Source organism: Mangrovimonas spongiae, from assembly GCF_003944795.1.
Taxonomy (GTDB): domain Bacteria; phylum Bacteroidota; class Bacteroidia; order Flavobacteriales; family Flavobacteriaceae; genus Mangrovimonas; species Mangrovimonas spongiae.
Genome location: NZ_RWBG01000001.1, coordinates 576,715 through 807,400, shown reverse-complemented (window position 1 = coordinate 807,400; position 230,686 = coordinate 576,715). Strand labels below are relative to the sequence as shown.

The window sequence follows — 230,686 nt, the reverse complement described above, 5'->3', positions numbered from 1 at the left end:
TGTGTAATACTGGTTGTTTTTACAAAACCTCTGTCCATTATAACACCAAAATCATTATTATTGTCACCAGCATGCTTATGAAATTTAAGAAGTGTAAACTTATTTAAAACATGGTCATTTTTAAACATTTCAAACCATAATTTGCGCTCCTGCTTCATAGACGCAGTATACAATGTAGATGACGACCAAATATGTGGCTCCAATGGTAAGTCTTTTACATGTTTTTTATTGCCATCCCATACAAGTTCAAAAAAACGCAACGTTTCAATCCATTCCACACAAACTATTGTAAATGGCTCTACATCATTCAAATCATAGCTAGCTACTTCAGTTTTAAAATCTTTGCAAATCAATAAATCCTTAACAACCACACCACGACTTAACCCATATGTTTGTTTTCTTTTATGTTTATTAAACCCTCCATTTAACAAGCAAATTAAACGTTGTTTCTCGCTAGCACCTATCCAAGTACCTCCAGCCAAACTGTCTTTAGGATATAGCAACTTAACACCGTCTTCTTTATAGAATGTTGGCGCTAAATTATCACGCCCAGGCGCTTCATCTCGGTTAGAGGTTAAAACAAAATTGTTTTGGCCCTGTGGGGCAAGAGTAACTGTACACATAAATCATATTGTAACATAAAAATGGCAACTTACAAAATTTCTAATATTTAACGCCTTTTTATAATCAAATTTGCAAGCAAACCCGTTTTAAAATATTAAATTTGCAATGCTAAAAAATTACAAATCAATAAAATCTAAATTCTCATGGCAAACGGATTTTTTAACGTACCAATTGCAGTTAACGAACCAGTAAAAACTTACGCTCCTGGATCTCCAGAACGCGAGGAAGTTTTAACGGTATACAAAAACATGTTTAACAGTAAAGTTGACGTACCATTATATATAAACGGTAAAGACATTGAAACAGGAAACACTAGAACTATGTCGCCACCTCACGACCATCAACATGTTGTTGGCACGTATCATTTAGCTGAAAAAACGCATGTTGAAGAGGCTATTTCTACTGCATTAGAAGCTAGAAAAAAATGGGCTAAAATGCCTTGGCAACAACGCGCAGGTATTTTCTTAAAGGCTGCCGAGCTAATCGCCGGACCTTACCGCGCTAAAATGAATGCCGCAACAATGATTGCGCAGTCTAAAAATATTCACCAAGCAGAAATTGATTCAGCTTGCGAAATTGTAGATTTCTTACGTTTTAATGTACAATACATGACCGAAATTTACATGGAGCAACCAGAAAGCACAAGCGGCGCTTGGAATCGTGTAGAATATAGACCACTTGAAGGATTTACTTATGCCGTAACACCTTTTAACTTTACCGCCATTGCTGGAAACTTACCATCTTGCATGGCTTTAATGGGTAATGTTGTAGTTTGGAAACCTAGCGATAGTCAAATCTACTCTGCAAAAGTTATTATGGACGTATTTAAAGAAGCTGGTGTTCCAGATGGTGTTATTAATGTTGTATTTGGCGATCCTGTTATGATTACCGATACTATTATCAATCACACCGAATTTTCAGGACTACACTTTACTGGATCAACATTTGTTTTTAAAGAACTTTGGAAAAAAATAGGAAACAACATCCACAACTATAAAACCTACCCAAGAATTGTAGGAGAAACCGGTGGAAAAGATTTTATCGTAGCTCATAAATCGGCTAACGCCAAACAAGTCGCTACAGCTATTTCTCGTGGTGCTTTTGAGTTCCAAGGTCAAAAATGTAGTGCTGCTTCAAGAGCTTACATTCCTTCTAATTTATGGGACGATGTTAAAAATTATGTTATAGAAGATGTAACATCATTTAAAATGGGATCTCCAGAAAACATGGAAAACTTTATTACAGCTGTTATTCATGAAGGATCTTTTGATAAACTCGCTAAGTATATAGACGAAGCTAAAGCTAGTAACGAAGCTGAAATTATTGTTGGCGGTAATTACGATAAATCTAAAGGGTATTTTATCGAACCTACTGTAATTGTAACAACAAATCCTAAATACACCACCATGTGTACCGAATTGTTTGGGCCAGTTATGACCATTTATGTTTATAACGAAAATGACTATAGTGAAACGCTTAAGCTAGTAGACGAAACCAGCGAATATGCGTTAACAGGTGCTATTTTATCGAATTGTAGATATGCTGTTGAAGAAGCTGTTCAAGCTCTAGAAAACTCGGCTGGAAACTTCTACATTAACGACAAACCAACTGGTGCTGTTGTAGGACAACAACCTTTTGGAGGTGCTAGAGCTTCTGGAACTAACGATAAAGCAGGAAGTGCACAAAACTTATTACGTTGGGTATCTCCTAGATTAATTAAAGAAACTTTTGTTACACCTACCGATTACAGATATCCATTTTTAGGCGAGTAATTTTTTACAAAAATCACAAACATACTAAATCCTTAAAAGCATGACTTTTAAGGATTTTTTTTGCGTTTTACCTTAAAATCTCAATCCTAAACTACTAAATCAATTAAACTTGCTATATTTAACCTAGCTATTAATCAAATTATATTCTATGAAAAAAAATTACTTTCTCATTTTGTTTTTGCTCCCTTATATGTTTTTTGCTCAAGCTGGTAGCGAAAGTACTATTACAGAAATAAATTCAACTATACCATTTCAAGGTGTTGATGAAACCGAAAGCCATATAGGAACCGGCGAGTACAAAATTTATTACGACAATATAGATGGTGTTCTTGATAAACCTATCTTTTTTGTTGATGGCTTCGACCCTAACGATACTAGAGATATTCCTTCAATGTATGGTTTATTAGATTACGGCAATCCTGTTGAAAATTTAGCCGATGTTGTAAGAGACGAAGGCTTTGATCTTGTTGTTCTAAACTTCCCAACCTATACAAGAACTGCCGATGGTGCCGAAATAAATGGTGGTGCCGATTATATACAACGAAATGCTTTTATTCTCATTGCTTTAATAAATGAAATTAACAGCATGAAAACTGGTGTTGAGGAAAATGTGGTTATTGGCCCAAGCATGGGTGGTTTAATTTCTAGATATGCCTTGAGCTATATGGAACAAAATACCATGGATCACGATACCAGATTGTATATTTCATTCGATTCGCCTCATTTAGGAGCCAATGTTCCTATTGGTATACAATACCTTTTTAATTATATGCTAAATGATGCTGGTATTACAGAACTAGAGCCTTTAGTTAATGGCCTTTTAAATAGCCCTGCAGCAAAACAAATGCTTATAGACCATTATTTAGCCCACGTTGATGCTGGTGGCGTTGACCAAAGTGCCATAACACATACCCCTTTAGGCGCACCAAATTATAGAGACGCTTTTCAAACCGAACTAACAAACTTAGGGTTCCCACAAGACATTAGAAATGTTGCCATTTCAAATGGAAGTAACATAGGGCAAATGACTGGCACTCCTGGAATGGAGTTAATTAATCATACTTTTGATGTTGAGTTTGGCATTACTGCTACAGCCGATATTCATTTTACACCAGCAGCCAATCAAAATATAACTGTCACCGACGTCTTATTATCTATTTTTGGTTTTCCTGTAACTTATAGTGCTACAGCGGAGTCTCCAGCAACATCAGATGGTATAGATAGTGCACCTGGTGGACAATTTGATTTATATTCTTTTGATGATGGCTCTAATGCATTAATTACTGAGTTTGTTGACAACCTGAACTCGCAATACTTTAATTTCATACCAACATTAAGCGCTTTAGCCATAACAGATAGTAACTGGTATACCACACCTAACATGACGGCCTCTCCTTTTGTTAATGCTTACATCCCCGACAATAACGAACCTCATGTTACGCTCACTGAAGACAATGTAACTTTTGCTTTAAACGAAATTTTAGAAAATGCTCTTACCACACAAGAACAAGTAATTGTTGATAACTATATTAAAATTGCTCAAAACCCTATTAACGAACACCTGACATTAATTACTCAGAAAAACTTTAAAAACACCTCAATATCTATAACAGATTTAACAGGAAAATTAGTATTTAAAACGGTAACCAACTTAGGTACTAAAACAGACATTCCAATTAATGTAGCTTCTGGTTTATACATTTTAAACATTAATACACAAGAAGGTATTTCATTAAGAGAAAAAATTGTGGTAAGATAATCTTAACTACTCCACAATACCACAAAGTGGTTTTGTTTAGCCTTTAAATTTTATAGGCAGATGAACCACTTTTTTTGTTTCAAAAAATGGCTCGTTGTAAAAATCGTTAATAGGATAAATGGTTACTGTTTTGTAATCTTGAAGCTCTTCGGTTAAATCACCACCTTTTAAATACAGAATACCATTTTTCAAGGTATTGTTCTGATTCTTAGACACTTTACCTTTTATCCATCTTACAAAAGTTGGCATAGCGGCGACAGCTCTACTCACTATAAAATCGTAAGTATCATCTATCTCTTCTACACGGGTATGTGTTGTTTTTACGTTATCTAGTCCAAGACCATCAACAACTTCATTAACTACTTTTAACTTTTTGGCAATACTATCTACCAAATGAAACGAACACTCAGGAAATAAAATCGCTAAAGGAATCCCTGGAAAACCACCTCCTGTTCCTACATCCATGATTTTAGTGCCAGGCTTAAATGTAATAACTTTTGCTATGGCTAAAGAATGTAACACATGCCTTAAATACAGCTCATCAATATCTTTTCTGGAAACCACATTTATTTTTAAATTCCAATCTTTATAAAGCTCTTCTAAGGCTTCAAATTTTTGAATTTGTTCGCTTGTTAAGTCAGGAAAATATTTAAGTACGAGTTCCATTAAATTTATTTTTCGACAAAAATAGAGAATTTATTGTGTATATTTTTATGAAAACTTTACCACCTAACCTTAAGATATTATTTATCTTTGGCCTTTAATAATTACAGATACTGTTTGTAATTATAGATTAAAATTATAAAAAGATGACAAATAAAGCACTTACTTTTTCAAGAACAGATTCTGCTAAGTTTTTTAGAACCTTAAACAAACGTGTTAATGCTTATTTTAAAGACAATAACATAAAACGCACAGGAAACTGGAAACTTTGGGTAAAAACAATCGTGATGTTTTCGCTATTCTTAACACCATATTTCTTATTACTTACGTTAAACATTCCTGGTTGGGCGCAACTTCTTTTAACCATTGTTATGGGAATAGGAATGGCAGGCGTTGGCATGAATGTTATGCACGATGGAAACCATGGCGCTTATTCAAACAAAGAATGGGTAAACCGCCTTATGGGAAGCAGCATTTATATTCTTGCCGGAAATGTTTACAACTGGAAAGTACAACACAACGTATTACATCATACCTATACAAATATTCATGGCCATGATGAAGATTTAGAAGCTGGTCGCATTTTGCGTTTTTCTAAAAATGCCGATTGGCATTGGCACCACAAATTTCAGCATGTTTACTCGGTGTTGCTTTATGGTTTATTAACTATAAACTGGGCCATTACCACAGATTGGCAACAAATGAAACGCTATATGAAACGTAAACTATCGTACGGTAAGTTTCCTAATCCGGTATGGAACTGGAGTAAATTAGTAATATCAAAACTTATTTATATTGCTGTTTGGATTGTACTACCTATGTTAATATTAGATATAGCTTGGTGGAAAATTTTAATAGGATTCTTTATCATGCATTACACTGCTGGATTAATTTTAAGTGTGGTATTTCAATTGGCTCACGTCATGGAAGAGGCCGAAATGCCAATGCCAGAAGAATCAGGAACCATGAAAAATTCTTGGGCCGTACACCAGTTAAAAACCACGGTAAACTTCTCTACAAAAAACAAAGTTGTGAACTGGTTTACTGGTGGATTAAATCACCAAGTAGAACATCATATTTTTCCAAATATTAGTCACGTACACTATACCAAGATTTCTAAAATTGTAAGGGAAACAGCCAAAGAATTTAATTTACCTTATAACGAATACAAAACAACAAGAAAAGCTGTTATCGCCCATTTTAAATTCTTAAAAGAAATGGGAATGAAACCTGCGACTGTTTAAACTATATTTCTATTACAATAGATGAACGATAAGCTTTCCAACAGAATTAATAGTTTACCTACATCGGCAACATTGGCCATGGCTGCTAAAGCTAGAGAACTTAAAGAACAAGGTATCGATATTATTGGCCTAAGTTTAGGCGAACCTGATTTTAATACACCCGATTATATAAAGGATGCTGCTATCCAGGCTATAAAAGACGATTATAACTCTTACACACCTGTAGATGGTTATCGTGAGCTTAAAGAAGCCGTATGTCTAAAATTTAAGCGTGATAATAATTTAGATTATCAACCTAATCAAGTGGTGGTTTCTACTGGAGCCAAGCAATCTATAGCTAATGTCGCTCAAGTATTATTAAACCCTGGCGACGAAGTATTGTTACCGGCACCTTATTGGGTAAGTTATTCAGCTATTGCAATGTTGTGTGAAGCCAACTTTAAAGAAATTCCTTCTACAATAGAAAACGACTTTAAAATTACACCTGAGCAACTTGAAGCTGCTATTACGCCTAAAACAAAAATGGTGTTTTTTAATTCTCCTAACAATCCTAGTGGAAGCATTTACTCAGAAGAAGAATACAAAGCTTTAGCCAAAGTATTAGAAAAACACCCTGATATCTTTATCCTTTCCGATGAGATTTACGAGCATATAAGCTATGGCACAAAAATGTTTAGCTTCGCCTCTATTCCTAGCATGTATAACCGTACAATAACGGTTAATGGATTAGCTAAAGCATTTGCCATGACAGGGTGGCGAATAGGGTATATTGGCGCTCCAGAATGGATTGCTAAAGCATGCACAAAAATGCAAGGCCAAATTACATCTGGAACTAATTGCATTGCACAACGCGCTGCTATTACAGCTTTAACAGAATCTCCTGAACGTATCACATTTATGGTTGATGAATTTAAATCGAGAAGAGATTTAATTTTAGACTTACTAAATGATATTGAAGGCTTTAAAACAAATATTCCTGAAGGCGCGTTTTATGTTTTCCCTAATGTATCGTATTACTTTGGAAAGACTTTAAAAGGCAAACAAATTAACAATGCTACCGACTTTTCTTTATTCTTACTAGAAGAAGCCCACGTAGCAACAGTTACCGGAGAAGCTTTTGGTAATAAAGATTGCATACGCATATCTTATGCCGCTTCGAAAGATCAAATTATAGAGGCTTTAAAGCGTATTAAAGCTGCCGTTAACTAATGGAATAGTTTCATCATAAAAAAAGCCACTTTTTAAAAAGTGGCTTTTTTTATTTAGTAAAGTATCTTTATCGATTTCTCCAGAAGAAAGGCATCAACAAAATTAACACCGTAAAAAGTTCCAATCGTCCTATTAACATTAAAAACGATGCCCACCATTTTCCTAACGATGGTAAAGCAGCATAATTATTAACAGGCCCAAAATCGCCTAATGCTGGTCCAACATTACCTAAACTAGAAGCCGCCAAACCAACCGAAGATTTAAAGTCTATACCAAGCATAGAAAACACTAAAGCTCCAACAATAAAAGACAACATATAAAGAATAAAAAAGCCTTGAATATTAAATACAATATCTCCAGAGATAGACCGCTTATTGTAACGCAAGGGCAAAATTGCATTAGGATGAAGCGACCTTTTAAACTCTAAGAATCCATTTTCTATAAGAATTAGATGCCGTATCACTTTAACACCGCCCGAGGTACTTCCTGCCGAACCACCAAGAAACATCAAACCAAAGAAAAACACCACTAAAAAGGGCGACCAAAGGGTATAATCAGCTGTTACAAATCCTGTTGTAGTAACTATAGCTAACACTTGAAATAAGGCGTGCCTAAAAGCGCTTTCGGCTTCTCCCCAAACCATTGGGTGAATAATAGACGATTTTGACACATCGGCTTGAAAGTAGATAATTAAAGCTGCTATAATTGTAAACGCTGCGATAAACTTAAAATAAAGTTTAAACTCGCCATCATGCAATACCTTTTGAACCTTCCCTTTAAAAGCAAAATAACTTAACACAAAGTTAGTCCCGGCTAAAAACATGAAAATTATAATAATATATTGAATAATAGGCTGATTATTCCAATAAGCAACACTAGCATTTTTCGTTGAAAACCCTCCGGTTGACAACGTACAAAGTGCATGGTTAATAGCATCGAAAAAAGACATTCCAGCAACCTTAAGCAAAATAGTTTCGGCTGCGGTATACCCAAAATAAATTAGCCACAAACGCTTAGCGGTATCGGTTATTCTTGGATGAAGTTTATCGGCATTAGGCCCAGGAGCTTCAGCCGCAAACATTTGCATACCACCAATACCCAATAACGGCAATACAGCAATAGCTAATACAATAATACCCATACCACCTATCCAATGGGTTAAACTACGCCAAAATAAAATACCTTCTGGCATTGCTTCTATATCATTTAAAATAGATGCGCCTGTTGTGGTGTATCCAGACATGGTTTCAAAAAAAGCATTCGTAAAACTTGGAATAGCGCCAGAAAACACATAGGGTAACGTTCCTGAAAGCGACATAATAATCCAACCAAGACCTACAACAATGTAACCCTCGCGTTTGTTCATTTCTTTTTTATGGCTCTTGGTATAAAACATAACTAACAAGCCTGTTAGTATAGTTAAACCAGCTGCTTCAAAAATTCCAATGGTAGCACCATCTTTATAAATTAAGCTCACTAAAGAAGCTAATAGCATAAAACCGCCATTAAATAACAATAGCAACCCAAAAAAATGAAAGATAATTTTGTAATTAAGCTTCATTTACAAAAACATTTTTTCAACTTGTTTGATAGATCTAGGCAAACAACATACCACAACCATATCGCCTTCGGTGACTTTAAAATCGCCAAGAGCAATATGGGCTTGACCATCTCTTATAACACCACCTACAATGGCAGAACGCGGAAAGCCAGCATCTTTTATATATTTATTACAAACTTTTGATGTTGATTTTACTTTGAATTCCAACAACTCGGCATTCATATTATTTAGCTTAGTCATAGCTACAACTTCGCCTTTTCTTATGTATCTAAATATATTATTGGCTGCAAGAAGCTTCTTATTAATTAGCGTATCAATACCTATGGATTGCGACAATTCAAAATAATCCATATTCTCTACTAGGGCAATAGTTTTCCTTACACCTTTAGATTTTGCTACTAAGCAAGACATAATATTGGTTTCAGAGTTTTCTGTAACTGCAATAAAAGCATCCATATCGCTAATATGCTCCTCTTCTAGAAGATCTACATTCCTACCGTCACCATTAATAACAAGCGTATCTGGCAGTTGATCTGCCAACTCTATAGCATGCTCTCTATCCTTTTCTACAAGTTTTATATTGGAGTATGTTTTACTTAAATCTCGTGCCGATTTATACCCTATTTGGCTTCCGCCAAGAATCATAATATTTTTCACTTCGCGATTAACTTTTCCTGTCATTCGGCAAAGTTCTTCGGCACCACCTTCACTAGTAATAAAAACCACGCTATCGCCTTCTTTAAATTGCGTATCGCCACGAGGAATTATAGTGTATTGCGTACCAAAACGCTGAATAGCTATAGGGACAAAATGTATTTCTGGTAAAATTTCGGCAGCTTCTTTAACAGTTTTCCCAACAAATGTTGCTGTTCTAGATAAATTTAGTCCAAACATAGTTAAAGCGCCATCTTCAAACTCATAACTATCATTAAATGCAGATTGGTTTAGTAATAATTCTATTTCGGCAGCGGCTAGAGCCTCGGGAGAAATAAGTTCATCTATCCCAAATTTAGTAAAGCCTACTTCGTCTTTATGACGAATAAACTCTGTATTAGATATTCTTGCTATGGTACGTTTTGCGCCTAATTGCTTTCCTAAAACACAAGCTGTAATATTGGTTGTTTCGGATGCTGTAACACCAATAAATAAATCGGTACTTTCTATACGGGCATCTTTTAATATGGCAATCGAGGTGGCATCACCTTTAATAACTTTAATATCTAAGTGGGTATCAGCATATGCTAAACTTTCTTTGTTAACATCTATTAAAGTAATTTCTTGTGATTCGTAGGATAATAATTTTGCTAAATGAAATCCAACTTCACCAGCTCCAGCAATAATTATTTTCATTATCTGTATTATGTATATGGAAGAACAAATATACAGCAAAAATAGTTGAGTGATAAAAAATTACAATATATAATTATTGGTCAAGCCTTTGTAAAATGGTTGCTTAATAGTTTATATTTGACAAAATTTTTAAATCTTGGCAAAAGTAAAACCATATAAAGATAGTGACCTAAAGAAAAAAGAGCAAGTCACTAAAATGTTTGATAATATTTCTAGCGGTTACGATAGTTTAAATCGTGTTATTTCCTTTGGAATTGATATAAAATGGCGTAAACGTGTGGTAACTATGATTGAACAAACCAATCCAGAATCTATTTTAGACATTGCAACAGGAACTGGCGATTTGGCCATAAACTTAGCGCAAACCAATGCTAAAAAAATTGTTGGTTTAGATATAAGCCAAGGCATGCTTGACATTGGAAAGAAAAAAGTTGTCGAAAAAAAATTAGACCAAACCATTGAAATGGTTTTGGGCGATTCTGAAAACCTCCCTTTTGAAAACAACACTTTCGATGCTATTACAGTTGCTTTTGGCGTTCGAAATTTTGAAGACCTAGAAAAAGGGCTTTCAGAAATTTTACGCGTGTTAAAACCTGGCGGAACCTTTGTTATTCTAGAAACGTCTATCCCAACAAAAACACCTTTTAAACAAGGCTACAACATCTACACCAAACACATTATGCCTTTAATAGGCAAACTGTTTTCTAAAGATAAAAGTGCTTATAAATATTTAAGCGATTCGGCATCAGCATTTCCTTATGGCGAAGCCTTAAACAATATTTTACGAAAAATTGGGTTTATACAGGTTGAAGACTTCCCACAAACTCTTGGGGTCGCAACAATTTATAAATCATCAAAAAAGTAATATGAAGAAGAGTCTTTATTGTCTTGTTTTTTTTCTGATAACGCAAGTGGCTTCGGCACAACTTTTTAGCAAAGAACGCATAAGAAATCTTGATAATTTTGATAAAAAGTTTTTAAGCTACGGATACTTTTTAGGGTTTAATAGTTACGATTTTAATTTTGACTATAAATTTGACCGTAAAGATATTTTGGTCAATAAAACCACCGGTTTTAATGTTGGATTAATTGGTAATATGCGTATTAACAACTATATGGATATTAGACTAGAACCAGGCCTTTACATGACCACTCGTAATTTAGAATATCATCCAAGTTATTTTCAAGGCATGGAATACACCGATTCCGACTTAAAACGCGAGATTAAATCAACATATATTCATGTTCCGCTTCTATTAAAGCTATCTACCAAACGATTAAACAATTTTAAACCATTTATTGTTGGTGGTATTTCTACGGCCATAAATTTATCGAGTAACGAAAAAAATCCAGACGATAATAGTAATGGAAAATTTAGAACAAAATCTAATATGTATTTTTACGAAATTGGCTTTGGTATCGATTTCTACTTATACTGGTTTAAATTTACACCATCTATTAGAGGGGTTTTTGCTATAAACGATGAAGTTGTGAGAGATTACGATCCTAACAGCCCTTGGACAGGAAACATAGAGTCCATGAAAACTCGTGGCGTCTTTATCAACTTTACGTTCCAGTAGAACGCTTAAACTCACTTAACAATATTGCTGTTGCAGTAGCCACATTTAAACTTTCGGTTTTTTGCATATCACCAAATCGAGGAATGGCTATTTTTTTGGTTATATGCTGTTTAACCGCATCTGAAATACCATTACCTTCATTACCCATTACCAGAACACCTTGCTCTGGTAATTGTTGACTGTAAACAGGTTTACCTTCCATGAAGGCTCCAAACACATCAACGTCTACATCACTTAAAAAATCGTGTAACGAACTATACACAATATTTACCCTTGTAATAGACCCCATGGTGGCTTGTATTACTTTTGGGTTAAAACAATCTACGGTAGTCTCACTACAAACTAAATGTGTTACACCAAACCAATCGCACAGTCTAATAATCGTGCCTAAATTTCCGGGGTCTTGAACATCGTCTAATGCCACTATTAACGTATTTAGATCAACCGATTGTTGTTCTGGCATTACAAAAACAGCTAATGCCTTGTTAGGCGATTTTAAAGCGCTTATTTTTTTTAATTCAGGAAAAGAGATCATGGTTTCAAGATTGGCATCAATATTGAAGGACTCTGTAGTATATAAATGATACAACTCGAAATTAGAGTTTAATAGCTCCGTAATGGTTTTTACGCCTTCGGCAATAAATAGGCCATGTTGCTGGCGGTATTTTTTTTGCTTTAAACGTCTAACGAATTTTATTTGATTTTTAGATAACATTAAAACGTGTTTCAATAATTTTTCGGCTAAATAGTGTATTTTTGATTTTAACTATACATTAAGCCACAAAGCTAATATTACTAGTATTTGAAATTATTTTTTTCAAAAATAGCATTAATTATTTTCTGTTTGGGAGTTTTGTTTTCATGTAACTCGGTAAAACGCGTTCCTGAAGGTAAAAAACTGCTTGTTAAAAACACCATTCTTGTAAATGGCGAGAAAAACAAAACCGAACGTATAAACAACCTACTCTATCAGCAAAAAAATAGAGAGCTACTTGGTATTACTCCACTTCGGCTTCACATATACAATCTGGCAAGACCTAATATTGATTCTATTATAAATGCGGGAATAGATGCCAAACCTAAAAAACGGCAACATTTAGAAAACTTCTTATCAAAAAAACAATTAGACAAATATATAGACTCTAGAATAGGGTTTAATAACTGGTTAAAAAAAACTGGCGAAGCACCAACTATAATCAATGAGGAAAAAACAAAAAAATCAGAAAACCAACTAAAAGCTTATTACTTTAATAATGGCTGGTTTAATGTTGAAGCTTCTTCTGAAGTGACACAAATTAGCGATAAAAAAGCCGAAATAACTTATAATGTCACCACAGGAAAACCTTATATTGTAGATTCTTTAAGTCTTGATATTGCATCGCCTGTTATCGACTCGTTATATCAAACAGAAATAACCAATTCTCATATTGTTCAAGGAAAACAATACGAAACCACCGATTTTGAAACTGAAAAAAACAGGATTACTTACCAAATGAGAAATTCTGGCGTGTATCACTTCTCCGAAGATTATGTGTTTTTTGAAATGGATACGGTATACACCAATAATAAGGTTAATGTAGAATTACAAATTTCTAATAGAAAAATCACCTCTTTAGACTCCTCTTACACACTACCTTTACACATTTACAAAGTCAAAGACGTTAATATTTACACCGATTACTCTTATCAAAATCAAGCGCAACAAATCTCAGACACAGTACAGTATAAAAACTATAATTTATACAGTTTTAACAAAATGCGGTTTAAACCTAAAGCCTTAACCGATGCTGTATTTATTGCTCCTAATAAAATTTATCAAGACAAAGACCGTGGAAATTCCTACAGACATTTAAGTGATTTAAAAACCTTTAGTTACCCCGATATAGAATATATCGAGAACCCAGACACGACATTAACTGCAAACATCTATTTAACGCCTAAAAAAAGGTTTGCATTAAACTTAAGCGCCGAAGCTTACCAAAGTAACATACAAACCGTGGGGTTTTCTTTTAATCCAGGATTACTCATTAGAAATGTATTTCGTGGCGCCGAAACACTTGAGATTTCTGCACTAGGATCCATTGGAGCCTCCAAAGATGCTGGTGATAACAGAGATCGTTTTTTTGATATTAACGAGTTAGGGGCCAATTTAAAACTCACCATTCCAAGATTATTTTTCCCTTTCAATACCGAAAAAATAATCCCTAAAACCATGTTTCCTAGCACACGCATATCCCTATCAACTACTAGTCAAACAAATATTGGTTTAGACAAACAAACATTTTCTGGGGTGTTTAATTATAAATGGCACCCATCAAACATTGTTACCAATAGATTGGATTTATTTAATGTACAATATGTAAAAAACTTAAACCCAAATAATTATTTTGGAGTTTACGGTAATTCCTATAACTCCTTAAATGATATTGCCTCTAGTATTAACTATAATAACGGTAACGATTTAACCTATCCTTCACAAACAGATGCTTTTATAAATGATGTTTTAAACGGAAACACGTCCATAACAGCAAACGACGATGATTATGACACCGTTTCTGCCATTAACGAAAGAAAAGAACGACTTACCGAGGACAACCTTATTTTTGCAACCAACTTTAATTATGTAAGAGACAATCGTGAAACACTTTACGATGAAACCTTTTCTATCTTTAGATTTAAAATTGAATTTGCAGGAAACCTCTTCTCTACTATTGCTAGTTTAAGTGGGCTAGATAAAAACTCTAATGATCGCTATGAAATGTTTAACGTCGCCTATTCGCAATATGCTAAAACGGAACTTGACTATGTTAAACACTGGGATTTAGGCAAAAAAAATGTCGTTGCTATTAGAAGCTTTTTTGGCTTTGCTATTCCTTATGGCAACTCCACGAACATCCCATTCTCAAAAAGTTTTTTTGCTGGAGGTGCCAACGACAATAGAGCTTGGACAGCTTATAGTTTAGGGCCTGGAAGTTCAGAATCTAACAACGAGTTTAATGAAGCAAACCTAAAAATTGCATTAAGTGCCGAACAGCGTTTTAATATTTTTGGCAGTTTTCATGGTGCCTTATTTATAGATGCCGGGAATATTTGGAATGCTTTAGATGATGTTGAAGACGACAATGCCACACTAGATAGTTTTAACTCTTTAAAAGACATTGCTATTGGTTCAGGTATGGGGTTTCGGTATGATTTTGGCCCAGTACTCTTCCGTTTCGATATAGGTTTTAAAACCTACGACCCTTCCTACTTAGATCAAAATCGTTGGTTTAACGATTACAATTTTCAAAATGCCGTTTATAATATTGGTATAAATTACCCTTTTTAAGCCATATTATTTTACTACTTTTGTTAATTAAAAACAAATAAAATATAACATGGCACATAATATTAAACCAGGAGTTGCAACAGGCAAAGAAGTTCAAAATATCTTTAATCATGCTAAAGAGAATGGGTATGCTTTACCTGCGGTAAATGTGATAGGCTCTAGCTCGATTAATGGCGTTTTAGAAACTGCAGCAGCTTTAAATGCCCCAGTTATCATTCAATTCTCAAATGGTGGTGCTCAATTTAATGCGGGTAAAGGACTAAGTAACGACAACCAACAAGCAGCAATTGCTGGTTCTGTTGCTGGCGCAAAACACGTTCATCAAATGGCAGAACTTTATGGTGTTCCTGTTATTTTACATACCGACCATTGCGCTAAGAAATTACTTCCTTGGATTGACGGTTTATTAGATGCTAGCGAAACCCATTTTAAAGAAACCGGAAAACCACTTTACAGTTCTCATATGATTGATTTAAGTGAAGAACCACTTGAAGAAAACATAGACATCTGTAAAACCTACCTTGAAAGAATGAGTAAAATGGGGATGACTCTAGAAATAGAGCTTGGTATTACAGGAGGTGAAGAAGATGGCGTTGACAATACCGATGTAGATGATTCTAAACTTTACACCCAACCCGAAGAAGTGGCTTATGCTTACGAAGAATTAAGTAAAGTAAGCGACCAATTTACTATTGCAGCTGCTTTTGGTAACGTTCATGGTGTTTACAAACCAGGAAACGTGAAATTAACACCAAAAATCTTAAAAAACTCTCAAGAATATATTACTAAAAAATACGGTGTAGAACACAACCACATCGACTTTGTCTTCCATGGTGGCTCAGGATCTACGGTAGAAGAAATTAGAGAAGCTATAGGTTATGGTGTTATTAAAATGAATATCGACACCGATATGCAATACGCTTTTATGACCGGTGTAAGAGATTATATGAGCGATAAGGCAGACTACCTTAAAACACAAATTGGCAACCCAGAAGGTAGCGATGTACCTAATAAAAAATATTACGACCCAAGAGTTTGGCTTCGTAAAGGAGAAGATGCTTTTGTTGAAAGACTAAAAAAAGCCTTCGAAGACCTTAATAATGTAAATACTTTATAACTTTGCATGTTACAACTAACAAACTTTAATTAAAATTATTTTTTAATGTCTTGGTTTAAAAGAAAAGAAAAAAACATTCAAACAAGCACCGAGGAGAAAAAAGACACTCCTAAGGGACTTTGGTATAAATCGCCTACAGGAAAAATAGTCGACACCAAAGAGCTTGAACAGAATTTCTACGTTAGCCCTGAAGATGGCTACCATGTTAGAATAGGAAGCAAAGAATATTTCGAAATACTTTTTGATGACAACAAATACAAAGAATTAGATACGAAATTAGAATCTAAAGACCCTTTAAAATTTGTTGACACAAAAAAATACCCTGACAGATTAAAAGCAGCTCAAGAAAAAACAAAACTTAAAGACGCTGTAAGAACTGCTGTAGGAAAATCCAAAGGCAATAACTTAGTTGTTGCATGTATGGATTTCACCTTTATTGGAGGCTCTATGGGAAGTGTTGTAGGCGAAAAAATTGCTCGTGCTGCCGATTATGCTCTAAAAAAGAAAATACCATTCATGATTATTTCAAAATCTGGCGGGGCACGTATGATGGAAGCTGCATTATCCTTAATGCAATTGGCCAAAACCTCAGCAAAATTGGCTCAATTAGCCGAAGCTAAAGTGCCTTACATTTCGCTATGTACCGATCCTACCACAGGAGGAACTACAGCTTCCTTTGCTATGTTAGGTGACATTAACATTAGCGAACCTGGTGCTTTAATTGGGTTTGCTGGGCCACGTGTGGTACGAGATACTACAGGACAAGAACTCCCTGAAGGATTTCAAACCTCAGAATTTTTACTAGAACACGGGTTTTTAGACTTTATAACACACCGTAAAGACTTAAAAGATAAGGTTAATCTGTATATCGATTTAATATCAAATCAACCTCTAAGAGAATAACTATAAAAAAGCAATCAAATTAAAATGATTGCTTTTTTTTATATCTAAGTTCCCATGACATAAAGAGTATTTAAATAATTATACCTATATTTGCCGCTTGAAAGAAAATCTTTCATAACTACTCAAGTAACATTGAGTAATACATAACAATCATTTACAATAATATTAGAATGTATTTAACAAAAGAGAAAAAAGCAGAAATCTTCGAAAAGTACGGTAAAGGAAAAAACGATACCGGTTCAACCGAAGGACAAATTGCCTTGTTTACCCACAGAATTAATCACTTAACAGGACACTTAAAAAACAATCAAAAAGATTTTAATACCGAGCGTTCGTTAGTAAAATTAGTAGGTAAGCGTAGATCCTTACTGGATTACTTAGCTAAGAAAGATATTGTAAGATATCGTGAGTTAATTCAGGAATTAGGAATTAGAAAATAACATTTAAGAGGCTTCGCGGCCTCTTTTTTGATTATATACGTCTTTTAAATAAAGACCATAAACTAAAAAGCTGTACTATAGTTTTTCATTGGTAAACACAACAACTACAACAACACAACGCCAATGTTTAACCAAGTTCAGACTAGCATTTAGCCTGAATAAGAATTAATAATTTTATGATTCCACAAACTTTTAAAGAGGTAATAACCCTCGACGATGGAAGAGAAATTTCTATCGAAACCGGAAAATTGGCTAAACAAGCCCATGGTTCGGTTGTTGTGCAAATGGGTAACGCCATGTTGCTTTGTACCGTAGTATCTAACTACACGGCTGCAGATGTTGATTTTTTACCCTTAACAGTAGATTATCGCGAAAAATTTGCTGCTGCAGGACGCTATCCTGGCGGATTTTTTAAACGTGAAGCCAGACCAAGCGATGACGAAGTATTAACCATGCGTTTAGTAGACAGAGTACTACGTCCATTATTCCCAAAAGACTATCACTCCGAAACACAAGTCATGATTCAATTAATGTCTCACGACGAGAATGTGATGCCTGATGCCTTAGCTGGATTAGCTGCTTCTACTGCTATTCAATTAAGCGATATTCCGTTTGAAACACCAATTTCTGAAGTTCGTGTAGCACGTGTAAATGGCGAATTCATCATTAACCCTAGTCGCGCACAATTAGACGAAGCAGATATCGATATGATGGTAGGTGCTTCTGCCGATTCTGTGATGATGGTTGAAGGTGAAATGGAGGAAATTTCGGAAGAAGAAATGGCCGATGCTATCAAGTTTGCTCATGAAGCCATTAAAGTACAATGCGACGCCCAAGTAAAATTGGCCGAAGCTTTCGGTAAAAAAGACACGCGTGAATACGAGCCAGAAGTAGAAGATGAAACTATCGAGAAAAAAGTTTACGATGCTGCTTACCAAAAATGCTACGATATTGCTAAAGCAGGATCGTCTAAGCAAGAACGTGGCTTAGCATTTAGCGAAGTTAAAGACGAGGTTAAAGCCTTATTTACCGAAGAAGAACAAGAAGCCTACGGTAAATTAATTTCTAAATACTTTGGAAAAGTCCATAAAGAAGCGGTAAGAAACTTAACACTAGATGAAGGCATTCGTTTAGATGGTCGTAAAACAACCGATATTCGCCCTATTTGGTGTGAAGTGGATTACTTACCATCAACACACGGATCGTCTATTTTTACAAGAGGAGAAACACAAGCTTTAGCTACAGTAACGTTAGGAACGTCTAGAGAAGCTAATGTAATTGATTTACCAACATATCAAGGCGAAGAGACCTTTTATTTACACTATAACTTCCCACCATTTTCAACTGGAGAAGCGAGACCTATTAGAGGCACATCGCGTCGAGAAGTTGGTCACGGTAACTTAGCACAACGTGCGTTAAAGAAGATGGTACCTGCCGATTGCCCTTACACTGTAAGAGTCGTATCAGAAGTTTTAGAAAGTAACGGATCATCGTCTATGGCTACCGTTTGCGCGGGTACAATGGCCTTAATGGATGCTGGTGTTCAGCTTAAAAAGCCCGTGTCTGGTATTGCTATGGGATTAATTTCCGACGGTGAACGTTATGCGGTATTAAGCGATATTCTTGGTGATGAAGATCACCTAGGAGATATGGATTTTAAAGTAACTGGAACTGAAGATGGTATCACAGCATGCCAAATGGATATTAAAATTAAAGGGCTTAGCTACGAAATTTTAGTAAAAGCGTTAAAACAAGCGCGCGATGGCCGTATGCATATCCTAGGTAAATTAACAGATACTATTCAAACACCTAATACGTCTGTTAAACCACATGCCCCTAAAATGGTGACAACAACCATTCCTGGCGATTTAATTGGTGCCTTTATTGGCCCAGGTGGTAAAAACATTCAAGAGTTACAAAAAAACACCGAAACCACTATCGTTATTAACGAAGATGAAGAAAACGAAACAGGCGTTGTTGAAATTTTAGGAACCAGTCAAGAAGGTATCGATGCTGTTTTAGCTAAAATTGATGCTATGACGTTTAAACCTGAAAAAGGAAGCGTTTACGAAATGAAGGTGGTTAAAATCCTTGATTTTGGTGCCGTATTAGAATTTGTTGAAGCTCCTGGAAACGAGCAATTATTACATATTTCTGAAATGGCTTGGGAACGTACAAATAACGTAACCGATGTGATGAATCTAGGTGATCTTGTAGACGTAAAGTACTTTGGTTTTGACCCAAGAACAAAACGTGAAAAAATCTCAAGAAAAGCCTTATTGCCTAAACCTGAAGGTTACCAAAGCAAACCTAAAGGAAATCATAAAGGCGGCGGTAATAAAGACTACAAAAAAGATAAAGAATAGTCAATTTCTTATTATATAATTACGAAAGCCTTAACACAACTGTTAAGGCTTTTTTTATGCACTCCCCTATTTTGTCACCGACATAATGACAGTTTTTAGCAACGCTAGAATTTAACATTCTTCAAGAAAACCTCTGTTTCTCTTCCAACATCATATGATAAAGAGGAAAAACATTTCAATATCATAATTTTTTAAATCCGTAATATCATTTGGCACTATCGCACAATCCTTGTGGCTATATATAGCAAATAACATTGAAAATCAATATTTTAAAAACAAAACATGAAAGTACTTGTAATTGGAGCAGGAAACATGGGATTAACATATTCCGAAGGAATGTCACAATCACCACTTTTAGGAAAACACAACCTAAAAATTTATGATACTGATCCAAATAAAATTTCAACACTTAGAGAAAATCCCAATTTTGACGTTTACGAAAGCTTGGAAGATTGCCTTCCAAAAGCCGATATCGTTTTTATAGCTGTAAAGCCCTATCATAGCGAAAGTTTGTTTGAAGACATGAAACCTATGATAAACCAACAACAAATATTTGTATCTTTAATGGCCGGTGTAACTATTGATACCATACAAGACCAATTAGGTGCCAAAAAAGTGATTAGAACCATGCCAAACCTACCAGCAAAAGTAGGTAAAGGTGTGACTTCGTATACCGAGTCTGAAGCTGTGTCTAGAGTAGAGCTTCTAATGGCAAGAAATTTATTAGATACCACAGGAACCTCTATTCATGTAGACACCGAAAAATACATCGATGCCTCTACAGGTATTTCGGGTAGTGGGCCAGCCTACGTATTTTACTTTATGCAATCTATGCTAGAAGCCGCACAAAAAATGGGCTTCTCAGACTACGATTCTAAAGTCCTTGTTAGTAATACGTTTGAAGGTGCTATCGAACTATTTAATCAATCTAATATTTCGCCAGAAAGTTGGATTAATCGTGTAGCGTCTAAAGGCGGTACCACACAAGCAGCTATAGACTCTATGGAAGATAATAATGTAAAGCAACTTATTCAAGAGGCTGCTTATGCCGCCTTTGATCGCGCTGTAGAACTAGGAAACGACAAATAAGATGAAAGACGATATAAAACGTATTGTTGTAAAAGTGGGCACCAATGTGTTAACTAATAAAGACAATAGAATATTAGGCCCTGTTTTAAGAGAACTTGTTAGACAAATAGCGGTACTTTACGAACGCGATGTTATGGTTATCCTCGTATCTTCTGGATCGGCTATTGCTGGAAAAGAAGTCTTAGGAAAAACCAAAATAAAAGACAAATCAATTAGACGCCAAGTCTATTCGGCCATTGGGCAACCAAGAATGATGCGACACTATTACAGTATCTTTCACGATTACGGTATGCGTTGCGCTCAAGTATTAGCCACAAAACGCGATTTCGATCCAGGCAAACACCGCCAAAACATGGTGAATTGTTACGAAGGTTTACTATCGGAAGGCGTTATTCCTATTGCCAATGAAGATGATGCCGTATCTTTAACCATGTCTATGTTTTCTGATAACGACGAGCTCGCCAGTCTTGTTGCCGAGTTGCTTGACGCCGATAGATTGATTATCTTATCAGATACCGATGGCCTTTATACAGGACATCCAGACGATGATAACTCTAAAAAACTTGACGAAGTTAAAGTCGATGAAAACGTTGAAAAATACGTCAAAGCCTCTAATAAAAAAGAAGGCGAAGGTCGTGGTGGTATGGCCTCTAAATTAAAAATTGCCAAAGGTACTGCCAAAAAAGACATCCCTACCTATATCGCCAACGGAAAACGTGAAAATGTTATTGTAGACATTGTTGACGATAAAGAGGTAGGCACAAAATTTATTCATTAAAAAAATAATACAACTATGAAACTTTTAAGTTCAGATATAAAAAACAACGTGCTTCAATCCATGATTACCATCTTGGATAGAGAACGCCAAAATATTATCGCCGCCAACAAAAAAGATCTCGATGCGTTTAATCGAGACGATCAAGCGTTATATGACCGACTAGTTGTTAACGAAGCAAAAGTTGATGGTATGATTCAAGCCGTAAAAGAAGTTATGGCTCAGGACGACCCTGTGGGACAGACTATTTCCGATATGACCTTGGATAGCGGATTACAAATCACCAACAAAACGGCCCCTTTTGGTACGATTTTAATTATTTACGAATCTAGACCAGATGTGACTATCGAAGCGGCTGTATTAGCCTTTAAAGCCAACAATAAAATTTTATTAAAAGGCGGTAAAGAAGCCATTAACAGCAACTTAATTTTAGAACAATGTTGGCATGAAGCCTTAGAGAGCAACGGGCTTTCTAAAGACTGGATTAGACTATTACACTTAAAACGCGAAGAAACTCAAGAATTCTTAAGAAACCCATCGGAACCACTAGATTTAATAGTGCCTCGTGGTGGCGAACGCCTAATTAAATTTGTTAAAGATCATGCCTCTTGTGCTGTTCTTGTTAGTGGTCGTGGTAATAACTTCCTATATGTTTCGGAAGATGCCAATTGGGAAAAAGCTGTTAAAGTAATCGTGAATGCTAAAACCGATAAAATCTCAGGCTGTAATGCGTTAGATAAAGTGTTAATTAATAAAAACATCCCGAATTACGACGCTAAACTCAAAGAGCTTCAAGAGGTTCTACACACTGTTAACGTGACCATTGTAACCGATGATAAGGTCGGTAATATATTATCTGATGAAACCACGATTGACAATGAAGATACTTGGTACGAAGAGTTTTTAGCCTTAAAAATTGTAATTGCCGAAGTGGCGTCAACAGACGAGGCGATTGCTATGATTAACAAATATTCAGGCGGACACTCTGCAGCCATTATAACCGAAAACAAAGATACTGCCGCTATATTCATGGAGCAAATAGATAGTGCAGCAGTGTATCATAATGCCTCTACCCGATTTACAGATGGTGGACAAATGGGTGTTGGTGCCGAACTCGCTATTAGCACCGATAAATTACACCATCGTGGACCATTAGGCTTAAAGCAATTAGTTACCAACAAATACTATGTGTTTGGCGATGGCCACGTGAGAGTTTAAAACACACCATTAAAGCACACATTATCAAGCTGCAATGTAATATTGCAGCTTTTTTTTTGCTGTTTTGTAACATTTACGCGGCTATTTACGTATAACTATAAGTACACCATTATATAACTTATTTACAGCACCTTTTATTTAAATGAGACAACTTAAAATTACGAAGCAGGTTACTAACAGAGAAACAGCTTCTTTAGACAAATATTTACAAGAAATAGGAAAAGTTGACCTAATTACTGCCGATGAAGAGGTGGAATTAGCGCAACGTATTAAAGCTGGCGACCAAATCGCTTTAGAAAAATTAACCAAAGCTAACTTACGTTTCGTGGTATCTGTTGCTAAGCAATACCAAAACCAAGGGCTTACCTTACCCGATTTAATTAACGAAGGTAACTTAGGCTTAATTAAAGCGGCACAACGTTTCGATGAAACACGTGGTTTTAAATTTATATCGTATGCCGTTTGGTGGATTCGTCAATCTATTCTACAAGCGTTAGCCGAGCAATCGCGTATTGTACGTTTACCCTTAAACAAAATTGGGTCTATAAACAAAATAAACAAAACCTTTGCTTTTCTTGAACAATCTCACGAACGCCCTCCAAGCGCCGAAGAAATTGCTAAGGAACTTGATATGACCATTAACGACGTAAAAGAGTCTATGAAAAACTCTGGCCGTCATGTTAGTATGGATGCACCGCTTGTTGAAGGGGAAGACTCTAATTTATACGACGTATTAAATAGTGGGGAATCGCCAAACCCAGATAAAGAGTTATTACATGAGTCGTTACGCACAGAAATTGAACGCGCGTTAGAAACGCTTACACCGCGTGAAGCCGATGTGATTCGTCTGTATTTTGGTCTTGGTAATCAACACCCCATGACTCTAGAAGAAATAGGCGAAACCTTTGATTTAACCCGTGAGCGTGTCCGTCAAATTAAGGAAAAAGCTATTAGACGTTTAAAACACACCTCAAGAAGTAAAATATTAAAAACCTACTTAGGTTAGGATTTTTAAAAAATAACCTTATATTACAAGCACAACAGTTACAAAACATAACTGTTCGTTTTTTGATTGATGAAAGAACCCTCGGAGTGATGACCGAGGGTTCATTTTTTTACGCTATTTTTGCAAAAAACAACACACTCATGAATTCTAAATTAATAGCTCCATCTATTCTTGCAGCAGACTTTGCTAACCTGCAACGCGATATCGACATGGTTAACCAAAGTGAAGCCGATTGGTTTCATATTGATATTATGGACGGTGTTTTTGTTCCTAATATCTCTTTTGGTATGCCTGTTTTAAAAGCCATTTCAAAACACGCCCATAAAACCATTGATGTCCATTTAATGATTGTTGATCCCGATCGCTACATTAAAACATTTGCCGAATTAGGGAGTAACATCCTCACTGTTCACTACGAATCTTGCACACATTTACACCGAACCCTTCAAGCCATAAAAGCGGAAGGCATGAAAGCTGGCGTAGCTATAAACCCGCATACAAACGTGGCCCTGTTAGAAGATACGATTACCGATATTGATTTGGTTTGTATTATGAGTGTTAACCCAGGTTTTGGCGGACAACAATTTATTGAAAACACCTATAACAAAATCACACAACTTAAAGCCCTTATTGATAGGAAAGGTGCTTCCACACAAATAGAAATTGATGGTGGCGTGACCAACAAAAACGCCAAGGCTTTAGTTGATGCTGGCGCCGATGTATTAGTCGCTGGAAGCTATGTGTTTAAAAGTGATAACCCAAAAGACACTATTGCTCATTTAAAATCTTTAGTTAATAGTTAATATTTTTTCACTTAATTAAAAGTGCTTTAGCATATACTTAATAAGATCTGTTGTTGTTACAATACCTACAATAGTGCGTTCTTGTAATACAGGAAGGGCATGAAATTCTCTCATGGCTAAAATTTCAGCGACTTCTTTAATGGTTGCTGTTGGTGGCACACTTATAAGCTTTTTAGCCATAACTTGCTCTATAGTAAACATATTGTAAACTAAAGATTCGACCGTATTATCGTCTTCGTTTACAGCATCAGCAAAACTTATACGTAGTAAATCGGTATAACTTAACATGCCTACAATATCTTTACCGTTTACCACAGGGATATGACGAATATTATGGGTTTTAAAAAGGAGCTCGGCTGTTTCTAAGTCGTCTGTCGTTTTTAATGTTATGACTTTTTTGGTCATAATATCTGAAATAGGTGCATGTATTTTCATGGGTATGGCTTTTTTAATTCTTCATTAAAATTAGCCTTATACACGCTATTAAAGTATGATAAAAGTCATGTTGGTTAAATTTAATACCCTGCAAAATTAAAGTTGAGCATTTGTTTTGTTTTGTTGTAAAGTTGCGGGAATTGGCTTCTAAACTCACTCGGTGTTTCTATAAAATGCTCGATAACAACAGCCATAAATTCATACTGATTTGTATACGCATAACCTCTTAAATAACTAGATTCAATCAGGTCTTGTTTTAGCGTTTCATTATTAATAAGCAAGGTAACCAACTCATTAAAAGATTTTAAAAACAATGCGCCATTAATATCCTGATATTTTATACTGTTCATATGAATAGCATGTGCAAATTCATGTACACCTAAGTTTAAATTGTCATTAGAAACATCTATTCCTAAGACGAAATCTTCCCAAGACAACACTACTGTTTTAAGTTTTGGATTAAACTCGCCTTTGTGTAAGCTGTTATTGGTATTAGAATAAAATGCCGCAGGATATACTAAAATAGTATCAACCATTCCTATTAAAAAGTTTCGAAATCCAAAAGTTAGCATCACTGCTGTTGCTGAGATAAGCACTTTAACTTCTTCGGTAATTTCCATATCCTGTCTTCCCACAAAAGACTTTTCATTCATAAAAAGGGCTAAGCGATGCCTAAAATATTGTCGCTTTTTGGGTGACAATCGCTTATAAAAATGACTTTTAGACACCAATATTTGTTCTTGTTTTGATGTTATCGTTTTAGGTCTAAGATACAGGTGTGTATAAATAGGCTTCTTTTTAAATAGCGCATACCCCATTTCTATATACCGAAATAGAAAGCGCCCTAAAAACCCACCTATAGCAACTATGAAAAGGACACCTATAATATTATCGTAAACGGTATTTTGTTTTATAAGAAAAAATGGGTTCATAGAGACTAATGTAGGTTGCCTGCTAAAATAACAAAAGCAAGTGAGAATTTCACTTGCCTTTATTATTTGTGACCACGGAAGGACTCGAACCCTCAACCCTCAGAGCCGAAATCTGATATTCTATCCAGTTGAACTACGTGGCCAAAACAATTATTTATTGAGAAAGCTTTTGCTTTACAATCGTAGAGATGGTTTTTCCATCGGCTTGTCCTGCTAATTGCTTACTAACAATACCCATAACCTTACCCATGTCTTTCATGCCGTCGGCATTGGTATCGTTTATAACCATTACCACCACTTTTTCAATTTCTTCCTCAGATAGTGCTTCTGGTAAGAATTGCGAAATAATGTCGGCTTCTTCCAATTCTGGCTTGGCTAAATCTTCTCTGTTTTGTTCTATATAAACTGCGGCACTATCTTTTCTTTGCTTAACTAGTTTTTGCAACAATTTTAATTCTTGCTCTTCTGTTAAGTCTTCTTTAGCTCCGGTTTCTGTTTGTGCTAATAATATTGCCGATTTAACCGACCTTAATGCTGCTAAGGCTGTTTGGTCTTTAGCTTTCATGGCTGCTTTCATGGCAGTCATCACATCTTGTTGTAAACTCATATTACCTAAATTTTAATCTTTTGCGAAGATAACAAAGAAAACCCGAACTTACATGACATAAGACTCGGGTTTTCGAGAAGCTTAAACACTAAACTTAATCGCTATTAATTAATCTACATTATCATGTAAAAAAGAGTTATTGCTTCTTAGTTGAATATCGTCATTATCATCTGAACTGATACTTGTTTTTGATATTGAATTAGTTTCAGAAGAATGCTTGGCTTCGTCTAAATTAACACCTTGACGTTTATATGCTGGCACTTTTTCTATGTCATCAATTTTAGAGTTATTGAATTTATAGTTGAAGTCTTTCATTTTACGTCTTCGCTCTGCAGCACGTTCTTTTAGCAAGTCTGAAATAGGTGCATTTATAGGATCTACATCTTCTTCGGCTGTTTCTTCAGCTTCTGTTGCAACAACTTTCTTTTCAAATACGATGTCTTCGTTTGCTTCTTCAACTTTATGTGTCGTTTTGGAAGCTGGTTTTTCTGTTTTTTGACTGTTATTTAACGTTGACTCATACTCCATGTAATCATCTAAAGCATATCTTTTTTCACCTTCATCATTAGTCTCTGTAATAGGGATGAGTTCTACATGATCTTTTACAGGTAATTTTTTAATATTCTCGTCTAATTCATGAACCACAAAATCTTCATCCGTAGCTTTAGGCGCTTCATTACTTTCGTTGCTTATTGGCATATCGAAAGTTAATGTAAATTGCTGTTCTTCTTCTGAATCTTCTTCTATAGACTCTTCAGGTGTTACCGATGTGATATTGAACTCTTCATCTACAGTTTCATTTACAGTAACTTGTTCATAATTTACTGGAATGTTTTTTATGGCATTTGTAGTCTCAACAATCTCTGATGGTGGCGTTTCATTTACAGGTGGTTCTGTATCGTTAAGCTCGTCTAAATCTAAGGTATGTTTAACTATTGGTTCTTCCTTTTTTTCCAGCTCGATATTGGGTGTAATGATAGCTGGGTTTTTCTCGCGCTTGCTTAAATCCTGTTCTAAAGGTTTATCATCTTCTAAAGCATGAATGACTTTTTTAACCTCGGTATTAGAAATTTCGTCTTGCTGATCGACATCAAACCCAGTAGCTATAATAGTTACAGCTACAGACTCCTCTAAAGCTTCGTCTTCACCAACTCCCATAATAATATTAGCACCATGACCCGCTTCTTCTTGAATATGGTCGTTAATTTCACCTATTTCATCAATAGTGATTTCTTGAGCACCAGATACGATAAGCAACAATACATTCTTGGCTCCAGTAATTTTATTATCGTTAAGTAACGGCGAATCTAGCGCTTTTCTAATGGCTTCTTGGGCTCTATTTTGACCAGATGCAGCTGCAGATCCCATAATGGCTGTTCCACTGTTACTTAACACCGTTTTCGCATCGCGCAAGTCAATGTTTTGCGTGTAGTGATGTGTAATAACCTCGGCAATTCCTCGAGCAGCTGTAGATAACACTTCATCGGCTTTTGAGAAGCCTGCTTTAAATCCTAAATTACCATATACCTCACGAAGCTTGTTGTTGTTTATAACCACTAAAGAGTCTACCACTTCACGAAGTTTCTCTACCCCTTGTTGGGCTTGTTTATTTCTGGTTTTTCCTTCGAATTGGAATGGCATGGTTACAATACCTACTGTTAAAACGTCTAAATCTTTAGCCATTTTAGCAATCACTGGTGCTGCCCCGGTACCTGTACCACCACCCATACCAGCTGTAATAAATACCATTTTTGTATTGGTATCTAGCATATGCTGAATATCTTCTATACTCTCTACGGCGGCCTGTTCGCCAATTTCTGGATTGGCACCTGCTCCTAACCCTTCGGTTAAATTAACCCCTAATTGAATTTTATTAGGCACGCCACTATTCTGTAGGGCTTGGGCATCGGTATTACAGATGACAAAATCGACACCTCTAATTCCTAATTGAAACATATGATTGATAGCGTTGCTTCCGCCACCACCTACACCAATCACTTTAATGACATTGGATTGGTTTTTGGGTAAATCAAATGAAATGTTGTTCTCGAATTCGTTGTTGCTACTCATGAATTTCGGTTTTTAATTACTCTGCGTTATCTAAAAAATCTTTTACTCGTTCTGTTAATTTATCCAGAAAAGAACGTCTTTCTGGTTTTGGTTGATTGATGTGCTCGTCTTGAGGCATGTCTTCTTCACTTTCAGCATTATCGTCCTCATCAATCGGTTGTTGTTGTGCCGCTGCTTCTTCTGCTTTTTTACGTTCGTGTCGTTTAAGACCATCCATAACCAAACCTACTGCAGTGGCATAAAGCGGGCTCGTTACTTCGTCGTCGCTGTTGCCTGCTAAATGTTCATTAGGAAAGCCAACTCTGGTATCCATTCCTGTAATGTACTCTACCAATTGCTTTAAATGCTTTAATTGGCTTCCACCTCCTGTTAACACAATACCTGCAATAAGTTTTTTCTTTTGCTCTTCATGACCGTAATTTTTAATTTCAACATATACTTGCTCTATAATCTCAACTACGCGCGCATGAATAATTTTTGACAGGTTTTTTAAGGTGATTTCTTTAGGTTCTCGACCTCTTAATCCTGGTATAGATACTATTTCGTTGTCTTTATTTTCTCCTGGCCAAGCGGAGCCAAATTTTATTTTTAATAATTCGGCTTGTTTTTCTATGATAGAACAACCTTCTTTAATGTCTTCGGTAATCACGTTACCCCCAAAAGGAATTACCGCCGTGTGGCGTATAATACCATCTTTAAAAACTGCTAAATCGGTGGTTCCGCCTCCTATATCTATTAAAGCAACTCCAGCTTCTTTTTCTTCTTGACTTAATACAGCATTGGCCGATGCTAAAGGTTCTAGTGTAATTCCTTCTAGGTTTAGGCCAGAGCTTTTTACACATCTTCCTATATTTCTAATAGAAGATACTTGCCCAACAACCACATGGAAATTGGCTTCTAATCTGCCGCCATACATCCCAATAGGTTCTTTTATTTCGGCTTGTCCATCTACTTTATATTCTTGTGGTAGTACATGAATGATTTCTTCGCCTGGCAACATCACTAGTTTATGTACCTGATTGATTAACCGAACAATGTCTTCCTCATCTATAACCGTTTCGGAGTCTGGGCGTGTTATATAATCGCTGTGCTGCAGACTACGAATATGCTGTCCTGCAATACCAACGGTAACCTCTTCTATTTTATGGTCTGAACTGGCTTCTGCTTCTTGAACAGCAGCTTGAATAGATTGTATGGTTTGTGTTATGTTATTAACTACCCCACGATGAACCCCTAGACTTTTAGAACGTCCTATGCCTAAAATTTCAACTTTTCCATATTCGTTCTTACGCCCAATCATGGCCACTATTTTTGTGGTTCCTATGTCTAATCCTATTGCTATATTATTTTCCATGGTTTACGCTTTAGTACATACAACCTGACTATCAAACTTAAGGTTGACCGTTTTGTAATCGTTAAGTATATTATCTTTTAAGCCTTTTTTATAAAACGCTTTTAAGTTGTTAATTTTCTTTTCTAAATTGTTTAAACCGCCTAATTGCACGGTAAAATCATAGCCTCGTAATTGTAAAAACAAATCGTTATTTTTTGTTTGATGTATTTGAATAACATTCTTTTTTAAAAACACATCAGTGTTTACTTTCTGGGCTATTTTATAAATGTTGTTTAAGTTGTTTCTATCTATTTTTCCTGTTACAAGCGGCACTCTAGCAGAATGATAGGAAGACAAAGGCATGTAACTTCCCTGATCATCGATATAATATGATGTTTTTGCTAACACTCTTGCAATAGGTTTTTTTTGCTCAACCTCAGCCGTAAGCACTCCATTTACAGATAAATAGACTTCGGCTGATTTTATCATCTCATTGGAATTCAGGGCAGTTTCCAATTTATTCAAATCTAAAGCTTCTTTAGATGTGTTTTTAACCCCTTTATAATTTTGTATTAACAATTTACTAACAGTCTGGGCGGCGATGTACAGGTTTTCGCCTCCTTTAAATTTCACCTGTGGTTCCCCAACTATTCTAGCTGTATTTCTGTGTGCAGAAAACGCATAGAGAAACACTACTACAATGAGTAGAAAAATTAGCTTTATGTAATTAAAATTAGCCCGCAAGTTCTAGACCTTTTTTTACGTGTTCAACTTCTGCTCCAATATCGCCAGCTCCAACAGTTAAAACTACCGAAGCTTTTGTTTTAAGCACTTCTTCAACTATATTTTTCTTTGTTATCAGTTTTTTGTTTGGGTTTGAAATTTTATCCAACAACCATTTTGAATCTACACCTTGTATAGGCTCTTCTCTCGCAGGGTAAATATCCAATAGAAAAACCTCATCGAAAAGGCTTAAACTTTCGGCAAATTCATTAACAAAATCTCGAGTTCTGCTAAATAAATGTGGCTGAAAAACAATCACATTTTTTTGCTTAGGAAACATTTCAGTTACCGCCTGATAAACCGCTTTTATTTCTTCTGGATGGTGCGCATAATCATCTACATACACCAAATTATTGGTTTTTATATGGTATGTAAAACGTCTTTTAACCCCTTTGTATGATGCTAAAGCTTTGGCGAGCTGCTGGTGAGGGCAACCGTATTCTACAGCCATCGCCAAGGCTATTAAAGCATTAGACAAATTGTGTCTACCCGGTAGGTTAAATTTAATATTGTTAATTGTTGTTTTAGGCGTTTTTACATCAAACACATAACTCCCTTGTTCTATTGTTATATTTTGAATTGTATAATCTGATTCGTCTTCAATACCATAGGTAATTCCTTTAATAGTCAACCCATTTTTAACAAATAGCTTACCGTCTTCTTTTACTTTGCTCGCAAAGTCTTTAAACGACTCAGATAACGCTTCCGAATTACCATAAATATCCAGGTGATCGGCATCCATAGAAGTTATACAGGCTAAATTGGGCGACAATGTTAAAAAGGAACGATCAAACTCATCAGCTTCCACTACCGTTACTTCGGTACCATTTGTTATGTAATTAGATTGATAATTCTCGCTAAAGCCACCTAAAAAAGCAGTAAGCGGCACATTACAACTGTAAAGTAAGTGTGCTAAAATACTTGTCGTCGTGGTTTTACCATGTGTTCCTGCCACAGCAAAACAAAACGTATTTTGCGTTATAAGGCCCAAAACTTGAGACCGTTTCATTACTTGATACTCTTGATTAATAAAGTAATTTAGCTCGGTATGCGTTTTAGGTATTGCAGGCGTATATACGATTAACGTTGTTGCTTTGTTTAAACTTTCTAGGTTCACTAAATCTAGGTTATCTTGAAAATGAATTTCTATCCCTAAATTGGTTAATCCCTTGGTGATTTCGGTTGGCGTTTTATCGTACCCAGATACCTGTTTATTATTGGCATGAAAATATCTTGCCAAGGCACTCATTCCCACGCCGCCAATACCAATAAAGTAAACGCTATGTATCTGGTTAATATTCATACTTTATTTTAATAGTTTTTCAACTTCATCTACAATATGCTTTGTGGCATCTACTAAAGCCATTGTTTTAATATTCTCTCCTAATTCTTCACAACGCTCTGGCGACATGATTAACTGCGTAAATTTGTTTTCGAAATCGACATCTAAATCAGATTCTTTAATCAACATCGCAGCATTCTCTTTAACATAAGCCATGGCATTTTTTGTTTGATGGTCTTCGGCCACATTGGGTGACGGAATAAAAATAACTGGCTTTCCTACAATACTTAATTCTGAAACAGATATAGCTCCTGCTCTAGAAATAATAATGTCGGCCGCAGCATACGCTAAATCCATATCTTTTATAAATGCATGCACTTGTACGTTCTTAGTATGGTCGTATAGTTTATACTTTTCAAAATATAGTTTCCCGCATTGCCATATCACCTGAACATTATGCGTTTGAATAAAATCGAGTTCTTTTTCTATTAACTGATTTATCCTTCGCGCTCCTAAACTACCCCCAAGCACCAAAAGTGTTTTCTTCTCTTTGCTTAATGAAAAATGCTCTAAAGCTTGTTCTCGTTTTGTGTCTATGGTTAGTAAATCTTGCCTAACTGGATTTCCTGTTTTTACAATTTTTTCACTAGGAAAAAAGCGTTCTAAACCATCATAAGCCACACAAATTTTATCTACTTTGGAGGCTAATAATTTATTTGTAATTCCAGGAAATGAGTTTTGCTCCTGAATAACACTTGGTATATTGCTTGACGCTGCCACTTGTAGCAATGGTCCGCTAGCATACCCTCCGGTACCAATAGCCACATCTGGCTTAAAACGTTTTATAATACCTCGTGCTTTTATTAAACTACCAATAACCTTAAACGGAAAGCTTAAGTTTTTAATGGTTAGCGATCGCTGTAAACCAGAAATCCAAAGTCCTTCTATCTTATAACCAGCCTCTGGGACTTTATCCATTTCCATACGGTCTTTGGCGCCTACAAATAAAAACTCGGCATTAGGATACCTTGATTTTAGTTCATTTGCAATGGCAATCGCAGGATAGATATGACCTCCTGTTCCACCTCCAGATAATATGACTTTAATTTTTTTCATTATATCGTTTCGGATAACACCTCTAAAGGGTTATCTTCTTTCTCTTCTTGTTCCTTAATTTCTTCTCTTTTTGCACTTACACTTAACACAATACCTAAGGCCAAGCAGGTCATCCATATTGATGTTCCACCACTACTAATCAGAGGTAGAGTTTGCCCAGTCACAGGGAATAACTCGACAGCTACGGCCATATTTATGAGTGCCTGAAAAACAATTGGCAGACCAACACCTAAGACTAAAAGTTTACCAAAAATAGTATCGGATTTTTGTGATGCAATAACAATTCTAAATAATAACCATAGATAAAGCACCATTAAGAAAAACCCGCCTAACAGTCCATATTCTTCCACAATAATGGCAAAAATAAAATCTGAAGACGATTGTGGCAAAAAGTGTTTTTGCTTACTTTTTCCTGGTCCAAGCCCCTGGACACCTCCTGAGGCAATGGCTATTTTTGCTTTTTCAATTTGATAACCATCTTCACCTTTATCGTCGGCATAACTTTCAATTCTACTCATCCATGTATCTACCCTATTAGGCATAGCATCTGGGAAAGCTTTTGCCACCAACACAAAAAATGTTAAGCCTAACAACCCAGCACCTAATATCACCGCTAAATACCGTATAGGATATCCGCCTAAAAACACTAACATAAGTACCATTACAAACATAATAGCAGCTGTGGAAAGGTTTGCTGGAAGAATAAGCACAAGCACTAAAAACACTGGTGTCCACAAAGGCAAAATAGACTCTTTAAAAGTAATTACCTGATCTTTAATTTTAGACATGTATCTTGCCACGTAAACCATTAAAACCACGAAAGCCAAGGTAGACGGTTGAAATGACATATTTACAATAGGGATATTTATCCAACGACTAGCATTTGCACCTGCCATTGTAGTACCTTGTAACAGTGTTATTAACAGAAGTATTAAAACTACAGGCATCATAACAATAGATAACCCCTTAAAGTAGCGGTAAGGCACTTTATGAACACCGAACATAACTACAAAACCTAAAGCTAGATGAATAAAGTGCTTAGCAAAATCGGTAAATGTACTTGCGCCACTACCGCCGTAGGCCAAATTGCTCGCCGCACTATAAACAGGCAAAAACGAGAAAACAGCCAATAAAGCCGCAATGGCCCATATTAGCTTATCCCCTTTAATATTTTTAAAAATGGCCTGCATTTGTTTTTTTTATAAGTTTCTTACAGCTTCTTTAAATTGCCTTCCTCTATCTTCGTAATTTTCAAACAAGTCGAAACTCGCACAAGCTGGCGATAATAAGACATTATCTCCTGGCTCGGCTAACTTGTAAGCTATTTTAACAGCTTCGGTCATGAACTGAGTTTCTACAATAACGTCGACCATCGAGCTAAAGCTTTTTAGGAGTTTTTCGTTATCAACGCCTAAGCATACTATGGCTTTTACTTTTTCATTTACAAACGAAAAAAGCTCTTCGTAATTATTGCCTTTATCCTCGCCGCCAACAATCCAAACGGTTGGTGCTCCCATACTTTCTAACGCATAATATGTTGCATTAACGTTAGTGGCTTTAGAGTCGTTTATGTATTGTACCTTATTAATTTTAAGCACATTTTCTAAACGATGTTCTACACCATGAAAGTTTTCTAAACTCTCGCGTATGGTTTGCTTTCTTATTTTAAGTAAATGCGCTACTGTTGAAGCTGCCATAGCATTCTTCACGTTATGCTTTCCTTCTAATGCTAATTTATCTGTTGGCATATTTATTATGTTATTATCTATTGTTATTATTATTCTATCTTTTTCTAAATAAGCGCCGCTTGTTACTTTTTTTGTTAATGAAAACGGCAATAATGTTGATTTAACGGGATGTTTTGTTAACCAATCCACAATCACTTCGTCATCGGCATCATAGATTAAGTAATCGGTTTTGGTTTGATTTTCGGCTATTCGAAATTTTGAGGCGATATAATTTTCAAACTTATATGCATACCTATCCAAATGATCTGGTGTAATATTGGTTATCACTGCGATATGTGGCTTAAATGACACGATATCATCTAATTGAAAACTACTTATTTCCAACACAAATGTTTTAACGTTTTCATTTAGCACCTGCAAAGCGAAACTGTCCCCTATATTCCCCGCTAATCCTACTTGTAATTCTTGTTTGAGAATATGATGTGTTAATGCTGCTGTGGTTGTTTTACCGTTACTTCCTGTAATACCCACTAAAATCGCATTGGTATATTTTGATGCAAATTCGATTTCTGAAACAATAGGAATGTCTTGTTCTTTTATTTGCTTTACCAATGGAACTGTATCTGGTATTCCTGGGCTTTTCATCACTAAATCTGCATTAAGTATTTTGCTTACTGTATGCTGCTTGTCTTCCCAATCAATATTATTATGTATAAGAACGTCTTTATACTTTTTCTTTATCTCACCTTTATCTGAGACAAAGACTTCGTATCCTTTTTCCTTTCCTAATAAAGCGGCTCCTACACCACTTTCACCACCACCAAGAATCACTAACCGATTCATTTATCTAATTTTTAAAGTCACTATGGTTACAATTGCTAGCAAAATGCCTACAATCCAGAACCTGGTCACTATTTTACTTTCGTGATATCCTAATTTTTGATAATGATGATGTAAGGGCGACATTTTAAAAATGCGCCTTCCTTGACCAAACTTCTTCTTAGTATATTTAAAGTAACTTACCTGCAACACCACAGAAAGATTCTCTGCTAAGAAAATACCACACAACACAGGGATTAACCATTCTTTTCTTACAGCAATAGCTATTACAGCTATGATACCTCCAATAGTTAAACTTCCCGTATCGCCCATAAACACTTGCGCCGGATAGGTATTATACCATAAAAACCCAACCAATGCTCCAACAAATGCAGCGATATAAATGGTTATTTCTTCTACTTTTGGGATATACATAATGTTTAAATAATCGGAAAAAATTATGTTACCCGATATCCAGGCAAAAATGCCTAAAGTGAGGACAATTATGGCCGATGTACCCGCCGCCAAGCCATCTATACCATCGGTTAAATTGGCACCGTTCGACACGGCTGTAATTATAAAAATGGTTGCCAAAATAAAAATAACCCATGCGTAAGGTTTTAAGTTTGGACTTATCCAAGTAATTAAATCGGCGTAATCAAACTCATTTCCTTTTACAAATGGAATGGTTGTTTTGGTTGATTTTTCTTCGGCTTTAAATAATTTTGAAGGTTGTACATTAGGATTTTCTTCAAGAATTACTTTTTGCTGCTCAACGGGTAGTTTCTCTTTTATTGTTACACTATCATTAAAGTATAAGGTTGCGCCAACGATAATTCCTAAACCTACTTGCCCAAGCACCTTAAATTTGCCTTTTAATCCTTCTTTATCGTTTTTAAATTTCTTTATGTAATCGTCGATGAACCCTATGGTTCCCATCCACACTGTCGCTATTAACAGTAAAATGATGTAAACATTCTCTAATTTTGCCAACAAAAGTACTGGAATAATAGTGGCTAGAATGATTATAATCCCTCCCATAGTTGGTGTTCCTGCTTTTTCAACTTGACCTTCAAGCCCTAAGTCTCTTATGGTTTCACCAACTTGTTGTTTTTGTAAAAAAGCAATGATTCGTTTTCCAAAAATGGTTGAAATAAGCAACGACAAAATTATAGCCAAAGCCCCTCTAAAGGTTAAAAACCCAAATAGAGATGCTCCAGGTAATTGGTAGTGTTTTTCTAAATATTCGAATAAGTAGTATAACATGTTACTTTTGTAATTGCTTTAAAAATTCTTTTACTATTTTAAAATCATCAAAATCGAAGCGTTCGCCTTTTATCTCTTGATAAGTTTCATGGCCTTTGCCCGCTATTAAAATAATATCGTTAGCATTTGCCATTTGACAAGCCGTTTTAATCGCCTGTTTTCTATTGGTTATAGACAGTGTTTTCTTGACATTATCTGGCGATACACCTTTTTCAACATCCTTTATAATCTCATCTGGATCTTCATGTCTTGGATTGTCGCTAGTGAAAATGACTTTTGTACTTAACAACGACGCGATGTTTCCCATTTTAGGGCGCTTTGTTTTATCTCTATTTCCGCCACAACCAACAACCGTAATTAATTCTTCATTTTTTGTACGAATGCTGTTTATGGTTTCCAACACATTTTTTAAGGCATCTGGTGTATGGGCATAATCAACAATAGCGGTTATTTTTCCTTCGGAAATAACATATTGAAACCTTCCAGCCACACTGTTTAACTCACTTATAAGACGCAATATTTCAACCTTTTCCAACCCTAACAAATCTGCCGCACCATAAATAGCTAAAACATTGTAGGCATTAAAACTTCCTATTAGCTTGGTCCAAACTTCACTCTCATTCACTTTAAGCAAGAGACCGCTAAACTGATTTTCTAGAATCATGGCTTTATAATCTGCCATACCTTTTAAAGCGTAAGTGTATTTTTTAGCCTTTGTATTTTGAAGCATCACTGCACCATTCTTATCATCTGTATTTACTAAAGCAAAGGCGTTTTTAGGCAACTCGTCGAAAAAGCGTTTTTTTACATCGCGATACTCGGCAAATGATGCGTGATAATCTAAATGATCATGCGATAGGTTTGTAAAAATCCCACCAGAAAAAGCAAGTCCTTTTGTTCTATTTTGATGAATACCATGCGAACTCACTTCCATGAAGCAAAATTCCACACCATCGTCATTCATCATTTTTAAATATTTATTTATTGTTAATGAATCTGGCGTTGTATGTGTTGCTTTAAACGCTTTATCATCGACCATAATTTTCACAGTAGAGAGCAACCCAACCTTATAACCCGCGTTTTTAAACAATTGATACAACAACGACGCTATAGTTGTTTTACCATTTGTACCAGTAACACCTACTAATTTTAAATTTTCGGATGGCGACCCATAATAATTTGACGCCATTTGCGCTAAAGCTACAGAGGCATTATCCACTTCAACATAAGTCACCTTTTCTACTTTCTCACTAGGCAACTTTTCGCAAACAATGGCCACAGCACCTTTATTTATAGCGGTTTCAATATAGTCATGACCATCAACAGCACTTCCTTTAATAGCCACAAACACATCGCCTTTACTTACAAGTCTTGAATCGAACTGGATACCATTAATATCTTGATGCGTATTTCCTGAAACGACATTTAAACCAACCTTATATAATATGTCTTTTAATGCGTGTTTCATGCTTTAATTACAACTGTTTGATTTGCTTTTAATTTTGTTCCTCTTGATACAGATTGCGACTCTACAATCCCTTCTCCCGAAGCCCTAACTTTTATATCAACATCCATGTTTTCTAATAAGGAAATAGCATCCATTAAAGGCATTCCTACAACACTTGGCATAATGGTTTTGTAGGTCTGCGCCGTATCGAAATAACTTTGATAGCTTTTTTCAGCTAGTGCATTTTTAACCGTTAAAGTTTCTATCTCATCTACAATAGGTGTTTCGGTAAATATTTTTTGCGCAATGCGTTTAAAGACTGGCCCAGAAACATCTGCACCATAATATCCCTTTTTAACACTTGGTTTATGTATAATAACTATACACGAGTATTTTGGATTTTCAGCAGGGAAATACCCAGCAAACGAGGACACATACCTTGGATTTTCACTCCAGTCTTTCATCCAATATTCCGACTTAGCAGTTCCTGTTTTTCCTGCCATGGAGAAATACGGCGAATACAATGATCTCCCGGTTCCTCTTTCTACTACATGTTTTAAAATATCTTGCATTTGATGCAGAGTTTCCTCTGAGCATATTCTATTATTCACCACCTGCTTGTCAAATTTTTCAACCTCTCTATTAAGTTCTTTCACTTCTTTAATAAATCGAGGCTTCACCATAACACCATCATTCGCAATAGCATTATAAAATGTTAATGTCTGTAATGGCGTTAAACGCAGGTTATATCCGTACGCCATAGAAGGCAATGCATTTTTACTCCACAGTTTATCTCCTGGCTTTGGAATAACTGGCTTCCCTTCTCCAATAATGGGCAAGCCTATAGGTTTATCTAACCCCCAAGAACTTAAACGGGATAAGAATTTTTCTGGATTTTTTGAGTAATTATCATCTATAAAAGTTGCCATTCCAATATTTGAAGACACCTCTAAAGTTCTAGCAACAGATATTTTACCATAGCCACCATGTTTCGAATCTGTAATATATCTTCGATAAAATTGCTTACGCCCTTTTTTGGTATCTATTACTGTAGCTGTATCAACCACCTTATCTTCTAGTGCCACCATAAGTGCCATGGTTTTAAATGTAGATCCTGGTTCGTGTGATTCCCAAACGGCATAGTTTCGTTTTTCGTAATAACTTCCATTTTCTGTTCTAGCAAGATTAGAAATTGCTCTAACCTCTCCTGTTTTAACCTCCATAACAACCACACAACCATGCTCGGCTTTATAATACTCTAATTGTTGTAACAAAGAATGGTGCGCAATGTCTTGTATATTACTACTAATGGTGGTATAAACATCATAACCATCTTTAGGCTCAACTTGATTATAATCTACAATAGGTTTCCATTGTCCTTTTCCTATACGCTGCTTTAAACGCTTACCATCAACGCCTCTTAGGTATTTAGCTCCAAAAGCACCATCAAGACCAGGTCTGGTTATATTACCTTTATCATCTACTCTTTCGTAACCTATAGTTCTTTGTGCTACACCACCCATTGGATATTCGCGTTTGGTGGTTTGTTCGACTATTAATCCGCCTTTAAATGCCCCCAAGTTCAATAAAGGAAAACTTCTAAATCGCATATAATCGGAATACCCCACATTTCTTACAAGCGGGTAATAACGGTTTTTAACCGCTCTAGCGTGTCGTAGTTTTTTCTGATAATAAGCTGATGATTTTCCAGAATATGCAGAAAGCGAATCGCAAAGTCCTTTTATATTTTCCTCAAACCGCTTATTAGTTGATGTTACCGCATCGATAAGAATATCGTATTTAGGTATTGATGTTGCTAAAAGATTACCATCTACCGAGTAAATATTCCCTCTATTAGCTGGAATAACCACATTTTTCACCAAACGGTCATCGGCCATACTTTTGTATTCATCACCATGAACCAACTGAATTGTTAGTAATTTAAATACAATTAGTAGTGCGAAGATGAACATACATCCTGCAATAAAATATAACCGATTTAATATGTTCTTCTCGTTTACTGCCAAGTTGAACTATTTACTAGATTTAACTATAATTTTTGTTGGTGGAATTTCTGAAATATAAATCCCTTTCTCTTTCATTTTTAACTCTACGACGGTCTCTTTTTTTAACCGCATTAACTCGCTTCTACCTTCTACAAACATGGAGTGCAGCTCTTTCACTTCATCTTTAAGTTTTGCTATGTCGTGCACTTTCCTATCTGCGCTATGCGAACTCGCTATCATGACTAAAGCCAGCAAGGATAAAAACAAAATCATACGCCAGTTTTTAAAAGCATCTTCACTTACCAAAAATTTCCCTTTTAATATGTTATGAAGTCTACTTTTCATTTAACGATACCTTTTCTGCCACTCTTAACTTTGCACTTCTTGCACGACTATTCTGTGCAATTTCTTCTTTTGAAGGCACAATTAACTTCCCTACTTTTTTTAAAGGCACCTCAAAATTGCCATATATATCGCGTTCTGGCTCACCTTCAAACATACCGTTTCTAATAAATCGTTTCACCAAACGATCTTCTAGAGAGTGATACGAAATCACACTTAAACGCCCATGAGGTTTTAACAATTCTGGCACCTGAATTAAAAACTCTTTAATAACTTCAAGCTCTTGATTCACCTCAATTCTAATTGCTTGGTATATTTGAGCCAGCACTTTATTTTCTTTTTTATGACCCAAAAACTTTGCTAATGCTTGCTTTAAACTTTCTCCTGTTTTTATATCTTGGTCTTTTCTATAATGAACAATACTCCTTGCCATTGCTGGCGCTTGACGCAACTCTCCGTATTGCTTTAAAACCGACGCCAAATGCTTCTCCTCATATTCATTAATCACATGAAATGCCGACAGCTTATCGTTTTGATTCATTCGCATATCCAACTCTGCATCAAATCGCGTAGAAAACCCTCTTTCTGGCTTATCGAATTGATGTGACGAGACGCCAAAATCGGCTAAAACACCATCTACTTTCTTTATTCCATAAAGCCTTAAAAAGCGATTCATGTACCTAAAGTTCTCGTTAATCAACGTAAACCTATCGTCCTCAATTTTGTTTTTTAACGCATCTAAATCTTGATCGAAAGCAAACAACTTCCCTTTCTCACCCAAATGCTTTAAAATCTCTCTACTATGTCCACCGCCACCAAAAGTCACATCTACATAAATACCATCCTCTTGAATATTTAATCCATCGACGGTTTCTTTAAGCAATACTGGATTATGATATTCCATCTTCTTCATCTTGACCCATTACTTCTTCGGCTAAATCGGCAAAATCCATTGCCGCATCATCAATTGCTGCTTCATAGCGCTCTTTATCCCAGATTTCAAGAATATTGACCGCCGATGATACTACTGTGTTTTTTGAAATTCCCGCAAAGACAACTAAGTCCTTAGGAATTAACAAACGTCCTGTGCTATCTACCTCAACTATCTTTACACCAGCTGTAAATCGCCTAATAAAATCGTTATTCTTTTTCTTGAACCGATTTAACTTATTCACCTTCTGCATTAACAATTCCCACTCTGCCATTGGATATAGTTCCAAGCAGGGCTGAAACACTGCTCGCTTTAACACAAACCCATCTTGAAGCACATCTGCCAACTGCTTTTTTAGCGCAGCAGGAAGCATAAGCCTTCCTTTGGCATCAGCTTTACATTCGTATGTTCCTATTAATGAGTTCAAAAGCAGTTCGATCTTTGAAATTCAAATATATCGAAAAATATACCACATTTTACCACATTTTACCACTTTGTTGATAATTTTTCGATTAACCGCAGGAATATGTCGTTTTTATCTCAATGAAAATTTCTTTAATCATTGATTTTCAAACAGCTTACACACATTAAACAGCGCCCCAAACAATTTATTAACAGCTTTAAACAGCATTGCAGAAACACCGAAACCAATAATTGTAGATTTTTTGAATGATTTGACTATATTTGTTTTTTACGAAAAGACTAACTGATTAATGGCGCACAGACTAAAAAAAGAGAAAGATTACAGCTACATAGAAGTCGGAGAAGGCACACCTATTATCGTGCTTCATGGGTTGATGGGCGGATTAAGTAATTTCGACTCTGTCACTTCACACTTTAGCCAAAAAGGGTATAAAGTTATTATTCCAGAGCTTCCTATATACACCATGTCCTTATTAAAAACTAATGTAAAAAGCTTTGCCAAGTATTTACATGATTTTATTGAATTTAAGGGATTTGACGAGGTTATTTTATTAGGAAATTCTCTTGGCGGGCACATAGGACTTTATCACACAAAAATGTTTCCCAAAAAGGTTAAAGCTCTTGTTATAACTGGAAGTTCGGGACTTTATGAAAGCGCCATGGGAAGCGGCTACACAAAACGTAGCGATTATGAAGTTATTAAAAAGAAAGCGCAAGATGTGTTTTACGATCCTGAAGTTGCCACCAAAGAGATTGTAGACGAAGTTTACGAAACGGTTAACGACCGAAATAAATTAATAAAAACACTTGCCATTGCTAAAAGTGCGATTAGACACAACATGTCTAAAGACCTCCCAAATATGCACACACCAACCTGTATTATTTGGGGTAAAAACGACACAGTAACACCTCCAGAAGTGGCCGAAGAATTTAACGAGCTTTTACCAGATTCTGATTTATTTTGGATTGATAAATGTGGTCACGCTGCCATGATGGAACACCCGGAAGAATTTAATAGTATCCTTGAAAAGTGGCTTACAGAAAAGCAGTTTTAAACAAGCAACTATGGAAATTAAAACAGCAGAGTTTGTTATAAGTAATTCTGAGGTCAGTAAATGTCCAAATACTAATTTACCAGAGTACGCTTTTATTGGACGAAGTAACGTTGGTAAATCCTCGTTAATAAACATGCTTACTGGGCGAAAAAAGCTTGCCAAAACCTCTGGAAAACCTGGAAAAACACAATTAATTAATCACTTTTTAATTAATAAAAATTGGCATTTAGTTGATTTACCCGGTTATGGCTATGCGCGAGTTTCAAAGAGCACTAAAAAAACATTTCAAAAGTTTATTACACAGTATTTCGAAAAACGCAAACAACTTGTTAGCGCCTTTGTTTTAGTAGATATTAGACATAAACCTCAGCCAATCGATTTAGAATTCATGCAATGGCTAGGCGAAAACATGATTCCGTTTTCTATTATTTTCACAAAGGCTGATAAACTAAGACCTAAAGCCATAGAAAACCATATTAACGACTACAGAACCATCATGTTAGAATACTGGGAGGAGATGCCAAACTACTTTATAACTTCCTCTACAAAAGATATGGGTAAAGATGAGCTTTTAAATTATATTGGGGATATTAATAAAAGTATTACATAGTGAGAATTGCTTTTATTATTGTTTCATTTTTATTAATCAACGGTTATTCTTATGCTCAAAAAAAACACAAACGTATTTATGTAGACGAAAACGACCAAGAGATTAGCCGCTCTGAACTCCTAAATAAATGGAGAGATAAAAATTTACTTCTAAGTAGATGGGATTATATTAAAAACAATACACGCTACGTTACTCTTAAGAAGGATTTATATCAAACAGCTCATTTTAATTACCAACATATTAAATCAAGACTTGAGTTTCTTACTAAAAATAAAGTCGACAATAACACCATCATCCTTTTAGAATATTACTACAAAGACGACCTATGTTCCTCTAAACGAGATAACACATGGACAAAAATAGAAATTAGTGATAGAAAAAGGTTTCTCAGCCCCATTCTTAGAACCTTAAAAGGACAAGACATAACTTTTATAGTGTTATTTGAAGAAGATATTATATTAAACAACAACCCAAAACTCAAAAAAGAATATTTTTATACAGATAAAGACAACTATTTTAGGAACAAACTTTTCACAAACCCTACATTATGCGGTTCGTTTGCTTTAATTAAACCTAATGGAGAAACGCTAATACGTAATGGAGAGTACAGAGCTGACTGGATGGCTGAGCATTTAAAAAAAGAAAATTGGAGTATTTTCTTTGGCAGTACAAAAGAATAGTAACTTTCTTTAAGTTTTTACTTCCAAAGCATCTCGCAATGCATTTCCTATAAGCATAAACGCCATAACCAAACTCATAATACACAATCCAGGAATTAATGCTAAATAAGGTTTCCCAAGAATAATATAGTTATAGTGATCTTTTATCATAGCGCCCCAACTTGCCATTGGTGGTTGTGCGCCAATACCCAAAAAGCTCAATCCGCTTTCAATTAAAATGGCTGCTGCAAAATTAGCGGCTGAAATTACAATTACTGGCGCCATAATATTAGGTAGTATATGCTTAAATATAATTCTAAAATCTTTATACCCTAACGCTTTTGCAGCTGTTATATACTGCATATTTTTCGCACTCATAACTTGCCCTCTTACCACACGAGCCACTTCTACCCACATGGTTAATCCAACTGCTATAAACACTTGCCAAAACCCTTTTCCTAATGCTAATGTTATTGCAATTACTAATAACAATGTTGGTATGGACCAGGTTACATTTATTAACCACATAATTACAGCATCGACTTTTCCGCCATAATACCCAGCAAGGCTTCCTAATAAAATACCCACAACTAACGAAATAAAGACGGCCACAAAACCTATAAAAAAAGAAATTCTTGCCCCCACTAAAATACGGCTTAGCATATCTCTTCCATATTTATCAGTTCCAAAAACAAAGTGTTTTTGTGTCACATATGGTTTTGTTTCAAAATCAGAGAATACGATGTGTTTTTCTTCAGCTTCTAATCCACCAGACACGTATTCTTTATAAAAAAGCGTGTCGTTTTGTATGTTATGATATGAAATAGGAATTTCTTCATCTAAATTTTTCACTCCAAAAAACCATTTATCAAAAGCATTTTGGTTGGTGCTTACTATCGATGGAACAGTTAGCATATCGACTTTAAATCCAGGATTTTTTGAATGGATAGAAAGATGCATTTGGTTTGCACTTACCGAATTATCTGGCGCAATTACGTAAGCAAACACTGAAATTAGCCCAATAAGGATTATAAAAAGAAAACTAAAAACGCCCCAAAAATTACGTTTGAATTTTTGGAGCGCTAATGCTGTTAATGAATTTGATTCGCGACTCATAAAAGTCTTAGTCCTTTACCGTAGCTACTTTATTTATAGAGTAGGAAAGCTTTAAGTCTTCTAAAACATTCAAGGCCTCTTCTATGTATACGTCTTTACTCAAGCTTTTATGCCAACGATCGCGTTTATCTTTTAAAACGGTGTCATTTAAAAACATATTTTGCTCGTAGGGTAACGACTCAAACGTTAAGTTTGTTTTGTAATCGTTAAGTTTATCGAAACGTTCGGCAATTTTTTCGTTTTCATCTAGTTTGGCTTTATAAGCATTATAATTTAATGAATGATGCGTTTCGTCCATTCGTTCTTTAACCCATAAAGCGTTTTCATTAATAAGTTTTAGCTGTTCGTTATTAATCATACGTTGTTCGCTGTTTTTAATAGCTTGGTCATAATCGTAATAATTATCCCAATAGGTATGCTCTACAGAAGCAATTTTATCGTATGGTAATGGATTTTCCTGATCTTTCTCTCCTATATCTATGTAAGAATACCTATCTGGCACAACCACATCGCTTTTAACACCTTCCAATTGTGTCGATCCGCCACTTACGCGATAAAACTTTTGTGTGGTTAGTTTAAGCGCCCCTAAATCGCCATTTCTATTATTTTTAACAATTCGGTTTAAGTCAAAAATATTTTGCACCGTTCCTTTACCATAGGTTTGTTTGCTTCCTATAATAATAGCTCTTTTATAATCCTGCATGGCTGCTGCTAAAATTTCTGATGCCGAGGCTGACAGCTCGTTTACCATAATAACCAAAGGACCATCCCAAATAATAGATTTGTCTTTATCTTTTAAAACCTCTTTAGGTTCTCCTGTAGATCTTACTTGAACAATTGGACCGTCTTTTATAAACAAACCAGCTATATCGACAACGGTTTGCAACGACCCGCCACCATTATTTCTTAAGTCTAAAACTAGTCCTTCCATGCCTGCTTCTTTAAGACGTTCGATTTCTTTTTTAATATCAGAAGCAGCATTTCTATTTTTATAATTTTCAAAATCCACATAAAACTTGGGCAGATTAATTACCGCAAATGTTTTGTCGTTTTTCTTAACTATAGACGATTTGGCATAAGTTTCTTCCAGTTCTACAACATCTCTAGTTATGGTGATATCTTCCACCGTTCCATCTACTTTTTTTACTGTTAAAATTACTTTAGTGCCTTTAGGGCCTTTAATTAATTTTATGGCGTCGTCTAATCGCATACCAACAATATTTACTGGCTGCTCTTCATCTTCTTGGCGTACTTTCATAATAACATCGCCTACTTCCAATTCTTTTCCTCGCCATGCTGGACCACCAGAAATAAGCTCGACTATTTTTGTATTATCCATACGTTTTTGAAGTCTCGCCCCTATACCTTCCAATTTTCCAGACATTTGCTGATCGAAACGATCTTTATCTTCTGGAGCAAAATAAAAGGTATGTGGATCGAACTCTTCAACGATTGAATTCACATACATAGCAAACCAATCTTTTCGTTGTAAATCGTCGATATAATCATTAAAATACAAATCGATAGACTCTAAGGTTTCCTCTCTAGCTTCTTGCTCTATCTGTGCTAATGTTTTTTTCGCTCCTTTTTCAGAAGCATCAGGTTTATTTTCTTTTAAGTTTTCCTGTTCTTGCATTAAAGCATCGTAATTAGCTAAGTTGCTAAATTTAAGTTGCTTTCTCCAACGCTCTTTTAACTGACGGCTATTTTTTGCATAATCTTGATTTTCGTAATCAGAACTATAGGCTTCATCTACCGAATAATCAAAAGGCTTCTCTAAAACTTCTTTATAAATGTCTTTAGCTTCATCAATACGTTTCATTAATCGTTCGTTAGTTAAGTTAAAGAACGAAATGTCAAATTGTTTTAATTGATCGTCAAGCTGATATTTATAGGCTTCAAATTCCTTAATATCAGATTTTAGAAAATAACGTTTTAATGGGTCTATCTGATCTAAATAATCTTGGTAAACCGCTTCAGAAAAACTATCGTTTAATTCTTTAGGATCGAAATGTCCGCGTTCTAGAACATAAGTAATAACCTGTACTAATAACTTGTCTTTATCAGGATTATCAAAAGTTTTAGACGTAAAGCTACACGATGCAAATGCTAATAACAGCACCAACATCAAAATTTTATAATTTCTTTTCATAAGTCTTATCATCATTATTATACTTATTTGGCTTAATAAAAAGGCCAGAAAACTTATATTAAATTAAGTTTATAAGATTACTAAATTAAAGAAAAAACCATGCCAATGAAACCTATTGACACTAATTTTTTGTTAAACAAGATAAAATCATAGTTTACAATAGATTTTATGTATTTTAGCTTAATGAAAAAATGCCTTTAAAATGCCCAAAAAACCTCTTATTTTAGTTACAAATGATGACGGTATAACAGCTCCTGGAATTCGTACATTAATTACTGCTATGAAAACCATAGGCGAGGTTGTTGTTGTTGCACCCGACAGTCCACAAAGCGGTATGGGGCACGCCATTACGGTAAATTCTACCTTACATTTAGAGCGTGTTACTATAGATGATGACTCGCAAACAGAGTATAGTTGTTCTGGTACGCCAGCCGATTGTGTAAAACTTGCTGTTAGAGAAATTTTAAAACAGAAACCTGACATTTGTGTTTCTGGCATAAATCACGGCTCAAACTCTTCTATCAACGTTATTTACTCTGGCACCATGAGCGCCGCATTAGAAGCTGGCATAGAAGGCATTCCTGCTATTGGATTTTCGTTATGCGACTACAATTACAATGCTAATTTTGAAGCTGCTAAACATTTTGCCACTAAGATTGTGAAAAAAGCGCTAAAAGAAGGCATTCCTAAAAATACTGTACTAAACGTTAACATTCCTAACACCCCTTTAAATGCTATTAAAGGCATAAAAGTGTGCAGACAAGCCAAAGCCAATTGGGTTGAGGAATTTGATAAACGCCAAACACCTCTTGGTAAAGACTATTACTGGCTAACTGGAAAATTTGTTAACCTTGACAAAGGAGAAGATACCGATGAATGGGCTTTAAACAACAATTATGTTTCTATTGTTCCTGTGCAATTTGATTTAACTGCACATCATACTATTCAAACTTTAAACTCGTGGAATTTTAATGAATAAAAAAGATATTATTATTGGATTTGTAGTTGGCTTAATTGCCAATATAATTGGCTTATTTATGGCTACATTATTTTATAATAGCAACCGTCCGTTTTGGGAAACACTAAACGCCGCTATTTCTCATGGCTCGATTAGTCAATTAATAAGTTTTGGTGCTGTTTTAAATCTATTAGCTTTTTTTATATTTTTAAAAAAGAAACAAGAATACCGAGCAAGAGGTGTTTTATTAGCTACCCTTTTTGCAGCTGTTTTAACATTTATCATTAAATTCTTATAAGTATTTAAATAATGAAGTACTACATTATTGCAGGCGAAGCTTCGGGAGATTTACATGGTTCCAACCTAATGAAAGCATTACTTAAACAAGATGTTAATGCCGAGTTTAGGTTTTGGGGCGGCGACTTAATGCAAAATGTAAGCGGTAACTTAATCAAACATTATAAAGATTTAGCATTTATGGGGTTTGTGGAAGTTATTATGAACCTAAGAACCATAACCAAAAATCTGTCGTTCTGTAAAAAAGATATTGAAGCATATCATCCAGATGTTATTATTTTTATAGACTACCCAGGATTTAATCTTCGTATTGCCAAATGGGCTAAAGCTCTAGGCTACAAAACACACTATTACATTTCTCCTCAAATATGGGCTTGGAAAGAAAACAGAATTAAAGCCATTAAAAGAGATATTGATGAAATGTATGTTATTCTTCCGTTTGAAAAAGACTTTTACGAGACAAAACATGGCTTTCCTGTTCATTTTGTTGGACACCCGTTAATAGACGCCATTTCCAATAGAACTCAAATTGATGAATACGATTTTCGTGCCGAACACGAGTTAAACGAAAAACCTATAATTGCCTTACTACCGGGAAGCCGAAAACAAGAAATTAAAAAAATGCTCTCGGTTATGCTTGCCGTTAGTAACGACTATCCAAACTATCAATTTGTTATTGCTGGAGCTCCAAGTCAAGACTACGAGTTTTATAAACCATTTCTTAAAAAATCTAATGTACACTTTGTTTCTAACAGAACATACGATTTGTTAAGCGTTTCTACAGCTGCTTTGGTAACCTCTGGAACGGCTACTTTAGAAACGGCTTTGTTTAAAGTTCCCGAAGTTGTTTGCTATAAAGGTAGTTGGATTTCATACCAAATTGGAAAACGACTGGTCAAGCACATAAAATATATTTCTTTAGTTAACCTAATTATGGACAAAGAAGTGGTTACTGAGTTAATTCAAAACGACTTCAATAAAAAACGATTAAAGGCTGAACTCGATCTCATTTTAGACAACTACGAACGCACCAAGTTTTTTATAAACTATTATGAACTTGAGAAAAAATTGGGCGGAAAAGGTGCTAGCAAAAAAACAGCTCAACTTATCTACGAAAAGATTTCTTAATTCATGAAAAAAACATTTTACTTGTTATGTATTGCGGTACTCACATTAGTTTCATGTAAGTCAACAAAAGGCACGAAAGTAGTTACCAAAAAAAGCAAACAAACAACCACTAAAAATAGTTCTTCTGAGCCAACTACTGTTTCTTCTAAAACATATTCAAGCTCAACTCACGCTAATACAACCATAAATAATATTATAGCTGAAGCCGAAACTTACCACGGTGTTAGGTATAAATATGGTGGCAACACAAAACGTGGTATGGACTGCTCTGGGTTAGTTACTACTGCTTTTAAAAGTGAAGACATTCTATTACCTAGAACGACTTCCAGTTTGTCTACTCACGGCGATTGGATTGACTTAAAAAACGTACAGAAAGGCGATTTACTCTTTTTTGCGACAAAAAAAAATAGTCGTAAAGTTAACCACGTAGGTATTGTAACAAATACGCGACCAGGTTATGTAGAATTTATTCACTCTACGACTAGTCGTGGTGTTATTACCTCTAAACTTTCTGAAAAATATTGGTATTTTGCTTTTGTACAAGCAAGACGTGTCTTATAAAAACACCTTTTAATCTTATTTTTAGTAACTTAAAGCATGAAGTTACTAGACTTTGTTATTATAAAATTACTTCTTGTATTAATTTTAGGTATTACTACAGGTGTTTTTTTAAGCATCTCTAATTATGTAGTTTACCTATCACTTGGTCTAAGTTTCGCTATTTTTTCTTTACTATATTTTTTTAGCAAAAAAATTCTCAGCACAAACATTTGGTTTGGTATAGTTACCTACACAACAACATTCTTCCTTGGAGTTGCTACGGTAAATTTTCATAATGAAAAAATATCGCAAAATCATTATACTCATTTTACAAATACCAATAACACTAAGGCCTCAACAATAACATTTAAAATAAGAGAAGTCCTTAAGCCTGGGACGTATTACGATAAATATATAGTCGAGGTACTTTCAATTAATAGCCAATCGGTTATTGGAAAATTGTTACTTAACGTTGAAAAAGACAGCTTACAAAACACCCCCTTAAATGTTGATGCGGTTTACGCTAGTAGAGAACCTTTAAAACAGGTTAATGCGCCGCGCAACCCGTTTCAATTTAATTATAAAGATTATTTAGAAAAATCGTATATCTACCATCAATTATTTAGTCAAAAAGAGCATCTTTTAAAGTTAGATACTTTACAAGAAACCTCTATTTATGGCATAGCATTTAAGATAAGAAAACACATAAACCAAAAGCTTAAAGTCTATGCTTTTAATGATGATGTTCTTGCTATAACCAACGCCCTTTTACTTGGACAACGGCAAAACATAAGTAAAGACATTTACACAAATTACACCCATGCTGGCGCGGTTCATATTTTAGCTGTTTCTGGATTACATGTTGGTATTGTACTACTTATTTTAAATTTCTTATTACGCCCATTAGAGTATTTAAAACAAGGGAATTTTATTAAAATAATAGTTATTTTATTGTGTCTATGGAGCTTTGCTATTATTGCAGGATTATCGGCCTCTGTTGTTAGGGCTGTTACAATGTTTACGGCTGTGGCTATTTCTATAAACTTAAAAAAGCCAACAAACATTTACAATATTTTAGCCATTTCAGCTTTTATTTTACTCTTGGTAAAACCGTTGTTTTTATTTGATGTTGGTTTTCAATTAAGTTACCTTGCTGTTATTGCTATTGTAGCATTTCAACCTGTTTTTTATAAACTCTACACACCCAAATGGGCATTAGATAAACTCCTATGGAATGTTATTACCGTGTCTTTTGCCGCACAACTTGGTGTGGCGCCAATTGCTTTGTTTAATTTTCATCAGTTTCCAGGCCTGTTTTTTATTTCAAACATTGTAATTATTCCGTTTTTAGGATGTATTCTAGCACTTGGTATTTTAATTATATTTTTGGCTTTAGTAAATATAAATATTCCGCTATTACCTGACATATACAGTTGGCTTATCACCAATATAAATAAGTTAGTAGCTTGGGTATCGCATCAAGAAGAATTCTTTTTTGATAATATTTCTTTTGATTTTTCTCAGGTTGCAACCACCTATTTAGTCATTATGGCTCTTTATTTTTTAATCACCTCGAAAAACAAGTCTAAACATGTGATTATATTTTTAATCAGTATTCTGGTATTACAACTTACCTTCCTATATAAAAAACATGAGACAAACACTCGCGAATTTATCGTGTTTCATAAAAGTAAGTATAGTATAATTGGTGAAAAGTCGAATGACTTACTAACTATTAATCACAACCTAAAGTTAGAAGACTTAAAAACCCAAAAACTTATTAAAAACTATAAAGTTGGCACATATATTTCTGAAACTAGATATGATTCTATAAGCCCTATTTATCAAGCAAATAATAATCTAATATTAGTTGTTGATAGTTTAGGTGTTTATAACATAAAGAAGATGACTCCTGATATTATTTTACTTAGAAACTCCCCTAAAATAAATTTAACACGTTTAATTGACTCGGTTAAGCCTAAACTTATAATTGCTGATGGTAGTAATTACAAATCGTATGTAGCCCGCTGGAAAACAACCTGTAAAAAACAAAAACTCCCTTTCCATTATACCTATGAAAAAGGAGCTTTTATTATAAATTATTAATCTTGAATTAATTGCTAAATTCGGGTTTAAAGGCTTTAAAATACGCATTAAATTTTTCTTGCGTATCCATCTCAGTATGTTTATCGTCTTTAAATAATTTTAAATAAAGTTCTAACTGTTGTGGTTTTTTATAACCAATAATAGGCGCTAACAAATCGGCCTTTTCATCAAGAAACACCAATGTTGGATAAGACCTAATACTAAAATATCTTGATAATTGATGTGGCGAATTACGTTTATTGGCTTTTGCTGGATCGTAATTTGGGTTTGTAAACGTATTACCCTTAAAATTGATTTCTTCATTTCCTTCGGCATTAAACTTGACAGCGTAATAATGCTTATTAATATACGCAGCGACATCTTTGTTACTAAAGGTGTTTCTATCTAACATTTTACATGGACCACACCATTTGGTATAAGCATCTAAAATGATTTTTTTGGGATTTTTCTTTTGAAGTTCAACTGCCTCTTCTAAAGACACCCAATTAATTTCTTGCGCCGAAATATTTCCGACAAGTAATAGTAAAATAACTAAGGTTGTAATATGTGTTCTCATAGTTTATTTGTTACAAAAGTTGTTCCTAACTTACAAAAAATGCCCCAAGCAAGGAGCATTTTATTATTTTTTAACGATTTTATGGTCTAACGTACACCATGCATTAATTTTTTCATCACGGGATTTAAAGCCCACACAAGTAATCCTGCTACAAGTGGTACAATGGTAAAAATTAAGAAGAATGTAGAAAGACTATACTCTTTTGTAATGTTTTCAATTTGCCCACCTAATACGGCAGCTAATTTATTTCCAATAGCAATGGCCAAATACCACATACCAAACATTAAGGCTATCATTCTTGCTGGCACTAATTTACTCACGTAAGATAGTCCTACAGGCGATAAACATAATTCCCCAAGAGTATGGAATAAATATGCTAAAATTAGCCAGATCATGCTTACTTTCACACCAGCCTCAATACCGTAAGAACCAAAAGCTAATAATCCAAAACCTATTGCCATAATAATAAGTCCAAGCGCATATTTTGATGCTGCCGAAGGATTGTATTTACTTTCAAACCATTTAGAAAATAATGATGCAAACACAATAATAAAGAACGAGTTTAATATACTAAACCAAGATACTGTAATCTCAGAAACTTCGGCTGTAAACTCTCTTTGTAACATCCATGCCACAATTCCCCACATAAATAAGAAACAAATAACTAAAACAATGTTGGAGTACGGTATTTTTCGGAATGTTTTTTTCCATAAATCGTATAACACATATGTTATAATGAGTAAAGGAATTACAGTAAGTAAAGCATTTACAATATTAAATATCATAGCAGAATTTCCTTCTAATACTCTATCGACATTATCTCTAGCAAATAACACTAAAGATGACGCCCCTTGCTCAAATGACAACCAGAAAAATACTGTAAAAAAAGCAAAAACAATAAAGGCAATCATACGATCTCTTACTACTGCTGAGTATCTTAAAATACGCCCTATAACTAAAAACAGGAATAAAGCTAACGCTAATAAAACGGCTGTGTATTGCCCCTCGAAACCACCTATCTCTAGTGCAGAAAACATATCTATACCTGCAATTTTAGACATGGGGTCGTTTATTGCATAGCCCAAGCCAATTATCGAGCATATAACAATTAAAATTTTATCTAGTGTTGTAAACGGGTTTGGTTTTTCAACTTCTTCTTCCTCATCTATTTCAGCTATAGAATTATCGGCATCTTGAACATCTTCAACCTCGTGAACTTTAGTAGGTTTAACACCTATTTTTCCAAATAAGTTTTTTGAAAAATAAAACTGAAGTGTTCCTAATAACATAAAAATACCTGCTAGACCAAATCCATAAGACCAGCCTATTTTTTCGGCTAAATATCCGCAAAGCATCATCCCAAAGAAAGCTCCCGCATTTACTCCCATGTAAAAAATAGTATAAGCGCCATCTTTCTTTTCTGGATGTTTCTTATACATTTCGGAAATAATAGAGGTAATATTAGGTTTAAAAAAGCCTGTTCCTATAACCAATAAGCCCAATCCTAAGTATAGTGAAAGTTCTGTTTCTAGAGCCATAGACGCATGACCAAGGGTCATAATTAACGCTCCTATAACTACTGCCCAACGGTACCCTGTAAGTTTATCAGCTATTATCCCACCTACAATTGGTGTGATATATAAAAGCATAGCATAAGTACCAAAAAGTGCCCCTGCATTTTCTGCCGACCAGCCCCAACCAGGGTTATCGCCAATTATCGCAAAAGTTAAAAAGTTTACCAAAAGTACACGCATACCGTAAAACGAAAAACGTTCCCACATTTCGGTAAAAAACAATACAAAAAGGCCTGCTGGGTGACCTAAGACTTTATCTTTAAATAAATTTTCTGCGTCTGTTGTCATAATCAGTATAAGATAATGTTAGTTAATTTTTTCGTCGGCTAGTTCGTACCCTTCTGGAAGTTCATCATTCATATCTCTTTCATCATCTTCAACACCATGGGTTAAGACTTCTAGTTTTTTTCTAAACAGCATTACTATTGCTCCAAAAGCAATACAAAATACTGCAATACCTGTAAATATGGTAAATTCACCAAATTTTGATGCTGATTCACCTAATAATCCAGCTAATTTGTTACCAAGTCCTGTCATTGCAAAAAATACACCCATCATTAAAGAGGCGTATTTTAAAGGCGCTAATTTGGTTATGTAAGACAATGCTACTGGTGATATACATAGCTCTCCTACAGTATGAAATAAATAAGCTAGCACCAACCAATACATGGCAGAGGCTCCTGTACTTTCTAATTGAGCAGACGCTGCTGACATAAAGAAAAAGCCTGTTCCCATAATAATTAAACCAATAATCATTTTAAATAATGATGTTGCTACTTTTCCTTCCAACTTTCTTTTTGCCCAAAACCCTGCTACGGTAGTTCCAAGAAAAATAATAAACATGGCATTTAAAGATTGAAACCAAGATGCTGGAACTTCCCATCCCATCAACATTCTGTTGGTATTATCCATGGCATAAATATTCATAAGACCACCTGCTTGTTCAAAAGCGCCCCAAAACACAATTACCAATAAAAAAGAGATAAGCAATACGACTATTCTATCTTTTTCTACTTTGGTTAATGGTCTATTCATGGCTTCTTTATCTTCTGCATTTTCAGAAGTTCCTATAAAATTACCTACATACTTTAAATGTTTTTGTCCTAAGACATATTGCAATAAACCTAAAGCCATTCCAATACCTGCTAGCCCAAAGCCATAATGCCAACCATGAACTTCACCAACATAACCAACTATTAAACTAGACAAAAATGCCCCTACATTAATTCCTATGTAAAAAATGGTAAACCCTTTATCTCGTCTAATGTCTCCTTTTTTGTATAAACCACCAACCATAGTAGAAATGTTTGGTTTTAACATACCAACTCCAGCAATAATTAACCCAAGTCCTGTATAGAACGCCCACATTTCTTCGATAGCCAAAACACTATGACCTGCTACTAATAGGATTCCTCCATATAACACCGATTTTTTCTGTCCTAATAATTTATCAGCAATCCATCCACCAGGGATAGAAGCCACATAAACTAGCATGGTGTACCACCCATAAAGCGCTAGGGCTTCAGCATTGGTCCATCCTAAACCAGCATTTTCATCGGTTGTTTGAGCTACTAAGTAAAGTACTAAAATAGCACGCATTCCGTAGTAAGAAAAACGCTCCCACATTTCTGTAAAAAACAAAACGTACAATCCTACTGGGTGTCCGAATAGTTCTTTTTGTTTCATTATACTTGCTTGATTTGACATATATAGTTGTATTAGTTAGTTATACTTTATCTTCTTTTTCAGAAGTTTCTTCCTTTATTTTATCACCTAAGGTTTTATCGATAAAATTGGTCATTTTTTTATACAAATGTAATCTTGTATTTCCGCCGTAAATTCCATGGTTTTTGTCTGGATAAATCATCCATTCAAATTGTTTGTCGGCTTGTATTAAGGCTTCCACCATGCGCATAGTATTTTGCAAATGCACATTATCATCGGCCGAACCGTGTATTAGTAAAAAGTCTCCTTTTAACTTATCTACATGACTTAATGGTGAATTATTATCATAACCACCTGGGTTTTCTTGCGGTGTTGTCATGTAACGTTCAGTATAAATACTATCGTAAAAACGCCAGCTCGTTACGGGAGCAACTGCGATAGCCATTTTAAACACATCGTTACCTTTAAACAGAGCATTACTACTCATAAAGCCACCATAACTCCATCCCCAAATACCAATTCTAGAAGCATCTATATAGGACTTTTTACCTAATTTTTTAGCTACTGCTATCTGGTCTTCTACTTCGTACTTTCCTAATTGTTTTTGGGTTACTTTTTTAAATTCAGCACCTTTATAACCTGTTCCACGACCATCAACACAGGCTACAATATAACCTTTTTGTGCTAACATTTGGTACCAATAATCGTTTGAGCTATTCCAGCGGTTTGCAACTTGTTGCGATCCTGGCCCCGAATACTGGTACATAAATAAAGGGTACTGCTTGTTTTCATCAAAATCGGCAGGCTTAATCATCCACATGTTTAAGTCGTTACCATTTACGTTTATAGTTTTGAATTCTTTTTTAGATGTTTTATAATTTAAAACTTTCTCTGCTAGCTTATCGTTATCCTTAATGTTCTTAATAACATCGCCAGAATCGGCATTATTCAAGGTATATTTTGGTGGGGTTGTTGCACTAGAGAATGTGTTTATAAAATAAGAAAAATCGGCACTAAACGCAGCACTATTTGTGCCGTTATTCTTTGTTAATCGCTCTTTAGCTCTACCGTTTAACTTAATTGAATACACATCGCGATTGATAGATCCATTTTCTGTAGATTGATAGAATATTTTTTTCGATTTATCATCGTAACCATAATATGCTGTTACTTCCCAGTTGCCTTTGGTTACTTGGTTAATTAAATCGCCTTCTTTACTGTAGTGATAGATATGGTTAAACCCATCTTTTTCGCTTGTCCAAATAAAGCTATTATTGTTTAAGAACGTAAGGTTATCTGTCACATCAACATACGCTTTGTCGGTTTCTTCTAGAACTAATTTTGCTGTGTTTGTTTTAGCATTAACAAACCATAAATCTAGTTCGTTTTGGTGACGATTCATATATTGTGCGCTTAACACATTTTCATCTTCGGACCATTTAATTCTAGGGATATAGAAATCGTTATAAGTTTTCCCAACTTTAATCTCACTGAGTGTTTCTTTATTCACATCATACAAATGAAGGGATACAACAGAATTAGTCTCTCCTGCTTTTGGGTATTTAAACTCTTGCTCTTCTGGATAAAGTTTTGTGCCGTAAACATCCATAGAAAATTGTGGCACATTGGTTTCATCAAACCTAATAAAGGCTATTCTATCACTTGATTTGTTCCACTCAAATGCACGAACAAAAGCAAATTCCTCTTCGTAAACCCAGTCTGTAATACCGTTTATAATTTTGTTTTTCTCGCCATCGAAAGTTATTTGTTTCGTTTCACCAGAGTTTAAGTCTTTTACAAATAAATTATTATTGTACCCATAAGCTACTTTGCTACCGTCTGGAGAGAAAGTTGGTTCTTGAATTTTCTTTTCGGCAACTAATGCAACCTTCCCAGTAGTTATATTGTAAACATAATACTGCCCTAATGTTGAATGCCTGTATACAGATTCTACATTGGTGGCTAAAAGCACTTTGCTTTCATCGCTACTAAAGGTATAATTGGTAAAGTAATCTATATCATCTATTGTTGCAGAACTCACAAGTGTTTTCACCTTTGACAGTGTTTCGTAATCATACACATCAATAGAAGTAGAACGTGAATATCTATCAAAATTCAACACAGAATATTGTTGCCCATTTTTCATAGAATGTAACGCATCCATGCGCTCTGTTCTAAATGTGCCATTCCATATTTCAGATAGGGTAATTTGTTTGTTTTGTGCAGTTGCTATAAATGTCGCAAAGAAGAAAAATAGCGACAAAAACCTCATAAATTTCATTAATTCTTATTTTTTTTCAAAATGATGTCAAGTTTACTAAAAAATCCTCAAAAAACCGTAGATATTAACAGTTTAATAGGCTATTTATAAGTTTAACATCTTAAGAATAGTACCCAAGAAATAGTATCTTTGTAATTAAGCTTAATCCTTTAAAAATAAAGTTGCCTTAGCTCAACCAAAACAAACAGCTCATAAACAAACACTTAACACTCAATACGCAAGAGTTTACAATACTATGAACAAATCAATATCGGGTTTCTCAAGGTTATCTAAATCTGAAAAAATAAATTGGATTGTCGACACCTATTTTAGTCACAATGAAAATGCTAAAAACATTATCAAACAATACTGGAATACCAACGAAAAATTACAAAAACTTCACGACGAGTTTATAGAAAATACGATTACCAATTATTACCTCCCGCTGGGTGTTGCTCCTAACTTTTTAATCAATGGCAAAGTTCATACTATTCCTATGGCTATTGAGGAAAGCTCGGTTGTTGCTGCAGCTAGTAAAGCGGCTAAGTTTTGGTTTGACCGTGGCGGCTTTAAAGCCGAGGTTATTTCTACTATAAAAATTGGTCAAGTACATTTTAATTACCACGGAAATAAAGAAGCCCTACATCGGTTTTTTAACCAAGTAAAACCTCAATTATTAGAGGCCACCAAGCATATCACTAAAAACATGCAAAAACGCGGCGGTGGTATTTTAGATATTGAATTGCGTGACAAAACTGCCGATATTGATGGGTATTTTCAATTACACGCTACCTTTGAAACGCTAGATGCTATGGGCGCAAACTTTATTAACTCCTGTTTAGAAGAGTTTGCTAAAACCTTTAAAGAACAAGCACTAACGCACCCTGATTTTAATGATGAAGAAAAACACATTGAAATTATTATGAGCATTCTATCAAACTATGTTCCTGAATGTTTAGTAAGGGCTGAAGTAAGTTGCCCTATTGAAGAGCTCACCGAAAACAACGATATAAATCCAGACGAATTCGCTAACAAGTTTGTACAAGCAGTAAATATTGCTGAAGTTGAGCCTTATCGTGCTGTAACACACAATAAAGGTGTTATGAATGGTATAGACGCTGTTGTACTAGCCACAGGAAACGATTTTAGAGCTGTTGAAGCTGGTGTTCATGCTTATGCTTCTAAAGATGGGCAATACAAAAGTTTAACGCATGCTAAAATAGAACAGGGGCAATTCACATTTTGGATCGAAATTCCTTTAGCTTTAGGAACTGTAGGTGGATTAACAAGTTTACACCCGTTGGTTAAATTATCGTTAGAATTACTTCATAAACCATCTGCCAAAGAACTCATGCAAATAGTTGCTGTTGCTGGTTTAGCTCAAAATTTCGCCGCCCTACGTTCGCTAACAACAACGGGAATTCAAGAAGGCCATATGAAAATGCATTTAATGAATATTCTTAATCAATTTGAAGCTACCGAAAACGAAAAGAAACAACTTATTAAACATTTTAAAAACCATACGGTAACCCATAGCGCTGTTGTAGAGGCTATTGAAAAAATTCGTTCTTAATGAAAACATTTCGTAGTCAAGGGAAACTTTTATTAACTGCCGAATATTTGGTGTTAGATGGCGCCAAAGCTTTAGCTTTACCAACGCGTTACGGGCAATCTCTTAACGTTACCAAAACGACTGATAATTACTTATTATGGAAAAGCTTTGACAATGCCAATGCCCTTTGGTACGAAAACACATTTCAGTTAGCTAATGGAAAAGTTAAAGCTTCCAATAAAGATGAAACTACAACATGGCTGCTTTTACTATTAAACGAAGCTAAAACATTGAATCCTGATTTTTTAAACACAGGACATCATGTAGAAAGCTACCTAACATTTCCTCGCGATTGGGGCTTAGGGTCTTCATCTACTTTAATTAATAATATCGCGCAATGGGCTAATGTTGACCCCTTTTTACTTTCCGAAGCGACTTTTGGAGGAAGTGGTTACGATATTGCATGTGCTAGTGCTAAAACACCAATTACATATCAGTTATTTTTTAATTCTAATAAAACTATAACAAAAAGAGAGATTTCATCTATAGATTTTAATCCTAGTTTTAAGGATCATCTTTATTTTGTTCATCTTAATAAAAAACAAAATAGTCGTGATGGCATTAAACATTACAGAAATAAAGATTTTAATAAAACCGATGTTATAACTAAAGTTAATAACCTAACTAATAAAATAATTTCAGCTACAAATATCTCTCTATTTAACGAATATATAGATGAACACGAAATGCTTATTGGCACTGTTTTAAATGAAACCCCTATTAAAGAAAGGGTCTTTCCAAACTTTAATGGCTCCATTAAAAGTCTTGGTGCTTGGGGAGGCGATTTTATTTTAGTATCGTCTTTAAAAAATCCAACACCGTACTTTTTAGAAAAAGGATATAAAACTATTATCCCCTACAACAAGATGATTTTATAAAAAAAGCCTCACGCAATGTGAGGCTTTTTTATTTGTATTTTAAAGCTAATTACTGAACCGTATTGGCTCTATTATCTTCAATTTCTGCTTGGTCTTTTAAAGCATTATATAGCTTAGAATTTACAGAATTTACTTTTTGCTGTTCTACTTGATAAGAAAACCCTTGGTAATTATCCATACCAGCAGCAGGTGATTTCTTAGTTACTTCAATCATGTAAACTCCTTTTTCACCATCAATTAAGTTTGATGTTTCACCCTCTTCCATAGCAAACGCTTGTCCAACAACTAATGGTTCTTGTCCTGCACCAGATATGGTAGGGTTTTTCATGTTAATTGCCATTGATGATCTTACAGAAGTACTTTCTGCTGATGCTAAATCTTGCAATGTCGTTGCTGTAATACGCTCTCTAATTTGCGCTGCTTTTTTCTGCTTTCTTAAAATTGGTAATACTTTTACAGAAGCTTCTTCGGCATCCATTAAGCCAGCGGCATGTTTTCCTACTACTTGTACAACGGCATAGCCTCCTGGAACTGTAAAACGTTTATAATCGCCCACTTTTGTTCCTTCTTCAAAAGCCCAACGAACTATTGGTCTTTGGCTTGATAAACCAGGGATACTTTCATCTAGAATTTTCACACCATTAACTGGGCGTACGGCATATTCTTTTTCTTTGGCTAATGTTTCAAAATCGCCATCTTCAAGAGCTATTTCAAATTTAGACACATCCATAAATACATTATCAATAGTTTTTTCTGAAGGCTCAATTTCTCTAGCAATAGTTCCTAGTTTAAGAACTTTTTGTTCGTTTTTATGACCTTCTACTTCAATAATATGGAAGCCAAACGGTGATTTTACAACGCCTAATTCGCCTTTGTCATTTTCAAAAACAAAGTCTCTAAAAGCTGGCACCATAGTATTATAACTAAAGTATTCGTATCTACCACCTTTTTCTACACTTCCTTGATCTGAAGAAAATTCTGTTACAAAAGTTTCAAATTTAGATAAATCGTTTTTCAACTCATTTAATAGGCTGTCGGCAGTAGTTTTTGCTTGAGTTTCGGTTTGTGTTACTTCTGGACCGGCACTTGACGCTCCTACAAAAGGAATTAAAATATGTCTTGCTTGTGCAGAATCTGGTAAGTTTTTAGTTTCAATTACTTTTGTTAATTTGAAATAACCAGCGTCTTTATAAGGTCCGTAAACATCACCTACATTTAAGTTATAAACGCTATCGGCAATTGTTTTTGAGATTTCTGATTTGAATTGAAAACGATCTTGGAATTTAATATCAGAATGTCTGTTAATGTAAGATTTGTTGTTTGTTACATGACCAAACCCAACTATGGTGTCGTTACTATCTGTTACGTCATTATACTCAACCTTGTCTTTTAAAAGATCTGTAAGGTCTTTTTTAATGGCGTTTTCATCTTCTAACGAAGCTTTTTCTTCAAACATTACATAACGTACATCTCTAGTTTCTTCAACTTCAAATTCGTTTTTGTGGTCTTGCACGTAGGCTTTAATTTCAGATTTTGATACAGTTACTGTACTATCTGGAATAGAGCTATAAGGCACTTGTACAAATTTAATGTCAACTTTATCGTTTTGAAGTTTGTACTCTAATTCTCCTTCGGCAACAGTTCCCATCATTCCAGCTTTTACCATATTAAAGTAATCTTGCTGTAAAGAGTTTGTTGCTATACTGTTTTCGTAATCTACCCATTGTTGGTAAGCTACATCTGAAGTTGCTTTTAGGTTGGCAATATATTCGTTCATTTTTGCCTCATCAAAAAGTCCTGCGGCATTTTGAAAGTTTGGATTGTTTGCTAAGCTTGTTCTTAGCAAGTCTTTCATTTCATCTGTTTCAATGCTTAATCCTAATTCTTCAAATTGTGTTTGTAGAACGGCTTGTCTTAGCTCTTGGTTCCACACTCTATTCATTGCTTGAGTGGTTGTACCATTTCCTCCCATTTGTCTTTGGGCGGCTTCTACCTTTTGCATAAAGTTTTCTCTGGTAATATCTTTACCGTTTATGGTAGCAACAACGTTTTGAGATTTGTTCATTAAGGCATCGCTATTTCTAAACAAATCTGCTAGTACAAATGAGAATAATGCTAATGCAATGATTATGATTAAAAATAGTCCGCGTTTTCTAATATTATTTAAAACTGCCATTCTTTTCTTTTGTTGAATTAAAATTATCGTGCGCGAAAATACCATTTTCTATTTAATAATAAAAGCAGAAAATCTCTTTAATTATTAAGGCCTTAGTATTTTAGTCTTCTTCTAAAACTTTTAGTTCGACTAAGTCTATTTTAGTATTAGACACTTCTAAAATGGTAAATTGAAATGGTTCTATAAGTACAATTTCGTTTTGTTTGGGGATTTCCTCTGTGTGGTCTACAATTAATCCTCCTAAAGTTTCGTAGTTTTCGCCTTCGGGAAGCTCCAATTTATAGGTTTCATTGATATAATCAACTTCTAATCGGGCCGAAAACTTATACACATCGCCGTTTACTTCTTCTGTTAACGCTACAGTATCATGTTCATCTTCAATTTCGCCAAAAAGTTCTTCTACGATATCTTCCACCGTCATAACTCCAGAAGTTCCGCCATATTCATCTAAAACAACAGCCATACTTTTGCGCTTTTTTATAAGCACGTTTAAAATATCTTTTACTAGCATAGTTTCAGGAACAAACTCGACTGGTAAGATTATAGATTTTATGGTTTTAGGTTTTTTAAATAACTCGAACGAATGAATATAGCCTAAAATATCATCTACATTTTCTTTAAAAACGAGTATTTTAGAAAAGCCTGTTTCGGTAAAAAGGGCGTTAAGTTGTTTAGGCGTTTCGTTTACATCTACCGCGACAATTTCGGTTCTTGGTACCATAACTTCGCGTGCTTTTACATCGGAAAACTCTAATGCGTTTTGAAAAATTTGTATTTCGTTATCAACTTCATCATGTTCTTCTACCGATTCCATTTGCTCGCTTATATAATGCCCTAATTCTACTTTTGAAAAAGCTAATTGCACTTGGTCGCCTTCAGTTTTAAAGACGTATTTTAAAATAAAGTCTGAAATCCAAATAACAAATTGAGACACAAAAGAAAATAGCACATAAAATATATAGGCAGGTATGGCTAGCGCTTTTAATAATGTGTTGGCATAAATTTGAAAGAATACTTTTGGTAAAAATTCGGCTGTTATTAAAATAACTAGTGTTGATATTACAGTTTGTGAAAGCAAACTTAACTCATCAAACAAATAATTTACGACTGCATAATTTGATGGGAGCAACGATTCTTGAAACCAATCCACCAATAAATCACCCATAAAAAACCCATAAACTACCAATGCTATATTATTACCAATAAGCATAGTTGTAATAAATTTTGAGGGCTTGGCCGTTAATTTAGATAAGACTTTGGCAAGTATACCTGACTGCTTTTTTTCTATTTCTATATGAATCTTGTTTGAAGACACATAGGCGATTTCCATACCTGAAAAAAACGCCGATAAAATTAAAGAAATAATTATAATTACAACCTCGGTTCCCATAGAGCTAATTACTCCTTATCCTCGAATCTTTTATTAAATTTTCTTCTGAAGAAAAACATAAACACGGCAGTTGCAGCTAACAACAAAGACATGTAAGCTATACTACCATCGGTCATATATTTATTTACAGCATCGTAAAGAAATACAACTGCAAAAAACAAATACGCGTATTGAAAAAACTTGAACAGTTTGGTTTTCATATATAAGGACATTTAATACAGCAAAGATAGCGAATTATTCATCAAGTGTGATGATACCATCTATTTCTAAAACTTGTGCTTGTTTAAATTTTACATCGGAATCGAATCCCGTACCATTAATACGATCTCTTCCTGTTTTAAACGTTACAGCTTGGTTGGTAAATAACCACTCTTTGTTTTGGTCGTAATATAATTGATCCGCATACAAGGTGTCGTTTGTTGCTGATGCTAAAATAACGTTACCTTGCATATCTACTAGCCCCGTTTTATCGTAAACTATGGCATAATCTGAAATAACAGTACTTTTTTGATTTTGTTCGTCAAAAAGATACAAAGTAATCCCTTCCGGAAATTCATTAAAAGCAAATTCTCTATTAGTAAAGTCTAACATTTTAGGGCTTCTTAAATTTGCTGTTACTCTACCAGAGTCGGTATATTTAAGATTAATATTTTCGGCAATACCAATAGGCTCGTTTTCCGAAACGCCTATTTTTTTAACCTCTTCGAAGTTATTTTTGCATGAAAAAAACATGGTCACAGCAAATGCTGTGACCATAAGTTTTGTAATATGTTTAGAATGTAAACGCATTATATTTGTGGTACTGTAACACTAGCTCCTATCCAGCAACCAATTCTAATCGTTTCACCTGCGTTACCTTTACTAAAGATATCTGATTTTTGAGGTGCTTTTGCTCTATAGTTTGCTGCTGTTTGAGCTGCTGAACTTTTTAACGTAGGGTCTACACGTCCTGCTTTTTCTGCTTCTATTGCAGCTAACCAGAATACAGCTCTTTTATTAAAGCTTGAATCGCCGCAGCTATTTGCACTACTAGCATACATTCCAGCAATTGACAAATGTGGTCTTCCGTTTGAAGGGTTTAATTTTAACGCTTCTCTAAAATAGTTTCTCGCTTTAGAATAACTTCCTTTACTTTTTAGCTTTATCGCAATTTTATTGTAAAGTTTTGCTTTTTTAAAGCCATCTGTTTCTAAGCTTAATGCTTGCTCGTAATATTTAAGTGCTTCGGAAGATTGCCCTGCTTTATCTTTAAGAATACCTACATAAAATGCTGTGTTAGCATCTGGCTCGATACTGTTTTTTTGTTCAACAACTTTCACAAATAAAGCATCGTCTGTACAACCTTTTTGGTACATCATACTCATGGCTCTTTGTAACCAAACGGCATCGTTCTTGTTAGCATCAAAGTCTTTAGTATAAAGCGGAATTAAGTTTTCGCAATCGGCTCTTTCACCTAATTTACTATCAATACTACTTGAAATTTGATCGTAAGCTTTTAAATAACTTTCGTAATATCTTTTATAAGACTTGTCTCTTGATGTTAATGCTGTTCCTGCATCTTCTTTTTCGATAAGCTTGTTTAACTTTTCTGAGTAGTTACTTACTTCGCTTTCTACTTTTTCAACAACATCATCATACTTGTTAAACAATTCTGCTGGTTGTTTCTTTCCTGCATCGTATAAATCTACCATTAAAGAGAAATATGTGTATAACGATTTAGGATTTGTAAACGTTTTAGGATCTGCTTTATAAGCGGCATCAAAACATGCATAAAGTTCCTCATCGGTTTTATTTAACTCTTTTCTGTAATCGTACATTAACTGGCATGCTTTCGCTCCATACTCTCCTTTAGGTGTTTTACTGGCAAAATACGTTGCTCTTTGCTCCCAAAGTTTTAATAAGTCGTTAATGTAAGCTACTTTCTCTGCGCCAGTTGCTTTTTCAATTTTATCATCAAGAATATCTTCACCGTATTTGTAAATCCCTCTGTGATATTTAGGGTTTCTTTCTCTTAGTTCCATAAACGGTTTGTACGCAGCATCGAAATTTTTTGCTTTGGCGTATTCCGTCATAATAGAAAGTGTGTTTAGGTCTTCATTTTGAGCTGTAGTAACTCCCAATCCTAAAAACAAAACGGTAATTAGTAATGTAATCTTCGTTTTCATAATTCGTAATTTATTGTATGTAAGCTTAATTATATTTTCTTTTAATAAACCATCTGTCGTTTAAAGAGAGGCTCAAGTTAATATTAACAAAGTTTTCTTGTATTAGGTTATTGTTAACTGTTCCTTTTTTTCCTATCTCGAAACCTAGATTGGCATTTGAGAATGCGTTCCCAACTGGTAAACCTAATCCAAAAGATATGCCAAACTCGTTTATATCTTCATTATTTATACTCAACCCTGTGTTGCCAAACCTAACTCCAGCCCTATAAACCACTCGTTTTAAGTAGCTTGAGAATGAATTATACTCCGGAATAAAAAATCCTCCTAAAGAAAAATTTGAAGCATTTTTATAATTTGTTGCTATTGCAGATTGACTAGCATTGTACAATTCGTTTGAAAAGTCGCTTGTTTTTTGAAATGTGTATTCTGCCCCTACAAACCATTTTCTTGGTTGTCCTATTCCTGCCCCAACTGATAATTTAGCAGGCATAACTAACTCGGTTTCTTTTAATCCATTAGCCGCTAAATTGGCTTCGATAGAGTTTACGATGGTTTCATTCTCTAAATTAGTGATTGAAAGTGTATTAAAATAACGTTCATTACTTGATTTTAAAGTACTTTTTGGCTTATAAGTCATTGCTGTTGTCAGTTCTAATCTATCTGACAAATTTTGTTTATAAATAACACCAAAGTTTATATTAAAACCACTTAGATCAGATCGATTATCTTCACGGGTTTGATATCTTGCTAACTCGCCATCTGAATTATAAATATAAGACACCGTATTGTTTTGAATGTTTCCAAAATTGTAATTTATATCTATACCAGCACTTAAATTATTGGTAATTTGATACCCTGCCGACAAGAATGCTTTATTGACTCCGCCTTCACCTCTAAATCTTGTTTCTATACCATTGGTTCCATAAGTTTCTAACTTATATCCAACTGATGTGTAAGGCAACAATCCAAAACCAAATCCAAACTTATTCATTGGGATGGACAATGCAATATAATCGAATGTTGAGCTATTATACCTATCTTCTCCAGAGTTGCTTTTTAGTTTTGCTGTAGAATGGCTTCCACCAACAGTAAACTTAACTGGTCTAGATTTATTACCATAAAGTTCTAAGTTCTTACTCGCATAAGACGCTGGATTTCGTAAATTAACATGGATGCTATCAGAAAAAATACTCAGTCCACCCATACTTTGGTTTTCTACAGTACCTTTAAATTTTAGGCTACCTATACCGTAAAACGAATAAGGCGAAGCAGCATCTTCTTGAGCGTAGCTAGTAAATGCAATTAATGCAAGAAAAACTATTAAAAGCTTTTTAATCATTCAATTAAATTAAATCGTAAAATATAGTTCAAACCCTGTAAAAGGAAATTCGAGTTGGCAAATATGCTACTTTTTAATTGTTTAGACAAAAAATTAGCGTCTCCTCCTGTTAAAATAACTGTTAAATCTGAATATTTATTTTGGTATTCTTTAACAAAACCATCTATTTCATTTAAAATTCCACACACAACACCAGAATGCATTGAACTTTCTGTAGAGTTTCCAACAAAATATTGCGGTATTTTAGTTTCAAGCAATGGCAATCCTGCAGTAAAAGTATTTAAAGCTTTATAACGCATTCGTAACCCAGGAGAAATAGCGCCGCCAAGATATTCGGCCTTATCAGTTACAAAATCGTACGTAATACAACTTCCAGCATCGATTATAAGGACATTTTTGTTGGGATATTTTTCAACAGCTGCACTAATTAACCCTATACGATCAACGCCTAACGTTTTTGGTGTTTTATATTGGTTCTTGAAGGGTAGTTTTGTTTCATTATTTAAAATAATAATATTGACTTTATCCTTCAACCAATTGACAATATTTGGAGGTAAATTACCAACCGAAGCAATAATACTGTTCTTTATTTTGGGGTATTCTAGAAATATTTCGTGTATTTTCTTTTCAAGGTTTACAACTGTATCTCTTACACTAAAAAGCAACTTACTCTCTTTAAAAACAGCTAGTTTAACTGCTGTATTTCCTATATCAATAATTAAATTCATGTATAATTTATAAAGGGATAAAGGTACAAAAGGAATTTTTTATTTAGTTTCTTTTGTGATTATTAAAAATGCCGTTATATTTGCATCCGCAATTAAGCAACTGGTGCCTTAGCTCAGTTGGTAGAGCAAAGGACTGAAAATCCTTGTGTCCCTGGTTCGATTCCTGGAGGCACCACCATCAAGAAGCCTTAAACATTTGACAACAAATGATTTAGGGCTTTTTTGGTTTTTGGAGTGTACAACATTAAAGACAACTGCACTTATGAAAAACGATTTTAACCTATATTCGTAATATCATTTTAATGCTTAATTATGATTGAATTTATAAACGAAACCACCGATTACCTTAAAAACAAAGGATTTGACAGTCCTGAAATAGGCATAATTCTTGGCACTGGCTTAAATCAAATTGTAAATGATATAGACGTAATACAAGAAGTTAGCTACAATCATATTCCTAATTTCCCTACAGCTTCTGTAGAATTTCATAAAGGAAAATTAATCTATGGAAGTTTAGAAGGCAAAAAGGTTGTTGTTATGCAAGGTCGATTTCATTTTTACGAAGGGTATTCACTACAAGACGTTACTTACCCTGTTAGAATTATGGAAAAACTAGGCATCCACACCTTACTTATTTCTAACGCTAGCGGCGCTATAAACTTAAACTTTAAAAAAGGGGAACTTATGCTTATAGACGACCATATAAACCTACAAGGCAATTCTCCTCTAGCTTTTAAAGGTGTTTCGCTTTTAGGCGAACGCTTTGTTGATATGAGTGAACCCTACAACACAAACATCAAAAACAAACTAAAAACCATAGCTAGTAACAAAAACATAACCCTTCATTCGGGTGTTTATACTAGCGTTATTGGCCCACAGTTAGAAACCAAAGCCGAATACCGCATGCTTAAAACTCTAGGCACCGATGCTGTTGGCATGAGTACTGTTCCTGAGGTTATTGTTGCTAATCACTTAAACCTAAAGGTGGCTGCTATTTCGGTATTAACCGATGAATGCAATCCAGAGACTCTAGAACCTGTAAATATTGAAGACATTATTGCTATGGCAAAAAAAGCAGAACCTAACTTAATAACGCTTTTTAAAGCGCTTATAAAAACACTTTAAATTTTTGTCTTTTGAAAATAAACTTCCCAAAAATTTTCCGTCGTTTACTAAGAGTTATTGTTGTTTTAGCAATACTTCATGTATTAGTATTAGTCTTTTTATACTTTAAACAAGAACGCTTTTTTTTCAACCCAAAAACATTAGACAAAACCTATGTTTTTGATTTTAAAGAACCCTTTGAAGAATTAAATATTGAAGTTGATGACAATGTGTTTTTAAACGCTTTACTTTTTAAAGCCGAAGCATCAAAAGGTGTTATTGTGTATTATCATGGAAACGCAGGAGCTATCCATGATTGGGGAAAACGTGCTCCTCTATATTTGGAAAACAATTACGATATTTTATTTGTTGATTATAGAGGTTATGGTAAAAGTGATGGAAAATACAGCAACAGCAAGCAATTATTAAATGATGCTCAAAAGGTGTATGATTTTGCAAAAACCAGATATAGCGAACAAAACATTATTACTCTAGGGTTTTCTTTAGGCAGCGGATTAGCAACCTATGTAGCCTCCAAAAACAACCCAAAAATGTTAATTATAAATGCGCCTTATTACTCTTGGAAAACATTAATTTCCGAACAAATTGCGCCACCTATTCCAGAATTTATAGTTAAATACGACATTCCTACCTACAAATTTATAAAAGAGGTGAAATGCCCTATAAAAATTTTCCACGGTAGTCGCGATTTCCTCGTTCATATCGATGAAAACTCTAAAAAACTACAAGCCATTGCTCCAGAAAATATCGATTTAACAATTATAACCGATGCCGGGCATAATGGCATACATATTACCAAGCAATATTATGACGCCTTAAAAGCACTCCTTTAAAAGAAAATTTTTACCACAAACATATCCACTACTTCAACTAGAATTAGGATAATGATAATCCATTCTAGTTTGCTGCTTTCCTTGTGATCCATAATATCTTTAAACAGCTCGAGGTTTTCCTTAATGATCTCGATGCGATCATGAATTAAATGATAACGATCCGTGAGGTCGAAAGACTGTTTTAAATCGGTATTTAATCTATTCAATTGTTCACTTTCCCATGTAATCTCTGGCGCATCGAAAATATATAGGTTTTCTGAAATCTTATTTTTAATATTAAGCGTTTTACCAATAAAGCGCTTTAGCTTATTTCCAGAGATATCCAATTTACCCTTGCGTTCTAGATAGAGCGTGTGCTTGTTGGTTTCTTCCAATAATTCCTCAGTAATTTCTGAATAGCGGTTTAACGCCACGGATTGCGAAGCATTCAATACAACTAACCGTATCATTTCGGTATCTAAATATGGTAAAATGACTTTTTCAAACGCTACTTTAAGGATGTTCTGCTGAACATCAACATGGATGGTTTCTGATATTCTTTCCTGAAAAAAATTTCTAGAAAATGGTTTTAGCTGTTTTAAAATTTCTCCTATATCATCTGTTGAGAGATTAAAAAAACCAACCATTCCATATTGAAAAATATAGATAAATTGATCTTTTGAAAATTTATAAAACAATTCGTCACTATCCGAAAACAGCAGTTCCCAATCCAACTGTTCTTTTACGCTTTTTGTATGGATAGTGCTGGCTACTTGGTAGGCAACAACCTGGTACATTATTCTTTAAAAATGGCCGATGGCTCTTTAAAACATTTAAATTCTACGGTATAATCATTAGGATCCTTTATAAAAAACGATTGGTGTTCACCTGTTTTTCCTGCTAGAAAATCTATGCTATTAGTAACAGACACATCGTTACTCTTTAGTGATGAATAAAGTTTGTTCCAATCATCTTTATTTAAGATAACACCAAAATGAAATGATGGCAGTACTTCATCACCTAAGGAATAACTCCTATAATCAAAATTAAAACGACCTGTTTTTGTAAATGTAATTTGATGGCCGTACAAATTAACATCTACCCAGTTTTGTGCAGAACGCCCAACCGATGCTTTTAAAACGTTGGTGTAAAATGTTGTGGTATCCTTAATACTAACACAAGGCAATGCAAGGTGGAATGGTGTTTTCATAGGAATGGTGTTTTTTATAAATTTAATGTATTTTTCAATACAAAAACACATTACTAAACAAAAAATAGATGGCTTTAAAACCATCTATTTTTAAAGCATAGTATCCTGTTTTCAGAAGGTTACATCTGAATTAGTTGTTATTTAAATCTGGTAATTAATCGTCGTCGTTATCCGCTTCTTCTACCTCTGGTGGCTGTACTGCTTCTGGATCATCATCTTCAAAATCATCATAGTCTTCCTCATCATAATTTTCCATAGTTACGGCTAACTTGGTACTTACTTTCACCAAATACTTGGTATCTTCTGTGGTTACTTCAACAGCTTCTACCAATTCACTTTTGGCATTTTTAAACTTGATTATTTGGTCGTCATCATATCCATCAGGATATTTTTCAACCAATAAAGCCAAAATCTCTGGTGTTAGTTTTTTAAAGTCAACAATGACGCGTTTTAAATTGTCCTTCATAATTACATATCTAATAAATAGGCGAATATTAGTGGCGCTACTATGGTAGCATCACTTTCTATAATAAATTTAGGTGTATCAATATCTAGTTTTCCCCAAGTGATTTTTTCGTTTGGCACCGCTCCAGAATACGATCCATAACTTGTGGTAGAATCGCTAATTTGACAGAAATAGCTCCAAAATGGTGTATCGGTTCGTTCCATATCTTGGTATAACATTGGCACAACACAGATAGGAAAATCTCCAGCAATGCCACCTCCAATTTGGAAAAACCCAATACCGTTTTTGGAATTATCGGTATACCAATCGGCTAAAAAGGTCATGTACTCAATTCCAGATTTCATGGTACTGGCTTTTAACTCACCTTTTAACACGTAACTTGCAAAAATGTTTCCCATTGTACTATCTTCCCAACCGGGAACCACAATTGGTAAATTCTTTTCGGCAGCGGCATACATCCACGAGTCTTTTAAATCTATTTCGTAATAATCTTCTAGCACTCCACTTAACAGCATTTTGTACATAAACTCGTGCGGAAAATAGCGTTCTCCTGCATCTTCGGCATCTTTCCATATTTTAAAAATGTGCTCTTGCAAACGTCTAAAGGCTTCTTCCTCTGGAATGCACGTATCGGTTACACGATTTAAGCCACGTTCAAGTAAATCCCATTCTTGTTTTGGGGTTAAATCGCGATAGTTGGGTACACGCTCGTAATGTGAGTGTGCTACCAAATTCATAATATCTTCTTCCAAATTAGCTCCCGTACAAGAAATAATATGTACTTTGTCTTGACGAATCATTTCGGCAAATATCTTACCCAACTCGGCCGTACTCATTGCTCCAGCTAATGATACTAGCATCTTAGAACCACTATTTAATTGATCTTCGTAAGCTTTAGCAGCATCTACCAATGCAGCAGCATTAAAATGCAAATAGTATTTTTCTATGAATTTTGATATGTGCCCTTTAGTACTCATCGTCATTAAATTTAGAAAATTTATTTATTTCGTTATTGTTGTTTTCAAAATTACTTTCATAAGTGTTTTCAATATCTTCCTCCATAAACTTATATGTTAGCATTTTATAGTATAATTTAGCCGCTAGAAAATCTGAAGATTTTTCGTTTTCATTAGGGCAAAGTTCTACAATATCGAATCCGACCACGTTTTTTTCCTCAAATACCATTTTTAAAAACTCAAGGGTTTCATACCAAAACAAACCACCAGGTTCTGGTGTTCCTGTGCTTGGTAAAATTGACGGATCTAAGGCATCCAAGTCAAAGGTGATAAACACATTATCTGTCATTTGGTCTAATGCCGAATCCATCCAAGCATCGTCTTGTGCCAGTTCGTGAGCAAAATAGGTTTTGTCGTGGTCCATAACGGTTTTTTCTATTATGTCCATTGAGCGGATTCCCACCTGAATTAAATTTGTAGTCTGGCTTGCTTCGTAAACGGCACAAGCGTGATTGCAAGCAGAGCCTTCGTATTCTTTTCGTAAATCGGCATGCGCATCGATATGTAACACTGTTAAATTATCAAAACATTCATTAAACGCGCGAATAGTACCAATGGAAATGGAATGTTCGCCTCCAAAAATGGTTACAAATTTATTACGCTTAATATAGTTTTTAGTGGCTTTATGCACGGCATTTACCATAGTTTCCGGCGAACTATTTTCGGTTACGGCATTGGCCAAAAAAACTCCTTGTTTATAAACTTCGGTTTGTGTTTCAATATCATACAACTCCATGTTTTCTGAAGCGTGCAAAAAGGCTTCTGGACCTTTATCGGCACCTTTTTGCCAAGTACTCGTACCATCGTAAGGTACTGGAATTAATACAATTTTAGAACTGTCTAATTTTGCATATTTTTCAGGGATTCCTGCGTAAGTTTTAGTTTGCATCGTAACCTAGAATTTTAAGTAAGTCTTCACTTTTTTGTTGTTCACTAAATAATGTTGTTGTTAAATTGCCATTGGCATCTTTATCTATTAAAATGTGTTTTGGAGAAGGAATTAAACAATGTTGTAATCCGCCAAAACCACCAATGGTTTCTTGGTAAGCTCCAATATTGAAAAAGCCTATATAAAGTGGCTTGTCTTTGTTGTATTTAGGCAAATAAATGGCATTCATGTGCTGCTCGCTGTTATAGTAATCGTCGCTATCACATGTCAATCCACCCAAAAGCACACGTTCATAACTATCGTTCCAACGGTTAATGGGCAACATGATAAAACGTTTGTTTATCGCCCAAGTATCTGGTAAGGTTGTAATGAATGATGAATTAATCATATTCCATTTTTCACGATCGTTTTGTTGTTTTTGATACAACACTTCGTAAATAGCGCCACCACTTTCCCCAACGGTAAAGCTTCCAAACTCGGTAAAAATGTTTGGCACGTCAACTTCGGCTTCGTCACAAGCTATTTTTATTTGATTAATGATTTCATCAACCATATACTCGTAATCAAAATCGAATGCCAATGAATTTTTAATAGGAAATCCGCCACCAATATTCAAGCTATCCAAAGTTGGGCAAATTTTCTTTAAGCTAATGTACACTTTTAAGCACTTAAGTAATTCGTTCCAATAGTAAGCATTATCACGAATACCTGTGTTGATGAAAAAGTGAAGCATTTTTAATTCTACTTTATCATTATTCTGTATTTGATTTTTGTAAAATGGCACAATGTTTTTGTAACCAATTCCTAATCTTGAGGTATAAAATTCAAATTTTGGTTCTTCTTCTGAAGCTATTCTGATCCCGACCTTAAATTTACTGTCGAGGACTTCAGACAATAAATCGATTTCTTCGTAATTATCGATAATTGGGATACAATTTTTATGGCCTTCATTAATTAATCGTGCAATATTGGTTATATATTGTGCACGTTTGAAACCATTGCAAATCACATACGTATCATCGGTAATTTTACCTTGTTGTTTTAGATTTTCCACTATGTCAATATCAAAAGCTGAAGACGTTTCAATATGAATATCATTCTTTAGTGCTTCGTTTAACACGTGCTTAAAGTGTGAACTCTTGGTACAATAACAATAGTTGTACGTTGCTGGGTAATTATGCTTTTTTATGGCAGCTGCAAACCAGCCTTTTGCGCGATTGATGTTATTGGATATTTGTGGCAGATAAGTAAATTTTAACGGCGCACCATATTCCTCGACCAATGCTTTGAGATCGATATCGTGAAATTTTAAAAACTGTCCATCGAGTGCAAACTCGTCTTGTGGAAAATAAAAAGTTTGATTGATTAAATCAATATATTTAGTATTCATTGTTTTTTTATTAAAGTTTAAAGATGAAAAATGCGTGTTAACGCAACATTATGTTAATAAAAAACAATGATTATCAAACCAACAGTTGGCGTTGGGTTGTAGGAATAAAGCCATACAAATGTTGGCTTGAGTAGTGATTTACGGAAGTTAGCTTTAAATTTCGGTTTCCCTTCTTAAGGGTTGCTTTTGGATATGACTTCCTAATTCCCAAAAGCCCAAACGTATAAACAGTGTTCACTTTGTTCAGCTAAAAAACTGATGCAAATGAAATACAAAAATTTGAATTACAATACTTTTTTTGAAAAAAAATTCAAACACACAATTACAACATCTTCAACGTATTAACCTCTTGTTTGGTTAAATGCTTCCAGTAGCCTCTTGGCAAATCTTTCTTGGTAAGATGCGCAATCGCCACGCAGTCTACTTTTATGATGTTGTAGCCTAAATGATCAAAAATATTACGGATTATAGAATTTCCGGTGTTCTTTATTTTTAGCCCAATTAGGTTTTTACTTTGACCTTCAATGTAGCTAATTTCCTCAACAACAACCTCTTTACCATCAATCTTCAGACCTTCTTCTACCTGCTTGAGGTCTTCAAATTTAAGATTTTTATCTAATTCTATTTGAAACAAGCGCGGTACGCCATTTTTAGAGTTAGTAAACTTTTTTACAACGGTATCGTCATTGGTAAACAATAACAAACCAGTTGAATTTCGTCCTAAACGGCCAATAGGTTTTATTCTAGCATTGGTGGCATTAGCCACTAAATCCATTACAGTTCTATCCTTAGCATTGCTTGTTGTTGTGGCAAACCCTTTTGGTTTGTTTAATAAAACGTATGTTTTTGGTTCTGGATTAATGCGGCGTCCATCAAAACGAACATCGTCTTCCAGTTGTACCTTGTAACCCATTTCAGTTACTACTTTTCCGTTAACAGTTACCAAACCTATAGCAATGTGTTCATCGGCTTCACGACGCGAACATATTCCTGAATTGGCAATATATTTGTTTAAGCGAATGTCTCCTGAAGACGACTTGCTTTTACTCGGTGTGTTTTTCTTTTTCATCGGAGCATTTCCACGTGCAAAGCTCTTCTCTCCGGAATTATTTCCGCCTCTGCTAGACCTATTTCCGCTATTGTGTCGTTGCCCTCTCCCTGATGGTCTTTTCTTTCCTCCTGTTCCTTGCTTTCTGCTCATTACTTATAATTTTTTTGCAAAGATATACGATAAATTATTGCTTATCGAATAAAAGTGATTTTATTAAGCACCAAACCTATATCAATCAACGGAATACTAATCACCCCTAGTACAATAATGAACCTTAAAATGTTATGTAGAATGAGGTATTGTAACTTTGAGTTTGACCGCCAAAGCATTACTACAAAAACAACCAAAAGCACAATACTTAGGTAAAAATAATAGCTCATTTTTCCTACCTGATATTGAAAAATAAGCAACAATGCGGGAAGCAGTGTCAACACGCCTAAAACAGTAAGCATTATTTTTGATACTTTTTCGCCATAAACCACAGGAATGGTTTGATAATTCTGCGCCAAATCGCCTTGAAGGTTTTCTAAGTCTTTGGTAAGCTCTCGCATGGATATTATTAAAAACAAAAACATAGCGTGCACAAAAATAACGTGCTCGAAATTCTTGTAATACACAAAAATGATAAAAAACGGCGTAATGGTTAAAATGGCCGATGTTAAATTGCCTATAAAAGGCATTTTTTTGAGTTTGTGTGAGTAAAACCAGATGGCAAAAATATAAATAGAGAAAAACACAACGGCTCTAAACGACACATAACTAGCCAAAACAACCGCTAAAAAATTCAACACAAAATAAAAAGACAGTTTCGTATTTTGACTGACCAAACGGTCTAACATAGTTTTTCTTGGCCTGTTGATTAAATCTTTTTCGGAATCGTAAAAATTATTGATAATATAACCGCCTGCAATAGTTGCCGAAGACGCCAAAACCAGCATAAGTAAGTTTACATCAAAAACTACTTCACGAACGGGTTTATAGTGTGCTAAAATGTAAATAGAGGCTAAATACTGAGCCACAGCAACAACCAAAATATTATAACCACGAATAACAGAAAACATACTAAAAAACTTAAGTAGAATATGTTTTTGTTTTCTGGTTAGCATAGATTTTAATGGGATTCTGAAACAAGTTCAGAATGACAGAAATGTGTGTTAAAAATTATAAACCACTTCCAGTTTATAACCATTTAAGGCTTTTTGGGCTTTGTTGATATCTTCTGTAAATCCTAAGATATAGCCGCCACCGCCAGAACCACAAAGTTTCAGATAATAATCGTTGGATTCCAACCCTTTCTTCCACAGTTCGTGAAACTGCTTTGGAATCATAGGCTTAAAGTGACTCAATACGACTTTAGATAATTGTTTAGTATTTTTGAATAACGACTTAACATCGCCTTTTAAGAAATCTTCCACACAAGCATCTGTATGTTTTATAAACTGGTCTTTAAGCATGTTACGGAAACCTTCTTGTTTCATATTTTCCATAAAAATACTTACCATTGGTGCGGTTTCTCCAACAACACCACTATCCAATAAAAACACAGCGCCTTTCCCATCTACCTTTTGAGATGGAATACCCGTGGCTTCAATATTATCTTTAGAATTAATAAGGATTGGCAAACTCAAATAACTATTCAATGGATCTAGTCCTGATGATTTCCCATGAAAAAAGGATTCCATTTCTGAGAAAATAGCTTTTAATTGTAATAATTTTTCTCGTGTTAAATTCTCAAGAACAGTTATTTTATCGTTAGCATATTTATCGTAAATCGCAGCAACTAATGCACCACTACTCCCTACGCCATAACCTTGCGGAATAGATGAGTCGAAGTACATTCCTTCAGCGATATCTTTAGTTAAAGTTTCTATATCAAAAGTAACCAAGTTAGTGTCTATTTGCTCTAAATAATCGGCAAAACGGCTTAATGCACTGTTAGACGCTTTGGCTTCTTCGGTATCTTTGTTGGTGACTTTTAAAGCGCCGTTATAAAAATTATACGGAATAGACAATCCTTTGGAATCTTTGATAATTCCATATTCACCAAAAAGTAGGATTTTAGAGTAAAAAAGTGGTCCTTTCATAATTAAATAGCAATCTACTATGTAAATATACGATTATTTATTCTATTTGGTTTGCTCCCAAACCAATTTGGTCACAAATATATTCACCATTTTTACAATACGCAACCAATTCGTTTTCAATAAATTCAAGAATTTGTGCTTTTTCTGACTGTGGATATAAAATATGTACATTCGCACCAGCATCCAACGTAAAACCAATATGAAGTCCTGTCTCTGTTCTAAATTTCCAAATACGGTTAATGACTTCCAAGGTGTTTGGTTTCATTAAAATGAAATACGGATTACTAGTCATCATCATGGCGTGCAAGGTTAATGCTTCGCTTTCCATAAGATTAATAAACGCATTTAAATCGCCTGTTTCTAGTATAGGCTTCAACGTTTCCATATTATCGTGCGCCTGTGCAAAACGTTCTTTGGCAAACGGATGGCCATGCATTAATTGATGGCCAACAGTACTACTCACCTGCTTTTCACCTTTATCAATTAACAAGATGGTATCTTGATAGTTTTTAAAATTGTCGTGGACTTTGTACGGATATTTTATACCAAACAAATCGCTGCTATTTTCTATACTTTTTGTTGCTCCCCAAACAATTAAATTGCCTTCTATACTTCTACAAGCAGAACCAGAACCCAAACGCGCCAAAAACGATGTTTTTTGATTAAAAAACGTATTTGACATTTCGCTATTAAACAGTCTTTCAATACGCATTAAACACAACGCCAAAGCGCTCATCCCTGAAGCCGATGATGCAATACCAGAACTATGCGGAAAGGTGTTTTTTGTTTCAATGGTGAAATGATAGTCTTTTAAAAATGGTACGTAAACTTCTATTCGCTTAAAAAACGTTTCAATTTTAGGTTTGAAATCATCTTTTTTATCACCATCTAAAAACACATCAAATGAGAAATCTTTAGTGTCGTTTTTCTTTGTATATGTTAGTTTGGTTATGGTTTTGCATTCACTTAATGTAAAGCTTATAGAAGGATTCTCTGGAATTTGCAGATCGCGTTTTCCCCAGTATTTTATTAAAGCAATGTTGCTTGGCGATTCCCAAGTTACAGTGCCGTTTTCAACTGAATTTTTATATGGTTTGGGAATAAAATCTTGTTCGGTCATTCTTTTTAATTATTGCGACAAAGATAACAACTTTAGCATTGTTTTGTAGTTTCTTGCCGTTGCCGTGACTTTTAATTTGCGTTCAAAGAAATTGTTGTTGTATTTGGTGCGTCCATATCCTGTTGCACTATAAAAATAAATGCAGTTTTTGGTAATAACAATTTCTTCATTTTCATAAGAAATCTTAGAGACCTCATCTACCAACTCTTGGTTTGGAACCGTATATAATAACGAGAAATAACTGTTCTGTTTTTTGGTTTCAGGAAAAGGACAATCCTTAAAAATTTGTTGCAATTGTGTTGGTGTTTTCACTAAAACTGGCACCTCAAAACCAAAATGTGCTTTAATGCTATTATGAATTTCACCTTCTAATTGCTGTGTATTTTCTTCATTAGATTCAAAAATCACATTACCAGATTGAATGTAAGTTTGTACATTTTTAAAACCCGATTTTGTTAATAATTCGCGCAACTCTGCCATTGGGATTTTTTTCTGTCCGGCAACATTTATACCACGAAGTAAGGCTATATATCTCATTTCGACATTGCTTTTGAAGCCACAAACGCGCCTGTCCACGCGTTTTGAAAATTAAATCCACCGGTTACCGCATCGATATTGAGCACTTCCCCTGCAAAATATAAATTCGGAATGCATTTACTTTCAAAGGTTTTAAAATTAACTTCTTTTAAATTGACACCACCAGCGGTAACAAACTCCTCTTTAAAGGTGCTTTTCCCATCTACTTTAAAAATGGCTTGGGTTAATTGCGTAGTTAAATTTTCTAATTGCTCTTTATTTAAATCTGCCCAACGTGTGTCTGGATTAATTTTTGAGGCCAAAACCAATTGTTGCCATAACCGTTTTGGCAAGTCAAATTGTGGCGATTTAAACACTAATTTCTTCCCTAATTCTTGTTTTATTGTTTTTAACTGGTGCAAACAAGCATCAAAATCTTGTTTTATAAAATTGATTTCAATATTGAATTTATAATCCATTTTAGCCAACGTAACAGCACCAAACGCCGACAATTTTAAAATAACGGGTGCGCTCATTCCCCAATGTGTGATAAGTAATGGGCCTTCTGAAACTAAATCGGTTTCAAGGATTTTAACTTCAACATCTTGAGCCACGACACCGGGAATATCTTTAATACGCCTATCATCTATATTAAACGTAAACAACGACGGCACAGGTTTCACAATAGTGTGACCAAGTTGGGCTATCAATTTCCAAAACTTAACACTACTTCCTGTTGCTATGAGTAATTTTTCACATTGAAAAAGGTCAGACTTTGTGTTTACTTCAAAACTTGTTGGCTGCTCTTGTGGTGATATTTTTGTGACATTCTGACTATATAAAATGTCTATGTTGTGCTTTTTAACTTCGTTAATAAAGCAATCGATTATAGTTTGCGAGGAATCTGAAACGGGAAACATTCTACCATCGTCTTCAATTTTTAATGCTACACCGCGCTTTTCAAACCACTCAATCGTGTCGCCTGTCATAAATTGATGAAACGGCCCCAACAATTCTTTTTCACCTCTAGGGTAATTCTGTACCAACTCTTGCGGTATAAACTCGGCGTGTGTCACATTACATCGACCGCCACCAGAAATTTTCACCTTTTGTAAGCCTTCCTTGTTTTTTTCAAGAATACAAATGCTTAAACTTGGATTCTGTTCAGCTATGTTAATGGCTGCAAAAAAACCTGCTGCGCCGCCACCAATAATTATCACATCGTACGTTCTCATTGTATTGGTCGCATTAACCCTTCTTGTGCTACAGATGCCACTAAAACACCATCTCGTGTATAAATGTTTCCTCTAGCAAATCCTCTGGCATTAGACGTGCTTGGTGTATCCATAGAAAAAAGCATCCAATCGTTAAAATCGAAATCGCGATAATACCACATAGAATGATCTAAACTTGCCGTTTGTGTATTGCCCCAATGTGCTTTACTGGCGTGTCTATGCAAAGCAACCGCTAGAATATTATAGTCTGAAATGTAAGTTAATATCTGTTGTTTTGTTTCTAAATTGTAGTTGGACGCATCTCCTTTTACCTTAAACCAAACATCCATATAAGGCGGCAAATCTTTCTTGTCAAAAGGATTGGCTACTTGCGTAGGTTTAAAGGATACTGGTCTTGGAATTTCTAAAAAGGTTTTGGTTTTTTGGGGTAACGTATCGCCAAATTGCTCTAGCATATCGTCCCAACTCAATAAATCTTCAGGCTGTGCAACATCGGTTTTCATATCAATTTGATGGTTATATCCTGTTTCGTTTTTATGAAACGATGCTGACAAAATAAAAATGAGCTTCCCGTTTTGGCTTGCTGTTACACGACGTACCGAAAAACTACCACCATCACGCATTACGCCAACATCGTACGTAATAGGCAGGGTTAAATCGCCAGCTTCCAAAAAATAGGAATGCATAGAATGCAACACACGGTTATTGGTAATGGTACGATAAGCGGCGTTTAAGGCTTGCGCCAAAACTTGACCGCCAAACACATTTGGACTACCAACGGTTTTGCTTACACCTTGAAAGCTTAAATCTTCAACTTGGTTTAAGTGAAGTATGTTGTATAAATCATCTATTGATGTCATTCTAAAAACTTATTTTTACAAATATATTAAGAACTGCAGGATAACATAGAACATCCTACTTTATGTCTTGCCCATTCGGGGCGTTTGGCAAACCACTTGTTGTATTTAGGTTGGTCGTTATATGGGTTTTGCAGCATTGTAAATAATTCGTCTAGTAATTTATAATCGCCTTTTTCAGCATCGTCTATAGCAAGTTGTGCCATATAATTTCGTAAGACGTATTTTGGATTTACTTGATTCATTTTTTGTTCTCTCTCATCATCTGAAAGTTGTTCTTGCTGTAATCGATTGACATATTTCGTAAACCACTTATTCCATTTTTCTTTAATGTCTTTGGAAATGGTTTCAGCATAAAAGGCTTCAGAAATTATTGAAAGTCCTTGTTCTGACTCATCTTTTTTTAATTCTGACAGCTTTCTGAAAAATATGGTCATATCGGTTTCGGTAAGCAATAAATTATCTTCCAGATTCTGAATGAGTAATTTATCTGTATTATCATCTTCAAACAGCCCTAATTTAGAGCGCATCATTTGTAAGGACTTGACATCAAAATCGGTTTTAAATTGATTTAGAATATCTTCTAATGGTTTAGCATCTTCAATTAGCGGATACAATGCATTGGCTAGTTGATACAAATTCCACAGTGCTATGTTGGGCTGATTGCCAAAACGGTAGCGTTTGTGTTGTGCGTCGGTCGTGTTTGGAGTCCAACCAAAATCGAAACCTTCCAGCCAGCCGTAAGGCCCATAATCTATGGTTAATCCTAAAATAGACATATTATCGGTATTCATAACACCGTGAACAAAACCCACGCGTTGCCAGTGGATAATCATTTCTAAAGTACGTTGAGACACTTCAGCAAAAAACTGAATATACGTTTCTTTAGATGGCTCTCCTAAATGCGAATAAAAATGCTTTATGGTATAATTGGCGAGTTGTTTTAGGGTTTTTATGTCTTGTTGTGCTGCTAGAATTTCAAAACTACCAAATCTGATAAATGTTGGTGACACGCGACAAACAATGGCACCTGGCTCATACTCGGCATTGCCGTTGTATAACATATCTCGAAGTACTTGATCTCCCGTTAACGCTAAGGACAACGCACGTGTGGTTGGCACTCCCAAATGATGCATAGCTTCGCTACACAAATATTCCCGAATGGAAGACCGCAATACGGCTAATCCATCTCCTTGTCGCGAGTAAGGTGTTTTTCCAGCGCCTTTTAACTGCAATGCCCAGCGTTGGTTATTATGTTTAATCTCAAATAAGTTGATGGCACGACCATCGCCCAACTGCCCTGCCCAATGACCGAATTGATGACCGCCATAATTCATAGCATAGGGTTTGGTATTTGGGTAAATGGTATTTCCTGATACGAGGTTTAAAAATGCTTTAGATTTTAAATCGGTTTTGGCAAAACCTAAACTTTGGGCAAATTCTGAAGAAACGTGAACCAACTTTGGGTTTGAAGTGGTTGCAGGTAACACATAAGAAAAACAGGCGCGATCTACCTTTCGGACATAATTTTCCTTAATAGAATCTGCTGGAAGTGCTTTAGTAAATGTGGTGTCTATTTTTAATTGCATTTTATCCTTTTCATTTTTTTCTTCAAAAGACATAATCATACAAAGTTAATTGTTTCATCCCAAAAAAACATTTGATAATCATTTTACTATCTTTATGTTTTCAACTTTCAATGTAGAATGCATCATAAGGCTTTTCATAAAGTATACTCTTTAAAACTAAAGTTTGCTTTGGTGTTTTTTGCCTTGCATTTTTCAACATTTTGTCTTGCTCAACTGCCAAGCTTTGACCTCACAGTAATTGTTGTTGATGAAACCTGTTCTGGAAACGGCGCTCTGCAAATGAGTGTTTCCAATACAACTAGCGGCTCAGAAATAGTCTATACACTTTATGCTTTCCCTGATATAAATACCCCAATAGCACAAACGTCTGATAATATTTTTAACAACCTAAATGCTGGAGAGTATAGAGTTATTGCCACACAGACTCTAAACGATAATGAAAATACTGCGCAACAGGACGTATCAATATCTGATTTAACAACAGAATTAGATTTTGAAATCACCCAAAGTACTGTTAATAATTGCGATACCATTGGTAGTCTTATTGTAAATGTTACATCAGGTAGCGCTATAAGTTTTGAAATTATTTCTGGCCCAGTTACAACTAATATCCAAACATCTAATGAATTTCACAATTTACCCGAAGGCACATATGTAATTAGAGTTTTTGATGATTGCAATAATGCACTTACAAAAACTTACACCCTAATATTAAACACTAACAATATTGAAATATCGGATGGTGTTATTCCTAGTATTCATAATTCCTGTACAGACATTGAACTTTCTAATAGTATTAGTTCGCCTCCTGAAAACCCCATAATCTATCCTTTAGACATTACTTATACTATTTTCCCTCCAGACGGCTCACCTACATTTACTATAACACAAACTATTACCTCTGGCGCTGAACATTATATGGATATTTTGCAGACAATTCCTCTTTATGGTGATCAAGTTTTTAATGTAGATATTTTAATTACCGACTCATGTGGTGATGAATTTAGTAATAGCAACGAAATTAATCCAAACCCTACTGTAGAGTTACTGCCTTATGATGCTTTTTGTGGGTATCATCTTAACTTAATGATTGATAACTTTATGCCACCTTATACAGTCGATTTTGTAGAAGCTCCACCTGAGTTTACCCCAAATGAATATAATAACACCTATCCAGGACCTTTCTCTGAACCTTCAATTTTCTTTCAAACTACAAATGCTTCAATCCCTTTTGGTTATTATTCTGTTTTAGTAACGGATGCCTGTGGAAATACTGCCGAATACGCTATTGTACTAGAAGAAGAACTTCCCGAACCTGATGTAGATGCCGCTAACTCTGGCTGTAGTGTAAATGGCTCAATAAATATTTCCATTCCAGATAGAGATATTGTTTCTGTTATATTCACAGCAGCACCTAACACTTACTCAAACACCTTACCCGATGATGTTTCTAGTTTTATTGAAAATGGGGTGTTTTCAATGGACAACCTTCCTAGTGGTAACTACTCTTTAACATTAATTGACGAATGCGACGGAGAACATATTATAGATACGACAGTCCCAGAATTTTCATTTAGAGAACTATCTATTATCAATAGAGCTGATTGTTCAACAGATACAGGGTCTATTAGAATTGCCAGCGGACATGGAAATATAACATCCATCACAATTACTGCAGCACCTAACAATTATAATGAAAATATACCTCACGATATTTCTCACCTTATTAATGGTCAAGGCGCCATTGTTTTAAACAATCTTCCTTCTGGAGATTATACTTTTGAAATTATTGATGAATGTGGCTTTGAATACTTTCCAAATATTTATATCAATTCATATATCAGCACACCTAACGCTTACACATTAAATAGAAACTGTGGCTCTTTTGATGTTGGAGTTTTAGACGCTGACGATTCAGTAACAAATAAAAGTTATTGGTTTCAAAAATTTTTTCCAGAAACAGGTTCTTGGGGGCATCCATACACAGAAGAATTATATACAGAAGGTGATATTCCTAATCCAGACACAGCTATTGAAATTGAAAATGAGGAAACACTTTATAATATTTTCTTAACAGGAACCTTTAGATTAATTAAAGTATTTCAATCTTATAATGACATTAACTCAGATAATTTTTGCTTAGATATTTTTAACGAGTTTGAAGTCTCTTCAGATTTAATTTTATCAGGTATATATAATTTAGGATGTGAAGGAGGCACTGGCCCTTCAGATGTTTTGGTAGATGTTGCAGGGGTTGAACCTTATAATTTTAGTATTATTTCACCTTATAGTTTTGACAATGGAGAGAATAATATTTTTTCCAATCTAGCGCCAGGCATCTACGAAATAGAAGTCGAGGATGCTTGTGGGAACATTGAAAATGCTGTAATAAACATTGAAGACCTCTTACCTGTTGTAAATATTAATACTCCGGATAATATGTTTACATGTTCAAACGAAAGTGCCTCATCCACCTTTGATTTAACAAATCAAAACTCTCAAATTCTAGGCAATCAAAATCCAGATAATTTTACCATCACTTATCATTTAAGTCAAATAGATGCCAATTCTGGAGACAACCCATTGCCAAATAATTATGTAAACACTTCAAATCCACAAATCATTTATGTTAGAGTTATTCATAACACTTTAAATGTTTGTTATGCTACCACATCATTTCAGCTAAACATAGGAACCATACCAAACTTTAATGCAGATGAAAACATCACTATATGCAATGGCAGTTTAGTTAGCCTTAATGCTATTTCTGGATATGATGCTTATGAATGGTCTACAGGTGAAACAACTCAAAATATTACCGTTAGTGAAAGTGGTACATACACTGTTTCTGTTAAGAACCTTTATGGAGACAATTTTTGCGAATCAACACAAACATTTACAGTAACGTCATCAAGTATCGCTACTATTGAAAATATTGATATCTCTGATTGGACTTCGAACAACAACACCTTCACTATAACTGTATCAGGTAGTGGCGATTATGCCTATTCAATAGATGGTATCACCTATCAAGAAGAAAACGTTTTTGTTGGTTTAGAACCTGGAGCTTATACCGTTTTTGTAAAAGATTTAAACAACTGTGGTATTATTTCGGAAGACATATCTCTTCTTAATAACCCACAATTTTTCACCCCTAATAATGATGGCTATAATGATTATTGGCAAATAAACGAGTCTCAAGCAGAACCAAATATTGAAGTCGTTGTTTTTGATAGGTATGGTAAAATACTTTCCTCCTTCAATGGAAATAGTATAGGCTGGGACGGCACCTATAATGGTAATAATATGCCCACCAATGATTATTGGTTTTTAGTAAAACGTGAAGACGGTACAACACATAAAGGACATTTTACATTAAAAAGATAAAAGCCCCTTCCGGAGCTTTTTTATTATTTCATCAAGCTTATAGCAAAACCACCGCCTTTGGCTAAATTTAAAGTAAGTTTAGAATCTTTTGTGACATTTACAGTTTCAACATCCAAATCCAACGGGTTATCATTCCAATGGGCATTTTCTCCATCTTTATAAATAGTAGCTTGATAGGTTTCAGTGTCGTTTAAAAAACTAAAATCAACCGTTATAGTTCTTGCATTTTCATCGGTAATACCGCCAACAAACCAATTACCTGTGTCACGCTCTTGTCTGGCAATGGTTACAAAATCCCCAACCTCACCATTGAGTACTTTGGTTTGTTGCCAATCCACACCAACATCTTTTATAAACTGAAGCGCTTTGGGGTTGGCTTCGTAATGTTCTAACAAATCGGCTGCCATTTGAACAGGACTGTAAATAACGACATACAACGCTAATTGCTGCGCTAAGGTTGTATTAACCTGGTTATTTGGCTTATACTTATCAAACTTTATATTAAAAATACCAGGTGTATAATCAATTGGTCCAGCCAACATACGTGTGAAAGCGACAATTGGTAAATGCTCTGGTGGATTACCGCCATCTTCTGCCCAAGCGTTGAATTCTTGTCCACGTAAGCCTTCACGAGAAATAATATTTGGATACGTTCTTCGTAAACCTGTTGCTTTTATAGGCTCGTGCGCATTTATAGCTACTTGGTACTTAGCACCATTAATTGCAGAATTGTTATGATGGTTTACCATAAATTGCCCGTGATGGTATTCTCCCTTAGGAGATAGAGTAAACACATATCCCGATTTTACGGTATGAATTCCTAAGCTTTTCATCAGCGCATAGGCCGAATCCTGCTGCTTAATATAAGTATCTACGCCTCCATAAGTTTCGTGATGCATAATTATTTCAACACCTTTTTCATTGGCATAACGTGTCACCTCATCAAGATTGTAATCGGGATAAGGCGTTACAAAGTCAAAGCCACCTTCTTCTTCTGACCACCCTGTATTCCAGCCTTCTACCAAAACACCTCCAATATTGTTTTTTGCTGAAAAATCGATATATTTTTTTACATTTTCGGTAGTCGCACCGTGTTTCCCGGAAGCCAAGTCCCAAGTCGATTTTCCTAAATGCATCTCCCACCAAACACCTGTATATTTCATTGGTGTAAACCAAGATATATCTTCTAATTTATTAGGTTCGTTTAGGTTTATAATCAATTTCGACTCGATTAATTCTGGGGCATTTTCCGCAATTTGCAGGGTACGCCAAGGTGTATGAAATGGCACCTTACGTTTAACTTTGTGCTTGGTGTTTTCGCTACCTACTAATACACTTTTTAAGTTTAAATTTTCAGTATCGACCTCTAAAGTCATCCCTGAATAATCTACCAGTGCTGCTTCGTGAAAGCTTAAATGCGTACCATCTTCACCAACCATTGTTACTGGTGTATTTACCGCATTATTTGGTATATGGGTTTGTGCCAAATTGGGATGATTACGTTTGCTTATCGCATCAATTTCCGAAAGCTTAGTCGTACTATATAAATGCTCGTAAATCTCCCAATCACCAGGAATCCAAAAGGTTTTGTAATCTTCAGTTAGATTAAATTCGGTTTGCTCTTCGGCAATTAAAGCTTCTTTAAAGTTTGGTTGCTCTGGAAATTCGTATCTAAAACCAATACCGTCGTTATACACTTTAAAAACAAGATTTACTTTTCTATTTAATTCTGAAGTTTCCTCTAATTCAACTCTCAATTCGTTGTAATGGTTCACCACATCTTCTTGTTCGCCCCAAGGCATTCGCCAAGTCTCATTAAAAGTTGATGCAGTTGAATTGATTATTTTGAAGTTATCTTTTATAGATTTAACATTCACAAAGTCAAAGCCTAAATACGATGTATCCACAATGGCTTTATTGTTGAATGCAACCAAATAGAACGGCTCACCTTGATTATTTACATTAAAATCGACCTCAATATTACCATCAGGTGAACTAGCCTGATAGCGCTTTTGTTTTGGCTTACTACAACTTGATAATACCATTGCAGCAATAAGTATAACGACTGTATGTTTCATTGTTTACTTTACTAAGATTTTATATTCCCAAGGTTGTAATGTTATTTCATTGCCTTCTAGCTTTATCGCTTGGTTAGATAAGTAATCAGTAAAATCTCCTGAAGCTTCTGGTGTAACAGTTTGTGGTTCTGCAGTAAAATTACCAACAAAAATGATTTTATCTCCTGATTTTTCACGTTTAAAAACCAAAACATTTTCATTTTCAGCATTTAATCTTTCATAAGATGCTGCTGCTTTTCCACCGTTTAAGGCTTTGTTGGTGTTCTTTAACTCACCTAGCTTTATAAGCAATTCAAAATACTCTCCTTTTGTTTTTGGAATGGAATCTTTCTCGAAGAACTTTAAACGATGATCCATATCGTATTCTTGTCCTGAATAAATCAAAGGCATTCCTGGAATAGTATAACTCAAGGCCGTAAAAATCTCTTTGTTTTCCGGCATACGTTCTTTTAAGGTTCCAGCCCAAGAGTTCTCGTCATGATTAGTAACAAAGTACATATTGATGTCATCGTCTTGTAAAGTCGAGTCGATTTTCACCATATACTCATCTAATGCTTTTACGGTTTTATGGCCTTTGGCTATATCATTAAAAATATGATGTGCTTCCCAACCGTAATGCATATCAAACCCATTTTGTAATAAATCTGGTTGCTCTGCTTCTGCCAACATAAACACAGGTTTTACAGCTTTTAACGTATCTATAGCACGTTTAAAGAAATCAACTGGAACCTTATGCGCCACGTCCATTCTATAACCATCAATATTGACGTCTTCTACCCAATATTTCATATCGGCAATCATAGCATTACGCATCTCTTGATTATCGTAGTTTAAATCGGCAACGTCTGTCCAACCCCAAGATTCTCCAGTGTCTGGATTAATAGGATCGATGATGTCGCCTGCTTCATTTTGTGTGTAATATTCAGGATGTTCTGTAATCCAAGGGTGATCCCAACCTGTGTGGTTTGGTACCCAATCGACAATAACATAAATACCGTTTTCGTGAGCTGTATCAACCAACTCTTGAAAGTCTTCCAAAGTTCCAAATTCTGGATTTATAGAACGATAATCGGATACCGAATAATAACTTCCCAGATACTTTTTACGCTCTTCTTCATCCTCAATATCGCTTGTAAACTGTCCATCGGTAGCTTTACGTTTTACTTCAGAAATTCTATTAATTGGCATTACCCAAATCACCTTTACGCCCAAATCCTTTAATACAGGAATATCTTTCGTGAAAGCATCAAAAGTGCCTTCTGGTGAATACTGACGAATATTAGCTTCGTAAATCACGGCTTGTTCTTCTACATTGGTATTAAAATCTGGCATTGTTTCCTCCTGCTTTTCTACAACAGGACTTTCTTTTTCTGTTTTTTTCTCATCTTTACAAGATGTAAAAACGGTAATAGTTACCAAAAGAGCTATTAATTTTCTCATTGTTTATAGGTTTAGTTTTAGTGTAATTGTTTTATTGTTCTTAGTATTCCAAGTGATTGGAATGTGTATTGTTTTTTTACTTGAATTGTAGCGTGCTTTTTGACGTTTACCATCAACTTTTATACGTTTTGGTTGCTTTTGAATACTGTGAACGATAAGCTCAATTTGCTTTGTTGTTGATTGATAGTTTGCACCTAACTCCGTTTCAAATTCAATTTCCAAGTTACGTTCTTTAATTTCGGCTTCAAACTGCAAGATTTCATACAGCCCTTTTTCATAAGTATTTGAAGTGAGTCCATCATCATTGTACAACTGGCTCTTAGACTTCTCTGATTTGGAATCATCAAAATAATAATGAAGTTCTAAAATGCTACCATCGTATTCCTTTGTAGATTGCATAGGTTTTGCCATTGGAAGAAAGCTTCCGCCGCGCACAAAGGTTGGAATACTCTCTTCTTTTAAATCGCAGGTTGTAGTACTTCCTCCCTTAAATTTTTCATCGGAATAAAAGTCAAACCAATTAGATAGCTTTGGAAAATAAATCTCTTGCCTTTTTTGGTCGGCTTTAAGAATTGGCGCTACCAAAATATCAGATCCCCAAAGATAGGTTTTAGAATACCCCAATAGGTCTTGATTTTTTGGTTCTTCAAAAAACAAAGGTCGCATTAAGGGCTTGCCTTGTGTATGATTTTCAAACATCATTTGGTAATTGTAAGGCAATAATTTGTAACGTAGTTCAATAGCTTGTTTGGCCAATATTTTGGCTTTTTTGCTTCTAAAAACGGGTTCGCTCGCTACTTTTTCTTGTGCGTGTGGTCTGAAAATGGGTTGAAACACACCATATTGCAACCAACGTATATAAAGCTCATCATCTAGGTTGGCTCCTGCAAAACCACCGAGATCGCTATGCATATAAGCTAACCCTTGCATTCCCATTTGCAAGGCAATTTCTGGCTGACTCTGCAAACCGCCCCAAGTTCTATTAACATCGCCAGACCAAGGCACCATTCCGTAGCGCTGTGAGCCTGAATAACCAGCACGCATTAAAATAAATGGTCGCTGATTTGGTCTAGCTTCGTGAAATGCTTCTTGTACTAATTTTGCCCAATCGTGGCCATAGATATTGTGAACCTCATTGGCAGTTCCTGTTTCGTGAACCAAGCTTGACGGATGCACTTCGGGCTCTCCCAAATCGCCCCAAATTCCAGTTACGCCGAAATTCAAAAGATTTTTATTAATGTTTTTAAACCAATTGTAACCCGATTTACTAAACACATCGACCAAACCTGTATTACCAAAGAAAAAATCGTAGGTTGCCGGATTGCCCAAGCTATCTTTTGTCAAAGCCTTATTGGCAACTGCTTCGCCCCAACGTTTAGACGTTGTTAAAATAAAAGGTTCGGTAATAAGTATGGTTTCCACATCTTGATCACGTAAGGTTTTGATCATTTGTTTGGGGTTGGGAAACGAATCTCTGTCAAATTCTAGATTACCCATAGTTCCCATCACTTCTTTTCCAAACCAATACAAATCCAAAATAATGGCATCGACAGGTATGTCTTCCTCCTTAAAATTTTTAATGGTATTAATGGTTTCTTCTTGCGAATGGTATCCAAAACGACTGGAAAAATTGCCCAAAGCCCAACGCGGCAACATAGGTTGCTTTCCTGTAAGATTAGTATAGTTATCAACTATATGATACCACGACTCTCCCACAACAACTTGATAGGTTTTTCTACCGGAAATGGTTTCGTAAGTTAGGGTATTATCTTCTTGACTATCCAAATCCAAAAAGCCAATTGGTGCGTTATCAAAATGTAGTAAATACTTATTTGATGACAAGACAATTGGCAAGGTGAAATTCATTAGTTCACTATGCGTTTCGTAACCGTAATGGGCTTTATTGTAGAGCTCCAAACGATGTCCGCGACGGTTCATCCCTAAAGCTCTGGCTCCACCACCGTATAAGATTTCTTCTGGGGTTAAATTAAAGCTTAAGGTTTCAAAATCATCTGTTTTTTGATAACCATATTGCTCTGAAGTAACTTCTTCTCCTTTATACCAATACGCTATTTTAAAAGGTTGTTTATGCGCTTTAACTTGAAAATCATCTGTACCAAACGTCAACAGTGAATCGTTTTGTTTGAATTGAATATCTGACGCAGCTTTAGATAGTACAACAGCGTGCGAATTGGGTTTTAATTGTTCGCCATTTGGAACAAAAGTTGTTTCTACAATTTCAGGTGTATAAAATTCAATTTTGTATTCGCCATCATTCATTTCAATCTTTAAAAACTCGCCATCTTGAAATTCAGCACTCACGAATTTTCTTTCAGTGACAGCTTCTGGAAACAACCAAAGTATAGCTTCTTTAAAATTTTCACGCCATAGTTTTTCGTTGTGCTTTCCTTCAGGAACGACTTTGGACGTGATGCTTTTTGACGGGAAACCATTATTTTTGAGTGTTTCGACCATCTTGTTCATATCGCGAACGGTTTGGCTTATTTCATTATAACTTGCTTTTTCACCTTCTTTTCCACCAGCTAAAAAGTACATTCTTGTGCCAGTTACTTTTGCTTTAGCTTGGGTAAAATCGAACACTTCTGGTGCGAACCAAAAGGCAGGTGAATACACCCCTACTTTTCCAAAAACTTGAGGATATTTTAAGGCCGCGTAATGCGAAATCAAACCGCCCATTGAGCTTCCAAAAATACCCGTATTACTTTTATCCGCTAATGTATTGTAATTGGTATCGATGTATGGTTTTAGCGTGTTGACTACAAACTCTAGGTAGGCGTCACCTTCGCCACCGCCATATTTTTCGTGTTCCCAAGGCGAATATTCGTCTAAGCGTTTGTCGCCGCCATTATCAATACCAACAACAATAAGCTCCATTTGTTTTTCCTTGAAGAGCTTGTTTAAGGTTTCGTCTATTTCCCATTCCCCAAAATTGGATGTTGATGCATCAAACAAGTTTTGGCCATCGTGCATATAAACGACGGGGAATGATTTTTTGGACACTTTGTAATTAGGTGGCAAATAGATCCAAACACGGCGTTTTCGATTGAGCTCTGGTATTTCAAATTCGGTTGAAATTACCGAGACATTTTTTGCTGCAGTGGATTGTGGTTGCGCATCGAAAAGATGTGTCCAACCTTTAATCTTTATCTTTAGTGTGTCGTTGGGTTTAGCAAAAGCGTAGGTTCTATTTTCTATTGCTAAACCTTTTTCGTCGCTTTCAACGGTTTCCCATGTCCCTTGGGTAAACTTAAAATTAATAGCATTTTTTTGCTCTGGAAGCGTTATTGTGTATTGTCCATTATTGTTTTTAAGTTGAAAGTCTTCATTCCCACCTGTCCAGCCTTCAAAATTACCAGAAATAAAAATAGTAGCATCCTCTGGGGTTTGCGAGGGAAGTTCTTCTACTACAATGGTGACTTGGGCATTTACTACTTGAAATAATAAGAAAAATAGTATATATTTAATTTGCTTCATACTTATATTAAGATTCCGAAACAAGTTCGGAATGACAAGTTTTGTTTTATTTTGTGGTCAATAGTGTTACTCCTTTATTATTTAATTTTAAAGTGCCATTCCATTGTACAGACTTGCCAGATATTATGTTGTGGAATGTTTTCCCTCTTAAATTCATTTCTGAAAAACGCTTTAAATCCAACTCAACTAACTCTTCATTTTTATTTAAAATACAGACAACCGTTTCATCTCCCATAGTTCTAAACAAAACATAAACACCGTTCTCTGGTGCAAAATGAACAGTTTCCCCCTTGTGAATGGCTTCGCTGTGCTTTCTATAATTCATAAGTTTCATTACAAACTCTTGCATCTTGGTTTGCTCATCGGATAAACCTTCACCTGTAAATCCGTTTACGGTATCGTTTTCCCAACCGCCGGGAAAATCGGTTCTAATTAACCCGTGATCTCCAGGTTTTTTGGCATCGCTTAGCAACACTTCTGTACCATAATACACTTGTAAGGTACGTGGCATACACGCCATATAGGCCAATGCCATTTCTGTTTTGGTAAGGTTTTCCTCCAATTGGGTGTAAATACGGCTCATATCGTGATTGTCTGGAAATACCAAAATATCTTCTGGTCTAGTATAGCCAAAATCGTTCGCCAAACCATCATACATACGCACTAAACCTGTCCCCCAAGATTCCTCTTCATTTAATGCTTGAACAATGGTTTTTTGCATTGGAAAATCCATTGTAGATTTTAAATTGGACTCATAACCGTCTTTATTTTTTTGCCCCTCTTGCCAATACGCTACCAACAACGGGTTGGTACTCCATTCCTCACCTACAATATTAAAATTAGGGTATTCAGTCATAATGGCGCCTGCCCAATCACTCATAAAGTCTTTATCTGGATATGGATATGTATCTTGACGGATGCCTCCCAATTGTAGCGTTTCTATCCACCAAATATTATTTTGAATGATATAATTTGCCATAAATGGATTGCGCTGATTTAAATCTGGCATCGCACGAACAAACCAGCCTTCGTTCATTTCGGCTTGATCTTTTTTTGATGCATAAGTATCTTGGTTTACCGTTCGGCGATGGTTGGAGTTCTTTAGTCTTTGACCAGCTTCTAAAGCGTCTTGTTGATTCACCCAATCTTTAAAGGGTAAATCGTCCATCCACCAATGGTTACTCCCACAGTGATTAGCCACCATATCCATTATCAATTTCATATCCTTTTCCTGCATTTTTTGGGATAAGGTTTTATAGTCTTCCAACGATCCGAAACGTGGATCGACTTGGTAGAAATCGGTCATTGCATACCCGTGATATGAGGATTGCGGCATATCGTTAATAAGCATTGGCGTTGGCCAAATAGCCGTAAACCCTAACTTTTCAATGTAATCTAAATGCTGAGTGATACCTTTAATATCGCCACCGTGACGACCGTAATCATCGTTACGATTTATGGTGGTTTCCCGTAAATTTTCATTTATATCGTTAGAGGGATCACCATTAGCAAAACGGTCTGGTGTAATCAAATAAATGGCATCGCTACTATCAAAACCGACATAATCTTCGGCAGAAATTATTCTTGATTTTAACTCATAAGTATGCGTTTTTTTTGTGCCATTTTCATCTTCAAATAGTACATCAAACTTCCCAGGTTTTGTAGTGCTGTCAATCTCTAAATCCAAAAACAAATAGTTGGGACTATCAGCTTGATGCACTTTGGTTACCATAACGCCAGGATAAGCAACTTGTGCAGAAGAACCACCAATACCATCGTCTTTAACCAACAATTGCAGTTTGGTGTTTTTAAAACCAACCCACCAATGTGGTGGTTCTACACGCTCTAAGGAAGTGTTTGAAACCGGGATTGTTTTATCCACTTCCATTGGCTGTTGTTCCTTTGATTCTTTACAACCTAACAACGTTATTAAAACCAATACAATACCAATATGATACTTCATAATATATGTTTTTTTTAGATTCTACATCATTGCACAAAATGACGCTTACTCACTTACACTTTCACCAAATTATTTGGTGTAACCGTTACAGGTTTTCCATTTACCAAAATGGTTAAACCGGTAGTTCCTTCTAGCTCAAAATTGGTTTCCTTTTGAGAGACGTTTACTTTTAAAATTTGATTTCTAAAATTGATTTTAAATGAAAATGCTTGCCATTGTTTTGGGATTTGTGGCTCGAAACTCAACATATCATTTTTAACACGCATACCGCCAAAACCTTCAACAATACTCATCCACGTTCCGGCCATTGATGTAATGTGCAAGCCTTCGTGAACTTCTTTGTTGTAATCGTCTAAATCCAATCTTGAAGTTCTTAAATAGAAGGTATACGCCTGTTCCATTCTACCTAATTTGGCGGCTTGAATACTGTGTACACAAGGTGACAATGAGCTTTCGTGTACCGTAAAAGGCTCATAAAAATCGAAATGTTTTTCTAATTCTTCTTGCGAAAAATGGTCTTCAAAAAAGTAAAACCCTTGTAAGGTGTCGGCTTGTTTAATGTATGGTGAACGCAAAATACGATCCCAAGACCAGTATTGATTAATAGGGCGTTGGTTTGCATCCAACTTATCCACCGTGATTAATTCTTTATCTAAAAAGCCATCTTGCTGTAAATAAACTTGATGTTCTTCGGAATATGGAAAATACATCTCGTCGGCTACTTGTTGCCATTGGGAAATTTCAGCATCAGACAGATTGGCTTTCTCCATAATTCTAGTAAAATCCGAGGCGTATTCTGATTTTACTTTGTTGATGTTTTCTATGGCATAATCAATACACCATTTGGCGATATAGTTGGTATAAAAATTATTATTAACGTTGTTTTCGTACTCATTCGGTCCGGTTACACCTAAAATAACATATTTGTTTTTAGCTGTTGAAAACGTTGCGCGTTGCTGCCAAAAACGTGCAATACCGATAAGTACTTCCAAGCCTTTTTCAGGAATATAGCTATAATCGCCCGTAAAGCGATAATAATTAAAAATAGCAAACGCAATAGCGCCATTACGATGGATTTCCTCAAACGTAATTTCCCATTCGTTGTGACATTCTTCTCCATTCATTGTGACCATTGGATATAAAGCTGCCCCGTTTGTAAATCCTAATTTTTCGGCATTTTCGATGGCTTTTCCTAAATGATGATAACGATATTCCAATAGATTTCTGGCAACTTGTTGATCTTTGGTTGCCATATAAAATGGGATGCAATAGGCTTCGGTATCCCAATAGGTACTTCCGCCATACTTTTCTCCAGTAAATCCTTTTGGCCCAATATTTAATCGGGCGTCTTTTCCTATATAGGTGTGGTTTAATTGTAAGATATTAAAACGAATACCTTGTTGCGCTTTTACATCGCCTTCAATGGTAATATCGGCCATATCCCAAATACTAGCCCAAGCTTGTTTTTGTGTGTCCAACAAGCCTTCAAAACCTAATTGTAATGCTTTTTCTAAGGTGGCTTTTGCTGCAGTAACCAAGCTCTCTTTATCGTGATTTCTATCGACGGTATAACCTCCAAATTTATGAATGGTAAAGGTTTGATTTTGTTTAATAGAGGCTGAATACTCAAACGATACCTTTTGAGCTGTCTGCTCTATTTTAGGTTCTATATCGCTAATGTTTTCATCTACAAAACATTGCGACTGCATAAAGGTACAGGTATGAAAATTGGTTTTCATTGTGTGTGCCTCGATAAATGCTTGGTTTGATGTATGGGTTAGTTTAGTGGTATTCCAAAATTGGTCGTCCCAATTAGTGTCTTCGTTGGTAATACCAGAATCTATATAGGGTGTAAAGCTGATTTCAGCATCAGCATTTAATGGCGTTACCGCATATTGTATAGCGCCTACTTCATCTAACTCTAAACTTAAAAAGCGAAGTACTTCCACTTTCACTTGTTCATTATTTGGTAATGTAACCACAAAGCTTCTAGATAGCCAACCCTCTTTCATATTAAGTTCGCGACGAAAGTTTTCAACTTTTTTACATGTATGTAAATCTAAATCTTCACCATTTACACGAACGTTAATGCCAATCCAATTTGGCGCATTTAGCACTTTGGCAAAATACTCTGGATAACCGTTTTTCCACCAACCTACTCGGGTTTTATCTGGATAATATACGCCAGCAATATAACTACCTTGAAAGGTATCGCCTGTATAAGTTTCTTCAAAATTGGCACGTTGTCCCATAGCACCGTTACCGATACTAAATAAACTTTCTGAAGACTTGACTCTTTCTGGCTCAAAGCCTTCCTCTATAATGGACCAATTATCTGGTTTTATATAATCTTGATTCATTTTTTTACTAATTCTTTTATAAAATCTGTTGAGATTTCTGTAAAATCTTTAAATATGTAATCGGCTTCGTGAAGCACATTTTTATCACCAATACCAATAGAAATCATATTGGCAATATTTGCGGCTTGAATACCAGCCACGGAATCTTCAAAAACCACGCAATTTTCAGGCTTTTGATTTAGTAATTTTGCTCCTATTAAAAACACTTCCGGATCGGGTTTTGCTTTGCTAACATCGTTTCCATCTACAATAGCCTGAAAGCTTGAAATAAGGTTAACTTTTTCCAATATTTTTCTAGCATTTTTACTGGCAGACCCTAAAGCTATTGCTTGATTATTGATTTTTAAATAGTTTAATATTTTTGGTACATCGGGAAGAATTTCATCTTCTCCCATTTTATTTATGTAGCTTAAGTAATCATCGTTTTTCTTGGCCATTAAAGACATAAACTCATCTTCGGAAATACTTTTATTCCCCCAGGCTAAAATTTTCTCTAACGATTTTACACGGCTTACGCCTTTAAGCTGTTCGTTTTGTTCTTTATTAAAATCGACATCGATACTGTTGGCTAATTTTTTCCACGCCAAAAAATGATACTTTGCTGTATCTACGATAACGCCATCGAGGTCAAATATGAATCCTTTTGTGTTCATTTTTAATTTATTTCGTTTTCTGGTTGATATGAAATAGCATCTTTATTAACAATTAATAAATTGCATAGTCCTGCTAGAATTAAACTAATACCAGCAATCGTCATGGCATTAATAGCGTCTTCACCTAAAAGACTAGACACATAATTTATCCCGCCAACAGCCGCAATAATTTGAGGGATTACAATAAACATATTGAATATTCCCATAATAACGCCCATTTTCTTAGGATCTACGGAACTTGATAACATTGCGTAAGGCATTGACAAAATACTTCCCCAAGCAATACCTACTAATATGAAACAGTATTTTAGCGTTTCTGGCGTAGCGTAAAACATTAAAATAAAGCCTAATCCTCCCAAAAACAGCGACCCCATATGCACAAACTTTCTATTAATGCGTTTTTTAGATGTATAAAAGGCTAGTAGCAACGCAAAAGCCATAGAAGATAACCCATAAACTCCCATTGCAGACCCCACTAAGTTTGATGATTTTTGAAAAGCGGTGTTTGCTGTATCAAAAGCTTCGGCTTGCGAGGGGATTGTTAAATCGAAAGCTGTTTCTATAGGTGCCGGTGTATTAAAAACGTGTTCGGTTAGCGCTGGATTTGCCAAGCTCCACATCGTAAAAAACGCAAACCAACTAAAAAACTGAATAAGTCCTAGTTTTTTCATTGTTAGTGGCATTTTTCCAATATTCTCTAAAATATCAGGAATGAAGCGGTTCTTCTTTTTGCGTTCGCGTTCAAATTCCTCCATATCTTCAGGTGGATATTCTGTCGTGGTAAATACCGTATATAAAATACTTACTAAAAACACTATGGCTCCAATACCAAACGCCACTTTTACCGACATAGGCACGACGCCTTTTGGTGCCGCATCGCTAACACCAAGTTGTGACACCATCCAGGGCAAATTACTTGCTACCCAAGTACCAATACCAATAATAAGAGTTTGTACAACAAAACCATACGATCGTTGCGAATTAGGCAGTTTATCAGCTACTAAAGCACGAAAAGGTTCCATTGAAACATTTATAGAAGCATCTAGAATCCATAAAAACCCTGCAGCCACCCATAATGCTGGTGAATGCGGCACAAAAAATAACGCTAAGGAACTTAAAATAGCTCCTATTAAAAAATATGGACGACGTCTCCCCCATCTTGGGTGCCACGTTTTATCGCTTAAATACCCAATAATTGGCTGTATAATAAGCCCTGTTAAAGGTGCTGCAATCCAAAGTAAAGGAATAGCATCTTTATCAGCTCCTAACGTTTGAAAGATTCGAGACATAAAGCCTCCTTGTAAGGCAAAACCAAATTGAATTCCCAGGAAACCGAAACTCATATTCCAGATTTCCCAAAAATTTAAGGCGCGCTTTTTCATTAATAGTATATTTTAAATTAATACTATTTTGACAAGCGGTATAACTTATCAAAACTTATGGTGAGAAGTAAAAATATAAGTTTTGATTTCAGGCGGTAAAGATATAAAAGATTTTAATTAGTCCATGTTAAAATCCTATTTTGTTGATTCTCGCTCTATTAATTCGGTTTCTATAACTACCGTTTTATAGTGTTCTTCTTCCTCTTCATGCTCTAGATTATCTATTAACAGTTCTGCTGCTTTTTCACCCATTTGCTGCGCATGCTGACTTACAGTTGTTAAACTTGGTGTGGCGTGTTTAGATAATACCCCATCTGTAAAGCCAATAACCTGAATATCGGCAGGTATTTTTCTTTTTAGCTTTTTCGCAACCTTCATAGCCGTAAGTGCATACAACTCGTTAACAGCAAAAACGCCATCTATTTCTGGATTATTTTTTATAAGACATTCTATTTCGGCTTCTAAATCTTCTAGATGATCTTCGGCATCCAACTCTTCAACTATTTTAAGTATTAATTCAGATTTAGGTTGAATTTTATGATCCTCTAAAGCCTCAAGATAGCCCTGTGTTCTCAATTTACCGACACTAACATAATCTTTTGTTGTAATTATAGCGATGTTTTTACAGCCATTTTCTATTAGTTTATTAACGGCTTTTTTCGAGCCCTTTAAATCGTCTACAATTACCTTATCGCATCTTACATCGTTAACGACACGATCAAACATAACTATAGGCATACCTTGATTTATGGTTTCGTAAAAATGATGATAATCTTGTTGCAGTAAGGTTTCTTTTGAAATAGATAAAATAAATCCATCTATACTACCATTGGCTAGCATTTCCATGTTAATAACCTCTTTATTAAACGATTCATTAGATAGCCCAACAATTACATTATAACCACGCTTATTCGCTACAAGTTCGATACCTCTAATGACTTTCGAGAAAAAATGGTGTACAATTTCGGGAATAATAATGCCTATTGTTTTCGTTTTTTTGTTTTTTAAACTTAAAGCAATGTTATTAGGTTTGTAATTATATAGTTTTGCAAAAGCCTGAACCTTCTCTCTAGTATCTTCACTTATCTCCTTACTATTTCTTAAAGCTTTAGACACCGTTGATATTGAAACATCTAACTCTTTTGCTATTTGTTTGAGCGTTACTTTCCGCTTCATATAAATATTTTTTGTATATTTTAAAAGAAGCCTAAAGATAAGGCATTCTAACTATTCTATCACGCAAAATACAAAAACCTTAAAAAGTTGTTAACACGAAAACGTTTTCGTTGTAGATGTCGCAAAATCACAGGCTTTTTTTAGGTTATTTTTACATAGATTTAACGTCGAGAAGTAAAAATATAACTAACAAACAAAAGACTAATTCAAATTATTTTGTATGAAAACAACTTTAAATAGCTTACTGTTTCTGTTCTTGCTTGTTCCTTCATTTCTGTTGGCACAAAATCAAGTTTCTGGAACAGTAACTGATGAATCATCATTACCACTTCCTGGTGTTAATGTGATTATCAAAGGGACTTCAACAGGAACGGCTACAGATTTTGATGGTAATTATCAAATTAAGGCTAACTCTGGTGATATTATAGTATTCTCGTACCTTGGTTACATTACTCAAGAAATAACGTATAATGGACAAACCACAATTAATATAAGTCTAGCTGAAGACGCAGCTCAATTAGACGAAGTCGTTTTAATTGGTTATGGTGGTGTAAAAAAAGAGGATTTAACAGGATCTGTTGATTTAATTAAATCTGATGATTTTAACCAAGGCCCCGTTGTTTCAGCACAACAATTAATATCTGGTAAAGTAGCCGGGGTGTCTATCACTTCTAGCAGTGGTGCTCCTGGAGAAGGTCAAGAAATTAGAATTCGGGGAAACGGTTCTCTATCATTAAACAATAACCCTTTAATTGTTGTTGATGGATTTCCTTTAGACAATGGAGCTGTTGGAGGGTCTAGAAACCCACTAAACCAGATTAACCCTAACGATATTGAAGCCATGACTGTTTTAAAGGATGCTTCAGCTACTGCTATCTATGGATCTCGTGCAGCAAATGGCGTTATAATTATAACCACAAAAAAGGGTAAAGATTCTGAATTTAAGTTTAGCGTAAACACCTCAACAACGGTTCACACTGCTGTTGATTATGTAGATGTATTAAATGGCGATGAGTACAGACAAGTGATTAACAATCATCCTAATGCCGATGCGCAAACACTTTCTTTGTTAGGCAATGCCAACACCGATTGGCAAGATGAAATTTACAATACCGCTTTTGGCCAAGACCATTCTATAAGTGCTAGAGGAAATGCCTTTGGTATTCCAATGAGAGCTTCTGTAGGGTATACTGACCATGATGGTATTTTACGTCGTGACAATTTTAAAAGAACCACAGCTTCTTTAAATTTAACTCCTAGCTTACTTGATGACCACTTGAAATTTGAAATTAATGCAAGAGGTAATTATTCCGAAAACTTTTTTGCAAATAGAGGCGCCATAGGTGCTGCAAATACTTTCGACCCTACCCAACCAGTATATAGTAACGACCCTCAAATTGTTAGTCAATTTGGTGGTTATAATGGCTGGTATAATCCTATTTCTGCTATAGACCCAAGTACTGGGCTACCGGTATTAAGTCAGATTAATTTAGCAACGGTAAATCCTGTTGCGCAACTTAATTTGGTTGATGATGTGTCTGAAGTAAGACGTTTTATTGGTAATGCTAAGGTTGATTATAAGCTTCACTTTTTCCCAGACTTAACAGCTACAGTTAATGTTGGTTTAGATAAATCGCATGGTACAGGTAGAACTATCACTTCACAACAAATGCCTACCTCATTATTAGCTGATTCATGGGAGATATGGAATGGCTCAAGATCAACGTATTCTAACACCTCAACAAATAAACTATTTGATGCGTATTTAACATACAACAAGTCTATTAATGAAACTCACAACATAACTGCCGTTGCGGGATATTCTTACCAATCTTTCGAATATGACAATTACAGTTATGATAGCGAAGCAGAAGAAAGAGATATCAGAAACCCAGATACTGATATTGATTTTGAATTCATTGATAAATCTAAAAACGTTTTACTATCTTATTTTGGTCGATTAAATTATGATTATAAAGGAAAGTATTTACTTACAGCATCTTTAAGAGCCGATGCATCATCTAAGTTAAACCCAGACGATCGTTGGGGATACTTCCCATCTGCGGCATTGGCGTGGAATATTAGTAAAGAACCCTTCTTAGAAAGTGCTAGTTTTATAAATGATTTAAAACTAAGAGTAGGCTATGGTGAAATTGGTAATGTTAATGGCTTAGGAGATTATTTATTCCTAACACGATATACGAGAAGTAACTCTTCCGCTAATTATCAATTTGGAAACACGTTCTATCAAACTTACAGACCTGACCCTATCAATGAAGAGTTAAGATGGGAGGTAGGTAATACAATAAACCTTGGTTTAGACTATGCCTTTTTTAACAGTAGAGTGTTTGGATCAATTAACCTTTATAAAAAGAAAACAGAAAACTTAATCGCATTTTCATCTATTGACCCTTTTACCAATTTTGGTAGTAGTATTGATAGAAATATTGGAGATATGGAAAATAGAGGTGTCGAAATTGCTTTAAATGTTATTCCTATCCAAACTGATGACATAGAATGGTCTATCAATTACAATATAGCTTTCAACGAAAACGAAGTTGTAAGACTACCATTCAATCAAGAAGTTGGAGGTATTAGCGGTGGTGTTGGCAACAACATTCAGCTACATACCGAAGGGGAATCACCTTCTAGTTTTTATGTGTTACAACAAGTATACGATGCTAACGGAAATCCTATTGAGGGGGCATTTGTAGATAGAAATGGCGATAATATTATTAACGATTCAGACAAATATTTATATAAAGACCCTTATGCAGATGTAATTATGGGGCTAAACACAAATTTAAACTATAAAAAGTGGGATTTAGCTGTAGTTACACGGGCTAACATAGGTAATTATGCCTATAACAATGTGGCTTCTGGAAATTCTTACAGAGATGGAGCTATTCCAACTAGTAATGATTTCTTATGGAATTTGCATTCAGAATATTTAAATTCTGGATTTACTGATCAAAGTGATGAAAGAAACTTTATGAGTAGTCACTGGGTACAAGATGCCTCATTCTTTAAAATTGATAATATTACTCTTGGATATACTTTAGACAAAGCCATTAAAGATGTGATAGTTAGACTATATGGTTCTATACAAAATGTAGCAACTTTTACTGAATATGATGGTTTAGATCCAGAAATTCCTGGAGGTATCGATAACGGTTTTTATCCAAGACCAAGATCATTTGTATTTGGTATTAATTTAGATTTTTAAAAAAATAAATTATGAAAAATAAAATAAAACAATTCACATGCTTTTTAGCGATAACATGCTTCATGTTTTCATGTCATGATGATTTAGACCAATCACCTATTGACCCTGATAGCTTTACTGAAGAAGATGTATTTGTTAATGCATCTGAAGCTAGAAGTGCACTAGCCAAGTTATATGCTAGTTTGGCACTTACAGGGCAACAGGGACCTGCTGGAAACCCTGATATTACTGAAATAGACGAAGGATTTTCTCAATTCTCTAGAATGCTTTTCAACCTTAACGAACTAACCACAGATCACGCTGTAGTTGGTTGGGGAGATGCTGGTCTTCCAGATTTACATGGCCTTTATTGGTCTGCTGGTAACGATTTTACCGGAGCTATGTATTTACGTCTAGCACAAGAAGTCTCATTTTGTAATTCATTTATAGATAATGCCTCACAACTTACAGATCCTGAGGTAGCATCTTATATCGCAGAAGCTCGTTTTTTAAGAGCCTTTGCATATTATAACCTTATTGACTTTTATGCTAACGTTCCTTTAGCAACACAAATTTCAACAGAACTTCCAAGTCAAAGTGACAGACCTGAACTTTTCAATTTTGTTGAAACAGAACTTTTAGAAATACAAGACGACCTTCCAAGTTCTAATGAATATGGACGTGTTGATCAAGTTGCAGCATGGGCTTTACTATCAAGATTGTACTTGAATGCTGAAGTATGGATCGGCACACCTAGATATACAGATTGTGTTACGTATTCTAACAATGTTATAAATTCTGGTTATTCAATTAACACGAATGATGTAAATGGTAACGGAACAGCTTATGATGAATTATTTCTTGCCGATAATAATACCAATGGTGCTCAAGATGAGTTTATTTTTACATTAAATTTTGATGGCGTTCAATCTCAAACCTATGGTGGCTCTACATTTTTAGTACATGCAGCAATTGGAGGCTCTATGGACGCTTCTTTATTTGGTGTCAATGGCGGTTGGGGAGGTAATAGAACAACCTCTGCTTTAGTTGAAAAATTTGAAATGGGTACTATTGATATCGATGAGCTTAATAACGATTTAGGAGGTACACTTTCTAACTGGGGATTAGTTGGTGATGCTACAGAAAATGCTTGGGATGGCCCAGACATGGAAATGTATGAAACCTCACCAAATCAATATTCACTTTATGCTAATTTAACAGCTGGCGACTTTAAATTTAGATTTGATGAAGATTGGGGGAACAACTATGGTGATAACGAGTTAGATGGCTCTTTAGAAGCTGGAGGAGGAAATATTCCTATTCCTGCCGATGGCCCTTATCTTATAACATTAGATTTAGACAACTTAACTTACTCCATAACAGAGGTGACTGCTTCTGGTGATATGAGAGCAATGTTTTACACAGACGGTCAAAATTTAGAGATTGAAAGTATAGGGCAATTTAGTGATGGATATGCTATCACTAAATTTAAAAATGTTACATCAACTGGAGGACCAGGAAATGATAGTAATGGAGAGTTTGTAGACACAGACCTTCCTGTAATTAGGCTAGCTGAAATATATCTTAACTATGCCGAGGCTACTTTAAGAGGTGGTGGCGGTGACACAGGTTTAGCCGTTGACAAAATTAATGAACTAAGAACAAGAGCCTATGGAGGCCCTTCTGGTAATATTACAAGTTCTGATTTAACTTTAGACTTTGTATTAGACGAACGCTCTAGAGAGTTATATTGGGAGGGACAAAGACGCACAGACTTAATAAGATACGATTATTTCACATCAGGAAATTATCTTTGGCCATGGAAAGGAAACCAACCTAATGGAACTTCAGTAGGTTCGTTTAGAAACATTTTCCCAATCCCTACAAACTCAATATCAACCAATCCAAATTTACAACAAAACCCAGGCTACTAATTAAAATTTAATACGATGAAAAAAATAAAAATTTTAACATTACTTTTTTTGAGCTTACTTGGCTTTTATTCATGTCAAGATGATGATAACTTATCTTACATAGCTCAACCTGTAGGAGACTTTTCTTTTACAAACTCATTCTCATCTGAATATGTTTTAACTACTGCTACTTCAAGCAATCTAGGTGAAAGATTTACTTGGGACAATGCTAATTTTGATGTTCAAACAAATGTTAGCTATGATATCCAGAAATCTATAACTGGTGATTTTAGCGACATGGAAATTATTGGAACAACCTCCGCAAATGAGTACGCAGTTACAATAGGTGACTTACTAAACTACGCAGAAGAAGCTGGTTTAGATAACGATCCTGATACGGAAGATATGCCAGATACAGGTGAGGTATATTTTAGAGTAAGAGCCTATGTTGGATCTGACTCTGACATTGAATTAACTTCAGAATCTCAAGCATTAACTCTAGTTCTAATTGGAGGAGACGAAACTGTTGAACCAGTACTAAAAGATTTATATTTAGTAGGTGATGCAACTGCACCTGGATGGAGTGAAAACAATAATAACCCTGCAATAATAAGACATGCTGATAATGAAAATATGTACACTTTTAGAGGCTATTTTGTTGGTGGCGGAGAAGGCTTTAAACTATTAGAAGTCTTAGGACAATGGCAACCTCAATGGGGTGTTGGAGCCAGTACAGGTGAAGCTGCTGTAAACGATGGTACAGGGAGCGACCCTACCGCTTTCCCAATTACCGATAGTGGATATTATGAATTTACATTAGATACAGATGCTATGACATATACATTAGATACGTATGATGCTTCTGCCGCTACAGACTATACAACAATAGGCATTATTGGTGATGCAACTGTAGGCGGATGGGACGCAGACACTGACATGACGCAATCTACATTTGACCCTCATATCTGGTACATGAATGACGTTGAAATAGGTGATGGTGAAATGAAATTTAGAGCTGAAAACGATTGGGCTACCAATTGGGGTAATAATACTCCCTTAAGTGGTTTTGGAACTCTAGATGGTGCCAACATCCCTGTAACAGCAGGCATCTATAACATTTGGTTTAATGATTTAGATGGTGGTTATATTTTAATCCCAGTAGAATAAGAATATATCTAAATTATAATATTATTATGAAAATAAAAGGTTATGAGGTTTTTCCACATGACCTTTTATTGTTTAAAAAAACAATATGAAAAAAAAATTACTTATTTTAATTCTGTTTGCCTATGCAGTTTCTTACTCACAGGTAACAATAGCTCCGTCTCCATTTCAAGTTGATGAGTCCATAAATATAACTGTTGATTTAAACAGCTCAGATACTGACTGTAATGGCATTAATAATCCTACAAAAGTATATATGCATGCTGGTATTGGTGATGACAGTGATCCTTGGGGGTTTAATGTTATTGGTAATTGGGGAGAAGATGATGGCATAGGAGAAATGACCGATAACCAAGATGGAACTTGGAGCATTAGTATTACACCTGAGACTTATTTTTCATTATCTACTTCCGAAGCATCTCAAGCAACTAAAATGGGATTAGTTTTTAGAAATGAAGATGGTACTGAAGAAATGAAAGCAAGTGGGTGTACCGATTTTTTCTTCAATGTAGGAACTTTCCAAGTTACCATGATTAATCCTTCCAATTCATCTAATGGAATTATAGTAGTAGATAATGGTGGTGGCACTCAAATTTTGGCACAAAACTCTGGAGGCCCTGCAAACTATGAGCTTTTTGCAAATGGAGTAAGTGTCCATACCCAAAACAATACTACTTTTTATAACGGTTATTTATTTAGTGGTTTAACTGAAAATCAATATTGCGAATTAGTAATCACTCAAAATGGTTCTACAATCACTAAAGTATTTACAATTTTTGTAAACAATAGTAATACTGAAGATATGCCAGCTGATTTAGAAAATGGTATAAATTATGACGAAGTTGATAATTCAAAAGCTACTTTAGTATTAGATGCACCAAATAAAGACTTCGTCTATATAGCAGGTAGCTTCAACAATTGGGAGCCTACAGCATCTCATGCAATGAAAAAAGACTCTAGTACAGGAAAGTTTTGGGTTGAATTAACAGGGTTAACACCAGAAACAAATTATACATACCAATATTGGGTAGGTGCCATATCTCCTGTTTCAGGCTCTCCAAAGTTAGTTAAAACGGCTGATCCATTTTCCACACTTGTATTATCACCTTACGATGATCCTTGGATTCCAGAAACTACTTATCCAAACATACCTTCTTATCCCACAGGGCAAGAACGCGAAGTTACGGTTTTAAAAACTGGACAAATACCATATAATTGGCAAGTAACCAATTTTCAAAAACCAAAAAAAGAAGACCTTATTATTTACGAAGTTCTTATTCGTGATTTTGACAGCGACAGAAACTTCCAAGATTTAATCGACAAAATTGATTACTTCAAAAATCTTAACATTAATGCTATTGAATTAATGCCTGTTATGGAGTTTGAAGGGAATGAAAGTTGGGGGTATAATACGTCATTTCATATGGCTTTAGATAAATTTTATGGAACAAAGGATAAACTTAAAGAGTTTATCGATGTATGCCACCAAAACGATATTGCTGTTATTTTAGATGTCGCCTTAAATCACGCTTTTGGTAGAAACCCAATGGTTAGAATGTGGATGGACGATCCCGATGGCGATGGCTGGGGCGGACCAAGTAGCGAAAATCCTTATTTTAATCAAACACCTAGACACAGTTACAACGTAGGTAACGATTTTAATCACCAAGAATCCAGAACACAATATTATGTACAACGTGTTGTTAAGCATTGGATTGAAGAATTCAATATTGACGGTTTCCGTTGGGATTTAACCAAAGGATTTACACAAAACTGTTCTGAAAGTGATGAAAACTGTACGAACTCTTATCAACAAGATCGTGTAGATGTTTTAAAATCTTATGCAGATTATAGCTGGAGTTTAGATCCTGATCATTATGTAATTTTTGAGCATCTTGGAGGCACTTCCGAAGAACAACAATGGGCCAATTACCGTATAAATGAAGGTAAAGGTATTATGATGTGGAAAGAAATATGGAACGATTATAAAAACCTTGCTCAAGGAAATTCAGGAAACATCAACGCTATGGGCAACGTAGCAAATGGTTTTACAGAAAAAAGAGCACTTGGTTATCCAGAAAGTCACGATAAAGACCGTATTATGTACGAAATGCTTCAATTTGGAAACAGTAGTGGCGGATACGATGTTACTAACTTAAACACGGCTCTAGAAAGAATGTCGTCTATTGGTGCTATTTCTTTAACTATTCCAGGACCAAAAATGATTTGGCATTTTGCCGATTTAGGTATGGATGTTTCTATTTGGACTTGTGATAATGGCTCTGTAAACACCGACTACGACGGCAACAATGATGGCGATTGTAAATTAAGTACAAAACCACAGCCGCAATGGACTAATAACTGGTTAAGTGATGCCAATAGAAGTCAAATTTATAACGATTGGGCAAGGCTAAACTATTTAAAAATTAACGAAGCTGTTTTTGAAGGCGATTACGCTATAAACTCTGGCAATACAACACCTAGAATTTATATTTGGGATGATAATATTCCTGCTAACGAATTAAAAAATGTTGTGATTTTGGCCAACTTTGGCGTAACCACCCAAAATATTGTTCCAGATTTCCCTTATACAGGAACTTGGTACGATTTAATGGACGAAACAGGAAACACTTCAATTAACGTGACTAGTACAACCGCTACGATAAGTATTCCTGCTGGACAATTTAGAATTTATGGTAATGCCACATCTACATTAAGTATTGACGATGTGAGACAACAACCACTTTCTATTTATCCTAATCCAGCAAACGATGCGTTTTATATAAACACAGAAGTAAATAATGTAAAGATTATAGACTTAAATGGAAAAATTGTACAAGAATTTAACGGCAATTTCTCAAAAAATCACGCCTTCAATATTTCCAATCTTGCTAAAAGTTTATATATCGTGAAAGCACAAAACAACTCAGGAGCTATAAAAACCACTAAGCTTGTAAAGTTCTAAGCAAACTTTAAAAACAATTATTGTCTTGAGTAAAGAAAAGCTTCAACTATACGTTGAAGCTTTTTGTTTCTTATTAATATAAATTATCGGCTAAATGTTTTAATGTTTTTGCGGCGGTTTCTGGGGTTATATCACGTTGTGCCATGCCAAACATTTCGTAACCTACCATAAACTTCTTTACAGTAGCACTACGTAATAAGGGCGGATAAAAACTCATATGCCAATGCCAATGGTCGTTATCTTCGCCATTTGTTGGTGCTTGATGAATTCCACTAGAATAAGGAAAAGATGTGTTAAATAACTTATCGTAAGTTTTAGTTAACACTGAAATAGCTTCGGCAAACAAAATAGTTTCTTCCCGTGGTAATTTGGTTATGTCTTCTTGTGGTTGTTTAGGAACAATCATCACTTCATAAGGCCATACAGCCCAAAAAGGCACTAAAACCACAAACGCTCTATTTTCAAAAACAAGACGTTCTTTAAGTTTTAATTCTTGCTTTAAATAATCTTGAAGCAAGGTTTTTTGATGCGTTTTAAAATATGCTTTTTGCTGATTATCTTTTTTTACAACTTCATTAGGCAAAGTTGATTGACTCCAAATTTGACCATGTGGATGCGGATTACTACATCCCATAACAGCACCTTTATTTTCAAAAATTTGCACATAATTTATATTAGGCTGCTTTCCTAACGTTACATATTCGTTTTGCCAAGTGTGAATTACTTTTTGAATATCTTTCACGTTCATATCGGCCAAAGATTTGGAATGGTCAGGACTAAAACAAATCACTTTACAAATACCTTGTTCGGCTTCCGCTTTAATTAAACCATCGTTAACTGTAAACTGCTTAGAATCTTTTTGAAGTGCTGAAAAATCGTTTACAAAAACATAAACATCATTATAATCTGGATTTGTTTCTCCATTGGCACGCTTATTTCCTGCACATAAATAACAAGTTGGGTCATGAGACGGTCGTTGTTCTTTACTAGGTTCTTCCTCCTGCCCTTGCCAAGGTCTTTTAGCACGATGCGGCGAGACTAACACCCATTCACCTGTTAATGGGTTGTAACGTTTATGTGAGTATTCTTGGATATTTTCCATAACTAATTTTTAATTTATACGGTGCGTTCCTTGCGATAATTCAACAAAATAAATAGAACAATCTTTATTAAACTGTGTTTTATATGTTTTAGAAATAAGGGTTGAAAATGTATTTACAGCTGCTTTTTTGATAATATTTATGGTACAACCTCCAAAACCACCACCCATCATTCTTGCACCAATAACGTTTGGATTTTCTTTTGCTTGTTCAACTAAAAAATCCAATTCCTTACAACTTATTTTAAATTGGTGTTGCGCCCCATAATGTGCTTTAAACAACAAATCGCCAAAGCCTTTAATATCTCCTTTTTTCAAGAACCCTCCAGCATCAAGAACACGTTTATTTTCTTGAATAACATATAATGCTTTTTGATATTCGCTTTCTGAGAGTTGATTTTTAATAGTCGCTAAAGTTGCTTCTGTAGCGTCTCTTAAAAAATCAACATTTAATAAGGAAGCTACTTTCTCGCAAACGGCTCTTCTATCATTATACTCGGCATCTACCAAATTATGACTTACGTTTGTGTTTATTAACATCACTTGATAATCATTAAACTCCAAAGGATAAGTTTTAGCTTGTAATGTTCTACAGTCTAGCAATAAAGCGCGATCCTTTTCACCAAACATACTAGCATATTGATCCATAATACCACAACGAACACCAACATAATTGTGTTCGGCTTTTTGGGAAATGTCTATCATTTCTTCTTTAGTTAATCCCAGTTGAAACAATTCATTCAAACCAAAAACAATACTGTTTTCTAAGGCTGCAGAAGATGACAATCCAGCACCTTTAGGAATATCACCTCCAAACACAACATTAAAAGGCTTAATATTAATCTCACGCTTTTGCAATTCTCCTACCACACCAATAATATAATTACGCCATTGACCATTTGGAATGGGCTTTATGTCATTTAATGCAAACTCATAGGTTTCTTCCAAATCGCTAGCAACAATTTTACAAGTTGAATTATTGCTTTTACCAATAGCCGTAACAATACCTTTATTTATAGCTGCGGGAAACACAAATCCTTCATTATAATCGGTATGTTCTCCTATTAAATTAATGCGTCCAGGAGAATGTATAATCAATGGATTTTCACCAAAATTCTCCTGAAATTGTTTTGTTATATAAGCTGTTAATTCTGTATTCATTTGCCTTCTAATTCAACGGTCCATTGTAATTTATAAACGTCGTCTGGTTGCAGTATTTGAAGTCCTTCTTGTGTATTAAAGCAATTAGCTGGTGCTGTTTGTGGCTCTATGGCCATAGATTGTCGGTCTTCTGGCGTATACAGCTGCAAATAATTATTTTTGGACGAACTGCTTATTTTAATTTGATAATCTGGTGTTTTAAGCTGAATTTCATTTGAAGACAATTTAAAACAGTCATCAAATGCTTGATTGTTTATTGTCTCAAAGTCATTCCAATTGATTGCCGTTTTCCCATTAGGAATCATTCTATCATCAACTAAAAATTTTTCAGTACTTTTTATTGCCAACTCACTATTCTCTAAATTTGACGTTTCAAAATACGGATGCCAACCTAAAGCAAATGGAAACGCCTTACTATCGGTGTTTACCACTACAACTTCTATATGAAATACCGACATTGTCAATGTATATGTAACCGAAATATCAAACGTGAAAGGAAAGCCTTTTTCTAGTGTTTGTTGCGAATAGGTTAAGGCAATTTCATTTTCAGTTTGCCTTTCAATCGTGAAATTTTTATTAAACACCAACCCATGAATGGCATTATGCGAATCGATATCGGGTGACCCTTTTTCCAATTGATACAACTCATCATTAAACTTATATTCTCCATTCTTAATACGGTTTGGAAAAGGAAACAAAATCGATGAAGCAAAGGGCTTTTTATTATGTTTTGAAATAATAGTTTCCCCTTGTAAAACAAGATTTTTTAAGGCAGCACCAAAAGATAGATCTACTTCGGCATAAGTATTAGCTTCTTGGTTTTTTAAAACTATCGTTTTTATATGTTCGGTGTTATCTATCATTATAATGAGTTCCTAATAATTAATGTGTTGGGGTTTTCTACATTTAGTTTTTCATTATTGGCAAGCATTTGTGCCAATCGTTTTCCCATAGTTTTAAAATCGGTTGAAATAGTCGTAATCCCATTTTCTACAACTTCCTTTAAAAGCGTGTCGTTATACGATATAATACCTACATCTTCACCAACCTTGTAGTTTTGTTCTTTGATTTTTTTAATTAAAAAAATTAAATCACGATCGTCTAAAACCACATAAACTTCACCTTTTTTTATGTCTCTATACTTTAACGAGTCTATAATATCACAAGGAAAATCTACCGATTTCTCAAATTTCTGGAAACCGCTTATCACCCCTTTTGGCTGTTTTATGTCTGAAAACAACAAGGTTATTTTCTCATATTTTTCAATGAGATGAAAAGCATCCTTAAGATTACTAAAAATTGTTTCTTCAAAATTTTGATGAACAGATGGAAAATGTGCTAACTCTTTTGATGTTTGATCAAGAAGATACACCTTATCCTCTGGTAATTTATCCAAGACTAAATGAGTATCTGGTAAGTTTGCAGGCATTACAACATAATAATTATAATTGCCTATGCTATCGTAAATATGTTTTTGAAATACATTAAAACTAAAGTGGTGAAAGAAAATATCGACTTGAATGTCGTCATCCAATTCTTGTAAAAAAGCATAATACAACTCCTCTTTAAAAGCATTTAATTCATCAAACAACAAAAAAATCTTTTGTTTAACACCTATATCTTCACTTTTTACATAATAGCCTTTTCCAGAAATCGACTCGACAATACCACGCATCTTTAACTCGTTAAAAGCCATTAAAACGGTGTCTCGAGACAAATCAAATTTATTCCGAATACTATTTATAGATGGTAATTTATCGCCTTTTTTAAGTAATCCGCTAGACAGTCCATCTTCTATCGAAGATACTATCTGCTTGTATTTTGGCACACCCAATTTTTCTGAAACCGAAATAATACTCATAATACAAAGATATAAAAACTGGTAGGTACTAGTAGGGTTTTTGAAGAAAAAATTTTAAATTCGCATAATACACAACTGTTTTTACACAATTTAATGATTTAAAGGATTAATTATTATGAAATCTCTCAGCAACATCCACATAATTGCCTTGTTTATATTGTCTTTTATTGCGTGTTCTTCGGATAGCAATAATTCAAATAACACTAGCTCAACAGACGATGATCCAAACCCACCTATCGAAACGTCATTCTATTACGGTGCCGATTTATCCTATGTTAATGAAATGGAAGATTGCGGTGCCACTTATAAAGATGCTAATGGTAATACCAAAGACCCCTATACCATTTTTCAAGAAGCAGGAACAAACTTGGTACGTGTTCGCCTTTGGCATAACCCAACTTGGACCAATTACTCAAACCTTGAAGATGTAAAAACAACCATTCAACGCGCCAAAGCGAAAGGAATGGACGTATTGTTGGATTTTCATTATTCCGATACTTGGGCAGATCCTAGTAAACAAGAAATTCCAGCAGCTTGGTTAAGCGAAATTGATAATACAGAAGCTTTAGGGGAGCTACTTTACGACTATACCTACAATACACTAGAAGAATTATCAGACAACAATTTATTACCCGAAATTGTACAAGTTGGGAACGAAATTAACGGAATGATTTTACAACAAGGTGAACTGGTTTGGCCTATAGATTGGCAACGAAACGCACACTTAATCAATAAAGGTATTGAAGCTGTTAGAAATATTTCAACCGAAAAAAATAAAGATATCCAAGTCATGCTGCACATCGCCCAACCCGAAAATGGGTTATGGTGGTTTGAGCAAGCTACGGATAATGGTATAACCGATTATGATTGGATTGGACTTTCGTATTATCCTATTTGGAGCGACTATAACCTTAACAATGTTGGTACAGCATTTAGCACTCTAATAAACACTTACAACAAACGTTTAATGATTGTTGAAACAGCCTACCCATTTACTATGACAGATAATGACAGCGCAGGCAACATTTTAAGTAACGATGCCTTGGTATCTGGTTATTCTGCTACACAACAAGGGCAATTAGGCTATTTAAACCAACTGCAATCTATAGTTGAAAATGCTGGTGGCGAAGGCATTGTGTATTGGGAACCTGCCTGGGTATCTACCAGCTGTTCCACACAATGGGGACAAGGCTCGCATTGGGACAACGCCACACTTTTCGACCATAATAATCAAGCCACTTTAGGAATGCAATTTTACAACGGTTCACAAGACAATTAATAATGATATACAGAAGCCTTCTTTTCATAGTACTATTTATATTTTTTGGATGTTCTAAAACAGATAGCAACACGACTACTCGAGCAATCATCACCCTAAAAGAGGGATGGAAATTCCAAAAAGGAAGTCACCCAAACGCTATTTCAATTGGCTATGATGACACCAATTGGGAATCTGTAACTGTACCACACGATTGGGCAATTTATGGTCCTTTTGACAAAGAAATAGACAAACAAGACGTAGCGATTGTTCAAAACGGAGAAACTGTAGCTACTGAAAAAACAGGGCGAACAGGTGCTTTACCTTACATAGGTGAAGCTTGGTACCGAAACACATTTGATATTCCTAATTACAATGAAAATAAAAAAGTCTTAATTCTTTTTGAAGGCGCCATGAGCGAACCTGAAGTCTTCATCAATGGAAAAAAAATAGGTGAATGGAAATATGGCTATGCTTATTTCTATTTTGATATTTCTAAACATATAAAAGCAACAAACAATACCCTAGCTGTAAAGCTAAATAACAATGGTTTATCTTCAAGGTGGTATCCTGGTGCTGGGTTATACAGAAATGTGCGCGTGATTGTAAAAAACCAAGAAAACATTAATCAATGGGGAACTTTTATTACAACACCCAATATCACTGATAAAATTGCTCAAGTAAATGTAAAAACCAATGTTACGGGAGATAACCTAAAGTTAATCACCACTATTTTTGATGCCAATGGAAAAAAAGTTAATTCCAACGAAACCTCAACGCGTTTTGGCAATCAGTTTGAACAAAATATTGCTGTCAACAATCCTGTTTTATGGGACACTGAAAACCCATATCAATATACCGCTGTTTCAAAATTATACGCTGGTAATATCCTAAAAGACGAAGTCACCACAAAATTTGGAATTCGTGATATTAAATATGACAGAGAGTCTGGATTCAACTTGAATGGTATTCCAACTAAATTTAAAGGTGTTTGCCTACATCACGATTTAGGCCCTTTAGGAACAGCCGTTAATAAATCAGCTTTAAGGCGTCAATTAAAAATATTAAAAGATATGGGGGTCAATGCCATACGCAGTTCCCACAATATGCCTTCGTTTGAACAACTGGAACTATGTGACGAAATGGGCTTTTTATTTTTGGCCGAAAGCTTTGACGAATGGAAAAAAACAAAAGTAAAAAATGGTTACAATCTTTATTTTGACGACTATGCCGAAAAAGATGTTGTGAATTTGGTAAGAGCTACAAGAAACCACCCATCCATTATAATGTGGAGTTCTGGCAACGAAGTTCCAGACCAATGGGGAAGCGAAGGTGTAAAACGCGCCAAATGGTTACAAGATATTTTTCATCGTGAAGACCCAACACGCCCAGTTACCGTAGGTATGGATCAAGTAAAGGCCGTTATGGAATCTGGTTTTGGCGCCATTATGGATATTCCCGGTTTAAATTATCGCGTTCATTTATACGAAGACGCTTACAAGCGTTTCCCGCAAGGATTTATTTTAGGCTCCGAGACAGCTTCAACCGTAAGTTCACGTGGCGTTTATCATTTCCCAGTTGAAAAAGGGAGTATGGTGCAGCACGACGATTATCAATCGTCATCTTACGATTTGGAATATTGCAGCTGGTCAAATCTTCCAGAAGACGATTTTATCTTACAAGATAACAAACCTTGGGTTTTAGGCGAATTTGTTTGGACAGGTTTTGATTATTTGGGCGAACCAACACCATACGACGAAGTTTGGCCTTCACGAAGTTCCTATTTTGGCATTAACGATTTAGCTGGGTTACCAAAAGACCGTTATTATTTATACAGAAGCCGATGGAACACCAAAGACAAAACCCTTCATATATTACCACACTGGAATTGGGAAGGTCGCGAAGGAAAAACCACACCTGTTTTTGTATACACAAACTACAATAGCGCCGAATTGTTCTTAAACGGAAAAAGTTTGGGCGTTCAAACCAAAAATAATAGTTCACCGCAACACCGTTATCGTTTAATGTGGATGGACGTTACATACGAACCTGGAACCTTAAAAGTTATCGCTTTTGATGATCAAGGTAATCCAGCAGCGGAAAAAGAAATAAAAACCTCTGGAAAACCACATCAATTGGTTTTGGAGCCTGACACCTCAACCATAAAAGCCAATGGCGAAGATATTGCCTTTGTAACGGTTTCGGTAGTCGACAAAAATGGTATTCCGTGTCCTACAGCTACTAATCAACTAAAATTTAAAGTTGACGGCAAAGGTGTTTATCGTGCTGCCTGTAATGGTGACGCCACATCACTAGAGATGTTTCATTTACCAACTATGAAATTATTTAGTGGAAAACTTGTTGTTTTAGTACAATCTACAAAAGAAACTGGTAATATTTCACTTATGGTATCAGGAGATGGCTTGCAGCCTGCAAAAGTTGAATTAAAATCAGTACAATAAGTTATATTATAAAACATCAACATGTAACGTTTTAAGGACTTTTTCGTCTAAAGAGGCATATCAGCATTTTTTTAATTAATTTTGCATTATGTCTTTAAACACAGATTTTGAATCGCCTTTATTTTTAAAAATTGGTTTTGGTAAACTCCTGGACCAATACGAGCGCCTTGCATCAAGCGAAAATACCTTGAGTTCGCAACGCGCAAAGGCTGTATTGAAAATTGCTGAAAAGAACCCTAAACTTAGAGAAGGATTTACAGACACCAAATTAATAAAAACGTTTTCTGAAGATATTAATGAAATCCTTCAGGATTCGTTTAGCGACCTGTTAACTCAAAATGAAATTAAAACCGCAGGACTACCATTTTGCGATGTTTTATTTAGGTCTTCGCAACGCTTTAAAGATATTATAAAAGATGCTGGAGATAACTTTACGCCTACCATTACCAACATGCCAAATGAAGAGTTTTATATTGTTGGATGCGCGGCGATTTTAAAATATCATTACCATTTCGACCTTAATTTTAAAAGACCTTTCTATTACAAAATCCCAGACAAAAATGGCGTAATTAGGTATTATAAAATAACTTATAACGCCGACTTTACAGAGATCATAAAAACAGACAAAGCCCCTGATTTATCTGAAGACGACATTAGCTTACTGCTTGATAATTTTGACAATATAGACCTTTGGAAAGAAAAGTTCCCTCCGCATAGCTATATTATGAAGGGATTTGTCATATCAAACATGTTTGATATGACAGACGACCAATCTATTTCAAACATTAAATCTAGCCTTATCAAAATTGAAAACCCAAAAGACGCGAGTTTTATTTCAGATTTTGAAGACGTTTTCAGGGCATTTTATAAAATTAAAGACATTAATGTAGGCTTCTCCTTATACGATGAAAAAGAAGATTCTTTTGAAAGGTTTTTTGGTGAAGATATTCACAGTTATATTATTAACGACTTTGAAAAAGAGCATTGTCTCGATGCACTATGTAATAATAGCTATGAAAAATTACTAAAAGACAGAAAGCTTTTTGCTATCTCTGATGTTGATTTACAATATCACCGATCTAGAGGTAAAATTTCCTACATTAAAGCCTTACACGAACAAGGTATTAAAAGTGCTATTTTTGCACCAATTGCTAATGAAAATGGCCTCATGGGGATTTTAGAGTTAGTCTCATATACCCCAAGAGCTCTTAACAGTATAAACGCCAATAAACTTAATGAAGTTATGCCTTATATTGTTGCCGCCGTTGAACGCTCAAAAAATGCTCACGAACATTTGGTTGATGCTGTTATACAACAAGAATGCACCTCTATTCACCCCAGTGTACATTGGCGTTTTAGAAAAGCTGCCATAGATTTTATAAATAATAATATTTATCAAAATAAAAATACCACGTTTGAAAAGATTGCCTTTAGAAATGTATATCCTTTATTTGGACAGATCGATATTAAAGGATCTTCTAACGCCAGAAATCAAGCCACACAACAAGATTTAAAAAAGCAATTAAAAGAAACGGTTTCGCTACTTAAAAAAGCTTACAAGTTTAACAGTATGCCTGTTTACGAGCAGGTATTATTTCAAACTGAAGAATATCTTGAACTTTTAAACAACAACTTTAAAGTTGACAGCGAGCATCAAATTGGTCAGTTTTTAAAACATGATGTTTATCCGTTATTAGGTTTACTTCTTGAAAATGATACTTCTTTATCTAATGCTATTTATAATTACAAATCAAAAATAGATACAGATTTAAAGGTATTTTATCACCATAGAAAACAGTTTGATGATACCGTTAAAGTTATTAACCGCTCCATGTCAAGGCTTCTAGACAAACGCCAAAAAGATGCCCAACAAATGTACCCACATTTCTTTGAGCGCTTTAAAACCGATGGTGTAGAGCACAACATGTATATTGGTGAATCTATAACAAGAGAAGATAGTTTTAGCGATATTTATCTTTATAATTTGCGTTTGTGGCAAATGCAGGTTATGTGCGAAATGGAAAACGAATTTTACAACAAAAAAGAAGATTTCTTGGTACCACTAAATGTAGCTTCTTTAATTTTAGTTTTTAATCAACCAATGTCTATTAGGTTTAGAATGGACGAAAAGAAATTTGATGTTGATGGTACGTATAATGCCAGATACGAAGTGGTAAAAAAGCGTGTTGACAAAGCTTTTGTAAAAAACACCAATCAACGTATTACCGAGCCCGGAAAACTTTCTATTGTTTACTCTCAAAAAGAAGATGAAGAAGAATATTTACGCTATGTAAAGTTTCTTCAGCATAAAAACATGTTAGATAAAAACGTTCAAATAGTAGAACTAGAAGATCTACAAGGTGTTACAGGACTTAAAGCTATAAAAGTTGGTATATTGTATAAAAACACCTTAAAAAACACTTCAAAAAACGGCTCTAAAGCATATTATAATTACGATGATTTAATGCAGGTTATAAAAGCTTAATGACCACCTTGCATGATATTAAACGAAATTCCAAAAGCTAATATAGATACAACAATTCCTACCATAAAAATAGAATAGGTTATTCTAAGTATTCTATATTTTCTATCTAAAACTTTTCCTAAAAAATATAAATCCTTAGTTAAGGAACTGTACACATAATCTTTATCTTGCAGTAATTCGTTAACCGCCCATTCAAACTCTTCAAGTTTCATTTTATGAAAATTTCCAAAAAACGTGAGGTTAACATTTTTGTTTTCCACATCTTCTTTAGTAAACTCACCTCTAGTAATATTAGGTCGTGTAGCGATTATAGATAACACAATAGAAATTAAACTAAATAACACAAAAATAACTGTTGGCCAAATTAAATATGCATTAGATGGATTATCTAATTTTGACAGTAAGTTTGAAATAATAAGTGATATAATTATAGCATTTACTGATAGTAAAATATTGGCTTTTGTATCAGCAATATCGCTTAATTTAATATGGTTTCTAAGTGCTACTCTATAAAAGGTTTGCACACCTCGCTCCGGGCTTTCTTTTTTATACTTAGCTCGTAATTTTTCTTTAGCAACACGCTCGGCTTTCTTTTTCTTTTTCTTAATTAAATCGGTTAAATTTTTCTCCTTTTGTGGCTGCCAATTTTTAATTGCATATTCAGTAAAAAATTTATGCTTTTCAGCCAACATTTTAATATTCTCCTCCAACCATTCATCATGTGTATAATAAACCACGTCTTGAATTTCAAACTCTTTTCTTAACAACTCACTTGTTTCTTCAAAGTATTTTTTGCCAAAATGCGAGGTATCAGCATCACACAAAATTTGCTCTAATAACGTTGTTGGAGCTTCGTCAAGACAAGTTGCCAAAATACAACGCGTAACACCACTTACAATCTCAGAAGACACCTTCTTGTCTTCTAAAAAACGTTTGGCAACCTTGGCCGATTCTTTTTCATGCTGTTTTGTAGAAGTAGCATACCCCACATCATGAAAAATGGCCGCTAACCTAATAATTAGCTTTTCATCGTCGCTCAACCCTACGGCTTCTATTATTTCGTTAACACTTTTTAAAACGCGTTCGGTATGCGTATAATTATGGTATAAAAATGTGCTAGAAAGTTTAGTTTTAAAAAGGTTAAACACAAAATCGAGTGATTGTTGCTCTAATGTAGTCATGATTGTAGTTTGATTTTATGATGACAAATGATTTCTGAAAAGTTTTGTCTATTTTTAAGTTGAAAACTTTCAAATTACAGTAAAAGTAATTTTTTTTGAAAGAAAAACATAAACCCAACGACAACATCCTTACTTTTAGCTTTTGTTTTTTTTAATATGACGCATTTAAAACTTAGTAGATTTCTCTCTCTATTTCTTATAGCTTTTCTAGCTATTAGCTGCGCGACATTTAAAACGCAATACAAGAATATTGACGATAATTATACCCTACCTAATAAACCTGTTTCCCATACGTTTTATCTTATTGGTGATGCAGGAAACTCCCCAATAGGAACTTCAACAAAAGCTCTTCAGCATTTTAAACAAACTATAGAAACTGCTGATAAAAATAGTACGGCTTTATTTTTAGGTGATAACATTTACCCTAAAGGTATGCCAAAAAAGGGCAAAAAAGGAAGGGATTTTGCCGAACACCAATTGTATGTTCAAACACAAGCTACAAAAGACTTTAAAGGAAGAGCCATTTTTATTCCAGGAAATCACGATTGGTACAACGGTTTAAATGGTCTTGAACGTCAAGAAGACTATATTGACGATGCTTTAGGGAAAAATTCCTTTTTACCAGAACACGGTTGCCCATTAGAGCGCGAAACTATTTCTGATGATATAGAGCTTATTATTGTCGATTCTGAGTGGTATTTAACCAATTGGAACAACCACCCAACCATGAATGACAAGTGCGACATAAAAACCCGAGAAGTTTTTTGGGATGAGTTTGAAAGCGATGTAAAAAAATCACGGGGTAAAACTACTATTATTGCTTTGCATCATCCTTTATTTTCATTTGGTCCGCACAATGGCAAGTATTCGTTTCAAGAGCATTTAAAACCTCTCCCTGTTTTAGGCACTCTAAAAAATCTGCTTAGAAAAACAACTGGAGTTGTTCCTGCCGATATTCAGTTTAAACGCTACAACGAGTTTAGAAAACGCATGATTAGAATTGCTCAAGAAAACGATCGTGTTATTTTTGTATCTGGACATGAGCATAGCTTGCAATATATTGTTCAAGATAATTTACCTCAAATAATTAGTGGCTCTGGATCTAAATCCACAGCAACCAAGTTAGAAGCTGGCGCACAATTTACCTCAAGCAATAACGGTTTTGCTAAATTATTAATTTATGAAGACGGTTCTTCAACTGTTGAATATGTCGATTCTAACACAAAAGAAACACTTTTTAACACTGAAATTTACACCTCAAAAACTCACCCAAAAACAACTTTTAAACAACACCACAACCCTACTGTAACTGCCTCCGTTTACACACCAGAAGAAACAAAAAAATCTGGATTTTATAAGTTTTTATGGGGTAATCGCTATCGCAACGCTTACAGCAAACCCATTTTAGCAAAAACGGTTATGTTAGATACGTTAATGGGCGGTTTAACCCCAATACGAAAAGGTGGCGGAACACAATCAAACTCCTTACGCCTAGCTGATTCTACAGGAAAGGAATTTGTGATGCGTGGGTTGCGTAAAAACGCCCAAAACTTTATTCAATCGGTGGCTTTTAAAGATCAATATGTAGAAGGTCAATTTAGCAACACCTATACCGAAGGTTTGGTTTTTGATGTCTTTACAGGGTCGCATCCTTATGCACCATTTATAATTGATAACCTTTCAACTCCAATTAATGTATTACATACTAATCCTAAGCTTTACTACGTCCCTAAACAAGAGACGTTTTTAGAATATATTGACACATTTGGCGATGAGCTATACATGATTGAAGAACACGCTGGAGACGACCACGGGTACCTTAAAAGCTTTGCGTATTCAGACGAGCTTATTGGAACTGATGATATGTTTCTAGAAATACGCTCTGATGAAGATGTTATTATTGACGAGGCCGCATTTATTCGCGCCAGATTGTTTGATATGCTAATTGGCGATTGGGACAGACACGCCGATCAATGGCGTTGGGCTACAACCAAAGTAGATAAAAAAACTGTTTATCAACCCGTTCCTAGAGATCGCGATCAAGCGTTTTCTAAAATTGGCGACGGGTTTTTGTTCTCCATAGGACGTATTCTTATACCACTGGCTAGAAAATTTCAAACCTACGATGCCCAATTAAAAAACATAAAATGGTTCAACTTAACACCATATAAATTGGATGTCGTACTCACATCGCAATCTGATGGCTCCATTTGGGAAGAACAAGCTAAATACATTCAAACACATTTAACCAATCAAGTTATTGATGAAGCTTTTGAAAATTTCCCAGAAGAACTTCAAAATAATACAACCAACACGATTAAACAGCAACTTAAAGACAGACGCTCACACCTATTAAAAATGGCTAAAGATTATTATAACATAGTCTCTAAGACAGTTGTTGTTCAAGGTACCGATAAAGACGATTGGTTTGATATTGAACGTTTACCCAACGGAGAAACAAAAATTGTTGGCTACAGAATTAAAAAAGGCAAAAAAGCCGATGTATTTTTTAAACGTACTTTTTCTTTAACAGAAACCAAAGCTATTTGGCTCTATGCTTTAGATGATGATGATGTTTTACACGTTCACGGAAGTAGCAACAAGTATATTGCAATGTACCTTATTGGTGGTCAAAACAATGATGTCTACACTATAGAAAATGGTAAAAAAGTGTTTATATACGATTTTAAATCAAAACCCAACACCTTTAAAACCCAAAAAGGACATATTACATTAACAGACGACTACGATATAAACATTTACGACTATGAAAAACCTAGTTTTAATGCTTTCGCAGTGGCGCCAATTTTAGGCTATAATCCAGATGACGGCGTTAAACTAGGCTTATCCGGAACCTATACCGTTAATGGTTTTAAAAGAAACCCTTTTACTGAGCAACACAAACTATCTGGAGCATACTATTTTGCAACACAAGGTTTTGATTTTGAATACGATGGCGAATTTACTCAAGTTATTAATGATTTTAATTTAGGGCTTAATGCTAGATTAACAAGCCCTAACTACAGCATCAACTTTTTTGGGTTTGGCAATGAAACAACTAATCCTAATTATGACAACGATCATATATACGATTTAGATTACAACCGCGTTAAATTAAGCGGTTTTAAAATTGCCCCTAGCCTAATAAAACGTGGCGATTTAGGCAGTAAAACGTCCTTAAAACTGCTATACGAAACCATTGAAGTAGAACAAACACAAAACCGTTTTATAAACACCTACTATAATAACACACTTATTGAAAATAGAAACCACTACGCTGGTGTGGAACTTTCTTATACATTTAAAAACAAAGACTATAACGCGTTTCCTACCCTAGGCATGTCCTTTGGAATTACTTCTGGTTATAAAACCAATATCGATAATCATAAAGATTTTGGATATATTATTCCAGATATGAGTGTAGATTACAAACTTCTTTCTAGCGGAAAACTAGTATTGGCTTCAAAACTAAAAGGACATATTTCCTTAGGAAATGAATTTGAATTTTTCCAAGCCGCATCAATTGGTGCTAGTAATGGCTTACGAGGCTACAGAAACGAACGTTTTACTGGTAAAAATGCATTTTACCAGTTAACCGATGTACGTTACCTCTTTGGTAAAATGCGTACAGGTTTACTACCTATTAATGTGGCCCTTTATGGTGGTTTTGATTATGGTCGCGTTTGGCTAGAAAACGATTTTTCTAACACTTGGCACACCTCGTATGGCGGTGGTGTTATGATTATTGGCGCCGAAATGCTTACCGCAAATATTTCATTATTTAACAGCAATGAAAACCCTAGGTTTGCTTTTGGTTTAGGCGTATTATTTTAGTTGTATTTGATACATATTACCGCCTTCACTACCATTTCTCTCATCTGTAATAATTATGGTATCATTTTTAAAGCAAAGTCCTTCTTTTTGCGAATCGTGCTTAAATAGAATTTTTTCAATATCGCCTGTAAAAAAATTATCCTCTGAATAATGACTTAGTTTCCATAATTTATCATGATTAAGCAAAACAACAGTTTTTCCATCTTTAGAAATATCGGCAGAGGTTATTTTCGTTTTTTTTTCTTTTAATTTAAATTTTGTTACAAATTTTGCCTTCTGCTCTCCTATCTCATTTTTAACTTTAATCATGACTGCTGATTTCTTCTCTTTACTAAAAATGTAAAAATAGTTTTGGTATAGAAAAAAGGCTTCAAAATCTTCAGACTTCATTTTTTTAGGCAATTTAAACTCTACAACCTCAGCAGTCGTTTCAGTTTTACCTTCTGGATTAGTTACTTTATAAATTTGAAATTTTTTACGCTTTTTAGAATTGTTACCAAAATCACCAATATAAATATTCCCTAAATTATCTGAAGTCAGGTCTTCCCAGTCCTTGTTTTTACTATTTAAAATTCTTACTTCTGATATTAAATTTCCGGTTCCATCTAAACCATAAAGCACATTATCATTCCCCGAATCTTCTATCACCCAATAGAGATTTGATTGCGTTATGGTTTCAACCGCTGAGACTTCTTTTAAGTCGTTTTCTATATCGCCCATAAACTTAAGGTTTCCAAAATTACAGGACACTAAGGTTACTCCTAAAGCTAAAAATAACTTCTTAACAACTATCATTTACTATAAATTAGTTTAATGCAAAACTAAAAAAACCACCATTAAAAAATGGTGGTTACTTAAAAACTAAACTAATTCAGTGAAAATTTACTGAGCTGTCCATCCGCCATCAAGAACAAATTCTGAACCTGTAATGGTTGATGACGTTTCTTTTGCCAATAACAAAGCCATATCGGCTAAAGATTCTATAGGCACAAACGATTTTACGGCTTGTTTTTTTAACATTACGTTTGTTATAACTTCCTCTTCTGACATGTTATGGGATTTTGCCTGATCTGGAATTTGTTTTTCCACCAAAGGTGTCCTTACATAGCCAGGACAAATAGCGTTACATGTAATATTGTAGGGTGCACCCTCTAAGCCAAGTACTTTTGTCATACCTATAACACCGTGCTTAGCGGTTACATAGGCTGTTTTATATTCTGAAGCACGAAGTCCATGTACAGACGAAATGTTTATTATTCTTCCAAAACTTTGTTTTTTCATGTATTTCCAAGCTGCTTTTGAAGCATAAAAAGACGCATTCATATTAATGGCTATAATGGCTTCATATTTACTATTTGGAAATTCATCTATTGGTGCCACATACTGAATACCTGCATTATTAACCAAAACATCTATTCTACCTAAAGTTTTTATTGTGTTCTCAACTAATTGCTCTACTTCATTAGCGTTAATTAGATTGGCGTTTGAAAAGCCCACATTAACATTATAGTTTTTTTTAATGTCTTCAGCAATTTCTGGACCATTAGCCTCCAAACCATGGCACATAATATGGTATCCTTTTTTAGCAAAATGTTTTGCTATACCCAAACCAATACCGCTTGTACTACCTGTTATTAGTGCAACTTTATTCATTTTTTAAAAATTGTAAAACGATGTTATTAAATGCTTCTGGTTGGTCTAAAACTACACCATGCCTTGAATTCTTAACAACCTGTAATTGGGCATCATGCATTCTTTCTACATAACCTTTTTTAAAATCTACAGGGGTATAATCCATATCTGAAGCAACGACCAATGTTTTTGCTTTTATGGTTTTAAGTTTGTCGCCAAGCCCCCAATCCATTAATGTTACGAACGACTGGTAATAAGCATTATAATTATTAGCAGCGCAACGTGTTTCAAATTCACTTCTTAGTGCTTCTTGCCCTGGTTCTGGAAACATATTATAGGCCACTTCTTTAGCTAATGCTTCTAATCCTTTTGTTTTTAAAAACTCTGTTCTGTTAGTTAAAAGGTCTTCTCCTATTTTTCCTAAACCATTAAAATCGGGACCACTGTTTACAATAATTAATTTATCGATTAACTCGGGATAATCGTAAGCTAATTGATAGGCTACTGCTCCTCCCATTGAGAACCCTATTGGGGTTACTTTTTTTATTTGTAATTGCTTTAAAAGATTGACAACATCCTGCACCATAAACGCAACTCCATAAGCTAGGTTTTCGTGAAACGATTTTCCATGACCGCGTAAATCTGGTGCGATTACGCGGTATTCTTTGGAAAATGCTGGAATTTGAAATTTCCAGTCTTGTTTTGTTGAGCCTAAACCATGTAATAATAATAACACATTATCACCATGACCTGTATTGGAGTAGTCTAAAGAAATAGGTTGCTTATTTATTTCTTTTGGCATACTATTTTTTTATTGTTTCTTTTTAAAGAAGTTGATGTTGTACTTAAGCTCGAAAGATATTAGGCGTCCTATTTCTGGAGATGCTACAAACTCACGTACTCCAGCATCGAAAATATTGGTTACATTAACACCTAAAGAGATATTTTCGTTTAGGTTATAGCCTAAATTAGCATCAACTGTAAATCCTCCAAGTGGTCCATAATTCCAAGTTCTTCCTACTCGCGAATTTTCAACAATTTCGTTTACACCATCGCCATCCATATCTTGGGTTTCGGAAGCTACATTTATACCAGAAAAGAAGTTATAGTCTTGTACCCAACGTCCAAAAATTGATCCGTATAGTTTTTTACCGCCATAATGCACACCTAAACTTAATTTATTCTCTGGTGTATTAATTGGTAGTTCACTTTCTAATACAATACCATCTAAATTACCATCGTTATCTAAATCGTCTGTATCAAGACTACGTCCAAAGTAAGAGTAGTTAAGAGAGGTTCTTACAGCATCTGAAATGTAATAGTTTAATCCTAAATCGAAACCATAAGTATCTACGCTACCAAAATTACTATAGGTTAATAATGCTGGTGACGCACTAGCTCCTGGAGACACTTCATCTATAGGTTGATCGCCTATATGAGTTACATAATTGCCGTTTGCGGCGTCTGCAATATTACGTAACGGACTGATAAAATCCTCAGACATGTTATAATAAGCACTTGCATCTATAAAAAGTTTATCGGCAATCTTTCCTTTAAACCCTAACTCGAACGAGTTGATGGTTTCAACCTCTAAAGCATCTATTTTTGTACCATCGGTAAGTGTAAATCCTTCACCATTACCTAATACTAAACCACCAAATAAGTTTCCTTTTAAGTTTAGTATTGAAGGTACAGCCATACCTTTACCGTAAGTTAATCTAAATGTTCCATTTTTTACTGTTTTAGTAATAGCTGCTTTTGGTAGTAAGTTTGTTCCATATAACTCATGATTATCGGCACGTAATCCTGCTAAGAAGTTCCACCCTGAATCTAATTTATATTCGAACTGACCATAAAATCCTGTTTGTGCAATTTCAATTGGCCCATCTTGATCTAAAAGATATGTTCCATCAGAATTAGCCATATCTAATTGGTATTGCGCTCCTACTGTTAAGTGAAATTTCCCCCAGTTATTATTGTATTGTGCTTCACCATTAAAACGTTCTGATGCATCTTTAAATAAAGCGCCTCTTGGTATAGCTATACCTAATGAAGGTACCCATTGCTCATATAAAGCACGCTCCCAAGATTCTTTTTCTGAAAAACCATTTTCTATAAAAGACACATAATTTTGTGTACGTTGGTTAATGGCATAAGTATCGTCTGTGTTACTCCATGTGTAATAAGCATTTGCAAAAAAGTGTTTAGACACATACTTAAGTTGAGCCACATCTATAGTCCAATCTTTAATCTGGTTTCTCCCTGCGTTTGTTACCGCTAAATTGGTATTATTACTATGGCCATAGTATGCTGTTATTTCTGAAGCTTTGCTTGGTCTAAAATAAACAGATCCTCCGTATTTTAAGGCATCGAAATCGCGGTCTAAATTATGTTCTTTATAGGCTGTTGTTCCTACATAAACAGAGTCGTTATATCTAAAATCTGTTCCTGCTGTTCTCTCAAAATGCACTTTATAAGCCCATTTATCGTTAATAACCTGTGCATGTCTTAAACGACCACTTATAACATTTTGGTTTCCTGCACCAAAAGCCATTGTTGTTCCTTCTGATGTTCTTGGGTTTTTAGTAATGGTACTCACTAAACCATTGTGAGCATTGGGACCGTAAAGTGTTCCATTTGGACCAAGTAATATTTCTACACGCTCTACATCATCTTTTATTATGGTTGAAAAAGATCCATAAGGCAATCCTGTTGCAATAAGCATAGATACTCTATCGTCTGTTAATTGAAGGTTTTTAGAGTTAAACGCAGAATTAAATCCACGAATATTAACCCCTGTACCTAAAACACCTGTTCTTACAAAATCAACCCCTTTTTGTCTGGCAGCTAATTCTCCTATATTAAAGCTAGGAAACTCAGAAATTTCCTGAGCTGAAATAACCTCTATTGTTGCAGGAACTTCGGTGATTTTTTGTGGTTTTTTCCCTGCGGTAACAACAACTTCACCAAGAATATTTTCATCTTCAGTTAGTGTTACATTACTTACCACACTTTGCCCTGCTACTACAGTAACAGTATTGTCTGTTGTTTTATATCCCATAAAAGAAATCGTGATTGTATGATCTCCTTCTGGCACATCTTCTAACATAAAATCGCCATTAAAATCGGATACAACCCCAATATTTAAGTCGGATATTTGTACCGTAGCTCCTGGTAACGGATTTCCTTGTGAATCTTGGATATTTCCACTAACACTTCCTGTGTTTTGCGAAAATGCAAACCCACTAATTGTAAAAATAATTAATAGTAATATGTTTCTCATAACTTTAAATAAATGTTAAATAGTTGATGTGTGCAATCTATCATGAATAAACATGTATGTAAAGACAAAAGCCAAAGTTAATACCTGTGACTTTTATTTTATTAAAAACATAAAACCTGTTATATGTAGTATTTTTAAAACCTTACTAAAGGTATGACTTTAACTTTAAAAAAGCCTCTGGAAGATTATTTGAAAGCGTATCTATAACTTGAATTAAAATTAAACGCTGGCTTTTTGTAGGCTCGATTCCTTGCATTGGCGCTTTAATTTCTTCTAATAACTTGCTAGAGTTTATTTGTCCTTCTATAAACCTTGACAAGGAAATACTCCAAGAGATATTAGGAATATAATTATGCCCAGATCTACGCTCTTTTTCTTTCTTTGAAATATCAAATTTTGAAGCTATTTTAAGTAACTCACTGTACTTCTCTTGTGCAATTAACACATTAAAATACGATGTGAAAAAATGATGCCAACGATGTTTTAATACCTCTTTCTTATACTGTTTTAAAAAAGTAACAGCAGCATCTTCGGCTAATTTATTTTGATGTAATTGGTTTAAAACCCGTACTCTGTATGAGTAAAACCCTATTTTTTGGTGATAATTATGAGACTCTTTATACAAGGAATAATAACCATCAATAACCTTACTAGCTTCTTCGGCTTTTTTGTTTTTAAGCAAGATAGCCACTAAGTTATTTACATACATTAAGGTGTCGTTATTATCTTGCCTAATGGACAAGTACGCATAGTATTCGGCTAAATCGAGTTCATTCTCTTTTGAATGCATTAGCACTCTGCTCGCATAATAATTGGACAATAATCGTCTAGAATACATATAACCGCTGCTAAAATAGCCGTCTATTTCATCAAAAAGTAGTTTAAGCTTGGCACTCTCATTATAATTAGTGTATAAAAATGCTAGTGTAATAAACGCCATGTATCGGTTCTTTCCATCGATGCCTTCTGCTTTAAACACTTTTAAAAGCCAACGCTCCCAATATTTTGTTTCGTTTTCTTTTTTGGTGTACTGACTCGTAATTTCGGTTGTGGCATTATAAATGTTTTGCTGAATGTTTTTAGCCTTTTTATAATGCGCCTCAAATTGATTTAAAAAATTAGCGACAATCTCATGATCTTTATACCGTAATCGTATTAGTAAATAAGGTTTGTATTCTTGGGCTAATTCATAAACTATCTGGAAGTTATACCCTACTGTTTTATAATTTGTTAGAAAATTTAAAAACGCTTTTTCTTCGGAAGAAGCAATAGCATCAAGAAGGATTTTCTTTTTTAAATCTAAAATCCATGCAGCGGTTTTATCAACATCAATGCTAGTTAGCTTTTTTACAATCCAATCTTTAACATAAGAGTATTTTCGCTTGTCTACATCAACATCAAAACTAGGCATAACTTTCTCTGCCATGGCTCCTGTTGTTAAGCGATTAATAATTTCTATTTTTTCGTCATCTGTAAATTTATACTGTGATGCTAAATATTTAGCTTCGTTAGGAAGAATTGTTTTACTAAATTCTGTAAACTTTTTAAGTTTAACTTTCATAGACTAATCGTTTTCTACAAAGTCTTCAATTAAATTATTTACTCTATCTGCTTGTTCAAATTGTAAAAAATGACCACTTTCTTCTACAAAAACAAGCGTGCTGTGTTTTATCTTTTCTTTAGCTGATTCCCCTATTTTAACAACATTTAATTCTGGATGAAAATAGCGGTTAGGAATTAACATATCATTTTCTCCATAAAGCACTAATGTTTTGTGTTGTATTTTTTCTAGATCATCTGATACTGGATCGTCTAGCATACCTGCAATACTTTTTGAGATAGCCTTACAATGCGCATCAAAATCGGATGCTTTTTTAATGGCAATTCTATCGGCTATCATTTTATCCACTGCTTTAGGCTGCTTATAAAAATTTAGAGCATAGTTATTTTTTATTTGTTCATTTGTTGTACCTGCAACAAACTCTGGTGTAAAAGTCGCTTTCATAAACGTACCGTGTTCCTTAGAAAATGTTTCTATTCCAGCGGGTGCCACTAAAATTAATTTACCTATTATGTTTGGCTGATTTATGGCCACTTTTATACTTGCTTGACCACCCATTGAATGCCCAACAAGTATCACATTTTTTAGCTTTAATTGTTTAATAAAAGTAATAATAATTTCAGAAAAAAAAGTTGGCGTATACGCGACATTAGGCTTTGCTGACTTTCCAAAACCCGGCAAATCTAGAGCTACACAAGTATACTTTTTTTTGAGGTATTTTATATTTTTAGACCACGCATCGGCATTACTACTTAAACCATGTACAAATAACAATGTTTTACTACCATTACCTTCCTTAACATAACTAATATCAATACTATCTACAGTAATATAATGAGATGTAAATTCGTAATCGGACACTATATTTTTCATTGTATTGGAGGTTTGCGAACACGCCATTAGTGGCAATATAAATATGAAGAAGAATATGTTTTTTTTCATTGTAATTAGTTTAAGATTTTAGATTATCCTTATAAACCTTGTAACAAGCGAGTAGTTTTTTTCTTGATATTTTCCCTACACTTGTTAATGGAATATCCTCTAGCAAAATAATATGCTTGGGGCGTTTAAAAGACACTAGATTATCTTTAACAAAAGCTAAAATATCATTTAGATTTTTCCCTTCTTTAACAACAACAAAAGCCACACCACATTGTCCCCAAACAGGGTCGGAAACGCTTAAAACAGCCGCTTTTAAAACACTATTGCACATTAAAAGTTTTGATGTTATTTCCTGAGGGTGAATATTTTCGCCTCCAGAGATATACATATCGTCTTTTCGCCCTTTTAAGTACAAAAAGCCATCTTTATCTTTTACCACCAAGTCTCCTGTGTACAACCAATTGTTTTTTATTTTGCTTTTTGTTTCTACAGAATTATTCCAATATCCAGGAGTAACAATATTACCTTTTATACACAGCTCCCCAACTTCGTTTACACGAGCTCTTTTTCCTGAAGCGGTTACTATTTTTGTTTTTAAATAAAAATTGGGTTTTCCTATAGATCCAGATTTCGACATTACTGCTTCATGATGCAAAGATGTAATACTTGGTCCGGCTTCGGTTAAACCATAACCTGGCCTGATAGTAATATTTTTTTCTTGTTTCCAATGTTTTAACAAACTAGACGAAACCGTTTCTCCTCCAGAAATAATAAATCGAAGTTTTTCTAAATTAACGCGTTTAAAAACTTCTGTTTTTTGCATCATTCCCAACATGGTTGGCAGGGCCATAAACAATGTGGTTTCATAAAGTTCTAATAAACACAATACACGTTCAGAATCAAATTTTTCAACCATGCCTATATGAGCGCCTTTATGCAATAATGGCGTTATAAATATATTCCATCCAGAAGTATGATATGGCGGTAATGTATTAATTGTTGAATCGCGAAAAGTAATCCCTAATTGCATAGAGGTATTAAGACTATTCCAAAACATCATACCATTAGTATAAATAACACCTTTTGGCTTTGCTGTGGTTCCAGAGGTGTAAAATATAAAAATAGGATTCTTTTCTTTTATATGATATGTTTTAGACTTTACAACAACATCATTTTTATAATAATACTTTATAACATCTAAATGAATTGTTTTAGGCAACGGTATAGCTAATTCTTCTAGCTTTTCTTTTTGTGTCTCACTAAACAGTAATAAACTAGGATTGCAGTCTACAATAAGTGCTTGAAGATCGCTAAGCGAAAGCCTGTAATTTAAAGGTACAAGTATCATTCCACTACGTTGGCAAGCACAGAACAACACTATGTAATGTAAACTATGTTCTGCTAATACTGCAATCCGATCACCTTCTTGAAGTCCAAAAGATTCAAACTTTTCTACCAACTTATTTGCATAAGCATCAAGATCTTTATAGGTATATTTCTCTTCACTATCAAAAGACGTTACAGCAACTTTGTTTGGCGTATAATCGGCCCATTTAGCTATCCAATCTAGCGTTCCCATTATTACTTTCTTTATTAAAATAATATATTAAACTTCCTACAATAACCGAACTAACAATAGCTATTGCTGCTGGAATTCCTGGATTATTTACAGGCTCTTGCATGTAAGGCGTAAGGCGTCCGTAGTATATTCCAAAATGAACTATAAGTGCAACAACACTAGCTGCTACAACTGCTTTAAGAGGTACATTTTTAAAAAACATACCAAAAAGTACTGGCACAAAAGCTGCAGCAAAATAAGCATACACACCATTTTGTGCAAAAATAGCTACGCTAACATCAGGGCTTACAATTTGGTTCCAACTTAATAAAAAGCTAACAACTGCTAAAACAACAATAACCCCTTTATTAACTAATACTGAGTTTTTCTGAACGCTTTCTTTAAAAATAGGTTGTAAAATATCTTGAGTAATCGTAATTGACAGGGACTGTATTAAACTCTCTAAAGTAGATAATCCAGCCGATATAAGCCCAACAACAATAAACATTCCAATGCCAACAGAAAATTTAACTACCACATAAGTTGGTATAATTTCGTCCATCTTTAACGTTGTTCCATCAATTTGCAAATCAGGAAACATAATTCTTGCATACAAACCAACTACGACCACTAAAAAAAACACAATCATAAACATAATACCACTAAAAAGATATTTGTTAATTTTACTAGAGTCTTTAAGCAATAAAGATTTTGTAATAATATGTGGTTGGCAAACTATAGCAACACCTATTATAGCTTGAACAATAATAATTTCAAAATAATCACGAAATAAAAAACTAGTTGTATTAACAGGTTTTGTTAGGTTTTCATCTATACTACTTAACTCATTTAAAAAACCAGAAAGACCATCATTAAAATACTCGTAACCCGACCCTATTAAAACTAACGCCACAAAAAACATTATTATAGCTTGAATAGTATTGGTATAAACCATGGAATTAGCACCGCCAAACATCATATAACCAAATACAAAAACAGTAATTCCCAACAACACATAAAATGGCGAGGCATTAAGCGATTTAGAAATAACTTGTGTTAATCCCACATTAATTAATACGATAAATGCTATAAGCAACAATGCCAGGACAGCCATAAAAAATGCATAGTTTTTACTTTTATATCGTTTCCCCATCCATTGCGCCATTGTAGTTGCTTTTACGCTATGCCCGTATTTAGCAAATTTTTTAGTCAACACAATTAAAGAGGCAAATGCAGCAATAGGCAACACAATTGCAAAAGACAACACACCAGAAATACCATAAAGTGCAATAAATCCAGGATTTATTATAAAAGTTGCAGCACTCGTCATAGACGCAGCTAACGACAATCCTACCACCCAAGAAGGAAACCCAATATTCCCTACGGCAAAGTCGGATATATTTTTAACCTTTAATGCGCCTCGAATAACAAAAAACAAAATTACAGCAGCATAAATTATTAATAAAATTGCCATAAAAGTTACCCACTGTTCAGATGCTTTCATAAATATGTGTCTTTTAAAACAAATAAACTTTTTTAAAAATTAAATAAAGATCATAAAAACAAAAATAACAACTGTGACTTTTAAGCATAAATTTAAAAAATCATCAATAACCCCAAAACAATTAACATCTTACAGAAGATAGACTTAAAACAACTCACTTAGTTTTTAGGCATAAAAAAACCTCTCAAAAAATTGAGAGGTTTTTTAAGTGCGGATGAAGGGAGTCGAACCCCCACGCCTCGCGGCACTAGATCCTAAGTCTAGCGTGTCTACCAATTCCACCACATCCGCAAAATTGTGGATGCAAATATACACATTCTTTTTATATACAAACAACAAATACTTACGAAATTAAGTCTTAGCTATTTCGTACCTTTGAAACAAACACAAAATATCAATATGGACAGTATAACTTCTTATATAGAAACCAACAAAGAGCGTTTTTTAAACGAGTTAATCGACTTGCTTAAAATTCCGTCTATTAGCGCCGATTCTGCTTATAAAAACGATGTGAAAACCACTGCCGAAGCAGTAAAAACACAATTAGAATTAGCCGGTTGCGATGTTGTTGAAATTCATCCTACAAAAGGACACCCCGTAGTTTATGGCGAAAAAATAATCGACAAAAATCTACCTACAGTTTTAGTATATGGGCATTACGATGTACAACCACCAGATCCTATGGACTTATGGGACTCCGAACCTTTTAATCCTATTATAAAGCCAACAGACAGACATCCTGAAGGTGCTATTTTTGCTCGTGGCGCTTGCGATGACAAAGGGCAAATGTATATGCACGTTAAAGCTTTAGAGTACATGGTAAAAGAACAAAAACTGCCATGTAATGTAAAATTCATGATTGAAGGCGAAGAAGAAGTAGGTAGCGAGCATCTAGCCGATTTTATAAAAGCCAATAGAGACAAGTTACAAAACGATGTCATTTTAATTTCCGATACGGGTATGATTGCTAAAGATGTACCCTCTATTACCACAGGACTTCGTGGTTTAAGCTATGTTGAAGTTGAAGTTACAGGACCAAATCGCGATTTACATTCAGGACTTTACGGTGGCGCCGTAGCCAACCCTATTAATATTTTAAGTAAAATGATTGCCTCTTTACACGATGAGAATAATCATATTACTATTCCAGGATTTTATGATAAGGTAGAAGAACTTAGCAATGAAGAACGCGCTAAAATGGCCGAAGCACCATTTTCTTTAGACAAATACAAAGCATCTATCGACATTGATGCTGTTTATGGTGAAGAAGGATTTTCAACCAACGAGCGCAACTCCATTCGCCCAACATTAGATGTTAATGGTATTTGGGGAGGCTACATTGGCGAAGGTGCAAAAACAGTATTACCAAGTAAAGCTTTCGCCAAAATATCTATGCGACTAGTCCCTAATCAAGATTGGCAAGAGATTACTCAACTGTTTAAAACACACTTCGAAAATATTGCACCAAAAGGCGTAAGAGTTAAAGTTAACCCTCATCACGGTGGGCAAGGCTACGTAACGCCAATAGACAGCAAAGGGTACCAAGCAGCAAGCAAAGCTTACGAAAAAACCTTTGGCAAAACACCAATACCACAACGTAGCGGTGGAAGTATTCCTATTGTTTCCTTATTCGAACAAGAATTAAAAAGCAAAACCATATTAATGGGCTTTGGTTTAGATAGCGATGCTATCCATTCGCCTAACGAACATTTTGGTGTTTGGAACTATTTAAAAGGCATTGAAACTATTCCTTGGTTTTATAAATATTTTACCGAGCTAAATAATTAATATTTGGGTGTTCCCGCCAAAAATGGCGGTCGCGCTTTACGCACTACAAGGTAGTTAGCTTCAATCGCTAACACAGAAAAAAGCCTCGAAAAATCGAGGCTTTTTTGCTTCAATCATGTACAACATTACAGATTTTGTAACTTAAGGGTCTAAATAACGTTTATTATGAAACCATTCTTTGTTTTTTTATGCATTTTCTACGCATCAATATCTCTTGGACAAAATCCTGATAACAATAACAAGCAAGCAACTATTAAAGCTAATATTTTAAGCGTTATGAAAGCCCAAGAAAAAGCATGGAACAATCATAATCTAGAAGGTTTTATGCAAGGATATTGGAAAAGCGACTCGCTGAAGTTTTATGGTAGCCAAGGCATTACTTATGGTTGGGAAAATACCCTGAATAATTATAAAAAAGGGTATCCTACAAAAGCAGAAAGCGGTACGTTAAAATTTGTAATTAATACTATAACCCCAATAGAGGACAATAGTTATTATGTTATGGGGGAATACCATTTAACGCGTCCTGTTGGCAATGCCAATGGTGTATTTCTTATTATATTTAAAAAGATTAACGGCAAATGGAAAATTGTTGCCGATATGTCTTGCTAAGCTTATGTTTTCTTTACAAATTTTGTAATAATCACAATGTTTTGACCATCGACTTTACCCTCAATATATTCGGCATTCTCATGATCTAAACGGATATTTCTTACAGCAGTTCCTTGTTTAGCTACCATGCTAGAGCCTTTTACTTTTAAGTCTTTTATTAAAACTACCGAATCGCCAGCCTCTAAAATAACCCCATTACTATCTCGATGTATAATTTTTTCGGAGTCGTCTTTATCCTCACCTGTTGCTTTGGCTAACGCTAATGCTTCATCGTCTAAATACATCATGCCTAATAAATCTTGTGGCCAACCTTCGGCACGTAAACGCTGCAACATACGCCAAGCCATAATTTGAACGGCTACATACTGGCTCCACATACTATCGTTAAGACAGCGCCAATGGTTAGCATCCATCTCTTCATTTTCATTAATTTGATTTAAACAGGTTTGACAAACCAATAAGCTGTTATCAACTGTTTCATTTAAAGATGGTGGAATAGTATATTGTGATAAATGTTCTTTTGAGCCGCACAACTCGCATGAGTTATCGCTGCGTTCTTGAAGAGTTTGTAAAATTTGCATGATAGTTTAATTATGACACAAAAGTACATTTTCTTGAGTTTTTTAAAGCAAAAAAGCACCCAAAATATAATATTTGGATGCCTCTTCTGGTTAGATAGTTAATCTATTTTCTTAACTCTGGAATAACAGCATATACAGCATCGCTGTGTTTTCCTGTAAAATACTTACTGGCTACTTTTGCAAATTCTTTTTGTTTCGCTTCGCTACTCCAATGAGCCTCGATTAGCTCTTGGTTTCGCTCAAACATCTTTTCTAAATCCGACATAGAATTTAGATAAAATCCTTCAATAAAATCTGTGCTATTAGCACCATAGGCATGCGAATGCGGATAGTATCCCTTAATGTATTCGTTTTTATGAATAACATTTTTAATAAATTCTGTATTCATGCTATTAAACTCTTCTATACTGCCATCCTCAGGAAAATCAAAATGATTTTTTCTAACATAGACTACCATATCATCGTTAAAATCTCCTTGAAATAGTTTTGCATGATCCATGGTAGCATAAATTTCATCTGAATGCATTGGTGCATAATAAGCATTTTGCTTGTTAAAAAAGGCTTCTCTTTTGCTTTCATCAGGCCAAGCAGATTCGGCAAGTTCTTGATTCTTTTTTGCAGCTAAATCAATATCATTCCAAGTATTGTATACTTGCACATAAAGTAGTTCGCTATTATCATCAGATAACAAATGGGTATAAATGCCTGCAGAAACAATATGGTCGTTTTTTTTAATTACTTTATCAAAAAACTCTTTTTCTGTAGCTATCCATTTAGCTTTATCAAAATCTTCATAATCTAAATTCCAATGCATTGTTGTTACAACAACATACGTTGGTCTTTCTTGTTCATCTTGCGACAAGACAGGTGCTGTAAACAGTAATAGTAAGCACACCATTACAATTAAAATTCGGTTGTTTGTTTTCATAATTACAAATCAAATTAAGGTTAGTATAAATGTTTAATCTTCGATACTAAATTTGCCTTGGGACAACCTGAATTTTGGGGTAAAACGCTATGTTTACTTTAGGTGAAGTAATTACTCTAAGGAATCGCTAATATACAAATAAGTTTTTGATTATCAATCAACTACAACTTAAATATAATTTAAAAAACATTACTGTAACTTATTTCTTACTTTTTTGGGAAGACTTTCAATAATTAAATTGTAAGAATGATCGATTAATTTTGGGATTAATGCTGGTGGTAAATCTTTATACAAGCTAACGGTATTCCAGTGGGTTTTATTCATATGATAACCTGGCTGCACACTTTCGTATTGTGTGCGAAGTTCTTGGGCATAGTCGGGGTCACATTTTAAATTTAAGGCTGGTGTGCCAGCTTCCCAATTTTTTATAGAGGTTAACAAAAACATTTTTCCAGCAACTTTAAACACCAAGGTATCTTCGTCGAACGGGAAGTGCTCTGTAACTGCTTTTTTATTATGACAGTATTGGTAAAGTTGCTCTATGTTCATTGTTTTGTTTTATCGATTAATTTAGCAGCAGCATCATCTAACTCCAATGCTGAATAATCTAGCTTCCAGCCAATAGTTTGCACAATATTTTCGATTAACGCTATAGCTTCTAAAGCTTCTTTTTGTGCTACTTGAAACAATCCGCTTTCAGGAATTTTATCAAGGATATGCTGTTTAGCCTCTTTGTTTAATTCGGTTAAATCGGACGCTTCAAATTTATTAAACATACCGTCTGTTTTGTCATAATAGTTTAAATCGGTTTGAATACTTAACACTTCTGGTTGTGGAAAAACACCTAAAACTATAGTTTTCTGCTTTTCGTTAGCTGTTAACGATACTTTAGAAAAATCGTAGCCTATTTGTGCTTTAGCGTTAATAACGATTAAGGCTTTCTTTTTACTGCTTATTAAACTTAAAAAGCGGTCTTTAGTGTTCTCGTAATGATAAATTTCGGCAAAATCGCCTTCAACAGTAATAAACTTATATACTTTTTTTATTTTATCTAATAAAATTACCGACTGCGTATGCGCCTTTACTTTAGCTCGTTTTTTTTGAAAAAACCAAAGCACAGCCATCGACACCAATATTCCTATAATAAGTCCTATAAAGATCTCCATGATTATCGTCCTATTTTGCCTAAATGGGTATGTTTAAAATTATCTAAGTATTTTAAGCCGTAGCCAAATATTCTATCTAAAGATGCGTGTCCAAATATTATGACACCTACTAACCTAAGCACGTCACTATGCCACCAAATACCCAATAAATAAATGGCGATTGCAATACCTTTATGATGACAAATATTATAACATACAGCACCAACTTTTGTATTTACTAAATAACCCAACATACCTATATCTGGTAATAGAATTAGCACTAAAAACCACCACCAAGAAAAAGGCAAGATTGAAAACATGTAAATGCTTAAAATAAGCATAAACAGTTCTTCTATTTTTATAGTTGTTTTCATTTAATCGATTATTTGATATAATACAGGACGACTAGGTGCTGCATCGTTTTCTATGGGTGCTACTTGTAAATCTAAAAAATACTCACCATCGGTAACTTTATTTGGCACAAAAACCAATTCGGTTATTGTAGCATCTTTTCTAATCTTACCATCTACATTCCAAAATGCTTTATGAGACATGAGTTTACCGTCGTCTTTTTCTTTATCTACACTTGGTAAATCTACCAATAAATGCTTAATGCCTTTTTCACGAAGATAAACGGCAACTTCTGGCAATAAATATGTAGGGTTTGTGTTGGAGTATTCTTTACTTAGCTTTTCTGTTGTATTAGGTATAGTTCTAATAATAATTGCATCACGCTTTTTATTACCTAAGGCAAATTGTACTTGCTTTTTTGAAATCACAAAATCACCCTCCTTTTTTTCTGGTGCTACTGTAACAACTTCAGCTAGGACAAAAAACTTTTTTAAACTCTTATTTATAGATTCGTTTTTTTTGGTAATATGCCCCACACATTCTGTGTGCGTACCATGACTATGTGGATTAAACGTAATTGTGTTAAAATTTACCGAAGCGCCTTCTTTTACACTTCCTACCCATTTATCCATAACTACAGGAGCAATCTTAGGATCCTGAACATACCATGCTTTTACAGCATTTGGTGCTTTTACAGGTATGGATATATCTAAAGGTTTTGCTAGATCTATTTGAAGTTTTCTGGAGTTATATTGTATTGTTGCTTTCATAGTAATCAAATATACTAAATCATAAATAGCTCTGCAGCGATTCCATCGGCTAAAAATTGTCCTTTTAACGTGGTTTTTAACTTTAAAGATGCTGTTTCGCTATCATCTATTTCTAATAATTTTTTGTCGATAAATTTTTGAGCTTCGGCAAGTAAATATGTTTTAAAGCTTACACCAAAATCGGTTTCAATTTTATTTAAGGATACACCCCAAATAGTACGCAATCCTGTCATGATATACTCGTTGTAAGCATCTTTACTACTTAACTCTTCCAAAGTACTTGGCAATATTTTTTCTTGAATACTTTTAATGTATTTTGAGTTATTAGCGACGTTCCAACTTCGCGTTTGCCCTATAAAAGAATGTGCCGATGGCCCGATGCCTAAATATGGCTTTCCTTGCCAGTAACTGGTGTTGTGTTTAGAAAAGTAATGTGGTTTCCCAAAGTTAGAAATCTCGTAATGTACAAATCCTTGCTTTTGTGTTTCGTTAACCAAATGATTAAAATGCTGCTGCGCCAAAGCATCGTCCATGGGTGGATATTGTCCTTTTTTTATAAACGTTTCTAAAGCTGTTTTTGGTTCAACAGTTAAAGCGTAACTTGAAATATGATTTACACCATACTGAAATGCTGTTTGCAAATTGGTGTTCCACTTTTCTAAACTCATGTTAGGAATACCATAAATTAAATCGATAGTAATGTTATCGAAATATTTTATTGCCTCTTCCAAACACGCTTTAGCTTCTTGAGAGGAATGGGCACGATTCATTTGCTTTAAGTCATCTTCAAAAAAGGATTGAATACCAATGCTTAATCTATTTACAGGACTTTTGGCAAGCTCTAAAATTTTGGGTTTAGTTAAATCGTCTGGGTTAGCTTCTAACGTAATTTCGGGGTTTTTGGCTACTTGGTAGTTATTATAAATTTCAGAAATTAAACCTTGTATCTCATTATCACTTAATAACGATGGTGTTCCGCCTCCAAAATAAATAGTCTCTATAGTTTGACTTGCAAGTTCACCTTTTCGACGTTGTAACTCTAATTTTAACGCAGAAAGTAAATCATCTTTCTTCTTTAATAAGGTTGAAAAATGAAAATCGCAATAATAACAGGCTTGCTTACAAAACGGGATATGGATGTAAATACCAGACAATACAATTAGCAATTAGCAATTAGCAATTAGCAATTAGCAATTAGCAATTAGCAATTAGCAATTAGCAATTAGCAAAATTACTTATTTATACGTGTTTTCTTTAAAATTGAAAATAATATTTTAGAAATTTCATCTGTTTGTTCGTAGAGTTCACTAAATACTTTCTCTGATATATACATTGAATCTTTCAGTAAATTTAGCCAATATTTGGCTTCTAAACTTTCTTTGTAAGCGATGGAAAAAATCTGCTTTTGAAATTGCTCCATTAGCTTCAGCAACATTTGCTCCTATTGATGTACCGCAACGTAATAACTGTTTAGAAAGAACATACTCTTTTTGCTTAATTGATAATTCCTTGTAAAGTGTAATAATTTTAAGAGCTAAACTATATGATTTATCAGATAAAGGATTTTCTTTATTCATTGATAATTGTTTATTGTTTATTGATTTTATGCTCATTCTGCTTTACAAAACTAGCCCAACCACTATAACTTTTACCAACCTCAACGCGACCTTCATTATAAAAGTGACAAACAGCTGCGGCCAATCCATCGGTTGAATCTAAATTTTTAGGCAAACTTTTTAATCCTAAAGTACTTTGTAACATTCTTGCCACTTGCTCTTTACTAGCATTTCCATTGCCTGTTATGGCCATTTTAATTTTTTTAGGTGAATACTCTGTTACTGGAATTTCTCTAGATAAACCTGCCGCCATGGCAACCCCTTGAGCACGTCCTAGTTTAAGCATACTTTGCACGTTTTTCCCAAAAAAAGGTGCTTCAATAGCTATCTCATCAGGATGATGAGTGTCTATTAATTCTACTGTGCGCTCAAAAATATATTTCAGTTTTAAGTAATGATCTTTGTACTTTTTTAGATCTAATTCATTAAGCTGTAAAAACGTCATCGATTTTCCAACAACTTTTATGAGCCCAAACCCCATAATAGTTGTTCCTGGATCAATTCCTAAAATAATTTTTTCTTTCTTCATTAATCGCAATATTGGCAACCACTAAGCGAAAAGGTAACTCCCGCTGTGATTGTTAGTAAATTTCCATTAAAACTACCATAGCCTTCAGCAGGCAGGTCAAAATCTTTCGATACACCATAAATATAAGATACATCGGTGTAAATAGACAAGCGTTCTGTAATACCATAATGTATTTCTAAGCCAGCCATAACATTAAAAAAAGACGTATTATTATCTGTATAAACACTTAAAGGTTTTACAAATGAAAATCCTGGGCCAGCATGGGTTACAACGCCCATTCTAAAAGGCAAAAAATGTAAACTGGGCGTGGGATCGTAAACAAACTGTGCATTAATTCTTGAATAGTTTAATTTGAATTCTGGTGTATTATCTTGATTTGAAATTCTATTAAACCCATAATCTAATTTAGCGCCTATTTGACGTTTAAACATATGCTGGATTCCTAAATTAACCGTAGGAAAATTAATAGATTTTCCTTCAAAACCATAAACAAAACCTGACTGCGAAGGACTATTAACACCTAAAGCTAATTGCGCTTTCCACTTACTTGTTGTTCTTTGCGAAAACCCAAATGCAGTTATTAAAATAAATAGGCTTAAGCTTAATATTTTTTTATTCGTCCTTGTCATTAAATTCATATTGTTAAAATGGTTTATTTTGCAGTATGCGCTTTGGAGCACTTTCATACAAAACTAAGCAATTCTTTATTGTACTTATTAAATTAAGTATTGTTGTTGGGGCTTTTTATTTTATCTATCAAAAAATAACATTAAATAACGACTTAAGCTATCATACTTTTATTAATTATTTAGAGCAGCATGGTGTATTTACTGTAAAACACATGGCTTTTTTAGTATTTTTAAGTAGTATAAACTGGTTTTTAGATGTTTTAAAATGGCAAACTCTTGTAATCCCTATTAAACAAATTTCAATAAAAAATGCTACCCAACAAACACTTGGTGCTTTAACAGCATCGTTATTTACCCCAAATAGAATTGGCGAATATGGCGCTAAGGTTTTATATTTTAAACCGCCTCTTAGAAAACGTGTAGTTTTAATAAACCTTTTAGGAAATATAACTCAAATGGGGGTTACTACAATTCTTGGTTGTATTGGACTGACTTTATTTTTGTTAAACTATGATATCGATTTTAACCTAAAAAAAGTCTTGCGGTTTCTAACCATTATTATTTTAATAAGTGTTATGATTGGTTTTGGCTTAAAACAATACCCTTTAAAAATAAAGGGACAGTCATTTTCAAAAATCAAAGCGTTTTTTAAAGACTATCCTAAAAACAATATTTATAAGGCTAGTGCTTTTTCGTTATTGCGTTATGCTGTTTTTTCGTTTCAATTTTATTGGATTTTGATCATTTTTGGGGTTAATATATCTTATCCTAATGCTATGATAGTTATTTCAAGTATGTATTTATTGGCTTCCATTATTCCTTCTATTTCTATTTTTGATGTGGTTATAAAAGGAAGTGTTGCCGTTTATTTATTTACTAGCGTTGGTGTAAACGAGTTTATTATTCTTAGTACTGTAATGCTAATGTGGCTACTTAATTTTGCACTTCCTAGTGTTTTTGGAAGTTATTATGTATTAAACTTTAAACTCCCTGAATCTGATTAAATGTTAAGTGTTTTTGCTATTGTAATTGTAATTTTCTATCTAGGTTTACTAGGTAGTTTTATTATTGGATTTAATAAAACACCTATTTTCTTTTATAAAGACATTTCTGCAAAAAACACCTTTTCGGTAATCATTCCTTTTAGAAACGAAGACAAAGATTTGCCTTTTCTTCTGGAATCAATAAAGGCTTTAAAGTATTCAAGATTGCATTTTGAAATCCTTTTTGTTGATGATGCTTCTGAAGACAACTCTGTTAAATTAATTCAAGAGCATTTAAAAAATACTACTATCAATTTCACCATTTTAAATAACAAAAGAACTTCCAACTCACCTAAAAAGGATGCCATCACCACAGCTATTGCGGTTGCTAAATATTCTTGGATAATCACAACCGATGCCGACTGCGTTTTACCCAATTCTTGGTTGAATTGTTTTAATTCGTTTATAGCAGAAAAAGCGCCAAAAGTTATTGTTGCTCCTGTAACATTGCACAACACAACTACGTTTTTTAACTATTTTCAACTTTTAGATGTTTTAAGCCTTCAAGGTGCAACCATGGGTGGTTTTGGGATAAAACAACCTTTTATGGCTAATGGTGCTAATTTAGCCTATCAAAAAACTGTTTTTTTTAAGGTTAATGGATTTTCAAGCAACAACAATATTGCTAGTGGCGACGATATTTTTCTTTTGGAAAATGCTTTAAAGCAATTCCCTAATGGTGTTTTTTACTTAAAAAGCACCAAGGCAATTGTTAGCACTAAAACCGAAAGCTCTTTTATAGCTTACTTTCAGCAGCGTTTACGTTGGGCTTCAAAATCGACACATTATTCTAATAATTTTGCTAAATCAACAGGAATAATTGTATTGCTTACTAATGGTATTTTAGTCGGTTTTTCAGTTATGGGGCTAGCAGGACATTTTAATTTTAAACTACTGCTATGTTTCTTCTTAATTAAAGGATTGATTGATTATTTACTTATTGCTAAAACGGCTCGGTTTTTTAATCAGTCTTTTAGTTTTACAACATACATTATTAGTGTTTTTTTATATCCTTTCACCTCTGTTTTTGTGGCTATTTCTGCTACTTTATCAAGTTATAAATGGAAAGGAAGAACCTTTAAAAAATAAACTCACTCTCGTTTATTTTTGTTAGCTTTACTAAAAAAGCTATTGTTTTTACTTTATTTAAAACCTAAATCACGCCTTTTATGAAACACATTATACTTGCTTTTGTTTTTACTCTTAGCGTTTATGCTAGTCAAGCTCAAGAAACCTATACTGTTGATGGGGAGACTCTAGAATTGAAAACCGAAGTTGAAGGTAATTTAGACTTACTTTGGAATGTTATTGATGGGCAATATCGTTATTTTGTTAGAACTCAAGATGGCGCAATAACCGAGTTAAAAAATACGAAAGACAGCAATAAAAAATATCAAGAAGAATATAAAGCAACTTTAAACAGCATTATGGATAGCGGCTATAATGTTTCGGTTGACAATGTTGATCTTACACTTCCTAGTTTAAAAAAAGTTATCGATTTATACAACGGCACTTCCGATGTATCCTATCAATCGGTTGTTAAAAAAGCAGAACCACAGTTACGATTGGGTGTTTTAGGCGGACTAACTAACTTCCCGTTTGTTGAGAACCCTAACAATAAGCTGTCGCCTATATTTGGTGCTGAATTAGAAGTTATTTCCAGTAAAGAAAATCCGAGACATTCTGGTTTTTTTCAATTACGTCATGCTTTAGAAAACGACGAACTAAAATACTCTAGCACCGAATTATCACTTGGCTATAGGTATCGCTTTGTTAGTACATCCAAATTAGGCGTTTATGCCAATGTTAAATTTGCAACGCTAAGTTTCAATAAAGTCACATATACTTACGAGAATAACAATTCGCAATTAGTTAGCACTAGTGATCATGAAACCATTTTTGATGCGCCTTTTATTTTTGGAATTGGTGGAGAGTACCGTATAAGTAGTCGTGCTTTTATTTCTTTAAATTACAACAGACTTGTTGCTATATTTTTAGACAGTCCAGACAATTTTTCGACAGACGTTTCTTTAGGCTTTAAGATGATTCTTTAATATGGCTTTAAACCTAAAAACCTCAAACCCAGCTTTTACACCTTATTTCTGGAACGATAATAATAAAGACACTTCTAAAATGACCGTTAGAGGGATTTTTATAAAATCTATGTTATGTATTTTGGCTATTATGGGAGTTACCCTTGGCGTATGGAAACTTCATGAACAGGGAGTTGATGTAAGCTGGTTTACCTATGGCGGCATTATTGGATCGGTTATTATAAGTGTTATTTTATCCTACAAGCAACATTGGGCACATATTTTAGTACCTCTTTACACAATTACCAAAGGCTGTTTTTTAGGCGGTTTTTCTGCTTATATTAAAGTTAAGTTTCCCGAAATGCCCTATCAAGCTATCGGGGTTACTATTGTAACTTTTTTTGTAACACTTATTCTTTATCAAACAAGACTTATTGTAGTTACCAAAACATTTAGGAGTGTTATTATTACATCTGCGGCTAGTATTTTTGTTGTTTATATCATCTCTTTTATTTTAAGTTTTTTTGGTATTAAAACCTTTATTTGGGGAACCTCTTGGATTGCTATCATTTTTAATATTCTGGCGGCAATTGTAGCCTCGTTATCCTTACTTTTAGATTACGATTTTATAGAACGCCATAAAAACAAAGCGCCAAAGTATAAAGAATGGTTTGCTACTTGGGGCTTATTAGTAACCTTAATTTGGCTTTACGTAGAAATTTTAAGGCTGATGAAAAAGCTTGCTATTAGGTTTTAGTTAACCTCTACAATTATAGGTAAATCAAATTGGGTAGTTACTTGTTGCGATCGTTTTACCGCTGGATAAATTTTTGGCAGTGCATTTAAGGTGCTTGTTAATAAGCTATCTATTTTTGGAATTTGTTGGTATGTTAAAGAATCGGCTTTAATACTTAACACGTTTAATTCTCCCTTATAAGTAACTTGTAAACGCATGACAACTGTATCGGCAACATCTTCTGTAACCACAATATTTTGATGCGCTAACTGGTTGGATATAGTATTTATAAGTGTTTGCGTAAAACACTTTTTTCGTTCCTCTTTTTGAAAGGCATTGTCGCAAGATGAAAACGACGGATATTCATCTACATCTTTCCAATTAAATGTTTTTAATTCTTCATTTAAAATGGTTTCAGTAGATGTTTTTTTAACATCAAAATAGTTGCAAGATGTTATACTTAAACCCCACAAAATTACGATTAACTTTCTCATAAACCTTTATGAAAGCGAAAAGTACAATTTTTTTGGCTGTCTAAGAAGAAATATTTAAATGAGGCTAATCTGTTTCAGACATAAACTTTTCTTCTTTTAATTCTTGTAACCTCCTATTGGCTATTCTCACAAAGTTCTTTTCATTTGGAAATCGCTTTATAAAGTCTTCATATAATTTAATTTTTGCATCTATATCTGCATAGTACCTTTCTTTGGACAGAAGCATAAAAAAATGAATATCAACCCTGTCTGGATCTTCTTTGATAGCTTTTTTATAGGCATCAATAGCTTTGTCATATTTTTTTAATCGGTTATATACCATGGCTAATTTTTGATATTCAAAATCCAACGGCTGATCTTTAATTAACAACGCTTGTTCTATATATTTTTTGGCATTTTCATAATCTTGTAATTGTTCATAATAACTTCCTATTACAAACATAGCGTTGGCGTTTTGGGGGTTGTACTTTAAAGTCTTCTGTCTATATGTTATTGCTTCTTTATAATGAAAGTTTTTAGCATAACATAAACTGAGTTTTTCATAAATAAATTCGGATTGCTCGCCTAAATCCAAAAGCTTATGAAACCATTGTTGCGCCTGTTCGTAATACTCTTTATAATATAAATTCTGTGCTTTTAAACTTATAAGACTAATATTATTAGCATATTCCATTAAACCTTCATCTATAACCTTATTAGCTTTATCAAACTGTCTTGTTTTAACCAACTCACGCGCAATTTTATAGATGGCTTTTTGATGCGTAGAATCTAATTTATAAGCTGTTTGATACTTATTAATTGCTGTTGTATCGTTTGTAGCCTCAAGAATTACACCTAATTGATAATGGTAATTAGGGTTTACACTATCCAATGCTATTAAGGCTTCTAGTTGCGATTTTGCTAACGTGTATTGCTTGGTTTTAAATAATAATTTAACGTAGTTAAACCGCGATAGCAGATTATGCTTTGTAAGTCCTTTTTGGTAATATTTTAAGGCTTTGTCATAATTCCCAATGGCTTCGTATGACTTTGCTATTTTTAAATTGGTTGCAGGGTTTAAAGTATCTGATTTGTAAACAGTAATGGCTTGCGAATATTTGCCATGAGCATATAAGCTATCGGCTACAGATAAAGCCGAAGTTTGCGCTTCGGCTTTAAAACATATTAGTAAACATAATAACAATACTCTACTCATCTAATGCAAACATTATTGGTAGCATATAAGGCACGGTAACTTTTTTACCTTTTTGTTCTCCTGGTATCATTTTGGGTAACAGGTTAACAACTCTTTCAGCTTCTTCTTGCAATGCTTTGTGTTGTGCTCTTGCCTTTACTTCCTTAATATTACCTTGTGTGTCAATTTTAAAGGCAACCATAATTCTTTGGTTTCCTTCTAAGCCAAGACCTTTAGAAACTTTCGTATTGAAATTATCTCCTACAAATTTTGTAATGTTTTCGTGCATACACTTAATCATTTCATTCTTGCTCTCTAAAGATTCGCATCCTGGATAAACAGGCACATTTTCTACAACACCAAACGGAATTTCAATAGTTTCTGATACCTCTTCGTAATAATCATGGTTTAAGCCTTCATCTGAAATTAATACCACCAAAGCTTTAAAGGCTTTTTCTTCTTCTGGTGTCATTTCTCCTTTAGCAGCTATCGACTCTTTTAAAGCGTCAATATTTTCCATTATTGAGGCCTCTTTATTATGCTCTTGATTATTTAAATTTTCATTTGAACACGAAGAATACATTAACATACTTACTATAACGGGTAATAGAAGTGCATACTTAACTAATTTAATTTGTTTTGATTTTGATTTTTGTAACATAACGATTCGTTTTTTGATTAATGATTGTTTAAAAAATGTATTGATGAATGTAATTTTTTTTGTGTCGAATATTTTTGATAATAAGTTTAAATAATACTGTTTTTTACCTTCGTAACCCGCTAATTCTTTATCGGCAATATATTCGTGTATATGACTTATTCTGTCCTGGCAGATATATACCATAGGATTAAACCAAAATACAATCTTTAATAGTTCAAAAAACACCATATCTAAAGAGTGTTTTTGCTTTGCATGAACTAGCTCGTGTCGTAATATGGTTTCGCGTTCTTGTTGCTCGACTAAATCGCCAATAAAAATGGCATTAAAAAACGAAAATGCCGCATTGCTATCACTTAGCTTAACAATGGTAAATTTCTTTACTTTTTGTTTAGCCCCTTTTCTGTATAAGTTGATTATTTTAAATAGTTTACTTAAAAAAATAAAAAACATAACCCCACTTCCTAAAACAAACAAATAGCTCCAAGACCACGAAAAGCTATTAGTTTGACTAGTTCCCAAAGCCACTTCACCTAAAACTATAGGTGTTTTATTACCTATAAAAACTTCTGGCAACGCAACAGCGTATTGCTTAGCTATAGCAGTTTGAAATGATTTTATTTTTATAACAGGTATTAAAAAAGAAAGCAACATTGTTATTAACAAATAAGCTCTGTTCCAATTAAAAAACGTTTCTTTTTTTAAGAAAACATCGTATACCAATACAAAAAGTAATTGGTAAACCATTATTTGAACTATATAATGCAACATGATTACTCCGTTTTATTAATTTCTTTTAACACAGACTCCAATTCACTTAAACTAATATCGTTTTTCTTTACAAAGAAAGAGACCATACTTTTAAAAGAGCCTTGAAAATAATTTTCAACCAACGTATTTAAACTCTGATTACTATAATCCTGCTTTTTTAGTACAGGAAAATACACATGACCTTTTCCTTTTTTATCATGACTCACAATTCCTTTACTTTCTAATATTCGTATTATAGTCGATACTGTATTGTAAGCAGGTTTTGGTTCGGGTAATTGCTCTATAACCTGTTTTACATTGGCTTTTTGCAATTGCCACAGAATTTGCATAATCTCTTCTTCTGCTTTGGTAAGTTGTTTCATTTTATTAACTAAGAGTTTAGTTCTATTAAGCAAATATAACTAAAAAATTAGTTTAAACTAATTTTTTAGTTAAAAATGTAACATAGATATTGTATTTTCGTCTTATACATAAACTATTGTATATGGATATTGTACTTACTTTTATTGGGTTTTTATTTATAATCCTAGGCATTTTAGGAAGTTTTTTACCTGTTTTACCTGGACCACCAGTAAGTTGGATTGGGCTTCTTATGATTTACCTTACAAAACCTGTAGCGAATAATTGGTGGGTTTTGGGCACAACACTTGTTATTGCTTTATTTGTTTTTGCTTTGGATTATATTATTCCTGCCATAGGAACAAAACGATTTGGCGGAAGCCGAAAAGGTATTATTGGCACTACTCTAGGGCTTTTGGTTGCTATATTTTTTCCTGTTTTAGGGGTGTTTGGTATTATTGTTTGGCCTTTTGTTGGTGCTTTAATTGGAGAGTTAATAAATAAATCGGACTCTAAAACAGCTACCAAAGCAGCTTTTGGATCGTTTTTAGGCTTTTTAACAGGAACATTTTTAAAATTTATCCTATCAATTGTTTACTTAGGAATTTTTATAAAAGTTTTAGTAAAGCATTTTGATCGTATTTTCTCTTTCTAAAAAAGAAGAACCTTGCAATTTTAAAACAAAGTTGAAAAATTACAAGGTTAGTGTAAATGCTATTATCAACAAAAATTCTTCTTGAGGGATTAATTAATTATTTGCTGTTGACTTAAACAAAAGTAACCTAAATCCTGATAGCACCTTTACGGTTTAACCACAAAATAATTACGGAAAAACCGTAATTTTAAACTATAGTCAACATTAAGCTTACTTTTTTTTACTTATAAAAACCCCTTTTTTCTCGCTTCTTTTAACAACGTTTCATCGTTACCATCTTCTACAAAAAAGAGCTCTTTTAAATGCTTTTTACGTTTTTCAATCGCACTCATCGACAGATTGATATGATCTTTTAAACTCTTCGTTTTTACACCTTGCGATAATAAGTGTAAAATTTTACGGTTTACATCATCTATTTCAATATCACTGGAAATGGTTTTTCTTATAAGATTATTTACTGTACCACTATAAAAAGGCGGGTTTTTTAATGCGGCTTGAAAGGCACTTGACAATTCACTTGATGTTAAATCACTTTTAATAAGTAAGCCTTCAGGGTCAATACTTTTCACGATATTATGAATTCTATACGACTCGTTAAACATAGTTAAAATAATGATTTTAACATTGGGCATTATCTTTCTAGCATGCTTAGCTAAGTCCTCGCCAGATGTAAATTTCCCATCAGACGAAGGCGGCAAACTAATGTCCATAAACATTAAATCGTAAGGTTTATTAAACTCTAAAGCCTGTTGCATATAATGTAACGACTCGTCGCAATTGTTGGCTATATCTATTTTTAAATTTTGATGCTCTTTTTTTGTTGCTAACAATGTATTTTGATATCCTTCTATTATAATAGGATGATCGTCTGTCATTAATATTCGTATCGTTTCTTGAGACATTATTTTTGGTTTAAACAGGCACCTTGACTGTTATCGTAGTTTTATTTTTTTGGTTTGATTCTATAGTTAATTTTCCTTTAATTTCACTAACACGAGAGGCTATGTTTTTTAAGCCTATTCCTTTTCTTGCTCGGCTTACATCGAAACCAGAACCGTTATCTGAAACTTGTAAGCAAATTACATTATTTTTTTGCTTAAAACTAATTTCTACTCGGGTAGCGTTCGCATGTTTATATATATTTTGTAGCGATTCTTGTATAATTCTATAACAATGAATTTTTGTTTTATTAGACACCGTATCCCAATCGATGGTATCATCGTTTTTTAAATCATACTCCAAACCATAAGCAACACATTGTGTTTCTACCAGTGACGTTATAATGCTATAAAAGCTTGATCCAGAAACAAAATCGGTATTAAGTTCATGCGACACCTTTCTAATATCGTGTTCAATATGTTTTAATTCTTCAATATATTTACTTCTATTGGTAATAGCCTCGTCTGTAGAAACCATATTTAAGCTATCCAAACTTAAACGTGTTCCAAACAACCGCCCTAAAATTCCATCGTGAAGTTCTTCGGAGATTCGTTTTTTTTCAACAACTCGCGCTTCGTCTATTTTATCTTGTTGCGAGAGCATTAAATTATAAATTTCCTCGTTTGCTTCTTGTTGTTGTTGTACTAATTGTAATTCTTTGTTTTTAGCACGTTGCGAAATTATAATATACAATAAAATTAAAGTAAACACCAAACTTGCCGATAAAACAATAAGCCACATGCGCTCACGTGCTATTTGCTTGTTTCTTTCTTTAAGATTGTCTGTTTCAAACTCGATTCTTGCAAACTTGTTTCTTATAGCACGTTCTTTATTTTGTAAACTATCATTTATATTGACATAAGATTTTAAATACTCTTTTGCTTTTTCAGCGGGTTCTATTTTCGACTTTAATAAAAGTGATTTTAAAGTAACATCGTTAGAGTTTGTTTCTTTTGCTAATGTGTAAGCACGATTGGCAAATAACAACGCCGAGTCCTTTTGCTTTTTATCTAAATAATATTCCGAAGCATTTAAGGCCACCGTCATAATACTAAACCCATCTTGAATGCTGTCACTAATTTTATAAGATTTGCTTAGCATGGTTTTAATTTCCGCATCAGGAAAGTTGCCAGACAAATGCTTAATAAAGGCATAATCGCTTAAAATTAAAGCGTAGTTAGAAAGGTCTTCTAGCAACTCCTCCTCTTTTTGAAACAACTCCCTATAAATTTTTAAGGCCTCACTATACTTTTCTTGCTCCTTATAAATTAAGGCAATATTACTTTTAGAATATAATGTGTATAACGAATGATCTTCTATTTGATCGCTATAAGTTAAAGCTTTTTTATGGTACTCAATGGCATTGTCATACAAGCCTAAAGCATCCGAGAGTATTCCAAGAAGATTATAAATAGACCAAAGAGCGTCTAAATTATACTCGGTTTTAGGAAACTTTTGAAATAAACGCACCGAACGAATAGCGTTACTTTCGGCCCCTAAATAATCCTTTTCTTCAAACTGAATATTAGCCATATTCAAAAGAGCTTCGGCATAATTTTGCTCCATATTTAAATTAGAAAATACTTTTGAAGCATTGTAATAATAATAGTAAGCACTATCTGATTTTACTTTGGAAGAATGACACCACCCCAAAACATTACTAATATAACCTATAGCTACAGAATCGTTAATTTTATTTGCTAAGGCTAAATTAGTCCTATTAATTTTTAAAAGCGTATCGACATCTCTTTTTTGAAGATATAGTGTTGTTAGCAGTCTTCTACTTTTTAATAGCGTGCTATCTTCATTATATTGTTTTGAAAACGCAATGGCTTTTTGCACATATTGGATACGATCATTTAAATTATGGCTACTTTTTTGGGCTTCTTCTCTATAGACCTTAACACTATCTAATAAAGAGGTTTTAGATTGCGCCATTGCTAATGCTGGTCCTAAAAAAAGAAATAAGATTAAAATTTTTTTGTACACAAAAACGGTTTAGAGGGTGTAACCAAATTTAAAACAAAAAATTGGAAAATACAGAAAGCACAAAAACCCAATTCAGCTAGGCCAAATTGGGTTATGTATAATAAAATTGTAAATACTATCCGTGTTGCGGAATTCTTTCTTTTCTTACGTGTTTATTGACAGCAAAATCATATTTAAAATCATCGGTTTTAACCTCTTTATGGTTAACACCTTCTACTTTAATGTTTTTTTCACTGTTTAATCCTGTTAAGGCTACACAAAAAATAACTGCTAATAATGTAATTGTTAGGGCTTTCATACTATTCAACTTTTAATATTTAGGTTATACAATAAATTCAAAACCGGTTTAAGAGCTTAAAAAGCTCTAAAAGTTGAGGGATGATAAATGGATAATTAATTAGCAAACCTGTGAATATGCACAAGTAAACTTATTGTGAGGGATAAAATGGATTAAAAACCTTAATAAGCTGATTGTAAATTAATTTGGGGCTTAAGAAGGAATATCAAATGTATTGTAAAATAACTTAATTAACTAAAAAAACACGATGAAATACATTTTTTATCGATGAAGTGTGTTTAATGTTGCTCTAAATGGTTAGAAAACAAAAAAGCATCCCAATTTTCACCTAAGTGAAAAAAGGAAAGCTTTCCATTGGAATACTCAACTTTATTGAGTATCTCTACATATTTGCCTTAATAACAACATTAAGGCAAAAACAACACAACTAAATCTTATTGCCAAAAAAAGCTCCAATAAATATTGAAGCTTTAGCAATTTTTGCGGTCTGGACGGGACTCGAACCCGCGACCCCCTGCGTGACAGGCAGATATTCTAACCAACTGAACTACCAGACCGTTGCACAATTGCGGATGCAAATATACACGCCTTTTTTTATATCTCAAATATTTTACAAGAAATTTTAAAAATTATCTCATAAAAATTTTTGACGCTCCACCATAAAGGTAGATAAAACAGCGTTAAATCCCTTATTTACATCGGCTTCCACATAATTTATTTTATACTGCCCGCATTTTAATTTTATATCATTAAAATACTTATTAACGGCTTTTTCATAATGCTCTTTAATATTTTCGGCATATAAATTTATATGTTCCCCTGTTTCAACATCTATAAATCGTCGCGGCGAATTATCAAAATCAAACGTTAACTCTTTAGCTTTATCAAAAACATGAAACAACACAACTTCATGTTTATTGTGTTTTAAATGTCGTAAGGCTTCAAATAATTTATCATCGTTAGTTTCTGTTTGAAACATATCTGTAAATAAAAACACTAACGATCGTCTGTGAATCTTCTCAGCAATCTGATGAAGGTAAGTATACGTCTCCGTTTCTTTGCTTTCTGGCTTAGATTGCACCAACTCTCCTAACCTATGTAACAACATATGATAATGCCTTTCACTTCCTTTTTCTGGAGCATAGAAATCATAAGCATTACTATATACACTTAAGCCTACAGCATCACGTTGCTTTTTTAAAATATGCATTAAGCTCGCCGATGCCAATGCTGAAAAGGCTATTTTATTAAGTTTCTCAATAGAGAACGAGCTCATCTCAGGATAATGCATAGAACTACTATTATCAATAATTAAATGGCAACGTAGGTTGGTTTCTTCGTCATAGCGTTTCGTATATAGTTTATCTGTTTTTGCAAACAGCTTCCAATCTATATGTTTCGTGCTTTCGCCTTGGTTATATATTTTATGCTCGGCAAACTCTGCCGAAAAGCCATGAAACGGACTTTTATGCATTCCAGCAATAAACCCTTCAACTACTTGTTTGGCTAACAAATCCAGGTTTTTAAAACCGTCTACCTTATTTAACTCTTGTTGTAACTCCATACACATCTAAACTAAAAAAGGTTTGCCATTACAGCAAACCTTTTATCATTTTCTTTAATCTTTTATTTTACAAAAGCGAATCTAAAGCTTCTGCATAAGCACTTTTTTGCGCTACACCAACTTGGCGTCCTACAACCTCACCGTTTTGAAAAACCAAAACAGTAGGAATGTTTCTTACGCCATATTTTGCAGCAAATTCTTGATTTGCATCTACATCTACTTTACCTACTACAGCTTTTCCTTCGTATTCTGTACTTAACTCATCAATAATAGGCGCCACCATTCTACATGGTCCACACCAAGCAGCCCAAAAATCTACCATTACGGGCTTATCGCTCTTTAATACTTGCTCTTCAAACGTTGCATCTGTAATTTCTAATGCCATAATTTATTATTTAAAAAATTGTACTTCTAGTTTCTATGCAATATTAGTCAAAAAAAACACGAAAGCTTACACCCAATCAATTTGTTTTACTTATATAAGCATTAGCTCACCTTATTTTCTTGTTTCTAGCACTCCCAAAATACTTTTGGGTCGGGCTTTCGGTAGTCGCTTTTTTTAAAAAAAAAGAGCTCCAACAAGTACCTCAATCCCTAGTGCGGGACTAGTTTAGTTTATAAACCAGTTCGTTTTCTTTAAGTTCATCTAATAACTCTTTAGATATTCTTACCTTTTGTTTTCTACTAGGCATATTTAATTTAATACGTTCTTCGCTATCATATATAATAAAATTCAAGGCTTTTTCGCCTTTATGAAGCCTAAACAAATCTTGCAATACCTGAATTCTGTCATTCTGTAAATCGGAAATATCTAGTTTTACAGATAATTTTTTAGCATAATTATCCATAACATCATGCAATAACTGAAAGCTATTAAATTGCACCCTTGGGTCGCTTTTCACGCCTGTATTTTTATTTACCCAACCCTCACGAACAAACGTTTTTACGTGAAGAAAAGAGTTATTTACCAAAAAGTGTCTAAACTTTAAATAGTCTTCACCAAAAATCCTAAACTCAAAATTATTTTCGTAATCTTCCATGGTAAACATCGCCCAACCCTTTCCAGCTTTACTAATACGATGTTGTACATCGGTTACTACGCCACCAAAAGTTAACTCTCTATTTACGTAGTCATTTAGATGATTAAATAACGATAAATCGGCATTACAAAAATTGGTCATTTCTACTTTAAAATCATCTAAAGGATGACCAGAAATGTATATACCAACAACCTCTCTTTCTTTGGCTAATTTCTCCATAGTCCCCCAATCTTCGCATGGTGGTACTTGTGGCTCTGGAATTTGAACATCGCTAGCTTCACCAAACAAACTTACTTGGGCAGAGTTTTCATTTTCTTGGTGCTTGGCACCGTATTTCATGGCTTTTTCTAAAAATGTAATACCATCACCTTCATCTTGAAAATATTGCGCACGATGCGTATCAGAAAAACAATCAAATCCACCTGCTAGAGCTAAATTTTCAAACGCTTTTTTGTTAGCTGCTCGTAAATCTATTCGCTTTGTTAAATCGAAAATAGATTTATACAAACCATCTTCTTTTCGGTTTTCTACGATGGTTTTTACAGCGCCATGACCAACCCCTTTTATCGCGCCCATACCAAAACGTACCGCATAATCTTTGTTTACAGAAAACTTATAAAATGATTCGTTAACACTTGGTCCAAGTACGTTTAGCTTCATTCGTTTACATTCTTCCATAAAGAAGGTCACCTGCTTGATATCGTTCATATTATTAGACAATACTGCCGCCATATATTCGGCTGGATAATGAGCCTTTAAATAGGCTGTTTGATAAGCAATCCAGGCATAACAGGTAGAATGCGATTTATTAAACGCATAACTCGCGAAAGCTTCCCAGTCTTTCCATATTTTTTCTAACACATCTCTTGGGTGACCATTAGCTTCGCCGCCATCTAAAAATTTTGGTTTAAGCTTTTCTAGTAAAGCAAAGATTTTTTTACCCATAGCTTTACGTAATACATCGGCTTCACCTTTAGTAAAACTTGCTAGTTTTTGCGATAGCAACATCACCTGCTCTTGATATACTGTAATACCATAGGTTTCTTGCAAATATTCTTCCATAGCTGGCAAATCGTAAACAATCTCTTCACGACCATGCTTACGAGCAATAAAACTTGGAATATATTCCATTGGTCCTGGACGATACAAAGCATTCATGGCGATAAGGTCATCAAAAACCGTAGGTTTTAAATCCTTCATGTGTTTTTGCATTCCGGGAGATTCGTACTGAAAAATACCTACAGTCTCTCCTCTCTGGAATAATTCGTAAGTTTTTTCATCATCTAAAGGAAAACTTTCTGGATCGAGTTCTATGCCATGTTTTGCTTTTACAATTTTAATGGTATCCTTAATTAAGGTTAAGGTTTTTAACCCCAAGAAATCCATTTTTAACAAACCAGCGTTTTCTACAACCGAGTTATCAAATTGTGTGACATATAAATCGGAATCTTTTGCTGTTGAAACCGGAACGAAATTGGTAATATCGTCTGGTGTGATTATCACACCACAAGCATGAATTCCAGTATTTCGCACCGAACCTTCTAGTACACGTGCTTGATTAACGGTTTCCGCTTCCAAGCCCTCGCCTTCTGAAATATTCAGCAATTCATTAATAAGCTCAACTTCCTCAGAACGAAATTTACTTTTCAATGCTTTTTCATCCATACCAAAAATCTTGGCCAACTTGGTGTTTGGAATGAGTTTAGCAATTCTATCAGCATCAAACAATGGTAAATCTAAAACACGAGCAGTATCGCGAATAGAAGATTTTGCTGCCATGGTACCATAGGTTATAATTTGCGCTACTTGATTAGCACCATATTTATCAATAACATAATCCATAACCCGACCACGACCTTCGTCATCAAAATCGATATCAATATCGGGCATACTTACACGATCTGGATTTAAGAAACGCTCAAACAGTAAATCATATTTAATAGGATCTATATTGGTAATTCCTAAACAGTAAGCTACAGCCGAACCAGCTGCCGAACCACGACCTGGCCCAACAGATACATCCATGTTTCTGGCCTCTCTAATAAAGTCTTCCACAATTAAGAAATACCCCGGATAACCTGTATTGGCAATAACATCTAACTCAAAATCAAGACGATCTTTTATATCATCTGTAATTTCATTATATCGTTTTTTAGCGCCTTCGTATGTTAAATGTTTTAAGTATGCATTTTCGCCACGTTTGCCGCCATCTACATTATCTTCTTCTACTTGAAATTTTTCTGGAATATCAAACTTAGGTAACAATACATCGCGAGCTAACTCGAAAGGTTCTATTTTATCAACCACTTCTTGGAGGTTGGTAATGGCTTCTGGCAAATCTTTAAAAAGGTCTTTCATCTCCTCAGAAGATTTAAAGTAATACTCCTGATTTGGCAACCCGTAACGATAGCCACGACCTCGACCAATAGGTGTGGCCTGCTTTTCACCATCTTTTACACACAATAAAATATCATGCGCATTGGCATCTCCTTTTTCGGCGTAATAGGTGTTATTAGACGCCACTAGCTTAACATCATGTGTCTTAGCAAACGCCACCAAGACTTGATTAACACGGTTTTCGTCTTCTTGATTATGACGCATTAATTCGATATACAAATCGTCTCCAAACGTGTCTTTCCACCACAATAAGGCTTCTTCTGCTTGGTTTTCACCAACATTTAACACTTTACTAGGTACTTCGCCATACAGGTTTCCTGTTAGCACAATAACGTCGTCCTTGTATTGCTCAATAAGTTTTTTATCAATTCGTGGCACATAATAAAATCCTTCGGTATATGCGATTGATGATAACTTTGCTAGATTATGATAACCGCGTTTATTTTTGGCTAACATAACAATTTGATAACCATTATCTTTTCGTGTTTTATCGGTATGGTTTTCGCAAACAAAAAACTCACACCCTACAATACCTTTTATTGGTTTTGCCGTTGAAACCTCGCCTTTTTCTTGAGCTTCTTTATGCTTTTCTTCAATCGATTTGTTGTGTTTACTAATAGCACTTACAAAATGAAACGCTCCCATCATATTAGCGTGATCTGTAAGAGCTACTGCCGGCATTTGGTGTTTAGCTGCCGAGGCTACCAAATCTGCAATACTTATAGTTGATTGCAAAATAGAAAATTGCGAATGGTTGTGTAAATGCACAAAATCAACATCGGCTAAATCGGAAATGTTTTGTTTTATTTCCTCTGTTGAAATGGTATCGGTTTGTTCCTTTTCTAGACGCTCTCGTATTTTAGCACTTTCGCGTTTTAGATTAATATGTTTTAATCCTATAAGCTGTATTTCTTGAGGGTTTTCCTCTGAAAAACGCTCGAAATAGTCTGGTTGAACATCTAACTGCTCTTTGGTATACTGTTTTCTTCTTATTAACTCTAAAAAACAACGTGTTGTAGCCTCCACATCGGCTGTGGCATTATGTGCTTCGGCAAATGGCTGGTTAAATAAATACTCATGAAGCTCGGTTAATGTTGGCAACTTAAACTTCCCGCCTCGTCCACCAGGAATTTGACACAGCTGTGCTGTATGTTCTGTACAGGTATCTAAAACAGGTAATTCTTGTAACTGATTTGCTATGTCACCTCTAAAAAACTCGCAGCCCATTATATTAACATCAAACCCTACATTTTGTCCTACTATAAATTTGGTTTTGTTAATCGCTGCATTAAATTTTTCCAAAACCTCGGCTAACGGCACCCCTTGTTCTTGAGCTAATTCGGTAGAAATTCCGTGAATTTTTTCGGCATCGAAAGGAATATTAAACCCATCTGGCTGAATGAGGTAATCTTCATGCTCGATACAATTCCCCATCTCATCGTGTAATTGCCAAGCAATTTGGATAGCTCTTGGCCAGTTATCGGTATCGGTAATAGGCGCTTTCCAGTTTTTTGGCAATCCCGTAGTTTCGGTATCAAAAATTAAGTACATAAAAGGCTTCGTCGTTTATTCTTGAGAGTTATTTTTTAAAAAAATTGAACGAATAAAATTACGTAGAATTTTCTCTTTTTTAAAGTGAAGTTATAAACAGTTATAAACAAAAAAAGCGACCTGAATCAGGTCGCTTTTTTTTAACGCAATTATTATTTTATTCAGCATCTAAATAATCTGGTATGCCATCCATATCGGTATCGTCGTTTGTTAAATCGCCATCGCCATTAGCATCTTCATCGGCAGTTAAAATACCATCACCGTCATCGTCATCATCTAGGTAGTTTGGTATACCATCAGTGTCAGTATCGTCATTTGTAAAATCACCATCAACATCTACATCTTCATTTATGGTTAAAATGGTATCACCATCATCATCTGTATCTAAGTAATTTGGAGTACCATCCATATCGGTGTCATCATTTTCTGGGTTACCATCACCATCAATATCTTCTAAAACAGTCATTACACCATCTTCATCGTCATCATCACACAACAATCCATCAATAACTTCTTGTAGCATACCTGTTTCATCTACACAGGAATCTTGTTGCTGCATTAAGGCTACCATGTAAGCATGGCATTTTGCAGAATAACTAGGATCGGTAGCTGGGTCTGAGTTAAAATAAGCTTCTTGAGCGGTTTGAGTCTCAATAATTGCTTCTTCGCAAGACACAACATCAGAAGACGTATATGGCAAAGGCAAATCGAAAAAGACACCTCTGTTAAAGTTAACGGTTTCGTTACCTAGCTCATTATAGGCATTAAACCAAAATTCACCCGAAACAGTATTTTTAGCTTGGTTGTATCTTGTAATTTTTATAATGCCTTCTGGAGGGTAAACTTGTGTATCGCCATCAGGTAAATTATTTGTTGAAAAACTATCACCTTGGTTATTTACTAAGCTAGCCATATCAACATTATTTTGACCTAAAACAAACTCTGTTCCAACCGAAAGAGACGACACTCGTAACGTTATATCATCGTAATTATTACTAGCAGTAACTACTAGCCTACCATTATCATCAAATGTAGCATTATAAGTTAAGGCTTTCCATCTATTTCCATCTTTTTTTCCTTGTACTGCTGGAGAGTTAAACTCTACCTCATCACTACATCCTACAAAGACTAAACTAAGTAGTAAAAGGGCAAAAAACTTTTTCATAAATTTTATTGTATTTTGTATTTAAAGCACTCAAAAATAGAATAAAAAAAATTAATATCCATTGAAGCTTATAAAAGATTGAAAATTAAAAAAATATCGTATCTTTGCACCCTTATTAATAATCGAGGTCGTGAACCTCACTAATTAATTATCTATGCCTGTAAAAATTAGATTACAAAGACACGGTAAAAAAGGAAAACCTTATTACTGGATTGTTGCCGCAGATTCGCGTGCAAAAAGAGATGGTAAATACCTAGAAAAAATAGGTGCTTACAATCCAAACACAAACCCAGCAACTATTGAGCTTGATGTTGATGGTGCTGTAAAGTGGTTACAAAATGGTGCACAACCAACAGATACTGCAAAAGCTATCTTATCGTACAAAGGTGCATTATTAAAAAACCATTTAGCTGGTGGTGTAAGAAAAGGCGCTTTAACTGAAGAGCAAGCTGAAGAAAAATTCAACGCTTGGTTAGAAGAAAAAGCTGCTAAAATTGAAGCTAAAGCCAGTGGTTTAGCAAAAGCTGATGCCGATGCTAAAGCTAAAGCGCTTGAAGCTGAAAAAGCTGTAAACGAAGCTAGAATTGCTGCTAACACTCCTGAAGAGGAAGTTGCAGAAGAAGCTCCAGCAGCCGAAGCAGACGCTTCAAACGAAGAAGAATAAAAAATTATTTTTTTATACTTTTGAACCCAGACACTATGTCTGGGTTTTTTTATGAATTCCCTTAATAAATGGAATCTCATTAATTTAATATTAGGATTAAGGTTTCCAATAATCGGAAACGAAAATTTAAAATCTTCGATGAAAAAAGAAGACTGCTTTTTTTTAGGTAAAATTGTAAAAAAATACAGTTTTAAAGGCGAGCTACTTATTAAGCTAGATACCGACGAACCCGAAATTTACGAAAACCTAGACGCCATGTTTTTAGAGGTTCGCGGAAATTTAATTCCGTTTTTTGTAGAACATTCGCAACTGCACAAATCGGATTTACTACGCGTGAGATTTGAAGATGTTAATAACGAAGCCGATGCCGATGCCCTTTTAAAAAGCGACGTATATCTTCCTTTGGAGCTATTACCAAAACTTGAGGACGATAAATTTTACTATCACGAAATCATTGGTTTTTCCATTAAAGACACAAAATTTGGAGATGTTGGTATAATAACCTCAGTAAACGACTCCACTGCACAGGCTCTTTTTGTACTAGACAGAAATGGAGTAGAAATTTTAATCCCCATGAACGATGAGTTTATCAAGCAGGTAGACAAACCCAACAAAACTATTGTTGTAGAAACTCCAGAAGGCTTAATTGACCTATATATTAATGAATAAGCCTTTTATATTTAAAGAATTTACGGTCAACCAAGACCGTTGCGCTATGAAAATTGGCACAGATGGTGTGCTTCTTGGTGCATGGACATCTTTAGAACGCAAACCATTTTCTATTTTAGACATTGGTGCTGGAACTGGCGTAATTGCCTTAATGCTTGCACAACGTAGTTCGGCTCAAGTTATTGATGCTTTAGAAATAGATGAGAATGCTTATGAACAATGTGTTGAGAATTTTGAACAATCGCCTTGGAACGACAGACTGTTTTGTTACCATGCTTCCTTACTAGAGTTTGCAGAAGAAATAGACGATACTTACGATGTCATTGTTTCCAACCCGCCATTTTATCAAGACAATTATAAAACTAACAGCACACAAAGAGATTTAGCAAGATTTCAAGACGCTATGCCTTTTGACCATTTACTAGAAAGTGTGGCTAAACTACTGTCAAAAGAAGGTATCTTCTCTGTTGTTATTCCTTTTTCAGAAGAACAAACATTTATTCATTTAGCATTAAAATACCAATTATTTTCAAAAGATATTCTACACATAAAAGGCTCTCCAGAAGCAAACATTAAAAGAAGTTTAATAAGCTTTTCCTTTAACAAAACAGAAACAACCATTGATGAGCTTATTATTGAAACCTCAAGACATAACTACACCGAAGATTATATAGCCCTCACCAAGGATTTTTACCTTAAAATGTAGACCCAAAAATTGTACACTGAAAACGTTTTCGTTATTTTTGGATTTCAAATTAAAAATCAATTATGAAGCCAGACTTATTCGAAGCGCCAGATTATTACAATATTGACGAATTACTAACCGAAGAACATAAATTGGTTCGCGATGCAGCCCGTGAATGGGTAAAACGCGATGTCTCACCAATTATAGAAGATTATGCTCAAAAAGCAGAATTCCCAGAGCAAATTATAGGCGGTTTAGCAGAAATTGGTGCCTTTGGCCCTTATATTCCAGAAGAATATGGCGGCGCAGGGTTGGATCAAATTTCGTACGGGTTGATTATGCAAGAAATTGAGCGTGGTGATTCTGGTGTACGTAGTACGGCTTCGGTACAATCTTCTTTAGTTATGTATCCTATTTGGAAATATGGCACCGAAGAACAACGTCAAAAATATTTACCAAAATTAGCTAGCGGCGAATGGATGGGTTGCTTTGGTTTAACCGAGCCTGATCACGGATCTAATCCTGGAGGCATGGTCACTAATTTCAAAAATATGGGTGACCATTATTTATTAAATGGTGCCAAAATGTGGATAAGCAACGCCCCTTTTGCTCAAGTAGCTGTCGTTTGGGCTAAAAATGAAGAAGGCCGTATTCATGGGCTTATTGTTGAACGCGGCATGGAAGGGTTTTCTACTCCAGAAACGCACAACAAATGGTCATTAAGAGCTTCGGCAACTGGCGAGCTTATTTTCGATAATGTCAAAGTGCCTAAAGAAAATCTATTACCTAATAAATCTGGATTGGGCGCACCGCTAGGTTGTTTAGATTCTGCGCGTTACGGTATTGCTTGGGGAGCTATTGGTGCTGCTATGGATTGCTACGATACAGCATTGCGTTACAGTAAAGAACGTACGCAGTTTGGAAAACCTATTGGACAATTTCAATTACAACAAAAGAAACTCGCTGAAATGATTACCGAAATCACCAAAGCACAAGTATTAACTTGGCGTTTGGGTGTACTTCGTAATGATGGTAAAGCTACATCGGCACAAATATCTATGGCGAAACGTAATAATGTAGATATGGCTATTAATATTGCTCGTGAAGCTAGACAAATGCTAGGCGGTATGGGAATTACTGGCGAATATAGTATTATGCGTCATTCTATGAACTTAGAAAGTGTGATTACTTATGAAGGAACACACGATATTCATTTACTAATTACTGGATTGGATATTACAGGGTTGAACGCCTTTAAATAGAAAAGATTGTTTTTCAATACAAATAAGCGGGTTTTATAACTCGCTTTTTTTGTTGATATTTACGGCATGTCTTCCAAAACAAGATTAAATCGCGCTTATAAGAATGCTAAAAGAATTCCTTTTGACGACAGCTCTAAGTTTATCTTTTTTAGTGACTGTCATCGTGGCGACAACAGTTTTGCCGATGATTTTGCCAATAATCGCAACATCTACTTTCACGCATTAAAGCACTATTTTATTGAAGGATTTGACTATTGTGAATTAGGCGATGGTGACGAGCTTTGGGAAAATCTCACTTTTGAATCCATATTATTTGCACATAAAAATGTATATGATTTATTGAAATTGTTTCATGATGAGGGCAGATTGCATATGGTTTGGGGCAATCACGATATGGTTTACAAAGACCCTAAATATGTAGACAAATACCTCAACAGTTATTTCGATCCTAAAACTGGTGAAAACGAAGATCTGTTTTGCAACATAAAATACCACGAAGCCTTATTGCTACAACATACAGAAACCCATCAAGAACTGTTTTTGGCTCACGGACATCAAGCCGATTGGTGGAACTATACCTTCTGGCGATGGAGTCGGTTTTTGGTTAGAATACTTTGGAAACCTTTAAATGTTATGGGTATTGCAGACCCAACAAGCCCAGCGAAAAACTACAAAGAACTCATAAAAGTTGAAAAACGCCTTAAAAAATGGATTATTGAAAACAACAATTTACTCACAGTTGTAGGACATACACATCGCCCACGTTTTCCCGAACCGGGAGATATTGCTTTTTTCAACGATGGGAGTTGCGTTCACCCCAGAAGTATTACTGGCATCGAAATTGAAAACGGGATGATTTCTTTAATAAAATGGCAAATTGCTACTACAGATGATGGCACGCTACAAATTGTGCGTGTACTGTTGGAAGGCCCAAAAAAGCTGATTGATTATAAAACCGAGTGATTTTTAACTCTCTGGAGCCAATTCTATTTTTAAGCCATCCATTTCTGGAGTTATTTGAATTTGACATCCCAAACGACTATTTTCCTGCACATCAAAAGCTTCAGAAAGCATAGCTTCTTCATCATCTTGCATTTCGGGTAGCTCGTGATCAGACAACACATAACATTGACATGAGGCACACATGGCCATACCACCGCAAATTCCAATAGTTCCTTCAGGGGCTAATTCGTAACTACGAATAACTTCCATTAAGTTCATTGCCATATCGGTTGGTGCATCAACGTCGTGTGTAACCCCATCGCGGTCTATAATTGTAAGTTTTATATCTTGCATTTCCATTATTCTATTGCTTTCACAACTGCTTTTGGTGCTTCTTTTCTACTGCCGTCAAATCCATCAATACCACTAACGGTTGTATATTTTAACACATAACGTTTACCTGGATTAATAATTTGATAAGCCGCTTGACACATTAGTGTTGCTTCGTGGAAACCACAAAGAATTAGCTTTAGTTTTCCTGGATAAGTGTTTACATCGCCTATGGCAAAAATTCCAGGAATATTGGTTTGATAATCTAAAGCGTTGTTTACCTTAATGGCATTTTTTTCTATTTCTAAGCCCCAATCGGCTATAGGACCTAGTTTTGGAGACAAACCAAACAAAGGCACAAAATGATCGCATTCTATTTCAAATTCTTTTTTGATCTGTTGCACTTGTTCTACAACAACTCCTGTAACGTGATCTTCACCTAAAATACCTACAACTTCTGCAGGAGTTATTAAGTTTATTTTCCCTTGGTTTTTTAATTCCTGTACTTTTTCTACAGAGTCCAAAGCGCCACGAAATTCATTTCTCCTGTGAATAAGCGTTACTTCTTTAGCTACATCTGTTAAAAAAATACTCCAATCTAAAGCAGAATCGCCACCACCAGCAATAACCACTTTTTTATCGCGATAGATTTCTGGATCTTTAATCATATATTCCACACCTTTATCTTCATACAAATGAATGTTATGAATTTTTGGTTTTCTAGGCTCGAAACTACCCAACCCACCAGCAATAGCAACTACTGGCGCGTGATGCTTGGTTCCTTTATTAGTCGTCACAATAAAGGTTCCGTCATCTTGCTTTTCAATAGTTTCGGCTCGTTCGCCTAAGGTAAATCCTGGCTCAAATTGTTTCCCTTGTTCTAAAAGTTTCTCTGTTAAATCACCCGCTAATATTTCTGGATAGGCAGGTATGTCGTAAATAGGTTTTTTAGGATAAATCTCTGAGCATTGCCCACCTGGTTGTGGTAAGGCGTCTATAAGATGGCACTTTAATTTTAATAAGCCTGCTTCAAAAACAGTAAATAATCCTGTTGGGCCAGCGCCAATAATTAAAATATCGGTCTTAATCATGTTTTATCTTCTGAAAATTCTTCTTAGACACAAATGTCTTGTGTTTGGTATCGAAATTTTATGACAATTGTCATATTGGAAATATTATAACGAAGCACTCTTTTAATACGATGTGCTTATACTTATTTTTCTAAGCTTCTACGTTAATAACTTGTTCTATTTGTGGTGCATATTTTTTTATCGTCATTTCCACACCAGATTTTAGTGTCATTTGGTTAACGCTACAATTGGTACAGGCACCTTCTAGCTGAACTTTTACCAATGTTCCATCTTCAATGGAAAGCAAAGAGATATTTCCACCATCACTTTGTAAAAAAGGGCGAATTTCTTCTAATGCTTTTTCCACATTCTTTTTTAATTCTTCTTGTGTCATCATTATTTCTTAACTGCCGAACATCCGGCCATTGTTGTAATTTTAATTGCTTCGGTTGGTGGTAAGGCATCGTTACGTCTTACTACTTCTTGTACAACATTTTTGGTTAACGTTTCAAACGCTTGCTCTAAAGGCGTTGCTGTTTGTAAAGCTGCTGGTCTTCCTACATCACCTGCCTCACGAATACTTTGTACTAAAGGTATGTCTCCTAAGAATGGGACTTTTAAATCTTCGGATAGGTGTTTTGCGCCTTCTTGACCAAAAATATAATATTTATTGTTTGGTAATTCTTCCGGTGTGAAATACGCCATATTTTCAACAATACCTAAAACAGGTACGTTAATACTATCCTGCTGGAACATAGCTACACCTTTTCTAGCGTCGGCTAAAGCTACTTGCTGTGGTGTACTAACCACAACAGAACCTGTAATTGGCATAGCTTGCATGATACTTAAGTGAATATCGCCTGTTCCTGGTGGTAAATCGATTAGCAAAAAGTCTAGCTCGCCCCAATCGGCATCAAAAATCATTTGATTTAATGCTTTTGCAGCCATTGGACCTCGCCAAATAACAGCTTGATCTGGTTTGGTAAAGAAACCTATGGACAATATTTTTACGCCATAGTTCTCGACAGGCTTCATTTTAGACTTCCCGCCTACGTTTACGGATAATGGACGTTCGTTTTCCACATCATACATAATAGGGATAGATGGTCCATAAATATCGGCATCCAATATACCTACTTTAAAGCCCATTTTAGCTAACATGGCACCTAAGTTTGCTGTTACAGTAGATTTACCAACACCACCCTTTCCAGAGGCTACAGCTACAATATTTTTAATTCCAGGAATAGGTTTTCCTTTTATTTCTTGCTTGCCTCCAGACATGCCATTTTTAGGTTTAGCAGGAGCATCAACCTTTACGTTTACTTTTATTTTTGCTTTTTCGTAAACCTTGTCGTGAATGACTTTCATGATTTCGACTTCGGTTTTCTTTTTGGCTTGTAAACTTGGGTTTTTTATGGTAACATCTACAATAACCTCATCGCCAAAAGTAACGATATTGGTTACGGCTTCACTTTCCACCATATTTTGTCCTTCGCCAGGAGCTGTTATAGTTTCGAGTGCTTTTAATATATCTTGTTTATTTAGTTTCAAAATCAATAATTTAGACTGGTTCTAAGATTACAAATATACTGCGAAATCTTTACAATTTGAAGCTGTTTAATTGAAATGATTTATTGTACAATCTTTAAGAATTATAATGGTGTTTTCTCAGCTGGATCCCAAAACAAATTTTTAAAATCCTGAATCTGATTATTCACTACGGTTACCCCTTCGCTTTCCAAAAGTTGCTGCATAAGATTTGTACCATCAAAATGGTGTTTCCCTGTTAGAAGTCCTTTTCTATTTACCACACGATGTGCTGGTACATTTTTCTCGGAGGAATTATTCATGGCATACCCCACCATTCTGGCACTTCGTGGTGCCCCTAAATATTTTGCAATGGCACCATAACTAGTTACTCGCCCGTAAGGAATTTGCTGAGCAACTTGATAAACCTTATCGAAAAAGTTAAGTGTTTCGGGTGTCATTACATTTCTTTAATAATATTAATTAATGTAATGACAGCTACAATACCTGTAATACCACCAATGAGGTAATTCATATTTTTTTGTGATGTAAACGATCGTCCTTTAATTTTCTCGAAAAAGAACATATAAATATACAGCACCACAAAAGCTCCTGTTGTTGCGCCAGTAACATAAGAAGCAATGCTAGTTTTATCAAAACTTAACCAGCCAAAAGATGATAAGGTAATGGCCATATATGCCTGAAAGGGCACAGGAAATACATTTATTGCCGATAAAAACACACCCTGAAAAAAGCGACTAGATTTACTTTTAACTTCTATTTCTTTTTTAGGTTTATCGGTCGATTTTGCTATAAATAGAAAATATACAGAAACTAGCACAAAAATAACAAAGGCTACGCGTTGTAAAATATCAATAACATCTGGATGATTACTTAAATATCGTGCAAATACTGTTGCTATTAATGCTTGAAAAACCACAACTAAACAGGCGCCTAAAGAGAACATAATCCCTCTAATGTGGCCATCTTTCATGGATATTTTTGCTGCATTCATATTTAACAAACCTGGTGGAAGTGTTGCTAAAAACGTTGCCGCAAAACCTAGTAAAAAAACGATGGTTAAATTCAAACGTTGTTTATTTTAAACCTAATATACGTAATTGCTTTGTTTTGTTCCAAATATTGGCTTTCGTAAAAGGTTTGAATTTCAGTGACTTCTTCTGGGCTTCCACCTAATTTATAAACATCATGATTGGCATATAAAACGTCGTGTCCTGCACCATGTAATAAACCAAGTGTGTAACCATGCATAAACTCGCTATCGGTTTTAAGATTTACTACACCATCTGGTTTTAAAATAGTTTTATAACGTTTTAAAAAAGTTTTATTAGTCATTCTATGCTTAGTACGCTTGTATTTTATTTGCGGATCGGGAAAAGTAATCCAGATTTCATCGACTTCATTAACATCGAAAGCATATTCTATAAGCTCTATTTGGGTACGTAAAAACCCTACATTAGGTATATTTTCTTCTATTGCGGTTTTAGCACCACGCCAAAATCTCGCACCTTTAATATCGATCCCTATAAAGTTTCTGTTTGGGTATTTTTTTGCCAAACCTACAGAATATTCGCCCTTTCCACAGCCTAATTCTAGCACTAGCGGATTATTATTCTTGAAAAAGTCTTTATTCCACTTACCTTTATATTGAAACTTATTCTCAACCATGTCCTCTCTAGTAGGTTGAATAACATTAGTAAAGGTCTCGTTTTCCTTAAATCGTTTTAGTTTATTTTTGCTTCCCACAGTAATTTAATATTTAGGCAAAATTAAGGAAACATATTAGTATTACATTTGCTTTTTTTATGAAGTTGAAAAAAAGAATTTTAGTCGCCCCATTAAATTGGGGTCTTGGTCATGCTACGAGATGCATTCCTATTATTAATGCTTTGATTACTCAAGGTTTTGAACCCATTATTGCTAGCGATGGTGTGGCATTACAGTTATTGCAAAAAGAATTCCCGCAGTTAACGCATATTGAAATTCCGTCCTACAATATTACTTACGCTAAAAAAGGAAGTCTGTTCAAGCTTAAGCTTATTAAAGATTCTCCTAAAATGCTAAAAGCTTTTAAAGCTGAAAAAAAAGCTATTAAGAAAATAGTTGCCGATTATAAGATTGATGGTATTATTTCGGATAACCGATTTGGCGTGTATAGCAAACACATTCCTTCGGCGTTTATTACACATCAACTTCAAGTACTAAGTGGCACAACCACATGGTTTAGCACTAAAATTCATCATAAAATTATAAAAAAGTTTAACGAATGTTGGGTACCCGACAATCTTGACGCTCCAAATCTTAGCGGTAAACTTGGTCACATAGACACCCCGATTATAAAAACCAAATACATTGGCCCTTTAAGCCGTTTAAAAAAGACGTTTGAAAGCCCACAATACGATGTCATGGTTTTACTTTCTGGTCCAGAACCTCAACGTAGTTTTTTAGAAGAAAAGCTATTACACGAATTTAATTCCTTTAATGGAAAGGTTGTTTTTGTAAAAGGTAAAATAGAACACTCTCAAACCAAAGAAACTTTTAACAACATAACAGTTGTTAACTTTATGACAAGTAACGAGCTTGAAAACACCATAAATAAGAGTAAGCTTATTATTTCGCGTTCGGGTTACACCACCGTTATGGATTTAGCTAAACTAAGCAAAAAGGCTTTTTTTATTCCTACTCCAGGGCAAACCGAACAAGAGTATTTAGCCAAAAAACTTGATGATGATGGTTTAGTACCATATTGTAATCAAAATGATTTTACGATTAAAGCTCTAGAAAAAGTTAAAGATTATCAAGGGTTAACTACTTTTGACTATGAGGTGAACTATAAAAAACTATTCGGCCTTTTCTAAGCTAAAAGAAAACTCACTACCAACACCTTCTTCACTTTCAATATATATTTTCTCGTCGTGTGCTTCTATAATATGTTTCACAATAGACAGTCCTAATCCTGAACCACCCTCTTTTCTAGAGCCACTTTTATCTACACGGTAAAAGCGTTCAAACACTCGCGATAAATGTTCTTTTGAAATCCCCTCACCATTATCGGTTACTCTAACAATAGCTTTATTTTTTATAAGATTTTCTATACTGACTTCTGTGGTGCCTTTTTCTCTTCCGTACTTTATAGAATTAACCACTAAATTTGTAAGCACTTGCTGAATACGCTCTTTATCGGCTTTTACATAAATAGGTTTATCGTAATCTATATCGAAAGTTAAGGTGATTTTTTTCTTGGCAGCTTTCATTTCAAGCAGTTCAAAAACGTTTTTCACCAGCTCAACAATATCAAAAACTTCTATATTCAATCTTAAATCGCCAACTTCTAACTTGGTAATCATATCCAAGTCTTTAACAATGTATATTAATCTTTCTACACCTTTGTTGGCACGACTTAAGTATTTTGATAGTATTTTTTTATCATCTTTAGCACCATCAAGAAGTGTTAACAAGTAGCCTTGCACGGTAAACAGAGGTGTTTTTAACTCGTGAGACACGTTACCAAGAAACTCTTTACGGTACTCCTCTCTAACTTTTAAGGTTTCTATTTCTAGTTTTTTATCTTTGGCGTACTTATCTATTTCTTTTGTAAGTGTAGCCATATCGGTTGTTATGGCTTTGTTGGTTAACGACGTAGACTCTAAAAGTGTTAAGTCATCATAAATTCTCTTTACTCTTCTGTATATAAAGCGTTCTACACGATATTGAATAACGATAAATGAAATGGCGTATAGAATTATTGCGAACGGCAATATTAACCAACTAAAGGCCTTTATAATCCATAAAAAAACACTCATAAGGAGTGTTGTAGTTACGGTTATAAACAACGAAGTTTTGAACGCAAACTTGTATGTTTTTTTGAGTTTTTGCATTAATCTACAAACTTATACCCAACACCTTTAACTGTTTTAAATGATTTGTCGCCAATTTTTTCACGAAGTTTTCTTATGTGTACATCTATGGTTCTTCCACCAACTACGACTTCATTCCCCCAAACTTTGTCCAAAATTTCCTCGCGTTTAAACACTTTTCCAGGCTTGGATGCAAGCAAAGATAGTAATTCAAATTCTTTACGAGGCAATATAATTTCTTCGTTTTTTAAAACAATTTTATACTCGTCTCTATTAATGGTTAAGTTACCTATTTTAACCACACTATCTTGACTCTCATCTTCTTTTAGTCGTCTTAAAAGCGCTTTTACTTTACTTACTAGAACCTTTGGTTTTATTGGTTTTGTAATGTAATCGTCTGCACCAGCATCAAACCCAGCAACCTGTGAATAGTCTTCGCCTCTTGCCGTTAAAAAAGTAATTATTGTTTCTTGTAAATCTGGAAGTTTTCTTATTTGTTCACATGCCTCAATACCATCCATTTCTGGCATCATCACATCTAATATAATAAGGTGTGGTTTTTCTTTTTTTGCTATTTTAACAGCTTCCATACCGTTTTCTGCAGTGGTTACTTGATAGCCTTCAGAAGATAAATTATAGCCTACAATTTCTAAAATATCTGGCTCGTCGTCTACAAGTAAAATTTTAATGTCCTTTTTTTTCATCTGTTGTAAATTTGTTTTTTCAGATGGCGTAACTTGTTATAAAACTAACCATAGTTACCGCACTTATTGTGTTGTGTTTTTTACGATTTAGTGTAAAGATACTATTAATAACAAAGATTTATAAATCTACACAAAACAAATAACAATTATGTAACACCTAAATGACGTTAATTTAATTTTTTGAGTGCATTTTGGCGAACATTGATAGAATTTGGTATAAAATTTGATTATTTTTTGTAGCTTTATTTCATGTAAAAGATAAACACTGTTTATGAAACAATTATACGTTATTATTATCTTTTTATTTACGTTGTGTTTCTCTGTTGAGGGGTTTTCTCAAGAACGTCAAAATTCTATGAACACACCCCAAACAGAAACAGTTAACGTTTACCCCAACCCTGTAAAAAACGGGGTAGTCACTATAGCTTCTAAAAGTGACCATAAAAAAGTTGTCGAGGTCTATAATGTTTTAGGAAAACAGGTTTTAAAAACATCTCTTTTAAAGAATAAGCTTAACGTCTCTAAGCTTCCTTCAGGCATTTACATCTTAAAAATTTCTATCCAAAATCAAGAATTCACAAGAAAACTTGTAGTAGAATAACAATGTTATATAATTGTAAAAAAAGCAATTAGCCCTATCTCCTTATAGGTAAAACACATATTTCTCCTTATATTTGTTACTCTAATTTTTTTAACTATTAATTATATTATGAAAAAACTTTACTTTTTAGTTTTTGTTCTAATTGGCCTTAACTATGGCTATTCTCAAGGAACAGAAACTTTTGACAACTTTCCTGAAACAGGGTCGTCTTATGCTGATGGCACCTTTACAGGAAACGATGGTTCCACCTGGACTTATGTACAATCTCGTGGAGATTCTGAAATCACAGGACATGCTTTAATGCTTGGTAGAGATAGATCTCCTCAAGCTGAGGTTTATTCTGGTTCTATTTCTGGAGGTATAGGAACACTTACCTTTAATTATATGCAAGCTTTTAGCACAAATGTTAATTTAAACGTTTTAGTTAATGGTAACGTAGTAGGCACAGTAACTAGCGATGGTGAACAAGGAGTTGTTAAATCATCTGGAACAATTACTGTAAACGAAGCAGGAAGTTTTGATTTAAAATTCATTAGTGTAAATAATAGTGATGGACAAGTTACTATTGATGACATTACATGGACTGCTTTTTCTACATCTTGTGGTGTTTTACTAGAGCAAGAATCATACATATGTAATTCTAATAACGTTGGAGATAATAATGATTCTGTTACTATAGAAATTCCTTACACAGGATCTGATGCAGCAATCACCAATGTAACAACCACTTCTGGTGGTACAGTAGGCGGAAACAACCCTGCTTCTTTTGCAGATGGTATAATCACTATAACAGGTTTATCTGAAGGTGATGCTTGGGATTTAGCTTTAGTTGGTGGTGACTGCGGCGCTATTTCTGCTTCAGGAACTGTTCCTGCTGCTGAATGCGACCCTATACCTAACACTTGCTTCGATATTAGCAATGGTACCGAGCAATTTGAATTAGTTGTTATCACTCAAAATAGTGGCTTTACAAACAACGGAACTTGGGAAAATAACTCTGGTGTTTACAGTGCAAATGGCTATTGCGGTGGTGGTTGTGTAGAACCTGTAGAAAGCTGGTTGGTTTTTGGCCCATTAGATATGACAGGAGTTTCTGATTTAACTTTAGATTTTGATGCTTCTGAAAACTTTGGAGTTACCGATTTAGTTGTAGCTTACACAAGTGCTTACTCTGGATGTCCATCAGGTACATCTTGGACAACTGCTCAAACCATTACAGATTCTGGCGCTATAAGTGTAGACTTAGCTTCAGCTTCAGGAACAGAGGTTTATATTGGTATTCAATATGCTGATGATGGAACTGACGGATACTCTGGATGGGATTTAGAAAACGTTGCACTTAATGCATTTGGTTCTTGCCCTACTTTAGGTACAAGACCAGTATCTGACTGCGCTGTATGTGATTTAACTTTAGACACTGAAAACTACGTTTGTGACACCAATACTGCAGGAAATGACAATGATGCTGTAATTATTGAGATTCCTTACAACGGTGTAGAAAGCACATTAACATCAGTAACTACAACTTCTGGCGGTACAGTTGGCGGTGATGACCCTTCTTCTATTGCTGACGGAGTTATAACAATTACTGGACTATCTGAAGGAGACGCTTGGGACTTAACTTTAAACGGTGGTGACTGCGATGGTACAACTATTTCTGGAACTGTAGGTTCTGCTATATGCGACCCAGTAACAACCGATTTAGTTATTAATGAAATATTAGCAGATCCTGATGCAACAGATGGTGATGCTAATGGTGATGGTGTAGTAGATACTCAAGACGATGAGTTTATAGAAATATACAACGTAGGTATGTCCAGTATAGATCTTGAAGGTTATATTATTGCTGATGGAGCTAGTGATAGACATGTTTTCCCTGCTGGAACAATACTTCCTGCTAATGGCTTTATTACTGTATTTGCTGGAGGAACACCAACTGGTATAAGTGGTATTTCCCAAACAGCTAGTTCTGGCGCATTTGGATTTAACAATGGTGGTGATACTGTAACCCTAAAAAATGCTAGCGGTGTAGAAGTTGTTTCATACACTTACGGTAGCGAAGGCGGTAACAATCAATCTATTGGTAGAAGTCCTGATTTTACAGGAAGTTTTGTTGAACACTCAACTATTACTGGAAATAATGGTCGTCTGTTCTCTCCTGGAGAAAATAATGATATTCCATTATCTGTAAACCAATATAATAAAACGTCGTTTAGTGTTTATCCAAACCCAACAAATATGGGATATGTTAACATTACATCGGCTAAAAACAGTACTATTTCTGTAGCTGTTTACGATATTTTAGGAAAACAAGTTATTAATAAAACATTAACTGAAAATACCTTAAATGTATCTTCTCTTAATGCTGGAATGTACATCTTGAAAATTTCTCAAGATGGTGCTTCTACAACTAAGAAACTTGTTATTAAATAACATTTATTTCCTAATAAATTATTTTAGAAAGCGCTACTATTATGGTAGCGCTTTTTATTTTGCCTATTTTTGCATGAATGATAAATGCTAACCACATTTTTAATATAAACACTAGCCAAGAATTTGATACCATGGCTTTAGATATTTTCAAATTTCAATTTGAAAATAATCCCGTTTATAGGTCGTATTGCGATTTACTTTACAAACATCCTAGCGATATTACTCAGGTAAAAGATATTCCGTTTTTACCCATACAGTTTTTTAAATCACACACCGTTTTAAGCCAAAAGAACATTGAAAAAACGTTTACTAGTTCTGGCACAACTGGTACTACAACAAGCAAACATCATGTTAGCGACTTGAGTATTTACGAAAACAGTTTTACAAAAGGATTTCAAAAATTTTATGGTAACGTTGAAGATTACACCATATTAGCACTCTTACCATCGTATTTAGAACGTGACGGATCGTCTTTAATTTATATGGTAGACCATTTAATTACACAATCGCAACATACTGAAAGTGGTTATTATCTCAACAATTTATCCGATTTAAAAAGCACACTGCTAAAACTTGAAGCTCAAGGCAAAAAAACCTTATTAATAGGCGTCTCGTTTGCTTTATTAGATTTAGTTGAACACCATCAATTTCAATTAAAAAACACTATTGTTATGGAAACAGGTGGTATGAAAGGCAGACGTAAAGAATTAATTCGTGAAGAACTGCACGCTATTTTAAAACAAGGCTTTGGCGTTGAAAACATTCATAGCGAATACGGCATGACAGAACTTTTAAGTCAGGCCTACTCCCAAGGGAAAGGCCTGTTTAAATGCCCTAATTGGATGCGTGTAGTAACAAGAGACACCGAAGACCCTTTAACTATTTTAAACACATCATCTTCTGGTGGATTAAATATTATCGATTTGGCAAATATTAATTCCTGTAGTTTTATAGCTACTCAAGATTTAGGCAAAGTGCACCCCAACAGTACATTTGAAGTTTTAGGACGCTTTGACCACTCCGATATTCGTGGCTGTAATTTAATGGTACTGTAAGGTCTTGTTATTTTTTCCGACTAACATATTGCTTTCAAGATGAGAAAGAAAAATTGGTTGGTTAGTTAAATTTTTGAATTGAAAGTAAAACGCCTGATATTTCTATCAGGCGTTTTTATTATACAGCTTTAATTATGTATGTTTTTTTCTTACCGCGATTAATAATCACATATCTGTTATTAATCAAATCTTCTGTTGTTAGCTTATAAGATTCTCCTACTTTTTCCTTGTTTACAGAAATTGAATTTTCTTTTAAAGCACGTCTTGCTTCTCCATTTGAAGCTAAGAAGTTTGTTTTAGCTGCCAAAGCACCTATCATATCAACGCCATCGTTAAACTCACTTAATGGAATCTCGGCTTGTGGCACACCTTCAAAAACATCTAAAAAGGTACTTTCGTCTAGGGTTTTAATATCTTCTTTAAAGGTTTTACTAAACAAGATGTTTGAGGCTTTTTCGGCTACTTCAAAATCGGCTTTAGAATGCACAAACGTGGTAACCTCCTGGGCTAATTTTTTTTGTAATAATCGTAAATGAGGGGTTTCTTTGTGTGCTTTTATTAAGTCGTCTATCGTGTCTTTATCTAAAAACGTGAATATTTTTATATACTTTTCGGCATCTTCATCTGAGGTATTTAACCAAAACTGATAGAATTTATACACCGATGTTTTATCGGCATCTAACCATATATTTCCACCTTCACTTTTCCCAAATTTAGAACCATCAGCTTTAGTGATTAATGGACATGTCATGGCGTAAGCTTTAGCTTCTTCACCTACATTCATACGGCGCACTAGTTCTGTTCCTGTAGTAATGTTTCCCCATTGGTCACTTCCACCCATCTGTAACACACAATTATACGTTTTATACAAATGGTAAAAATCGTATCCTTGAATTAACTGATAGGTAAATTCGGTAAACGACATTCCTACATTACCATCTTCTCCAGAAAAACGTTTTTTTACAGAGTCTTTTGCCATCATATAGTTTACGGTAATTCGCTTACCAACATCACGGGCAAAATCTATGAATGAAAAGTTTTTCATCCAATCGTAATTATTAACTAATAATGGTGCGTTGTCTTCTTTAGAATCGAAATCTAAAAACCTAGACAGCACATTTTTTATGCCTTGTACATTATGGTTAAGCGTTTCTTCATCTAGTAAATTTCGCTCATCACTTTTTCCAGAAGGATCACCAATCATTCCTGTGGCACCACCAACCAAAGCAATAGGTTTATGACCAAAACGCTTTAAATGAACTAAAAGAATTATAGGCACTAAACTTCCTATATGTAACGAGTCTGAGGTAGGATCGAACCCAATATAAGCGGTTGTCATTCCTTTACTTAATTGTTCTTCGGTTCCAGGCATGATATCATGTACCATTCCTCTCCAGCGTAGTTCGTCAACTAATGTTTTAGACATATTTAAATGTGTTTACTATCGTGTTTTTTCTATAAAAATAAAAGCCTACAAATTTAATGAGGCCAATTATTTGGCAAAGATAAAAATCACGACTCAATTACTAGGGGTTTATGAATAATTCTTTACTTTCGTTTTTATGATTTTAGTTACTGGTGGCACTGGATTAGTTGGGGCTCATTTGCTTGTTTCGCTTTCAAAAAAACAACAAGCTATTCGCGCTATTTATAGAGATGAAAAAAAACTACCTCTTGTTAAAAAGGTGTTTAGCAATTTTAATGCTCGTGATTGTTTTGATAAAATAGACTGGGTAAAAGCTGATTTATTAAACATTCCAGAACTTTCTAATGCTTTTAAAGACGCGACTATTGTTTACCATTGTGCGGCTTTAGTTTCTTTCGATCCTAAAAAATATCACGCCTTGCGAAGTACTAATATTGAGGGGACAGCCAACATTGTTAATCTATGTATTTCAAATAACATTAAAAAACTTTGCTATGTAAGTTCGGTAGCAACTTTAAGTAAAACTGCGGGAAAAGATACTATTACCGAAACATCTTATTGGAATCCGGAGGAAAGCCATAGTATTTATGGTATAACAAAATATGGTGCCGAAATGGAAGTGTGGCGAGGCACACAAGAAGGAGTTCCTGCTATTATTGTTAATCCAGGAGTTATTTTAGGTGGCGGATTTTGGGATGATAGTAGTTGCTATATTTTTAAAAAAATTCACAACGGGCTCACTTATTACACCAAAGGTACAGCTGGTTATGTTGATGTTTTAGATGTTGTAGAAATTATGGAACGTTTAATGATCTCTAAAATTGAAAATCAAAATTATATTGTAGTGTCAGACAATTGGACTTACAAAAACTTTTTAGAACAAGCAGCTACTGCGCTTCATGTTGAACCACCTAAAAAAGAAGCTTCGAATATATTGTTAAATATTGCTTGGAGATTAGATTGGTTAAAATCGTTTCTTACAGGAAAAGACAGATTACTTACCAAACATTTAAAAAACACTTTACAATCGACTAAGATTTATAGCAATGAAAAAGTAAAAAAAGAATTAGACTACAATTTTACTCCTATTGAAAAGAGCATTAACAGAATTTCTAAACAGTATTTAAAAGAGCTTTAATTTACTTTTTGATCTGGTCTTGCAATAGCTTTAAACTCTTTTAATTTTTTCTTTTTTGTTTCTTCCCTTTTAATGGAGTCTTTAAACCTTTTATTTTTAGCCTCTTTTTCTACTTGATCGTCAAATTTATCTTTAAGGCGCTTTAAACTATCGGTTACGGCGTTTAAAATCTCTTCGTAAACCTTACCGTTAGAAGCATAGTAAGCATTACTCTCCACAAACTGTAAACTATCTATATGATGTTTTTTATAGATATACGTTTCGGGATGTATGCCTTTATTTTCTAACTTTTTTTTGTTCACTCCCTTTGCCGAAGATAATAAAGAGATATCCATTAAAACATCGACCATTTTATCTTTTGCAATTAAGTTCTCTGGCTTTTCTGGTTTGTAAGAATAATTACAAGCCGAAAAAACCAACAAACAAAGCATATATACGCTTATTTTTTTCATCTATTAAACGTTAAGCGTTTCCCAAATTTCTTATCATTAAACTTAAAGTTCTCGTAAGCCAATTCGCCATTAACAAACGTATGCGTTACTCGCGATCTAAACGTTGTACCTTCCATTGGCGACCATCCACATTTATAAGCAATATTATCTTTATTTACCGTCCACGGATTTGCAGGGTTTACCAACACAATATCTGCAAAATAACCTTCTTTTAAATAACCTCTATTTTCAACATCGAATAAAATAGCTGGGTTATGACACATTTTTTCTACAAGCTTTTCAACCTTAATCTTTCCATTTAAATGGGCTTCAAACATTGCTACAAGGGCATGTTGTACCAATGGCCCACCTGATGGTGCTTTAGTATAAACATTTTGTTTCTCTTGCAATGTATGTGGGGCATGGTCTGTAGCTATAACATCTATTCTGTCATCCAGTAAAGCTTCCCAAAGTTGTTCTCTGTCTGTTTTTGTTTTTACGGCTGGATTCCATTTTATTAAGGTGCCTTTTTCATCGTAGTCTTCATCTGAAAACCATAAATGATGTATGCAAACTTCAGCGGTAATTTTCTTATCCTTTAATGGTATTTTATTTGTAAATAGACTGGTTTCTTTTCCTGTTGACAAATGAAATATATGTAATCTGGCGCCTGTTTTTTTGGCTAATTCTATCGCTTTAGACGAAGATAGATAACAAGCTTCTTCACTTCGTATTTTTGGATGAAACTTAATAGGAATATCGTCTCCGTATTCTTTTTTATAAGTTTCAAGGTTTTTCTTAATGGTGGCTTCGTCTTCACAATGCACCGATATTACCATGTTAGTACTTGAAAAAATCTTTTCTAAAACTTGGGGGTCATCAACTAACATATTTCCTGTTGAAGAGCCTAAAAATAATTTTAATCCAGCAACACTTTTAGGATCTACTTTTAGGATTTCTTCTAAATTATCGTTAGTACCACCAAACATAAACGAGTAATTAGCGTAAGAACTTTTAGAGGCTATAGAAAATTTATTTTCTAACTTCTCTATAGTTGTAGTTTGCGGCACTGTGTTAGGCATTTCAATAAACGATGTAATGCCACCTGCTATAGCAGCACGAGACTCGGTTTCTATGGTTGCCTTGTGGGTTAACCCTGGTTCTCTAAAATGCACTTGATCGTCTATAACTCCAGGAATAGCATAATTTCCTTCGGCATCGACAACTCTTACATCGGCTGATTTAGCGCTTATAGAAGGGGCTATTTTTGTTATTTTATCGCCTTCTATTAAGATATCGCCTTCTATAATGTTTCCTTCGTTAACAATTCTAGCGTTTTTTATTAAGGTACTATGCTGCATGTTGTTTTTTATTAAAAATACTTTTCAACTTCATTTTAACGACTCCAAAAATAGCTTCTGAAATAATACTGCCGCTCATTTTTGATTTTCCGCGAGTTCTATCGGTAAAAATTACGGGCACTTCAACTATTTTAAATTTTTTTAAATAGGCTTTAAACTTCATTTCAATTTGAAAGGCATACCCAACAAACTCAATATTTTCAAGGTTAATACTTTGCAGTACTTTGTTGTTATAACAAACAAATCCTGCTGTGGTATCGTGAATTTTCATACCAGTTATTAACCTCACATATTTAGAGGCAAAGTAAGATAGCAACACCCTACTCATTGGCCAATTAACCACATTAACGCCTTGCACATAACGCGAGCCTATGGCAACATCTGCTCCGTTATTTTTACAAGCGTTATATAATTTCTCAAGATCGTTAGGATTATGAGAAAAATCGGCATCCATTTCAAAGATGTAACTATATTCTTTTTCTAAACTCCAATTAAAACCGTCTATATAAGCTGTTCCTAAGCCTGTTTTCTTTTTTCGATTAAGTATAAATAAACGCTCAGGGAATTCGCTTTGTAATTCTTTTACTTTTAAGGCCGTTAAATCTGGTGAGTTATCGTCTACAACCAATATATGAAAAACATCATTTTGTGAAAAAACGGCTCTAATAATGAGCTCGATGTTCTCAATTTCGTTATAAGTTGGAATAATTACGATAGCTTCCTTCATTAAAACCTGCTTTGATTAGGCAAATGTAATCTTTTTAAAAGATTTATTTTTTTAATTATTCCTTAAATAAGGCTAAATAAACCCTAATTTTATAATAATTTTACACTATGATTCGACAGGTTGTAACATACGACATATTTACTGTTTTAATTGTTATTGGGTTGCTTTTAGTAGCTTTATCTAAAGTATTTTTTGAAAGACGTTTTAAAGATTTCACCTATGTCTTTATTAACTCAACCTATTTAAAAGTTTACGAAAAGGACCAACGATTCTTCGATTTGTTTGATGGCTTATTATTTACCAATCTAGTTTTAGGTCTAACAACGTTTTGTTGCATTGCCTTAAATTACTTTAACGACACCTTTGAGATAAGTTACAATATTGTTTTAAAACTTATTATAGGCATCGCTATTTTTTTCATTTTTAAAACCTTACTCGAACGACTTATTGCCAGTTTATTTGAAATTGATAACATATTAGACGCTTATCTTTTTCAAAAAATTAGTTATAAAAACTTTTTGGGTCTATTACTTATACCCATAAATATTATCTTACTATTTGGCATCACCCCTAGCCGTTATGCCATTTACATCACTATCATAATACTCCTCCTTGTTAATGTTGTAGGCTTGGTAACCACCTATAAATCAAATCAAAATTTAATAAAACAGAACATGTTTTATTTTATTTTGTATCTTTGCACTCTCGAAATCGGGCCGTTCCTGATTTTGTATAAAACAATTATTGATTATTAAGCTTTAATCCACCTACATTTATGAAAGTGAAAACCATTTTAGTGTCTCAACCAGAACCTAAAATAGAAAATTCGCCCTATTTTGATTTAGAGGAGAAACAAAAAGTGAAAATAGACTTTAGGCCTTTTATACACGTTGAAGGTGTCCCTGCCAAAGAGGTAAGAAAGCAAAAAATAGATTTAAGCAAGTATAGCGCCATTATCCTAACTAGTAGAAATGCTGTAGATCATTTCTTTAGAGTAGCCGATGAAATGCGTTTTAAGGTTCCAGATAGCATGAAATACTTCTGTCAATCGGAAGCTGTTGCTTATTACTTACAAAAGTATGTTGTTTACAGAAAACGTAAAATTTACGTAGGAAAGCGAACTTTTGCAGAGTTATCACCTCTTATTAAGAAGTATAAAGACGAAAAATTCCTTTTGCCAACAACAGATAAGCTTAAACCATTAGTTCCTGAAATTCTTGATGAGCTTGGTGTAGATTGGATGCAAGGAACCTTTTACAAAACCGTGATTAGCGATCTTTCCGACTTAGAACATGTGTTTTACGACATTTTAGTTTTCTTTAGTCCTTCTGGAATTGAATCGTTATTTCACAATTTCCCAGAGTTTAAACAAAATAATACGCGTATTGCTGTATTTGGAAACACGACTATAAAAGCCGTTGAAGAACGTGGTTTAAGAGTAGATATTTCGGCACCAACACCAGAAACACCTTCTATGACCATGGCATTAGATAAATACATTAAAGAAGCTAACAAAAAGAAGTAATTTTCTTATTTACTATAGAACAAAAAAGCGTCTTAAATTTAAGACGCTTTTTTTTATGTTACAATATGGGTAACGACCAATAAAAATTGTAGCTAGCTCAATAAAAAAAAAACGACTCCCAAATGGAAGTCGCTTTGTCTCTTAAAAGAAGTCTGTTTTATTAAAACGCATAACGTTGCGGTCCGCCTCTTCTTATTTCTTCATTTGCAAAAGCCTCAAATTGTTTAAAGTTTTCTCTAAACGCATTCGATAACTTAAAAGCTGTTGTATAATAGGCTTTATCATCGTTCCATGTTGTTCTCGGACTTAATACTTCAGATGGCACACCAGGACAATGTCTTGGTTGTGCTACACCAAATACCGAATGAATATGGTAATCTTCGTAATTATATAAGCCTAAATCGCCATTAAGTACAGCGTTAATCATGGCTCTAGTATATTTTAACTCCATACGTTTCCCTACACCGTAAGGACCTCCTGTCCAACCTGTATTTACTAACCATACATTTACACCGGCTTCTTTCATCTTTTTACTTAACATTTCGGCATATTTAGCTGGATGTAATGGCATAAATGGTGCTCCAAAACAAGCTGAAAACGATGGCACTGGTTCAACTACTCCAGCTTCTGTTCCCGCCACTTTGGCTGTATATCCAGAAATAAAATGGTAGGCTGCCTGCGAAGGTGTTAACTTAGAAATTGGAGGCAACACACCAAAAGCATCAGCTGTTAAAAAGAAAATATTTTTAGGATTTTTCCCTATTGATGGTTGCTTAATATTTTCAATGTGGTAAATAGGGTAACTTACACGTGTGTTTTGTGTAATTGATGTATCGGCAAAATCGACATTACCGTTATCATCCATAATTACATTTTCAAGAATGGCTCCTTTTTTAATAGCACCATAAATTTCTGGCTCTTTTTCTGCAGAAAGATTAATAACCTTAGCATAGCAACCTCCTTCAAAGTTAAACACGGTATTCTCGTTGGTCCAACCATGCTCATCATCTCCTATTAAACTTCTGTTAGGGTCGGTTGATAAGGTTGTTTTTCCTGTCCCCGATAATCCAAAGAAAATAGCTGTATCACCATCTTTTCCAACATTGGCACTACAGTGCATTGGTAATGTATTTTTAAATACTGGTAAGATGAAGTTTAAGGCAGAGAAAATCCCTTTTTTAATTTCACCTGTATAACCAGTCCCACCTATTAAGGCTATCTTTTTAGTAAAGTTTAAAATGGCAAAGTTGTGTTGGCGTGTTCCATCTATTTCTGGGTTGGCCATAAAACCAGGAGCGTTTACTATTGTCCATTCTGGATCGAAGTTTTTTAATTCTTCTTCGGTAGGACGTAAAAACATGTTGTAAGCAAACATGTTACTCCAAGGGTATTCGTTAATAACACGAATATTTAATCGGTAATTATCATCGGCACAAGCATAGCTATCTCTAACAAGCACTTCTTTTTCCGATAGATAATCTACTACTTTATCATATAAGTTGTCAAATTTTTCAGAATCGAAAGGAAGGTTAATATCACCCCACCAAACTTTGTCTTCGGTAATACTATCCTTTACAATAAAACGATCTTTTGGTGAACGGCCTGTAAATTCACCTGTTTTTACGGCTAAAGCTCCAGAAGACGCTTCAACGCCTTGTCCTTTTTCAATTGTTTCCTCATGAAGTTCATCAGCAGATAACTGATATTGTACCTTGGCATTTTTTATGCCGTACTTCTCTAACGAAATCGTTTTCGTAGTTTGCGTATGGTTTACCATAATTTTTGTGTTGTTTTGATGATGCAAAGCTAAAACTTTATTTTAAAACGGACACAAAAAGGACTATGTTAATCCTGTTTTTGTTTTAAAAAGCTTATTAACAAAACTAACCAAGCACTTATTAAAAGTGTTCCTCCTAACGGGGTTATCATGGCAATTGTTTTAAAGTTGAAAGCCGTTAAGCTATTTGTCGCTAGTCCATAAATAGATCCAGAAAAGAAGAAAACACCTATTAATATTAGTACAAAAACGGCTCTTTTGGTTTTAACACTAACTTTAGTTGTTACACCTAAAAAAAGTAACAAAAAGGCGTGATACATTTGGTAGGTTACGCCTGTTTGAAACGTATTAATTTGTTCTGGAGTTACTAATTTTTGCAACCCATGGGCTGCAAATGCTCCCAATACAACAGCTAACAATCCAAATAAGGCGGCTGTAACTAAAATGGATTTATTCATATTTAACGATTTCGGATTTTTAAAACCCATTTGATTTATTACATTCGTGAACACAAAATTACAGAACAAAACCCAATTATGCGAAATATATTAATTATAGGTTCAGGAAAATCAACCTCTTTTCTTATCAAATATTTTTTAGATAAATCAGACAGCGAAAAGCTATTTATTACGGTTGGCGATCTTGATATTAATAATGCCAAAAAACTTGTAAACAATCACCCAAACACCAAAGCCATTGCTTTAGATATTTTTAATCAGGACTCTAGAGAACGTGCTATTAAAGATGCCGATATTGTCGTGTCTATGTTACCGGCAAGATTTCATGTTGAAGCTGCCAAAGATTGCTTAAAGTTTAATAAACCTATAGTAACGGCATCTTATGTAAGTAAAGAGATGGAAGCTCTAGATGATGAAGCTAAAGCTAAGGGGCTTGTTTTTATGAATGAAATTGGTGTCGATCCTGGTATAGACCATATGAGCGCCATGAAAATTATAGATGATATTCGTGATAAAGGCGGTAAAATGATCTTATTTGAATCGTTTTGCGGCGGATTGGTTGCTCCAGAAAGTGATAACAACCTTTGGAACTATAAATTTACTTGGAACCCAAGAAACGTTGTTGTAGCAGGTCAAGGTGGCGCTGCCAAGTTTTTACAAGAAGGCACCTATAAATACATTCCTTACAACCGTTTGTTTAGACGTACCGAATTTTTAGAAGTTGATGGCTTTGGTCGTTTTGAAGGCTATGCAAATCGCGATTCGTTAAAATATCAATCGGCTTATGGTTTAGAAGATGTTAAAACCTTATATCGTGGCACTATGAGACGCGTTGGATTTTCACGTGCTTGGAATATGTTTGTACAACTAGGCATGACCGATGACAGCTATACTATAGACGATAGTGAAAATATGAGCTATCGCGATTTTGTAAATGCCTTTTTACCTTACAGCCCAACAGATTCGGTAGAATTAAAATTTAGACATCAACTTAAAATAGATCAAGACGATATTGTATGGGATAAGCTAGAAGAGCTAGATATTTTTAGCCCAACAAAAATGGTGAATTTAAAACAAGCCACACCTGCACAAATTCTTCAAAAAATATTAATGGACAAATGGACATTAGATCACGACGACAAAGATATGATAGTCATGTATCATAAATTTGGGTATGAGCTAGATGGTAAAAAACATCAAATCGATTCTACCATGGTTTGTATTGGCGAAGATCAAACATATACAGCTATGGCAAAAACTGTTGGCTTACCAGTCGCTATGGCTACTTTGGCTGTTTTAAATGGTAAAATAACAACGCCTGGCGTTCAAATTCCAATTAATAAAGAGGTTTACACCCCTATTTTAAAAGAACTCGAGGATTACGGCATTGTGTTTCATGACAAAACAGTTCCTTATTTAGGCTACAATCCATTGAATGTATAGCTTTCATATTGTAACCAATTTTGTACTTTTGGTATGAATTCATAAAACCATAACCTTTTGAAGATAAAAAACCAAAATATAGTTATAGACGGTATTGACAAAAAGATTTTAAGAGCTTTAATGGCCGATGCCCGAACTCCTATTTTGGAAATCGCTCGTCAGGTTGGGATTTCTGGTGCAGCCATACATCAACGGTTACGAAAACTAGAAAAATCGGGATTAATTGATGGCTCTAAATTTATTATTAATCCAAAAGTTTTAGGCTATACTACCATGGCTTTTGTGGGAGTTTATCTTGATAAAGCTGTAAGCAACCCCGAAGCGGTTAAACAATTACGCAACATCCCAGAAGTTATTGAGTGCCACTACACTACTGGAAATTGGAGTATTTTTATTAAAATTCTTGCTAAAGATAACGAACACCTTATGCATGTTTTAAATAAAGAAATACAGTCTATTAGTGGGGTTTCGCGAACTGAAACTTTTATTTCACTTCAACAACAAATTGATAGGCAAATAAAAATATAAGTCATAAAAAAAGACCTTCGTTTGAAGGTCTTTATACTTTATTTAAAAAACTGTATGCTTAATCTCTGCCACCAAAAATTTGAAGTGCCCAATATAATAATGATGCTAAGGCTCCAATAGCAGCTACTAAATAGGTTCTTGCCGCCCATTTAAGAGCATCTTCCGAACCTTTATACTCTTCTGGAGTTACCATGTTTTTTGCTTTTAACCAGGCTAATGCGCGGTTACTCGCATCATATTCTACAGGTAAGGTAATAAAGCTAAACAGTGTTGCAAAGCCCATAAAAACTAAGCCTGCAACGGCTACCCAAAATCCTAAGCCTACGCCAGCTGCTGCACCAAGGATTAAACCGCCAATTACCAGCCACTGCGACATACCAGAAGTTACACTTACCACAGGCACCAACGCCGAACGCATTTGTAATGCACTATAAGCTTGCGCATGCTGTACGGCATGACCACATTCGTGAGCTGCCACAGCAGCTGCAGCTGCATTACGCTGGTTGTAAACTGCTTCACTTAAATTAACTGTTTTATTTTTAGGGTTGTAATGGTCTGTTAATTGTCCTGCTGTAGACATTACCTCAACGTCGTAAATACCGTTATCGGCTAGCATTTTTTCAGCAATTTCTTTCCCACTCATACCATTACGTAATTGTACTTGTGAGTATTTTTTAAATTTTTGTTTTAATTGATTGCTTACCAACCAACTTACTAAGGCAATACCGCCTATTAATATATAATATCCAAACATACTGTTCTTTTTTCTCGTGTAAATTTAGAATAATATTAGCAAATAATAAGCCAAAGTTACGTTAAGAAAATTTGTCAGTTAACAGATGTATTTTCCCAACCAAAAGCTTCCGAAATTTCTTTGTAAACAACTTCTCCTTCAACTATATTTAGTCCTCTAGCAAGGGTTTTGTCGTCTTGACAAGCTTGTTTCCAACCTTTATCAGCCAACTTTATCACATAAGGTAAAGTGACGTTAGTTAATGCCAAAGTTGATGTGTAAGGAACCGCACCTGGCATATTAGCAACACCATAATGTACAATATCATCTACAATAAAAGTGGGATTTTCGTGGGTGGTAACCTTTGTGGTTTCCATACAACCGCCTTGATCTACAGCAACATCTACCAAAACAGTACCTGGTCGCATATTTTTTAACATGTCTTTTGTAATTAATTTAGGTGCTTTAGCGCCTTTAATAAGTACACCACCAACTATTAAATCGTGTGTTTGTATATGTTTTCTAACATTAAACTCGTTTGAAAATTCTGTTACTACATGACTTGGCATTACATCGTTAACATAACGTAATCGTTTCATGTTAACATCTAAGATAGTTACATGAGCCCCTAATCCAGCAGCCATTTTCGCCGCTTGAATACCAACCACACCTGCGCCTAAAACTAATACTTTACCAGGCGGAACACCCGGCACACCACCAAGTAATACACCACGACCTTTTATGGGTTTTTCTAAATATTTGGCTCCTTGTTGAATAGCCATTCTTCCTGCTACTTCAGACATTGGTGTAAGTAATGGCAAGGTACCATCTTCATCTTCTACAGTTTCATAAGCAATACAAATTGCCTTGCTTTTTAGCATCGCTAAAGTAAGTCTTTCGCTAGACGCAAAGTGAAAGTAAGTAAACACGATTTGGCGGGGTTGAATTAAATCGTATTCCTCTGCTATAGGCTCTTTTACCTTAACAATCATATCGCTTGATTGATACACTTGCTGGATGCTATCTAAAATAATTGCGCCTACGTTTTCATAGTCTAAATTAGAAAAACCACTTCCTTCTCCTGCTTCTTTTTGCACATAAACGGTATGGTTTCTTTTTGTGAGTTCAAAAACGCCTGCTGGTGTCATACCAACGCGACTTTCGTTGTTTTTAATTTCTTTAGGAATTCCAATGGTCATCTTTTTTGAAGGTTTAAAGATTATTGATTGGACTTAAAAATACAACCTAAATTTAAAAATACCTTTCTGTAAATCAGTATTTTGAACTTTTTAAGAGATTAGTAATATAAGCGGTTTATTTTGAGGATTTCGTAATACTATCTTTCAATATTTGATAGACGAGTTGTTTGGTTGGTTTTTGATTATTTATAGCTTGCCTAACTGTTTCGAAGGTTACTTTAAAATCACAACCCGATTTATAATTACTACAACCGTAAGCGGTTTTCCCTTTTATAATTATTCCAGAATTACATTTAGGGCAATGCAATACTTCGGGGTTTTCGTCTTCTTTTTTATTTTTTGATGATTTTTTAGGTTCTAATTTTAGATTATAATTCTCATCAAACCGAATTAAACCTTCCACTTTACCTTCTTTGGATTTAAACCCCTTTAAGTTTATTGTAGATGCTTTTTGTAGTAAGCGTATCCACTGTTTTTCTGATACTTTTTTCCCCATAAACTTAAAAGGCAGCACAAAATCGCATCCGTTATTATACCGGCTACAGCCATAGGCGGTTTTTCCTTTTAATAATTTGGCTTGTTTACACTTAGGACAATCTTCGCTTAAAATACCTGCGGCTTCTATTTTTTTAGCTTTGGCCTTTCTCTGCTTTGTTGTTGTGGCATGCGAAATATTAGCGCGTTTGGTTTCGCTACGTACTTCGTACACCAAAGCATCGACCATACGCTTCATGTTTTTTATGAATGCTGCTGCACTAAAGGTGCCTTTTTCAATATCTTTTAGTTGTTTTTCCCAAGACCCTGTTAACTCGGCCGATTTTAATAAATCGTTTTGAATGGTATCGATCAATTGAATGCCTGTTACCGTAGGTAAAACTTGTTTTTTATTGCGCTTTATATACTTTCTTTTAAATAAGGTTTCTATAATATTTGCTCGTGTAGATGGACGTCCAATACCATTTTCTTTCATTAAATCACGAAGTTTATCATCATCAACTTGCTTTCCTGCAGTTTCCATAGCACGCAATAGAGAAGCTTCGGTAAATTGCCTAGGTGGTTTGGTTTCTTTTTCTAAAAATGATGGTTCATGTGGGCCTTTTTCGCCTTTTTCAAAAGTAGGCAGAATACCCGATTCTTTTTTCTTGGTATCTGAATTCTCAAAAACAACACGCCAGCCCTTTTTCAAAATTTCTTTTCCCGTGGCCTTAAACATAATTTGGGCAGCACTCCCCATAACCGTTGTATTAGACACCGAACAATCATCATAAAAGACCGCAATAAAACGTTTTACAATAATATCGTACACTTGTTGTTGATTAGGTGCCAATTGCGTTTCTATGCCTGTGGGAATAATGGCATGATGATCGGTTACTTTTTTATCGTTAAATACTTTAGACGATTTTTTAATTTTCTTTCCTAAAAGCGGCTGTGTAAATTTGGCATAGTTGGTTAATTTTTTAAGAACACCTTCTACTTTTGGATACAAATCGCTAGGCAAAAAGGTGGTATCTACTCTAGGATAGGTCACCACCTTGCGCTCATACAAACCTTGTACAATTTTTAAGGTGTCTTCGGCAGATAAGCCAAATTTGGTATTGCAATATACTTGCAGCCCTGTTAGGTCGAATAGTTTTGGTGCATATTCTTTTCCTTTTTTCTTGGTGATATCCTCTATGGTAAATTCACTTTCCTTGACCTTATTTGCCAAAGCTTCACCATCTTCTTTTTTAAGAAAACGACCTTCTTCATAACTAAATAGCGTGTCTCGATATAAGGTTTGGAGTTCCCAATACGGTTGTGGTTTAAAATTTTCAATCTCTTTAAACCGGTTAACCACCATAGCCAAAGTGGGGGTTTGTACTCGACCAATAGACAGCACTTGTTTATAACCGCCGTGTTTTAAGGTGTATAATCGTGTGGCATTTATACCTAATAACCAATCGCCAATGGCTCGTGAAAATCCTGCATAATACAAGTTATCGTAATCGGAAGCGGGTTTTAAATTCTCGAAGCCTTCCTTAATAGCCTCTGTTGTAAGTGATGAAATCCATAAGCGTTTTACTTCGCCTTGATAGTTGGCTTCGTTCATTACCCAACGCTGTATGAGTTCTCCTTCTTGTCCGGCATCACCACAGTTTATAATAAGATCGGCTTTTTCAAATAAGGTTTTAACAATCTTAAACTGCTTTTGAATTCCCGAATTTGCTACCACTTTGGTTTCAAACTTGTCTGGTAGCATAGGGAGATTATTTAAATCCCAACGTTTCCAGTACGGTTTGTAGTCACTAGGCTCTTTCAGTGTACATAAATGCCCAAAGGTATATGTTACAGCATACCCATTCCCTTCAAAATAGCCATCGTGCTTAACATTAGCACCTAAAACAGATGCTATCTCTCGTGCAACACTAGGCTTTTCGGCAATACAAACTTTCATGAATTGGGTTTAAAACAAGGCTCTAAAATAGGGTTTTTAGGCAATTTTAAAAAAACAGAATGGTCATTCTAAATTTATTTCAGAATCCTTTTAGACCGTTTATTTTATATTTACTCACCTGAAACATCTACCTGCCAGCAGACTCTCAAAAAACCTATACTGCCTGTTTATTATCCTACAACATTAACTATTTTACCTGGTACAACAATCACTTTTTTAGGTGCACGGCCTTGTAATTGCTCTTGAGTTTTTTCGTGTTCTAACACCGCTTTTTCAATAGCTTCTTTACTCATATCTAACGGTAACTCTAGTTTAAATCGCATTTTCCCATTAAACGAAATAGGGTATTCTTTACTACTTTCCACCAAGTGCTTTGCGTTAAATTCTGGAAATGGCGCCGTGGCAATACTCTCATTATTTCCAAGTGCTTCCCATAATTCTTCTGCAATGTGCGGCGCATACGGTGAAATTAAGACTAGTAATTGTTCCAAAATGGTTTTACTTGTACATTTTTGCGCTGTAAGTTCGTTAACCGCAATCATAAACGTGGACACCGACGTGTTAAACGAAAAATTCTCGATGTCTTCCTCTACTTTTTTTATGGTTTTATGAAGCGTTTTTAGATTGTCTTTTGTTGGTTCAGTTTCGGTAACTTTAAGACCATTGTTGTCGTAAAATAATTTCCATAGTTTTTTAAGGAAACCGTGCACGCCTGTGATACCAGCCGTATTCCAAGGCTTGGCTTGCTCTAATGGTCCAAGAAACATTTCGTACAAACGTAAACTATCGGCGCCATATTGCTCGCAAATACTGTCTGGGTTGACCACATTATATTTGGACTTGGACATTTTTTCGACTTCGCGGCCTACTTTGTAAATCCCATCTTCTCCTGCAAAAATCTCATCAATCATCAAGCCCTTATATCTATTGCCTTTTTTGAAAGCCTCAATATCAAGTTCATCAGAAGAATTCACATATTCAACTTCAACATGAAAAGGTGTAAAAGAAGTCATTTCTAAATCAAATTCTGCATCCAAACCAAAATCTTCTTTTAAATAACTGAGTTTTGAGCAAATAATTCTTTCTACCAATTCATCAAAATCTCCATTAATAGCTTTCTCATATGATTCTTTAGGTATCACAAATTTTGAAGAAATTTTACACCCTTTAGATAAAGCTTCCTTTACTTTATCTCCATTTTTGACTTTTATTCCTAATCCAAATCCATATGCAAAAGCACTAGTACCAAGTATCATCCCTTGGTTAATGAGCTTTTTAAACGGTTCATCAACACCAACAAAACCACGATCTTTTAAAAATTTGGTCCAAAAACGGGCATACAATAAATGTCCTGTGGCATGTTCGCTACCGCCAATATATAAATCGACATTTTCCCAATATTTTAAAGCCGCTTCGCTTGCAAAGGCTTCACCGCGTTTATCCAATTCTTCCATGTAACGGAAAAAATACCACGAACTTCCTGCCCAACCTGGCATGGTATTTAGTTCTAATGGGAAAACCCCATCAGATTCTGAAACAAGTTCAGAATGACAAACTGTATTGGTTTTTGTGTCCCAAGCCCAAACATCGGCGCGACCTAGTGGTGGCTCGCCGGTTTCGGTTGGCAAGTATTTTTCGACTTCTGGCAAGGTGATTGGCAGATATTCTTCGGCAATCATTTGTGGTTTTCCATTCACATAATACACCGGAAATGGTTCGCCCCAATAACGCTGACGGCTAAACACGGCATCACGTAAACGGTAGTTGGTTTTTCCTTCTCCTTGCCCGATTTGTTCCAATTCATAAATAGCGCGTTTAGTCGCTTTTTTGCTATTCATTCCGTTTAGGAAATCGCTATTGGCAATAATGGTATTATTTTTATCAGCAAAGGCTTCTTCAGAGATATCGACCCCTTCAAAAATATTAGGAATATCGATATTAAAATGTTTTGCAAAATCATAATCGCGCTGATCGCCACAAGGCACAGCCATTACTGCTCCCGTACCGTAACTTGCTAACACGTAATCGCCAATCCAAATAGGTACTGGTTTTTTAGTAAACGGATGTTCGGCGTAGGCTCCTGTAAACACCCCTGAAATAGTTTTTACATCGGCCATACGATCGCGTTCGCTACGTTTTGCAGTCGCTTCTATATAGGCATCGACCTCAGCTTTTTGTTCTGGTGTCGTGATTTTTTGTACCAAATCGTGTTCTGGCGCAAGTGTCATGAAAGACACACCAAAAATGGTATCGGGACGTGTGGTAAAAACTTCTATTTGATGAGATTGCTTCGCTTCGCTCGCAATGACGTTAAATGAGACGCTTGCTCCAACCGATTTTCCTATCCAATTGCGTTGGCTTTCTTTTAAAGAATCAGTCCAATCTATAGTGTCCAAGCCCTGTAATAATCGCTCGGCATAAGCCGAAATACGCATACTCCATTGCGTCATTTTTTTGCGTACCACTGGGTGACCGCCGCGTTCGGAAACGCCATTTACAATTTCGTCGTTTGCCAAAACCGTTCCCAAAGCAGGACACCAATTAACTTCGGTTTCGGCTAAATAAGTTAACCGATATTGCAATAAAATATCTTGTTGTTTTTCAGATGAAAAGTTGTTCCAATCTTCAGCAGAGAATATCTCGACATCATCATCGCAAGCTGCATTAATGTTTGCGTTTCCTTCGGCAGCAAACACATCGATTAATCCTGAAATAGGTCGTGCTTGGTTAGCATCGTTGCAATAATACGACTCGAACAATTGGATAAATATCCACTGCGTCCATTTGTAATACTCTGGACTACTCGTGCGCACTTCTCGGTTCCAATCGAACGAAAAGCCAATTTTATCGAGTTGCTTCCGATAGGTAGCAATGTTGGTTTCGGTCGTAATCGCAGGATGTTGCCCTGTTTGAATAGCATACTGTTCGGCTGGCAATCCAAAGCTATCATAACCTTGCGGATGCAATACATTAAACCCTTTGTGGCGTTTATAACGCGCATAAATATCGGACGCAATATATCCTAACGGATGCCCAACATGCAATCCTGCTCCTGATGGATAAGGAAACATATCCAAAACGTAATATTTAGGTTTATCGCTATGGTTATCGGCTTTAAACGTATGGTTTTTTGCCCAATACTCTTGCCATTTGGCTTCGATGTCGTTAAAATTGTATGTCATTCGATTGAATTTCTGCATTTTTGAAAGCGCAAATTTACAGTTATTATAACAATGTTGAAAGTTTCAGCGTTATAAACCTTTAGGGTACAGAATAGTTTTATATTTTTACATCGCTAACTAGTTTTTTATGAGTTCATCTTTTGAAAGGTATCAGAAACGTCGATTAATTTCGTCGTATTTCTCGGTTGTATTAAGTATTGCCTTAGTTTTATTTTTATTGGGGTTATTAGGATTATTGGTTTTAAATGCTAAAAAAGTATCCGATCATTTTAAGGAACAAGTTGTTGTTACCATTTATTTAAAAGATTCGGCCAAAGATGTTGAAGTTAAGCAATTGGAAAAAAGTTTGGCTATGGCAGATTATGTAAAAGCCTCAGAATACGTCTCGAAAGACCAAGCTGCTGAACTAATGAAAGCTGAAAACGGCGAAGATTTCATGGAATTTTTGGGCTACAACCCCTTACAAAACTCGATTGATGTGACCATAAAAGCTGATTTTGTTACCGAAACGCAACTTAAGTCTATTGCCGATGAAACGACTAGTAAATCTTTTGTTGAAGAAGTGCGTTATGATAGTGATTTAGTGACTTTAATGAATAATAATGTTCGAAAAATTAGCTTTTGGATTTTAGTTTTAAGCGGGGTATTTACCGTTATTGCTGTGCTTTTAATTAATAGCTCGATACGTCTTTCGGTTTACTCCAAACGATTTACTATAAAAACCATGCAAATGGTTGGAGCTACCAAGCGTTTTATACGCAAACCTTTTGTTTGGAAAAGTGTTCGTTTAGGCATTATTGGCGCCATTGTAGCCATGGGTGGTATGGCTGTTACACTGTATTACGTTAATAAAACCTTCCCAGAATTAGATTTTTTAAGTAATCGTGTTTTAATAGGCGGATTGTTTACGGTTATTTTTCTTTTAGGTATTGTTATTACTTGGATAAGTACATTTATTGCAACCCAACGTTTTTTAAATTTAAAAACCGACCAACTTTACTATTAAAACACGTAATATGCTTCACGTTTAATCGTTAGCACACTATTAACCAATAACTTAATTTCTATGAAAAGAAGCCATATTGTTCTTATTATCGTGTTTTTTTGTGTCGGCTTTTTTGGCTTCATTTTTATTAAATCTTTATTTGTTGATGATGCTATAACAGCCGACTCTTGCATTACTGAACGCGAGATGATTACTAAAATTTCTAAAGGCACTTCAAACGATATTGTGTTTGAAGCGGCCTCTGGAGATAAATATTACATTAATCGCGGTTTGGAACATGGGTTAAATTTAGATTCCCTTAACGCAAAAGTTTTAAATAAAACCGTTACTTTGCACTTAGCGAAACTGTGGTTAGGCACTTCGGAACATATTGCACAGCTACAAGTAGACAACAAGATTATCTATACAGAATTTGACTAATTATGGGAGAACAAAAACGCAAAGAAGCAACTAAAAACGATTTTATCTTCGGAAGAAAAAACTACAAGTTTATGTTTATTGGGCTTTTGGTTATCGCATTAGGCTTTATTTTAATGTCTGGCGGTGGTAGTGAAGATCCTAATGTGTTTAGTCCTGATATTTTTAGTTGGCGACGTATTCGTTTAGCACCTATGCTAGTTCTTATAGGGTTTGGCATTGAGGTTTATGCCATTTTATTAAATCCTGATAAGGATTCTAAAAAATAACGTCTTTATTTTTAACATCATTCTTTAGAATTGATACTTTTGCCCTATGGATGTTATCGATTCAATTATTTTAGGCATTATACAGGGATTAACCGAGTTTTTACCTGTTTCGTCTAGTGGTCATTTAGAGCTTGGAAAAGCCATTCTTGGCGACCACTCTGTCCCCAAAGAAAGTTTACTTTTTACCGTTGTGTTACATTTTGCCACAGCATTAAGTACCATTGTTATTTTTAGAAAAGATATTGCACTTATTTTAAGAGGACTTTTACAATTTAAATGGAATGACGATTTACAGTTTTCATTAAAGATTATTCTCTCCATGATTCCTGCTGTTGTTATTGGTGTTCTGTTTGAAGACCAATTAGAAAGTCTTTTTGGTGGTAACATTCTACTCGTTGGTTTTATGCTACTTGTTACTGCTATTTTATTATTCTTAGCAGATAAAGCCAAAGACACCAATAAAAAAGTAAGCTTTAGCAATGCCTTTATTATTGGTATTGCGCAAGCTATTGCTATGTTACCGGGGATTTCACGCTCTGGAGCAACAATCTCAACTTCTGTATTATTAGGCAACGATAAAACTAAAGCTGCTAGATTTTCATTTTTAATGGTCGTTCCTCTTATTTTTGGTAAAATCGCCAAAGACGTTTTAAGTGACGAGCTTACTTTTGATAGTGCTAACACATTATCGTTAAGCCTTGGATTTCTTGCTGCTTTTATTTCTGGGCTTTTTGCCTGTACTTGGATGATTGCCTTAGTTCGCAAAAGTAAGCTGACTTATTTTGCGCTTTATTGTGCCATTGTAGGCCTTATTGCTATTCTTTTTTCATTTCTAAATTAATATGACAACAGCTGAAGATTTTAAAAACGGACGAGTTTTACTAATTGACAAACCCTTAGAGTGGACATCATTTCAAGTGGTTAATAAATTGCGATGGGTTATTAGAAAAACTTGCAATATTAAAAAAATTAAAGTTGGTCACGCTGGCACTTTAGACCCTTTAGCAACTGGCCTTTTGGTAATTTGTACAGGAAAAATGACCAAGCAAATAAACACGTTTCAGGGCCAAGAAAAAGAATATACTGGCACCTTTGTTTTAGGAAGCACAACACCGTCTTACGACCTTGAAACCGATATAGATAACACATTTCCAACTAGTCATATTACAGAAGTACTTATTCACGATACTACCAAACAATTTGTTGGCGATATTGAACAATACCCTCCTATTTTTTCAGCTATAAAAAAAGAAGGCAAACGTTTATACGAATTTGCTCGCGAGGGTAAAGACGTTAAAATAAATCCTAGAACAATTACCATTTCTGAGTTTGAGATTACTAACATTGATGGCAATAATGTAAACTTTAGAGTGGTTTGCAGTAAAGGTACTTACATTCGTTCGTTAGCACACGATTTTGGAAAAGCGTTAAATTCTGGTGCGCATCTTTCTGCATTAAGACGTATACGAATTGGTGATTTCCTAGTTGATAATGCCATCACGCCTATGGCCTTTGAGGAATCGTTAACAACCAAATAAGCATTATTTACGTATATTAGAATGCAACACACCTACTTATGTTAGGGTAAATTGATGTTTTTTTGAATTTTAATAACAAACAAAAGGCCTTACTACTTACCTGCTTAATTTCAGGTACCGTTTTGCTTTCTTTATTTAGTTTTCATATAAAGAAGCAGACCGAACTTATGGCTGAAAGTTATTATGAAATTGACCCTGAAAAGTTTTTTGAAGAAGAAGAATTAGCACAAACTCCTGAAGAAAACACCAATACGCCAGAAACCAACAAAGCCTTTAACGAAACTCAAAAATACAAGCGCTTTGCCGAAGCCTATCAACCTATAGAACCCCCAAAGGATTACGAGTACACCCCTTCGGAAAACCTTACCAAAAACACTCCAGAAACCCCACAACAAGCTCCCTCATCTGGTATTGATGACGATGTGTTATCATCTTATAATAGTGTAAACAGTCTTCTTAAAAAACATCGAAGTAACCCAAGTGAACAATCGGTAAATAAGAATAGCTCTATGCACTATTCGTTAAAAGATAGAACACATTTATCTTTACCAACTCCCATATATTTATGCGAATCTGGCGGTAAAATTATCATTAATATTACAGTAAACAGCAAAGGACTTGTTACTAAAGCCTATGTAAATGGTGCTACCAAAACCACTAACGAATGTTTAAAACAGCACGCTCTAGAATACGCAAAAGAAGCCACATTTACCCCTGACGCTTCTAAGTCTTCTCAACTAGGTTCAATCACATTTTATTTTAAAGGGAAACATTAACAGGCAAAAGATTAATTAAGTCTTTTACAATAGTTTGGCCTTTATCTTTATTATACCACAGTTGTAAATCTTCTTTAAACTCTGCTGTTAACACACCATGGGTTTCTTTATAATCGTTTACCATTTGTGTTGCTGCGCTAGGTCTTGGTCCAAATGTACCAATAACATCATGCGATTTAGCATCTAACATAATGAGTTTAGGGATTGAGCGCCCACCATTGGTTAAAAATAAATCCATTAGCTCCAAGTTCTCATCTCGAAGCACAACTCTTAAGTTTATATTGTCATTTAATTCTGCTACTTTATTAATAACAGGCATAACATGAGCTGCATCGCCACACCAGCTTTCTGTTAATACCAACCAAATAATTTGATTGTTAAATGCCTTAACCGTTTCTTTTTGGCTCTCGGTTAAACTTAATTTTTTATTCCATCGAGACATTCGTCTCTGGTTTAAAGCCGTATAATTAACCAAAGTCTCTGTTTTTTCTGGACCTGTGGTTGAGTTTGTTAACGTTAGATTATCTACCAAATTTATATACTCTTGGTAGGACATACTTGTTTTTAAACTGTTTTCTATAATGTGCTTCATGGGTGATATCTTAAATTACTTATCAAAAGTAGGTTGTGTAATTTTTAATTTCTATGACTTATGTCATAAAGTATGTCTATCTTTATTGAAGAAACTTACATTTTAAGTATTAATGGAGAAACATAGATGCGGTTGGTGTGTTGGCGACCCTATATACGAAGCCTATCATGATAACGAATGGGGTGTTCCTGTTTACGATGATGATACACTTTTTGAATTTTTAATTTTAGAAACTTTTCAAGCAGGCTTAAGTTGGATTACCGTTTTAAAAAAACGTGACAACTTTAGAAAAGCCTTTGATGGTTTTGATTATAAAAAAATAGCCCAGTATGGACAGGATAAGATTGACGAACTACTCCAAGATGCTGGTATTATAAGAAATAAGCTTAAAGTACGTGCTACAGTTACAAATGCACAAGCGTTTATGAAAATTCAAGAAGAATTCGGGTCCTTCTCAAAATACATTTGGGATTTTGTTGATGGTAAACCTATTATTAATACTTGGAAAAATTATAAAGATGCTCCTGCTACCACAACATTAAGCGATACTATAAGCAAGGATCTAAAAAAACGAGGGTTTAAGTTTGTAGGTTCAACCGTTATTTATGCTCATATGCAAGCTACTGGTATGGTAAACGATCATGAAGTTTCTTGTTTTAGGTATGGTGAAATTTAGTCTACAAATAACTCAAAAACACCTCTCTATCTATGTTTTCTGCTCCTAAACGTTCTAAATGATTGGTATGTACTTGGCAATCGATTAGTTTATAATTGTTGTTTTGAATAAAGGTAGCAAACCCTACTTTACTAGCATTACTTACTTTAGAAAACATACTTTCGCCACAAAACACACCGTTTCCTAAATCTACGCCATACAATCCGCCTACTAATTCATAGTCTAACCAAACCTCAACCGATTTAGCATACCCTAGTTCATGTAATTTGGTATAAGCTGTTATCATATCGCGTGTTATCCAAGTATCTAATTGTCCTTCTCTTTTAATTGCTGCGCAATTCTCGATAACATCTTTAAAGGCCTTATTAATGGTTACTTGAAACCCTTTGTTCCTCATAACTTGTTTCAAGCTTTTTGATATTTTCAATTTTTCTGGAAACAAGACAAATCTAGGATCTGGGCTCCACCACAATATAGGTTGATTGTCTTCAAACCAAGGAAAAATGCCACTTTTATAGGCTAAGAGTAGTCTATCAATCGATAAATCGCCACCAATAGCAAGCAAGCCTTCTGGAGTCGCTAAACTTACCTCTGGAAATTCTATGGCTTTGGTAAGAACTATCATAATAATAGAAGCCCGCCAAGAAATACCATGACACCAACAAGCATCATAATAAGTGTGTATGGTAAAATTTCTTTAGCTTTTAATTTTGTTATTCCTAATAATGGAAGTGCCCAAAATGGTTGTAGCATATTGGTTATTTGGTCGCCATAAGCTAAGGCCATAATTGCTTTTGGTAATGGCACTCCTAATTTTAAGGCCGACTCTATAACTATTGGGCCTTGTACTGCCCATTGTCCGCCACCGCTTGGCACAAAAATATTGACTAGTCCAGCACTAAAAAAGGTGAAAATGGGTAAGGTTGTTTCGTTTGCAATAGACACAAAAAAATCGGAAATCATCACTACCATTCCAGTACTTTTCATAATTCCCATTATACCAAAATACAATGGAAATTGAATTAATATTCCTGATGCGCCTTTTATAGCTTCTTCAAGTGCTTTTAAAAAACTATTAAAAGAGCCATGAAGTATAATTCCCAAACCTAACATAAAAAAATTAAGCATGTTAGGTGTAATTTGAAATTGCATTAAACTGCCCCAATATTGATAAAAAAAGGCGATTAAGATTAAGCTTCCAAACCCTAGAGACAACCATTTGGAAAAGTCGAGTTTTTCGGCTCCTTTTAAGGTGTTTTTTTCACTTGTGGTAAACTTATAGGTTTCTAAATTAATTGGTGTTGGCGATGTGCTTTTAGCCACTACAGAAAGCACCAGCGGTATCGTGATTAGTAAAATGGCAAACAGCAATAAATTAGTCCAACTAAAAACAGTTTGATTAAAATTTATGCTTTCGGGTAATTTCACTAACATTTCAGCAGAAGAAATATTAGCCATAAAGTTTTTAATATGATTAGTTTCAGACACTTTTATTAATGCCGAACCACTAATTCCTCCATGCCAAACCATTAACCCTACATAACCAGCAGCACCAACTAAAGGATAGTTTAAAGGTGTTTTTGTGTCTTGAGCTTGTTCGCCAATTTTCCGTGCTAAAATGGCGCCAAAAATTAAGCCTAACCCCCAATTAAAAAACGCCACTAACATTGTTGTAACACTTACTAAAACAACAGCCTTTTGTGTTGTATTGGCATAGGTAGTAATACTCGTTATCACCTTATTAACAGGTTTACTTAACACTAAAATGTGACCTAAAACTAAAATAAGCATCATTTGGTAAGCAAATACCAACAGACTATTATTCCATACACCTTTTTCCCAATAGGATAGAATTTCTAAAACATGATTTTCTCCTGTTATTGACTCTGTTAGTAGTAACGCTAGAATTACCGTGAGCAATGTTAATAGTACAGCAATAGTAAACGGTGAGGGTAAATACCGTTTGAAAAAAGTTTCGATAAGCGTTGTAATCTTCATAAATAAAAAAAGACCTAAAAAAGTAAACTTTAATAGGTCTAAATGTAGTGGTTTCTCTTGTGTTATTAAAACGGAAGATCGTCGTGATCATCTTCGTTTAAATCGTTAGCAGGCTCAAAAGCATCAGCAGGTGGTACTGGTGGTACATTTTGGGCTCCTTGCTCTTGTTGTAATGTTTCAATTCTCCACCCTTGTATAGAGTTAAAATATTTTGTTTCACCTTGTGGATTTACCCACTCACGACCTCTTAAATTAATATTTATTTTTACTTGTTGTCCTACTTGAAAGTTATTTAATAAATCGGTTTTGTCTTGAACAAACTCTACCATTAAATGTTGTGGGTACTGCTCTTCTGTTGTTACCACAACCTCGCGTTTTCTAAATCCGTTATTACCAAACGTCTGCGTTTCTCCAATAAGTTTAATTCTTCCTTGTACTTCCATCTTTTCTATTTCTGTTATTTATGATAATAAAATTTTCCATGCGCTTTGGATGTCTCCAAAGCTTAAGTAATTATGTGCTAATTTATGCTTTTCTCTATGTGACGCTTCCGAAATATTAGGGTAGCGTTCGCTTACCTCTTCTATAAATGTTTTTACTTCGGCCGTTGTAGGTAGTTTTTCTACGTTTCCTAGCATACCTAAATCGTTTCCTGTTAAAATCATACTGTTTTTTATATGTTCAGGAAAACTATCGACGCCTATTCCTAAAGTTGATAATGGCTTCGGAATTTCAAAAAAGCCCTTTTTTGCACGACTGTAAAAACTTCCTCCAGCACGTGCTACTAAATCTAGTTTTTCTTGGTCGATAATACCTTCTTCATTTAACATCTCGTCTTCAATATGCAACTTTACCACCTCGCATATTACTAAATTTCCAGCACCGCCTTCGGTTCCTAGTTTAATAATATCGTTTACTTTACACTCTAATTGTACTGGTGATTCGGCCACACGAAATGGCTTTACAATATCCGATTGTAACATAGTTAACCCAGCCTTATCAAACTCGTTAATGTTTTCTGGATATTCGGTACTGCTTAATGACATTTGATGTACAATATCGTAATTTACCACATTAATAACCACTTCTTTAGTTTTTTCAACATTCTCCAGTGTGTGTTTGGTGGTATTATTTCTAACACGCCTTGCTGGTGAAAAAATTAAAATGGGTGGATTGGCACTAAAGACATTAAAAAAGCTAAACGGTGATAGATTGGGGTTTCCATCTTTATCAACAGTACTGGCAAAAGCTATAGGCCTTGGCGCCACAGCACTAAGCAAATAGCCATGTAACTTTCCTGTAGATAGGTCTTTAGGTTCAAATGAAATCATTTATACAATTTATTTTCGCAAATGTAACCAATCCTTTAGTGAACAAAAAATGATTTGGAACTCTGTAACACAATATTATTAACAGAATTACATTATCTTTCAACATAAAAGTTTTACAATGGTTTTTTCTAAGTATCGCAACCTTGTACGTTGGGTTATTGTATTTATTTCGTTTGTTATTATTTCGCTTATTTTATGGAATACGTATGTGTTTTTTCAAAAATTTAAGGCTGAAGAACGCATGAAAATGGAAAACTGGTCGTTTGCGCAGAATGAGTATTTAAAGATTATAGAATCGGTTTCTCTTAATGACAATATTACTTCTACTAACCTGGATTTAATTTGGAAGATTTTAGGCAGCAATAATACAACACCTATGGTTGTTATTAATCAAGATTCTACAGTAGCCACATTTAGTAATATAAAAGCAAACTCTTCTACCGATGCGGTTACTAAGGAGGATTCTATTTATGTGAATCGGCATATAAAACGCTTAGTAACACAATTTAGTAAAGAAAATGCACCAATAGCCATTGGTTACGAAAATCAAACGCTGTATTATGGTAATTCGCCTTTACTAAACAAGTTAAAATATTATCCGTTAGCCTTGGTATTAATTATTGTATTGTTTGGTGCCGTGGTTTACTTTTTTTACCGAAGTACAAAAATTGCTACACAAAATAAACTTTGGTCGGGTATGGCTAAAGAAACCGCACATCAAATTGGCACACCACTATCGTCGTTAATTGGTTGGACCGAAATTTTAAAGACTGAAAACACCAACCCAGAATACATTGTAGAAATTGAAAAAGACATTAATCGCTTGCAAACAATAACCGAACGTTTTAGTAAAATTGGTTCTGTACCAACTTTAGAAAAAACCGATATTGTACAAGAAACTATTACCTCTTACGATTACTTGAAAGCACGTGCTTCTAAACTTATCGATTTTGAAATTGTTGCTCCTAATGAAGAAATTTATGTAAATTTAAACAAACAGCTTTACAGTTGGGCCATTGAAAACCTGGTAAAAAATGCTATCGATGCCATGAAAGGTAAAGGAAAACTTAGTATTGAAATCCTTCAGTTAGAACAATTTGTAAAAATTAGAATAACAGATACTGGAAAAGGACTTTCAAAAAACCAATTTAATACTATTTTTGAGCCTGGTTTTACAACTAAAAAAAGAGGTTGGGGATTAGGTTTATCTTTAACAAAACGCATTATTGAAGAGTTTCATAATGGCAAAATAAAAGTCCTACAATCTGAAATAAATAAAGGCACAACCATGCAAATTACATTAAAGTCGATTTAAAGTTTAAGATTATGGAAGAACGATTTTTTACGGTAAAAGAGGCAACATTAAACAATAATTGCCCTGAATGCTATAATAATACGGGCTTACATTTAACGTTTAAGCAAAAGTTTATTGAGACTAAACTTTACAAATCTATTACTAATGAGACATCTCAAGAAATTGAGTGTAAGGTTTGCAACACCATTATTTATCCGGCAAGATGGACCGACGATATTGACCGTGTGTACAATTACCACCAACGCGCTTTTATTCCTAAAAAAGCATCTACAAAATTAAAACAATTAGCTTGGTTAATAATTGGCATCTCTATTGTAGTAGCTGCCGGAATTATTACAGCGCTTGTTTTATGGCAGTAGCTACTTCTTGAAATTCGTCTGGCGTTAAGGTATCTTTACTTGTAAATTTAGCATCTTCCATAGTGCGTAGGGGAATTAAATGCACATGCACATGTGGTACTTCTAACCCAATAACCGACATGCCTACACGCTCGCAAGGAATTACTTTTTCTATAGCCATAGCAACTTGCCTAGAAAATGCCATTAACCCCATGTAAGTTGCTTCATCTAAATCAAAAATTTTATCGACTTCTTTTTTAGGGATACAAAGTGTGTGTCCTTTGGAGTTAGGGTTAATATCTAAAAATGCAAAAAACTCATCGGTTTCGGCTATTTTATAGCATGGTATATCGCCATTAATAATTTTTGTAAATATAGAAGCCATTTGTAATAGATCAGTGTTAATATTCAATTAAATATAAAAAGAAATTCCTGCTAAATTAACTTAACAGGAATGTTTTTTCGTTTATTTTCTGTATAAATTTTTATCTTGAAATTTCAATAATCTCAAAATTAATCTTACCGTTAGGGACTTGTATTTCGGCTATATCGCCAACAGATTTCCCTAGTAACCCTTTACCAATTGGTGAGTTTACCGAGATTTTTCCTGAGGCTAAATCGGCTTCACTTTCGGCCACCAAAGTATAGTTCATTTCCATACCATTGGCTTGGTTTTTAATTTTCACCTTAGAAAGCACTAATACTTTTGAGGTGTCTAATTGCGACTCGTCTATTAACCTAGCGTTGGCTAAAGTTTCTTCTAGTTTAGAAATTTTCATCTCTAATAAGCCTTGGGCTTCTTTGGCGGCATCGTATTCGGCGTTTTCACTTAAATCGCCTTTATCTCTTGCTTCTGCAATAGCTTGAGAAGCTTTAGGACGCTCGATATCTTTTAATTGATTTAACTCGTCTCTTAATTTTTTTAATCCTTCTGCTGTGTAATAAGATACGTTACTCATAACTTCATTTTTAAATTAATAATACAGCTTTTGCTCTATAATAGAGCGTTGCTTTTTCCAACAATTTTATGGACATTTAAAGCAAGATTTCTTTCAACATTCTTGTGTTATTTCAAGCTGTTTACTAGCCATCTAACTGTGTGTATTAAAATACAAAAATCCCGTTTTCACGAGATTGTTACACAAATATACAAAATATTTATATCAGTTATCTTTTTTTGTAACTTACACCCAAAATTCATGCTATGAAAAATGCCTTGTTACTTGGTTTGTTTGCTTTCATTTTTGTTACATCTTGTAGTAAAAGTGACGATGACAACGATAATAACCAAAATTTACCTAATGTAGCGTTTGATACGGGTACGTTAATTAACACTAACCTACCACAGTTTAATAACTTAACGTTTCCTAATAACCCTGTAGTAATAGACAACTCGGCTTATGGCATTAATGGTATTGTGGTTATGAATACGGGTAGCGGTTACAATGCTTTTGAAATAACCGATCCCAATCATAATTTAAGAACATGCTCTAAACTTACTGTTGAAGGGATTATTGCCACATGCAATTGCGACGATGACAACTCTTATGATGTTTTAACAGGTCTAGGTAGAGAGGGTACGACAGGGCAATATGCGTTACGCCGTTACTTTGTTGAAGTAAATGGAAATATTATTAGGGTTTGGAATAACTAAAAAAAGCCCAAACAAAATGTTTGGGCTTTAGGTTAAGTTCGTATCAATAGAACTTAGAGAAACATAACGTTTAAAATTTTAACGTAGCGCCTAACAAAAAGTTAGCCGTAGCTTGTGGGTAATATCCTGCACCTTCTATAGTGGTTACTTGGTTAGGGTCTGTCCAAGTATCATCGTAAGTATAGTAATACCCGTTAGAGATGTACTCTTTATCAAAAATGTTATTGGCCAATCCTGTAAACACAATCGATTTAAATATTTTATTCATTTTCAACTCGTAAGAAATATTAAAATCGGTTACAAAATAGCTGTCTAACTTCGATTTTTCTGCATCGGTGTTACTCATAAATTGTTCACCTACAAACTTACTTAACAACGCCATTTGTAAGCCTTTTACAGGTTTAAGAACAAACGCATTTCCAGCAACTACTTCTGGTGAAAACGAAATATTAGTTGTTCCTAAATTTTGCAACTCACCATCTATATCTGCTACCATTTCCTTATTTTTATTAGAGCTTAAGGTAACATTTGGGTTTATGGAAAACATATCGCTTATTTTTATTGCTGCGTCAAGTTCCAAACCTAATCGGTAACTTTCGCCACTGTTATCACGTTGTGCGCTTCCTACATCATCCAATTCGCCAGTTAACACCAATTGGTCGTTATACAACATATAGTAAGCATTGGCATAAATTCTGAAGTTTTCATTATTATGTCTCCAACCCAATTCAAAATCGTTTAGCTTTTCTGGTTTAATATCTGGATTGCCTTTAAAATCGTCTCGGTTAGGCTCTCTATTGGCTCTCGCAAACGAGAAATAGAAGTTATTTTTATTATTCAATTCGAAGGTTACACCTGCTTTTGGGTTAAAAAACGTGTACGTTTCATCTACATTAAACGGTACTAAATCTGATGAAATCCCAGTAGTTTCATAGGAAACATTTCTAACTTGTAAGTCTCCAAATAAACTCCAATTATCATTAAAGCGAAGGGTTGCTTTTGCAAAACCACTTAAGTCTTGTTTTTTTCCAACACCGTCGTAATAATGGTCTCGAATTTCACTATCTGTTGCATAACGCGCCCAAATAACCTCACCAAAATGATCGCCTTCGTAATAACTATACGATCCGCCAAAAATCACATTCAACTTATTATCTTTATAGTTAGCATTGGCATTTACCACATAGTAATCGTTATCTAACCAACGTCTGCGAATTAAATCGGTGGTATTTACCGTTTCGCCATTAACGGTTAACTCCTCAAAACCATAATCTGAAAAGTCTTCATCTTCTTTGTACTGCTCAAAAAAGCCACGTCCTTGTGTGTAGTTTAACGCGAGGTTTGTTGACCAATTATTAGCTATTTTTTGGTTCCAATGTAATTGATAATGATCTTGCTGGTAGTCATCTACTTCATTATCGTAAAACTGTGTATTCCCATTCTCATCGGTATATTCACCAGCGGTATTATACGTTCTATCGTTTTCTAATTTTTCTAAATCTTCCAAGCCATTCCACGATTGATAGGTAACTTCTTTTCCTGAAAACGTAATGGCTTTTAATAAGGTTTTTTCACTTACATAAGCCGCTTGCAGATAATACGATTTAATATCTGAAGAAGCCCTATCAATATAACCATCCGATTTAATTTGCGATAATCGCCCAGCAATTTCAATATGGTCGTTAATTTTTCCCGTACTAAACTTTAAGGTATGCTTTCGGGTATTAAAGCTTCCAAACGAATTTGAAATTTCACCATAGGCATCATCGGAAACGGCATCGGTAAGCACATTAATACTAGCGCCAAAGGCTCCAGAACCATTAGTTGATGTGCCCACACCACGTTGCAATTGTAAACTTTCAACAGATGAGGCGATATCGCCTAAATTTACCCAAAACGTTCCTAACGATTCGGCATCGTTATACGGAATTCCGTTAATTGTTACGTTAGTTGATTGCGAACTTACACCACGCACACGAATGCCTGTATAACCAACACCAGCACCAGCATCGGTTGTAGTAACCACAGAGGGTAAATAATTTAAAAGCACAGGAATATCCTGCCCTAAATTGCGTTTTTCTATGTCTTCTTTAGTGACATTGGAATGTGTAATTGGTGATGTTGCGTCTACTCTTACCGCTTTTACTAAAACCTCATCTAAGGTTTCAATTTTGGTAGAATCTTGTTGTTTTTCTTGTGAAAACACACTGACTGACAATACAAACAGTGCTAAAAATGCGAATAGATTTTTCATTCGATAAAATAATTTTTGCCGAATAAAAAGAGGTCATTATTCTTTGTTAATAATATATTGTAATGTTGAATATGGCTTCCGTTCCGGATACAGAAACAAATATTCGTAATCCCTAAACAGCATTACCTGTTCTAGGTTCATTGGGTATGATCTCAGCTTTTTCAGTTAATAATTAAAAGTTTTACAACTAATAACTACCACCAATTTAAGCACCCCTTTTTGAGAACGGCGCAAATTTAGTTAACAATTCATAATTGGCAATAGGTAACACTAATTATTTTAGGATATTTTAGGTGGTTTTCTATTAGCTTTCTTTTCAGACTGTTGCTTTTTGTTTTTAAGACGCTTTTGTTTTACAGCCTTAGGAATTTTTGTTTTTTTTCGCGGTTTTGGCTTTTTTAACCCCTCTTTTATAAGCTGTAAAAACCGTGTTATTACAAGGTCTTTATTTTTATGTTGGCTTCTGCTTTCGCCACATTGTAGAATTAAAACTTGTTCCTTGGTTAATCGATTATTTAAGTTTTTACAAAGTAATTCCTTTTGCGATTGGTTAAATACTTGAGAGTTTAAAATATTGAAATGCAACTCTACTTTCGATGCTGTTTTATTTACATGTTGACCACCAGCTCCAGAACTTTTTACGGCCTTAAAGTCGAGTTCTTTTATAAGTGTTTCTACATCAAACATGAGGTTGATGGGTAGGTTTTAAAAGGTTGTTTACAGTTTTTACTGGATTAAATGTAATTAATGGCACCTCAACAAAAACGGTATTCCAATTGGCCATAGCGCCATTCCATAATCCTGGACGTTCAAGAGCTTTTAAAGGTTTTCCTTCTCTAGTTTTTTGTGTAATAAAGGCAGCGTCTTCATCGACAAAATTGGTTAAATCGTAGGGTTCTCCTTTATAGTTTTTTAAACCACAGACCAAATCCACGGGATTAAAGTGAGTAGCATTTTGCGAAATCTCGTATTGCGTTTCATCATTGGTATTCATTTGTGCCGATTCTACAATTTGCAACGCTATTTTTCCTTTACTACTTTCTGTCCAAAATGGGCCACCACCAGGTTCTCCTTCATTTTTCACCATTCCGCAAACACGTATAGGTTTATTTATATGCTTTTTTAGAGCCTCTAACTTTTTAGAAGTTGATAACGTTTTATACGCCTCTGTAAATACAACATTTAATTTATTGGTTAAAAAAGCTTCTACTTCTGCTATATCCTTTAAATTGTTTTCATCAATGGCTTTTGCATATGCAAACGCTTCTTTCTGAAATTTAAGAAGCATTCCTGCTAACATTTTTTTGTAATCGGCAACGTCATCTTCATAAGCATCAACAACTACATTATCAATGTTTTTTACAAATACTAAATCGGCGTTTAAATCGTTTAGGTTTTCTATGAGCGCGCCATGGCCACCAGGTCTAAATAACATAGAGCCATCCTCTAGTCGAAATGGGGTATTATCTATGTTTACAGCAATCGTATCGGTTGCTTCTTTTTGAAATGAAAATGTCACATTAAAAGTAATACCTGTTTTTTTATGAACCGCTGCTGAAACAGTCTCTAGTTCCGTTTTAAACTTGCTTTCGTGCTTAGGCGAAATGGTAAAATGCAAATTGGCTTTTCCTTTTGATGAAGCATATTTTGAAGACTCTAACAAATGCTCTTCTAAAGGTGTTCTTATCTCATTTTTGTACTTATGAAAAGGCAGCAATCCTTTAGGAAAAGCTCCAAAGTTTAACATGGTATCGTTTAAAAGCACATTTGCAAAATGGTATGTTTTACTTTTTAAATCTAATGCGTCGTAATTGTCTATTTTAGAAACTACGGTATCGTAAAAAGGAAAGTTTTGTAATCCTTCAGCAAAGGTTTTCACTTTTGGGTTAGTTTGTATATAAGCTTCAAAATCATCTTCCTCTGGATTAAATTCTTCTAAAAACTGAAACAAGAACTTAAACATTCGTGTTGCAGCTCCAGAGGCTGGTACAAACTTTTGAATATTAAAAGCATCTTTATGTTCAGAGAAAAAATTGGTGTGTTGTTGCTTTTCTTCTTCTGAAACTTTTACAATTCCATGGCCGATTGTTGCAGCTGATTTTAGTTTTGTTGGTGGTAAGCCAGTTTTAAAAATTTGTAGTTGATTTTTTACCTTATCAACTGTAAGTCCTTTGTTTTTTATTTGTTGAACATCCTGTTTGGAAAAATTCATACATTATTTTTTAGTAGTTCATCAATATGATTTACGGCTATTTGTAAACGTTCGGTTTTACTTCCTTTTAGTAAAACATAAGGGCGGTTATACTTTTTTAAAGCATTCTCAAAGGCTTTAAACATGCGTTCACGCTCGTTAGGTTTGTCACGTAAATCGTCTTTCTCCCAAGGGATATCAATATACGTTAAAAAGTATATATGATAAGTATTCTTGAGGGCATATTTTTCTAATAAAGGATCGCAATCCCCTGAATAATACGCTTCGGAATAGACTTTAGTTTCTAGCAAATCGGTATCACAAATTAACACCGAGTTTGTTTTTGTGGCTAATTTATTTTCTAATGCCATTTGCCCAACAGCTATGGGTAACAAGTCCTCTGGTTCGCATGTTTTACGTTCTTCATTCCATTTATTTTGAAGATATTCACGTGCGTATTCTGGCACCCAAACAGAATTATAATGTCTGGCCAGTTGTTTAGACAATGTTGTTTTCCCTGTACTTTCAGGGCCAAATAAAACAACTTTTATACAGTTTGTGGGGTGTTGTTTAAGCTTTTCTTCCATGCTCTAAATCCATAAATCGCTATAATAGTAAACAAAAAATATTGAAAAGAGGTAAATACCAATCCTTTGTAAAAGTATAAAGGCACCGATATGATATCTCCAATAATCCAATAGGTCCAGTTTTCTAATTTCTTTTTAGCCATAAGCCACATACCAACAAAAAATATAGCTGTTGTAACTGTATCTACATAAGCTGTCCAAGTATCGAATTTATTATTGAATTTATAAATTATCACCACAAAAATTATGGTGGCTATAAAAATAAGCACACTCCATAAATGTTCTTTTTTTGTGGTTTTGGTAACAGGAACCTCATTGTTATTGGCATCTTTTCTTGTCCAAAAATACCACCCATAAATACTCATAGAAAAGTAATAGGCATTGATAAACATATCGCCTAAAAGACCATAAACCCAAAGTATATAAACAAAAATGGCGGTACTTATAATACCTGTTGGATACACAAGAATATTTTCTTGTTTTGAATACCAAACACTTAAAAAACCAAAAAAGACCCCTATAAATTCTAAGACAATTAAATGTGTATCAACACCTTGGTATTGTGAAAATAACCAATCAAAAATGTGGTTCATAATCGTGTCTATCAGATTTTACAATTTTCATATACAACAAGCCGCGTTCTATCAACTCGAAAGCTTCTTTAATTTCTGTGGTAAGCACTTTCATAACCTCATCATAATCGCCATAAACTTGTGTACTTAAAGGATTTTCTAATACGTTTAAATTAGACGCTCTTAGTTTTTTTATGAAATGGATGATAGATGGCTCATAATCGTCTTGTATTGGTGTAAGTGTTAATTCTACTGATATTTTCATATGCTTTTTATATATTTTTACGTTGTGGCTATTGCGGGTCTTTTTATATCGTTAAAAAACGATTCATCGTCTTCAAAAGCAGTTCCTATAACCACTAAATCTGCTCCCGAATTGTAAGCCGACTGTAGTTGCTTTTTGGTTTTAATACCACCACCAACAATTAATGGTATATTTAATTCTTGCTTTACTTTTGCGATAATATCTTCGGAAATAGGTTGTATTGCGCCACTCCCTGCCTCTAAATATATAAGTTGTTTTCCCATATATTCGCCAGCTTTGGCAGTATCTATAATTTGTTGGATATCATTTCTAGGCAATGGCTTTGTAGCTGTTACGCGTTGAACAGCCGTTTGCTTACCATTTTCTATTAAAATGTACCCTGTAGGAATAATTTCTAATGTTGTTTCTCGTAATTTAGAAACCGAGGCAATTTGCTTATCAATTAAATATTCGGGGTTCCTTCCAGATAATAAACTTAAAAATAACAACCCATCTGCTTTATTGGTTATTTGCGTAACATCACCTGGAAATAATACAACAGGCAATGTAGTAAACTGCTTTATTTTAGTTACTAAAATATCCGTCGCATTGGCTTCAACTGTGCTGCCGCCAACAAAAATATGCGTTGCCAAAGAGATATTTACTTTTTTAATAAACAGCTCTACATGATCCAATTTCATTTTGTCAGGATCTATTAAAACAGCTAAAAGCTTTTGGTCCTTTAGCATTGCTTGTAATATGTTTTTATAGAGTGTTTTCATTATAATTATGGCATAACATAAGCGCAAGTAAAACCTTCAAACTCTAAAAATTCGGCTTGATAACGGTATTTTTCATCATTATAATCTATCCAAGAAACCGTGGAAGCTTCTTCTATAGTAAACGGAATAACCAATGTATGTTTTAAAAAGCTTAATCCTGGTGTAGCAAACAACTTATACAACGACTCTTTAATACACCAAACCACGGTAAGTTTATTTATGTAATCTACATCTCGTTTGTTTAAATACTCAAACTCGTAGTCCATAAACTTATGAGCAATCACACCTATTTTATCTCGCTGTTTTTCGATATCTATTCCCACCACATCTTCACTAACAACCACTCCTGAAAACGTAAAAGAATGTGTTATAGAAATATGTTTACCATCTTTTAAGTGTGGCTTCCCGTTTTCATCGTAAAACAAATCGTTATCGGTATACCCAAATTCTGCTAGTAAATGTCTCACACTTAAAAACCCACGTTGGTGCAATTCACTTTTCATACCTAAAACGCGCTGCATGTTTTGCGGTTTTAAGGTAATTGGAGCTATTAACTCATCATAAGATTCGGTAATCTTCCAAATTTTAACAGTTGTTTGTGCATTTGGAGTAAGTGTTTTATATAGTGGCATTTAAAATTATGAAAGTTATTGATTACCTTTGCACTTCTTGAAAGAAGTTTAAACAATTTTGTTAAGCGAATTTAACTATTTAAAGACGATTGCCAAAGTTGTTATACAATAAAAAAATTAAAGAAAATTATGAGTACAAAAACAATTCCTTACGTACCATACAAGGTGAAAGACATCTCTTTGGCCGATTGGGGAAGAAAAGAAATTGAGCTAGCCGAAGCAGAAATGCCGGGTTTAATGAGCCTTCGTGAAGAATATGGCGCACAACAACCTTTAAGAGGTGCTAGAATAGCAGGTTGTTTACATATGACTATTCAAACAGCAGTATTAATTGAAACTTTAGTGGCTCTTGGAGCCGAAGTAACTTGGAGTTCTTGTAATATATTCTCAACACAAGACCATGCTGCCGCTGCTATTGCTGCCGCTGGTATTCCAGTATATGCATGGAAAGGCATGACCGAAGAAGAATTTGACTGGTGTATTGAACAGACCTTATTTTTTGGTGAAGACAGACAACCTTTAAACATGATTTTAGATGACGGTGGTGATTTAACGAATATGGTTTTAGACCAATATCCAGAGTTAGCTACTGCTATTAAAGGACTTTCTGAGGAAACTACAACAGGCGTTCACCGTTTATACGAGCGCATGGAAAATGGCACGTTACCTATGCCAGCTATTAATGTAAACGACTCGGTAACTAAATCTAAATTTGATAACAAATATGGCTGTAGAGAATCTGCTGTAGATGCAATACGTCGTGCAACTGACTTAATGTTAGCTGGAAAGCGCGTTGTGGTTTGTGGTTATGGCGATGTTGGTAAAGGTACTGCTGCCTCTTTTAAAGGCGCAGGAAGTATTGTAACCGTAACCGAGATTGACCCAATTTGTGCACTACAAGCTGCCATGGATGGTTTTGAAGTGAAAAAACTAGAAACTGTTGTAGGTAACGCCGATGTTGTGATTACAACTACTGGAAACAAAGATATTGTACGCGCAGAGCACTTTAAAGCCATGAAAGACAAAACTATAGTTTGTAACATAGGCCATTTTGATAATGAAATACAAATGTCTTGGCTAAATGAAAATTATGGTAATACAAAAGACACTATCAAGCCACAAGTTGATAAATATACAATTGATGGTAACGATATTATTGTTTTAGCCGAGGGACGTTTAGTAAACTTAGGTTGCGCAACTGGCCATCCAAGTTTTGTAATGAGTAACTCGTTTACAAACCAAACGTTAGCACAAATAGAACTTTGGAATCATTCTGATAAATATGAAAACCAAGTCTACATGCTACCAAAACATTTAGATGAAAAAGTAGCTAAATTACACTTAGAAAAAATTGGTGTAGAGCTTACTGAGTTAAAACCAGATCAAGCTAAGTATATTGGCGTAGAAGTTGAAGGGCCTTTTAAACCAGAGCACTATAGATACTAAATAAGACCGTTACACTATTATATAATTAGACAAAAATCCCAAACAGAAATGCTTGGGATTTTTTTATAATAATAAAAAAAAAGCCCTTTCCATAACAGAAAGGACTTTTAACGAGAAAATTACCAATTTATTTACTCAACTGTAATGAGTCAACTGCATGATAGAAAAAGTCTTGTTCGTCATTCATAGAAACAAATAAGCCATTTGGAAATTTTGTACCTAATGGTTTTGTTACTACATCGCAACCATCTGTTTCTAGAGTTCCTAGGTTTAATGTTTTTATATAACTATTATCTTTTCTGCTAAACAAATTAAAGGAACCGTCTTGCTGATTAGATACAATTAAAGCACCGTTTCCGTTTTTGTACTTTGCAATGGCAATACCTTCTATATCGTCTTTAAAATACTCACCGCCAAACATGGCAAGTTCTTCATCACCCTTTTTAGGATCGGCGTAGTATTTCCTAACACCAACACCTTCATCCGAATAGTACACATAACCTAATTCATCATCTACAGCAATGGCTTCAATTTCTTTTTCACCGCTAAATGTGCCTATTTTTCTAAGCAAGTTAACTTTAACTCCTAAAGAATCCGACACCAACTCATATTGATATAAATAGCCTTCAGTTGGCCCTTCTTTTCTACTTACAAAAAAAGAGACCTCGCCATTTGTTGAATTTTTATAGATAGAAACTCCCATTGGTCGTTTCATTTCCACATTAGTTTCATCGGTAAATACTTTAAATCCACCATTATCTAACGGTGTCATGTCTGGCACTGAATACACGCGAACCTGGTGTTTTTCCCTTTCGGTAAATACCATAATATCTGTTTGTGTAGAATCGGTTAGCTTAAAACCATATTCAACATCTACATTATTTGGATAGCTAATTCCTGTTAAGCTTTTCTCTTTTATGATTTTACCCTCTAAATCGAAAGCATAAACTCCACCATTTACCTCGTCTTTATCGGTACCAAAAACGATACTTTTTTCTGGGTTTTCATTATTTACCCAAATAGCTGGGTCGTCGCTATCGTGTGGTACTTTATTGGTTTTTAACGTTGGTGCTATTTCTGGTAAGTTATTTCCGCAAGACAATATTACTAGCGAAAAGGCACTTAAAATTATTGTTCTTTTCATATTTCTTATTTCTTAAATAAATCGTATTTCAGGCCAAAGGTTAAACGTTTCTCGTAGTATTCCATTTGCATGGTTCTGCCTTTAACACCTTGGTAGTAACGTAATGGTTGATTGGTTATATTATTTACATTAAGGTAGATGCTTAAATTTTTATTAATGGCTACATTGGCATTAAAATCTAAGAAAAATTGCTCGTCGTAGTAGCGATCTTCAAAAGCATTTCCACCAATTTCATCAATGTAAGCATCGGAATAATTTCCTGATAAACGTAAACTAAAGTTTTTACCTGAATACCCTAAAGACCCATTAAACATGTTTGGCGAGGTATTTGGTAAATCAAGATCGGTACGTTCTTCACCATCTTCATTATATATGCCATCAGCACTAGAAGTTAAATACGTATAGTTTACGTACACACTAAAGTTTTTAGCAAATCCTGGTAAAAAGTCTAAACGTCTTTGTAACGAAATCTCAGCACCAAAAATACTGGCACCTTCACCGTTTAATGGTTGGTAAACCTCAAATCCTTCGGTATTATTACCAAATGTATTATCGGTTGTTTCACTTTGAAAAGTGTACACAAAATCTTTAATGTCTTTATAAAATAATCCACCAGAAATGATACCTACCGATTTAAAGTAGTGCTCTGCCATAATATCGAAGTTCATAGATGTGGTTGGATCTAATTCTGAATTTCCTAAAAAGATTTCTTCATCTTCTCTATTTAGCTCTCTATAAGCCACTAAATCTTCGTAGTTAGGTCTTGCTAATGTGTTTGTCCAAGCAAAACGTAATATCGTATTATCGGATAGATTATACTTTAAATGAACACCTGGCAAAATGTTAGTATAAGAACTTTCATCGTTTATTTCTTTAATTCCTGAAACATCGCCATCTTCATTAAACTCTAGTTCATTTCCTTGGCTTTCAATGGCAGTATGTTCTAAACGCACACCTGCTAGCACGCTAAACTTGTCTGATAAATTTTGATTAATCATGGCGTAACCTGCATACACATCTTCATTTACATCAAAGTTTGCTGTGGCATACTCGTCGGGTAAATCTTCGCCTGTAAAACGATTGGTATTATTAAAATTCAAACTACCCAAGTAATCTGTACTAGCAAAAGTTCCTACAGCATATTGACTTCCGGCAAGGAAATCTGAATCTGAATAATTTCTAGTTGGAATCATTCCCATTGTATTTAAAACATCTGTATCGCCTACTTCATACTCAAAAAAGTTATTATCACGATTTTTGTTTTTAAGCCTTGTTTTAGCACCTATTTTTAAAAACCCGTCTTGCTCTTTAATAATGGATAATGGAATTTGGGCGTTTACAAAAAAGTTGATGTCTTCTTCTTCGGTATATTGATTTTCTTCGGTGATTTCACCTAATTCAAAATCGGCAAAATTTGCGTCGGCAGCACTTACAGGTGTAAATAACGGTTTATCTTCATTGTTGTTGAAGTTAATGCTGTATTCACTTTCGTATTCTAAATAACGTTCGTTTAAACGTTCTTCGGAAGCTTTTGAAAACGATCCCATCCAATCTAGTTGTATGTTTCCTATTAAATGCTCTCCACCTAAACTATAGTTTTGCATACGTTGATCTTCTAATCTGGCATTTTTATTTCGTTTACTATCAATACCACCTTTTGTTTGACGTTTTGCTTCTACAGGGAAACTGGTTAAGTTTCCGTTTCCATCTACAGTAAAGTCTCCAAGCTCGATATCTTCACCATCTAACATTTCATGTTCTAACCTAAATCTATTTTCACGATCGTCTCTCCAGTTATAAATAGACTTAAAGTAGAGCGTGTTATTCTTATCTAGTTTATAATCAAAATTAGCCGAGAAACTTCTACGAATACGTTGTACTAAGTATTCTCTAATTTCGAATACATTGGCATAAGGGTTTACATCAACCTCTTCCATAATAGGATCTCCTTCGGTATCATCAACACCTGTATAGTATTCAAATTCATCGGTCCATTCGGCTTCCACATTGTCACTTCCAAAATCGTTATCGTTTATAGAGGCTGAAACCATCCAACCAAACTTATCGTTTTTAGAACGATTACCAACCAAAAACGATCCGTTTAAAATACGTTTATCTGTGATAAAGTTTAGCCCTGATCCTAAGGTTGCCGACAAACGAAACCCTTGCGGCGATGTTCTTGTAATTAAATTTACCGAACCTCCTAAAGCATCGCCATCCATATCTGGGGTCACCGCTTTGTTAACTTCTATGGTTTGAATCATATCAGATGGAATTAAATCCATTTGCACATTACGGTTATCGCCTTCGGCAGAAGGTATTCTACTACCATTTAACGTTACCGAGTTTAATTGTGGCGATAAACCACGAACAATAATATTACGCGCTTCACCTTGATCGACTTGCATGGTAATACCTGGAATACGTTTTACGGCATCTCCAATATTGGCATCTGGGAATTTTCCAATCTGATCAGTAGATACAATGTTGGTGATATTTGTTTTGTTTTTTTGAGTGTTAAGTGCTCTTGATTGGCCACTTAAACCGTAACCCGTAATTAACACCTCTTCTAGTTCTGTATTTTCAGTACTTAAGGTAAAGTTTAATGTTGTTGTGCCTTCTGCAATTACAGTTACCTCTTGGCTAACATCTGCATAACCTAAATACTTTACTGTAACTGTTTGGTTACCTTCTGGCACGTTTATTAAGGTGTATTTTCCGTTAAAATCGGTAACAGAGCCTTTATTTAATGTTTCTATTACAACGGTTGCTCCTGGAACAGTAAGTCCGTTTTCATCTGTAATAATACCTTGCAAGTTTCCGTTTTGAGAAACCCCTAAAAAGGTCACAGATATTATTAATAAAAAAGTAAAATAATGTTTCATTATAGGTTGATTTTTGTTTTGAACAAAGCTATATCTCAACCTTCTTTTTTAGCTAAAGGAACTGTTAACAAAAAGTAATTCAACACCGCAAAATGGCTATAAAACATAGCAACATTCACATTAAGTTAACATACGGGAAAAGTTTAAAACATATAGGCTATAAATTTAATAGGAAAGCTTGTAAATCGTCTTTTGAATTTATAGGTAGTTTTTTTCGAAGTCTATATCTTGCTATTCGAACACTATCTGAAGTAATTCTTAAAATCTCGGCTATATCTTTTGAAGATAAGTTTAACCTCAACAGCATACACAATTTCATTTCTGAAGGTGAGAGTTTGTCTAAGGCTACTCTTTTAAGGGTTTCAAAAAATTCGGGATGTATTTGCCCAAAATAGCTCATAAGTTCTGTCCACTCGTTATTATTAGATAAACCTGAATTAATGTCTTTTGTTATTTCTGTAAGCTTAGATTTTATTAATACTACATTTCTATCTTTTAGGTTGCTAAGCGTTCTAGAAATATCTGATAGCATTTTATTTTTATGTGCTATATGTAAACTGTAATTAGCAAGTGACGATACTTTAATATCTATTTCTCTTTTTAAGGCTGCTTCTTCTACGGTTTTTTTATCTAAATCTGCTTGTAACAACTGTTGCTTATACTCAAAAATATGTTGTTCGTGTTTTCGTTTTTTCTTCCAATACAAAAAACCAACAGATAATGCCAATAATAGCGCTGTTGCACAAATCAAAATTATATATTGACGAACCGTATTTATTTGATGTTGTTTGTTAAGCAACTTAAGTTCGGCTTCTTTCTCTTTGACTTCATAAAGCACTTGCATAGCACTTACCAATTCGGCATTATGACGCTCTATTTCTTGCTCGTTCACAATACTTTGATTATTTAAGTACTGATATGCTTGCTCAAAATCTCCTAGCCCAGCATAAATTCTAGCCAAGTCTTTTAAGGCACTTTCTATTTGAGAGTTGTTTTGTGTTTCTTTCGCCAAGAATAAAGCTTGCTCTGTGTAGGATAAAGCTTTATTATAATGTCCGCTTTTTCTATTAATATCACCTAAATTATTGATAATATTAATTTTTATATCAGAGCGACCATTTTCGGCATAAGAAAAGGCTTTTTTAAAGTACTTATAAGCAACATCATATTTTTCAAGATCCTCATAAATACTTCCTAAATTTTCGTAAGTAATAGCTAATCCTGTACTATCGTTTAAAGCCTTAAATATTGATAGACTAATATTTTGATGCTCTAAGGCTTCTTTATACGCTTTAGTTTTCTCGTAAACACTTCCTAATAAAGCATGAGTTTTAGCTTGACCTTTGCTGTAATTTAATTCTTTTGAAACTAAAAGACTTTGCTTTAGGTAATGTTTAGCGTCTTTAAACTTTTTTAAATCTAGATTTATAGCGCCTAATGCATTTTTTACATACACAAAACCGGTATCTTTCTTACTTTCAATATCTAAATAATGCTGATAATGTTTTGTAGCCTCGCTATCTATATGTAAGCGGTTGTAGAATTCTGCAAGTTTAAGATAAGCCATCGCAATTTTTTGTGAATCCTGTAAAACCGTTGCTTTACTTAAATCTTTTTTTAGTGTGATAAGTTCTACATCTACTCTTTTTTCAATTGGGGTATTTTGAGCAGATAGGGTTAAAGTTATAATAAGCCCAAATAGAAAAATAAACTGTTTAATAATAGTCAAAACATAAGGTATTATAATAACCCATAAAGTAACGTCCTATATATTACTTAAACATATTGCTTATATCATCCTTATGTTATGAAACAAAAAAAGGCGTTTGATTAAATCAAACGCCTTTTTATTTTGTAAAAGATATCTTTTATGCTTCAAATGGTACTACTGAAACATAAGATTTGTTATCTCTTTTCTTTTCGAATTTCACGATACCATCAACTTTAGCATGTAAAGTGTGGTCTTTTCCTGCGTATACATTCTCACCTGGATTGTGAGCTGTACCTCTTTGTCTTACGATAATGTTCCCTGCAACAGCAGCTTGACCACCAAAAATCTTAACACCAAGGCGTTTCGATTCTGATTCTCTACCGTTTTTAGAACTACCAACTCCTTTTTTATGAGCCATTGTCTTAAGGTTTTATTTTGTTAATAATTAACGGAATTATTTTTCTATTCCGCCGTCTAATCTATCTTGTAATTCTTTTAACTCATCCCACTTACCTTCAGCAGCTAATCCAGCTTGCTTTGGCCAAGTTTCTGTTACTAAATGAGCTAATCTTGAGCTTGCCTCTGTTAAAATAGTACTTAACTCTTCTGGTGTTGCTTTAGCAACTTTTGCAAAAGTATCAAGTCCTGCATTAACTAAAGCTTCTGCTGCTTTAGGTCCTGCACCTTCAATTTTCTTTAAATCATCTGCTTTTGCAGTTGATTTTTTTGGTGCCGCCTTTTTAGTTTCAGCTTTAGGCGCTGCTTTTTTAGTTTCTTTTTTAGCTGGAGCAGCTTTTTTGGCTCCTGAAGCTACGATGTTTTCGATTACGATTTCAGAAAGTGCTTGACGGTGACCATTTTTTACACGGTAACCTTTACGTCTTTTCTTTTTGAAAACAATAACCTTATCACCTTTAAGGTGCTTCACGACTTTTGCTCCTACTTGAGCTCCGTCTATAGCTGGGGCGCCAACAGTTACATTGTCACCATCTCCAATTAAAAGAACGTTATCGAAAGAAACTTTCTTACCTTCTTCTGTTTGTAAACGGTTAACAAAAACTTTTTGGTCTTTCTCAACTTTAAATTGCTGCCCTGCTATCTCTACAATTGCGTACATAGCGTAACGTTTAAGTTTATGTTAATAATTTTACTCAAAAAATGAGTGCAAATATACTGCTAAATTATTAAACTACAAACGTTTTATTGGTTTTCAACTAATTTAGTACTGTTTTTAAAAATTTGCATAAAGGTTAGCGTTAATACTGCTGTGGAGGCTAATCCTTCAATTAAAATAATAAAAATTAAGACCCCACCTCCTCTATTTGTATCTTGAAACCAATCTTTAAGTAAGGTATTCATAAAGTCTACATCTATATGAAACATATAAATTGCCATAAAAACAGCAAATAGAAATGTTCCCCAAAACCCTGTTAACAATCCTGTTTTAAACCCATTAATGTAATTAAAGTTAGCACCAGAAATTAACTTGTAGAGTTTTATTGCCATGTAAATACCTACAGCCATTAAAACACCATTAAAAAGCCGAAACCACGGATTTAAATGTAACCCAAACAATTTTAAAATTAAAAAATAGGCTATTAGCATAATAGCTGTAAACAAACCATATTTAAACGAAACGGCAACTGTTGAATTCATAATACACAGAATTTTAAGTTGTTACTTTCTTTAAATTTCGGAAAAAAATACCATATTCTCACCTCTAAATATCTTTTTTTTAACTTTTTAGCAATATATAATCAACACAAATGTTTATTTTTGATTTTTATGTAACTTTTTTACTAAACTGTATACAAACAGTTATTAATTATAATTAAAAACAAAATCCGAAATGAAAAAAAGCATCTTTTTTCTATCTTCTTTGCTTTGTGCAAATGTAGCTTTAAAAGCACAAGAAGTTAAGTATGAAGAATACGATCTTGATAACGGCATGCATGTTATTTTACATCAAGACAATTCTGCTCCCGTTGTAACAACATCTGTTATGTACCATGTAGGTGCCAAAGACGAAAATCCTGAACGTACTGGATTTGCGCACTTTTTTGAGCACCTATTATTTGAAGGCACCGAAAATATTGAACGAGGCGAGTGGTTTAATATTGTTTCTTCTAATGGTGGTAGCAATAATGCTAACACTACGGACGACAGAACTTATTATTACGAAGTTTTCCCTTCAAATAATGTGGAATTAGGATTATGGATGGAATCGGAAAGATTACTACATCCCGTAATAAACCAAGTAGGTGTTGATACACAAAATGAAGTTGTAAAAGAGGAAAAAAGGCTTCGTGTAGACAACCAGCCTTATGGAAACTTACTTGCTGAAGTAAAGAAAAACATCTTTAAAAAACACCCTTATCGCTGGGCTACAATAGGTTCTATGGACCATCTTGACGCAGCTACCCTAGAGGAATTTCAAGCATTTAATAATAAGTTTTACGTTCCTAACAATGCTGTTTTAGTTGTTGCTGGAGACATCGATGTTCCATCAGTAAAGAAAATGATTCAAGATTATTTTGGCACTATTCCTAGAGGCGAAGAGGTTACTAGAAATCTACCAAAAGAAGATCCAATTACTCAGCAAATTAATGCCAAGACTTACGATCAAAACATTCAAATACCAGCAGTTATTGCAGCTTACAGAACACCTTCTTTTAAAGAACGTGATGCGTATGCTTTAGACATGCTTTCAACATACTTAAGCAGCGGTAAAAGCTCTGTATTATATAAGAAATTAGTTGACGAGCAAAAACAAGCCCTGCAAGTACAAGCCGTAAATATTAGTCAAGAAGATTATGGTATTTATGCCCTTTTTGGACTTCCGTTAGGCGACGTACCTTTAACCGATTTATTGGCCGAAATGGACGAGGAAATTGTTAAGGTTCAAAACGAGTTAATCTCAGAAAAAGATTATCAAAAACTTCAAAATAAGTTTGAAAACCAATTCGTAAATTCAAACTCAAGTATTCAAGGTATTGCTAACTCTTTGGCTAGATATTATATGCTATATGGAGACACGGCATTAATTAATAACGAAATAGATATTTACAGATCCATTACAAGAGAAGACATTCGTAATGTAGCCAAAAAATATCTTAACCCTAACCAAAGATTAGTGTTAGAATACTTACCTAAAAAAGATGACCAATAAAAAGACATTACAAAAAATGAAAAGATATATATATCCATTAATCGCATTGTTTTTTATATCTGCAGGAGTTCATGCTCAAGTAGATCGATCTAAACAACCTGAACCTGGACCATCTCCAAAAATAACTTTGGAAGTTCCTGGTGAATTTGAACTTAAAAACGGACTTAAAGTCCTTGTTGTTGAAAACCACAAACTCCCGCGTGTTTCTTACAGTTTAACTATAGACAACAAACCTATTAAAGAAGGTGATATTGCAGGTGTTTCTCAGCTTTTTGGAAGCATGATGGGTAATGGCACTCAAAGTATTTCTAAAGATACTTTTAACGAAGAAATTGATTTCTTAGGGGCTTCTATGAACTTTAGTTACAGAGGTGGTTATGCTAGATCGTTAACTAAATATTCTGAAAGAATTTTAGAGTTAATGGCCGATGCTGCTATAAACCCTGTTTTTAACGAAGAAGAATTCAACAAAGAAAAAGATAAAGCTATAGAAAGTATAAAATCTGGAGAAAATAGTGTTTCTACAGTTGCTAGCCGTGTAGGAAGAGCTTTAGCTTACGGTACACACCACCCTTACGGAGAATTTGTTACCGAAGAATCGCTTAACAAAACAACTTTAAAAGATGTTAAAAAGTTCTACCAAGAAAACTTCAACCCTAAAAACGGTTACTTAGTTGTTGTAGGTGATGTTAAATTCAACGATATAAAAAAGCAAGTTGAAAAGTACTTTGGAAAATGGCAACAAGGCGCCGATATTTCCTATAACGTTCCAGATGCAAAATACAATGTTGGTAAAACACAAATTGACTTTGTTGATATGCCTAATGCTGTGCAATCAAATATTTCTTTAACGCACACAGTAGACCTTAAAATGAACGACCCAGATTATCATGCTGTTTTAATTGCCAATAAAATTCTTGGTGGTGGTTTTAACAGTTACTTAAACATGAATTTACGTGAAGAACACGGTTATACATACGGTGCCAGATCTAGTTTAAGTGCCGATAAATATGTAGCGCGTTTTAGCGCAGGAGCTTCAGTTAGAAACGCTGTAACAGATAGCGCTGTAGTAGAGACTTTAAAAGAGATTAAACGAATTAAAAACGAACCCGTAACTGCAGAAGCATTAGCTAATGCTAAAGCAAAATATATGGGTGATTTTGTACTAGCATTAGAAAGCCCTCAAACAATTGCTAGATATTCTTTAAACACTATTATAAACGATTTACCAGAAGATTTCTACTCAACATATCTTCAAAAAATAAATGCTGTTACTGCTGCCGATGTACAACGTGTTGCTAATAAGTATTTCAAACCTGAAAATGCACGTGTTGTTGTTGTAGGAAAAGGTAGTGAAATTATAGAAAACCTAGAAAAAACTGGTTTGCCAATTAAATATTACGACAAGTACGCTAACCCAACTAAGAAACCAGAAGCACCAAAAGAAGTGTCTGGGGTAGATGTAAATACTGTTTTAAACAATTACATTAAGGCTATTGGTGGCGAAGACAGATTAAATAAAGTGTCGTCTTTAATATTAAAATACGAAGCTAACGCCATGGGGTCTACCTTGTTAAACGAAGAAAAAAAGGTAGACAACAAAATGGCTCAAGTAGTTTCTATGAATGG

General features: G+C 34.6%; 200 protein-coding genes, 4 tRNA genes and 1 pseudogene (2 of these 205 running past the window's edge). 72 read left to right on the top strand and 133 right to left on the bottom strand.

Going from position 1 to position 230,686, the window contains the following annotated elements:
* On the bottom strand, positions 1–623 hold the 5' portion of the coding sequence (locus tag EJA19_RS03655) for an NRDE family protein (RefSeq protein ID WP_125466975.1). Its footprint begins 103 nt before the window's first position; the window shows 623 of its 726 coding nt (coding positions 1–623); it begins with the start codon at positions 621–623; its stop codon lies beyond the left edge, outside the window.
* A 144-nt stretch (positions 624–767) separates the two neighbouring features.
* On the opposite strand from EJA19_RS03655, the gene pruA reads away from it, so the two are divergent.
* Both pruA and EJA19_RS03645 read left to right on the top strand, forming a co-directional pair.
* The gene (pruA, locus tag EJA19_RS03650) at positions 768–2,396 is read left to right on the top strand and encodes an L-glutamate gamma-semialdehyde dehydrogenase (RefSeq protein WP_125466974.1); all 1,629 of its coding nucleotides are present in this window, start codon (positions 768–770) and stop codon (positions 2,394–2,396) included.
* A 148-nt stretch (positions 2,397–2,544) separates the two neighbouring features.
* Positions 2,545–4,155: a T9SS type A sorting domain-containing protein gene (locus EJA19_RS03645; protein WP_125466973.1), complete on the top strand. Its 1,611-nt coding sequence runs from the start codon at positions 2,545–2,547 to the stop codon at positions 4,153–4,155.
* 36 nt (positions 4,156–4,191) lie between these two features.
* On the opposite strand, the gene rsmG is transcribed toward EJA19_RS03645, so the two are convergent.
* The gene (rsmG, locus tag EJA19_RS03640) at positions 4,192–4,821 is read right to left on the bottom strand and encodes a 16S rRNA (guanine(527)-N(7))-methyltransferase RsmG (protein ID WP_125466972.1); all 630 of its coding nucleotides are present in this window, start codon (positions 4,819–4,821) and stop codon (positions 4,192–4,194) included.
* A 143-nt stretch (positions 4,822–4,964) separates the two neighbouring features.
* On the opposite strand from rsmG, the gene EJA19_RS03635 reads away from it, so the two are divergent.
* Together EJA19_RS03635 and EJA19_RS03630 are read left to right on the top strand one after the other, a co-directional pair.
* A complete protein-coding gene (locus EJA19_RS03635) occupies positions 4,965–6,062 on the top strand; it encodes a fatty acid desaturase family protein (RefSeq protein WP_125466971.1) in 1,098 nt (365 codons plus the stop codon).
* A 21-nt stretch (positions 6,063–6,083) separates the two neighbouring features.
* Positions 6,084–7,271: a pyridoxal phosphate-dependent aminotransferase gene (locus EJA19_RS03630; protein WP_206075152.1), complete on the top strand. Its 1,188-nt coding sequence runs from the start codon at positions 6,084–6,086 to the stop codon at positions 7,269–7,271.
* A gap of 67 nt (positions 7,272–7,338) precedes the next feature.
* Here the strand turns inward: EJA19_RS03630 and EJA19_RS03625 are convergent, their stop codons facing one another.
* Both EJA19_RS03625 and trkA read right to left on the bottom strand, forming a co-directional pair.
* The gene (locus EJA19_RS03625; protein ID WP_125466970.1) at positions 7,339–8,832 is read right to left on the bottom strand and encodes a TrkH family potassium uptake protein; all 1,494 of its coding nucleotides are present in this window, start codon (positions 8,830–8,832) and stop codon (positions 7,339–7,341) included.
* Positions 8,833–10,182: a Trk system potassium transporter TrkA gene (trkA, locus tag EJA19_RS03620; RefSeq protein ID WP_125466969.1), complete on the bottom strand. Its 1,350-nt coding sequence runs from the start codon at positions 10,180–10,182 to the stop codon at positions 8,833–8,835.
* Between the two features lie 136 nt (positions 10,183–10,318).
* On the opposite strand from trkA, the gene ubiE reads away from it, so the two are divergent.
* Together ubiE and porT are read left to right on the top strand one after the other, a co-directional pair.
* Complete coding sequence (ubiE, locus tag EJA19_RS03615) at positions 10,319–11,047, top strand: bifunctional demethylmenaquinone methyltransferase/2-methoxy-6-polyprenyl-1,4-benzoquinol methylase UbiE (protein ID WP_125466968.1); 729 nt, start codon at positions 10,319–10,321, stop codon at positions 11,045–11,047.
* Position 11,048: 1 nt separating this feature from the next.
* Entirely contained in the window at positions 11,049–11,762 is a 714-nt protein-coding gene (gene porT, locus EJA19_RS03610) for a type IX secretion/gliding motility protein PorT/SprT (RefSeq protein ID WP_125466967.1), read from the top strand.
* Here porT and EJA19_RS03605 read toward each other — a convergent pair.
* A complete protein-coding gene (locus tag EJA19_RS03605; RefSeq protein WP_125466966.1) occupies positions 11,749–12,477 on the bottom strand; it encodes a TrmH family RNA methyltransferase in 729 nt (242 codons plus the stop codon). The two genes, porT and EJA19_RS03605, sit on opposite strands and share 14 nt — an antisense overlap.
* Before the next feature lie 87 nt (positions 12,478–12,564).
* Here EJA19_RS03605 and tamL point away from each other — a divergent pair, with 87 nt between their 5' ends.
* The 10 genes from tamL (at position 12,565) to rpe (ending at position 24,807) form a co-directional block, all read left to right on the top strand.
* Complete coding sequence (gene tamL / locus EJA19_RS03600) at positions 12,565–15,090, top strand: translocation and assembly module lipoprotein TamL (RefSeq protein ID WP_125466965.1); 2,526 nt, start codon at positions 12,565–12,567, stop codon at positions 15,088–15,090.
* Between the two features lie 49 nt (positions 15,091–15,139).
* On the top strand, positions 15,140–16,207 hold the full coding sequence (gene fbaA / locus EJA19_RS03595; protein ID WP_125466964.1) for a class II fructose-bisphosphate aldolase: 1,068 nt from the start codon (positions 15,140–15,142) through the stop codon (positions 16,205–16,207).
* 45 nt (positions 16,208–16,252) lie between these two features.
* A complete protein-coding gene (gene accD, locus EJA19_RS03590) occupies positions 16,253–17,110 on the top strand; it encodes an acetyl-CoA carboxylase, carboxyltransferase subunit beta (RefSeq protein WP_125466963.1) in 858 nt (285 codons plus the stop codon).
* A 170-nt stretch (positions 17,111–17,280) separates the two neighbouring features.
* Entirely contained in the window at positions 17,281–17,550 is a 270-nt protein-coding gene (rpsO, locus tag EJA19_RS03585) for a 30S ribosomal protein S15 (protein ID WP_125466962.1), read from the top strand.
* A 176-nt stretch (positions 17,551–17,726) separates the two neighbouring features.
* Positions 17,727–19,916 (top strand): polyribonucleotide nucleotidyltransferase, encoded by a 2,190-nt coding sequence (locus EJA19_RS03580; RefSeq protein WP_125466961.1) that lies wholly within the window; start codon positions 17,727–17,729, stop codon positions 19,914–19,916.
* A gap of 282 nt (positions 19,917–20,198) precedes the next feature.
* Positions 20,199–21,005 carry a pyrroline-5-carboxylate reductase gene (gene proC / locus EJA19_RS03575; protein ID WP_125466960.1) on the top strand — a complete coding sequence of 269 codons (807 nt, stop codon included), beginning with the start codon at positions 20,199–20,201 and terminating at the stop codon, positions 21,003–21,005.
* A 1-nt stretch (position 21,006) separates the two neighbouring features.
* Positions 21,007–21,783 (top strand): glutamate 5-kinase, encoded by a 777-nt coding sequence (gene proB / locus EJA19_RS03570; RefSeq protein WP_125466959.1) that lies wholly within the window; start codon positions 21,007–21,009, stop codon positions 21,781–21,783.
* A gap of 15 nt (positions 21,784–21,798) precedes the next feature.
* A complete protein-coding gene (locus tag EJA19_RS03565; protein ID WP_125466958.1) occupies positions 21,799–22,998 on the top strand; it encodes a glutamate-5-semialdehyde dehydrogenase in 1,200 nt (399 codons plus the stop codon).
* A gap of 142 nt (positions 22,999–23,140) precedes the next feature.
* Positions 23,141–24,004, top strand: a complete 864-nt coding sequence (locus EJA19_RS03560) for a sigma-70 family RNA polymerase sigma factor (RefSeq protein ID WP_019387909.1) — start codon at positions 23,141–23,143, stop codon at positions 24,002–24,004.
* Positions 24,005–24,144: 140 nt separating this feature from the next.
* Positions 24,145–24,807: a ribulose-phosphate 3-epimerase gene (gene rpe / locus EJA19_RS03555; protein ID WP_125466957.1), complete on the top strand. Its 663-nt coding sequence runs from the start codon at positions 24,145–24,147 to the stop codon at positions 24,805–24,807.
* 15 nt (positions 24,808–24,822) lie between these two features.
* On the opposite strand, the gene EJA19_RS03550 is transcribed toward rpe, so the two are convergent.
* The 17 genes from EJA19_RS03550 to mraZ all read right to left on the bottom strand — a co-directional run bounded on the left by EJA19_RS03550 (position 24,823) and on the right by mraZ (position 42,291).
* A complete protein-coding gene (locus EJA19_RS03550; RefSeq protein WP_125466956.1) occupies positions 24,823–25,242 on the bottom strand; it encodes a CBS domain-containing protein in 420 nt (139 codons plus the stop codon).
* Between the two features lie 80 nt (positions 25,243–25,322).
* Positions 25,323–26,174, bottom strand: coding sequence for a zinc-dependent peptidase (locus EJA19_RS03545; protein WP_125466955.1), 852 nt, complete (start codon positions 26,172–26,174; stop codon positions 25,323–25,325).
* A gap of 69 nt (positions 26,175–26,243) precedes the next feature.
* Positions 26,244–26,317, bottom strand: a tRNA-Arg gene (locus EJA19_RS03540).
* Positions 26,318–26,328: 11 nt separating this feature from the next.
* Positions 26,329–26,781 carry a GatB/YqeY domain-containing protein gene (locus EJA19_RS03535; protein WP_125466954.1) on the bottom strand — a complete coding sequence of 151 codons (453 nt, stop codon included), beginning with the start codon at positions 26,779–26,781 and terminating at the stop codon, positions 26,329–26,331.
* A 108-nt stretch (positions 26,782–26,889) separates the two neighbouring features.
* A complete protein-coding gene (gene ftsZ / locus EJA19_RS03530; protein WP_125466953.1) occupies positions 26,890–28,851 on the bottom strand; it encodes a cell division protein FtsZ in 1,962 nt (653 codons plus the stop codon).
* Between the two features lie 16 nt (positions 28,852–28,867).
* Complete coding sequence (gene ftsA, locus EJA19_RS03525) at positions 28,868–30,205, bottom strand: cell division protein FtsA (protein ID WP_125466952.1); 1,338 nt, start codon at positions 30,203–30,205, stop codon at positions 28,868–28,870.
* Between the two features lie 3 nt (positions 30,206–30,208).
* Positions 30,209–30,817 carry a cell division protein FtsQ/DivIB gene (locus EJA19_RS03520; protein ID WP_317124819.1) on the bottom strand — a complete coding sequence of 203 codons (609 nt, stop codon included), beginning with the start codon at positions 30,815–30,817 and terminating at the stop codon, positions 30,209–30,211.
* Between the two features lie 100 nt (positions 30,818–30,917).
* Positions 30,918–32,270: a UDP-N-acetylmuramate--L-alanine ligase gene (murC, locus tag EJA19_RS03515; protein ID WP_125466950.1), complete on the bottom strand. Its 1,353-nt coding sequence runs from the start codon at positions 32,268–32,270 to the stop codon at positions 30,918–30,920.
* A gap of 3 nt (positions 32,271–32,273) precedes the next feature.
* A complete protein-coding gene (murG, locus tag EJA19_RS03510; RefSeq protein ID WP_125466949.1) occupies positions 32,274–33,365 on the bottom strand; it encodes an undecaprenyldiphospho-muramoylpentapeptide beta-N-acetylglucosaminyltransferase in 1,092 nt (363 codons plus the stop codon).
* Positions 33,365–34,555 (bottom strand): FtsW/RodA/SpoVE family cell cycle protein, encoded by a 1,191-nt coding sequence (locus tag EJA19_RS03505; RefSeq protein ID WP_125466948.1) that lies wholly within the window; start codon positions 34,553–34,555, stop codon positions 33,365–33,367. Before EJA19_RS03505 ends, murG begins: the two co-directional genes overlap by 1 nt.
* A 9-nt stretch (positions 34,556–34,564) precedes the next feature.
* Entirely contained in the window at positions 34,565–35,896 is a 1,332-nt protein-coding gene (murD, locus tag EJA19_RS03500; RefSeq protein ID WP_125466947.1) for a UDP-N-acetylmuramoyl-L-alanine--D-glutamate ligase, read from the bottom strand.
* Positions 35,897–37,138 carry a phospho-N-acetylmuramoyl-pentapeptide-transferase gene (gene mraY, locus EJA19_RS03495; RefSeq protein ID WP_125466946.1) on the bottom strand — a complete coding sequence of 414 codons (1,242 nt, stop codon included), beginning with the start codon at positions 37,136–37,138 and terminating at the stop codon, positions 35,897–35,899.
* A 1-nt stretch (position 37,139) separates the two neighbouring features.
* On the bottom strand, positions 37,140–38,606 hold the full coding sequence (locus EJA19_RS03490; protein WP_125466945.1) for a UDP-N-acetylmuramoyl-L-alanyl-D-glutamate--2,6-diaminopimelate ligase: 1,467 nt from the start codon (positions 38,604–38,606) through the stop codon (positions 37,140–37,142).
* Complete coding sequence (locus EJA19_RS03485; RefSeq protein WP_125467137.1) at positions 38,603–40,558, bottom strand: penicillin-binding protein; 1,956 nt, start codon at positions 40,556–40,558, stop codon at positions 38,603–38,605. The genes EJA19_RS03490 and EJA19_RS03485 overlap by 4 nt, the downstream gene beginning before the upstream one ends.
* 60 nt (positions 40,559–40,618) lie before the next feature.
* Complete coding sequence (locus EJA19_RS03480) at positions 40,619–40,936, bottom strand: FtsL-like putative cell division protein (RefSeq protein ID WP_125466944.1); 318 nt, start codon at positions 40,934–40,936, stop codon at positions 40,619–40,621.
* A complete protein-coding gene (gene rsmH / locus EJA19_RS03475; protein ID WP_125467136.1) occupies positions 40,926–41,837 on the bottom strand; it encodes a 16S rRNA (cytosine(1402)-N(4))-methyltransferase RsmH in 912 nt (303 codons plus the stop codon). Before rsmH ends, EJA19_RS03480 begins: the two co-directional genes overlap by 11 nt.
* On the bottom strand, positions 41,824–42,291 hold the full coding sequence (gene mraZ / locus EJA19_RS03470; protein WP_125466943.1) for a division/cell wall cluster transcriptional repressor MraZ: 468 nt from the start codon (positions 42,289–42,291) through the stop codon (positions 41,824–41,826). The genes rsmH and mraZ overlap by 14 nt, the downstream gene beginning before the upstream one ends.
* A 286-nt stretch (positions 42,292–42,577) precedes the next feature.
* Here mraZ and EJA19_RS03465 point away from each other — a divergent pair, with 286 nt between their 5' ends.
* The 3 genes from EJA19_RS03465 to EJA19_RS03455 are packed head-to-tail and all read left to right on the top strand — an operon-like array spanning position 42,578 to position 44,632.
* A complete protein-coding gene (locus EJA19_RS03465) occupies positions 42,578–43,342 on the top strand; it encodes an alpha/beta fold hydrolase (RefSeq protein WP_125466942.1) in 765 nt (254 codons plus the stop codon).
* Between the two features lie 10 nt (positions 43,343–43,352).
* Entirely contained in the window at positions 43,353–43,952 is a 600-nt protein-coding gene (gene yihA, locus EJA19_RS03460; RefSeq protein WP_125466941.1) for a ribosome biogenesis GTP-binding protein YihA/YsxC, read from the top strand.
* Complete coding sequence (locus EJA19_RS03455) at positions 43,952–44,632, top strand: hypothetical protein (RefSeq protein WP_125466940.1); 681 nt, start codon at positions 43,952–43,954, stop codon at positions 44,630–44,632. Before yihA ends, EJA19_RS03455 begins: the two co-directional genes overlap by 1 nt.
* Positions 44,633–44,641: 9 nt before the next feature.
* On the opposite strand, the gene EJA19_RS03450 is transcribed toward EJA19_RS03455, so the two are convergent.
* Both EJA19_RS03450 and EJA19_RS03445 read right to left on the bottom strand, forming a co-directional pair.
* Positions 44,642–45,727: an ABC transporter permease gene (locus tag EJA19_RS03450; protein ID WP_125466939.1), complete on the bottom strand. Its 1,086-nt coding sequence runs from the start codon at positions 45,725–45,727 to the stop codon at positions 44,642–44,644.
* 7 nt (positions 45,728–45,734) lie between these two features.
* Positions 45,735–47,879 (bottom strand): carboxy terminal-processing peptidase, encoded by a 2,145-nt coding sequence (locus EJA19_RS03445; RefSeq protein ID WP_125466938.1) that lies wholly within the window; start codon positions 47,877–47,879, stop codon positions 45,735–45,737.
* A 202-nt stretch (positions 47,880–48,081) separates the two neighbouring features.
* On the opposite strand from EJA19_RS03445, the gene surE reads away from it, so the two are divergent.
* From surE to EJA19_RS03420, 5 genes are read left to right on the top strand one after another with little or no spacing between them, the layout of a single operon-like run.
* A complete protein-coding gene (surE, locus tag EJA19_RS03440; RefSeq protein ID WP_125466937.1) occupies positions 48,082–48,858 on the top strand; it encodes a 5'/3'-nucleotidase SurE in 777 nt (258 codons plus the stop codon).
* Entirely contained in the window at positions 48,851–49,135 is a 285-nt protein-coding gene (locus EJA19_RS03435; protein ID WP_125466936.1) for a hypothetical protein, read from the top strand. Before surE ends, EJA19_RS03435 begins: the two co-directional genes overlap by 8 nt.
* Before the next feature lie 11 nt (positions 49,136–49,146).
* On the top strand, positions 49,147–50,262 hold the full coding sequence (gene lpxB / locus EJA19_RS03430; RefSeq protein WP_125466935.1) for a lipid-A-disaccharide synthase: 1,116 nt from the start codon (positions 49,147–49,149) through the stop codon (positions 50,260–50,262).
* A 3-nt stretch (positions 50,263–50,265) separates the two neighbouring features.
* Positions 50,266–50,823 (top strand): C40 family peptidase, encoded by a 558-nt coding sequence (locus EJA19_RS03425; protein WP_125466934.1) that lies wholly within the window; start codon positions 50,266–50,268, stop codon positions 50,821–50,823.
* Between the two features lie 36 nt (positions 50,824–50,859).
* Complete coding sequence (locus tag EJA19_RS03420; RefSeq protein ID WP_125466933.1) at positions 50,860–52,908, top strand: ComEC/Rec2 family competence protein; 2,049 nt, start codon at positions 50,860–50,862, stop codon at positions 52,906–52,908.
* Positions 52,909–52,915: 7 nt separating this feature from the next.
* On the opposite strand, the gene EJA19_RS03415 is transcribed toward EJA19_RS03420, so the two are convergent.
* The 4 genes from EJA19_RS03415 to EJA19_RS03400 form a co-directional block, all read right to left on the bottom strand.
* A complete protein-coding gene (locus tag EJA19_RS03415; protein ID WP_125466932.1) occupies positions 52,916–53,464 on the bottom strand; it encodes a thioredoxin family protein in 549 nt (182 codons plus the stop codon).
* Between the two features lie 86 nt (positions 53,465–53,550).
* Positions 53,551–55,326: a peptide MFS transporter gene (locus EJA19_RS03410; RefSeq protein ID WP_125466931.1), complete on the bottom strand. Its 1,776-nt coding sequence runs from the start codon at positions 55,324–55,326 to the stop codon at positions 53,551–53,553.
* Positions 55,327–55,344: 18 nt separating this feature from the next.
* Positions 55,345–56,745 (bottom strand): peptide MFS transporter, encoded by a 1,401-nt coding sequence (locus tag EJA19_RS03405; RefSeq protein ID WP_125466930.1) that lies wholly within the window; start codon positions 56,743–56,745, stop codon positions 55,345–55,347.
* A gap of 19 nt (positions 56,746–56,764) precedes the next feature.
* The gene (locus EJA19_RS03400; protein ID WP_125466929.1) at positions 56,765–58,984 is read right to left on the bottom strand and encodes a S9 family peptidase; all 2,220 of its coding nucleotides are present in this window, start codon (positions 58,982–58,984) and stop codon (positions 56,765–56,767) included.
* Positions 58,985–59,219: 235 nt separating this feature from the next.
* On the opposite strand from EJA19_RS03400, the gene EJA19_RS03395 reads away from it, so the two are divergent.
* Positions 59,220–60,536: a hydroxymethylglutaryl-CoA reductase, degradative gene (locus EJA19_RS03395; RefSeq protein WP_125466928.1), complete on the top strand. Its 1,317-nt coding sequence runs from the start codon at positions 59,220–59,222 to the stop codon at positions 60,534–60,536.
* Positions 60,536–61,453 carry a GYDIA family GHMP kinase gene (locus tag EJA19_RS03390; protein WP_125466927.1) on the top strand — a complete coding sequence of 306 codons (918 nt, stop codon included), beginning with the start codon at positions 60,536–60,538 and terminating at the stop codon, positions 61,451–61,453. Before EJA19_RS03395 ends, EJA19_RS03390 begins: the two co-directional genes overlap by 1 nt.
* Positions 61,454–61,502: 49 nt before the next feature.
* On the opposite strand, the gene EJA19_RS03385 is transcribed toward EJA19_RS03390, so the two are convergent.
* The 7 genes from EJA19_RS03385 to EJA19_RS03355 all read right to left on the bottom strand — a co-directional run bounded on the left by EJA19_RS03385 (position 61,503) and on the right by EJA19_RS03355 (position 69,251).
* Complete coding sequence (locus EJA19_RS03385; protein ID WP_125466926.1) at positions 61,503–63,629, bottom strand: peptidylprolyl isomerase; 2,127 nt, start codon at positions 63,627–63,629, stop codon at positions 61,503–61,505.
* Between the two features lie 100 nt (positions 63,630–63,729).
* Positions 63,730–65,019: a hemolysin family protein gene (locus tag EJA19_RS03380; RefSeq protein ID WP_125466925.1), complete on the bottom strand. Its 1,290-nt coding sequence runs from the start codon at positions 65,017–65,019 to the stop codon at positions 63,730–63,732.
* Positions 65,020–65,027: 8 nt separating this feature from the next.
* Positions 65,028–65,219: a hypothetical protein gene (locus tag EJA19_RS03375; RefSeq protein ID WP_125466924.1), complete on the bottom strand. Its 192-nt coding sequence runs from the start codon at positions 65,217–65,219 to the stop codon at positions 65,028–65,030.
* A gap of 34 nt (positions 65,220–65,253) precedes the next feature.
* The gene (gene lptC, locus EJA19_RS03370; RefSeq protein WP_125466923.1) at positions 65,254–65,808 is read right to left on the bottom strand and encodes an LPS export ABC transporter periplasmic protein LptC; all 555 of its coding nucleotides are present in this window, start codon (positions 65,806–65,808) and stop codon (positions 65,254–65,256) included.
* A complete protein-coding gene (locus EJA19_RS03365; protein WP_125466922.1) occupies positions 65,808–67,184 on the bottom strand; it encodes a tetratricopeptide repeat protein in 1,377 nt (458 codons plus the stop codon). The genes lptC and EJA19_RS03365 overlap by 1 nt, the downstream gene beginning before the upstream one ends.
* A 25-nt stretch (positions 67,185–67,209) precedes the next feature.
* Positions 67,210–68,523, bottom strand: a complete 1,314-nt coding sequence (locus EJA19_RS03360; RefSeq protein ID WP_125466921.1) for an outer membrane protein transport protein — start codon at positions 68,521–68,523, stop codon at positions 67,210–67,212.
* Positions 68,520–69,251 (bottom strand): type III pantothenate kinase, encoded by a 732-nt coding sequence (locus tag EJA19_RS03355; RefSeq protein ID WP_125466920.1) that lies wholly within the window; start codon positions 69,249–69,251, stop codon positions 68,520–68,522. The genes EJA19_RS03360 and EJA19_RS03355 overlap by 4 nt, the downstream gene beginning before the upstream one ends.
* A gap of 102 nt (positions 69,252–69,353) precedes the next feature.
* Between EJA19_RS03355 and EJA19_RS03350 the strand changes: the two genes are divergently transcribed.
* From EJA19_RS03350 to EJA19_RS03340, 3 genes are all read left to right on the top strand, one after another.
* Positions 69,354–69,429 (top strand) — tRNA-Phe (locus tag EJA19_RS03350).
* A 134-nt stretch (positions 69,430–69,563) separates the two neighbouring features.
* Positions 69,564–70,376: a purine-nucleoside phosphorylase gene (locus tag EJA19_RS03345; RefSeq protein ID WP_125466919.1), complete on the top strand. Its 813-nt coding sequence runs from the start codon at positions 69,564–69,566 to the stop codon at positions 70,374–70,376.
* 11 nt (positions 70,377–70,387) lie between these two features.
* Positions 70,388–71,209 carry an alpha/beta hydrolase gene (locus tag EJA19_RS03340; RefSeq protein WP_125466918.1) on the top strand — a complete coding sequence of 274 codons (822 nt, stop codon included), beginning with the start codon at positions 70,388–70,390 and terminating at the stop codon, positions 71,207–71,209.
* Here EJA19_RS03340 and EJA19_RS03335 read toward each other — a convergent pair.
* From EJA19_RS03335 to EJA19_RS03270, 14 genes are all read right to left on the bottom strand, one after another.
* Complete coding sequence (locus EJA19_RS03335) at positions 71,206–71,985, bottom strand: RMD1 family protein (RefSeq protein WP_125466917.1); 780 nt, start codon at positions 71,983–71,985, stop codon at positions 71,206–71,208. The two genes, EJA19_RS03340 and EJA19_RS03335, sit on opposite strands and share 4 nt — an antisense overlap.
* Entirely contained in the window at positions 71,985–72,398 is a 414-nt protein-coding gene (locus tag EJA19_RS03330) for a VOC family protein (protein WP_125466916.1), read from the bottom strand. The genes EJA19_RS03335 and EJA19_RS03330 overlap by 1 nt, the downstream gene beginning before the upstream one ends.
* Before the next feature lie 154 nt (positions 72,399–72,552).
* On the bottom strand, positions 72,553–72,864 hold the full coding sequence (locus EJA19_RS03325; protein WP_125466915.1) for a hypothetical protein: 312 nt from the start codon (positions 72,862–72,864) through the stop codon (positions 72,553–72,555).
* A 2-nt stretch (positions 72,865–72,866) separates the two neighbouring features.
* The gene (locus tag EJA19_RS03320; RefSeq protein WP_125466914.1) at positions 72,867–73,841 is read right to left on the bottom strand and encodes a deoxyhypusine synthase family protein; all 975 of its coding nucleotides are present in this window, start codon (positions 73,839–73,841) and stop codon (positions 72,867–72,869) included.
* On the bottom strand, positions 73,831–74,769 hold the full coding sequence (gene speB / locus EJA19_RS03315; RefSeq protein WP_125466913.1) for an agmatinase: 939 nt from the start codon (positions 74,767–74,769) through the stop codon (positions 73,831–73,833). The genes EJA19_RS03320 and speB overlap by 11 nt, the downstream gene beginning before the upstream one ends.
* Entirely contained in the window at positions 74,759–76,159 is a 1,401-nt protein-coding gene (locus tag EJA19_RS03310; RefSeq protein WP_125466912.1) for an arginine decarboxylase, read from the bottom strand. The genes speB and EJA19_RS03310 overlap by 11 nt, the downstream gene beginning before the upstream one ends.
* A 322-nt stretch (positions 76,160–76,481) precedes the next feature.
* A complete protein-coding gene (locus EJA19_RS03305) occupies positions 76,482–77,360 on the bottom strand; it encodes a pseudouridine synthase (protein WP_125466911.1) in 879 nt (292 codons plus the stop codon).
* A 41-nt stretch (positions 77,361–77,401) separates the two neighbouring features.
* Positions 77,402–78,316, bottom strand: coding sequence for a geranylgeranylglycerol-phosphate geranylgeranyltransferase (locus EJA19_RS03300; protein WP_125466910.1), 915 nt, complete (start codon positions 78,314–78,316; stop codon positions 77,402–77,404).
* Between the two features lie 48 nt (positions 78,317–78,364).
* Entirely contained in the window at positions 78,365–79,294 is a 930-nt protein-coding gene (locus EJA19_RS03295; protein ID WP_125466909.1) for a mevalonate kinase family protein, read from the bottom strand.
* 37 nt (positions 79,295–79,331) lie between these two features.
* Positions 79,332–80,414 carry a diphosphomevalonate decarboxylase gene (mvaD, locus tag EJA19_RS03290; protein ID WP_125466908.1) on the bottom strand — a complete coding sequence of 361 codons (1,083 nt, stop codon included), beginning with the start codon at positions 80,412–80,414 and terminating at the stop codon, positions 79,332–79,334.
* Between the two features lie 9 nt (positions 80,415–80,423).
* On the bottom strand, positions 80,424–80,951 hold the full coding sequence (locus EJA19_RS03285) for a DUF1697 domain-containing protein (protein WP_125466907.1): 528 nt from the start codon (positions 80,949–80,951) through the stop codon (positions 80,424–80,426).
* Positions 80,948–82,165 carry a BaiN/RdsA family NAD(P)/FAD-dependent oxidoreductase gene (locus EJA19_RS03280; protein WP_125466906.1) on the bottom strand — a complete coding sequence of 406 codons (1,218 nt, stop codon included), beginning with the start codon at positions 82,163–82,165 and terminating at the stop codon, positions 80,948–80,950. Before EJA19_RS03280 ends, EJA19_RS03285 begins: the two co-directional genes overlap by 4 nt.
* The gene (locus tag EJA19_RS03275; RefSeq protein WP_125466905.1) at positions 82,162–83,025 is read right to left on the bottom strand and encodes an acyl-CoA thioesterase; all 864 of its coding nucleotides are present in this window, start codon (positions 83,023–83,025) and stop codon (positions 82,162–82,164) included. The genes EJA19_RS03280 and EJA19_RS03275 overlap by 4 nt, the downstream gene beginning before the upstream one ends.
* A gap of 26 nt (positions 83,026–83,051) precedes the next feature.
* Positions 83,052–84,611 carry a protein adenylyltransferase SelO gene (locus EJA19_RS03270; RefSeq protein WP_125467135.1) on the bottom strand — a complete coding sequence of 520 codons (1,560 nt, stop codon included), beginning with the start codon at positions 84,609–84,611 and terminating at the stop codon, positions 83,052–83,054.
* Positions 84,612–84,728: 117 nt separating this feature from the next.
* Between EJA19_RS03270 and EJA19_RS03265 the strand changes: the two genes are divergently transcribed.
* A complete protein-coding gene (locus EJA19_RS03265; protein ID WP_125466904.1) occupies positions 84,729–87,998 on the top strand; it encodes a T9SS type B sorting domain-containing protein in 3,270 nt (1,089 codons plus the stop codon).
* A 23-nt stretch (positions 87,999–88,021) separates the two neighbouring features.
* Here the strand turns inward: EJA19_RS03265 and EJA19_RS03260 are convergent, their stop codons facing one another.
* From EJA19_RS03260 to EJA19_RS03225, 8 genes are all read right to left on the bottom strand, one after another.
* Entirely contained in the window at positions 88,022–90,076 is a 2,055-nt protein-coding gene (locus tag EJA19_RS03260; RefSeq protein WP_125466903.1) for a glycoside hydrolase family 97 protein, read from the bottom strand.
* A 3-nt stretch (positions 90,077–90,079) separates the two neighbouring features.
* The gene (locus EJA19_RS03255; protein ID WP_125466902.1) at positions 90,080–91,516 is read right to left on the bottom strand and encodes an alpha-amylase family glycosyl hydrolase; all 1,437 of its coding nucleotides are present in this window, start codon (positions 91,514–91,516) and stop codon (positions 90,080–90,082) included.
* 3 nt (positions 91,517–91,519) lie between these two features.
* On the bottom strand, positions 91,520–95,011 hold the full coding sequence (locus EJA19_RS03250) for a TIM-barrel domain-containing protein (RefSeq protein ID WP_125466901.1): 3,492 nt from the start codon (positions 95,009–95,011) through the stop codon (positions 91,520–91,522).
* A 46-nt stretch (positions 95,012–95,057) separates the two neighbouring features.
* The gene (locus EJA19_RS03245; RefSeq protein WP_125466900.1) at positions 95,058–96,974 is read right to left on the bottom strand and encodes a glycoside hydrolase family 13 protein; all 1,917 of its coding nucleotides are present in this window, start codon (positions 96,972–96,974) and stop codon (positions 95,058–95,060) included.
* 53 nt (positions 96,975–97,027) lie between these two features.
* Positions 97,028–99,334 (bottom strand): glycoside hydrolase family 65 protein, encoded by a 2,307-nt coding sequence (locus tag EJA19_RS03240; protein WP_125466899.1) that lies wholly within the window; start codon positions 99,332–99,334, stop codon positions 97,028–97,030.
* Positions 99,331–99,987, bottom strand: coding sequence for a beta-phosphoglucomutase (gene pgmB, locus EJA19_RS03235; protein ID WP_125466898.1), 657 nt, complete (start codon positions 99,985–99,987; stop codon positions 99,331–99,333). The genes EJA19_RS03240 and pgmB overlap by 4 nt, the downstream gene beginning before the upstream one ends.
* Before the next feature lie 2 nt (positions 99,988–99,989).
* Complete coding sequence (locus tag EJA19_RS03230; RefSeq protein WP_125466897.1) at positions 99,990–101,369, bottom strand: MFS transporter; 1,380 nt, start codon at positions 101,367–101,369, stop codon at positions 99,990–99,992.
* Between the two features lie 135 nt (positions 101,370–101,504).
* Positions 101,505–102,545, bottom strand: a complete 1,041-nt coding sequence (locus EJA19_RS03225) for a LacI family DNA-binding transcriptional regulator (protein WP_125466896.1) — start codon at positions 102,543–102,545, stop codon at positions 101,505–101,507.
* A 220-nt stretch (positions 102,546–102,765) separates the two neighbouring features.
* Between EJA19_RS03225 and EJA19_RS03220 the strand changes: the two genes are divergently transcribed.
* The 4 genes from EJA19_RS03220 (at position 102,766) to EJA19_RS03205 (ending at position 111,792) form a co-directional block, all read left to right on the top strand.
* On the top strand, positions 102,766–105,771 hold the full coding sequence (locus tag EJA19_RS03220) for a SusC/RagA family TonB-linked outer membrane protein (protein ID WP_125466895.1): 3,006 nt from the start codon (positions 102,766–102,768) through the stop codon (positions 105,769–105,771).
* An 11-nt stretch (positions 105,772–105,782) separates the two neighbouring features.
* Positions 105,783–107,684 carry a RagB/SusD family nutrient uptake outer membrane protein gene (locus EJA19_RS03215; RefSeq protein WP_125466894.1) on the top strand — a complete coding sequence of 634 codons (1,902 nt, stop codon included), beginning with the start codon at positions 105,783–105,785 and terminating at the stop codon, positions 107,682–107,684.
* Positions 107,685–107,699: 15 nt separating this feature from the next.
* The gene (locus EJA19_RS03210; RefSeq protein WP_125466893.1) at positions 107,700–108,830 is read left to right on the top strand and encodes a SusF/SusE family outer membrane protein; all 1,131 of its coding nucleotides are present in this window, start codon (positions 107,700–107,702) and stop codon (positions 108,828–108,830) included.
* Between the two features lie 85 nt (positions 108,831–108,915).
* Positions 108,916–111,792: an alpha-amylase family glycosyl hydrolase gene (locus EJA19_RS03205; protein ID WP_125466892.1), complete on the top strand. Its 2,877-nt coding sequence runs from the start codon at positions 108,916–108,918 to the stop codon at positions 111,790–111,792.
* A 73-nt stretch (positions 111,793–111,865) separates the two neighbouring features.
* On the opposite strand, the gene EJA19_RS03200 is transcribed toward EJA19_RS03205, so the two are convergent.
* The 4 genes from EJA19_RS03200 to EJA19_RS03185 are packed head-to-tail and all read right to left on the bottom strand — an operon-like array spanning position 111,866 to position 115,913.
* A complete protein-coding gene (locus EJA19_RS03200; protein ID WP_125466891.1) occupies positions 111,866–112,894 on the bottom strand; it encodes a UDP-glucose--hexose-1-phosphate uridylyltransferase in 1,029 nt (342 codons plus the stop codon).
* A 9-nt stretch (positions 112,895–112,903) separates the two neighbouring features.
* Positions 112,904–114,052 (bottom strand): galactokinase, encoded by a 1,149-nt coding sequence (gene galK, locus EJA19_RS03195; RefSeq protein WP_125466890.1) that lies wholly within the window; start codon positions 114,050–114,052, stop codon positions 112,904–112,906.
* Entirely contained in the window at positions 114,049–114,915 is an 867-nt protein-coding gene (locus EJA19_RS03190) for an aldose 1-epimerase (protein ID WP_125466889.1), read from the bottom strand. Before EJA19_RS03190 ends, galK begins: the two co-directional genes overlap by 4 nt.
* Entirely contained in the window at positions 114,915–115,913 is a 999-nt protein-coding gene (locus tag EJA19_RS03185) for a GntR family transcriptional regulator (RefSeq protein ID WP_125466888.1), read from the bottom strand. The genes EJA19_RS03190 and EJA19_RS03185 overlap by 1 nt, the downstream gene beginning before the upstream one ends.
* 115 nt (positions 115,914–116,028) lie before the next feature.
* Between EJA19_RS03185 and EJA19_RS03180 the strand changes: the two genes are divergently transcribed.
* The 3 genes from EJA19_RS03180 (at position 116,029) to EJA19_RS03170 (ending at position 122,118) form a co-directional block, all read left to right on the top strand.
* On the top strand, positions 116,029–117,192 hold the full coding sequence (locus EJA19_RS03180; protein WP_125466887.1) for a glycoside hydrolase family 53 protein: 1,164 nt from the start codon (positions 116,029–116,031) through the stop codon (positions 117,190–117,192).
* A gap of 2 nt (positions 117,193–117,194) precedes the next feature.
* Entirely contained in the window at positions 117,195–119,633 is a 2,439-nt protein-coding gene (locus EJA19_RS03175; protein WP_125466886.1) for a glycoside hydrolase family 2 TIM barrel-domain containing protein, read from the top strand.
* 88 nt (positions 119,634–119,721) lie between these two features.
* Positions 119,722–122,118 (top strand): GAF domain-containing protein, encoded by a 2,397-nt coding sequence (locus EJA19_RS03170; RefSeq protein WP_125466885.1) that lies wholly within the window; start codon positions 119,722–119,724, stop codon positions 122,116–122,118.
* Here EJA19_RS03170 and EJA19_RS03165 read toward each other — a convergent pair.
* Positions 122,115–123,299 carry a Pycsar system effector family protein gene (locus EJA19_RS03165; RefSeq protein ID WP_125466884.1) on the bottom strand — a complete coding sequence of 395 codons (1,185 nt, stop codon included), beginning with the start codon at positions 123,297–123,299 and terminating at the stop codon, positions 122,115–122,117. The two genes, EJA19_RS03170 and EJA19_RS03165, sit on opposite strands and share 4 nt — an antisense overlap.
* Before the next feature lie 156 nt (positions 123,300–123,455).
* Between EJA19_RS03165 and EJA19_RS03160 the strand changes: the two genes are divergently transcribed.
* Positions 123,456–127,133 carry a metallophosphoesterase gene (locus EJA19_RS03160; RefSeq protein ID WP_125466883.1) on the top strand — a complete coding sequence of 1,226 codons (3,678 nt, stop codon included), beginning with the start codon at positions 123,456–123,458 and terminating at the stop codon, positions 127,131–127,133.
* On the opposite strand, the gene EJA19_RS03155 is transcribed toward EJA19_RS03160, so the two are convergent.
* From EJA19_RS03155 to EJA19_RS03115, 9 genes are all read right to left on the bottom strand, one after another.
* Positions 127,125–127,928, bottom strand: a complete 804-nt coding sequence (locus EJA19_RS03155; RefSeq protein ID WP_125466882.1) for a hypothetical protein — start codon at positions 127,926–127,928, stop codon at positions 127,125–127,127. The two genes, EJA19_RS03160 and EJA19_RS03155, sit on opposite strands and share 9 nt — an antisense overlap.
* 87 nt (positions 127,929–128,015) lie before the next feature.
* Entirely contained in the window at positions 128,016–128,786 is a 771-nt protein-coding gene (locus tag EJA19_RS03150; protein ID WP_125466881.1) for a 3-hydroxybutyrate dehydrogenase, read from the bottom strand.
* On the bottom strand, positions 128,779–129,567 hold the full coding sequence (locus EJA19_RS03145) for an alpha/beta fold hydrolase (protein WP_125466880.1): 789 nt from the start codon (positions 129,565–129,567) through the stop codon (positions 128,779–128,781). The genes EJA19_RS03150 and EJA19_RS03145 overlap by 8 nt, the downstream gene beginning before the upstream one ends.
* Positions 129,568–129,576: 9 nt before the next feature.
* Positions 129,577–132,048, bottom strand: a complete 2,472-nt coding sequence (locus tag EJA19_RS03140; protein ID WP_125466879.1) for a TonB-dependent receptor — start codon at positions 132,046–132,048, stop codon at positions 129,577–129,579.
* Positions 132,049–132,193: 145 nt separating this feature from the next.
* Entirely contained in the window at positions 132,194–133,609 is a 1,416-nt protein-coding gene (locus tag EJA19_RS03135) for a hypothetical protein (protein WP_125466878.1), read from the bottom strand.
* Positions 133,610–133,612: 3 nt separating this feature from the next.
* The gene (locus EJA19_RS03130; protein ID WP_158611346.1) at positions 133,613–134,482 is read right to left on the bottom strand and encodes an alpha/beta fold hydrolase; all 870 of its coding nucleotides are present in this window, start codon (positions 134,480–134,482) and stop codon (positions 133,613–133,615) included.
* A 79-nt stretch (positions 134,483–134,561) separates the two neighbouring features.
* Positions 134,562–136,070, bottom strand: coding sequence for a class I adenylate-forming enzyme family protein (locus EJA19_RS03125; protein WP_125466876.1), 1,509 nt, complete (start codon positions 136,068–136,070; stop codon positions 134,562–134,564).
* Entirely contained in the window at positions 136,045–137,553 is a 1,509-nt protein-coding gene (locus EJA19_RS03120; RefSeq protein ID WP_125466875.1) for a sodium:solute symporter family transporter, read from the bottom strand. The genes EJA19_RS03125 and EJA19_RS03120 overlap by 26 nt, the downstream gene beginning before the upstream one ends.
* A 209-nt stretch (positions 137,554–137,762) precedes the next feature.
* Positions 137,763–137,844, bottom strand: a tRNA-Leu gene (locus tag EJA19_RS03115).
* 108 nt (positions 137,845–137,952) lie between these two features.
* Between EJA19_RS03115 and EJA19_RS03110 the strand changes: the two genes are divergently transcribed.
* Together EJA19_RS03110 and EJA19_RS03105 are read left to right on the top strand one after the other, a co-directional pair.
* Positions 137,953–139,341 (top strand): dipeptidase, encoded by a 1,389-nt coding sequence (locus tag EJA19_RS03110; RefSeq protein ID WP_125466874.1) that lies wholly within the window; start codon positions 137,953–137,955, stop codon positions 139,339–139,341.
* Between the two features lie 165 nt (positions 139,342–139,506).
* Positions 139,507–139,953 carry a YybH family protein gene (locus tag EJA19_RS03105; RefSeq protein ID WP_125466873.1) on the top strand — a complete coding sequence of 149 codons (447 nt, stop codon included), beginning with the start codon at positions 139,507–139,509 and terminating at the stop codon, positions 139,951–139,953.
* Positions 139,954–139,955: 2 nt separating this feature from the next.
* Here the strand turns inward: EJA19_RS03105 and EJA19_RS03100 are convergent, their stop codons facing one another.
* From EJA19_RS03100 to EJA19_RS03055, 10 genes and pseudogenes are all read right to left on the bottom strand, one after another.
* Entirely contained in the window at positions 139,956–140,534 is a 579-nt protein-coding gene (locus tag EJA19_RS03100) for a PhnA domain-containing protein (protein WP_125466872.1), read from the bottom strand.
* Positions 140,535–140,637: 103 nt separating this feature from the next.
* On the bottom strand, positions 140,638–141,462 hold the full coding sequence (locus tag EJA19_RS03095; RefSeq protein ID WP_125466871.1) for a hypothetical protein: 825 nt from the start codon (positions 141,460–141,462) through the stop codon (positions 140,638–140,640).
* Between the two features lie 189 nt (positions 141,463–141,651).
* Positions 141,652–142,011 (bottom strand): MmcQ/YjbR family DNA-binding protein, encoded by a 360-nt coding sequence (locus EJA19_RS03090; protein WP_125466870.1) that lies wholly within the window; start codon positions 142,009–142,011, stop codon positions 141,652–141,654.
* Entirely contained in the window at positions 142,008–142,628 is a 621-nt protein-coding gene (locus EJA19_RS03085) for a DUF4230 domain-containing protein (RefSeq protein WP_125466869.1), read from the bottom strand. Before EJA19_RS03085 ends, EJA19_RS03090 begins: the two co-directional genes overlap by 4 nt.
* 2 nt (positions 142,629–142,630) lie before the next feature.
* Positions 142,631–142,981, bottom strand: a complete 351-nt coding sequence (locus EJA19_RS03080; protein ID WP_125466868.1) for a DUF4260 domain-containing protein — start codon at positions 142,979–142,981, stop codon at positions 142,631–142,633.
* Positions 142,982–143,728 (bottom strand): cyclase family protein, encoded by a 747-nt coding sequence (locus tag EJA19_RS03075; RefSeq protein WP_125466867.1) that lies wholly within the window; start codon positions 143,726–143,728, stop codon positions 142,982–142,984.
* Positions 143,729–143,742: 14 nt separating this feature from the next.
* Positions 143,743–144,882 carry a radical SAM family heme chaperone HemW gene (gene hemW / locus EJA19_RS03070; protein WP_125467134.1) on the bottom strand — a complete coding sequence of 380 codons (1,140 nt, stop codon included), beginning with the start codon at positions 144,880–144,882 and terminating at the stop codon, positions 143,743–143,745.
* Between the two features lie 77 nt (positions 144,883–144,959).
* Positions 144,960–145,305, bottom strand: a pseudogene (locus EJA19_RS03065) (four helix bundle protein).
* 10 nt (positions 145,306–145,315) lie between these two features.
* Complete coding sequence (gene ruvC / locus EJA19_RS03060) at positions 145,316–145,873, bottom strand: crossover junction endodeoxyribonuclease RuvC (RefSeq protein WP_125466866.1); 558 nt, start codon at positions 145,871–145,873, stop codon at positions 145,316–145,318.
* Positions 145,873–146,502: an outer membrane beta-barrel protein gene (locus EJA19_RS03055; protein ID WP_125466865.1), complete on the bottom strand. Its 630-nt coding sequence runs from the start codon at positions 146,500–146,502 to the stop codon at positions 145,873–145,875. Before EJA19_RS03055 ends, ruvC begins: the two co-directional genes overlap by 1 nt.
* A 35-nt stretch (positions 146,503–146,537) precedes the next feature.
* Between EJA19_RS03055 and EJA19_RS03050 the strand changes: the two genes are divergently transcribed.
* The 4 genes from EJA19_RS03050 to EJA19_RS03035 all read left to right on the top strand — a co-directional run bounded on the left by EJA19_RS03050 (position 146,538) and on the right by EJA19_RS03035 (position 150,335).
* Positions 146,538–147,506, top strand: coding sequence for a lysylphosphatidylglycerol synthase domain-containing protein (locus EJA19_RS03050; protein WP_125466864.1), 969 nt, complete (start codon positions 146,538–146,540; stop codon positions 147,504–147,506).
* A complete protein-coding gene (locus tag EJA19_RS03045; protein WP_125466863.1) occupies positions 147,507–148,634 on the top strand; it encodes a glycosyltransferase in 1,128 nt (375 codons plus the stop codon).
* A gap of 80 nt (positions 148,635–148,714) precedes the next feature.
* Complete coding sequence (locus EJA19_RS03040) at positions 148,715–149,599, top strand: outer membrane beta-barrel protein (RefSeq protein WP_125466862.1); 885 nt, start codon at positions 148,715–148,717, stop codon at positions 149,597–149,599.
* 1 nt (position 149,600) lies between these two features.
* Entirely contained in the window at positions 149,601–150,335 is a 735-nt protein-coding gene (locus EJA19_RS03035; protein WP_125466861.1) for a Bax inhibitor-1/YccA family protein, read from the top strand.
* Here the strand turns inward: EJA19_RS03035 and EJA19_RS03030 are convergent.
* The 4 genes from EJA19_RS03030 to EJA19_RS03015 all read right to left on the bottom strand — a co-directional run bounded on the left by EJA19_RS03030 (position 150,332) and on the right by EJA19_RS03015 (position 153,773).
* Entirely contained in the window at positions 150,332–150,808 is a 477-nt protein-coding gene (locus tag EJA19_RS03030) for a hypothetical protein (protein ID WP_125466860.1), read from the bottom strand. The two genes, EJA19_RS03035 and EJA19_RS03030, sit on opposite strands and share 4 nt — an antisense overlap.
* A 64-nt stretch (positions 150,809–150,872) precedes the next feature.
* Positions 150,873–152,003 carry a tetratricopeptide repeat protein gene (locus EJA19_RS03025; protein WP_125466859.1) on the bottom strand — a complete coding sequence of 377 codons (1,131 nt, stop codon included), beginning with the start codon at positions 152,001–152,003 and terminating at the stop codon, positions 150,873–150,875.
* Complete coding sequence (locus tag EJA19_RS03020; RefSeq protein ID WP_125466858.1) at positions 151,996–153,411, bottom strand: M56 family metallopeptidase; 1,416 nt, start codon at positions 153,409–153,411, stop codon at positions 151,996–151,998. The genes EJA19_RS03025 and EJA19_RS03020 overlap by 8 nt, the downstream gene beginning before the upstream one ends.
* Before the next feature lie 2 nt (positions 153,412–153,413).
* Positions 153,414–153,773, bottom strand: a complete 360-nt coding sequence (locus EJA19_RS03015; RefSeq protein ID WP_125466857.1) for a BlaI/MecI/CopY family transcriptional regulator — start codon at positions 153,771–153,773, stop codon at positions 153,414–153,416.
* A gap of 122 nt (positions 153,774–153,895) precedes the next feature.
* Between EJA19_RS03015 and EJA19_RS03010 the strand changes: the two genes are divergently transcribed.
* The gene (locus EJA19_RS03010; RefSeq protein WP_125466856.1) at positions 153,896–154,405 is read left to right on the top strand and encodes a DUF456 domain-containing protein; all 510 of its coding nucleotides are present in this window, start codon (positions 153,896–153,898) and stop codon (positions 154,403–154,405) included.
* Positions 154,406–154,629: 224 nt separating this feature from the next.
* Here the strand turns inward: EJA19_RS03010 and EJA19_RS03005 are convergent, their stop codons facing one another.
* From EJA19_RS03005 to EJA19_RS02970, 8 genes are all read right to left on the bottom strand, one after another.
* Positions 154,630–155,307: a response regulator gene (locus EJA19_RS03005; protein WP_240640196.1), complete on the bottom strand. Its 678-nt coding sequence runs from the start codon at positions 155,305–155,307 to the stop codon at positions 154,630–154,632.
* 10 nt (positions 155,308–155,317) lie between these two features.
* Positions 155,318–157,333, bottom strand: a complete 2,016-nt coding sequence (locus EJA19_RS03000; protein ID WP_240640194.1) for an ATP-binding protein — start codon at positions 157,331–157,333, stop codon at positions 155,318–155,320.
* Between the two features lie 115 nt (positions 157,334–157,448).
* Positions 157,449–157,631 carry a hypothetical protein gene (locus tag EJA19_RS02995; protein WP_125466855.1) on the bottom strand — a complete coding sequence of 61 codons (183 nt, stop codon included), beginning with the start codon at positions 157,629–157,631 and terminating at the stop codon, positions 157,449–157,451.
* 483 nt (positions 157,632–158,114) lie between these two features.
* Positions 158,115–158,188 (bottom strand) — tRNA-Asp (locus tag EJA19_RS02990).
* Positions 158,189–158,265: 77 nt separating this feature from the next.
* Positions 158,266–159,195, bottom strand: coding sequence for a DUF58 domain-containing protein (locus EJA19_RS02985; protein ID WP_125466854.1), 930 nt, complete (start codon positions 159,193–159,195; stop codon positions 158,266–158,268).
* A 67-nt stretch (positions 159,196–159,262) separates the two neighbouring features.
* Positions 159,263–159,580 (bottom strand): thioredoxin, encoded by a 318-nt coding sequence (trxA, locus tag EJA19_RS02980; protein WP_125466853.1) that lies wholly within the window; start codon positions 159,578–159,580, stop codon positions 159,263–159,265.
* A 220-nt stretch (positions 159,581–159,800) separates the two neighbouring features.
* Complete coding sequence (gene dnaE, locus EJA19_RS02975; RefSeq protein ID WP_125466852.1) at positions 159,801–164,183, bottom strand: DNA polymerase III subunit alpha; 4,383 nt, start codon at positions 164,181–164,183, stop codon at positions 159,801–159,803.
* 157 nt (positions 164,184–164,340) lie between these two features.
* Positions 164,341–165,348: a DUF6252 family protein gene (locus EJA19_RS02970; protein ID WP_125466851.1), complete on the bottom strand. Its 1,008-nt coding sequence runs from the start codon at positions 165,346–165,348 to the stop codon at positions 164,341–164,343.
* Between the two features lie 154 nt (positions 165,349–165,502).
* On the opposite strand from EJA19_RS02970, the gene EJA19_RS02965 reads away from it, so the two are divergent.
* The 5 genes from EJA19_RS02965 to EJA19_RS02945 all read left to right on the top strand — a co-directional run bounded on the left by EJA19_RS02965 (position 165,503) and on the right by EJA19_RS02945 (position 169,591).
* Positions 165,503–166,012 carry a 30S ribosomal protein S16 gene (locus tag EJA19_RS02965; RefSeq protein WP_125466850.1) on the top strand — a complete coding sequence of 170 codons (510 nt, stop codon included), beginning with the start codon at positions 165,503–165,505 and terminating at the stop codon, positions 166,010–166,012.
* Positions 166,013–166,150: 138 nt separating this feature from the next.
* Positions 166,151–166,681: a ribosome maturation factor RimM gene (gene rimM / locus EJA19_RS02960; protein ID WP_125466849.1), complete on the top strand. Its 531-nt coding sequence runs from the start codon at positions 166,151–166,153 to the stop codon at positions 166,679–166,681.
* Positions 166,674–167,387, top strand: coding sequence for a tRNA1(Val) (adenine(37)-N6)-methyltransferase (locus EJA19_RS02955; RefSeq protein WP_125466848.1), 714 nt, complete (start codon positions 166,674–166,676; stop codon positions 167,385–167,387). The genes rimM and EJA19_RS02955 overlap by 8 nt, the downstream gene beginning before the upstream one ends.
* Before the next feature lie 62 nt (positions 167,388–167,449).
* Positions 167,450–168,628 carry an acyl-CoA dehydrogenase family protein gene (locus EJA19_RS02950; protein WP_125466847.1) on the top strand — a complete coding sequence of 393 codons (1,179 nt, stop codon included), beginning with the start codon at positions 167,450–167,452 and terminating at the stop codon, positions 168,626–168,628.
* 66 nt (positions 168,629–168,694) lie between these two features.
* A complete protein-coding gene (locus tag EJA19_RS02945; RefSeq protein ID WP_125466846.1) occupies positions 168,695–169,591 on the top strand; it encodes a metallophosphoesterase family protein in 897 nt (298 codons plus the stop codon).
* A 3-nt stretch (positions 169,592–169,594) separates the two neighbouring features.
* On the opposite strand, the gene EJA19_RS02940 is transcribed toward EJA19_RS02945, so the two are convergent.
* From EJA19_RS02940 to trmB, 7 genes are all read right to left on the bottom strand, one after another.
* Positions 169,595–169,924: a 2Fe-2S iron-sulfur cluster-binding family protein gene (locus EJA19_RS02940; protein ID WP_125467131.1), complete on the bottom strand. Its 330-nt coding sequence runs from the start codon at positions 169,922–169,924 to the stop codon at positions 169,595–169,597.
* A gap of 5 nt (positions 169,925–169,929) precedes the next feature.
* Complete coding sequence (locus tag EJA19_RS02935) at positions 169,930–170,991, bottom strand: NAD(P)/FAD-dependent oxidoreductase (RefSeq protein ID WP_125466845.1); 1,062 nt, start codon at positions 170,989–170,991, stop codon at positions 169,930–169,932.
* Between the two features lie 130 nt (positions 170,992–171,121).
* Positions 171,122–171,364 (bottom strand): NifU family protein, encoded by a 243-nt coding sequence (locus EJA19_RS02930; RefSeq protein ID WP_125467130.1) that lies wholly within the window; start codon positions 171,362–171,364, stop codon positions 171,122–171,124.
* Positions 171,365–171,366: 2 nt separating this feature from the next.
* Positions 171,367–172,521: an Mrp/NBP35 family ATP-binding protein gene (locus EJA19_RS02925; protein WP_125466844.1), complete on the bottom strand. Its 1,155-nt coding sequence runs from the start codon at positions 172,519–172,521 to the stop codon at positions 171,367–171,369.
* A 101-nt stretch (positions 172,522–172,622) separates the two neighbouring features.
* Positions 172,623–172,958 (bottom strand): MGMT family protein, encoded by a 336-nt coding sequence (locus tag EJA19_RS02920; RefSeq protein WP_125466843.1) that lies wholly within the window; start codon positions 172,956–172,958, stop codon positions 172,623–172,625.
* Positions 172,958–173,587, bottom strand: a complete 630-nt coding sequence (locus EJA19_RS02915) for a LysE family transporter (protein ID WP_125466842.1) — start codon at positions 173,585–173,587, stop codon at positions 172,958–172,960. Before EJA19_RS02915 ends, EJA19_RS02920 begins: the two co-directional genes overlap by 1 nt.
* Positions 173,584–174,264, bottom strand: a complete 681-nt coding sequence (gene trmB / locus EJA19_RS02910) for a tRNA (guanosine(46)-N7)-methyltransferase TrmB (protein ID WP_125466841.1) — start codon at positions 174,262–174,264, stop codon at positions 173,584–173,586. Before trmB ends, EJA19_RS02915 begins: the two co-directional genes overlap by 4 nt.
* Positions 174,265–174,323: 59 nt before the next feature.
* On the opposite strand from trmB, the gene EJA19_RS02905 reads away from it, so the two are divergent.
* Entirely contained in the window at positions 174,324–175,376 is a 1,053-nt protein-coding gene (locus tag EJA19_RS02905) for a glycosyltransferase (RefSeq protein ID WP_162604173.1), read from the top strand.
* On the opposite strand, the gene EJA19_RS02900 is transcribed toward EJA19_RS02905, so the two are convergent.
* Both EJA19_RS02900 and EJA19_RS02895 read right to left on the bottom strand, forming a co-directional pair.
* Complete coding sequence (locus tag EJA19_RS02900; RefSeq protein ID WP_125466840.1) at positions 175,359–176,396, bottom strand: sensor histidine kinase; 1,038 nt, start codon at positions 176,394–176,396, stop codon at positions 175,359–175,361. The genes EJA19_RS02905 and EJA19_RS02900 overlap by 18 nt on opposite strands.
* On the bottom strand, positions 176,396–177,079 hold the full coding sequence (locus tag EJA19_RS02895; RefSeq protein WP_125466839.1) for a response regulator transcription factor: 684 nt from the start codon (positions 177,077–177,079) through the stop codon (positions 176,396–176,398). Before EJA19_RS02895 ends, EJA19_RS02900 begins: the two co-directional genes overlap by 1 nt.
* Before the next feature lie 271 nt (positions 177,080–177,350).
* Here EJA19_RS02895 and EJA19_RS02890 point away from each other — a divergent pair, with 271 nt between their 5' ends.
* The 3 genes from EJA19_RS02890 (at position 177,351) to EJA19_RS02880 (ending at position 181,168) form a co-directional block, all read left to right on the top strand.
* Complete coding sequence (locus tag EJA19_RS02890; protein ID WP_125466838.1) at positions 177,351–177,680, top strand: T9SS type A sorting domain-containing protein; 330 nt, start codon at positions 177,351–177,353, stop codon at positions 177,678–177,680.
* Between the two features lie 108 nt (positions 177,681–177,788).
* Entirely contained in the window at positions 177,789–180,113 is a 2,325-nt protein-coding gene (locus EJA19_RS02885) for a lamin tail domain-containing protein (protein ID WP_125466837.1), read from the top strand.
* A gap of 77 nt (positions 180,114–180,190) precedes the next feature.
* Positions 180,191–181,168: a LuxE/PaaK family acyltransferase gene (locus tag EJA19_RS02880; RefSeq protein ID WP_125466836.1), complete on the top strand. Its 978-nt coding sequence runs from the start codon at positions 180,191–180,193 to the stop codon at positions 181,166–181,168.
* 118 nt (positions 181,169–181,286) lie between these two features.
* Here the strand turns inward: EJA19_RS02880 and tyrS are convergent, their stop codons facing one another.
* Complete coding sequence (tyrS, locus tag EJA19_RS02875) at positions 181,287–182,594, bottom strand: tyrosine--tRNA ligase (protein ID WP_125466835.1); 1,308 nt, start codon at positions 182,592–182,594, stop codon at positions 181,287–181,289.
* Positions 182,595–182,730: 136 nt separating this feature from the next.
* Here tyrS and EJA19_RS02870 point away from each other — a divergent pair, with 136 nt between their 5' ends.
* Positions 182,731–183,732: an NAD-dependent epimerase/dehydratase family protein gene (locus EJA19_RS02870; protein WP_125466834.1), complete on the top strand. Its 1,002-nt coding sequence runs from the start codon at positions 182,731–182,733 to the stop codon at positions 183,730–183,732.
* Here EJA19_RS02870 and EJA19_RS02865 read toward each other — a convergent pair.
* Genes EJA19_RS02865 through EJA19_RS02855 form a run of 3 tightly spaced genes read right to left on the bottom strand, consistent with a single transcriptional unit; the run spans position 183,729 to position 186,251 of the window.
* The gene (locus tag EJA19_RS02865; RefSeq protein ID WP_125466833.1) at positions 183,729–184,184 is read right to left on the bottom strand and encodes a DUF4296 domain-containing protein; all 456 of its coding nucleotides are present in this window, start codon (positions 184,182–184,184) and stop codon (positions 183,729–183,731) included. The two genes, EJA19_RS02870 and EJA19_RS02865, sit on opposite strands and share 4 nt — an antisense overlap.
* The gene (locus EJA19_RS02860; protein ID WP_125466832.1) at positions 184,181–185,524 is read right to left on the bottom strand and encodes a dihydroorotase; all 1,344 of its coding nucleotides are present in this window, start codon (positions 185,522–185,524) and stop codon (positions 184,181–184,183) included. Before EJA19_RS02860 ends, EJA19_RS02865 begins: the two co-directional genes overlap by 4 nt.
* Complete coding sequence (locus tag EJA19_RS02855; RefSeq protein WP_125466831.1) at positions 185,514–186,251, bottom strand: polyprenol monophosphomannose synthase; 738 nt, start codon at positions 186,249–186,251, stop codon at positions 185,514–185,516. The genes EJA19_RS02860 and EJA19_RS02855 overlap by 11 nt, the downstream gene beginning before the upstream one ends.
* Before the next feature lie 107 nt (positions 186,252–186,358).
* Between EJA19_RS02855 and EJA19_RS02850 the strand changes: the two genes are divergently transcribed.
* Both EJA19_RS02850 and EJA19_RS02845 read left to right on the top strand, forming a co-directional pair.
* Positions 186,359–187,006: a DUF4271 domain-containing protein gene (locus EJA19_RS02850; RefSeq protein ID WP_125466830.1), complete on the top strand. Its 648-nt coding sequence runs from the start codon at positions 186,359–186,361 to the stop codon at positions 187,004–187,006.
* 20 nt (positions 187,007–187,026) lie between these two features.
* A complete protein-coding gene (locus EJA19_RS02845; protein WP_125466829.1) occupies positions 187,027–187,776 on the top strand; it encodes a uroporphyrinogen-III synthase in 750 nt (249 codons plus the stop codon).
* Positions 187,777–187,936: 160 nt separating this feature from the next.
* Here the strand turns inward: EJA19_RS02845 and pckA are convergent, their stop codons facing one another.
* Together pckA and EJA19_RS02835 are read right to left on the bottom strand one after the other, a co-directional pair.
* Positions 187,937–189,553 (bottom strand): phosphoenolpyruvate carboxykinase (ATP), encoded by a 1,617-nt coding sequence (gene pckA / locus EJA19_RS02840; RefSeq protein WP_125466828.1) that lies wholly within the window; start codon positions 189,551–189,553, stop codon positions 187,937–187,939.
* Positions 189,554–189,621: 68 nt separating this feature from the next.
* A complete protein-coding gene (locus EJA19_RS02835) occupies positions 189,622–190,011 on the bottom strand; it encodes a DUF423 domain-containing protein (protein ID WP_125466827.1) in 390 nt (129 codons plus the stop codon).
* A gap of 78 nt (positions 190,012–190,089) precedes the next feature.
* Here EJA19_RS02835 and EJA19_RS02830 point away from each other — a divergent pair, with 78 nt between their 5' ends.
* Both EJA19_RS02830 and EJA19_RS02825 read left to right on the top strand, forming a co-directional pair.
* Positions 190,090–191,454 (top strand): saccharopine dehydrogenase family protein, encoded by a 1,365-nt coding sequence (locus EJA19_RS02830; RefSeq protein WP_125466826.1) that lies wholly within the window; start codon positions 190,090–190,092, stop codon positions 191,452–191,454.
* A 57-nt stretch (positions 191,455–191,511) separates the two neighbouring features.
* Positions 191,512–191,982, top strand: coding sequence for an Lrp/AsnC ligand binding domain-containing protein (locus EJA19_RS02825; RefSeq protein WP_125466825.1), 471 nt, complete (start codon positions 191,512–191,514; stop codon positions 191,980–191,982).
* A gap of 58 nt (positions 191,983–192,040) precedes the next feature.
* On the opposite strand, the gene EJA19_RS02820 is transcribed toward EJA19_RS02825, so the two are convergent.
* The 4 genes from EJA19_RS02820 to EJA19_RS02805 form a co-directional block, all read right to left on the bottom strand.
* A complete protein-coding gene (locus EJA19_RS02820) occupies positions 192,041–192,736 on the bottom strand; it encodes a zinc metallopeptidase (protein WP_125466824.1) in 696 nt (231 codons plus the stop codon).
* A 74-nt stretch (positions 192,737–192,810) separates the two neighbouring features.
* Positions 192,811–193,914, bottom strand: coding sequence for an alanine dehydrogenase (gene ald, locus EJA19_RS02815; RefSeq protein WP_125466823.1), 1,104 nt, complete (start codon positions 193,912–193,914; stop codon positions 192,811–192,813).
* Positions 193,915–194,029: 115 nt separating this feature from the next.
* Positions 194,030–196,348, bottom strand: a complete 2,319-nt coding sequence (locus tag EJA19_RS02810; RefSeq protein ID WP_125466822.1) for a type IA DNA topoisomerase — start codon at positions 196,346–196,348, stop codon at positions 194,030–194,032.
* Positions 196,349–196,518: 170 nt separating this feature from the next.
* The gene (locus tag EJA19_RS02805) at positions 196,519–199,530 is read right to left on the bottom strand and encodes a leucine--tRNA ligase (RefSeq protein ID WP_125466821.1); all 3,012 of its coding nucleotides are present in this window, start codon (positions 199,528–199,530) and stop codon (positions 196,519–196,521) included.
* A gap of 127 nt (positions 199,531–199,657) precedes the next feature.
* Here EJA19_RS02805 and EJA19_RS02800 point away from each other — a divergent pair, with 127 nt between their 5' ends.
* The 6 genes from EJA19_RS02800 (at position 199,658) to EJA19_RS02775 (ending at position 203,536) form a co-directional block, all read left to right on the top strand.
* Complete coding sequence (locus tag EJA19_RS02800) at positions 199,658–200,536, top strand: cell division protein FtsX (protein WP_125466820.1); 879 nt, start codon at positions 199,658–199,660, stop codon at positions 200,534–200,536.
* A gap of 60 nt (positions 200,537–200,596) precedes the next feature.
* The gene (locus EJA19_RS02795; RefSeq protein ID WP_125466819.1) at positions 200,597–200,956 is read left to right on the top strand and encodes a hypothetical protein; all 360 of its coding nucleotides are present in this window, start codon (positions 200,597–200,599) and stop codon (positions 200,954–200,956) included.
* A 2-nt stretch (positions 200,957–200,958) separates the two neighbouring features.
* Entirely contained in the window at positions 200,959–201,222 is a 264-nt protein-coding gene (locus tag EJA19_RS02790; protein WP_125466818.1) for a DUF3098 domain-containing protein, read from the top strand.
* A 46-nt stretch (positions 201,223–201,268) separates the two neighbouring features.
* On the top strand, positions 201,269–202,063 hold the full coding sequence (locus tag EJA19_RS02785; RefSeq protein WP_125466817.1) for an undecaprenyl-diphosphate phosphatase: 795 nt from the start codon (positions 201,269–201,271) through the stop codon (positions 202,061–202,063).
* A 1-nt stretch (position 202,064) separates the two neighbouring features.
* A complete protein-coding gene (truB, locus tag EJA19_RS02780; protein ID WP_125466816.1) occupies positions 202,065–202,760 on the top strand; it encodes a tRNA pseudouridine(55) synthase TruB in 696 nt (231 codons plus the stop codon).
* A gap of 62 nt (positions 202,761–202,822) precedes the next feature.
* Positions 202,823–203,536 carry a hypothetical protein gene (locus EJA19_RS02775; RefSeq protein WP_240640192.1) on the top strand — a complete coding sequence of 238 codons (714 nt, stop codon included), beginning with the start codon at positions 202,823–202,825 and terminating at the stop codon, positions 203,534–203,536.
* On the opposite strand, the gene EJA19_RS02770 is transcribed toward EJA19_RS02775, so the two are convergent.
* The gene (locus tag EJA19_RS02770; protein WP_125466815.1) at positions 203,520–204,128 is read right to left on the bottom strand and encodes a thioredoxin family protein; all 609 of its coding nucleotides are present in this window, start codon (positions 204,126–204,128) and stop codon (positions 203,520–203,522) included. The genes EJA19_RS02775 and EJA19_RS02770 overlap by 17 nt on opposite strands.
* Before the next feature lie 112 nt (positions 204,129–204,240).
* On the opposite strand from EJA19_RS02770, the gene EJA19_RS02765 reads away from it, so the two are divergent.
* Entirely contained in the window at positions 204,241–204,804 is a 564-nt protein-coding gene (locus EJA19_RS02765) for a DNA-3-methyladenine glycosylase I (RefSeq protein WP_125466814.1), read from the top strand.
* A 1-nt stretch (position 204,805) separates the two neighbouring features.
* Here the strand turns inward: EJA19_RS02765 and aat are convergent, their stop codons facing one another.
* From aat to EJA19_RS02745, 4 genes are all read right to left on the bottom strand, one after another.
* Positions 204,806–205,429 carry a leucyl/phenylalanyl-tRNA--protein transferase gene (gene aat, locus EJA19_RS02760; protein WP_125466813.1) on the bottom strand — a complete coding sequence of 208 codons (624 nt, stop codon included), beginning with the start codon at positions 205,427–205,429 and terminating at the stop codon, positions 204,806–204,808.
* A complete protein-coding gene (locus EJA19_RS02755) occupies positions 205,426–206,802 on the bottom strand; it encodes a short-chain fatty acid transporter (RefSeq protein WP_125466812.1) in 1,377 nt (458 codons plus the stop codon). The genes aat and EJA19_RS02755 overlap by 4 nt, the downstream gene beginning before the upstream one ends.
* A 65-nt stretch (positions 206,803–206,867) precedes the next feature.
* A complete protein-coding gene (locus EJA19_RS02750) occupies positions 206,868–207,245 on the bottom strand; it encodes a DUF3127 domain-containing protein (RefSeq protein WP_125466811.1) in 378 nt (125 codons plus the stop codon).
* An 18-nt stretch (positions 207,246–207,263) separates the two neighbouring features.
* A complete protein-coding gene (locus tag EJA19_RS02745; protein WP_125466810.1) occupies positions 207,264–208,133 on the bottom strand; it encodes a flavin reductase family protein in 870 nt (289 codons plus the stop codon).
* Positions 208,134–208,251: 118 nt separating this feature from the next.
* Here EJA19_RS02745 and EJA19_RS02740 point away from each other — a divergent pair, with 118 nt between their 5' ends.
* Positions 208,252–209,448, top strand: coding sequence for a sensor histidine kinase (locus tag EJA19_RS02740; RefSeq protein ID WP_125466809.1), 1,197 nt, complete (start codon positions 208,252–208,254; stop codon positions 209,446–209,448).
* A gap of 11 nt (positions 209,449–209,459) precedes the next feature.
* Complete coding sequence (locus EJA19_RS02735) at positions 209,460–209,807, top strand: hypothetical protein (RefSeq protein ID WP_125466808.1); 348 nt, start codon at positions 209,460–209,462, stop codon at positions 209,805–209,807.
* Here EJA19_RS02735 and EJA19_RS02730 read toward each other — a convergent pair.
* The gene (locus tag EJA19_RS02730) at positions 209,782–210,171 is read right to left on the bottom strand and encodes an HIT family protein (RefSeq protein ID WP_125466807.1); all 390 of its coding nucleotides are present in this window, start codon (positions 210,169–210,171) and stop codon (positions 209,782–209,784) included. The two genes, EJA19_RS02735 and EJA19_RS02730, sit on opposite strands and share 26 nt — an antisense overlap.
* A gap of 100 nt (positions 210,172–210,271) precedes the next feature.
* On the bottom strand, positions 210,272–210,745 hold the full coding sequence (greA, locus tag EJA19_RS02725) for a transcription elongation factor GreA (protein WP_125466806.1): 474 nt from the start codon (positions 210,743–210,745) through the stop codon (positions 210,272–210,274).
* A gap of 245 nt (positions 210,746–210,990) precedes the next feature.
* On the opposite strand from greA, the gene EJA19_RS02720 reads away from it, so the two are divergent.
* The gene (locus EJA19_RS02720; RefSeq protein ID WP_125466805.1) at positions 210,991–211,440 is read left to right on the top strand and encodes a hypothetical protein; all 450 of its coding nucleotides are present in this window, start codon (positions 210,991–210,993) and stop codon (positions 211,438–211,440) included.
* Between the two features lie 70 nt (positions 211,441–211,510).
* On the opposite strand, the gene EJA19_RS02715 is transcribed toward EJA19_RS02720, so the two are convergent.
* From EJA19_RS02715 to EJA19_RS02680, 8 genes are all read right to left on the bottom strand, one after another.
* Entirely contained in the window at positions 211,511–213,694 is a 2,184-nt protein-coding gene (locus EJA19_RS02715) for a TonB-dependent receptor (RefSeq protein WP_125466804.1), read from the bottom strand.
* 279 nt (positions 213,695–213,973) lie between these two features.
* On the bottom strand, positions 213,974–214,381 hold the full coding sequence (gene arfB / locus EJA19_RS02710) for an alternative ribosome rescue aminoacyl-tRNA hydrolase ArfB (RefSeq protein ID WP_125466803.1): 408 nt from the start codon (positions 214,379–214,381) through the stop codon (positions 213,974–213,976).
* Positions 214,374–215,906, bottom strand: a complete 1,533-nt coding sequence (locus EJA19_RS02705) for a DUF4301 family protein (protein ID WP_125466802.1) — start codon at positions 215,904–215,906, stop codon at positions 214,374–214,376. The genes arfB and EJA19_RS02705 overlap by 8 nt, the downstream gene beginning before the upstream one ends.
* Positions 215,903–216,472, bottom strand: coding sequence for an AAA family ATPase (locus EJA19_RS02700; RefSeq protein WP_125466801.1), 570 nt, complete (start codon positions 216,470–216,472; stop codon positions 215,903–215,905). The genes EJA19_RS02705 and EJA19_RS02700 overlap by 4 nt, the downstream gene beginning before the upstream one ends.
* Positions 216,433–217,065 (bottom strand): nicotinamide riboside transporter PnuC, encoded by a 633-nt coding sequence (gene pnuC / locus EJA19_RS02695; RefSeq protein WP_125466800.1) that lies wholly within the window; start codon positions 217,063–217,065, stop codon positions 216,433–216,435. The genes EJA19_RS02700 and pnuC overlap by 40 nt, the downstream gene beginning before the upstream one ends.
* On the bottom strand, positions 217,049–217,309 hold the full coding sequence (locus EJA19_RS02690) for a thiamine-binding protein (protein WP_125466799.1): 261 nt from the start codon (positions 217,307–217,309) through the stop codon (positions 217,049–217,051). Before EJA19_RS02690 ends, pnuC begins: the two co-directional genes overlap by 17 nt.
* A gap of 17 nt (positions 217,310–217,326) precedes the next feature.
* Entirely contained in the window at positions 217,327–218,070 is a 744-nt protein-coding gene (locus tag EJA19_RS02685) for a geranylgeranylglyceryl/heptaprenylglyceryl phosphate synthase (protein ID WP_125466798.1), read from the bottom strand.
* A gap of 5 nt (positions 218,071–218,075) precedes the next feature.
* Positions 218,076–218,702: a 4'-phosphopantetheinyl transferase family protein gene (locus EJA19_RS02680; RefSeq protein ID WP_125466797.1), complete on the bottom strand. Its 627-nt coding sequence runs from the start codon at positions 218,700–218,702 to the stop codon at positions 218,076–218,078.
* 129 nt (positions 218,703–218,831) lie between these two features.
* On the opposite strand from EJA19_RS02680, the gene ahcY reads away from it, so the two are divergent.
* Positions 218,832–220,148, top strand: a complete 1,317-nt coding sequence (ahcY, locus tag EJA19_RS02675; RefSeq protein WP_125466796.1) for an adenosylhomocysteinase — start codon at positions 218,832–218,834, stop codon at positions 220,146–220,148.
* 127 nt (positions 220,149–220,275) lie between these two features.
* Here ahcY and EJA19_RS02670 read toward each other — a convergent pair whose 3' ends face one another.
* From EJA19_RS02670 to EJA19_RS02645, 6 genes are all read right to left on the bottom strand, one after another.
* Positions 220,276–221,292 (bottom strand): phytase, encoded by a 1,017-nt coding sequence (locus tag EJA19_RS02670; RefSeq protein ID WP_125466795.1) that lies wholly within the window; start codon positions 221,290–221,292, stop codon positions 220,276–220,278.
* A gap of 5 nt (positions 221,293–221,297) precedes the next feature.
* Positions 221,298–224,177, bottom strand: a complete 2,880-nt coding sequence (locus EJA19_RS02665) for a TonB-dependent receptor (RefSeq protein ID WP_125466794.1) — start codon at positions 224,175–224,177, stop codon at positions 221,298–221,300.
* A gap of 157 nt (positions 224,178–224,334) precedes the next feature.
* On the bottom strand, positions 224,335–225,906 hold the full coding sequence (locus EJA19_RS02660; protein ID WP_125466793.1) for a tetratricopeptide repeat protein: 1,572 nt from the start codon (positions 225,904–225,906) through the stop codon (positions 224,335–224,337).
* 139 nt (positions 225,907–226,045) lie between these two features.
* A complete protein-coding gene (rpmA, locus tag EJA19_RS02655; RefSeq protein WP_125466792.1) occupies positions 226,046–226,306 on the bottom strand; it encodes a 50S ribosomal protein L27 in 261 nt (86 codons plus the stop codon).
* A gap of 36 nt (positions 226,307–226,342) precedes the next feature.
* Positions 226,343–227,005 (bottom strand): 50S ribosomal protein L21, encoded by a 663-nt coding sequence (gene rplU, locus EJA19_RS02650; RefSeq protein ID WP_125466791.1) that lies wholly within the window; start codon positions 227,003–227,005, stop codon positions 226,343–226,345.
* 83 nt (positions 227,006–227,088) lie between these two features.
* Entirely contained in the window at positions 227,089–227,544 is a 456-nt protein-coding gene (locus tag EJA19_RS02645) for a DUF4199 domain-containing protein (RefSeq protein ID WP_125466790.1), read from the bottom strand.
* 193 nt (positions 227,545–227,737) lie between these two features.
* Between EJA19_RS02645 and EJA19_RS02640 the strand changes: the two genes are divergently transcribed.
* Positions 227,738–229,057 (top strand): M16 family metallopeptidase, encoded by a 1,320-nt coding sequence (locus EJA19_RS02640; protein WP_125466789.1) that lies wholly within the window; start codon positions 227,738–227,740, stop codon positions 229,055–229,057.
* A gap of 16 nt (positions 229,058–229,073) precedes the next feature.
* Positions 229,074–230,686, top strand: the 5' portion of a protein-coding gene (locus EJA19_RS02635; RefSeq protein WP_125466788.1) for a M16 family metallopeptidase. It continues 451 nt past the right edge of the window; the window shows 1,613 of its 2,064 coding nt (coding positions 1–1,613); its start codon is at positions 229,074–229,076; its stop codon lies off the right edge, out of view.

Bases quoted from the DNA above. Each gene is read 5' to 3' on its own strand.
- pruA (WP_125466974.1), top strand. From the start codon at position 768: ATGGCAAACGGATTTTTTAACGTACCAATTGCAGTTAACGAACCAGTA.
- EJA19_RS03645 (WP_125466973.1), top strand. From the start codon at position 2,545: ATGAAAAAAAATTACTTTCTCATTTTGTTTTTGCTCCCTTATATGTTT.
- rsmG (WP_125466972.1), bottom strand. From the start codon at position 4,821: ATGGAACTCGTACTTAAATATTTTCCTGACTTAACAAGCGAACAAATT.
- EJA19_RS03635 (WP_125466971.1), top strand. From the start codon at position 4,965: ATGACAAATAAAGCACTTACTTTTTCAAGAACAGATTCTGCTAAGTTT.
- EJA19_RS03630 (WP_206075152.1), top strand. From the start codon at position 6,084: ATGAACGATAAGCTTTCCAACAGAATTAATAGTTTACCTACATCGGCA.
- EJA19_RS03625 (WP_125466970.1), bottom strand. From the start codon at position 8,832: ATGAAGCTTAATTACAAAATTATCTTTCATTTTTTTGGGTTGCTATTG.
- trkA (WP_125466969.1), bottom strand. From the start codon at position 10,182: ATGAAAATAATTATTGCTGGAGCTGGTGAAGTTGGATTTCATTTAGCA.
- porT (WP_125466967.1), top strand. From the start codon at position 11,049: ATGAAGAAGAGTCTTTATTGTCTTGTTTTTTTTCTGATAACGCAAGTG.
- EJA19_RS03605 (WP_125466966.1), bottom strand. From the start codon at position 12,477: ATGTTATCTAAAAATCAAATAAAATTCGTTAGACGTTTAAAGCAAAAA.
- fbaA (WP_125466964.1), top strand. From the start codon at position 15,140: ATGGCACATAATATTAAACCAGGAGTTGCAACAGGCAAAGAAGTTCAA.
- accD (WP_125466963.1), top strand. From the start codon at position 16,253: ATGTCTTGGTTTAAAAGAAAAGAAAAAAACATTCAAACAAGCACCGAG.
- rpsO (WP_125466962.1), top strand. From the start codon at position 17,281: ATGTATTTAACAAAAGAGAAAAAAGCAGAAATCTTCGAAAAGTACGGT.
- EJA19_RS03580 (WP_125466961.1), top strand. From the start codon at position 17,727: ATGATTCCACAAACTTTTAAAGAGGTAATAACCCTCGACGATGGAAGA.
- proC (WP_125466960.1), top strand. From the start codon at position 20,199: ATGAAAGTACTTGTAATTGGAGCAGGAAACATGGGATTAACATATTCC.
- proB (WP_125466959.1), top strand. From the start codon at position 21,007: ATGAAAGACGATATAAAACGTATTGTTGTAAAAGTGGGCACCAATGTG.
- EJA19_RS03565 (WP_125466958.1), top strand. From the start codon at position 21,799: ATGAAACTTTTAAGTTCAGATATAAAAAACAACGTGCTTCAATCCATG.
- EJA19_RS03560 (WP_019387909.1), top strand. From the start codon at position 23,141: ATGAGACAACTTAAAATTACGAAGCAGGTTACTAACAGAGAAACAGCT.
- rpe (WP_125466957.1), top strand. From the start codon at position 24,145: ATGAATTCTAAATTAATAGCTCCATCTATTCTTGCAGCAGACTTTGCT.
- EJA19_RS03550 (WP_125466956.1), bottom strand. From the start codon at position 25,242: ATGAAAATACATGCACCTATTTCAGATATTATGACCAAAAAAGTCATA.
- EJA19_RS03545 (WP_125466955.1), bottom strand. From the start codon at position 26,174: ATGAACCCATTTTTTCTTATAAAACAAAATACCGTTTACGATAATATT.
- EJA19_RS03535 (WP_125466954.1), bottom strand. From the start codon at position 26,781: ATGAGTTTACAACAAGATGTGATGACTGCCATGAAAGCAGCCATGAAA.
- ftsZ (WP_125466953.1), bottom strand. From the start codon at position 28,851: ATGAGTAGCAACAACGAATTCGAGAACAACATTTCATTTGATTTACCC.
- ftsA (WP_125466952.1), bottom strand. From the start codon at position 30,205: ATGGAAAATAATATAGCAATAGGATTAGACATAGGAACCACAAAAATA.
- murC (WP_125466950.1), bottom strand. From the start codon at position 32,270: ATGAATATTAACCAGATACATAGCGTTTACTTTATTGGTATTGGCGGC.
- murG (WP_125466949.1), bottom strand. From the start codon at position 33,365: ATGAAAAAAATTAAAGTCATATTATCTGGAGGTGGAACAGGAGGTCAT.
- EJA19_RS03505 (WP_125466948.1), bottom strand. From the start codon at position 34,555: ATGCAGGCCATTTTTAAAAATATTAAAGGGGATAAGCTAATATGGGCC.
- murD (WP_125466947.1), bottom strand. From the start codon at position 35,896: ATGAATCGGTTAGTGATTCTTGGTGGTGGTGAAAGTGGTGTAGGAGCC.
- mraY (WP_125466946.1), bottom strand. From the start codon at position 37,138: ATGTTATACTACTTATTCGAATATTTAGAAAAACACTACCAATTACCT.
- EJA19_RS03490 (WP_125466945.1), bottom strand. From the start codon at position 38,606: ATGAAACACGCATTAAAAGACATATTATATAAGGTTGGTTTAAATGTC.
- EJA19_RS03485 (WP_125467137.1), bottom strand. From the start codon at position 40,558: ATGTTCATCTTCGCACTACTAATTGTATTTAAATTACTAACAATTCAG.
- EJA19_RS03480 (WP_125466944.1), bottom strand. From the start codon at position 40,936: ATGAAAAGTAGACTTCATAACATATTAAAAGGGAAATTTTTGGTAAGT.
- rsmH (WP_125467136.1), bottom strand. From the start codon at position 41,837: ATGGAATATCATAATCCAGTATTGCTTAAAGAAACCGTCGATGGATTA.
- EJA19_RS03465 (WP_125466942.1), top strand. From the start codon at position 42,578: ATGGCGCACAGACTAAAAAAAGAGAAAGATTACAGCTACATAGAAGTC.
- yihA (WP_125466941.1), top strand. From the start codon at position 43,353: ATGGAAATTAAAACAGCAGAGTTTGTTATAAGTAATTCTGAGGTCAGT.
- EJA19_RS03450 (WP_125466939.1), bottom strand. From the start codon at position 45,727: ATGAGTCGCGAATCAAATTCATTAACAGCATTAGCGCTCCAAAAATTC.
- EJA19_RS03445 (WP_125466938.1), bottom strand. From the start codon at position 47,879: ATGAAAAGAAATTATAAAATTTTGATGTTGGTGCTGTTATTAGCATTT.
- surE (WP_125466937.1), top strand. From the start codon at position 48,082: ATGCCCAAAAAACCTCTTATTTTAGTTACAAATGATGACGGTATAACA.
- EJA19_RS03435 (WP_125466936.1), top strand. From the start codon at position 48,851: ATGAATAAAAAAGATATTATTATTGGATTTGTAGTTGGCTTAATTGCC.
- lpxB (WP_125466935.1), top strand. From the start codon at position 49,147: ATGAAGTACTACATTATTGCAGGCGAAGCTTCGGGAGATTTACATGGT.
- EJA19_RS03425 (WP_125466934.1), top strand. From the start codon at position 50,266: ATGAAAAAAACATTTTACTTGTTATGTATTGCGGTACTCACATTAGTT.
- EJA19_RS03420 (WP_125466933.1), top strand. From the start codon at position 50,860: ATGAAGTTACTAGACTTTGTTATTATAAAATTACTTCTTGTATTAATT.
- EJA19_RS03415 (WP_125466932.1), bottom strand. From the start codon at position 53,464: ATGAGAACACATATTACAACCTTAGTTATTTTACTATTACTTGTCGGA.
- EJA19_RS03410 (WP_125466931.1), bottom strand. From the start codon at position 55,326: ATGACAACAGACGCAGAAAATTTATTTAAAGATAAAGTCTTAGGTCAC.
- EJA19_RS03405 (WP_125466930.1), bottom strand. From the start codon at position 56,745: ATGTCAAATCAAGCAAGTATAATGAAACAAAAAGAACTATTCGGACAC.
- EJA19_RS03400 (WP_125466929.1), bottom strand. From the start codon at position 58,984: ATGAAATTTATGAGGTTTTTGTCGCTATTTTTCTTCTTTGCGACATTT.
- EJA19_RS03395 (WP_125466928.1), top strand. From the start codon at position 59,220: ATGAACAAATCAATATCGGGTTTCTCAAGGTTATCTAAATCTGAAAAA.
- EJA19_RS03390 (WP_125466927.1), top strand. From the start codon at position 60,536: ATGAAAACATTTCGTAGTCAAGGGAAACTTTTATTAACTGCCGAATAT.
- EJA19_RS03385 (WP_125466926.1), bottom strand. From the start codon at position 63,629: ATGGCAGTTTTAAATAATATTAGAAAACGCGGACTATTTTTAATCATA.
- EJA19_RS03380 (WP_125466925.1), bottom strand. From the start codon at position 65,019: ATGGGAACCGAGGTTGTAATTATAATTATTTCTTTAATTTTATCGGCG.
- EJA19_RS03375 (WP_125466924.1), bottom strand. From the start codon at position 65,219: ATGAAAACCAAACTGTTCAAGTTTTTTCAATACGCGTATTTGTTTTTT.
- lptC (WP_125466923.1), bottom strand. From the start codon at position 65,808: ATGCGTTTACATTCTAAACATATTACAAAACTTATGGTCACAGCATTT.
- EJA19_RS03365 (WP_125466922.1), bottom strand. From the start codon at position 67,184: ATGAAAACGAAGATTACATTACTAATTACCGTTTTGTTTTTAGGATTG.
- EJA19_RS03360 (WP_125466921.1), bottom strand. From the start codon at position 68,523: ATGATTAAAAAGCTTTTAATAGTTTTTCTTGCATTAATTGCATTTACT.
- EJA19_RS03355 (WP_125466920.1), bottom strand. From the start codon at position 69,251: ATGAATTTAATTATTGATATAGGAAATACAGCAGTTAAACTAGCTGTT.
- EJA19_RS03345 (WP_125466919.1), top strand. From the start codon at position 69,564: ATGATTGAATTTATAAACGAAACCACCGATTACCTTAAAAACAAAGGA.
- EJA19_RS03335 (WP_125466917.1), bottom strand. From the start codon at position 71,985: ATGTACCAGGTTGTTGCCTACCAAGTAGCCAGCACTATCCATACAAAA.
- EJA19_RS03330 (WP_125466916.1), bottom strand. From the start codon at position 72,398: ATGAAAACACCATTCCACCTTGCATTGCCTTGTGTTAGTATTAAGGAT.
- EJA19_RS03325 (WP_125466915.1), bottom strand. From the start codon at position 72,864: ATGAAGGACAATTTAAAACGCGTCATTGTTGACTTTAAAAAACTAACA.
- EJA19_RS03320 (WP_125466914.1), bottom strand. From the start codon at position 73,841: ATGAGTACTAAAGGGCACATATCAAAATTCATAGAAAAATACTATTTG.
- speB (WP_125466913.1), bottom strand. From the start codon at position 74,769: ATGCAAACTAAAACTTACGCAGGAATCCCTGAAAAATATGCAAAATTA.
- EJA19_RS03310 (WP_125466912.1), bottom strand. From the start codon at position 76,159: ATGAATACTAAATATATTGATTTAATCAATCAAACTTTTTATTTTCCA.
- EJA19_RS03305 (WP_125466911.1), bottom strand. From the start codon at position 77,360: ATGAGCAGAAAGCAAGGAACAGGAGGAAAGAAAAGACCATCAGGGAGA.
- EJA19_RS03300 (WP_125466910.1), bottom strand. From the start codon at position 78,316: ATGCTAACCAGAAAACAAAAACATATTCTACTTAAGTTTTTTAGTATG.
- EJA19_RS03295 (WP_125466909.1), bottom strand. From the start codon at position 79,294: ATGAAAGGACCACTTTTTTACTCTAAAATCCTACTTTTTGGTGAATAT.
- mvaD (WP_125466908.1), bottom strand. From the start codon at position 80,414: ATGACCGAACAAGATTTTATTCCCAAACCATATAAAAATTCAGTTGAA.
- EJA19_RS03285 (WP_125466907.1), bottom strand. From the start codon at position 80,951: ATGAGATATATAGCCTTACTTCGTGGTATAAATGTTGCCGGACAGAAA.
- EJA19_RS03280 (WP_125466906.1), bottom strand. From the start codon at position 82,165: ATGAGAACGTACGATGTGATAATTATTGGTGGCGGCGCAGCAGGTTTT.
- EJA19_RS03275 (WP_125466905.1), bottom strand. From the start codon at position 83,025: ATGACATCAATAGATGATTTATACAACATACTTCACTTAAACCAAGTT.
- EJA19_RS03270 (WP_125467135.1), bottom strand. From the start codon at position 84,611: ATGCAATTAAAAATAGACACCACATTTACTAAAGCACTTCCAGCAGAT.
- EJA19_RS03265 (WP_125466904.1), top strand. From the start codon at position 84,729: ATGCATCATAAGGCTTTTCATAAAGTATACTCTTTAAAACTAAAGTTT.
- EJA19_RS03260 (WP_125466903.1), bottom strand. From the start codon at position 90,076: ATGAAACATACAGTCGTTATACTTATTGCTGCAATGGTATTATCAAGT.
- EJA19_RS03255 (WP_125466902.1), bottom strand. From the start codon at position 91,516: ATGAGAAAATTAATAGCTCTTTTGGTAACTATTACCGTTTTTACATCT.
- EJA19_RS03250 (WP_125466901.1), bottom strand. From the start codon at position 95,011: ATGAAGCAAATTAAATATATACTATTTTTCTTATTATTTCAAGTAGTA.
- EJA19_RS03245 (WP_125466900.1), bottom strand. From the start codon at position 96,974: ATGAAGTATCATATTGGTATTGTATTGGTTTTAATAACGTTGTTAGGT.
- EJA19_RS03240 (WP_125466899.1), bottom strand. From the start codon at position 99,334: ATGAATCAAGATTATATAAAACCAGATAATTGGTCCATTATAGAGGAA.
- pgmB (WP_125466898.1), bottom strand. From the start codon at position 99,987: ATGAACACAAAAGGATTCATATTTGACCTCGATGGCGTTATCGTAGAT.
- EJA19_RS03230 (WP_125466897.1), bottom strand. From the start codon at position 101,369: ATGAAAAAGCGCGCCTTAAATTTTTGGGAAATCTGGAATATGAGTTTC.
- EJA19_RS03225 (WP_125466896.1), bottom strand. From the start codon at position 102,545: ATGAAGCGGAAAGTAACGCTCAAACAAATAGCAAAAGAGTTAGATGTT.
- EJA19_RS03220 (WP_125466895.1), top strand. From the start codon at position 102,766: ATGAAAACAACTTTAAATAGCTTACTGTTTCTGTTCTTGCTTGTTCCT.
- EJA19_RS03215 (WP_125466894.1), top strand. From the start codon at position 105,783: ATGAAAAATAAAATAAAACAATTCACATGCTTTTTAGCGATAACATGC.
- EJA19_RS03210 (WP_125466893.1), top strand. From the start codon at position 107,700: ATGAAAAAAATAAAAATTTTAACATTACTTTTTTTGAGCTTACTTGGC.
- EJA19_RS03205 (WP_125466892.1), top strand. From the start codon at position 108,916: ATGAAAAAAAAATTACTTATTTTAATTCTGTTTGCCTATGCAGTTTCT.
- EJA19_RS03200 (WP_125466891.1), bottom strand. From the start codon at position 112,894: ATGGAAAATATCCAAGAATACTCACATAAACGTTACAACCCATTAACA.
- galK (WP_125466890.1), bottom strand. From the start codon at position 114,052: ATGAATACAGAATTAACAGCTTATATAACAAAACAATTTCAGGAGAAT.
- EJA19_RS03190 (WP_125466889.1), bottom strand. From the start codon at position 114,915: ATGATAGATAACACCGAACATATAAAAACGATAGTTTTAAAAAACCAA.
- EJA19_RS03185 (WP_125466888.1), bottom strand. From the start codon at position 115,913: ATGAGTATTATTTCGGTTTCAGAAAAATTGGGTGTGCCAAAATACAAG.
- EJA19_RS03180 (WP_125466887.1), top strand. From the start codon at position 116,029: ATGAAATCTCTCAGCAACATCCACATAATTGCCTTGTTTATATTGTCT.
- EJA19_RS03175 (WP_125466886.1), top strand. From the start codon at position 117,195: ATGATATACAGAAGCCTTCTTTTCATAGTACTATTTATATTTTTTGGA.
- EJA19_RS03170 (WP_125466885.1), top strand. From the start codon at position 119,722: ATGTCTTTAAACACAGATTTTGAATCGCCTTTATTTTTAAAAATTGGT.
- EJA19_RS03165 (WP_125466884.1), bottom strand. From the start codon at position 123,299: ATGACTACATTAGAGCAACAATCACTCGATTTTGTGTTTAACCTTTTT.
- EJA19_RS03160 (WP_125466883.1), top strand. From the start codon at position 123,456: ATGACGCATTTAAAACTTAGTAGATTTCTCTCTCTATTTCTTATAGCT.
- EJA19_RS03155 (WP_125466882.1), bottom strand. From the start codon at position 127,928: ATGATAGTTGTTAAGAAGTTATTTTTAGCTTTAGGAGTAACCTTAGTG.
- EJA19_RS03150 (WP_125466881.1), bottom strand. From the start codon at position 128,786: ATGAATAAAGTTGCACTAATAACAGGTAGTACAAGCGGTATTGGTTTG.
- EJA19_RS03145 (WP_125466880.1), bottom strand. From the start codon at position 129,567: ATGCCAAAAGAAATAAATAAGCAACCTATTTCTTTAGACTACTCCAAT.
- EJA19_RS03140 (WP_125466879.1), bottom strand. From the start codon at position 132,048: ATGAGAAACATATTACTATTAATTATTTTTACAATTAGTGGGTTTGCA.
- EJA19_RS03135 (WP_125466878.1), bottom strand. From the start codon at position 133,609: ATGAAAGTTAAACTTAAAAAGTTTACAGAATTTAGTAAAACAATTCTT.
- EJA19_RS03130 (WP_158611346.1), bottom strand. From the start codon at position 134,482: ATGAAAAATATAGTGTCCGATTACGAATTTACATCTCATTATATTACT.
- EJA19_RS03125 (WP_125466876.1), bottom strand. From the start codon at position 136,070: ATGGGAACGCTAGATTGGATAGCTAAATGGGCCGATTATACGCCAAAC.
- EJA19_RS03120 (WP_125466875.1), bottom strand. From the start codon at position 137,553: ATGAAAGCATCTGAACAGTGGGTAACTTTTATGGCAATTTTATTAATA.
- EJA19_RS03110 (WP_125466874.1), top strand. From the start codon at position 137,953: ATGGACAGTATAACTTCTTATATAGAAACCAACAAAGAGCGTTTTTTA.
- EJA19_RS03105 (WP_125466873.1), top strand. From the start codon at position 139,507: ATGAAACCATTCTTTGTTTTTTTATGCATTTTCTACGCATCAATATCT.
- EJA19_RS03100 (WP_125466872.1), bottom strand. From the start codon at position 140,534: ATGCAAATTTTACAAACTCTTCAAGAACGCAGCGATAACTCATGCGAG.
- EJA19_RS03095 (WP_125466871.1), bottom strand. From the start codon at position 141,462: ATGAAAACAAACAACCGAATTTTAATTGTAATGGTGTGCTTACTATTA.
- EJA19_RS03090 (WP_125466870.1), bottom strand. From the start codon at position 142,011: ATGAACATAGAGCAACTTTACCAATACTGTCATAATAAAAAAGCAGTT.
- EJA19_RS03085 (WP_125466869.1), bottom strand. From the start codon at position 142,628: ATGGAGATCTTTATAGGACTTATTATAGGAATATTGGTGTCGATGGCT.
- EJA19_RS03080 (WP_125466868.1), bottom strand. From the start codon at position 142,981: ATGAAAACAACTATAAAAATAGAAGAACTGTTTATGCTTATTTTAAGC.
- EJA19_RS03075 (WP_125466867.1), bottom strand. From the start codon at position 143,728: ATGAAAGCAACAATACAATATAACTCCAGAAAACTTCAAATAGATCTA.
- ruvC (WP_125466866.1), bottom strand. From the start codon at position 145,873: ATGAAGAAAGAAAAAATTATTTTAGGAATTGATCCAGGAACAACTATT.
- EJA19_RS03055 (WP_125466865.1), bottom strand. From the start codon at position 146,502: ATGACAAGGACGAATAAAAAAATATTAAGCTTAAGCCTATTTATTTTA.
- EJA19_RS03050 (WP_125466864.1), top strand. From the start codon at position 146,538: ATGCGCTTTGGAGCACTTTCATACAAAACTAAGCAATTCTTTATTGTA.
- EJA19_RS03045 (WP_125466863.1), top strand. From the start codon at position 147,507: ATGTTAAGTGTTTTTGCTATTGTAATTGTAATTTTCTATCTAGGTTTA.
- EJA19_RS03040 (WP_125466862.1), top strand. From the start codon at position 148,715: ATGAAACACATTATACTTGCTTTTGTTTTTACTCTTAGCGTTTATGCT.
- EJA19_RS03035 (WP_125466861.1), top strand. From the start codon at position 149,601: ATGGCTTTAAACCTAAAAACCTCAAACCCAGCTTTTACACCTTATTTC.
- EJA19_RS03030 (WP_125466860.1), bottom strand. From the start codon at position 150,808: ATGAGAAAGTTAATCGTAATTTTGTGGGGTTTAAGTATAACATCTTGC.
- EJA19_RS03025 (WP_125466859.1), bottom strand. From the start codon at position 152,003: ATGAGTAGAGTATTGTTATTATGTTTACTAATATGTTTTAAAGCCGAA.
- EJA19_RS03020 (WP_125466858.1), bottom strand. From the start codon at position 153,411: ATGTTGCATTATATAGTTCAAATAATGGTTTACCAATTACTTTTTGTA.
- EJA19_RS03015 (WP_125466857.1), bottom strand. From the start codon at position 153,773: ATGAAACAACTTACCAAAGCAGAAGAAGAGATTATGCAAATTCTGTGG.
- EJA19_RS03010 (WP_125466856.1), top strand. From the start codon at position 153,896: ATGGATATTGTACTTACTTTTATTGGGTTTTTATTTATAATCCTAGGC.
- EJA19_RS03005 (WP_240640196.1), bottom strand. From the start codon at position 155,307: ATGTCTCAAGAAACGATACGAATATTAATGACAGACGATCATCCTATT.
- EJA19_RS02995 (WP_125466855.1), bottom strand. From the start codon at position 157,631: ATGAAAGCCCTAACAATTACATTATTAGCAGTTATTTTTTGTGTAGCC.
- EJA19_RS02985 (WP_125466854.1), bottom strand. From the start codon at position 159,195: ATGGAGTTACAACAAGAGTTAAATAAGGTAGACGGTTTTAAAAACCTG.
- trxA (WP_125466853.1), bottom strand. From the start codon at position 159,580: ATGGCATTAGAAATTACAGATGCAACGTTTGAAGAGCAAGTATTAAAG.
- dnaE (WP_125466852.1), bottom strand. From the start codon at position 164,183: ATGTACTTAATTTTTGATACCGAAACTACGGGATTGCCAAAAAACTGG.
- EJA19_RS02970 (WP_125466851.1), bottom strand. From the start codon at position 165,348: ATGAAAAAGTTTTTTGCCCTTTTACTACTTAGTTTAGTCTTTGTAGGA.
- EJA19_RS02965 (WP_125466850.1), top strand. From the start codon at position 165,503: ATGCCTGTAAAAATTAGATTACAAAGACACGGTAAAAAAGGAAAACCT.
- rimM (WP_125466849.1), top strand. From the start codon at position 166,151: ATGAAAAAAGAAGACTGCTTTTTTTTAGGTAAAATTGTAAAAAAATAC.
- EJA19_RS02955 (WP_125466848.1), top strand. From the start codon at position 166,674: ATGAATAAGCCTTTTATATTTAAAGAATTTACGGTCAACCAAGACCGT.
- EJA19_RS02950 (WP_125466847.1), top strand. From the start codon at position 167,450: ATGAAGCCAGACTTATTCGAAGCGCCAGATTATTACAATATTGACGAA.
- EJA19_RS02945 (WP_125466846.1), top strand. From the start codon at position 168,695: ATGTCTTCCAAAACAAGATTAAATCGCGCTTATAAGAATGCTAAAAGA.
- EJA19_RS02940 (WP_125467131.1), bottom strand. From the start codon at position 169,924: ATGCAAGATATAAAACTTACAATTATAGACCGCGATGGGGTTACACAC.
- EJA19_RS02935 (WP_125466845.1), bottom strand. From the start codon at position 170,991: ATGATTAAGACCGATATTTTAATTATTGGCGCTGGCCCAACAGGATTA.
- EJA19_RS02930 (WP_125467130.1), bottom strand. From the start codon at position 171,364: ATGACACAAGAAGAATTAAAAAAGAATGTGGAAAAAGCATTAGAAGAA.
- EJA19_RS02920 (WP_125466843.1), bottom strand. From the start codon at position 172,958: ATGACACCCGAAACACTTAACTTTTTCGATAAGGTTTATCAAGTTGCT.
- EJA19_RS02905 (WP_162604173.1), top strand. From the start codon at position 174,324: ATGAAGTTGAAAAAAAGAATTTTAGTCGCCCCATTAAATTGGGGTCTT.
- EJA19_RS02900 (WP_125466840.1), bottom strand. From the start codon at position 176,396: ATGCAAAAACTCAAAAAAACATACAAGTTTGCGTTCAAAACTTCGTTG.
- EJA19_RS02895 (WP_125466839.1), bottom strand. From the start codon at position 177,079: ATGAAAAAAAAGGACATTAAAATTTTACTTGTAGACGACGAGCCAGAT.
- EJA19_RS02890 (WP_125466838.1), top strand. From the start codon at position 177,351: ATGAAACAATTATACGTTATTATTATCTTTTTATTTACGTTGTGTTTC.
- EJA19_RS02885 (WP_125466837.1), top strand. From the start codon at position 177,789: ATGAAAAAACTTTACTTTTTAGTTTTTGTTCTAATTGGCCTTAACTAT.
- EJA19_RS02880 (WP_125466836.1), top strand. From the start codon at position 180,191: ATGATAAATGCTAACCACATTTTTAATATAAACACTAGCCAAGAATTT.
- tyrS (WP_125466835.1), bottom strand. From the start codon at position 182,594: ATGTCTAAAACATTAGTTGACGAACTACGCTGGAGAGGAATGGTACAT.
- EJA19_RS02870 (WP_125466834.1), top strand. From the start codon at position 182,731: ATGATTTTAGTTACTGGTGGCACTGGATTAGTTGGGGCTCATTTGCTT.
- EJA19_RS02865 (WP_125466833.1), bottom strand. From the start codon at position 184,184: ATGAAAAAAATAAGCGTATATATGCTTTGTTTGTTGGTTTTTTCGGCT.
- EJA19_RS02860 (WP_125466832.1), bottom strand. From the start codon at position 185,524: ATGCAGCATAGTACCTTAATAAAAAACGCTAGAATTGTTAACGAAGGA.
- EJA19_RS02855 (WP_125466831.1), bottom strand. From the start codon at position 186,251: ATGAAGGAAGCTATCGTAATTATTCCAACTTATAACGAAATTGAGAAC.
- EJA19_RS02850 (WP_125466830.1), top strand. From the start codon at position 186,359: ATGATTCGACAGGTTGTAACATACGACATATTTACTGTTTTAATTGTT.
- EJA19_RS02845 (WP_125466829.1), top strand. From the start codon at position 187,027: ATGAAAGTGAAAACCATTTTAGTGTCTCAACCAGAACCTAAAATAGAA.
- pckA (WP_125466828.1), bottom strand. From the start codon at position 189,553: ATGGTAAACCATACGCAAACTACGAAAACGATTTCGTTAGAGAAGTAC.
- EJA19_RS02835 (WP_125466827.1), bottom strand. From the start codon at position 190,011: ATGAATAAATCCATTTTAGTTACAGCCGCCTTATTTGGATTGTTAGCT.
- EJA19_RS02830 (WP_125466826.1), top strand. From the start codon at position 190,090: ATGCGAAATATATTAATTATAGGTTCAGGAAAATCAACCTCTTTTCTT.
- EJA19_RS02820 (WP_125466824.1), bottom strand. From the start codon at position 192,736: ATGTTTGGATATTATATATTAATAGGCGGTATTGCCTTAGTAAGTTGG.
- ald (WP_125466823.1), bottom strand. From the start codon at position 193,914: ATGACCATTGGAATTCCTAAAGAAATTAAAAACAACGAAAGTCGCGTT.
- EJA19_RS02810 (WP_125466822.1), bottom strand. From the start codon at position 196,348: ATGAAAGTTTGTATTGCCGAAAAGCCTAGTGTTGCACGAGAGATAGCA.
- EJA19_RS02805 (WP_125466821.1), bottom strand. From the start codon at position 199,530: ATGACATACAATTTTAACGACATCGAAGCCAAATGGCAAGAGTATTGG.
- EJA19_RS02800 (WP_125466820.1), top strand. From the start codon at position 199,658: ATGAGTTCATCTTTTGAAAGGTATCAGAAACGTCGATTAATTTCGTCG.
- EJA19_RS02795 (WP_125466819.1), top strand. From the start codon at position 200,597: ATGAAAAGAAGCCATATTGTTCTTATTATCGTGTTTTTTTGTGTCGGC.
- EJA19_RS02790 (WP_125466818.1), top strand. From the start codon at position 200,959: ATGGGAGAACAAAAACGCAAAGAAGCAACTAAAAACGATTTTATCTTC.
- EJA19_RS02785 (WP_125466817.1), top strand. From the start codon at position 201,269: ATGGATGTTATCGATTCAATTATTTTAGGCATTATACAGGGATTAACC.
- truB (WP_125466816.1), top strand. From the start codon at position 202,065: ATGACAACAGCTGAAGATTTTAAAAACGGACGAGTTTTACTAATTGAC.
- EJA19_RS02770 (WP_125466815.1), bottom strand. From the start codon at position 204,128: ATGAAGCACATTATAGAAAACAGTTTAAAAACAAGTATGTCCTACCAA.
- EJA19_RS02765 (WP_125466814.1), top strand. From the start codon at position 204,241: ATGGAGAAACATAGATGCGGTTGGTGTGTTGGCGACCCTATATACGAA.
- aat (WP_125466813.1), bottom strand. From the start codon at position 205,429: ATGATAGTTCTTACCAAAGCCATAGAATTTCCAGAGGTAAGTTTAGCG.
- EJA19_RS02755 (WP_125466812.1), bottom strand. From the start codon at position 206,802: ATGAAGATTACAACGCTTATCGAAACTTTTTTCAAACGGTATTTACCC.
- EJA19_RS02750 (WP_125466811.1), bottom strand. From the start codon at position 207,245: ATGGAAGTACAAGGAAGAATTAAACTTATTGGAGAAACGCAGACGTTT.
- EJA19_RS02745 (WP_125466810.1), bottom strand. From the start codon at position 208,133: ATGATTTCATTTGAACCTAAAGACCTATCTACAGGAAAGTTACATGGC.
- EJA19_RS02740 (WP_125466809.1), top strand. From the start codon at position 208,252: ATGGTTTTTTCTAAGTATCGCAACCTTGTACGTTGGGTTATTGTATTT.
- EJA19_RS02735 (WP_125466808.1), top strand. From the start codon at position 209,460: ATGGAAGAACGATTTTTTACGGTAAAAGAGGCAACATTAAACAATAAT.
- EJA19_RS02730 (WP_125466807.1), bottom strand. From the start codon at position 210,171: ATGGCTTCTATATTTACAAAAATTATTAATGGCGATATACCATGCTAT.
- greA (WP_125466806.1), bottom strand. From the start codon at position 210,745: ATGAGTAACGTATCTTATTACACAGCAGAAGGATTAAAAAAATTAAGA.
- EJA19_RS02720 (WP_125466805.1), top strand. From the start codon at position 210,991: ATGAAAAATGCCTTGTTACTTGGTTTGTTTGCTTTCATTTTTGTTACA.
- EJA19_RS02715 (WP_125466804.1), bottom strand. From the start codon at position 213,694: ATGAAAAATCTATTCGCATTTTTAGCACTGTTTGTATTGTCAGTCAGT.
- arfB (WP_125466803.1), bottom strand. From the start codon at position 214,381: ATGTTTGATGTAGAAACACTTATAAAAGAACTCGACTTTAAGGCCGTA.
- EJA19_RS02705 (WP_125466802.1), bottom strand. From the start codon at position 215,906: ATGAATTTTTCCAAACAGGATGTTCAACAAATAAAAAACAAAGGACTT.
- EJA19_RS02700 (WP_125466801.1), bottom strand. From the start codon at position 216,472: ATGGAAGAAAAGCTTAAACAACACCCCACAAACTGTATAAAAGTTGTT.
- pnuC (WP_125466800.1), bottom strand. From the start codon at position 217,065: ATGAACCACATTTTTGATTGGTTATTTTCACAATACCAAGGTGTTGAT.
- EJA19_RS02690 (WP_125466799.1), bottom strand. From the start codon at position 217,309: ATGAAAATATCAGTAGAATTAACACTTACACCAATACAAGACGATTAT.
- EJA19_RS02685 (WP_125466798.1), bottom strand. From the start codon at position 218,070: ATGAAAACACTCTATAAAAACATATTACAAGCAATGCTAAAGGACCAA.
- EJA19_RS02680 (WP_125466797.1), bottom strand. From the start codon at position 218,702: ATGCCACTATATAAAACACTTACTCCAAATGCACAAACAACTGTTAAA.
- ahcY (WP_125466796.1), top strand. From the start codon at position 218,832: ATGAGTACAAAAACAATTCCTTACGTACCATACAAGGTGAAAGACATC.
- EJA19_RS02670 (WP_125466795.1), bottom strand. From the start codon at position 221,292: ATGAAAAGAACAATAATTTTAAGTGCCTTTTCGCTAGTAATATTGTCT.
- EJA19_RS02665 (WP_125466794.1), bottom strand. From the start codon at position 224,177: ATGAAACATTATTTTACTTTTTTATTAATAATATCTGTGACCTTTTTA.
- rpmA (WP_125466792.1), bottom strand. From the start codon at position 226,306: ATGGCTCATAAAAAAGGAGTTGGTAGTTCTAAAAACGGTAGAGAATCA.
- rplU (WP_125466791.1), bottom strand. From the start codon at position 227,005: ATGTACGCAATTGTAGAGATAGCAGGGCAGCAATTTAAAGTTGAGAAA.
- EJA19_RS02645 (WP_125466790.1), bottom strand. From the start codon at position 227,544: ATGAATTCAACAGTTGCCGTTTCGTTTAAATATGGTTTGTTTACAGCT.
- EJA19_RS02640 (WP_125466789.1), top strand. From the start codon at position 227,738: ATGAAAAAAAGCATCTTTTTTCTATCTTCTTTGCTTTGTGCAAATGTA.